The 215,680-nt window shown below is 69.8% G+C and carries 208 protein-coding genes and 2 rRNA genes (1 of these 210 running past the window's edge); 98 read left to right on the top strand and 112 right to left on the bottom strand.

The features are described 5' to 3' along the window. Positions 1 to 91 (top strand): 23S ribosomal RNA (locus tag AB0B64_RS05040); the annotation flags it as partial. An 87-nt stretch (positions 92 to 178) separates the two neighbouring features. Next, a 5S ribosomal RNA gene (gene rrf / locus AB0B64_RS05035) occupies positions 179 to 295 on the top strand. Between the two features lie 945 nt (positions 296 to 1,240). Here rrf and AB0B64_RS05030 read toward each other — a convergent pair. After that, positions 1,241 to 1,642 (bottom strand): RidA family protein, encoded by a 402-nt coding sequence (locus AB0B64_RS05030; protein WP_358174762.1) that lies wholly within the window; start codon positions 1,640 to 1,642, stop codon positions 1,241 to 1,243. A 72-nt stretch (positions 1,643 to 1,714) separates the two neighbouring features. Between AB0B64_RS05030 and AB0B64_RS05025 the strand changes: the two genes are divergently transcribed. From AB0B64_RS05025 to AB0B64_RS05015, 3 genes are read left to right on the top strand one after another with little or no spacing between them, the layout of a single operon-like run. Continuing rightward, complete coding sequence (locus AB0B64_RS05025; RefSeq protein WP_358174759.1) at positions 1,715 to 2,620, top strand: LysR family transcriptional regulator; 906 nt, start codon at positions 1,715 to 1,717, stop codon at positions 2,618 to 2,620. A gap of 48 nt (positions 2,621 to 2,668) precedes the next feature. Beyond that, positions 2,669 to 3,004 carry a metalloregulator ArsR/SmtB family transcription factor gene (locus AB0B64_RS05020; RefSeq protein WP_357946386.1) on the top strand — a complete coding sequence of 112 codons (336 nt, stop codon included), beginning with the start codon at positions 2,669 to 2,671 and terminating at the stop codon, positions 3,002 to 3,004. Then, a complete protein-coding gene (locus tag AB0B64_RS05015; protein ID WP_358174756.1) occupies positions 3,001 to 3,513 on the top strand; it encodes an SRPBCC family protein in 513 nt (170 codons plus the stop codon). The genes AB0B64_RS05020 and AB0B64_RS05015 overlap by 4 nt, the downstream gene beginning before the upstream one ends. 4 nt (positions 3,514 to 3,517) lie before the next feature. Here AB0B64_RS05015 and AB0B64_RS05010 read toward each other — a convergent pair whose 3' ends face one another. After that, positions 3,518 to 3,946 carry a MerR family transcriptional regulator gene (locus AB0B64_RS05010; protein ID WP_358174753.1) on the bottom strand — a complete coding sequence of 143 codons (429 nt, stop codon included), beginning with the start codon at positions 3,944 to 3,946 and terminating at the stop codon, positions 3,518 to 3,520. A 55-nt stretch (positions 3,947 to 4,001) separates the two neighbouring features. Between AB0B64_RS05010 and AB0B64_RS05005 the strand changes: the two genes are divergently transcribed. After that, positions 4,002 to 5,057, top strand: coding sequence for an aldo/keto reductase (locus AB0B64_RS05005; RefSeq protein ID WP_357946395.1), 1,056 nt, complete (start codon positions 4,002 to 4,004; stop codon positions 5,055 to 5,057). A 430-nt stretch (positions 5,058 to 5,487) separates the two neighbouring features. Here the strand turns inward: AB0B64_RS05005 and AB0B64_RS05000 are convergent, their stop codons facing one another. Beyond that, positions 5,488 to 6,966, bottom strand: a complete 1,479-nt coding sequence (locus tag AB0B64_RS05000) for a phosphodiester glycosidase family protein (protein ID WP_357946398.1) — start codon at positions 6,964 to 6,966, stop codon at positions 5,488 to 5,490. A gap of 198 nt (positions 6,967 to 7,164) precedes the next feature. Between AB0B64_RS05000 and AB0B64_RS04995 the strand changes: the two genes are divergently transcribed. Both AB0B64_RS04995 and trpS read left to right on the top strand, forming a co-directional pair. Further along, positions 7,165 to 7,308, top strand: a complete 144-nt coding sequence (locus tag AB0B64_RS04995; protein ID WP_357946400.1) for a hypothetical protein — start codon at positions 7,165 to 7,167, stop codon at positions 7,306 to 7,308. Between the two features lie 207 nt (positions 7,309 to 7,515). Further along, positions 7,516 to 8,478: a tryptophan--tRNA ligase gene (trpS, locus tag AB0B64_RS04990; RefSeq protein WP_357948103.1), complete on the top strand. Its 963-nt coding sequence runs from the start codon at positions 7,516 to 7,518 to the stop codon at positions 8,476 to 8,478. A gap of 21 nt (positions 8,479 to 8,499) precedes the next feature. Here trpS and AB0B64_RS04985 read toward each other — a convergent pair whose 3' ends face one another. From AB0B64_RS04985 to AB0B64_RS04970, 4 genes are all read right to left on the bottom strand, one after another. Then, positions 8,500 to 9,525, bottom strand: coding sequence for a methyltransferase (locus tag AB0B64_RS04985; protein WP_358174750.1), 1,026 nt, complete (start codon positions 9,523 to 9,525; stop codon positions 8,500 to 8,502). 22 nt (positions 9,526 to 9,547) lie between these two features. After that, positions 9,548 to 11,164: a PucR family transcriptional regulator ligand-binding domain-containing protein gene (locus tag AB0B64_RS04980; RefSeq protein WP_358174747.1), complete on the bottom strand. Its 1,617-nt coding sequence runs from the start codon at positions 11,162 to 11,164 to the stop codon at positions 9,548 to 9,550. Positions 11,165 to 11,225: 61 nt separating this feature from the next. After that, entirely contained in the window at positions 11,226 to 12,845 is a 1,620-nt protein-coding gene (locus tag AB0B64_RS04975; RefSeq protein WP_358174744.1) for an AMP-binding protein, read from the bottom strand. Positions 12,846 to 12,858: 13 nt separating this feature from the next. After that, complete coding sequence (locus AB0B64_RS04970) at positions 12,859 to 13,566, bottom strand: TetR/AcrR family transcriptional regulator (protein WP_357946409.1); 708 nt, start codon at positions 13,564 to 13,566, stop codon at positions 12,859 to 12,861. A gap of 55 nt (positions 13,567 to 13,621) precedes the next feature. On the opposite strand from AB0B64_RS04970, the gene AB0B64_RS04965 reads away from it, so the two are divergent. After that, on the top strand, positions 13,622 to 15,079 hold the full coding sequence (locus tag AB0B64_RS04965; RefSeq protein WP_357946411.1) for an MFS transporter: 1,458 nt from the start codon (positions 13,622 to 13,624) through the stop codon (positions 15,077 to 15,079). Here AB0B64_RS04965 and AB0B64_RS04960 read toward each other — a convergent pair. From AB0B64_RS04960 to AB0B64_RS04950, 3 genes are all read right to left on the bottom strand, one after another. Beyond that, positions 15,076 to 15,774 (bottom strand): alternative oxidase, encoded by a 699-nt coding sequence (locus tag AB0B64_RS04960; protein ID WP_357946414.1) that lies wholly within the window; start codon positions 15,772 to 15,774, stop codon positions 15,076 to 15,078. The two genes, AB0B64_RS04965 and AB0B64_RS04960, sit on opposite strands and share 4 nt — an antisense overlap. 148 nt (positions 15,775 to 15,922) lie before the next feature. Further along, on the bottom strand, positions 15,923 to 16,915 hold the full coding sequence (locus AB0B64_RS04955) for a CU044_5270 family protein (protein WP_357946416.1): 993 nt from the start codon (positions 16,913 to 16,915) through the stop codon (positions 15,923 to 15,925). Beyond that, a complete protein-coding gene (locus tag AB0B64_RS04950; protein ID WP_357946418.1) occupies positions 16,908 to 17,531 on the bottom strand; it encodes an RNA polymerase sigma factor in 624 nt (207 codons plus the stop codon). The genes AB0B64_RS04955 and AB0B64_RS04950 overlap by 8 nt, the downstream gene beginning before the upstream one ends. Positions 17,532 to 17,729: 198 nt before the next feature. Between AB0B64_RS04950 and AB0B64_RS04945 the strand changes: the two genes are divergently transcribed. The 4 genes from AB0B64_RS04945 (at position 17,730) to AB0B64_RS04930 (ending at position 23,095) form a co-directional block, all read left to right on the top strand. Further along, positions 17,730 to 19,010 carry an aspartate aminotransferase family protein gene (locus tag AB0B64_RS04945; RefSeq protein WP_358174742.1) on the top strand — a complete coding sequence of 427 codons (1,281 nt, stop codon included), beginning with the start codon at positions 17,730 to 17,732 and terminating at the stop codon, positions 19,008 to 19,010. Continuing rightward, positions 19,007 to 20,512, top strand: a complete 1,506-nt coding sequence (locus tag AB0B64_RS04940; protein WP_358174739.1) for a CoA-acylating methylmalonate-semialdehyde dehydrogenase — start codon at positions 19,007 to 19,009, stop codon at positions 20,510 to 20,512. Before AB0B64_RS04945 ends, AB0B64_RS04940 begins: the two co-directional genes overlap by 4 nt. 84 nt (positions 20,513 to 20,596) lie before the next feature. After that, complete coding sequence (locus AB0B64_RS04935; protein ID WP_358174736.1) at positions 20,597 to 21,715, top strand: extracellular solute-binding protein; 1,119 nt, start codon at positions 20,597 to 20,599, stop codon at positions 21,713 to 21,715. A gap of 171 nt (positions 21,716 to 21,886) precedes the next feature. Next, positions 21,887 to 23,095 carry a saccharopine dehydrogenase C-terminal domain-containing protein gene (locus AB0B64_RS04930; RefSeq protein WP_358174733.1) on the top strand — a complete coding sequence of 403 codons (1,209 nt, stop codon included), beginning with the start codon at positions 21,887 to 21,889 and terminating at the stop codon, positions 23,093 to 23,095. Between the two features lie 45 nt (positions 23,096 to 23,140). Here AB0B64_RS04930 and AB0B64_RS04925 read toward each other — a convergent pair whose 3' ends face one another. Then, positions 23,141 to 23,317, bottom strand: a complete 177-nt coding sequence (locus tag AB0B64_RS04925) for a hypothetical protein (RefSeq protein ID WP_358174730.1) — start codon at positions 23,315 to 23,317, stop codon at positions 23,141 to 23,143. A gap of 231 nt (positions 23,318 to 23,548) precedes the next feature. Further along, on the bottom strand, positions 23,549 to 24,877 hold the full coding sequence (gabT, locus tag AB0B64_RS04920) for a 4-aminobutyrate--2-oxoglutarate transaminase (RefSeq protein WP_357946432.1): 1,329 nt from the start codon (positions 24,875 to 24,877) through the stop codon (positions 23,549 to 23,551). 89 nt (positions 24,878 to 24,966) lie between these two features. On the opposite strand from gabT, the gene AB0B64_RS04915 reads away from it, so the two are divergent. Beyond that, the gene (locus AB0B64_RS04915; RefSeq protein WP_358174728.1) at positions 24,967 to 26,586 is read left to right on the top strand and encodes a PucR family transcriptional regulator; all 1,620 of its coding nucleotides are present in this window, start codon (positions 24,967 to 24,969) and stop codon (positions 26,584 to 26,586) included. On the opposite strand, the gene AB0B64_RS04910 is transcribed toward AB0B64_RS04915, so the two are convergent. Then, a complete protein-coding gene (locus tag AB0B64_RS04910) occupies positions 26,537 to 27,169 on the bottom strand; it encodes a TetR/AcrR family transcriptional regulator (protein ID WP_357946438.1) in 633 nt (210 codons plus the stop codon). The genes AB0B64_RS04915 and AB0B64_RS04910 overlap by 50 nt on opposite strands. A 232-nt stretch (positions 27,170 to 27,401) precedes the next feature. Here AB0B64_RS04910 and AB0B64_RS04905 point away from each other — a divergent pair, with 232 nt between their 5' ends. Then, positions 27,402 to 28,829 (top strand): aldehyde dehydrogenase family protein, encoded by a 1,428-nt coding sequence (locus tag AB0B64_RS04905; RefSeq protein WP_358174725.1) that lies wholly within the window; start codon positions 27,402 to 27,404, stop codon positions 28,827 to 28,829. Here AB0B64_RS04905 and AB0B64_RS04900 read toward each other — a convergent pair whose 3' ends face one another. After that, positions 28,830 to 29,918, bottom strand: a complete 1,089-nt coding sequence (locus tag AB0B64_RS04900; protein ID WP_357946444.1) for a hypothetical protein — start codon at positions 29,916 to 29,918, stop codon at positions 28,830 to 28,832. A 56-nt stretch (positions 29,919 to 29,974) separates the two neighbouring features. Continuing rightward, positions 29,975 to 30,955, bottom strand: a complete 981-nt coding sequence (locus tag AB0B64_RS04895) for a trypsin-like peptidase domain-containing protein (RefSeq protein WP_357946447.1) — start codon at positions 30,953 to 30,955, stop codon at positions 29,975 to 29,977. 196 nt (positions 30,956 to 31,151) lie between these two features. Between AB0B64_RS04895 and dxr the strand changes: the two genes are divergently transcribed. From dxr to AB0B64_RS04875, 4 genes are all read left to right on the top strand, one after another. Then, complete coding sequence (gene dxr / locus AB0B64_RS04890) at positions 31,152 to 32,345, top strand: 1-deoxy-D-xylulose-5-phosphate reductoisomerase (protein WP_358174722.1); 1,194 nt, start codon at positions 31,152 to 31,154, stop codon at positions 32,343 to 32,345. Positions 32,346 to 32,424: 79 nt separating this feature from the next. Continuing rightward, the gene (ispG, locus tag AB0B64_RS04885; protein WP_357946451.1) at positions 32,425 to 33,576 is read left to right on the top strand and encodes a flavodoxin-dependent (E)-4-hydroxy-3-methylbut-2-enyl-diphosphate synthase; all 1,152 of its coding nucleotides are present in this window, start codon (positions 32,425 to 32,427) and stop codon (positions 33,574 to 33,576) included. A 276-nt stretch (positions 33,577 to 33,852) separates the two neighbouring features. Continuing rightward, a complete protein-coding gene (locus AB0B64_RS04880; RefSeq protein ID WP_358174719.1) occupies positions 33,853 to 35,481 on the top strand; it encodes an alpha/beta hydrolase in 1,629 nt (542 codons plus the stop codon). Positions 35,482 to 35,517: 36 nt separating this feature from the next. After that, the gene (locus AB0B64_RS04875) at positions 35,518 to 36,360 is read left to right on the top strand and encodes a GNAT family N-acetyltransferase (protein WP_357948106.1); all 843 of its coding nucleotides are present in this window, start codon (positions 35,518 to 35,520) and stop codon (positions 36,358 to 36,360) included. A gap of 249 nt (positions 36,361 to 36,609) precedes the next feature. On the opposite strand, the gene AB0B64_RS04870 is transcribed toward AB0B64_RS04875, so the two are convergent. Both AB0B64_RS04870 and AB0B64_RS04865 read right to left on the bottom strand, forming a co-directional pair. Continuing rightward, the gene (locus AB0B64_RS04870) at positions 36,610 to 37,398 is read right to left on the bottom strand and encodes an SDR family oxidoreductase (protein ID WP_357946456.1); all 789 of its coding nucleotides are present in this window, start codon (positions 37,396 to 37,398) and stop codon (positions 36,610 to 36,612) included. A 19-nt stretch (positions 37,399 to 37,417) separates the two neighbouring features. Next, positions 37,418 to 38,089: an NAD(P)H-dependent oxidoreductase gene (locus AB0B64_RS04865; RefSeq protein ID WP_358174716.1), complete on the bottom strand. Its 672-nt coding sequence runs from the start codon at positions 38,087 to 38,089 to the stop codon at positions 37,418 to 37,420. A 96-nt stretch (positions 38,090 to 38,185) separates the two neighbouring features. Here AB0B64_RS04865 and AB0B64_RS04860 point away from each other — a divergent pair, with 96 nt between their 5' ends. Continuing rightward, positions 38,186 to 38,695 (top strand): MarR family winged helix-turn-helix transcriptional regulator, encoded by a 510-nt coding sequence (locus AB0B64_RS04860; RefSeq protein ID WP_358174713.1) that lies wholly within the window; start codon positions 38,186 to 38,188, stop codon positions 38,693 to 38,695. Between the two features lie 158 nt (positions 38,696 to 38,853). On the opposite strand, the gene AB0B64_RS04855 is transcribed toward AB0B64_RS04860, so the two are convergent. From AB0B64_RS04855 to AB0B64_RS04845, 3 genes are all read right to left on the bottom strand, one after another. Continuing rightward, on the bottom strand, positions 38,854 to 39,231 hold the full coding sequence (locus AB0B64_RS04855; protein WP_357946464.1) for a DUF3037 domain-containing protein: 378 nt from the start codon (positions 39,229 to 39,231) through the stop codon (positions 38,854 to 38,856). Then, complete coding sequence (locus AB0B64_RS04850; RefSeq protein WP_358174710.1) at positions 39,228 to 40,040, bottom strand: HipA family kinase; 813 nt, start codon at positions 40,038 to 40,040, stop codon at positions 39,228 to 39,230. Before AB0B64_RS04850 ends, AB0B64_RS04855 begins: the two co-directional genes overlap by 4 nt. Positions 40,041 to 40,110: 70 nt before the next feature. Beyond that, entirely contained in the window at positions 40,111 to 40,641 is a 531-nt protein-coding gene (locus tag AB0B64_RS04845) for a hypothetical protein (protein ID WP_358174708.1), read from the bottom strand. 164 nt (positions 40,642 to 40,805) lie between these two features. Between AB0B64_RS04845 and AB0B64_RS04840 the strand changes: the two genes are divergently transcribed. After that, positions 40,806 to 41,363 (top strand): TetR/AcrR family transcriptional regulator, encoded by a 558-nt coding sequence (locus tag AB0B64_RS04840; RefSeq protein WP_358174705.1) that lies wholly within the window; start codon positions 40,806 to 40,808, stop codon positions 41,361 to 41,363. A 195-nt stretch (positions 41,364 to 41,558) separates the two neighbouring features. On the opposite strand, the gene AB0B64_RS04835 is transcribed toward AB0B64_RS04840, so the two are convergent. Beyond that, complete coding sequence (locus tag AB0B64_RS04835; RefSeq protein WP_358174702.1) at positions 41,559 to 41,924, bottom strand: helix-turn-helix domain-containing protein; 366 nt, start codon at positions 41,922 to 41,924, stop codon at positions 41,559 to 41,561. A gap of 91 nt (positions 41,925 to 42,015) precedes the next feature. Here AB0B64_RS04835 and AB0B64_RS04830 point away from each other — a divergent pair, with 91 nt between their 5' ends. Continuing rightward, positions 42,016 to 42,681 (top strand): NAD(P)-binding domain-containing protein, encoded by a 666-nt coding sequence (locus AB0B64_RS04830; protein ID WP_358174699.1) that lies wholly within the window; start codon positions 42,016 to 42,018, stop codon positions 42,679 to 42,681. Between the two features lie 142 nt (positions 42,682 to 42,823). Here AB0B64_RS04830 and AB0B64_RS04825 read toward each other — a convergent pair whose 3' ends face one another. Further along, positions 42,824 to 43,693, bottom strand: coding sequence for a TIGR03619 family F420-dependent LLM class oxidoreductase (locus AB0B64_RS04825; protein ID WP_357946479.1), 870 nt, complete (start codon positions 43,691 to 43,693; stop codon positions 42,824 to 42,826). Further along, complete coding sequence (locus AB0B64_RS04820; RefSeq protein ID WP_357946481.1) at positions 43,690 to 44,937, bottom strand: LLM class flavin-dependent oxidoreductase; 1,248 nt, start codon at positions 44,935 to 44,937, stop codon at positions 43,690 to 43,692. Before AB0B64_RS04820 ends, AB0B64_RS04825 begins: the two co-directional genes overlap by 4 nt. A 95-nt stretch (positions 44,938 to 45,032) precedes the next feature. Between AB0B64_RS04820 and AB0B64_RS04815 the strand changes: the two genes are divergently transcribed. Continuing rightward, positions 45,033 to 45,842 (top strand): TIGR03619 family F420-dependent LLM class oxidoreductase, encoded by an 810-nt coding sequence (locus AB0B64_RS04815; RefSeq protein ID WP_357946483.1) that lies wholly within the window; start codon positions 45,033 to 45,035, stop codon positions 45,840 to 45,842. A gap of 63 nt (positions 45,843 to 45,905) precedes the next feature. On the opposite strand, the gene AB0B64_RS04810 is transcribed toward AB0B64_RS04815, so the two are convergent. After that, positions 45,906 to 47,864: a protein kinase gene (locus tag AB0B64_RS04810; protein ID WP_358174696.1), complete on the bottom strand. Its 1,959-nt coding sequence runs from the start codon at positions 47,862 to 47,864 to the stop codon at positions 45,906 to 45,908. A 93-nt stretch (positions 47,865 to 47,957) separates the two neighbouring features. After that, entirely contained in the window at positions 47,958 to 50,609 is a 2,652-nt protein-coding gene (locus AB0B64_RS04805) for a BTAD domain-containing putative transcriptional regulator (protein WP_357946489.1), read from the bottom strand. A 168-nt stretch (positions 50,610 to 50,777) separates the two neighbouring features. Here AB0B64_RS04805 and AB0B64_RS04800 point away from each other — a divergent pair, with 168 nt between their 5' ends. Then, positions 50,778 to 51,203, top strand: a complete 426-nt coding sequence (locus AB0B64_RS04800) for a hypothetical protein (RefSeq protein WP_357946491.1) — start codon at positions 50,778 to 50,780, stop codon at positions 51,201 to 51,203. A gap of 120 nt (positions 51,204 to 51,323) precedes the next feature. Next, positions 51,324 to 53,486, top strand: a complete 2,163-nt coding sequence (locus AB0B64_RS04795) for a PASTA domain-containing protein (protein ID WP_358174693.1) — start codon at positions 51,324 to 51,326, stop codon at positions 53,484 to 53,486. On the opposite strand, the gene AB0B64_RS04790 is transcribed toward AB0B64_RS04795, so the two are convergent. Next, on the bottom strand, positions 53,458 to 54,711 hold the full coding sequence (locus tag AB0B64_RS04790; RefSeq protein WP_358174691.1) for a Gfo/Idh/MocA family oxidoreductase: 1,254 nt from the start codon (positions 54,709 to 54,711) through the stop codon (positions 53,458 to 53,460). The two genes, AB0B64_RS04795 and AB0B64_RS04790, sit on opposite strands and share 29 nt — an antisense overlap. Before the next feature lie 100 nt (positions 54,712 to 54,811). Here AB0B64_RS04790 and AB0B64_RS04785 point away from each other — a divergent pair, with 100 nt between their 5' ends. Together AB0B64_RS04785 and AB0B64_RS04780 are read left to right on the top strand one after the other, a co-directional pair. After that, entirely contained in the window at positions 54,812 to 55,909 is a 1,098-nt protein-coding gene (locus AB0B64_RS04785; RefSeq protein ID WP_358174689.1) for an ROK family transcriptional regulator, read from the top strand. 74 nt (positions 55,910 to 55,983) lie between these two features. Continuing rightward, entirely contained in the window at positions 55,984 to 56,688 is a 705-nt protein-coding gene (locus AB0B64_RS04780; protein WP_358174687.1) for a hypothetical protein, read from the top strand. Between the two features lie 7 nt (positions 56,689 to 56,695). On the opposite strand, the gene AB0B64_RS04775 is transcribed toward AB0B64_RS04780, so the two are convergent. Continuing rightward, positions 56,696 to 57,223: a TetR family transcriptional regulator gene (locus tag AB0B64_RS04775; protein ID WP_357946503.1), complete on the bottom strand. Its 528-nt coding sequence runs from the start codon at positions 57,221 to 57,223 to the stop codon at positions 56,696 to 56,698. Positions 57,224 to 57,319: 96 nt separating this feature from the next. Between AB0B64_RS04775 and AB0B64_RS04770 the strand changes: the two genes are divergently transcribed. Continuing rightward, positions 57,320 to 59,533: an MMPL family transporter gene (locus tag AB0B64_RS04770; protein WP_358174684.1), complete on the top strand. Its 2,214-nt coding sequence runs from the start codon at positions 57,320 to 57,322 to the stop codon at positions 59,531 to 59,533. Here AB0B64_RS04770 and AB0B64_RS04765 read toward each other — a convergent pair. From AB0B64_RS04765 to AB0B64_RS04755, 3 genes are read right to left on the bottom strand one after another with little or no spacing between them, the layout of a single operon-like run. Then, entirely contained in the window at positions 59,530 to 59,904 is a 375-nt protein-coding gene (locus AB0B64_RS04765) for a VOC family protein (protein WP_357946508.1), read from the bottom strand. The genes AB0B64_RS04770 and AB0B64_RS04765 overlap by 4 nt on opposite strands. Then, a complete protein-coding gene (locus AB0B64_RS04760; RefSeq protein WP_357946511.1) occupies positions 59,901 to 60,413 on the bottom strand; it encodes a cupin domain-containing protein in 513 nt (170 codons plus the stop codon). Before AB0B64_RS04760 ends, AB0B64_RS04765 begins: the two co-directional genes overlap by 4 nt. A 36-nt stretch (positions 60,414 to 60,449) precedes the next feature. After that, complete coding sequence (locus AB0B64_RS04755) at positions 60,450 to 61,538, bottom strand: alcohol dehydrogenase catalytic domain-containing protein (protein ID WP_357946513.1); 1,089 nt, start codon at positions 61,536 to 61,538, stop codon at positions 60,450 to 60,452. 147 nt (positions 61,539 to 61,685) lie between these two features. On the opposite strand from AB0B64_RS04755, the gene AB0B64_RS04750 reads away from it, so the two are divergent. From AB0B64_RS04750 to AB0B64_RS04740, 3 genes are all read left to right on the top strand, one after another. Beyond that, positions 61,686 to 62,930 carry an ABC transporter substrate-binding protein gene (locus AB0B64_RS04750; protein WP_358174681.1) on the top strand — a complete coding sequence of 415 codons (1,245 nt, stop codon included), beginning with the start codon at positions 61,686 to 61,688 and terminating at the stop codon, positions 62,928 to 62,930. Further along, entirely contained in the window at positions 62,927 to 65,635 is a 2,709-nt protein-coding gene (locus AB0B64_RS04745) for an ATP-binding cassette domain-containing protein (RefSeq protein WP_358174678.1), read from the top strand. The genes AB0B64_RS04750 and AB0B64_RS04745 overlap by 4 nt, the downstream gene beginning before the upstream one ends. Positions 65,636 to 65,698: 63 nt before the next feature. After that, positions 65,699 to 66,475: an ATP-binding cassette domain-containing protein gene (locus tag AB0B64_RS04740; protein ID WP_358174675.1), complete on the top strand. Its 777-nt coding sequence runs from the start codon at positions 65,699 to 65,701 to the stop codon at positions 66,473 to 66,475. A 41-nt stretch (positions 66,476 to 66,516) separates the two neighbouring features. On the opposite strand, the gene AB0B64_RS04735 is transcribed toward AB0B64_RS04740, so the two are convergent. Next, positions 66,517 to 66,804: a GntR family transcriptional regulator gene (locus AB0B64_RS04735; RefSeq protein ID WP_358174672.1), complete on the bottom strand. Its 288-nt coding sequence runs from the start codon at positions 66,802 to 66,804 to the stop codon at positions 66,517 to 66,519. 176 nt (positions 66,805 to 66,980) lie between these two features. On the opposite strand from AB0B64_RS04735, the gene AB0B64_RS04730 reads away from it, so the two are divergent. Then, on the top strand, positions 66,981 to 67,574 hold the full coding sequence (locus AB0B64_RS04730; RefSeq protein WP_357946528.1) for a hypothetical protein: 594 nt from the start codon (positions 66,981 to 66,983) through the stop codon (positions 67,572 to 67,574). Between the two features lie 355 nt (positions 67,575 to 67,929). Here AB0B64_RS04730 and AB0B64_RS04725 read toward each other — a convergent pair whose 3' ends face one another. Both AB0B64_RS04725 and AB0B64_RS04720 read right to left on the bottom strand, forming a co-directional pair. Continuing rightward, positions 67,930 to 68,535 carry a VOC family protein gene (locus AB0B64_RS04725; RefSeq protein WP_357946531.1) on the bottom strand — a complete coding sequence of 202 codons (606 nt, stop codon included), beginning with the start codon at positions 68,533 to 68,535 and terminating at the stop codon, positions 67,930 to 67,932. Positions 68,536 to 68,582: 47 nt separating this feature from the next. Then, complete coding sequence (locus AB0B64_RS04720) at positions 68,583 to 69,449, bottom strand: LysR family transcriptional regulator (RefSeq protein WP_357946533.1); 867 nt, start codon at positions 69,447 to 69,449, stop codon at positions 68,583 to 68,585. Positions 69,450 to 69,708: 259 nt separating this feature from the next. On the opposite strand from AB0B64_RS04720, the gene AB0B64_RS04715 reads away from it, so the two are divergent. Next, positions 69,709 to 70,689 (top strand): alpha/beta hydrolase, encoded by a 981-nt coding sequence (locus AB0B64_RS04715; RefSeq protein ID WP_358174669.1) that lies wholly within the window; start codon positions 69,709 to 69,711, stop codon positions 70,687 to 70,689. Between the two features lie 54 nt (positions 70,690 to 70,743). Here AB0B64_RS04715 and AB0B64_RS04710 read toward each other — a convergent pair whose 3' ends face one another. Beyond that, positions 70,744 to 71,988: a MucR family transcriptional regulator gene (locus AB0B64_RS04710; protein ID WP_358174666.1), complete on the bottom strand. Its 1,245-nt coding sequence runs from the start codon at positions 71,986 to 71,988 to the stop codon at positions 70,744 to 70,746. Positions 71,989 to 72,007: 19 nt separating this feature from the next. Then, positions 72,008 to 73,054, bottom strand: a complete 1,047-nt coding sequence (locus AB0B64_RS04705; protein WP_358174663.1) for a helix-turn-helix domain-containing protein — start codon at positions 73,052 to 73,054, stop codon at positions 72,008 to 72,010. A 66-nt stretch (positions 73,055 to 73,120) separates the two neighbouring features. On the opposite strand from AB0B64_RS04705, the gene AB0B64_RS04700 reads away from it, so the two are divergent. From AB0B64_RS04700 to AB0B64_RS04680, 5 genes are all read left to right on the top strand, one after another. After that, positions 73,121 to 74,230, top strand: coding sequence for an acyl-CoA dehydrogenase family protein (locus tag AB0B64_RS04700; RefSeq protein ID WP_358174660.1), 1,110 nt, complete (start codon positions 73,121 to 73,123; stop codon positions 74,228 to 74,230). Between the two features lie 55 nt (positions 74,231 to 74,285). Next, positions 74,286 to 75,317: an acyl-CoA dehydrogenase family protein gene (locus tag AB0B64_RS04695; protein WP_358174657.1), complete on the top strand. Its 1,032-nt coding sequence runs from the start codon at positions 74,286 to 74,288 to the stop codon at positions 75,315 to 75,317. Next, positions 75,314 to 76,147: a TIGR03619 family F420-dependent LLM class oxidoreductase gene (locus AB0B64_RS04690; protein WP_357946546.1), complete on the top strand. Its 834-nt coding sequence runs from the start codon at positions 75,314 to 75,316 to the stop codon at positions 76,145 to 76,147. Before AB0B64_RS04695 ends, AB0B64_RS04690 begins: the two co-directional genes overlap by 4 nt. A gap of 65 nt (positions 76,148 to 76,212) precedes the next feature. Continuing rightward, positions 76,213 to 77,223: a hypothetical protein gene (locus AB0B64_RS04685; protein ID WP_357946549.1), complete on the top strand. Its 1,011-nt coding sequence runs from the start codon at positions 76,213 to 76,215 to the stop codon at positions 77,221 to 77,223. 224 nt (positions 77,224 to 77,447) lie between these two features. Further along, a complete protein-coding gene (locus tag AB0B64_RS04680) occupies positions 77,448 to 77,993 on the top strand; it encodes a hypothetical protein (RefSeq protein WP_357946551.1) in 546 nt (181 codons plus the stop codon). Between the two features lie 97 nt (positions 77,994 to 78,090). Here AB0B64_RS04680 and AB0B64_RS04675 read toward each other — a convergent pair whose 3' ends face one another. The 5 genes from AB0B64_RS04675 to AB0B64_RS04655 form a co-directional block, all read right to left on the bottom strand. Then, positions 78,091 to 78,534 carry a hypothetical protein gene (locus AB0B64_RS04675; protein WP_357946554.1) on the bottom strand — a complete coding sequence of 148 codons (444 nt, stop codon included), beginning with the start codon at positions 78,532 to 78,534 and terminating at the stop codon, positions 78,091 to 78,093. Positions 78,535 to 78,747: 213 nt separating this feature from the next. Next, positions 78,748 to 79,590 (bottom strand): helix-turn-helix transcriptional regulator, encoded by an 843-nt coding sequence (locus AB0B64_RS04670; protein ID WP_358174654.1) that lies wholly within the window; start codon positions 79,588 to 79,590, stop codon positions 78,748 to 78,750. Further along, the gene (locus AB0B64_RS04665) at positions 79,565 to 80,113 is read right to left on the bottom strand and encodes a DUF6879 family protein (protein WP_358174651.1); all 549 of its coding nucleotides are present in this window, start codon (positions 80,111 to 80,113) and stop codon (positions 79,565 to 79,567) included. Before AB0B64_RS04665 ends, AB0B64_RS04670 begins: the two co-directional genes overlap by 26 nt. Beyond that, the gene (locus tag AB0B64_RS04660; protein WP_358174648.1) at positions 80,110 to 80,349 is read right to left on the bottom strand and encodes a hypothetical protein; all 240 of its coding nucleotides are present in this window, start codon (positions 80,347 to 80,349) and stop codon (positions 80,110 to 80,112) included. Before AB0B64_RS04660 ends, AB0B64_RS04665 begins: the two co-directional genes overlap by 4 nt. A gap of 193 nt (positions 80,350 to 80,542) precedes the next feature. Then, positions 80,543 to 81,481 carry a hypothetical protein gene (locus AB0B64_RS04655; protein WP_358174645.1) on the bottom strand — a complete coding sequence of 313 codons (939 nt, stop codon included), beginning with the start codon at positions 81,479 to 81,481 and terminating at the stop codon, positions 80,543 to 80,545. A gap of 110 nt (positions 81,482 to 81,591) precedes the next feature. Here AB0B64_RS04655 and AB0B64_RS04650 point away from each other — a divergent pair, with 110 nt between their 5' ends. Next, a complete protein-coding gene (locus AB0B64_RS04650; RefSeq protein WP_357946568.1) occupies positions 81,592 to 82,665 on the top strand; it encodes a helix-turn-helix transcriptional regulator in 1,074 nt (357 codons plus the stop codon). 19 nt (positions 82,666 to 82,684) lie between these two features. Here AB0B64_RS04650 and AB0B64_RS04645 read toward each other — a convergent pair whose 3' ends face one another. Next, positions 82,685 to 84,622, bottom strand: coding sequence for a CHAP domain-containing protein (locus AB0B64_RS04645; RefSeq protein WP_358174642.1), 1,938 nt, complete (start codon positions 84,620 to 84,622; stop codon positions 82,685 to 82,687). Between the two features lie 287 nt (positions 84,623 to 84,909). Here AB0B64_RS04645 and AB0B64_RS04640 point away from each other — a divergent pair, with 287 nt between their 5' ends. Next, positions 84,910 to 85,560, top strand: a complete 651-nt coding sequence (locus AB0B64_RS04640; protein WP_357946574.1) for a PaaI family thioesterase — start codon at positions 84,910 to 84,912, stop codon at positions 85,558 to 85,560. Here AB0B64_RS04640 and AB0B64_RS04635 read toward each other — a convergent pair. From AB0B64_RS04635 to AB0B64_RS04610, 6 genes are read right to left on the bottom strand one after another with little or no spacing between them, the layout of a single operon-like run. Further along, positions 85,554 to 86,303, bottom strand: a complete 750-nt coding sequence (locus AB0B64_RS04635) for a glucose 1-dehydrogenase (RefSeq protein WP_358174639.1) — start codon at positions 86,301 to 86,303, stop codon at positions 85,554 to 85,556. The genes AB0B64_RS04640 and AB0B64_RS04635 overlap by 7 nt on opposite strands. Beyond that, positions 86,290 to 88,407 carry an acetate--CoA ligase family protein gene (locus AB0B64_RS04630; RefSeq protein ID WP_358174636.1) on the bottom strand — a complete coding sequence of 706 codons (2,118 nt, stop codon included), beginning with the start codon at positions 88,405 to 88,407 and terminating at the stop codon, positions 86,290 to 86,292. The genes AB0B64_RS04635 and AB0B64_RS04630 overlap by 14 nt, the downstream gene beginning before the upstream one ends. Positions 88,408 to 88,410: 3 nt before the next feature. Continuing rightward, positions 88,411 to 89,949 carry a class I adenylate-forming enzyme family protein gene (locus AB0B64_RS04625; protein ID WP_358174633.1) on the bottom strand — a complete coding sequence of 513 codons (1,539 nt, stop codon included), beginning with the start codon at positions 89,947 to 89,949 and terminating at the stop codon, positions 88,411 to 88,413. A 28-nt stretch (positions 89,950 to 89,977) separates the two neighbouring features. Beyond that, positions 89,978 to 90,301, bottom strand: coding sequence for a VOC family protein (locus tag AB0B64_RS04620; RefSeq protein ID WP_225299260.1), 324 nt, complete (start codon positions 90,299 to 90,301; stop codon positions 89,978 to 89,980). After that, positions 90,298 to 90,657 carry a Zn-ribbon domain-containing OB-fold protein gene (locus tag AB0B64_RS04615; RefSeq protein ID WP_225299262.1) on the bottom strand — a complete coding sequence of 120 codons (360 nt, stop codon included), beginning with the start codon at positions 90,655 to 90,657 and terminating at the stop codon, positions 90,298 to 90,300. The genes AB0B64_RS04620 and AB0B64_RS04615 overlap by 4 nt, the downstream gene beginning before the upstream one ends. Positions 90,658 to 90,696: 39 nt before the next feature. After that, a complete protein-coding gene (locus AB0B64_RS04610) occupies positions 90,697 to 92,586 on the bottom strand; it encodes a serine/threonine-protein kinase (RefSeq protein WP_358174630.1) in 1,890 nt (629 codons plus the stop codon). Positions 92,587 to 92,684: 98 nt separating this feature from the next. Between AB0B64_RS04610 and AB0B64_RS04605 the strand changes: the two genes are divergently transcribed. Both AB0B64_RS04605 and AB0B64_RS04600 read left to right on the top strand, forming a co-directional pair. Then, on the top strand, positions 92,685 to 93,290 hold the full coding sequence (locus tag AB0B64_RS04605; RefSeq protein WP_357946588.1) for an isochorismatase family cysteine hydrolase: 606 nt from the start codon (positions 92,685 to 92,687) through the stop codon (positions 93,288 to 93,290). After that, positions 93,290 to 94,027: an SDR family NAD(P)-dependent oxidoreductase gene (locus AB0B64_RS04600; protein ID WP_358174627.1), complete on the top strand. Its 738-nt coding sequence runs from the start codon at positions 93,290 to 93,292 to the stop codon at positions 94,025 to 94,027. The genes AB0B64_RS04605 and AB0B64_RS04600 overlap by 1 nt, the downstream gene beginning before the upstream one ends. Before the next feature lie 47 nt (positions 94,028 to 94,074). Here the strand turns inward: AB0B64_RS04600 and AB0B64_RS04595 are convergent, their stop codons facing one another. Beyond that, positions 94,075 to 95,340 carry a serine hydrolase domain-containing protein gene (locus tag AB0B64_RS04595; RefSeq protein WP_358174624.1) on the bottom strand — a complete coding sequence of 422 codons (1,266 nt, stop codon included), beginning with the start codon at positions 95,338 to 95,340 and terminating at the stop codon, positions 94,075 to 94,077. A 30-nt stretch (positions 95,341 to 95,370) separates the two neighbouring features. On the opposite strand from AB0B64_RS04595, the gene AB0B64_RS04590 reads away from it, so the two are divergent. Next, a complete protein-coding gene (locus AB0B64_RS04590; protein WP_357946596.1) occupies positions 95,371 to 96,279 on the top strand; it encodes a cyclase family protein in 909 nt (302 codons plus the stop codon). Positions 96,280 to 96,314: 35 nt separating this feature from the next. Here the strand turns inward: AB0B64_RS04590 and AB0B64_RS04585 are convergent, their stop codons facing one another. Beyond that, a complete protein-coding gene (locus AB0B64_RS04585) occupies positions 96,315 to 97,487 on the bottom strand; it encodes a cytochrome P450 (protein WP_357946599.1) in 1,173 nt (390 codons plus the stop codon). A 106-nt stretch (positions 97,488 to 97,593) separates the two neighbouring features. Between AB0B64_RS04585 and AB0B64_RS04580 the strand changes: the two genes are divergently transcribed. After that, on the top strand, positions 97,594 to 98,184 hold the full coding sequence (locus AB0B64_RS04580; RefSeq protein ID WP_357946601.1) for a TetR family transcriptional regulator: 591 nt from the start codon (positions 97,594 to 97,596) through the stop codon (positions 98,182 to 98,184). A gap of 101 nt (positions 98,185 to 98,285) precedes the next feature. On the opposite strand, the gene AB0B64_RS04575 is transcribed toward AB0B64_RS04580, so the two are convergent. The 5 genes from AB0B64_RS04575 to AB0B64_RS04555 all read right to left on the bottom strand — a co-directional run bounded on the left by AB0B64_RS04575 (position 98,286) and on the right by AB0B64_RS04555 (position 105,226). After that, positions 98,286 to 99,776, bottom strand: a complete 1,491-nt coding sequence (locus tag AB0B64_RS04575; RefSeq protein ID WP_358174621.1) for an AMP-binding protein — start codon at positions 99,774 to 99,776, stop codon at positions 98,286 to 98,288. Positions 99,777 to 99,793: 17 nt separating this feature from the next. Beyond that, positions 99,794 to 100,849: an LLM class flavin-dependent oxidoreductase gene (locus AB0B64_RS04570; protein WP_358174618.1), complete on the bottom strand. Its 1,056-nt coding sequence runs from the start codon at positions 100,847 to 100,849 to the stop codon at positions 99,794 to 99,796. A gap of 61 nt (positions 100,850 to 100,910) precedes the next feature. Then, entirely contained in the window at positions 100,911 to 102,044 is a 1,134-nt protein-coding gene (locus tag AB0B64_RS04565) for a M20 family metallopeptidase (RefSeq protein WP_358174615.1), read from the bottom strand. 99 nt (positions 102,045 to 102,143) lie between these two features. Continuing rightward, on the bottom strand, positions 102,144 to 103,580 hold the full coding sequence (locus AB0B64_RS04560; protein WP_358174612.1) for an ATP-binding protein: 1,437 nt from the start codon (positions 103,578 to 103,580) through the stop codon (positions 102,144 to 102,146). Beyond that, a complete protein-coding gene (locus AB0B64_RS04555) occupies positions 103,577 to 105,226 on the bottom strand; it encodes an FAD-dependent oxidoreductase (RefSeq protein WP_358174609.1) in 1,650 nt (549 codons plus the stop codon). The genes AB0B64_RS04560 and AB0B64_RS04555 overlap by 4 nt, the downstream gene beginning before the upstream one ends. An 84-nt stretch (positions 105,227 to 105,310) precedes the next feature. On the opposite strand from AB0B64_RS04555, the gene AB0B64_RS04550 reads away from it, so the two are divergent. Beyond that, positions 105,311 to 105,883: a TetR/AcrR family transcriptional regulator gene (locus AB0B64_RS04550; RefSeq protein WP_358174607.1), complete on the top strand. Its 573-nt coding sequence runs from the start codon at positions 105,311 to 105,313 to the stop codon at positions 105,881 to 105,883. Positions 105,884 to 105,916: 33 nt separating this feature from the next. On the opposite strand, the gene AB0B64_RS04545 is transcribed toward AB0B64_RS04550, so the two are convergent. After that, the gene (locus AB0B64_RS04545; protein WP_357946621.1) at positions 105,917 to 106,678 is read right to left on the bottom strand and encodes an SDR family oxidoreductase; all 762 of its coding nucleotides are present in this window, start codon (positions 106,676 to 106,678) and stop codon (positions 105,917 to 105,919) included. A 166-nt stretch (positions 106,679 to 106,844) separates the two neighbouring features. Between AB0B64_RS04545 and AB0B64_RS04540 the strand changes: the two genes are divergently transcribed. Next, positions 106,845 to 107,522 carry a ThuA domain-containing protein gene (locus AB0B64_RS04540; RefSeq protein ID WP_358174605.1) on the top strand — a complete coding sequence of 226 codons (678 nt, stop codon included), beginning with the start codon at positions 106,845 to 106,847 and terminating at the stop codon, positions 107,520 to 107,522. A gap of 7 nt (positions 107,523 to 107,529) precedes the next feature. On the opposite strand, the gene AB0B64_RS04535 is transcribed toward AB0B64_RS04540, so the two are convergent. Genes AB0B64_RS04535 through AB0B64_RS04525 form a run of 3 tightly spaced genes read right to left on the bottom strand, consistent with a single transcriptional unit; the run spans position 107,530 to position 109,984 of the window. Next, on the bottom strand, positions 107,530 to 108,393 hold the full coding sequence (locus AB0B64_RS04535) for an alpha/beta hydrolase (RefSeq protein WP_358174602.1): 864 nt from the start codon (positions 108,391 to 108,393) through the stop codon (positions 107,530 to 107,532). Positions 108,394 to 108,403: 10 nt separating this feature from the next. Beyond that, complete coding sequence (locus AB0B64_RS04530) at positions 108,404 to 109,120, bottom strand: MerR family transcriptional regulator (RefSeq protein WP_358174599.1); 717 nt, start codon at positions 109,118 to 109,120, stop codon at positions 108,404 to 108,406. Between the two features lie 15 nt (positions 109,121 to 109,135). Further along, positions 109,136 to 109,984, bottom strand: a complete 849-nt coding sequence (locus tag AB0B64_RS04525) for a LysR family transcriptional regulator (RefSeq protein ID WP_357946632.1) — start codon at positions 109,982 to 109,984, stop codon at positions 109,136 to 109,138. Positions 109,985 to 110,293: 309 nt separating this feature from the next. Here AB0B64_RS04525 and AB0B64_RS04520 point away from each other — a divergent pair, with 309 nt between their 5' ends. After that, on the top strand, positions 110,294 to 111,364 hold the full coding sequence (locus AB0B64_RS04520; protein ID WP_357946635.1) for an acetyl-CoA acetyltransferase: 1,071 nt from the start codon (positions 110,294 to 110,296) through the stop codon (positions 111,362 to 111,364). A 4-nt stretch (positions 111,365 to 111,368) separates the two neighbouring features. Here AB0B64_RS04520 and AB0B64_RS04515 read toward each other — a convergent pair whose 3' ends face one another. Next, entirely contained in the window at positions 111,369 to 112,313 is a 945-nt protein-coding gene (locus AB0B64_RS04515; protein ID WP_358174596.1) for a BadF/BadG/BcrA/BcrD ATPase family protein, read from the bottom strand. 79 nt (positions 112,314 to 112,392) lie between these two features. On the opposite strand from AB0B64_RS04515, the gene AB0B64_RS04510 reads away from it, so the two are divergent. The 6 genes from AB0B64_RS04510 to AB0B64_RS04485 are packed head-to-tail and all read left to right on the top strand — an operon-like array spanning position 112,393 to position 118,145. Beyond that, positions 112,393 to 113,262: a MurR/RpiR family transcriptional regulator gene (locus tag AB0B64_RS04510; protein WP_357946641.1), complete on the top strand. Its 870-nt coding sequence runs from the start codon at positions 112,393 to 112,395 to the stop codon at positions 113,260 to 113,262. Then, positions 113,263 to 113,997, top strand: coding sequence for an SIS domain-containing protein (locus tag AB0B64_RS04505; RefSeq protein ID WP_357946644.1), 735 nt, complete (start codon positions 113,263 to 113,265; stop codon positions 113,995 to 113,997). It abuts the gene before it with no gap. Between the two features lie 18 nt (positions 113,998 to 114,015). Beyond that, the gene (ngcE, locus tag AB0B64_RS04500; protein ID WP_357946646.1) at positions 114,016 to 115,428 is read left to right on the top strand and encodes an N-acetylglucosamine/diacetylchitobiose ABC transporter substrate-binding protein; all 1,413 of its coding nucleotides are present in this window, start codon (positions 114,016 to 114,018) and stop codon (positions 115,426 to 115,428) included. Further along, complete coding sequence (locus tag AB0B64_RS04495) at positions 115,428 to 116,342, top strand: sugar ABC transporter permease (protein WP_357946649.1); 915 nt, start codon at positions 115,428 to 115,430, stop codon at positions 116,340 to 116,342. The genes ngcE and AB0B64_RS04495 overlap by 1 nt, the downstream gene beginning before the upstream one ends. Continuing rightward, positions 116,342 to 117,256, top strand: a complete 915-nt coding sequence (locus tag AB0B64_RS04490; protein ID WP_358174593.1) for a carbohydrate ABC transporter permease — start codon at positions 116,342 to 116,344, stop codon at positions 117,254 to 117,256. Before AB0B64_RS04495 ends, AB0B64_RS04490 begins: the two co-directional genes overlap by 1 nt. A 43-nt stretch (positions 117,257 to 117,299) precedes the next feature. After that, complete coding sequence (locus AB0B64_RS04485) at positions 117,300 to 118,145, top strand: phosphotransferase (protein ID WP_358174590.1); 846 nt, start codon at positions 117,300 to 117,302, stop codon at positions 118,143 to 118,145. Here the strand turns inward: AB0B64_RS04485 and metE are convergent, their stop codons facing one another. After that, complete coding sequence (gene metE, locus AB0B64_RS04480; RefSeq protein WP_358174587.1) at positions 118,146 to 120,305, bottom strand: 5-methyltetrahydropteroyltriglutamate--homocysteine S-methyltransferase; 2,160 nt, start codon at positions 120,303 to 120,305, stop codon at positions 118,146 to 118,148. Between the two features lie 85 nt (positions 120,306 to 120,390). On the opposite strand from metE, the gene AB0B64_RS04475 reads away from it, so the two are divergent. Continuing rightward, positions 120,391 to 121,230 carry a LysR family transcriptional regulator gene (locus AB0B64_RS04475; protein ID WP_357948108.1) on the top strand — a complete coding sequence of 280 codons (840 nt, stop codon included), beginning with the start codon at positions 120,391 to 120,393 and terminating at the stop codon, positions 121,228 to 121,230. Here AB0B64_RS04475 and AB0B64_RS04470 read toward each other — a convergent pair. Next, a complete protein-coding gene (locus AB0B64_RS04470) occupies positions 121,223 to 121,903 on the bottom strand; it encodes a DNA alkylation repair protein (RefSeq protein ID WP_358174585.1) in 681 nt (226 codons plus the stop codon). The two genes, AB0B64_RS04475 and AB0B64_RS04470, sit on opposite strands and share 8 nt — an antisense overlap. Continuing rightward, positions 121,900 to 122,571, bottom strand: a complete 672-nt coding sequence (locus tag AB0B64_RS04465) for a TetR/AcrR family transcriptional regulator (protein WP_225299318.1) — start codon at positions 122,569 to 122,571, stop codon at positions 121,900 to 121,902. Before AB0B64_RS04465 ends, AB0B64_RS04470 begins: the two co-directional genes overlap by 4 nt. A 98-nt stretch (positions 122,572 to 122,669) precedes the next feature. Between AB0B64_RS04465 and AB0B64_RS04460 the strand changes: the two genes are divergently transcribed. The 3 genes from AB0B64_RS04460 to AB0B64_RS04450 are packed head-to-tail and all read left to right on the top strand — an operon-like array spanning position 122,670 to position 126,028. Then, entirely contained in the window at positions 122,670 to 123,821 is a 1,152-nt protein-coding gene (locus AB0B64_RS04460) for an acetyl-CoA C-acetyltransferase (protein ID WP_358174582.1), read from the top strand. 52 nt (positions 123,822 to 123,873) lie between these two features. After that, positions 123,874 to 125,352: a glycoside hydrolase family 3 N-terminal domain-containing protein gene (locus AB0B64_RS04455; protein WP_358174579.1), complete on the top strand. Its 1,479-nt coding sequence runs from the start codon at positions 123,874 to 123,876 to the stop codon at positions 125,350 to 125,352. A 4-nt stretch (positions 125,353 to 125,356) separates the two neighbouring features. Continuing rightward, positions 125,357 to 126,028 (top strand): pentapeptide repeat-containing protein, encoded by a 672-nt coding sequence (locus AB0B64_RS04450; RefSeq protein WP_358174576.1) that lies wholly within the window; start codon positions 125,357 to 125,359, stop codon positions 126,026 to 126,028. Here AB0B64_RS04450 and AB0B64_RS04445 read toward each other — a convergent pair. From AB0B64_RS04445 to AB0B64_RS04430, 4 genes are read right to left on the bottom strand one after another with little or no spacing between them, the layout of a single operon-like run. Next, positions 126,015 to 127,067: a nitronate monooxygenase gene (locus AB0B64_RS04445; RefSeq protein WP_358174573.1), complete on the bottom strand. Its 1,053-nt coding sequence runs from the start codon at positions 127,065 to 127,067 to the stop codon at positions 126,015 to 126,017. The genes AB0B64_RS04450 and AB0B64_RS04445 overlap by 14 nt on opposite strands. 7 nt (positions 127,068 to 127,074) lie before the next feature. Next, positions 127,075 to 127,797 (bottom strand): CoA-transferase, encoded by a 723-nt coding sequence (locus tag AB0B64_RS04440; protein WP_357946674.1) that lies wholly within the window; start codon positions 127,795 to 127,797, stop codon positions 127,075 to 127,077. Further along, the gene (locus tag AB0B64_RS04435) at positions 127,784 to 128,557 is read right to left on the bottom strand and encodes a CoA-transferase (RefSeq protein ID WP_358174795.1); all 774 of its coding nucleotides are present in this window, start codon (positions 128,555 to 128,557) and stop codon (positions 127,784 to 127,786) included. The genes AB0B64_RS04440 and AB0B64_RS04435 overlap by 14 nt, the downstream gene beginning before the upstream one ends. A gap of 8 nt (positions 128,558 to 128,565) precedes the next feature. Next, positions 128,566 to 129,303: an enoyl-CoA hydratase family protein gene (locus AB0B64_RS04430; RefSeq protein ID WP_358174570.1), complete on the bottom strand. Its 738-nt coding sequence runs from the start codon at positions 129,301 to 129,303 to the stop codon at positions 128,566 to 128,568. A 46-nt stretch (positions 129,304 to 129,349) separates the two neighbouring features. On the opposite strand from AB0B64_RS04430, the gene AB0B64_RS04425 reads away from it, so the two are divergent. Both AB0B64_RS04425 and AB0B64_RS04420 read left to right on the top strand, forming a co-directional pair. Continuing rightward, positions 129,350 to 130,129, top strand: coding sequence for an SDR family oxidoreductase (locus AB0B64_RS04425; protein WP_358174567.1), 780 nt, complete (start codon positions 129,350 to 129,352; stop codon positions 130,127 to 130,129). 31 nt (positions 130,130 to 130,160) lie between these two features. Beyond that, positions 130,161 to 131,078 carry an SDR family oxidoreductase gene (locus AB0B64_RS04420; RefSeq protein WP_358174564.1) on the top strand — a complete coding sequence of 306 codons (918 nt, stop codon included), beginning with the start codon at positions 130,161 to 130,163 and terminating at the stop codon, positions 131,076 to 131,078. 36 nt (positions 131,079 to 131,114) lie between these two features. Here the strand turns inward: AB0B64_RS04420 and AB0B64_RS04415 are convergent, their stop codons facing one another. Both AB0B64_RS04415 and AB0B64_RS04410 read right to left on the bottom strand, forming a co-directional pair. After that, positions 131,115 to 131,642, bottom strand: a complete 528-nt coding sequence (locus AB0B64_RS04415) for an AAA family ATPase (RefSeq protein WP_357946684.1) — start codon at positions 131,640 to 131,642, stop codon at positions 131,115 to 131,117. A gap of 58 nt (positions 131,643 to 131,700) precedes the next feature. Further along, positions 131,701 to 132,582: an NIPSNAP family protein gene (locus AB0B64_RS04410; RefSeq protein ID WP_358174561.1), complete on the bottom strand. Its 882-nt coding sequence runs from the start codon at positions 132,580 to 132,582 to the stop codon at positions 131,701 to 131,703. Between the two features lie 213 nt (positions 132,583 to 132,795). On the opposite strand from AB0B64_RS04410, the gene AB0B64_RS04405 reads away from it, so the two are divergent. From AB0B64_RS04405 to AB0B64_RS04395, 3 genes are all read left to right on the top strand, one after another. Next, positions 132,796 to 133,053, top strand: a complete 258-nt coding sequence (locus AB0B64_RS04405; RefSeq protein WP_357946688.1) for a hypothetical protein — start codon at positions 132,796 to 132,798, stop codon at positions 133,051 to 133,053. A gap of 82 nt (positions 133,054 to 133,135) precedes the next feature. Next, complete coding sequence (locus tag AB0B64_RS04400; RefSeq protein ID WP_358174558.1) at positions 133,136 to 133,399, top strand: hypothetical protein; 264 nt, start codon at positions 133,136 to 133,138, stop codon at positions 133,397 to 133,399. Between the two features lie 128 nt (positions 133,400 to 133,527). Then, positions 133,528 to 133,902 (top strand): hypothetical protein, encoded by a 375-nt coding sequence (locus tag AB0B64_RS04395; RefSeq protein ID WP_358174556.1) that lies wholly within the window; start codon positions 133,528 to 133,530, stop codon positions 133,900 to 133,902. 58 nt (positions 133,903 to 133,960) lie between these two features. Here AB0B64_RS04395 and AB0B64_RS04390 read toward each other — a convergent pair whose 3' ends face one another. The 3 genes from AB0B64_RS04390 to AB0B64_RS04380 all read right to left on the bottom strand — a co-directional run bounded on the left by AB0B64_RS04390 (position 133,961) and on the right by AB0B64_RS04380 (position 137,553). Next, positions 133,961 to 134,707, bottom strand: coding sequence for an SDR family oxidoreductase (locus AB0B64_RS04390; protein WP_357946696.1), 747 nt, complete (start codon positions 134,705 to 134,707; stop codon positions 133,961 to 133,963). Positions 134,708 to 134,820: 113 nt separating this feature from the next. Further along, positions 134,821 to 136,023 (bottom strand): hypothetical protein, encoded by a 1,203-nt coding sequence (locus AB0B64_RS04385; RefSeq protein ID WP_357946699.1) that lies wholly within the window; start codon positions 136,021 to 136,023, stop codon positions 134,821 to 134,823. Between the two features lie 234 nt (positions 136,024 to 136,257). Then, positions 136,258 to 137,553, bottom strand: a complete 1,296-nt coding sequence (locus tag AB0B64_RS04380; RefSeq protein ID WP_357946702.1) for a DUF2252 domain-containing protein — start codon at positions 137,551 to 137,553, stop codon at positions 136,258 to 136,260. Between the two features lie 68 nt (positions 137,554 to 137,621). Between AB0B64_RS04380 and AB0B64_RS04375 the strand changes: the two genes are divergently transcribed. Continuing rightward, positions 137,622 to 138,161: a hypothetical protein gene (locus AB0B64_RS04375; protein WP_358174553.1), complete on the top strand. Its 540-nt coding sequence runs from the start codon at positions 137,622 to 137,624 to the stop codon at positions 138,159 to 138,161. A 2-nt stretch (positions 138,162 to 138,163) separates the two neighbouring features. On the opposite strand, the gene AB0B64_RS04370 is transcribed toward AB0B64_RS04375, so the two are convergent. The 5 genes from AB0B64_RS04370 to AB0B64_RS04350 are packed head-to-tail and all read right to left on the bottom strand — an operon-like array spanning position 138,164 to position 141,972. After that, a complete protein-coding gene (locus tag AB0B64_RS04370; RefSeq protein WP_358174550.1) occupies positions 138,164 to 139,135 on the bottom strand; it encodes a hypothetical protein in 972 nt (323 codons plus the stop codon). Continuing rightward, positions 139,132 to 139,494 carry a PadR family transcriptional regulator gene (locus tag AB0B64_RS04365; RefSeq protein WP_357946711.1) on the bottom strand — a complete coding sequence of 121 codons (363 nt, stop codon included), beginning with the start codon at positions 139,492 to 139,494 and terminating at the stop codon, positions 139,132 to 139,134. Before AB0B64_RS04365 ends, AB0B64_RS04370 begins: the two co-directional genes overlap by 4 nt. 32 nt (positions 139,495 to 139,526) lie before the next feature. Further along, on the bottom strand, positions 139,527 to 140,300 hold the full coding sequence (locus AB0B64_RS04360; RefSeq protein ID WP_225299357.1) for an SDR family oxidoreductase: 774 nt from the start codon (positions 140,298 to 140,300) through the stop codon (positions 139,527 to 139,529). Positions 140,301 to 140,323: 23 nt separating this feature from the next. Then, positions 140,324 to 141,439, bottom strand: a complete 1,116-nt coding sequence (locus tag AB0B64_RS04355) for an acyl-CoA dehydrogenase family protein (protein WP_358174547.1) — start codon at positions 141,437 to 141,439, stop codon at positions 140,324 to 140,326. A gap of 11 nt (positions 141,440 to 141,450) precedes the next feature. Then, entirely contained in the window at positions 141,451 to 141,972 is a 522-nt protein-coding gene (locus tag AB0B64_RS04350) for a flavin reductase family protein (protein ID WP_358174792.1), read from the bottom strand. 233 nt (positions 141,973 to 142,205) lie between these two features. Here AB0B64_RS04350 and AB0B64_RS04345 point away from each other — a divergent pair, with 233 nt between their 5' ends. The 5 genes from AB0B64_RS04345 to AB0B64_RS04325 all read left to right on the top strand — a co-directional run bounded on the left by AB0B64_RS04345 (position 142,206) and on the right by AB0B64_RS04325 (position 146,984). Continuing rightward, entirely contained in the window at positions 142,206 to 143,375 is a 1,170-nt protein-coding gene (locus AB0B64_RS04345; RefSeq protein WP_358174544.1) for an acetyl-CoA acetyltransferase, read from the top strand. Between the two features lie 34 nt (positions 143,376 to 143,409). After that, a complete protein-coding gene (locus AB0B64_RS04340; RefSeq protein WP_358174541.1) occupies positions 143,410 to 143,844 on the top strand; it encodes an OB-fold domain-containing protein in 435 nt (144 codons plus the stop codon). A 776-nt stretch (positions 143,845 to 144,620) separates the two neighbouring features. After that, complete coding sequence (locus AB0B64_RS04335) at positions 144,621 to 145,370, top strand: GntR family transcriptional regulator (RefSeq protein WP_225299366.1); 750 nt, start codon at positions 144,621 to 144,623, stop codon at positions 145,368 to 145,370. A 198-nt stretch (positions 145,371 to 145,568) separates the two neighbouring features. Further along, positions 145,569 to 146,171, top strand: coding sequence for a GNAT family N-acetyltransferase (locus tag AB0B64_RS04330; RefSeq protein WP_357946722.1), 603 nt, complete (start codon positions 145,569 to 145,571; stop codon positions 146,169 to 146,171). Between the two features lie 132 nt (positions 146,172 to 146,303). Continuing rightward, positions 146,304 to 146,984: a copper homeostasis protein CutC gene (locus tag AB0B64_RS04325; RefSeq protein ID WP_357946725.1), complete on the top strand. Its 681-nt coding sequence runs from the start codon at positions 146,304 to 146,306 to the stop codon at positions 146,982 to 146,984. Positions 146,985 to 147,020: 36 nt separating this feature from the next. On the opposite strand, the gene AB0B64_RS04320 is transcribed toward AB0B64_RS04325, so the two are convergent. The 5 genes from AB0B64_RS04320 to AB0B64_RS04300 form a co-directional block, all read right to left on the bottom strand. Further along, positions 147,021 to 148,172, bottom strand: coding sequence for an aldolase (locus AB0B64_RS04320; RefSeq protein WP_358174538.1), 1,152 nt, complete (start codon positions 148,170 to 148,172; stop codon positions 147,021 to 147,023). Between the two features lie 16 nt (positions 148,173 to 148,188). Then, positions 148,189 to 149,490, bottom strand: coding sequence for an FAD-dependent oxidoreductase (locus tag AB0B64_RS04315; RefSeq protein WP_358174535.1), 1,302 nt, complete (start codon positions 149,488 to 149,490; stop codon positions 148,189 to 148,191). Positions 149,491 to 149,623: 133 nt separating this feature from the next. Beyond that, positions 149,624 to 151,120: an AMP-binding protein gene (locus AB0B64_RS04310; RefSeq protein ID WP_358174532.1), complete on the bottom strand. Its 1,497-nt coding sequence runs from the start codon at positions 151,118 to 151,120 to the stop codon at positions 149,624 to 149,626. 91 nt (positions 151,121 to 151,211) lie between these two features. Further along, positions 151,212 to 152,354, bottom strand: a complete 1,143-nt coding sequence (locus AB0B64_RS04305; RefSeq protein ID WP_358174529.1) for a hypothetical protein — start codon at positions 152,352 to 152,354, stop codon at positions 151,212 to 151,214. After that, positions 152,351 to 153,418 carry an LLM class flavin-dependent oxidoreductase gene (locus AB0B64_RS04300; protein ID WP_358174526.1) on the bottom strand — a complete coding sequence of 356 codons (1,068 nt, stop codon included), beginning with the start codon at positions 153,416 to 153,418 and terminating at the stop codon, positions 152,351 to 152,353. The genes AB0B64_RS04305 and AB0B64_RS04300 overlap by 4 nt, the downstream gene beginning before the upstream one ends. Before the next feature lie 151 nt (positions 153,419 to 153,569). Between AB0B64_RS04300 and AB0B64_RS04295 the strand changes: the two genes are divergently transcribed. Continuing rightward, positions 153,570 to 153,998, top strand: coding sequence for a hypothetical protein (locus AB0B64_RS04295; RefSeq protein WP_358174523.1), 429 nt, complete (start codon positions 153,570 to 153,572; stop codon positions 153,996 to 153,998). Here AB0B64_RS04295 and AB0B64_RS04290 read toward each other — a convergent pair. Further along, positions 153,984 to 154,949 (bottom strand): acyl-CoA dehydrogenase family protein, encoded by a 966-nt coding sequence (locus AB0B64_RS04290; protein ID WP_358174520.1) that lies wholly within the window; start codon positions 154,947 to 154,949, stop codon positions 153,984 to 153,986. The genes AB0B64_RS04295 and AB0B64_RS04290 overlap by 15 nt on opposite strands. Positions 154,950 to 155,072: 123 nt before the next feature. Between AB0B64_RS04290 and AB0B64_RS04285 the strand changes: the two genes are divergently transcribed. Then, a complete protein-coding gene (locus AB0B64_RS04285; protein WP_357946744.1) occupies positions 155,073 to 155,756 on the top strand; it encodes a hypothetical protein in 684 nt (227 codons plus the stop codon). 69 nt (positions 155,757 to 155,825) lie between these two features. Further along, complete coding sequence (locus AB0B64_RS04280; RefSeq protein ID WP_357946746.1) at positions 155,826 to 157,568, top strand: proline--tRNA ligase; 1,743 nt, start codon at positions 155,826 to 155,828, stop codon at positions 157,566 to 157,568. Positions 157,569 to 157,629: 61 nt separating this feature from the next. Here AB0B64_RS04280 and AB0B64_RS04275 read toward each other — a convergent pair whose 3' ends face one another. The 4 genes from AB0B64_RS04275 to AB0B64_RS04260 are packed head-to-tail and all read right to left on the bottom strand — an operon-like array spanning position 157,630 to position 161,429. Then, positions 157,630 to 159,135, bottom strand: a complete 1,506-nt coding sequence (locus AB0B64_RS04275; protein ID WP_357946748.1) for a tripartite tricarboxylate transporter permease — start codon at positions 159,133 to 159,135, stop codon at positions 157,630 to 157,632. A 1-nt stretch (position 159,136) separates the two neighbouring features. Beyond that, positions 159,137 to 159,592 carry a tripartite tricarboxylate transporter TctB family protein gene (locus tag AB0B64_RS04270; RefSeq protein WP_358174517.1) on the bottom strand — a complete coding sequence of 152 codons (456 nt, stop codon included), beginning with the start codon at positions 159,590 to 159,592 and terminating at the stop codon, positions 159,137 to 159,139. Further along, positions 159,589 to 160,572 (bottom strand): tripartite tricarboxylate transporter substrate binding protein, encoded by a 984-nt coding sequence (locus AB0B64_RS04265; RefSeq protein WP_358174514.1) that lies wholly within the window; start codon positions 160,570 to 160,572, stop codon positions 159,589 to 159,591. Before AB0B64_RS04265 ends, AB0B64_RS04270 begins: the two co-directional genes overlap by 4 nt. Further along, positions 160,569 to 161,429 (bottom strand): PHB depolymerase family esterase, encoded by an 861-nt coding sequence (locus AB0B64_RS04260; protein WP_357946755.1) that lies wholly within the window; start codon positions 161,427 to 161,429, stop codon positions 160,569 to 160,571. The genes AB0B64_RS04265 and AB0B64_RS04260 overlap by 4 nt, the downstream gene beginning before the upstream one ends. A 68-nt stretch (positions 161,430 to 161,497) precedes the next feature. On the opposite strand from AB0B64_RS04260, the gene AB0B64_RS04255 reads away from it, so the two are divergent. Beyond that, positions 161,498 to 162,544 (top strand): DUF5937 family protein, encoded by a 1,047-nt coding sequence (locus tag AB0B64_RS04255; RefSeq protein ID WP_358174511.1) that lies wholly within the window; start codon positions 161,498 to 161,500, stop codon positions 162,542 to 162,544. Between the two features lie 236 nt (positions 162,545 to 162,780). Here the strand turns inward: AB0B64_RS04255 and AB0B64_RS04250 are convergent, their stop codons facing one another. Continuing rightward, on the bottom strand, positions 162,781 to 163,209 hold the full coding sequence (locus tag AB0B64_RS04250) for a ferritin-like domain-containing protein (RefSeq protein ID WP_358174508.1): 429 nt from the start codon (positions 163,207 to 163,209) through the stop codon (positions 162,781 to 162,783). Next, positions 163,206 to 163,685 carry a hypothetical protein gene (locus tag AB0B64_RS04245; protein ID WP_358174505.1) on the bottom strand — a complete coding sequence of 160 codons (480 nt, stop codon included), beginning with the start codon at positions 163,683 to 163,685 and terminating at the stop codon, positions 163,206 to 163,208. Before AB0B64_RS04245 ends, AB0B64_RS04250 begins: the two co-directional genes overlap by 4 nt. A gap of 220 nt (positions 163,686 to 163,905) precedes the next feature. On the opposite strand from AB0B64_RS04245, the gene rimP reads away from it, so the two are divergent. The 8 genes from rimP (at position 163,906) to truB (ending at position 171,908) form a co-directional block, all read left to right on the top strand. Beyond that, on the top strand, positions 163,906 to 164,397 hold the full coding sequence (gene rimP / locus AB0B64_RS04240) for a ribosome maturation factor RimP (RefSeq protein WP_225299403.1): 492 nt from the start codon (positions 163,906 to 163,908) through the stop codon (positions 164,395 to 164,397). Positions 164,398 to 164,409: 12 nt separating this feature from the next. Continuing rightward, entirely contained in the window at positions 164,410 to 165,414 is a 1,005-nt protein-coding gene (nusA, locus tag AB0B64_RS04235) for a transcription termination factor NusA (RefSeq protein ID WP_357654416.1), read from the top strand. Next, positions 165,398 to 165,712 carry a YlxR family protein gene (locus tag AB0B64_RS04230; RefSeq protein WP_357946766.1) on the top strand — a complete coding sequence of 105 codons (315 nt, stop codon included), beginning with the start codon at positions 165,398 to 165,400 and terminating at the stop codon, positions 165,710 to 165,712. Before nusA ends, AB0B64_RS04230 begins: the two co-directional genes overlap by 17 nt. Before the next feature lie 112 nt (positions 165,713 to 165,824). After that, positions 165,825 to 168,983, top strand: coding sequence for a translation initiation factor IF-2 (gene infB / locus AB0B64_RS04225; protein ID WP_357946769.1), 3,159 nt, complete (start codon positions 165,825 to 165,827; stop codon positions 168,981 to 168,983). 119 nt (positions 168,984 to 169,102) lie between these two features. Continuing rightward, positions 169,103 to 169,399, top strand: a complete 297-nt coding sequence (locus tag AB0B64_RS04220; protein WP_225299410.1) for a DUF503 domain-containing protein — start codon at positions 169,103 to 169,105, stop codon at positions 169,397 to 169,399. 42 nt (positions 169,400 to 169,441) lie between these two features. Beyond that, positions 169,442 to 169,918: a 30S ribosome-binding factor RbfA gene (gene rbfA, locus AB0B64_RS04215; RefSeq protein ID WP_357946772.1), complete on the top strand. Its 477-nt coding sequence runs from the start codon at positions 169,442 to 169,444 to the stop codon at positions 169,916 to 169,918. An 8-nt stretch (positions 169,919 to 169,926) separates the two neighbouring features. Further along, complete coding sequence (locus AB0B64_RS04210; RefSeq protein WP_358174502.1) at positions 169,927 to 171,036, top strand: bifunctional oligoribonuclease/PAP phosphatase NrnA; 1,110 nt, start codon at positions 169,927 to 169,929, stop codon at positions 171,034 to 171,036. Beyond that, positions 171,036 to 171,908, top strand: coding sequence for a tRNA pseudouridine(55) synthase TruB (truB, locus tag AB0B64_RS04205; RefSeq protein WP_358174499.1), 873 nt, complete (start codon positions 171,036 to 171,038; stop codon positions 171,906 to 171,908). Before AB0B64_RS04210 ends, truB begins: the two co-directional genes overlap by 1 nt. Positions 171,909 to 171,918: 10 nt before the next feature. Here truB and AB0B64_RS04200 read toward each other — a convergent pair whose 3' ends face one another. From AB0B64_RS04200 to AB0B64_RS04190, 3 genes are all read right to left on the bottom strand, one after another. Further along, the gene (locus AB0B64_RS04200) at positions 171,919 to 172,596 is read right to left on the bottom strand and encodes a fibronectin type III domain-containing protein (RefSeq protein WP_358174496.1); all 678 of its coding nucleotides are present in this window, start codon (positions 172,594 to 172,596) and stop codon (positions 171,919 to 171,921) included. A gap of 5 nt (positions 172,597 to 172,601) precedes the next feature. Next, the gene (locus AB0B64_RS04195; protein ID WP_357946781.1) at positions 172,602 to 173,186 is read right to left on the bottom strand and encodes a hypothetical protein; all 585 of its coding nucleotides are present in this window, start codon (positions 173,184 to 173,186) and stop codon (positions 172,602 to 172,604) included. A gap of 111 nt (positions 173,187 to 173,297) precedes the next feature. Further along, positions 173,298 to 174,317 (bottom strand): SAM-dependent methyltransferase, encoded by a 1,020-nt coding sequence (locus tag AB0B64_RS04190; protein ID WP_358174493.1) that lies wholly within the window; start codon positions 174,315 to 174,317, stop codon positions 173,298 to 173,300. An 83-nt stretch (positions 174,318 to 174,400) separates the two neighbouring features. Between AB0B64_RS04190 and AB0B64_RS04185 the strand changes: the two genes are divergently transcribed. The 6 genes from AB0B64_RS04185 (at position 174,401) to AB0B64_RS04160 (ending at position 181,137) form a co-directional block, all read left to right on the top strand. Further along, a complete protein-coding gene (locus AB0B64_RS04185) occupies positions 174,401 to 175,330 on the top strand; it encodes a bifunctional riboflavin kinase/FAD synthetase (RefSeq protein WP_357948116.1) in 930 nt (309 codons plus the stop codon). A 164-nt stretch (positions 175,331 to 175,494) separates the two neighbouring features. Further along, positions 175,495 to 175,764 (top strand): 30S ribosomal protein S15, encoded by a 270-nt coding sequence (gene rpsO, locus AB0B64_RS04180; RefSeq protein WP_214642971.1) that lies wholly within the window; start codon positions 175,495 to 175,497, stop codon positions 175,762 to 175,764. Positions 175,765 to 176,037: 273 nt separating this feature from the next. Next, a complete protein-coding gene (locus AB0B64_RS04175; protein ID WP_357946786.1) occupies positions 176,038 to 178,374 on the top strand; it encodes a polyribonucleotide nucleotidyltransferase in 2,337 nt (778 codons plus the stop codon). Then, the gene (locus AB0B64_RS04170) at positions 178,371 to 179,681 is read left to right on the top strand and encodes a pitrilysin family protein (RefSeq protein ID WP_357946789.1); all 1,311 of its coding nucleotides are present in this window, start codon (positions 178,371 to 178,373) and stop codon (positions 179,679 to 179,681) included. Before AB0B64_RS04175 ends, AB0B64_RS04170 begins: the two co-directional genes overlap by 4 nt. An 80-nt stretch (positions 179,682 to 179,761) precedes the next feature. Then, positions 179,762 to 180,499, top strand: a complete 738-nt coding sequence (gene dapB / locus AB0B64_RS04165; RefSeq protein WP_357946791.1) for a 4-hydroxy-tetrahydrodipicolinate reductase — start codon at positions 179,762 to 179,764, stop codon at positions 180,497 to 180,499. Between the two features lie 137 nt (positions 180,500 to 180,636). Continuing rightward, positions 180,637 to 181,137 carry a GNAT family N-acetyltransferase gene (locus tag AB0B64_RS04160; protein ID WP_358174490.1) on the top strand — a complete coding sequence of 167 codons (501 nt, stop codon included), beginning with the start codon at positions 180,637 to 180,639 and terminating at the stop codon, positions 181,135 to 181,137. On the opposite strand, the gene AB0B64_RS04155 is transcribed toward AB0B64_RS04160, so the two are convergent. Then, positions 181,134 to 181,598, bottom strand: a complete 465-nt coding sequence (locus AB0B64_RS04155; RefSeq protein WP_358174487.1) for a MarR family winged helix-turn-helix transcriptional regulator — start codon at positions 181,596 to 181,598, stop codon at positions 181,134 to 181,136. The genes AB0B64_RS04160 and AB0B64_RS04155 overlap by 4 nt on opposite strands. An 85-nt stretch (positions 181,599 to 181,683) precedes the next feature. Here AB0B64_RS04155 and AB0B64_RS04150 point away from each other — a divergent pair, with 85 nt between their 5' ends. Together AB0B64_RS04150 and AB0B64_RS04145 are read left to right on the top strand one after the other, a co-directional pair. Beyond that, complete coding sequence (locus AB0B64_RS04150; protein WP_358174485.1) at positions 181,684 to 182,055, top strand: VOC family protein; 372 nt, start codon at positions 181,684 to 181,686, stop codon at positions 182,053 to 182,055. Positions 182,056 to 182,203: 148 nt separating this feature from the next. Then, positions 182,204 to 182,425, top strand: a complete 222-nt coding sequence (locus tag AB0B64_RS04145; RefSeq protein ID WP_357946801.1) for a S1 RNA-binding domain-containing protein — start codon at positions 182,204 to 182,206, stop codon at positions 182,423 to 182,425. Positions 182,426 to 182,517: 92 nt separating this feature from the next. Here AB0B64_RS04145 and AB0B64_RS04140 read toward each other — a convergent pair whose 3' ends face one another. Genes AB0B64_RS04140 through AB0B64_RS04130 form a run of 3 tightly spaced genes read right to left on the bottom strand, consistent with a single transcriptional unit; the run spans position 182,518 to position 184,578 of the window. Further along, the gene (locus AB0B64_RS04140; protein ID WP_357946804.1) at positions 182,518 to 183,393 is read right to left on the bottom strand and encodes a 1,4-dihydroxy-2-naphthoate polyprenyltransferase; all 876 of its coding nucleotides are present in this window, start codon (positions 183,391 to 183,393) and stop codon (positions 182,518 to 182,520) included. 13 nt (positions 183,394 to 183,406) lie between these two features. After that, complete coding sequence (locus AB0B64_RS04135) at positions 183,407 to 184,015, bottom strand: GNAT family N-acetyltransferase (protein ID WP_357946807.1); 609 nt, start codon at positions 184,013 to 184,015, stop codon at positions 183,407 to 183,409. A 44-nt stretch (positions 184,016 to 184,059) separates the two neighbouring features. Beyond that, positions 184,060 to 184,578: a CGNR zinc finger domain-containing protein gene (locus AB0B64_RS04130; RefSeq protein ID WP_357946810.1), complete on the bottom strand. Its 519-nt coding sequence runs from the start codon at positions 184,576 to 184,578 to the stop codon at positions 184,060 to 184,062. A 44-nt stretch (positions 184,579 to 184,622) separates the two neighbouring features. On the opposite strand from AB0B64_RS04130, the gene AB0B64_RS04125 reads away from it, so the two are divergent. After that, positions 184,623 to 184,928, top strand: a complete 306-nt coding sequence (locus AB0B64_RS04125; RefSeq protein ID WP_357946813.1) for a hypothetical protein — start codon at positions 184,623 to 184,625, stop codon at positions 184,926 to 184,928. Here the strand turns inward: AB0B64_RS04125 and AB0B64_RS04120 are convergent. Further along, on the bottom strand, positions 184,904 to 186,301 hold the full coding sequence (locus AB0B64_RS04120) for a PLP-dependent aminotransferase family protein (RefSeq protein WP_358174483.1): 1,398 nt from the start codon (positions 186,299 to 186,301) through the stop codon (positions 184,904 to 184,906). The two genes, AB0B64_RS04125 and AB0B64_RS04120, sit on opposite strands and share 25 nt — an antisense overlap. Before the next feature lie 40 nt (positions 186,302 to 186,341). Here AB0B64_RS04120 and AB0B64_RS04115 point away from each other — a divergent pair, with 40 nt between their 5' ends. The 3 genes from AB0B64_RS04115 (at position 186,342) to AB0B64_RS04105 (ending at position 188,969) form a co-directional block, all read left to right on the top strand. Further along, positions 186,342 to 187,226, top strand: a complete 885-nt coding sequence (locus AB0B64_RS04115) for a DMT family transporter (RefSeq protein ID WP_358174480.1) — start codon at positions 186,342 to 186,344, stop codon at positions 187,224 to 187,226. A 248-nt stretch (positions 187,227 to 187,474) separates the two neighbouring features. After that, positions 187,475 to 188,497, top strand: a complete 1,023-nt coding sequence (locus AB0B64_RS04110; RefSeq protein WP_357946820.1) for a hypothetical protein — start codon at positions 187,475 to 187,477, stop codon at positions 188,495 to 188,497. 73 nt (positions 188,498 to 188,570) lie between these two features. Beyond that, positions 188,571 to 188,969: an ASCH domain-containing protein gene (locus AB0B64_RS04105; RefSeq protein WP_357946821.1), complete on the top strand. Its 399-nt coding sequence runs from the start codon at positions 188,571 to 188,573 to the stop codon at positions 188,967 to 188,969. Between the two features lie 88 nt (positions 188,970 to 189,057). Here the strand turns inward: AB0B64_RS04105 and AB0B64_RS04100 are convergent, their stop codons facing one another. From AB0B64_RS04100 to AB0B64_RS04080, 5 genes are all read right to left on the bottom strand, one after another. After that, positions 189,058 to 189,534 (bottom strand): GntR family transcriptional regulator, encoded by a 477-nt coding sequence (locus AB0B64_RS04100; RefSeq protein ID WP_357946824.1) that lies wholly within the window; start codon positions 189,532 to 189,534, stop codon positions 189,058 to 189,060. A gap of 41 nt (positions 189,535 to 189,575) precedes the next feature. Next, positions 189,576 to 190,052 carry a GntR family transcriptional regulator gene (locus AB0B64_RS04095; RefSeq protein WP_357946838.1) on the bottom strand — a complete coding sequence of 159 codons (477 nt, stop codon included), beginning with the start codon at positions 190,050 to 190,052 and terminating at the stop codon, positions 189,576 to 189,578. Between the two features lie 2,076 nt (positions 190,053 to 192,128). Further along, positions 192,129 to 192,785 (bottom strand): DNA repair protein RadC, encoded by a 657-nt coding sequence (gene radC, locus AB0B64_RS04090; RefSeq protein ID WP_357946842.1) that lies wholly within the window; start codon positions 192,783 to 192,785, stop codon positions 192,129 to 192,131. A gap of 238 nt (positions 192,786 to 193,023) precedes the next feature. Further along, the gene (locus tag AB0B64_RS04085) at positions 193,024 to 193,860 is read right to left on the bottom strand and encodes an alpha/beta hydrolase (RefSeq protein ID WP_357946845.1); all 837 of its coding nucleotides are present in this window, start codon (positions 193,858 to 193,860) and stop codon (positions 193,024 to 193,026) included. 820 nt (positions 193,861 to 194,680) lie between these two features. Then, the gene (locus AB0B64_RS04080) at positions 194,681 to 195,397 is read right to left on the bottom strand and encodes a GntR family transcriptional regulator (protein ID WP_358174477.1); all 717 of its coding nucleotides are present in this window, start codon (positions 195,395 to 195,397) and stop codon (positions 194,681 to 194,683) included. A gap of 578 nt (positions 195,398 to 195,975) precedes the next feature. Between AB0B64_RS04080 and dapA the strand changes: the two genes are divergently transcribed. Both dapA and AB0B64_RS04070 read left to right on the top strand, forming a co-directional pair. Then, complete coding sequence (gene dapA, locus AB0B64_RS04075; protein WP_358174474.1) at positions 195,976 to 196,893, top strand: 4-hydroxy-tetrahydrodipicolinate synthase; 918 nt, start codon at positions 195,976 to 195,978, stop codon at positions 196,891 to 196,893. 54 nt (positions 196,894 to 196,947) lie between these two features. Continuing rightward, on the top strand, positions 196,948 to 198,633 hold the full coding sequence (locus AB0B64_RS04070; RefSeq protein ID WP_357946854.1) for a ribonuclease J: 1,686 nt from the start codon (positions 196,948 to 196,950) through the stop codon (positions 198,631 to 198,633). 513 nt (positions 198,634 to 199,146) lie between these two features. Here AB0B64_RS04070 and AB0B64_RS04065 read toward each other — a convergent pair. Genes AB0B64_RS04065 through AB0B64_RS04055 form a run of 3 tightly spaced genes read right to left on the bottom strand, consistent with a single transcriptional unit; the run spans position 199,147 to position 201,400 of the window. Further along, positions 199,147 to 199,923 carry an ABC transporter permease subunit gene (locus tag AB0B64_RS04065; RefSeq protein WP_357946857.1) on the bottom strand — a complete coding sequence of 259 codons (777 nt, stop codon included), beginning with the start codon at positions 199,921 to 199,923 and terminating at the stop codon, positions 199,147 to 199,149. Next, a complete protein-coding gene (locus tag AB0B64_RS04060) occupies positions 199,920 to 200,684 on the bottom strand; it encodes an ABC transporter permease subunit (RefSeq protein WP_357946859.1) in 765 nt (254 codons plus the stop codon). The genes AB0B64_RS04065 and AB0B64_RS04060 overlap by 4 nt, the downstream gene beginning before the upstream one ends. Next, positions 200,681 to 201,400: an ATP-binding cassette domain-containing protein gene (locus AB0B64_RS04055; RefSeq protein ID WP_358174471.1), complete on the bottom strand. Its 720-nt coding sequence runs from the start codon at positions 201,398 to 201,400 to the stop codon at positions 200,681 to 200,683. Before AB0B64_RS04055 ends, AB0B64_RS04060 begins: the two co-directional genes overlap by 4 nt. Before the next feature lie 112 nt (positions 201,401 to 201,512). Here AB0B64_RS04055 and AB0B64_RS04050 point away from each other — a divergent pair, with 112 nt between their 5' ends. From AB0B64_RS04050 to AB0B64_RS04040, 3 genes are all read left to right on the top strand, one after another. Then, a complete protein-coding gene (locus AB0B64_RS04050) occupies positions 201,513 to 203,312 on the top strand; it encodes a histidine kinase (RefSeq protein ID WP_358174469.1) in 1,800 nt (599 codons plus the stop codon). Further along, the gene (locus AB0B64_RS04045) at positions 203,309 to 203,950 is read left to right on the top strand and encodes a response regulator transcription factor (RefSeq protein ID WP_357946867.1); all 642 of its coding nucleotides are present in this window, start codon (positions 203,309 to 203,311) and stop codon (positions 203,948 to 203,950) included. The genes AB0B64_RS04050 and AB0B64_RS04045 overlap by 4 nt, the downstream gene beginning before the upstream one ends. A 728-nt stretch (positions 203,951 to 204,678) precedes the next feature. After that, positions 204,679 to 205,191, top strand: coding sequence for a DUF402 domain-containing protein (locus AB0B64_RS04040; protein WP_357946869.1), 513 nt, complete (start codon positions 204,679 to 204,681; stop codon positions 205,189 to 205,191). A gap of 119 nt (positions 205,192 to 205,310) precedes the next feature. Here the strand turns inward: AB0B64_RS04040 and AB0B64_RS04035 are convergent, their stop codons facing one another. Next, the gene (locus AB0B64_RS04035) at positions 205,311 to 205,700 is read right to left on the bottom strand and encodes a hypothetical protein (RefSeq protein WP_358174466.1); all 390 of its coding nucleotides are present in this window, start codon (positions 205,698 to 205,700) and stop codon (positions 205,311 to 205,313) included. A 935-nt stretch (positions 205,701 to 206,635) separates the two neighbouring features. Next, entirely contained in the window at positions 206,636 to 207,892 is a 1,257-nt protein-coding gene (locus AB0B64_RS04030) for a glucarate dehydratase family protein (protein ID WP_357946874.1), read from the bottom strand. Positions 207,893 to 207,996: 104 nt separating this feature from the next. Here AB0B64_RS04030 and AB0B64_RS04025 point away from each other — a divergent pair, with 104 nt between their 5' ends. Continuing rightward, the gene (locus tag AB0B64_RS04025; RefSeq protein ID WP_357946876.1) at positions 207,997 to 209,469 is read left to right on the top strand and encodes an aldehyde dehydrogenase (NADP(+)); all 1,473 of its coding nucleotides are present in this window, start codon (positions 207,997 to 207,999) and stop codon (positions 209,467 to 209,469) included. Between the two features lie 347 nt (positions 209,470 to 209,816). On the opposite strand, the gene AB0B64_RS04020 is transcribed toward AB0B64_RS04025, so the two are convergent. The 6 genes from AB0B64_RS04020 to AB0B64_RS03995 form a co-directional block, all read right to left on the bottom strand. Then, positions 209,817 to 210,752 (bottom strand): proline dehydrogenase family protein, encoded by a 936-nt coding sequence (locus AB0B64_RS04020; protein WP_357946879.1) that lies wholly within the window; start codon positions 210,750 to 210,752, stop codon positions 209,817 to 209,819. A gap of 754 nt (positions 210,753 to 211,506) precedes the next feature. Continuing rightward, positions 211,507 to 212,412, bottom strand: a complete 906-nt coding sequence (locus AB0B64_RS04015; protein ID WP_357946882.1) for a 5-dehydro-4-deoxyglucarate dehydratase — start codon at positions 212,410 to 212,412, stop codon at positions 211,507 to 211,509. A 361-nt stretch (positions 212,413 to 212,773) separates the two neighbouring features. Then, a complete protein-coding gene (locus tag AB0B64_RS04010) occupies positions 212,774 to 213,535 on the bottom strand; it encodes an IclR family transcriptional regulator (RefSeq protein ID WP_357946885.1) in 762 nt (253 codons plus the stop codon). A gap of 79 nt (positions 213,536 to 213,614) precedes the next feature. Then, entirely contained in the window at positions 213,615 to 214,478 is an 864-nt protein-coding gene (locus AB0B64_RS04005) for a carbohydrate ABC transporter permease (RefSeq protein WP_358174463.1), read from the bottom strand. Continuing rightward, positions 214,475 to 215,401 carry a sugar ABC transporter permease gene (locus AB0B64_RS04000; protein WP_358174460.1) on the bottom strand — a complete coding sequence of 309 codons (927 nt, stop codon included), beginning with the start codon at positions 215,399 to 215,401 and terminating at the stop codon, positions 214,475 to 214,477. Before AB0B64_RS04000 ends, AB0B64_RS04005 begins: the two co-directional genes overlap by 4 nt. After that, positions 215,398 to 215,680: the 3' portion of a sugar ABC transporter substrate-binding protein gene (locus tag AB0B64_RS03995; RefSeq protein WP_357946893.1), read on the bottom strand. Its footprint extends 1,025 nt past the window's final position; the window shows 283 of its 1,308 coding nt (coding positions 1,026-1,308); its start codon lies off the right edge, out of view; it ends in the stop codon at positions 215,398 to 215,400. Before AB0B64_RS03995 ends, AB0B64_RS04000 begins: the two co-directional genes overlap by 4 nt.

Raw genomic sequence — 215,680 nt, 5'->3', positions numbered from 1 at the left:
CTCCCGGTAGACGACCGGGTTGATAGGCCGGAGGTGGAAGCACGGTAACGTGTGGAGCTGACCGGTACTAATAGGCCGAGGACTTGACCACAAAGCATACTTGCTCGCGTCCACTATGTGATTCTGAAACAACAAACACAGGCTGGTTGGTTGGTTGTGTTTGACAGTTTCATAGGGTTACGGCGGTTATGGCGGGAAGGAAACACCCGGTTACATTCCGAACCCGGAAGTTAAGCTTCCCAGCGCCGATGGTACTGCACTCGGGAGGGTGTGGGAGAGTAGGTCACCGCCGGACAATCTTTGATGACGGGGAAGGGCTCCACGCACACGTGTGGGGCCCTTTTCCGCGTTTCAGGGGCCTCACGCGTTACGGGGTCTCGCGCGCTGCGGGGTCTCGCGCGCTGCGGGGTTTTGCGCGTTGTGCGTTGGGCTTCTTTTCGCGTTGACGCGGTGTACTGGAACGGCAGCGTCGACCGCCAACTCCAACAGCGATTCCGCGGGGGGCAGCTTCGGCTAGAAGACCGGTAGGTTCGACTGCTCCGGCCCCGGCCTACGCCAACGCCGACGCGTACGCCACAACGCCGACGCGTACGCGTACGACACGATGTCGGGGCGCTGGTCGGCTCGCGTCCCTGTCCGGATCAGGTGTGCCGTGCTGTGAACTGCGCCCGTGCTGTGAGCTGGTCGTGCTTTGAGATGCGCCGTGGTGTGAATGTGCGACTGAGAGGGCCGACCTGGTACATCCGGGTCGGCCCCTCTGCTTGTACGGCTGCCTGCACGCCTACATGTACGGCTTGTACGGCTTGTCCGCAAGCTTGCGGCAGTGGCGGCCACGCTATGGCCAGCTGCCGCCAATGTGTCCCGCCTTTTCCTTCTCCACACGTGTGGCCGCCCCTCGTGGCCTCCCCTTGTGCGGTCCCGGGGTGCCGTGCTCGGGCGACTCGGACGCGGTTTCGCGGGTGCAGGGAAATAAGGGAAATAGTGGAAGGGAGCGGCACTGGGGGTGGTGATCAAGGGCGGGGATTCGCGCATGCGCTCCTATAAGAACCAGCTTGGCGGAGCCGCGTCTGCGCTCTCACGGGATTCGGGCCCGACGGAGCCGCACGCTGAAACCGACCTGGTGGAGCCACGTGTTCGCTCACGCTGGTACCGGACTGGCGGAACCGTGTGGCCCGCACTGGTACCGCGCCGCGGAGTCGTGCCCGCTCATACCGCAACTGCTAGGCGGAGTTGTGCCCGCTCACACCGAAACCGCTCGGCGGAGTCGTGCGTACACCTCGATCTCGAAGCGCATGCGGGGATCGGACAGGCCGCACACGAGCATCGTCGCCGCCGGGCGGATCTCGCCGAAGTAGCGGCGGAGGGTCGGCCAGCACGGCTCGAAGTCCTCCCGGTCGGGCAGCAGGTAGCGGACCCGGACGACGTCGGCGAACGTACAGCCTGCGTCCGTCAGCGCGGTCCCGACGTTGCGCAGGCACTGTTCGGCCTGTTCGACCACGTCGTCGGAGATCGTCATGGTTGCATAGTCGAACCCGGTGGTCCCCGAGACGTGGACCCAGTCGCCGTCCACCACGGCTCGGGCATATCCGATCTGCTCCTCGAAGGTGGAGCCGCTGAAGATCGCGCGTCTTGCTTCTGTCATACGCCGAACCGTAGGGGAACTGCTGTGATACGTCTAAGACGTTTCAGCGAATGATGTGATATCTCTGCGCGTATGGAACGCCCTCAACTTGCGCTGCATCAGCTCTACGCGTTCGCCGTTCTGGCCGAGGAACTGCACTTCGGGCGGGCCGCCGTACGACTGGGTGTCGCGCAGCCGCCCTTGAGCCAGCAGATCAGGCGGCTGGAGGAGAGAGTGGGGCATCCGCTGTTCGAGCGAAGGGCTAGTGGGGTCGTTCTGACGTCGGCGGGGCACGAACTGCTGCCTGCCGCTCGGCGTGCGCTCGGCGAGATAGCGGACGGGCTGGAGGCGGCGCGGCGCGTCGGTGGGGGAGAGGCCGGGCGCATTCGGGTCGGGTTCGCGGCGTCGCTGGCGTTGACGATCCTGCCGGGGATGCTGCGGGCCTATCGGGATCGCTATCCCGGGGTCGAGATGGAGATCAGGGAGATGACGACGGCGCCGCAGGTGGCCGCGCTCCTTGAGCGTTCGATCGACGTCGGGCTCCTGCGGGAGCCGCCTGACGATCCGGGGCTGGCCGCCGAGGTTGTGCTCTCGGAGGAGTTCGTGGTGGTTCTGCCGGTTGGTCATGTTCTTGCCGATCGGCGGGTGGTTCCTGTCGCGGCGCTGGCGGAGGAGCCGTTCGTGCTGCTGAACCGGGACGCGGGGCCGACGGTTCACGATCGGATTGTGGGTCTGTGCCGGTCGGTGGGGTTCGAGCCGCGTATCGGTCAGTACGCGGTGGAGTGGGCGACGGTCTCCGCGCTGGTCGAGGCGGGGCTCGGGGTGTCCCTTGCCCCGGCGAGCGTGCGGCGGATCAGGCTCAAGGGGGTGGTCTATCGCCGGATCGAGCCGGACAGCGCGCGGACCACGGTGGCCATGTGCTGGCGGCGGGATGATGCGAATCCGCTGGTCGCTCGGTTTCTGGACGTGGGTAGGAAGAGCCTCCCCGACCCGCGTTAGTGCTACATGCCTTGATGCGTACATACGCCTTGAGGTATGTTGGGCGGTATGAGCGATGTGATCTGGGCGGCTCTCGTGGATCCCCATCGGCGAGCGGTGCTCGATCTGCTGCGTGAGCGTGATCGATCGGTCACGGAGCTGGTCGACGAGCTCGGTGTCACCCAGCCGACCGCGTCCAAGCATCTCCGGGTGCTCCGGGCGGCGGGGCTGGTCCGGGTGCGCAAGGACGCGCAGCGTCGCATCTACGCGATCGATCTGGAGCCGATCGCCGAGCTCGATCAGTGGCTGGCCCCGTACCGGCGGCTCTGGAACGACCGGCTCGACACCCTCGGGCGCCACCTCGATGAGATGGGCACAGGCGCAGACATAGGCAAGGAGTCATGATGGACCGCGGAACATACGTCGAGATCGACGGCCGGCCGGCCGTACGCTTCCAGCGCACGTACCCCCACCCGATCGAGCGGGTGTGGCGGGCGGTGACCGAGCCGGGCGAGCTGACTCACTGGTTCCCGCAGAACGTGACGATGGACGCGCGGGAAGGCGGGAAGATCGAGTTCTCCGGCGACCCGCATATGGACAGCATCACCGGCACCATCCTGGCCTGGGATCCGCCGCGGCGCTTCGCTTTCACGTGGGGCGGTGACGAGTTGCGGCTGGAGTTGGCGCCGGACGGTGCTGGTGGGTGTACGTTCACGCTGGTCAACGTGATCCAGGCGCAGGACGCGGCGGCGCGCAACGCGGCGGGATGGGCGGTCTGCCTGGCCGAGCTGGACAAGGTCGTGGCCGGGCAGCCGGCCGACGGGCCGCACGGCAAGAGCGCCGAGTCGTGGCGTGAGCACTACGACGCCTATGTCGCGGACGGCCTGCCGTCGGGTGCCGAGATTCCTCAATAGTGCCCTAGCCTGGCCCTTCGTCCGCCGGGAGAGCTTCCCTGTTGCACGAGTGGTCGGCCGCGCCCTCGTCGATGAGGTCCTCGTACACCCCGACCTTGTAGTTGATCAGGTCCATGCACTCGTTGAGGTTCGCCATCTGGGTGATCAGATACTCGCGGTGCCGTCTCAGCAGGGCGAGTCGTTCCGCCTCGTTCCCCGCGCCCTCCCTGACGAGCTCGGTGTAGCGGCGGATCGCCGCCAGCGGCATGTCGGAGGCGCGCAGGACCATGCACAAGGTCAGCCACTCGATGTCCTGCTCGCTGTAGACGCGGTTCCCGCCGGCCCCGCGGCGCACCGGACTGTGCAGGATGCCCTCGCGCTCGTAGAAGCGCAGCGTGTGGATGCTCAACCCGGTCCGCTCCGCGACCTGCCCAATGCTCAAAATATCCGGCATGTCGTACAGGTTAGGGCTTGATCTAGAGTCGACTCCAGATCCTAGGATGCCGGGCATGACCATGCGTTACCGCACTCTCGGCGGCACCGGCATAGAAGTAAGCGTCCACTGTCTCGGCGCGATGATGTTCGGGGCTGTCGGCAACAAGGACCACGATGAGTGTGTCCGCATCATTCATGCCGCGCTCGACCGGGGGATCAACTTCATCGACACCGCGGACATGTACTCCGCGGGTGAGTCCGAGGAGATCGTCGGCAAGGCGCTCGAGGGACGCCGCGACGAGGTCGTGCTCGCCACCAAGGTGCACTTTCCCATGGGGGAGGGCCGCAACCGGGGCGGCAATTCGCGGCGCTGGATCGTCAAGGAGGTCGAGGAGAGCCTGCGGCGTCTGCGGACCGACTGGATCGACCTCTACCAGGTGCATCGTCCCGACCACACGACCGACATCGAAGAGACGCTCTCCGCGCTGACCGACCTGGTACGCGCGGGGAAGATCCGCGCCTTCGGCTGCTCGACCTTTCCAGCCGACGAGATCGTCGAGGCGTATCACGTCGCCGAGCGCCGTGGCCTTCAGAGGTTCAGGACCGAGCAGCCGCCCTATTCGCTGCTCGCCCGGGGGATCGAGGCCTCGGTGCTGCCGGTCTGTCAGCGCCTCGGGATGGGGGTGCTGACCTGGAGCCCGCTCGCGTCCGGCTTCCTGAGTGGCAAGTACAGGAAGGGGCAGGCCGTCGATCTCACCACCGGTCGTGCCTCGCTCACGCCGGCCCGGTTCGACCCCTCGATCCCCGGGAACGTGGCCAAGTTCGACGCGGTGGAGGAGCTGGCCGAGGTCGCGGACGGTCTCGGGTGCTCGCTGCCTGAGCTTGCCGTGGCCTTCTGTGCGGCGCATCCTGGGGTCACGTCGGTGATCACTGGGCCGAGGACCATGGAGCAGCTGGAGTCGTTGCTGAAGGGGGCCTCGCTTACGCTCGACGACGCGGTTCTTGATCGGATCGACGAGATTGTGCCCCCGGGGACCAACGTCTACCACCCGGACGGCGCTTGGACCCCGGCGACGCTGTCGGACCCCGCTCGGCGTCGGCGGCCTCTGGTGGAGCGTGCGGCGGGCTGATGGGTCGCGGGACGCTGAAGGGCCGTTGCCTGGCTCGCTGGTGATCTGGGTGGGCGCAGCTTAGCTCGCGCTCACCTGGCCGGGTCGCGTTTGCCTGGCTGGTGCCGGTGACCACTGGTTCGCCGGGTGGTCCGTCACGCGACCGTCTCGAGCCCTGTGGCCGTTCGTCGTGGCTGGGGTCCCTCGGAGGAATACCCCCTTCGGGGAATGGAAGAGACGGTCCGTCGTGGTTGGGGCCCTCAGGTGGGATTCCCGCTTCCGGGGGGCGGAGGAGGACGGTCCGTCGTGGGTGGGGCCCTGGGGAGGGATTCCCCTTCCGGGGGAGCGGAAGGGGCGGTCCGTGGTGGTTGGGGTCCCTGGGTGGGATATCCCCTTCCGGGGGGTGGGCGGTCCGTCCCGGAAGGGGTCCCGTTCGGGGGCGAGCGGGTGGTTACTTCGGCAGGATCAGTAGGGCGTCGCCGACGCCGCGCTCCACCCCGTCGGACGGGCGGTTGACCAGCTTGTTGCCCACCACCATCGCGGTGGAGCCGCCACCATCCAGGTTGACCGCCTGGTTGGCGCCCAGCCAGCGCATGAACTGGGCCGCCTCGATGAAGTTGGCCCCCACCGACACGCCGGGCTGCCGGCCGTCGATGGTCGCCAGGATCAGGCTGCCGTTGCGGGTGGTGCCCAGCAGCGTGCGCGGGTGGCGGCGGAGGATCATGTTCACGGAGTCGTGGCCGTCACGCTTGGCGGTGATCTTGACGTGCCCGTTCCTGACCAGGCCGACGTTGCCGCCGATCACGCTGAGGTCGGGGGTCAGCTTGAGTGCCTTGCCCGCCCGTACGTCCACGACCTTGGTGTCGATCTTGACGGTTCCGCCTTCCGCCGCGTGCGCGTTCAGCCATTCGGCGGCGATTCCGGCGGAGCCGTGCAGGACCCGGGAGCCGGCCGGTACCTCGGCGCCCGGCGCGCGTAGTGCCACGACCTTGTCGTTGGCGTCGAGTACGGCGTCGGCGCCGTTGTCCGTGGGCGTCTTGGCGCCGTACTCCGCGGTGTAGAGGATCAGCTCGTCCGCTGCCGCGGCGCGGTTGACGCCGTTGACCACCAGTTTCTGGCCGTCCTGCGCGATCGCGGTCACGGTCGACTTGAGCTCGGTGATGCGGGCCGTACGGCCCTTGAGCACGACGGCCGAGCGGCCCGGTACGGCCTCGCTGAGCAGTCTGCCGCCGACCACCGAGATGCCGACCGGCTCGCCGCGCAGGTTCTTGGCGGTGTGGATGTTGAAGAAGCCGCCGTTCACGGCCGCGAGTGCCTTGTTGGCCTTGGCCATCGAGGAGACGGTCTCGCGGGCGGCGACGCTGGTGCCGAGCGTGGAGCTGTACGAGCCGCGGAACTTCCTGGCGTCGATCATGACCACCTTGACGTCCCAGGGCCCGGTGGTCTTCATGCCGTCGTCGCCGACGTAGTCGACCCTGACCTTCAGACCGGCGTCCTTGAGCTTCTTGGCCGTCTCGGCGGCCTTGTCCTTCTCCTCAAACTTCCAGAGGCCGACCCGCACCATGTAGACGGTCTGGGCGTCGGCGTCGGCGACCTTCGGCCGGACGACCTTCTGCAGGCTGGCCGTCTCGCCCGTGGCCTCGACCTCGGCGACCTTGGCCTCGGCCGTCTGCTGCATGCCGTAGTCGCGGCCGCTCGGCATCAGGACCGTGACGGTGAAGCCGTCGGTCGCCTTGCCCGCCTTCACGTTCCAGAGGTCGATGCCCGGCGCCACGCTGGTCATCGTCTTGGCCGGTACGGCCGGCACGCCCAGCGGGAACTTGGCCGAGGGGAACGAGACCGAAACCTGCTCGGCGGCTGCGCTGGGGACAGCCGTCGCCGTGAGGACCGTGGCTAGCGAGAAGCCGACGGCGAGGGTGCGTCGAGACATGAAAACTCCAGAGGGCGGGCAAAGGGACCGACCCATCCTGGCGAGATCATGGTGGCGGAGGCGGGGAAACACGCTAAACGGTCTGAGAGGTTACAAGATTGACATCCCTCGGGGGATTTTCCTGCGCGCACTGTGGGCGCGGCGTTACCGTGCGGTAGGCCGCGACCGAGCGGCGTACCAGTCCGAGAGGCAGCCGTGATGGGGCTGAACATCCTCCTTGTGATCATCGCGAGCGTGGTTCTGGGGTTCATCCTGGGCGCGTTCGTCACCCGTCCGCGCGGATGGGTGATGTATCCCGACGACCGGACCCGCCCCGTCGTGACGCGCGATCCTCACGAGTGACTACGAGCCGGCGCAAGCCGCACAGCTTCTGGGTTCTGTGCGGCTTGCGCCTACCCCTGCAACTACAATGGAGCGCATGACACGCATCAGCATGTGGTGGCGGCCGACAGACGGCCGCTGATCTCCGCATGCTCGGGCCGTCCTCAGGACGGGCCCGGCGCGTGGGTTCTTCTTCAGGACGGCATGACCTGAAGAAAGGAACCCATGATGGACCACGTCGTGCTCACCGGAGACCGCCCGACAGGGCCGCTCCACCTGGGCCACTACTTCGGCACGCTGGCCAACCGCGTCGCCCTGCAGGACGTCCACCCGATGTACGTGCTGGTCGCCGACTATCAGGTGATCACCGATCGGGATCTTCCCGGCGCGATCCAGCAGAACATCACCAGCTTGGTCCTCGACTATCTCGCCATCGGGCTCGACCCCGCGAAGGTGACGATCTTCCAGCACAGCGCGATCCCTGAGCTGAACCAGCTGCTGCTGCCCTTCCTCAGCCTGGTGTCCGTGGCCGAATTGAGCCGCAACCCCACCGTCAAGGACGAGATCGCGCACAGTACGCAGCAGGCGGTCAACGGCCTGATGTTCACCTACCCGGTGCATCAGGCGGCCGACATCCTGTTCTGCAAGGGCACGCTGGTGCCGGTCGGCAAGGACCAGCTGCCGCACGTCGAGGTGACACGGCTGGTGGCGCGGCGCTTCAACGAGCGCTACGGGCCCGTCTTCCCGGTGCCGGAGGCGATGATGGGCGCGCGGCCGCTGCTCAAGGGCCTCGACGGCGGCAAGATGAGCAAGAGCCGGGGCAACGCGATAGCCCTGTCCGCCACCGAGGACGAGACGGCGGCGCTGATCCGCGCGGCCCGTACCGACTCCGAGCGGCTCATCACCTTCGACGAGGCGAACCGGCCGGAGGTGGCGAACCTGCTCACCTTGGCCGGCCTCTGCCTCGGCCGCGCGCCCGAGTCCATCGCCGACGAGATCGGGAACGGCGGGGCTGCCGCGCTGAAACGGCTGGTCACGGAGGCGGTCAACGAGTTCCTGCGCCCGATGAGGAAGCGTCGCCTTGAGCACTCGGCGGCCGATGCCAGGCAGGTGCTGATGGACGGCAACGAGCGCGCCCGTGAGCGGGCGATCGTCACCCTCGGGGAGGTACGAGCGGCGATGGGCTTCTAGGCGAGGGGTTTAGCGTGGTTTTTAGCGCGGCCCTCTGGCGATGGCCAGTTCGGTGGCCGGGGATCTCAGGGGGCGGCGATGCCGCGGTCTGGTGAATCCGGCCGCCCTGAGCAGGCGGGCCACTTCCTTGTAGTCACGTATCCGGCCGCCGCCCGCCACCAGGTAGTTGAGGTGGAGCAGGTGGAGCAGGGTGCGGCTGGCCCGGCCCGGCATGAGGCTGTCACCGAACTGGTCGCCGATCGCGATCGTGCCGCCGGGGTTGAGCGCCTTGGCCAGCCGCCCCAGCAGGGTGCCCACCTCCTGGTCGTTCAGACAGTGCATGACGTTGAACAGCAGGATCACGTCGTACCCGCCGCCCAGGTCCTCGTCGAGGAACGAGCCGGCCCGCAGCGTCAGCCGGGGGTGGGCCGCCGCCGAGGCGAGGGCCTCGGGCAGGTCGATCACCGTGCCGCGCAGTCCCGGGTGCCGTCGCAGCAGCTCTACGCTGTAAAGGGCATGGCCGCCGCCCACGTCCAGCATCCGCGTGGCGCCCGCGGGGACCGGGATGGCGGCCGCGATGGCGGGAGCCTGGCGGCCGGCCACGGCGGCGGTCCACGCCTGGAACGAGCGCGACAGCTCGGGCTCGCTCTCCGTCAGCGCGTACAGCGAGGTGATGGGCGATCCGTCACGTACGGTCCGTTCGAGCTGGGGCCAGATCACGCAGGCGGTACGCTCCCAGAAGTACAGGCCCTCGACCAGGCAGGCGGGGGAGTCGGCGGTGAGCCAGACGCGCGCCGTGCGGGTCAGCCGGTAGCGGCCGCGTCTGGCGCGCAGGTAGCCGAGGCCGGCCAGCCCGCGCAGCAGCACGTCCGTCGCGTGCGGGTTCAGGCCGAGCGAGCCCGCGAGGTCGGCGGCGGTCGCGGGGCCGCCGCGCAGGGCGTCGAAGAGGCCGAGCCGCATCCCCGCGATCAGCGCGTGCAGGCCCATGACGCCGAAGTAGTCGAGCATCGGGGGCAGGATCGACAGGCGGTGCGCCGCCGCTTCCAGGGGATTACCGAATAAGGGCACATCGCGACGGTAAGCCGAAATGTTATCTGCTGTCCCGGCGGAACGACTCCAGCGCCAGCAGCGCCACGTGCAGGGACAGGCACGACTCGACGTCGTCCAGGTCGGTGTCGAGGATGCGTTCGAGGCGGCGCAGCCGGTCGTAGAAGGCGGGCCTGGACAGGTGGGCCTTCTGGGCGGCCACCGCCTTGTTGCGCCCCGCGTCCAGGTAGATGCGCAGGATGCGGGCCAGGTCGCCGCCCCGCTGCGCGTCGTGCGCCAGCAGCGGTCCGAGCTCCCGCTCGGCGAACGTCTGCAGCCTGGCGTCGTCGCGCAGCAGGTGGAGCAGCCCGCGCAGGCGCAGGTCGGGCAGCCGGTAGAAGGCCCGGCCGTCGGGCTGCCGGACGGCCACGTCGGCCACCTGCTCGGCTTCGAGGAAGCTGCGGCGTACGTCCCTGATCGACTCCACCACCGAGCCCGAGGCCAGGACGAACGCGGCGCCGGGCTTCCACAGGACGCGCAGCCGATCGGCGAGCGCCGTCAGCGCGGGCTCGGCGCCCGAGCGTGGGGGCAGGGGGAGCAGGACGCCGACGCGGTCCTGGTCGAGCGCGCCCACGAGGGCGGGCAGCCGGGCGTCGCGGCAGGCGGCGGCGGTGGCCTCGGCCAGCTCGCCGAGCTGCGCCTGCCCGTCGAGCGCCTGCTCGACGGGCTCGGTCGGCCGGATGACGACGCTGACCAGCTTGCGCCCGGTGAGCGGCACGCCCACGGCGCGGGCGCGGGCGGCGGCCTCGTCCGGATCGGCGTAGGCGTGGGTGAGGATGCCGGTGATGATCGTGCCGTGCGCCTGGCGTTCGAGGGACTCCTGGTGGCGTTCGAGCAGGCGGCCCAGGGCGAGCGTGGTGGCGGCGCGCTCGGCGAGCACCAGGTCGCGGGGCGACGGCGGGCGCTCGCAGATCAGGATCAGCCGCCCCCAGTCCTGTCCGCGCGCGCCGACCGTGGTGACCAGCCAGCCGGAGGCGGCGTCGTAGGCGGTCCGCTCGGCCGGTGCGACCGCGCGTGACCTGCTCTCCCAGCCGGCCAGCAGCGCGCCGGCGTCGCGGCCCGCGGACTCGCAGGCCAGCACCTGGTGGGCGAGGTTCTCCAGCAGGACCGGGCGGCTGGACAGCCGGGCCACCTGGACGAGCACCTCGGCGGGCGAGGCGCCCTCCACGGACAGCTCGGTGAAGACCTCGTGCAGCTGCTCGGAGGCGCGCAGCTCCTCCAGCTGGATGTCGATGATCCGCTCGTGTACGGACTCGGTGATCTGCACGAACGGCGTCTCGCGGGTCAGCACGATCAGCGGCAGCCCGTGCTCCTCCGCCGTCTTGACCACCGCGCGGGGCAGTTCGCGGACGAACCGGCGGCCCAGCTCGACGATCAGCCCGGAGGCGCCGACGGCGGACAGCTCGCCGATGTAGTCGGCGAGCTTCTCCGGGTCCTCGGGCAGCGCCACTCCCGTGGTGAGCACCAGCTCCCCGCCACGGAGCAGGTGGGCGATGTCGACGATCTCGCCGACGTGCACCCACCGCACCTTGGTGTCCAGCCGGTCGCCGCCCGCGACCACGCGCGGGTTACCGCGGCGGACGGTGTCCAGGGCGAGGACGTCGGCGATGGTGGGCAGCACGCGCCCGAGCCTAGCCGATCAGCCTGTAAGATCGGATAGGTACCCATTTACAGAGTGCCGGTCACGAGCCCAGTTCGTCCTCTCTGAACTCCTGGGCGGCCGCCCGCTCCCGCAACTCCACTCTCCGGATCTTGCCGGAGATGGTCTTGGGCAACTCACCGAACTCCAGCCTGCGCACGCGCTTGTACGGCGCCAGTTCGCGCCGCGAGTGCTCGAAGATGGAGCGGGCCGTCGCCTCGTCCGCCTCGAACCCGGGCGCCAGCGTCACGTAAGCCTTGGGTACGGCCAGCCGCACCGGATCGGGCGCGGGCACCACGGCCGCCTCCGCGACGGCCTCATGCTCCAGGAGGACGCTCTCCAGCTCGAAGGGTGAGATGCGGTAGTCGGAGGCCTTGAAGACGTCGTCGGTCCTGCCGACGTAGGTGATGTAGCCGTCTCCGTCACGGGTCGCGACGTCGCCCGTGTGGTAGTAGCCGCCCCGCATCGCCTCACTAGATCCACCGACATATCCGGACATGAGGCCGAGGGGGCGGTCGGTCAGCGGCAGGCAGATCTCGCCGTCGTCGCCCACCTCGCCGGTGATCGGGTCGAGCAGCACGACGTCGTAGCCGGGCAGCGGCCGGCCCATCGACCCCGGCTTGACCGGCTCATCGGGTACGTTGCCCACCTGGGCGGTGGTCTCGGTCTGGCCGTAGCCGTCCCTGATCGTCAGCCCCCATGCCTTGGCGACCTGGTCGATGATCTCCGGGTTGAGCGGCTCGCCCGCCGCGACGGCCGTACGCAGGGGCAGCCGCCAGGCCGCCAGGTCCTCCTGGATGAGCATCCGCCACACGGTGGGCGGCGCGCAGAATGTGGTGACCCGCTCGTCGCGCAGCACCTCCAGCAGGGCGACGGCGGAGAAGCGCTGGTAGTCGTGGATCAGCACGGTGGCGCCCGCGTTCCACGGCGCGAACACGTTGCTCCACGCGTGCTTGGCCCAGCCGGGCGAGGACACGTTGAGGTGCACGTCGCCGGGCCTGAGCCCGATCCAGAACATGGTCGACAGGTGGCCCGCCGGATAGGAGGCGTGCGTGTGCTCGACCAGCTTGGGCTGCGAGGTCGTGCCCGAGGTGAAGTAGAGCAGCAGCGTGTCGCCGGCCCGGGTCGGCCCGTCGGGGGAGAAGTCCGCGGCCGCCTCGCGGGTCTCGGCGTAGGGCAGCCAGCCGTAGGCGTCGCCGACCGCGATCCTGGTGTAGCCGCCGTCGTCGAACTTGCCCGCGTCTGAGGCGTTCGCGATCACATGGGAGACGCCGCCGCGTTCGACGCGCTCGACTATGTCCTTGGCGGTCAGCAGTGTCGTGGCCGGGATGATCACCGCGCCCAGCTTCATGGCCGCCAGCAGCGACTCCCATAGCTCGGCCTGGTTGCCCAGCATGAGCAGGATCCGGTCGCCCCGTCGTACGCCCTGCTCGCGCAGCCAGTTGGCCACCTGGTTGGAGCGGGCGGACAGCTCGGCGAAGGTGTAGGTGACCTTGCCGACGATCTTCAGCGCGACCGCGTCGGGGGTCTCGGCGGCCAGGACGCCGTCGAACCAGTCGAGCGCCCAGTTGAAGTCCGTCAGCTCCGGCCAGCGGAACTCGCGGCGAGCCGTCGGATAGTCGGCTTCGAGGAGGAGGTCACGTGCGGCACGGAAATCGCTCATGTTCGGGATCCTGCTACGTCACCAGCCGCCTCTCAAGGCCGTCGAGCACCGACACGAGGCCGAAGTCGAAGCACAGCTCGCGCATCGCGCGGGGATCCTCGTAGTTGGCGGTGTTGATCGCGTCCGAGAGGTCGGGGTAGTCGGCCGCGGCCTTGGCGACGGTCTGGCGGAGCTCGTCCCCGTCGTAGTCGTAGCCCGCCATCGCGGTGTCCCAGGCGACCTCGGGGATCGTCATGCCGAACACGAAGGCGGTGAGCGTCGCGTTGGCGTAGTCGATGTCCGCTCCGGTGAATCCGGCCAGCTTGAACGTCTTGCGCGTCTGGTCGGAGATCATGAGCGCGTTGGGCCCCAGCGCCGGCAGACGGCCGATGAGGTCGGCCGACCACCGATGCCGCAGGATCACCTGGCGCATGCTGTGGGCCATGACCGAGGCGGCGTCCCGCCAGCCCACCTCCTCGGGGTCAGGCGCCATCATCTCGCCCCAGATCTCGTCGTAGACCAGCTCCAGCAGCTCGTCCTTGTTGGCCACGTACCAGTAGAGGCTGGTCGCCCCCGCGCCGAGCTTCGCCCCCAGCTTGCGCATGCTCAGCCCGGCCAGGCCCTCGTCGTCGAGCAGCTCTATGGCGGCCGCGACGATCTCTGCGCGGCTGCGACCGGGGCCGGGGCTGGCCGGCTTGCGCGGCTCGCGGAACCACACGGAGTTGTACTGCTTGCTGGTCACGCCTCCAGGATAATTCCACTCGCACACTGTACGAGGCTTGTCGTACAGTGTGCGAGTGGAATCGAACACTGTGCGAGATCCCCGTCGTTGGTGGATTCTCGGCGTCCTCTGTCTGTCACTCCTGGTCCTGGTCGTCGACAACACTGTCCTCAACCTGGCCATCCCCAAACTGATCAAGGATCTGGGCGCGAGCCCCGGCGACATCCAATGGATCATTGACGCCTACGTGCTGGCCTACGCCGGTCTGCTGTTAACCGCGGGCAGTCTGTCCGACCGGTTCGGGCGCCGGCGGTTCCTGATCATCGGCCTGCTCTTCTTCGGCGGCGCGTCGCTGCTGGCGGTGCTGTCGTCCGAGCCGTGGCAGGTGATCGGGTCGCGGGCCCTCATGGGCATCGGCGGGTCGCTGCTGATGCCCTCGACACTGTCCATCCTGATGACCGTCTTCGACGAGGAGGAGCGGCGCAAGGCCATGGCCGCGTGGAGCGCCGTCGCCATGGTGGGGGTGATCGCGGGCCCCACGCTGGGCGGCTTCCTGCTCGACCACTACTGGTGGGGCTCGGTCTTCCTGCTGAACATCCCCATCGCGCTGATCGCGGTCGTCGCCGCCGTGACACTGATGCCGGAGACCCGCAGCGCGGGCCGGAAGATCGACCCGGTGGGCGTGGTGCTGTCGATCATCGGCCTGACCTCGGCCGTCTATGTCATCATCGAGCGCGAGTGGAACCCGGTCGGCATCGCCATCGCCGTGGTCGCGCTCGGCGCGTTCGTGATCTGGGAGCGGCGGTCGGACCACCCGATGCTGCCGCTCGAACTGTTCAGGAACCGCAACTTCAGCGGGGCGTCGTTCTCGATCCTGCTGATGTCGTTCGGGGCCGGCGCCGTGATGCTGATGCTGACGCAGTATCTGCAGTTCGTGCTCGGTTACGGGCCCATGCAGGCCGGTCTGGCGCTGCTGCCGTACGCCATCGCCGCGACCGTCTTCAACGTGGTCGGCGCCGGACTGGGCAAGAAGGCCAGCAACCGGGTGCTGATCTCCACAGGGCTGGTGGTCATGTGCGGCGGTTTCGTGGTGCTCGCCACGACCACCGGCTACGTCGCGGTGCTCACCGCGCTGCTGATCATGGGCGTCGGTGGCGGCCTCGCCGGGCCCGCGGCCTACGCGTCGCTGATGGGGGCCATCCCCATGGAGCACGCGGGGGTCGGCTCCGCGCTGAACGACACCGTGCAGCAGGTCGGCATGGCCATGAGCATCGCCATCCTGGGCAGCGTGCTGGCCGGGGTGTTCACCTCGGCGATGCCCGCCGACGCGCCCGAGGCGGCCAGGGAGTCGATCGGCGGCGCCTTCAACCTGGGCATCGTGGAGCCCGCCCGCGCGGCCTTCACCGACGCGATGCACTTCGGCTCCTGGGTCGGGGCCGGGTTCTGCGTGGCGGCCGCGCTGCTCGCCCTCGCGGTGCTGCGGCCGGCCGCTCCCGCAGTCACCGCCGACACCACCCAGTCCGCCCCGGTCTAGCGGATGCGGGGCTCGCGCATGGCCTCCAGGCTGTCCAGTTTGTGTGTCCGCTCGTCGTGGCCGACCTGTCGCAGCAGGTCGGCCACCGAGTGGTAGCGGCCGTACTCGGCGGCGTAGGTGCCCGGGTCGGGGACGAAGTCCAGGCCGGGGTTGTCCGCCACGAACGTCATGTACTCGTGCTCCGCGTGGTCCTCGAACTCCGCGTTCAACCGGTAACTCCAGTCGGGCCGGACCAGGAACAGCACCCACGACACGTGGTAGTAGAAGAACGAGATCAGCCACGGCGCCGCCTTGTGCAGCAGCCAGTTCTGCTTGAGGCCGTGTCGCTGGACGAGGTCCTGCATGATCAGCAGGTGCCACTGCTCGTTGTCCTGATCGGTGCGGGCCTCCACGATGCGCTCGAAGACCCGCCTGGCCAGGCCCGAGCGGCCCGCGTGGCGGTGCACCGCCCAGTAGCCCATGCGCTCCCACGCCTGGTACGGCACGCGGGCGATGATCTCCAGCATGGCGAACTTGGTGAAAGAGCCCTGCTTGCCGTACATGAGGTCGACGGGCTTGAACATCATCTTGGCCAGCAGGCTGTACTTCATGCGCGGGGTGTCGAGCGTGTCCCGCTCGGCGCGGAGCAACTGCTCGCGGTCGAGCTTCGGCGGGCCGGGGTGCACGTCGGGCCGGTGGTCCACGGTGATGGTCATGTCCGCTCTCCCTGAGTCTTCTTCGGTGATGACTCGATGGTGGGGGAGCGGGGGGTGGCCGGTCGTCGGCCGCCGGTGGGCAATCGTGGTGCCCTCGCGGGCGTAGCGATCAAGGCGGTCGTACGCCCGCGGGCGGACGGGAGATCCCCTAGGGGATCTGCCCGGGCTTGTCGACGATGCCGGACCTCAGCTCGGCGGACGCCCAGAAGCTGCCCGCCTCGAAGGCCGGCTCCGGTGCCTTGCCCGGCATGGTGATCCACTCGTCGCGGTTCCAGATCGTGCGACGGCCGAGCAGGTGGTAGGTCGCCGGATCGAGGACGAGGTACTCCGTGGTGACCTGCTGCCCCTTCGGCTCGTAGTAGACGCCGATGCCCAGCCGGTCCTCCGCGTCGGGGACGTCCACGGCGATCTTGACGCCGGGGATCCTCGCCATGGCCCGGAAGATCGCGGCCTCGAGCTTCGGCGGCATGACGGCCTGCTGCTCCAGGTAGACCGAGAGGACCCGATACGCCCGGTCGTCGGCCGGCTCGCCGGCGCCTGGGTCCTCTTTCGGCAGGTCGCTCCAATGCCTGTCGCGCGAGACCTTCGCGAGCAGCTTGTCGGGCTCGGTCGGCAGGGCCGTCAGCCTGTCGTGGTACTTCTGCGGCGAAAGGTCGTCGTCGTCCGGGTCCGGCGGGACATCGGAGACCTTCAGCTCGCCGTCCAAGAAGTCGGCGCGGCGCTTTCCGTCGTATCTGAACCAGCTCTCTTGGGTGGTCACGCGGCCGTCGCCGGGCTGCACGACCTTGGACTTGGTGTAAACCCACTGGTCGGGGCGCGGAGTCGAGGAGGTCTTGTTCTCGACCGCCGTGGCCGCCTGCTCCAGCAGCAGGAGGCTGCCCGGGCGCATGCTGGGCGCCGGACGCGTGGGACGGCTCTCGTGGGCGGGCCCGGCGAATGTCAGCGCGACCACCAGCCCGGCCGCCAGGGTCCCGGCGAGCAGCGCGCGCCTGGCGAGGGGCCGCCACAGCCGGCGCCGCTCAGGAGGCGAGACCGTCGCGGTCGTGGCCGAGGTGAGGCGGTCGCGCAGGGCCGCGAGCCGGGCCGCGTCGGGCTCCGGCGCGTCCGCGCGTAGCCCCTGGAGCAGGTTCAGGTCATCCACGGTCGGCCTCCTCGTCGGTGATCGCGGTGGGGTCGACGCCGCCCAGCGCGGCGCGGGTGCGTTTCCTGGCCCGGTGCAGCCGGGAGCGGACGGTTCCGAGGGGGATGTCGAGCGCCCTGGCGACCTCCTCGTAGCTGAGCTGCGCCCAGGCGACCAGCAGGAGCACCTCCCGGTCGTCGGCGGAGAGCGCGGCCAGCGCCTCGGCCAGCTCCCGGTGCACGGCCGAGGCCGACACGCGGGCCTCCACCCGGTCCGTGTAACCCTCCGCCACCTCGTCGATCCCGGTCCTGGCCAGCGCCAGGTAGGACCTGACCTCCCGGCGGCGATGGTGGCCGATGAGGTTGGCGGCCATGCCGTACAGCCAGGGGCGGGCATCGGCGCGCCCGGGGTCGTAGTGTTCGCGCCGCCTGAACGCGGCCAGGAACGTCTCCGCGACGATGTCGTCGGCCAGCGAGTCCCCCAGACGGCGGGTGACGTAGCGATGTAAGGCGGGCGCGTGCCGGTCGAACAGCGCGGCGAAAGCGCCCGGATCGCTGTGGGAGCGCCGGATCACCTCGGCGTCGTCCATGCCGCTCAACACCGCGCCGCCGTCGGCCGACTCTGTTTCCACAACCACCCGGTACTCCCGTCGCCGATACTGTCAGCCCCTTTCACCCGATACCGCGATATGAGTTCTCGGGAGTTGTAAGTCCTTATGTCCTGACATATGGTCGAAGTCGGCGCAGGAATCTGCATGACACCATGTAAGGGGATTTGGTGTCGTGTGGACATGTTGGAGGTGGGTGCGACGATGACGAGCCGGGATACTCGAAGCATGTCGGAGCTTCTCGCCCGCCACCGGGCAGTGATCCCCAACTGGGTGGCACTCAACTACAACGAGCCGATCGAGATCGTCAGTGGCAAGGGCAATCGCGTCGTCGACGCCGATGGCAAGAGCTACCTCGACTTCTTCGCCGGCATCCTCACCAACATGATCGGGTACGACGTGCCCGAGGTGCGCGAGGCCGTCGAGCGTCAGCTCGCCACGGGAGTCGTCCACACCAGTACGGTCTACCTGCTGCGCGGCCAGATCGAGCTGGCGGAGAAGATCGCCAGGCTCTCCGGCATCCCCGATGCCAAGGTCTTCTTCACCAACTCCGGCACCGAGGCGAACGAGACCGCGCTGCTGCTGGCCACCTACGCGCGCAAGAGCGACCAGGTGCTCGCCATGCGGCAGAGCTACCACGGCCGCAGCTTCGGCGCGATCAGCGTCACCTCCAACCGGACGTGGAAGAACAACTCGCTCTCCCCGCTGAACGTGCACTTCCTGCACGGGGCCGACCGGCACCTGACCCAGTTCAAGGGTCTGTCGGACGCCGACTACATCGCGGCCTGCGTCGACGACCTGCGCCACGTGCTGGCCACGGCCGTCTCCAACGACGTGGCGGCGCTGATCGCCGAGCCCATCCAGGGTGTGGGCGGGTTCACGATGGCCCCCGACGGGCTGTTCGCCGCCTACAAGGAGGTCCTGGACGAGCAGGGCATCCTGTTCATCTCCGACGAGGTGCAGACGGGCTGGGGACGCACCGGCAGCGCGTTCTTCGGCATCCAGAACCACGGCGTGACGCCCGACATGATGACCTTCGCCAAGGGCCTGGGCAACGGATTCGCGGTCGGTGGCGTCGTGGCCCGCGGCGACCTGATGGACAGCCTGCCCGCCGTGGGCCTGGCCACGTTCGGCGGCAACCCGATCTCCATGGCCGCCGCCAACGCCACGCTCGACTACGTGCTCGACCACGATCTCCAGGCCAACGCCGCCAGGACCGGCAAGATCATCGCCGATGGCCTGCGCGCGGCGGCCGAGCGGCTGCCGATCATCAAGGCCGTGCGCGGCAAGGGCCTGATGTTCGCCGTCGAGCTGGAGAGCCCCGCGCAGGCCGCGCGGTTCATGGAGGAGACCAAGAAGTCGGGCCTGCTCGCGGGCAAGGGCGGCCTGTACGGCACCGCCATCCGCATGGCCCCGCCGCTCACCCTCACGGTGGACGAGGCCACCGAGGGCCTCAGCATCATCGTGCACGCACTGGAAGTCATCAACGCAGAGGCAGCGACGCAGTGAAGTTTGTCAAGCACTGGATCAACGGAGCTCTGACGGACGGCGACAGCCGTACCCAGGAGATCTTCGACCCGTCGACCGGCGAGGTCAGCGGGCACGTCGCGCTGGCCTCGGCCGCCGACGTCGACGCGGCCGTGGCCGCCGCCGTGGCGGCCTTCCCCGCCTGGCGGGACGCCTCGCTGACCAAGCGGGCGCAGGTGCTGTTCCGCTTCCGCGAACTGATGTACGCCCACCGCGACGAACTGGCCGCGCTCATCTCGGCCGAGCACGGGAAGGTGCACTCCGACGCGCTCGGCGAGGTCGCTCGCGGCCTGGAGGTCGTGGAGTTCGCCTGCGGGATCCCGCACCTGCTCAAGGGCGGCTTCTCCGAGGGCGTCTCGACCCGGGTCGACTCCTATTCGCTGCGCCAGCCGCTCGGGGTGGTGGCCGGCATCACGCCGTTCAACTTCCCGGCCATGGTGCCGATGTGGATGTACCCGATCGCGATCGCCTGCGGCAACGCGTTCGTGCTCAAGCCGTCGGAGAAGGACCCGTCCGCGTCGCTGCTCATGGCGCGGCTCTGGCAGGAGGCCGGGCTGCCCGACGGCGTCTTCAACGTCGTCCAGGGCGACAAGGTCGCCGTCGACCAGCTGCTGGAGCACCCCGACGTGCGCGGCGTCTCCTTCGTCGGCTCGACCCCCATCGCCAAGTACGTCTACGAGACCGGCACCAGCCACGGCAAGCGGGTGCAGGCGCTCGGCGGGGCCAAGAACCACATGCTCGTCCTGCCCGACGCCGACCTCGACCTGGTCGCCGACTCGGCCGTGTCGGCGGGCTTCGGCTCGGCCGGCGAGCGGTGCATGGCGATCTCCGTCGTGCTGGCCGTCGACCCGGTGGGCGACGAGCTCGTCCAGAAGATCGTCGAGCGCGTCGACAAGCTGGTGATCGGCCCCGGCTCCGACCCCAGGTCCGAGATGGGGCCGCTGGTCACCGAGGCGCACCGCGACAAGGTCGCCTCCTACCTCGACCTCGGCGTCGAGGAGGGCGCCAAGCTGGTCGTGGACGGCCGGGACACGCGTGTCGAAGGCGGCGGCAAGGCGTCGGAGACGCCCGGCTTCTGGCTCGGCCCGACCGTGCTCGACCACGTGCCGGCCGGCTCGCGGGTGCACACCGAGGAGATCTTCGGCCCGGTCCTGACGATCGTCCGCGTCGGCTCGTACGAGGAGGGCCTGCAGCTCATCAACGGCGGCGCGTACGGCAACGGCACCGCGATCTTCACCAACGACGGCGGCGCGGCCCGGCGCTTCCAGAACGAGGTCGAGGTCGGCATGATCGGCATCAACGTGCCGATCCCGGTGCCGATGGCGTTCTACAGCTTCGGCGGCTGGAAGGCGTCGCTGTTCGGTGACACGCACGTGCACGGTACCGAGGGCGTCCACTTCTACACCCGCGGCAAGGTCGTCACCTCGCGCTGGCTCGACCCGTCGCACGGCGGCGTGAACCTGGGCTTCCCCACCAACGGGTGAGCGATCTCCACCGGGGAGGGACGCGCCAGGCGTCCCTCCCCGTCGTGTGCCCGATAAACTCCAGCACACGGACGAGGGAGGAACGTGGATCGCCGCATACCTGCCATGGCGCTGGCCATGACGGCTCTGATCGCCAGCATGGGGGCGGCGGTCCCATCGCCGAAGCAGACCCCGTCCCCGACCCCCACCCCGTCGGCGAGTCCGACGCAGGGCGACGGCACGCTGCAGATCCTCACCTACCGCGGCTACGCCGAATACGGCGGCACCAGCCCCAGGGTCAACTGGGTGGGCGACTTCGAGAAGACGACCGGCTGCCGCATCGCCCGCCTCGACACCGTGCAGACCGCCGACGACATGGCGACGTACGTCGACCAGCGCTCCTACGACGTGATCTCGGCCGGCCCGGTGCTGGCCGCCTCGATGATCGAGCGCAGGCAGGCGCAGCCCATCGATCCGGCCAAGGTCACCGGTTACGACGACCTGACCAAGCGTTTTCGCGACATGACCAAGGTGTCGGGCAAGGTCTACGGCGTGCCGTACCTGTGGGGGTTCCACGAGTTCCTTTACGACTCGACCAAGGTCAAGGACGGCGGCCTCAAGCAGGTCTTCCAGTCGGACCGGGTGTCGCTCAAGGAGGGCCCGCTGACCATCGCCGACGCGGCGCTCACCGACGGCAGCGTGGACGACCCCTTCGAGCTGACCAAGAGCCAGCTGGACCGGGCGATGGCGCTGCTGAGCGAGCGCAAGGGCCGCACTTACTGGAAGAACCCGCTCGAACTGGTCAAGGGCTTCGCCACGGGCTCGCTCGACTACGCCCAGGCCACGCCGTACTACCGCCTGCTCCTGCAGAAGGCCGGCAAGCCGATCAAGGCGGTCAGCGCGCGCAAGATGACCGGCTGGCTCGACTCCTGGATGCTCGGCGCGAACATCCCCAACACCGACTGCGCCTACCGCTGGCTGAGCTGGATGGCGGCGCCGTCGGCCCAGCGTGACGCGGCCGCCTGGGTCGGTCTGGCGCCGGCCAACCCCAAGGCGTGCAAAGGGCGGGCCAAGCAGATGTGCGACGCGTACGGAGCCGACAAGCCGAAGTGGCTCGACCGGGTCGCCTTCGCCGCTCGGCCGCCAGGGGGTTGCCGGGGATCTGAGGGGGAATGCACTGATTACGCCACATGGAGCAAACAGTGGGGCACACTGGTGAATTGAGCGGGGGCTGCTTTACCCACACATGACTTTCGCCGCAGGCTCGCCCCGTCCCCCCGCTGGGCCGTGCCTGCAGAGACGCCCCGGGCCTCCCCCCGCTCCGGGGCGTCTCGCTTTTCCGGAGGACTGGCCGAGAATTCGACTGAATGACCAGTCAGTGAGTATGTTCTGGTCATGAGAATCCTTCTGGTCGGCGCCGGCGGCGTCGGCTCCGCTGTCGTGCCCATCGCCGCGCGCCGAGATTTCTTCGAACACATCGTGGTCGCCGACTCCCAACAGAGCCGGGCGGCGCGAGCCGTCGCCGGCGTGGACGATCCCCGCTTCAGCGCGATCAGCCTCGACGCCGCCGATCGGGCGGCGGTGGCGGCGGCGCTCCGGGAGCACCGGTGCGACGTGCTGTTCAACGCCGTCGATCCGCGGTTCACGATGCCGCTGTTCGAGGCGGCGCTGGCGGCCGGGGCGGACTACCTGGACATGGCGATGTCGCTGTCCAGACCGCACTCCAGCCGGCCGTACGAGATGCCGGGGGTGAAGCTGGGCGACGAGCAGTTCGCGCGCGACGAGGAGTGGCGGGCGCGGGACCGGCTCGCGCTCGTCGGGATGGGCGTGGAGCCGGGGCTGGCCGACGTGTTCGCCCGCTACGCCGCCGACCACCTGTTCGACGGCATCGACGAGATCGGCGTCAGGGACGGCTCGAACCTGGTCGTGGACGGCTACGACTTCGCGCCGACGTTCTCCATCTGGACGACGATCGAGGAGTGCCTCAATCCGCCCGTCGTCTGGGAGGACGGGCGGTGGCACACGACCGAGCCGTTCAGCGAGCCCGAGGTGTTCGACTTCCCCGAGGGCATCGGCCCCGTGGAGTGCGTGAACGTCGAGCACGAGGAGGTGCTGCTCGTGCCCCGCTGGATCCCGGCGAAGCGGGTGACGTTCAAGTACGGGCTGGGCGAGGAGTTCATCGGCGTGCTCAAGACCCTGCACAAGCTCGGGCTGGACAGCGCCGACAAGATCAGGGTGGGCGGTGCCGACGTGGCGCCGCGTGACCTGGTGGCGGCGAGCCTGCCCGACCCGGCGACCCTCGGTGACCGGATGCACGGCAAGACGTGCGCGGGCACCTGGGTGAAGGGCGCCGGCAAGGACGGCGGGCCCCGCGAGGTGTACCTCTATCACGTGGTCGACAACGCCTGGTCGATGCGCGAGTACGGCTCGCAGGCCGTCGTCTGGCAGACCGCCGTCCACCCCGTGGTCGCGCTGGAGCTGCTGGCCCGCGGTGCCTGGAAGGGCACGGGCGTGCTGGGGCCGGAGGCATTCGACGCGGTGCCGTTCCTCGACCTGCTGACCGAGTACGGCTCGCCCTGGCGGATCCGCGAGGCGGCCGCCTGACGCCGTCTCCAGCGCGCGGAAAAGGCTCTGACGCGCGGAAAGGCTCTAGCGCGTTGGGAAGGCGACCACTGTGGCCATCGGCGCCGGGATGAGCGCTTCGGCGCAGTCGCCGCAGGCCAGCACGGGAGAGTCGTCGGGGAAGCGCCCGACGCGGACGCGCGGCCTGGGCCACCTCTTGTGGCAGACCACGCAGGCTTCGCCCTCGAGCTGTGCCCGGCTCAAACCATCAGGGTCGAACGTCAACATTCTCTGTGCCGTTCCTGTCGGACCCCAGTTCATCATGCTCCCAGCAGCGGTCGGCCACTCGTATACCGGATCCGTTATAAGCCCGGGGGCGCTCCTGATCGTCTAGGGCAGCGTCAAGCCCGGGTGAATTCTCTACCCGGCTCGCACGCCTTACACCTACAAAAACGGGCATCCAGCCACAAGCTGGATGCCCGTTTCGCGCGTTTCCTACAGTTCAGCGAAAGCTTTCTCCAGGATGCCGAGACCCTCCTCAAGCAGGTGCTCGGGCATGACCAGCGGCGGCAGGAAGCGCAGCACGTTGCCGTACGTGCCCGCGGTGAGCACCAGCAGGCCCTCCGCGTGGCAGCGCCGGACGACCTCGGCGAGCGCGGCCGGGTTCGGCTCCTTCGTGCCCGGCTGGACCAGCTCGACGGCGATCATCGCCCCTCGGCCGCGCACATCGCCGATCACGTCGAAGCGCTCGCGCAGCGCGTGGAGGCGGGGGAGCATGATCTCGCCGATGCGGCGGGCCTTGGCGACCAGGTCCTCCTCGGCGATGGTCTCCAGCACGCCCAGCGCGGCCGCGCAGGCGACCGGGTTGCCGCCGTACGTGCCGCCCAGGCCGCCGGAGTGCACCTTGTCCATGATCTCCGCGCGGCCGGTGACGGCGGCGAGTGGGAGGCCGCCCGCGATGCCCTTGGCGGTGGTGATGAGGTCGGGCACGATGCCCTCGTCCTCGCAGGCGAACATCTGCCCGGTACGGGCGAAGCCGGTCTGCACCTCGTCGGCGACGAACACGATGCCGTTGTCCCGGCAGAACTCGGCGATCCTCGGCAGGAAGCCCTTGGCCGGCTCGATGAACCCGCCTTCCCCGGCGATCGGCTCGATCACCACGGCGGCGACGTTCTCGGCGCCGATCTGCTTGACGATCATGTCGATGGCCTGCGCGGCGGCCTCCTCGGCGCAGTTCTCCGGGCCCGTCGGCCAGCGGAACGGGTAGGCCAGCGGCACCCGGTACACCTCCGGCGCGAACGGGCCGAAGCCCTGCTTGTAGGGCAGGTTCTTGGCCGTCAGCGTCATGGTCAGCAGCGTGCGGCCGTGGTAGCCGTGGTCGAACACGATGATCGCCGGGCGGCCCGTGGCGTGCCTGGCGATCTTGACGGCGTTCTCGACGGCCTCGGCGCCGGTGTTCAGCAGGACCGTGCGCTTCTCGTGGTCACCGGGGGTCAGCTCGTTGAGCTTCTCGCATACCTCCACGTACGACTCGTACGGGGTGACCATGAAACAGGTGTGGGTGAAGTCGGCGACCTGCTCCTGGACCCGCTCGACCACCTTGGGCGCGGCGTTGCCGACGCTGGTCACGGCGATGCCGGAGCCGAAGTCGATCAGCGAGTTGCCGTCGGCGTCCTGGACGACGCCGCCGCCGGCGCGCGTCACGAACACCGGCAGCGCGGTGCCGATGCCCGGGGGCACGGCGGCCTGCTTACGGGCCAGCAACTCCTGCGATTTCGGGCCTGGGATCGCGGTGACGAGACGACGCTCCTGCGGAATGCTCATGCGCCCGACGCTACGCCGGGCGCCCACCTGGTCCGATGCGTCGATATGTCACACTGGAGTGCCCGTCTTTGCCGGAATGGACAACTCGTATGGCGCCTTCGCTGCGGACCGTGGTGCGACGGACAGGGCTGCGGCCGCTGGCCGGCACCTTGGACTCGGTCGTGCGCTGGGTGGCCGTCAGCGAGCTGGAGGATCCGACACCCTACCTGGAGGGCGACGAGCTCCTCCTGACCACGGGTATGCGCCTGGAAGGCGACTTTTCGCAATATGTCGCCCGCCTCGTGGCACGTGGCGTGGCCGGGCTCGCCCTCGGCGTCGGGCTCTCGCACGAAGAGGTGCCGCCCGCGCTGCTGGCGGCGGCCACGGCGGCCGGGTTGCCGCTGCTGGAGGTGCCGCGCGAGACGCCGTTCATCGCGGTCGGCAAGGCGGTCAGCGACCTGCTGGCCGCCGAGCAGTACGACGAGATCACCCGCGCCTTCGCCGCCCAGGGCCGCCTCACGCGGGCCGCCCTGCGGACCGAGGGCCCGTACGCGGTCATCGACCGGCTGGCCAAGGAGGTCGGTGGCTGGGCCGCGCTGCTGGACGAGCACGGCGAGGTACGCCACGCCACCCGCGCCGCCAAGGCCGAGGCGGCGGCCCGCGAACTGGCCCGGCTGCGCGGCGAGCACGGTGTCTGGCGGGGCGGCGGGGCCAACGGGCGGCCGCCCGCGAGCCTGGCGCTGTCCGGGCCGGACGAGCACGTCGTCCTGCAGCCGCTGGGCGGGGGGCCGAGGCCGCGCGGGTTCTTCGTGGTCGGGGCGTCCCGGGCGTTCTCGCCCGTCACGCAGACGGTCATCAACGCGGCCGGATCGCTGCTCACGCTGGCCGTCGAGCAGGGCGGCGCCCAGCGGGAGGCCGAGCGCCGGGTGCGCTCGGCCGTACTGGGGCTCCTGCTGGACGGAGGTATGGGGGAGGGGCGCGCGGGGCCGGCCTGTGTGGAGCGGGCGCGCGCGGTGCTGGCGCCGCTCGGTGGGCGGCTGCCGGAGGAACCGGTGGTCGTGCTGGCGGTGGCGGGCGACGCGCTCGACGCGGTGGAGCCGCACGCCTTCACCGCCCACGTCCCTGAAACCGCCCACGTCCCTGAAACCGCCCGCACTAACGAAGCCGCCCGCATTCCCGAAGCCGCCCGCACTAACGAAGCCGCCCGCCTCCCTGATGCCGCTCCGCTCGGGTTGCCGGTCGTGGTGCTGGTGGCCGCGGCGGAGGCCGAGAAGGTGGCCGCGCTCGCCGAGGGGACCGTCGGGATGAGCGCGCCCAGCGCGTACGGTGAGCTGCCCGGCGCGCTCGACCAGGCCCGGCGGGCGTTCGAGAGCGGCCGTGACGGCCTCGTCAGGTTCGCCGACCTCGCCGGCCAGGGCCTGCTCACCCTGCTCGACCCCGCCGCCGCCCAGGCGTTCGCGGCGGCGCTGCTCGCGCCCCTCGCCAGGTACGGCTCGCGGGCCGACCTGGTCGAGTCGCTGCGCGCCTACATCGGCAGCAACGGCCACTGGGACGCGGCGGCCCAGCGGCTCGGCATCCACCGCCACACGCTCCGCTACCGCATGAAGCGGGTCACCGAACTGCTGGGCCGGGACCTGGACGATCCCGGAGTGCGAGCCGAGCTCTGGATCGCGCTGGCGGCTACTTCTTCTGCCTGTCCACCAGGTAGCAGCAGATCGTCGCCGTCGTGACCGCCTCGTAGGTGCGGCCGTCGCGCAGGTGACCGGCCCGCTCCAGGCTGATCGCGCCCTGGGCGGCGGCCCACAGCGCGTCGGCGATCTTGCGGGGCTGGGTCGGGACGAGGTACCCGGCGGAGATGCAGTCGGCGATCACCCGGTCGAGGATGTTGAGCGCCGCGCGGGCCAATGTCCTGGCCCGCTCGCTGGGTTCGAAACCGGGGATCGCCCGCTCGAACATCAAGCTGTAGTAGCCGGGCTCGGCCAGACACGCCTGACGGTAGGCGGGGCCGAGCGCGGTGAGGTTCTCGAGGGCGTCCCGCCGCTGCGGGACCGCGTCCAGAAAGCGCCGGAAACGCTCGAATCCCTCCAGGTAGAGGGCCTCCGCCAGCCCTTCCCTGTTGCCGAACATCGTGTAGATGACCGTCGTCGTGCAGCCGGCCTCCGTGGCGATCCTGCGCATGGTCAAGCTCTCGGGGCCGTCGCTGAGCAGCAGGTTGACCGCGACGTCGAGAAGCCGGGAACGCAGCTCGTCATGGGTGGCCCGCTCACCGAGCAAGTAGGCGCCTTGGAGCCCGAGAGGCGCCGAGGAGGTCATGGGGCCACGCCTTTCTGCGTCGGGGGCCCGCCGCGCTGAGGACCCGCACACGATGACTTAGCCAGCCGGGAGAAAGTTCAAACCGCCCTGCATGGTAAACATCCCGAATTAGGTCTACTTCTGTTACATCCTGGGTAGGCAAGGGAGGTTGTACTTAACGGTGAGGTCTGGTGGGGGTCTTGTGCACGGTGGTGTACGTCCCCGATCGTGGCCTTGGCATAACGTCGAGAACATGGACGTGCGTACCTTCTGGCTCGCGGGCCGGCCAGCCACCGGCGACTCCCAGCTCACCGTGACCAATCCCCACGACGGTCGCGACGTCGGCCGCTATTCCGTGCCGACCGACGCCCAGGTCGAGGAGGCCGTCGCGGCCGCCCACGCGGTCGCCGGACAGGCCGCCGCGCTCCCCGCGCACGTACGCGCCGAGGCGCTGGCCCATGTCTCGCGCCGCATCGCGGAGCGGGCCGATGAGATCGCCCACCTGATCACCGCCGAGAACGGCAAGCCGATCTTCTGGGCTCGTGGCGAGGTCACCCGCGCGATCGCCACCTTCCGCTTCGCCGCCGAGGAGACCCGCCGCTGGTCGGGCGGTGTGCAGCGGCTCGACACCGAGCCCGCCGCCGCCGGGCGCCTGGCGTACGTCTCCCGTCTGCCGTACGGGCCGGTGCTCGCGATCACGCCGTTCAACTTCCCGCTGAACCTGGTCGCTCACAAGGTCGCGCCCGCCATCGCCGTCGGCGCGCCCATCATCGTCAAGCCGGCGCCGGCCACGCCGCTCACCTCGCTCCTGCTCGGCGAGCTCCTGGCCGAGACCGACCTGCCCGCCGGGATGTTCTCCGTGCTGCCGGTCGAGAACGAGCGCGCCTCCGTTCTGGTGGCGGATCCCAGGCTGCCGGTGGTGTCGTTCACCGGCTCCGCGCCGGTCGGCTACGCGATCGCCGACCAGATCCCGCGCAAGCACGTGACGCTCGAACTCGGCGGCAACGCCGCGGCCGTCGTGCTGAGCGACGCCGACCTCGACTGGGCGGCCCAGCGCGTCGCCTTGTTCTCCAACTACCAGGCCGGTCAGAGCTGCATCGCCGTGCAGCGGGTGATCGTCGAGCAGCCCGTCTACGACGCCTTCGTCGAGCGCCTGCTCCCGGCCGTCGGCGGGCTCGTGACCGGCGATCCGGCCGACGAGAAGACGCAGGTCGGACCGCTGGTCTCGGTCCACGCCGCCGAACGCGTCGAGCAGTGGGTCCAGGAGGCGGTCGACGGGGGCGCCCGCGTGCTCGCGGGCGGCACCCGCGAGGGCGCCACGTACGCGCCCACCGTCCTGGCCGACGTGCCCTCCGACGCCAAGGTCCTGCGCGAGGAGGTCTTCGGGCCGGTCATGGTCCTGCAGCCGGCCGCGAACATCGACGAGGCGTACGCGATGGTCAACGACTCCAGGTACGGCCTCCAGGCCGGAGTGTTCACGCGGTCGCTGGACGCGGCCTTCCGGGCCAACCGGGAGCTGGAGGTGGGTGGCGTGATCATCGGCGACGTGCCGTCGTACCGGGCCGACCAGATGCCGTACGGCGGCGTGAAGGACTCCGGCGTCGGCCGCGAGGGTCTGCACTCGGCGATGCAGGACTACACCTACGAGAAGGTCATGGTGCTGACTGGCCTGTCGCTCTAGCTACGCCCGCTGGGCCGTGTCGAACAGGGCCTTGGCGGCGTCGCCGAAGTACGGGCCGTACATGGTGCGCTGGTCGTCGCTGTACTTGAAGCTGCTCAGCGACGTGATCTCGCCGGTGCCCGTGGCGGGGTCGAAGCCGGACAGCCACGGGCCGCCGCTGGAGCCCGCCGTCATGTCGCAGCCCAGGCCCTGGTCGCGGGTCTGCTTGTAGGGGTCGCCGTGCAGGCGGCCCGCGCAGTAGACCAGGTGCTCGCCGTCGTAGGGCGGGTCGGCCGGGAAGCCGAAGCCGAACGTCTGGCCGCCGCGCGCGCCGTTGAAGGCGATCTGCTGGCCGCCGACCACGTCGGTGACGTGCTGGCTCTCCGCGGTCGTCAGGGCCACCATGCCCACGTCGTAGCTGTCGTCGGCGGAATGCGCCCACGGGCCGGTGACGAACATGCGGCGGGCGGCGTACTGGCCGTAGGGGTGGCCGCCGCCGTCGCGGTAGCCGGGCACGAATTGCCAGTTGGCCGCCCACTCGCCGGTGCCGTCCTTGACGCAGTGGCCGGCGGTGACCACGAGGTCCCTGCTCGCGCTCTTGACCGTGCTCGCCGAGCACACGAAGTCGATGCCGCTGACGGTCAGGAAGACGCGGCCGGTGGTGCGGGTGACCGCGCCGCCGGTCAGCCAGCGGGAGCCGGACGTGGTGGTCAGGGGCCGGGCCGACTGGAGGCGGGGGACGGGGATCCTGGCCTTCTCGCTCTCGCGGGTCACTTTCTCGCCGGTCAGGCCGGGTGCGGCGGCGATCCCCGTCTTCTTGGCGAGGCCGCCCAGCAGGCCGTCACGCTTGGTCACGATGCCGAGCATGTCGATCGGCAGGGCGTCGGCCATCCGGGCCGGGGTCCAGTAGTCGAGCACGCGCCGCTGCTCGGCGGGGCTGCGGGCGGCCACGTGCTCGACCACCTCCGTCCGCTTGGCCGTGTGCACGACCTGCTTGGCGACGCGATGGGCGGGGTCATGGTGCTGGGCGGGCATGGCGCCGATGAGCGCGGGGCCCATCAGCCCCGTGACGAGCGGTACGGCTGTCAGCAAGGGGATGCTCAGGCTCATGACCCCCGAGTCTGCACCACAAGATGTGTTCTTGTGACTACTTTCGGTGAACGGCTTCAGAGGGCGTTGGTGCTCTGGGCGGCTTGGTAGACGGCTTGGGCCTCTGACCCGAAATAAGGGCCGAACATCCATTTAGCGGCGAAGTTGTATTTGAAGCTGTTGACGGAGTTTTGCGTGCCGAGGCCGGTCGTTTCATTGAAATTCTGGAACCATGGACCGCCGCTCGAACCACCAGTCATGTCGCAGGTCAAACCCTGATCCTTGGACATCAGGAAATCGTCGAACGCGCGGCCGCTGCAGTAGGTCAGCTTCGAGCCGTCGTACGGGGCCGCCGCCGGGTAGCCGAAGGCGTACATCTGCTGGCGCCGCGCCTGGTTGAACGCCACGCCCTGGCCGCCCACGACGTCGGTCAGCGCCTTGCCCTGCAGCGGCGCCACCACGGCGGCGGCGACATCGAAGTCGATGTCCTCGCCGGCGTTCCACTGCGGGGTGGTCAGCAGCTTGGTGGCCGCCCAGGTGCCGTTCGGGCGGCTGCCGTTGTCGTATCCGGGGACGAACACCCAGTTGGTGTGGAAGGCGCCGCCCATCTTGACGCAGTGGCCCGCGGTGAGCACCACGCTCTTGTTGGCGCTGGTCACGGCCGAGCCGGAGCAGGAGGCGTTGCGTCCCTGGTAGGTGAAGAAGACTCGGCCGGTCGTCTTCGTGATCGCGCCGCCGCGGGTCCAGGCGGAGCCGCCGCTGTTGGCGGCCTGTGCGGCATTGCCCGGCGCGCTGGTGGGCGGGATCGTGGTGGGCTCGCCGGGGGTGCTCATGGCCAGTTTGGCCTGCTTCTTGGGCGCGGGCGCGTCGAGCGGCTGGGCCGCCTCCATCTTCTGCGGGGTCCAGTACCGCAGGACGGTCTGCTGCTCGGAGGTGGAGTCGGCGGCCGCCTTCTGGGCGGGCTTGGGTCCCGACTGGGCCTGCGCGAGCCCGGCCGGGAGCAGGGCGCCCCCGGCGGTGAGGGCGAGGATGGAAAGCAGAGCGACTCTGCGGTGCATTACGTACCTCCCAAATCCCGGATCTGAGGTTGGAAGGTAGCGGCCCCAATATCCCGATTTCTCGGGATTTGCGCATACGGATATGGGGATATTTGGGCGTTAATGTACTGGAATATCTGGAGTCACAGGCGTTGCCATATTCAGGGACGGGGGAGCCGCGTGCCGGGTCGCTTCCGGCAGCGGGGACAATGGACGGGTGCACGCAGACACCCTCCGCTCCGTCGTCGTCCTCGGCTCCACCGGCTCGGTCGGCACCCAGGCACTAGATGTCATCGGCACCGATCCGGGCAGGTTCAGGGTCGCCGGGCTCGCGGCCGGTGGCGGGAAGGTCGAGCTGCTGGCCGAGCAGGCGGCCGAGCACGGCGCCGAGGTGGTGGCCGTGGCCGATGCCGACGCCGTACCGGCGCTGAAGGAGGCGCTCGCGGCGCGCGGCGCGAGCCCGGTGGTGCTCGCCGGCCCCGAAGGGGTCGCGGAGGCGGCGGCGTGGCCGTGCGACACGGTGCTCAACGGCATCACCGGCGCGCTCGGCCTGACCTCCACGTTGGTCGCGCTGAAGGCGGGCCGGACACTCGCCCTGGCCAACAAGGAGTCACTGATCATCGGCGGGCCGCTGGTCAAGCGGCTGGCCGCGCCGGGGCAGATCCTGCCCGTCGACTCCGAGCACTCGGCCGTCCAGCAGTGCCTGTGGGCCAGTGGTCCCGACGGTCACCGGCCCGAGGCGGTCAAGCGGCTGGTCATCACCGCGAGCGGCGGGCCGTTCAGGGGGCGCAAGCGCACCGACCTGTTCGACGTCACGCCTGAAATGGCCCTCGCGCACCCCACCTGGTCCATGGGTCCCATGATCACCATCAACTCGGCCACCCTGGTCAACAAGGGGCTGGAGGTCATTGAGGCGCACCTGCTGTTCGACATCGGCTTCGACCGGATCGAGGTCGTGGTGCACCCTCAGTCGATCATCCACTCCATGGTCGAGTACATCGACGGCTCCACCATCGCCCAGGCCAGCCCGCCCGACATGCGGCTGCCCATCGCGCTCGCGCTCGGCCACCCCGAGCGGATCGCGGGCGCCGCGGCCCCCATCGACTGGACCCGGGCCCAGGAGTGGACCTTCGAGCCGCTCGACGACGATGCCTTCCCCGCCGTCGCGCTGGCCAGGCACGTCGGCACCGAGGGCGGCACCGCGCCCGCCGTCTACAACGCGGCCAACGAGGCGTGCCTGGAGGCGTTCATCGGCGGCGGCCTGCGGTTCCCGGCTATCGTCGACACGGTCGCCAAGGTCGTCGAAGAGCACCGGGTGACCCCCGCGGACTCGGTCGAGGAGGTGCTCGCCGCCGACGCCTGGGCTCGCACCCGCGCGAGCGAGCTCGTACGGGGCGCGGCCGGCGGATGAGACCTGGGACGGAGCTCACAGCCCGGCAGTCCCACGGGCTACCTACACTGGATACCGTTACCGAAACTCAAGGGTTGAAATGTCTTCTGTAGCACTCGGCATCCCCACGGTCCGTCCCAAGCCGCTCGCCCAACGCCGGCACTCCCGCCAGATCATGGTCGGCGGCGTCCCGGTCGGTGGCGACGCGCCGGTCTCCGTGCAGTCGATGACCACCACGGTGACCGCCGACATCAACGCCACCTTGCAGCAGATCGCCGAGCTGACCGCCTCGGGGTGCCAGATCGTGCGGGTGGCCGTGCCGTCGCAGGACGACGCCGACGCGCTGCCCGTCATCGCCCGCAAGTCGCAGATCCCGGTCATCGCCGACATTCACTTCCAGCCGAAGTACGTGTTCGCGGCCATCGAGGCGGGCTGCGCGGCGGTACGCGTCAACCCCGGCAACATCAAGAAATTTGATGACAAGGTGGGCGAGATCGCGCGGGCGGCGGCCGATCACGGCGTGCCGATCCGCATCGGCGTCAACGCCGGCTCGCTCGACCCCCGGTTGCTGCAGAAGTACGGCAAGGCGACCCCGGAGGCGCTGACCGAGTCGGCGCTGTGGGAGTGCTCGCTGTTCGAGGAGCACGGGTTCCGCGACATCAAGATCTCGGTCAAGCACAACGACCCCGTCGTCATGATCAACGCGTACCGGCTGCTGGCCGCCCAGTGCGACTACCCGCTGCACCTGGGCGTGACCGAGGCCGGTCCGGCCTTCCAGGGCACCATCAAGTCGGCGGTCGCGTTCGGCGCGCTGCTGGCGGAGGGCATCGGCGACACCATCCGCGTCTCGCTGTCGGCGCCGCCGGTCGAGGAGGTCAAGGTCGGCACGCAGATCCTGGAGTCGCTCGGGCTGCGGGAGCGCGGGCTGGAGATCGTCTCGTGCCCGTCGTGCGGGCGGGCGCAGGTCGACGTCTACACGCTGGCGGAGCAGGTGCAGGCGGGGCTCGAGGGGCTGAAGGTGCCGCTGCGGGTGGCCGTGATGGGCTGTGTCGTCAACGGGCCGGGGGAGGCCCGCGAGGCCGACCTGGGCGTGGCCTCGGGCAACGGCAAGGGGCAGATCTTCGTCAAGGGCGAGGTCGTCAAGACGGTCCCGGAGTCGCAGATCGTCGAGACCCTGATCGACGAGGCCCTGCGCATCGCCGACTCGATGGGCATCGCGCTCGACGGCGAGCCTGAGGTTGTCGTCGGCTGATTTAAAACTCATATTTTTTTACGGCTCAGCCCGGTCGGCCCCAGACGCCGACCGGGCTGAGCTCTGTCCAGGGGCACGCTCCTCCGGTGAAGGTGGCGCGCCGCCGTGACGTGCGCACTCTTGGCCAGTGGCGGGGCAAACCGGGCACCCCGGCCGCCCGGGAGTGGATTACGGCGGGCAATTGGGCGATTACAGAATGGTAAGCGTTCTTCCATACCCAGCGTCATGACTCGGTTACTCAGAGACCATCGGTCTGCCAATCGAATGGGAGGCCGTGTGAAGCGGGTCGTAAGAGTGATCGTCGGGATGGCGATGCTGGTGCCGGTGGTCGGGGGAGCGAGCAGCGCCGTGGCCGCCGGGCGCGCCGTGAGTTCGGGACTGGACTGGGGGGCCTGTCCAGTGGCGTCGTCATCATCGAAGACGGAGACGGACGAGGCCGATTCTGGGACGGTCATCAGACGGTCCGCGCCTCGGGTGAGCGGGGTCGAGTGCGCCTCCGTGCGGGTGCCGCTCGACTACAACGAGCCGACAGGGCAGTCGATCACGCTGGCGCTCAACCGGATCAAGGCCAAAGTGTCGCGCGACGGCGGCGACTATCTGGGCCCGCTGCTGGTCAACCCCGGCGGGCCGGGCGCCTCGGGCCGGTCGCTGGCCGAGTACGTGTCGGCGACGCTCTCGCAGAAGGCCGCCGACCGTTACGACATCATCGGCTTCGACCCGCGCGGCGTGGGCAACAGCGAGCCCGCCATGCACTGCGTCGACCCCGCCGTCTACTACGCCCCGCCCAGGCCCGACGCGGTGCCGCGCGATGAGGCAGACGAGAAGGTGCTGCTCGGCAGGGCCAGCGAATACGCCAGCCGATGCGGCGACCTGTACGCCTGGCTGCTGCCCCACCTCACCACTGAGAACACCGCCCGCGACATGGACAGCATCCGCGCGGCCCTCGGCGAGTCGCAGATCAGCTTCCTCGGCTATTCCTACGGCACCTACATCGGCGCCGTCTACGCCACGCTCTTCCCCGACCGGGTCAAGCACCTCGTCCTGGACAGCACGGTCGACCCGGACGGCGTCTGGTACAAGGCCAACCTGGCCCAGGACCGCGCCTTCGAGCGCAGGCACCGCGCCTTCCTGGCCTGGACCGCCAAGAACAACGCCGTCTACAAGCTCGGCGGCTCGCTGACCCAGACCTCGTTCGCCTGGTACGCGATGCGCTCCAGGCTGCACGACCGCCCGGCCGCCGGGGTGGTCGGCCCGAGCGAGCTCGACGACACGTTCACCGTGGCCGGCTACAGCGACCGGATCTGGCCCGACCTGGCCGCCGCCTGGTCCAGGTACGTGCGGCAGGGCGACGGGAAGGCCCTGGTCGACGTCTACAACAAGTACGGCAAGCCGGACGCCGACGAGGAGAACGGCTACGCCATCTACCTGAGCGTGCAGTGCCGCGACGCCCAGTGGCCCAGGTCCTGGGACAAGTGGCGGACGGACATGACCCGGGTGTACCGGCAGGCGCCGTTCCTCACCTGGTCCAACGCCTGGTACAACGCCCCGTGCGCGTTCTGGTCCGTGCCGGGCGGCACTCCGGTCAAGATCAACGCGTCCAAGCGGCTGCCTCCGATCCTGATGATCCAGTCGAAGGACGACGCCGCGACTCCGTACCAAGGCGCCCTGAACATGCGCAAACTGTTCCCGAGCGCCCGCATGGTCGTCGACGCGGGCGGCAACCACGGGTCTTCGCTGTCGGGGAACCAGTGTGTGGACCGCCACCTGATCGCGTACCTGGTCGACGGCACGGTGCCGCGGCACACCGCCAACTGTGACAAACTGCCGGCGCCCAAGCCCACGGCCCATATGGCGGCCGTTAGTCCTCTTGGTCACGAAAGGCGCACCGAGCTCCTCACCAGATGAGCTATTCGGTGGTCGTTCGCGTAGTCTGACCATGTGATGCTGCGTACATCGGCGTCGCGTGTGCTCGATGACAGCGACCGGGACGAAGCCCTTGCCTTGCTCGACTTCGATCCGGTCGCCAACGTCTTCGTCTCCTCCCGGGTGCGGACCGTCGGACTCAATCCGGCGCGGCTGGGCGGGCAGATGTGGGGGTTCGGGCCGCGCGGCGGGCTTGTCTCGCTCTGCTACGCGGGGGCAAACATGGTGCCGGTCAACGCCGGTCCCGAAGCCGTGCACGCCTTCGCCGACCGCGCCCGCAAGCAGGGCCGCCGCTGCTCGTCCATCGTGGGTCCCGCCGACGCGGTCTCGCTGCTGTGGGAGCGCCTGGAGCCGTACTGGGGCCGGGCCCGCACGATCCGCTGGGCACAGCCGGTCATGGCCACCTCGCGCAGGTCGCCCGTGCCCGCCGACCCGCTGGTCCGGCGGGTCCGCCCGGACCAGTTCGAGACCCTGCTGCCGGCCTGCGTCTCGATGTTCACCGAGGAAGTGGGTGTCTCGCCCAACCTCGGCGACGGCGGCGCCCTCTACCGGACCAGGGTTGCCGAGCTGATCCGCATCGGCAGGTCCTACGCGCGCATCGACGACGGCCGCGTGGTGTTCAAGGCCGAGGTCGGCGCGGTCACTCCCCATGCCTGCCAGATCCAAGGGGTGTGGGTCGACCCCGCGTTGCGCGGCCAGGGACACGCGGTGGCCGGGATGGCCGCGGTCGTGGACGCCGCCCTGGACTGCTTCGCCCCTGTGGTCTCGCTGTACGTCAACGACTTCAACCACTCGGCCCGGGCGGTCTACCGGAAGGTGGGCTTCCACGAGGTCGACACGTTCATGTCTGTCCTGTTCTAGCCATGATCTTGGTGATGGGGATCTGGGAGTCGCTGGTCAAGGTGTGACCGCGGGTGACGGTGACTCGGTCAGTGCAATGGCGCGTTCGCCCTTGCCGCCGCGGGACTCGGCGGCGGGCTCGACCTGTGCCCGCACCTGGTCCGCCGTGACCTCGGCGCGCATGTGGCCAACCAGCTCGCCCCGCCGTCTGGTAGTCCCCGCCCGCCCGGCCGGGCGGGGAGCACGTTCGTGTGGTGCGGGTTGGGGCTGCTATCCGCCGATGTGCGGTGCGCGTGCGGCGGCGGAGCCGTCCCGGATCACCTCGCCGGTGAGGTTGCCGTTGGCTCCCGAGCCCAGGAAGACGATGAGGTTGGCCACGTCGTCGGAGTGGGAGAGCCTGCGGGTGGGGGTGGCGGCGGCGAGGGCGTCGGTGACGAAAGCCGGGATGTCGGGGCGGCTGTCGGTCAGGGTGAAGCCCGGTGCCACGACGTTGACCAGGATCCCGTCCGGGCCGCCGTTCCAGGCCAGGCTACGGGCGAGCCCGTACAGGCCCGATTTGGCGGTGCCGTAGGGGCCCGGGCCGGGCAGGCCCTCCTCGGCGACGCTCGAGGAGATCAGCACGATACGGCCCCAGCCCTTGGCGCGCATGCTGGACAGGACCGCGCGGACCGTGGCCGCGGTTCCGATCAGGTTGGCGCCGATCATCGCGTCCCACTCCTGCAGCGGGACGTCCTCGAAGCGGAGGCTGGGGTCGGGCGGGCCGTCGCCGCCCCAGCGCACGGCATTGGCGATGAGGACGTCGATACCTCCCCAGCGCTCTATGACGCTCGCGACAGCTTGGTCGATGGTGGGCAGGTCTTCGAGGTCGAGTCGGACGACGTGCGCCTGCCCGCCGGAGGACTCCACGTCAGCGGCCACCTTCTCGGCGCTGTCGGGGTTGTTGCGGTAGGTGATCGCCACCCGGGCGCCTTCGCGCCCGAAGGCGCGGGCGGTCGCGGCTCCGATGCCGGTCGACGCGCCGGTGATCAGGACCACGCGGCCGTTGAGATCTGTGTTCATGATGCGATTTCCTCTCGAGTCAGGTTGCGGACGGGATCTCGGCGCGGGCTCGGGTCGCCAGGGCGTGCACCGCGTCGAGCGCCGCGGCATGGGAGGCCTCGTGCTGGTCGCGGAACTGGGCGAGGAAGGGCATGACCGTGGCATGCGTGAGCTCGGCATGGACGAACTCCACGTCGTCCAGCCCGAGCACGGAGAAGTAGGCGCGCAGGTAGGGCTCCTGGAAGTCGAACTGCTCGCGGGGCATGCCCGGGCCGTAGCTCCCGCCGCGCGCGCTCAGCACCACGGCCGACTTGCCCTTGAGCGGCAGCCAGGGCAGGGTCACGCGGTCGATCCACGCCTTGAGCGCGGCGGGCACCGTGAAGTTGTACATCGGCACGCCCAGGAGCAGGACGTCGGCCGCGAGGAGCTGTTCCACCAGCGGACGGGTGGCCGCCCAGCTCCTGGCCAGTTCGGGGGCGGTCGCGGCCACCTTGTCCATGGCCTCGATGTCGCGTACCCCGTTCACGGATGACTGGGTGGCGAGGTGGACCCGGTTCTCGTCGATGGGTGGCACCGGGTCCGCCACGAGGTCGCGGTAGGTGTAGATGCCGTCGGGATGGGTGGCCCGCCAGCCGGTCACGAAGGTCCTGCCGAGCCTGCGCGAGAACGAGTCGCTGCGTCCGCTGGCGTCCAGATGCAGGAGATGCGTCACAAGATTGCCTCACATTCAAGATGGTCTGGAATCGCAATCAATATAGAGCAAGATAGTTGCAAGTCAAGAACATATGAGTTTGGTATCATGCTGGGCATGGCCAACGCTCCCGCCCCGGAAGGCTCGCCCGGCAGCTGGTTGCACCAGGACCTGCACTGGCTGTTCGCGCGGCTCAAGCAGGGTCTGGCCACAGCCGAGAGCGCGGCCGTACGTGAGCACGGCATGACCCTGTGGGGCTACACGGTCTTGATGGCCATCGTTGAAGCCCCTGCCAGCTCCCAGCTCGCTCTCGCCCAGGCCGTATCGGTCGACAAGAGCAAGCTGGTCCTCATCCTCGACGAACTGGAAAGCGCTGGCCTGGTGCGCCGCCGACCGGACCCCGCCGACCGCAGGGCCCGCATCATCGAGGTCACCACCGAAGGCAGCCACGCCCTCAAAGCCGCCCGCGCCGACATAGAGGCGATCGAGGACCGGCTCTTGGCCGACCTCGCCCCCTCGACGCGGAACTCTCTGCAGAGCGCGCTACAACATCTCGTCGGCGAGCCCATCGCGAGGGTCGAGGACGGACGGCCACACGAAACCGCCTGCGCCCCCGACCCAGCCTGACCGTGGCCGGAGCCCATTCTCGACGCCGCACTCCCGAAAGCCGGTGAGGCACGGATATCGGTCCGGTGTACCTTGCTGGTGCGGCCGTCTGGGGTCAGGGCTGTCTGGGGTCAGGGCCGTCTGGGGTCAGAGCCGTCTGGGGTCAGAGCCGTCTGGGGTCAGGGCCGAACCAGTTTGTCGAAGAGTCTGGCCAGCTCGGTGTCCGGGTCGGCGGTGAGACCGGCGTGGACCGGCCCGGTCTGCACGATCGTGCTGCGCGGTGCCGTCAGCCAGCGGAACCTGCCGCCGAGCGACTCCTTGGCCAGCGGTCCGGCCTCCTCCCCGCAGGCCAGCTCGTAGGCACTGAGCGCCTGTCGTACACCGTCGATGTCCACCGCCGGGTCGAGGGCGCGCAGCCGGGTCGCGTCGAGATCGACCCGCGCGCAGAGGTAGGAGCGCGGCTGGCAGTAGAGCAGCACGCCCGCGTTGATCAGCTCGCCGCGCTCGACGCGCGGCATCACGCGGATCACCGCGTACTCGTAGACGTCCCTGCTCATCGGTCGCCTCCCCGCCAGAACTCGCCGACGGAGGCCGGGCCCGTGGGTTCGCCGACCGGGGTGGCGGGCGGTCTCAGCCACTCGTACGGTGCCCGCGCGCGCTGGAGCAGGTGGTCGACATAGGCGTCGCGGACGGCCTGCGCCGAGTCGAAGCCGGGTTCGTCGTCGAGCCATTCGTCGGGCACCAGCGCGGTGACGGTTTCCAGGAGCTCGGGAGTGATCTTCGCGGACAGCTCGGCCGCTGCGGCCTCAAGGTGAGTCGCGAACGGCGCCAGCACATGGTCTCCCACGTCGAACGGCCGTCGCGGGTCGGCGGTCCGCCAGTTGTGGTGGAACCAGAGCGCAGCGCCATGGTCGATCAGCCAGATGTCGCGGTGCCAGACGAGCAGGTTGGGGTTGCGCCAGCTGCGGTCGACGTTGTGGATCAGGCCGTCGAACCAGACCACCCGCGAGGCGAACATCCGGTCGGGCGTCCACGTCAGCGGCTCGAACCCGAGGGAGCCGGGCAGGAAGTCGATCGCCAGGTTGAGGCCGGTGCTCGCCTTGAGCAGGTCCTGCACCTCCTCGTCGGGCTCCCGGATGGCGATCTGCGGGTCGAGGTCGATCAGCTTGATCTCGGGAGTACGGAGTCCGAGCCGCCTGGCCAGCTCGCCCGAGATGATCTCCGCCACGAGCACGCGGCGGCCCTGGCCCGCTCCCCGGAACTTCACCACGTAGGTGCCGAGATCATCCGCCTCGACCACGCCCGGCAACGATCCGCCCTCGCGCAACGGCGTCACGTAACGGGTCGCCGCGATCTTATCCAGCACGACACGAGGCTATCGCCCGATCAGAGCACTTCCGCCTCCCGCCGTCACACGCGCCGGATGGTGCGGCGGATCAGGAGCGGGCCCGGATGGCGAACAGGATGATGCGGCGGATCAGGCCGCTGCCGAGGCGGATGACGATCCAGTAGCGGAGGAATGCGCGGCGGGCGTCGGGGCTGGTGGCGAGCACCCTGGTCTCGGTGACCAGGCGGATGCGCCCCGGCCCCGCGTCGTCCAGCAGAAAGCTGAACGTCCCTTTGGCGTAACCGGGCCGGTCGAAGGCGCGAAAGTCGTCCTCGTCGCCGATCGCCGGGGCGTGCTCGGCGCGGCCCAGACGCCACCACTGCCCGATCGTTCCCAGGACGATCTCCCGCATCGGGTCCACGGCCAGCAGCGTGAAGGGGGGCGCTTCCTGCTTCGGCCGGTCACCGGAGGAGCGGGAGAACAGGCGCCGGATGGCGAACAACGGCTTGGCCAGGCGGATGTCCCGCGAGTCCAGGTGGATGAGTGCCTGCCAGACGCGGTCACGGGAGGCGTTGATCACGATCGAGTGCAGTTCCGCCGCGTCCGGGCGGGGGATGAAGTCGTCTACCAGCGTCGGCATGGGGGGCTCCTCGTGCACGGGGCCTGCTCGCGGCCTCCATACGGTTGCGTATGGAGGTGACTATACGCCGCCGTATGGCAGGCTGTCGGAGCGGGACGGTGTCCGTCGGCGGGGTGCGGTCGAGCGAGGGGAGGTGTGGGGTGGCTGAGCGAGGGAAACGTGCGGTGGCGGAGCGGTTGGGGCCCGACGACTGGGCGAGGGCCGCGCTGGCGGCGCTCGCGGAGGGTGGCCTGGGCGCTGTCGCGGTGGAGCCCGTCGCGGTACGGCTCGGCGTCTCGAAGGGCAGCTTCTACTGGCACTTCGCCAACCGCCGGGCACTGGTCGAGGCCGCCCTGGCGCACTGGGAGGCCGGGACCGAGCGGGTCATCGCCCGGCTGGAGTCGCTCGACGAGCCCGTGGCGCGCATGCGGACCCTGCTGGACCTGGCCTTCGGTGACGCGGAGAACGCGGCGATCTCGTTCCGGCTGATCAGCGAGGTGGACGATCCGCTGGTCGGCGAGGTGGTGCGGCGGGTGAGCCGACGCCGCCTGGACTTCATGCAGGACGTACTGCGGGAGCTCGGCCAGCCGGAGGAGGAGGCGCGCAGGCGGGTGCTGGCGGCTTACAGCGGTTACCTCGGGCTGGCCGCCCTCGTGCGCATCGGGGCGGTCGACGAGGTGCCGGGGTCCCTGGTCGACCTGGCCATGGCCGAGCTGGGCCTGCCCCCGGCCGCCCCCTCATGACGGCCCAGCGAAGTTAGTGGGGGTCGGGCCGGCACAGCGCTCCACTTGGCCATTCGGAGACACGGCCATCTCGGCCGACCCACGGCTGGGTCAGCCCGGCTTGACCGCCAGCGTCGCAAAATAGTGAGCGGACTGCTCCCGGCCGACCCTGTGGCTGTTCCCAGGGCGGATGCGACCAGGTGGAAGCCGCCATGGTCATGACGTTGGTGATCGGCCGACGAGATCGTCTTGGTTGTCGGCGGCCCACTGTGCGAGGTGCGCGAGGGGCCCATTGGTGAATGATTCCCCCAGCGTGGAGAGCCGGTAGACCGCGCCTGTGTGCATCGACGCTTGATCGGCGCTGCTGCCTCTCACGACGAGCCCGCGTGCCAGGAGACGATCTAGCGCCTGAGTCAGCACCTTGTCGCTGACTCCCGCGATCCTCGTGAGCAGGTCCTTGCGTCGCGTTGGCCCCAGGCGCAGCGCCGAGAGCACGACAGGATCCCAAGCGTGGCTGATAAGTTCGGCCGCCGCGCGCACCTGGCAGTCGGAGATGAATGTCTGGCAGGACCCCTTGAGCACGAAACCCAGTATCGCCTCGTTCTCCTACCAAATGGTAGGAGCTCCATTCGTAGCGTCCCAAGAGCACAGCTTCGAGACAGAGGAGATCGCTGTGAACATAGGAATCTTGGGGACCGGAAACCTGGCCGTGACGCTTGGCCGGGCCTGGGCTCCGGCCGGTCACTCGCTGCTGGTGACAGGGCGCAACTCCCTGCACGCCAAGGCGGCCGCCGACCAGATCGGTCCTCCGGCGAAGGCTGTCGATCCCACGGACCTCGCAACCCGGGTCGACGCGCTCGTGGTTGCGGTCCCATGGGAAGGGCTGGAGGCGGCGCTATCTCTCGTCGGCGCCCCCGAGGGGTCACTGGCCGGCAAGGCCGTAATCGACTGCACCAACCCCGTCGACTACACAACCTGTGAGCTGAAGCCGACATCCGGCTCGGCAGCGGCGCTCGTGGCGCACACCGCTCCCGGGACGCACGTGGTGAAAGCGCTCCACCTGTTCGCGGGAGCCTCGTGGCCGTACGTGGGTCCGCAGGAGTCAGCACCGGTCGTGGCGATCTGCGGCGACGACTCGGGTGCTCTCGATCGCGCTGCGGCGCTTATCCAAGATCTTGGTGCCCGGCCCGCGGTGGTCGGTGGACTCAACTGCGCCCGGCAGTTGGAGGAGGCCGCCGGATTCGTCATGAGGGTCGTCGCGGCGGGTCACAACCCGAGGCTCGCCGTTCCCGATGTGGATCCGGCACTCCTTCGAGCAGCACAGACGACGGTCGGCTAAGCCGGCAGACCACCGGAGAGGGTCGTGACCTCGACTTCGCGGCCCTCTCGTTCACCCCTGATGCCCCCACCGCGACTCACCCGTTTCGGAGATCTCCAGCAGGCCGGGCCTTGCGTTCACAGACAGCCGGCCGCGGCAGGGGTCACATCTTCGCGATGACCTCCTCCGCGAAGCGTTCCATGGTGGCGATCTTGAGCTCCAGGGTGCCCTCGCCGTACCGCTGCTTCTCCTCAGGGGTGGCCAGCCACCACGGGGCGGCCATCGTCCCGGTGACGCCCTTGGCGGCGAAGTGCCGGTACGTGTCGGCGTCCGGCAGCACCGCCAGCGGGGCGATGATCTCGAACGGCCCGGTCCTGCCGTTCTCGTCCAGCAACCGTCGTAAGGAGTCGAGCACGGTGTCGAGCTGCTCCTCCGTGTAGATGCGGTTGCCGATCCAGCCGTCGCCCAGCTTGGCCGCCCGGCGCAGCGCCGCCTCGCTGTCGCCGCCCACCATGACCGGGATCGGCTCGGCGGGGGTAGGTGAGATGGACAGCTCGGGCAGGCCGTCGATCGTGACGGTACCGCCGGTCCAGAGGTCCCGGAGCACCGGGATCATCTCGTTGAGCCGCCGTCCACGCGTGTGGAAGTCCTGGCCGGTGGCGGCGAACTCCTCCGCGCACCACCCGACGCCCACCCCGAACGTGACGCGGTCCCGTGACAGCACCGCCGCCGTGGACACCTGCTTGGCCACGGTGAACAGGTCGCGCGCCGGGGCGATGTAGACGTTGGGGGCGAAGCGCAGCGTGGTGGTCACCGCGGACATCGCGCCGATCGTCACCCACACGTCCGGCCAGTGTGTCTCGGCGGTCCAGCGCGGCCGGCCGGACTTGGAATAGGGGTACGGTGTCGCGAAGTCGGCGTAGAAGAGGTGGTCCGACAGGGTGAGCGTGTCGAATCCACACCTTTCAGCCGTCCTGGCCAGCTCCAGGAACTGGTCGGTGTCCGCGAACGAGGCTCCCAGCCAGAATCTCACTGGAACTCCGGAATGACCTTGGTGGCGAACATCTCCAGGTTCCGCTTGACCGTGTCGAGCGGCAGCACGCCCTGCTGTCCCTGCATGTAGAGGCCGAACCATTCCAGGTCGGGCATCCGGTCGAGCATCCGCTGGATGCCGCGCTTGACGTCGTCGGGGGTGCCGAACAGCGCCATCTCGACGTCGTTCATGCGCTTGGCGTCGCCCTTCTCGGGGGAGATGGGCTTGTGCTTCTCGTCCTCCTTCTTCCGCAGCACCTCCAGGTAGCCGAACGGGCCGAAGAAGGCGGCGAAGTCCTTGGGGATGCTCCGGCCGAAGGTGTTGATCGCCTCCTCGGTCGTGTCCGCGATACCGACGATCTTGAGGATGCCGGTGTGCTCGCCCAGCTTGTAGTCACGGCCCTGCCGGGCGGACTCCTCCTGGTAGAGCTTGGCCTTGGCGGCGTGGTCGTCGGGGTTCGGGGTGAACATCCACGGCAGGATGTTCTCCTGCGCGGCCCTGATGACCGAGCGGTCGGAGATCGTGAACGGCTGCCACAGCTCGGGATGCGGGTTCTGGTACGGCCGCGGGCAGACCGAGACGGCCTGCACCTTGTCGTCGTCCGAGATCTCACCCGGGGCGCCGAACGTCTTGGTCCACTCCAAGGCGGGCCAGCCCTCGATGCCGTCGAACGGATAGGGCACCTCGTAGTCAAGTACGTCGGACTTGTAGCGGATTGTCTCCTGGGTCCACGCCATCTTCATGATCTTCAGCACCTCGCCGAAGACGTCGAAGTTCCGCGTGTCGGAGGCCGAGCCGTCGGAGCGGGCGGCCGCCGCGTGCCAGCGCTGGCCCAGTACGTTCATCCACCGGTTCTGGTAGCCCCTGGCCACGCCCAGCCGGAGCCGTCCCTTGCAGAACTGGTCGAGCAGCGCCACGTCCTCCGCCGCCCGGATGGGGTCCCAGGCCGGCAGCACCATGCCGAGCGGGGCGAGCAGGATGCGTTCGGTCCTGGCCGCGAGGTCGGTGAGGAACATCAGGGGGTTGACCGAGAACTCCATGCCTTCCGAGTGGAAGTGGTGCTCGGTCATCATCAGCGCGTCGAAGCCGATCTGGTCAGCGTGGACGGCTATCTCCCGTACCTCGTGCAGCAGCTTCTGGTACGACTCCGTGTCACGTCCGATGGGCCGCTTGGCCTTGGCGTTCTCCTCGGCCGCGTATCCGGAGCCCGGAATCTGGGGATTCAGGAAGATGGAAAACTTCACCGGGAGACCTCTTTCCGCGGGGCGCTTCTCTGACCGGCAAGCTACTCTAGAAATCTTAGCCGAGCAATCGCTTGGTTGACGTCAAGGAGAGACGTATGCGGCTTGGTGTCACCATGTTCACCACGGATCTGGGCATGCCGGTCGTGGATCTGGCCAAGGCTGCCGAGGAACGCGGGTTCCACTCGCTCTACGTACCGGAGCACACCCATATCCCCATCTCGCGGCGCACACCGCACCCGATGGGGATGGACGAACTGCCCGACGAGTACAAGCGGGTGCTGGACCCGCTCGTCGCGCTGTCGTTCGCCGCCGCCGTCACCGAGCGGCTGGTCGTCGGCACCGGCATCCTGCTCGCCGCCCAGCGCGACCCCATCGTGACCGCCAAGGCGATCGCCACCCTCGACCAGCTCTCCGGCGGGCGCGTGGTGGTCGGCGTCGGCTTCGGCTGGAACGTGGAGGAGATCGAGAACCACGGCGTGCCGTACGACCAGCGGCGCGAGGTCGCGCGGGCCAACGTCCTGGCGATGCGGAAGCTGTGGCGGGACGAGGTGGCCGAGTTCGAGGGGTTCGAGCCGTCGTGGTCGTGGCCCAAGCCGATCTCCGAGCCGCCCGTCTACATCGGCGGCGCGGCGGGCCCGAAGCTGTTCGCGCACGTCGCCGAGTGGGCCGACGGCTGGATCCCGATCGGCGGCAAGGGGATCAAGGCCGCGCTGCCCGCCCTGCGCGAAGCCTGCGACAAGGCCGGGCGGCCGATGGCCAAGGTCATCCCCTTCGGGACGTTGCCGACCAGGGAGAAGCTCGACTACTACGCCGAACTGGGCATCGAGGAGTCGGTGGCCAGCCTGCCCAGCGGATCGGCCGACGAGATCCTGCCGCTGCTCGACCAGTACGCCCGGCTCATCTGAATCGCGGCGCGGAAACCCGATCCTTCAGGGGCGGGAGGAAGCGCCAGGAGGTCACCAGGCACGTCACCCCGGGGTTGCGGTCAGGGAGAGGTCGTCCACGGTCACCATGACGGGGGTGTCGGTGGCCGTACGGGACAAGTAGGTCAGGACGCCGGCCCCACCCGGGACCTGGAGCCCGGAGGTCGCGTCCGTGACGGAGAGCAGCCAGTCCGGCTCGGGCGCGCCGATGGCCCAGACCTTGCCGCGGATCGTGGTCGGCGACGTGCCGGTGACCTGGACGCGTACCCGCATCGCGATGCCCGCGCCCGCGGTCAGCCCGGGGACCCGCAGCGGCTGTGCGAGGTCGATCTCACTGCGGCCCGCCTCGGAGCGGATCAGCTGGAACAGGACCTTGCCGGTGGGCCGCAGGCTCACGTGCGCCCGGTACCCCCCGACTGTCGGGATCCTGCGTCCCACGGCGGACACGTAGATCCCGCCGCCGGTGGGGGGCTTGTCGCAGGCGAAGGTGAAGCCGAGGTCGGTTCTGGTCTCCTTCACTCCGTCCAGGTACGCGCTGGAGCCGGCTCCGGGGGGCATCGTGATCCGGCCCTTCTTGCCGTCCACCGAGTAGCCGCTCGCCGGAACGCCGACCGACCAGTGACGCTCCCCGTCGTCCGTCGTACCGAATCCGGTGCTGACCGTGCGCCCGAACGTGTCGGACACCCGCAGCCCCCCGCCCGGGACCGCCGACACACCCGGACTCGCCGACCCGCTGGGCGAGACCTCCCGTGAGCCCGACGGTGCGGCCGATGAGGGCTCGGCGGAGGTGGGGGCGGAAGCGTCGGGATGTGAGGCGGCCGAGGAGCGCGGCTCACCGGTACCTGAAGACGCCTGAGACCCCGTCCCGCCGACCGGCCGCAACCAGGCGAGCGCCCCCACCACGACCACGACAAGCGCCGCCGCCACGGCGAGCGCGGCACGGCGGCCCCGCCCAGTGGTCCACCCCATGAGCACCGGAGCCCGCGAGGAGGGCGGGGCCGCCGGCTCCCCGGTCGGTCCCGCGGTGCCCTCACGGCCAGCCGGTCCCGTGGTGCCCCCACGACCGGTGGGTTCCGCGGTGCCCCCACGACCGGCCGCCCCGGCAAGATCCCGACCGCCGGTCGCGGCCGACGTTCCCCGATCGTCGGCCGGTTCGGCGGCGAGGCGGCTGCCCAGGCTGGTGAGCTCCACGATCGACCGGCCGCGGCCACCGGAGACCGGGTCGATCAGGTGGGACAGCAGCTCGCCCGCCGCCGGCCGGTGCGAAGGGTCCTTCTCCAAGGCGGCGGCGATCGAGTCGCGCAACGGCGGCGGGACCGCTGACAGATCCGGTTCGTGGGTGACGATGCGGTTCAGCACGTCCGCGATGCTCGCGGCGGCGAACGGGGAGGTGCCGGTGGCGGCGAAGACCATGGTGCCTGCCCAGGCGAAGACGTCCGAGGCGGGTGCGGCGGGGGCGCCGCTCAGTTGTTCGGGCGCGAGGTAGGCAGGGGTACCGATGAGTCCGCTGGTCATGGTCGTGACACCGTCCGCTCGGGCGATGCCGAAGTCGACCACCCGGGGACCGTCCGGGCCGAGCAGCACGTTGCTCGGTTTGAAGTCGCGGTGCACGACGTCGGCCGCGTGGATGGCGGCCAGGGCCGTCGTGGTGCCGACGGCCAGCCGTTCCAGCTCGCCGCCGTGCAGGGGGCCGTGCTCGTGCACCCGTTCCGCCAGCGTCGGCCCGTCCACGAACTCGCTCACCACGTACGGCCGCGGCCCGTCCGGCACGGCCGTGAGCACGCGTGCGGTGCAGAAAGGCGCCACGCTCTCCACCGCGGCCAGCTCGCGGGCCAGACGGGCGCGGGCCTCGGCGTCGGCCCTGATCAGCACCTTCACCGCCACCCGCTGCCCAACTGGATCGCGGGCCAGGTAGACGATCCCCTGGCCGCCCTCACCGAGCCGGCCCAGCAGCTCGAAATCACCCAGACGTGGAGGATCCTCAGGGGCCAGAGGGGCAAGCATGCTCCATACGGTACTGATCCGCTCGACCAAGTGTGAGACGTCTGGTGCGGGTGATGTTGAGGCGGTGTTGAGCCGCCGGAGCAAGCCGTCACATCAGGGCGTCACACCAGTTCTTCGCACCAGGGCGGCGAGTAGGTCCAGCGCGGTCGCCCTGCCGGCTTCGTCGGCGATGCCGTCGAAGATCTTGAACGCGTCCTCGGCCAGCTTGCGCGCCGCGTCGCGGTCGCCCTCAGCCCGGTTGACCCGGGCCAGCGCCAGCAGCGCGTGCGCGTCCAGCAGCCGGTCGCCGAGCCGTACGGCGATGGACCTGGCCCGCTGCGCGCAGTCCCTGGCGTCGGGCACCCGCCGCTGCGCCAGCCGTGCCGCGGCCAGCTCCAGCAGGGTATCGGCGTGCCGGTGCCGGTCGCCCAGAGCATCGAAGAAGCCCGCGGCGGCGGCGAGCCGGTCGGCTGCCTCGTCGGGGCGATCGGCCCGCCGCAGCACCGCGCCAAGCGCCTGCTGCGCCTCGGCGCCGGCCCTCCCACCGCTGAAGGCGTGCAGAGAGGAGGTCAGCTGGCGTTCTGCCTCGTCCAGACGGCCCTGTTCCAGGTACACCTGGCCGATCCTGCGCCGGATCTGCGCGGCCTCCTTGCCGCTGGACGTACCGAGGCTCGTGAACGCCCCGAGCGCCTGGGTGAGCAGATCCAGCGCCTCTGGCCACCGGCCCTCGGCCCGGCACAGGTCGCCCTGGTCGCGCAAGAGCAGGGCCTCGGCGCGAGCGTCACCCGTGCGCCGCGCCGCCGCGAGGCCGGTCTCGGTGACCGGTCGCCAGTCGTCCAGGAAGCGCCGCCGTTCCAAGAACGGGCCCAGCAGATGCGCGAGCCGCCATGCGCCCTCGTCGAGCCCGGCCCCGTACAGGTCCTCGACCAGGGCGACGAGGAACGCGCGCTCGGCGACGAGCCACTCGACCGATTCCTTGATGTCCCTGGTCACGAAGCTGCGCATGGTCGGCTCACCGGAGACCAGCGGGAACCGGGACGCCTGCGCCCGGGCGATCACCACGGCCTGGAGCCGCGCGAGCGCGTCCCGTACCGCATGCACGCCCTCCTCCTCCACCAGCCGCTCGCGGGCGTAGAGCCGGGTAAGGTCGTGCATGCGGTAGCGGACCTGGCCCGCCACGTCCACGGTGTGCGCCTCCAGAAGGCCGGCGTCCACGAGCGTGTCGGCCTGGTCGCCGAAGACCTGGGCGGCCCAGTCGCCGACGTCGGGGGCCGACAGCGCGCCCAGCAGCCGCAGCATGCGGCGCGCCGGCGTGGGCAGACCCTCGTAGCCGACCGCGTACACGCTGCGGACCGTCTGGTCGCCCGAGTGAAGGCGGTCCAGTCGCTCGCACTCGTCCTCCAGCAGGCCCGCGAGGTAGCCAGGAGTCCAGCCTGGTCTGGTGGCCAGGCGGGAGCCGGCGATGCGCAGCGCGATGGGCAGCCCGCCGCAGAACCGCATCAGCTCCCGCACCCCGCCGTCGTCCGCCCGTTCCTCGCCGATGAGCTTGACGAGCAGCTCACGGGCCTCGTCGTCGTCCAGGATGCCCAGCGGTAGCCGTACGGCGCCGGTCAGCCCGCCGAGCGCCGACCGGCTGGTGATCACGGTGGGGCATGAGGTGAGCAGCGGCCGTACCTGGGACTCGTCGGCGGCGTCGTCCAGCACGACGAGCATGCGGCGGTTGGCGGTGTACGTGCGCAGCAGCCGCTGCCGCTGGCCCTCCGATGCCGGTACCGCCTGGGCCGGGCAGCCGAGCCAGCGCAGGAAGTCCTCCAGGATCGCGCCGGGCCGGGTGGACTCGCGCAGGTCCGCGTACAGGATCCCGTCGGGGAAGCGCTCTCTGTGCCGCCAGGCGGCGCGTACGGCGAGCGCCGACTTGCCCACCCCGGCCGGGCCGTGCACGACCACCAGGCCGGAGAACACCTGGTCGAGCAGGTTGGCGCGGCCGGTGAAGTGGGCGACGTCCCGCGGCAACAGCACCGGCGGGCCCGCGGAGACGTGCAGCATGACGTCGTCGTGCAGCATGCGGTGATAGAGCAGCTGCAGCTCGGCGTCGGGCTCGATGGCGTGCCCGCTGTCGAGCTCGTCGCGCAGCGCCGTGTACGCGGCCAGCGCCTCCACGCGCCGCCCGCTGCGATAGAGCGCCAGCATGAACTGGCCGCGGAAACCCTGCCAGAGCGGGTGCTGCGCGACCAGCCTCCGCACCTCGGACAGCAGCTCGCGGTGCCGGCCCGCGTCCAGGTCGAGCTCGATCCGGCGCTCCAGGGCGAGCAGGCGAAGCTCTTCGAGCTCCTCGCGCAGCCGCCCGGTCTCGGCCCAGCGCCTCGCGTCAGGATCCACGTCCGCCAGAACCGGCCCGCGCCACAGGCCCAGCGCCTCTCGCAGCTTCCGGTAGTCACGCCCGGCCAGCCCCTCCTGTATGAGCCGGCGGAAGCGACCGACGTCGAGCTGATCGTCGTTGATGGCCAGCGTGTATGTGCCGGACACGGTGGTGATGACGTCCTTGCCGATCAGCTGCCGGAGCTGGCCGATGTAGCCGCGGATCAGCGAGTCTGACCGGTCGCCCTCCTCCAGCGGCCACAGCAGCTTTCGCAGTCGCTCGACGGTGAGCGGGCGGCGGGCGTTGAGCACGAACATCGCCAGCAGGTCACGGTGCTTCGGAGCAGTAGGGGTGCGATCCTCGGCGCCGTCGCGTACCGACAATGCCCCCATAATCCGAAATTCCATGACAAATCCCCGGGTACGGCGGACAGGACGTGGCGTCAAAGCCTCCACGATCCCACAGCTCCACCGCACCTCGCGCCCGGGATTCGTCGGGCGAACCACCGGCTTCAGCCGGTGGCAGTTGATCGGAGACTGCCGTAATCTCAGGGGCTCCCAAACAAGGTCGAGGCGATGCGGCGGGCACGGGTGTGGCAGGTGGCCGTGGCCGGTGCCGGGCTGGTCATGGGGGTGGCCGGGTTCGTGCTCTGGCTGCGGGGGGCGCAGAGCCCAGGGCTGGTGGGAGAGTGGACCGGGTCGGCCGGCACGGCGTCAGTCCGCGCGGGGACGGCCGGGACGGGGCCGGTCTTCCCGGTGGCGATGGAGCTGGCGGACGATGGCTCGGCCCTGCGATGGGGTGTGGGGCTGCGTTGTTCGGGGCGGTTGAGTCCGATCAGGGGCCGGCTCGTGTTCACGCTCGATCGGGTCAAGGGCGAAGGGTGTGTTCCGGGGACGCTGCGGGTGTTCCCGACGCCGGAGCCCGACCAGGTGGTCATCAAGATGACACGTCAGGGTGACACGGACATTACCTATTCAGGCACGCTCTCACGACATTCTTGACCGGCTGTGTCACGGTCAGGCGGCATTGCGTCGATCACCGTTGACTGTCCGGCGTCCGTTGCCTTCAGTTGGATGCAGAGTGGATGCAGAAGGTGGGTGGCGGCGAGGGGAGGCAACCCCGTGCCAACGGCACAGCCACTCAGAACGGGGGATCCGCGGCGGCTCGGCGCCTACGAGCTGTCCGGGCGTCTGGGCGAGGGCGGCCAGGGCGTGGTGTACCTCGGGACGAGGGCCGAGGACGTCTACGCGGTCAAGCTGCTGCACGGGCCCGTGGGGGACGAGAAGGTGGCGTTCCTGCGGGAGGTGGAGCTGGCCAAGCACGTGGCGCGGTTCTGCACGGCCCAGGTGATGGACGCCGGGTTCGACGATGGCCGGCCGTACATCGTGAGCGAGTACGTGGACGGGCCGTCGCTGCAGCGTGAGGTCGCGCTCACCGGGCCACGCCGTGGCGCGGCGCTCGAACGGCTCGCCGTGGGCACGGTCACCGCGCTGGCGGCGATCCACCGGGCGGGCATCGTGCACCGCGACTTCAAGCCGCAGAACGTGCTGCTCGGCCCGGACGGGCCACGGGTGATCGACTTCGGGCTGGCCAGGGCGCTGGACGCGGCGGCCACGGTGAGCGGGCGGGGAGTGGGCACGCCCGCGTACATGGCGCCGGAGCAGATCACCGCGTCGGCGCTCACGGGAGCGGCGGACGTGTTCTCGTGGGCCGCCACGATGTGCTTCGCGGCCAACGCGTCGGCGCCGTTCGGGCAGGACTCGGTGGCGCCGGTGCTGCACCGCATCCTGACCGCGCCGCCGGAGCTCGGACGGCTGGACGGGTCGTTGCGGGAGCTGGTGGTGGCGTGCCTGGACAAGGACGCCAAGAACCGGCCGACCAGCCGGGAATTGCTGCTGGCGCTGCTGGGTGACGCCGGCTCCGCGCCGCCGGAGGTGCTGCGCTCGCCGCCGTCGCACATTCTGCGGGTGACGCCCGCCCCGTCGGTGGCGAACGGGGTGCCTGACCGGCTGCCGCCGCCCTACCCGATGGCCGAACCGGAGGCGACGGGGGCTGCCGGTGGTTACCGGTGGCCGGGCGCCTCTGCGGAAGGTGTCGCGCCGGAGGGCGTCGCGTCCTGGTCGCCGACGGTCCCGCGGCAGGGCGCCGGGGAACCGGACGCCCAGCCGAACGGTGCCGGGGAACCGGACGTCCGGCCGCACGGTGCCGGGGAGTCGGACGTCGGGCGGAATGGCGTCGGGGAGTCGGACGCCCGGCGGAATGGTGCCGGGGAAGCCGGTCCGCCCCACGACGGCGCCATCTCTCCCGATGACGGCGCCGTCTCTTCCGGTGGCGGTCCCGTGGGGCTGTCGGGTGAGCGGCGGAAGGGTACCCGTCAGGCGGTGGGCCGGGCGGCGCTCGCGGTCACCGCCGCGCTCCTGGTGAGTGGCGCCGTGCTGGTCAGCGTGCTGGTGCCGACGTTCAGGGACGAGAAGGAGGCCCGTCCGCAGGCAGCGGCCGTCCAGCCGTCGGTCGTGACGACCGAGCCGCCCGCGACCACGTCCCCGCCCACCCGGGCGGCGACCAAGCGGGGAGAGCAGGCGGGGGAGAGCCATGTGCCCTCCACCCAGGGACCGTCCGTCGGCGTCGCCGGGGTGCGGGTCCCGGTGGTGGCCGGGATGGGGCGGTCGGCGGCGGTCGCGGCGATCAAGCGGGCCGGGTTCGTGGTGGGGGAGGTCACGCAGGTCGACTCGCGGCGGAAGATCGGCCAGGTGCTGGGCAGCAGTCCCAGCGGTGGGGCCACGGTGGCGCGGGGGAGCACGGTCTCGCTTCAGGTCTCGGCGGGGCTGGCGGTGCCGGCGGTCGTCGGGGTGGAGCGCGAGCAGGCTGAGGCGGCGCTGGCCAATGCCGGGCTGGTGGTGGGCGGGACGAAGAGCACCTGCTCCGATCGGCCGGATGGGCAGGTGCTGTCCAGCGAGCCAGGAGCGGGGACGCGGGTCTCGGGCGGTACGAAGGTGACGCTGGTCGTCGCCCGCAACGGAGCGACGGTGCCGTCCGTCGTCGGGCAGTCCAAGGCGGCGGCTCGGGCGGCGTTGCGGGGGGCCGGGTTCGCCGTGAGCTTCAAGACGCAGGTGGTCACGGACGACGCTCAGGTGGACGTGGCACTCTCGCAGAGCGTCGCGGCCGGGAGCTGCGCCAAGGCGGGGGCCGCCGTGGTCGTGACCGTCGGCGTCGAAGGCCAGGGCGGTCCCGATCCGACCGAGCCCACGCCGACGGTCACCGTGGAGACCCCGCCGCCGGACTGACGGCCCCGGGTGTGACTACCGCGATCTCGCCCCGCAGGCGGGATCGCTCGGCCGCCCAGGCGATGAGATGGCTGTGCAGGCTCTCGCCTGGTGAGGAGAGGATCTGGGCGCGGTCGCGGGTGCGTACCGCCGCCAGGAACGCCTCCACCAGCGCCTCGTCACCGCCGCCGTGCCCACCGCCGGCGGTGCCGTCGCCCGTGGGGCGGGTGTCGACGGTGTCGGTGCCGCCGGTGAGGAAGTCGGTGACGGTGAGGCGGTCGCCGTCGCCCTCGATCGAGCCGCGGGTGCCGAAGATCCGGGTCTGCCGGTGCGCGGCCGGGGTGAAGGCGGTCATGGTGAACGCGACGGTGACGCCGCCCTCGAACTCCAGGTTCACCACCTGGTGGTCGACCACGTCGTTGTCGCAGGCGTACACGCACCTGCCGTAGGGGCCGGTCCTGAGCGCTTCGAGGACGCCGCGCTCGGAGACGTCGTCGGTGACCACGTTCAGCGGCCAGGCATCCTTGCCCGCCAGCGGCAGGTAGATGCGCTTGGCCGAGTAGGGGCAGGTGTCCTCGACGGCGCAGTCGAGGCAGCGGTCGGCCGCTCCCTCGGGCCGGTGCTCCGGCCGGAAGTGCTGGAGACCGCCGAACGACGACACCTTGGTGACCTGCCTGCCCGTGAGGTGTACGAGCCAGTCGAGGTCGTGGCAGGACTTGGCGAGCAGCATGAACGTCGACTCATCGGACCTGCGCCAGTTGCCGCGTACGTACGAGTGCGCCTGATGCCACCACCCGACCGGCTCCAGGTGCTGGATGCTGACGATCTCGCCGATCCGGCCGGCGTCGAGCAGCGCCTTCAGCGCGCGGGTGTACGGCGTGTAGCGCAGTACGTGGCAGACCGCGAAGATCGCGTCGGAACGCTCGGCGGCGGCCACGATCGCCCGGCAGTCCTCCTCGGAGACGGCCATCGGCTTCTCCAGCAGGATGTCGTAGCCCAGCTCGGCGAACCGCACCGCGGGCTCGACATGATCGGCGTCCTGCGTCGCGATGATCACGGCGTCCGCCTGCCGGGGGAGCGCCGCCAGCTCGCGCCAGTCCGCGTACGGCGTCGCGCCGGGGTGCCTGGCCCGGCGGCTCTCGACCGGATCGGCCACCGCGACCACCCGCGCCCCGCCGGACTCGACGGCATGGCGAGCGTAGGAGGTGCCCCGAGAACCCGCGCCGACGATGGCGAGAGTCACCATGTACGCCTCCACTTATGTAATCAGTTACCGTATGTCGGCCGATGCTAGGATCCGCGGAATTGGTCGTCAATAGGGAAGTTATGAGAGAGGGTCACGAAAGTTGACCGAGCTCCGGCCGGGAGACGCTTCGCTGTTGCGCAAGGTCAACACCCAGGCGACGCTCAGCGCCCTGCGGCGCGAGGGCGTGTCCACGCTGACCCGGCTCGGCCGGATCACCGGGCTGTCCAGGCAGACCGTCGAGACGGTGCTCGAGGAGCTGAAGGATCGGGGCTGGGTCAGGGAGGTGCCGCCCGACGAGGGGGTCATGGGACGGCCCGCCCGCCGGTTCGAGTTCCGGGCGGACGCCGGCTATGTGGTGGGCGTCGACGTGGGCGGCGAGCGGATCGTCGTCTCGGTGGCCGACCTCAACGGCGAGGTCGTCGCCTGTGAGCGGGCCGCCGTCTCCGAGGAGGCCGCCGCGCCCGAGCGGCTGGCGGCGGCCCGCCGCGCCGCGCTGGCCTGCGTCGACGGCGCGGGCGTCTCGCGGGCGCGGGTGCTGGCCGTGTCGGTGGGCACATCGGGCATCGTCGACCGCTCGGGGCGAGTGTCGCTGTCGATCACGCTGCCGGGGTGGACGGGCGTGGACCTGGCGGGAGTGGCCGGGCGGTGGTTCGGTTGCCCGGCGCTGGCCGCCAACGACGCGAACCTGGCGGCGCTCGCCGAGCACTGGCGGGGCAGCGCCCAGCACGCCTCCGACGTCGTCTACATCCTCGTCGGCCACCGGCCGGGCGCGGGCATCCTCATCGGCGGGCGCCTGCATCGGGGTCGGTCGGGCGCCGCGGGGGAGATCGGCACGCTGCGCCAGGTCGGCTGGGAGGACGCCGCGGCGGAGCTGGCCAAGGAGGGCGGCGCGGCGGAGGTGTTCGCGGCGGCGGGGGCGGGTGACGTGCTCGCGGCGCGCCGGGTGGACCGCTACGCCGAGAACCTGGCGATCGGCGCCGCGGCGCTCGTGCTGGCAGTGGATCCCGATCTGCTGGTGATCGGCGGCGGCTACTCGCGGGCGGGCGACGTGCTGCTCGGCCCGCTCCGCCGCCACCTGGCCGAGCTCTGCCTGAGCGCGCCGGAGGTGGTCGCCTCGACGTTCGGCGACGAGTCCGTCGCTCTTGGCGGGGTACGGCTGGCGCTCGATCACGTCGAACGCGAGGTGCTGGGCCTCTAGCCGGTGACCCGCCGCTGATCATCGAACGAGGCATCATGAAATAGCGGGATAACGGCCGACACAGGAGAGAGCCCTTGAGAAATGGATCGCTGGCCCTGCTGAACCAGTGCCTGGACCGCGTCAGTGCCGATCAGGACGTCTCCCGCACCCTTGATCCGGCGCTGCTCGAACACGCCCGCCGCCTATTCGCGGCCCACGATGACGGACAGCCCGACATCGCGGTTCTCTCAACGGTGGGCTGGTTCCACTGGTTCCGGCTTATCGCGCTCGACGGGAAGAGCCCGGATGAGAAGGAAATGGCGGTCAAGGCGTTCGCCCGCTGTCAGATCTATGACGACACCCCCTTGCCGCAGATGATCGTTCCTCATGTGCTCGACGAGGCCTTGGATCTGGCCACCGACCTTTTGCACCGGGCAGCGACCTCCGACGAGCCGCTCCTCGCCGACCAGGCCGTGGACGCGTGGCGACGCATCGAGGCCGTCATGCCCGCCGACAACCCCAACCGGGCTGCGGCACTGAACAACCTCAGGGTCGCGCTGTTGCTGCGGTTCGGGGACACGCTGGAACTGGCGGATCTGGAGGAGGCGGTCGCCGCCGGAAGGCAGGCGGTGCAGGCCGCCACCGCCGACGACCCCGACCGGGTCACGTACCTGATCTACCTCAGTGACACGCTGCAGATGTGGTCCCGGCAGGCCGGGGAACCCGCGCACGCGGAGGAAGCGATCGCCGTCAGGGAGCAGGCGGCGCAGGCCGCCGAGGATGCGGGAGAAAGCGAGTGACGGGCCGCTAAATGGCCAGGGCGGTGCGGACCAGCAGGTCGCGTACCGTCTCCTCGGGCAGGTCCATCGTCTGCACGACGCCCCACTGCAGGGCGCCGATCACGGCCCAGCCACGGATCCTGGCAGCGGCGTCGGGGTCAGGACCGGCGAGCCGGGCGAAGATCTCGTCCCTGAACGGCCTGATGGCCTCGCCCCGCGAGCCCGGCAACGCGTCGTCGGCGCCGACGATGTCCTCCATCAGCAGGCGGATCACCGTGCGGTGCCGTACCACGAAGGTCGCCAGTGCCTCGACGAATGCCTGCCTGTCGCCCGCGAAGTCGGTGTCCAGCAGGACCAGGACGTCGTCGCCGGCGGGCGCGGTGAGCTCGGCGGCCAGCCGGTCCTTGGGATGGAAGTGGTAGGCCACGGCCGTCTTGGTCAGGCCCACGGCGGCGGCGATGTCGGCCAGCGAGGTGGCCGCGTAGCCATGGGTCGCGAACAGCTCCCTGGCGGCGGCCAGAATCCGGGAACGCGTGTCGTCGGGTGTGTTCATCATCTCATTTCCCCGTGATCTACAGCCTTCCGGATATTTCGTGTTTAACGTAGCTCTGTACGACCGTACAGGACGGCCGTCGAGTTGGGGGATCTGGCGATGACGCGCTTTCTTGGACGACTGGGTGGCTGGTGCGCGCGGCACGGGCGGATCGTGCTGGCGTTATGGGTGATCGCGGCGGTCGGACTGATGGGCGGCAGCCTGGCGCTGGGCCGCCCGGTGAGCAGCGACGTGACGATCCCCGGCACCGACGCGCAGCGGGCACATGACCTGATGCTCACGGGCTTCGGCCCCGGCTTCGCGCCGGGCGGGACCGTGCAGCTCGTCCTCTACTCGGACAAGGGCACGCTCATCGACCAGCCCAGGAAGCGGGCCGTGGAGCAGGCCGCGGACCGCATCCGCACGATGCCGCACGTGGTGGCGGTCGACACGCCGGGCCGGAGCGGCGGCCTCGCCCCGAACCTGCGCATCGGCCTCATCACCGTACGCATGGAGGGGCACGACAACACCAAGCTCGCCGAGACCACACAGGCGCTGTCGAAGGCCGCGGACCCGGCTCGGGCCGCCGGGCTGGAGGTCGTACCCGCCGACGCCTCGACCCCGGCCGACAAGGAGATCAAGACCGGGCCCAGCGAGATCATCGGCGTGGTGTGCGCGCTGCTGGTGCTGGTGTTCGCGTTCGGGACGCTGACGGCGGCGCTGGTGCCGATCTTCACCGCGCTGGTCAGCGTCACCGCGGGACTGGGCGTGATCGGCCTGCTCGGGTACGTCGTGGACGTGCCGAAGCAGGCGGGCATCATGGCCACGATGATCGGGCTGGGCGTGGGCATCGACTACGCGCTGTTCCTGCTGTCGCGGCATCGCCGGCTGCTGGAGACCGGCGTGGGCGTGGCGGAGTCGGTCCGGCGTACCGTGGCGAGCTCGGGCGGCGCGGTCGTGTTCGCGGGCGGCACGGTGATCATCGCGCTGAGCGCGCTGATGTTCGGCGGCTTCCCGCTGCTCAGCACGCTCGGGTGGATCACCGGTGTCTCCGTGGTGAGCGCCGTGCTCACCTCCGTCACGCTGGTGCCCGCCCTGCTGGGACTGCTCGGGCATCGCGTCAACTCGCTGCGGATCCCGTTCCTCGGCAGGAAGCGGGCCGAAGGGTCCGGGTGGGCCGGTCTGGGGTCGTGGGTGGCGCGGCGGCCGTGGCGGGCGCTGCTGTCGAGCGTGCTCGTGCTGGGCGCCCTCGCCGCGCCCGCCCTGGCGCTCAAGCTCGGACCTCTCGACGCGGGGTACGGCGCGCAGGGGTCGGACTCGCGGCGCGCGTACGAGCTCATGGCCACCGGGTTCGGCCCCGGCGGCAACGGCCCGCTGATCGTCATCGCCACGCTGCCCGGCAAGGTCGCGCAGGCCACCGATCCCGTCGTGGACCGGATCTCACGGGAGATCGACGCGGTGGACGGCGTCGCGCACGTGGCCCCGGCCAAGGTGAACACATCCGGCCGCTCGGTGATGATCCAGGCCATCCCCGACTACTCGCCGAGCGACACCCGCTCCGCCCAGGTGGTGCGGGACGTCCGGGCCATCTCCGTGCCCGGCGTCGAGCTGCACGTGGGTGGGAAGGTGGCCGCCATGGTGGACGCGGGCGACCTCATGGCCGAGCGGACGCCGCTGGTCATCGGTGTGGTCGTGCTGTTCAGCGCGCTGTTGCTGCTGCTGGCCTTCCGCGCGCCGGTGGTCGCGATCAAGGCGGCTCTGATGAACCTGGTCTCCCTGGGGGCCGCCTTCGGCGCGCTGGCGCTGGTCTTCTCCTTCGGCCTGGGGAGCGGGCTGGTCGGCATGGACGCGCCGTCCAACGCTTCGTACCTCCAGACGATCTTCTTCAGTGTGCCGATCGAGAGCTATGTGCCGTTGATGCTGTTCGCGGTGCTGTTCGGGCTCTCGATGGACTATGAGGTCTTTCTGTTGACGTCTGTACGGCAGGCGTACCTCAAGCATGGTGACAACAGTCGCGCGGTCGCCGAAGGGCTGGGTGCGACGGGACGGGTGATCACGTCGGCGGCGCTCATCATGGTGGCGGTGTTCGTCGCGTTCATCGCCTATCCGGATCCGATGGTCAAGACGTTCGGCGTGGGGCTGGCGGTGGCCGTCGCGGTGGACGCCACGATCATCCGGGGTTTCCTCGTCCCGGCCACCATGGTGCTGCTCGGGCGGCTGAACTGGTGGTGTCCGCGGTGGCTGGACCGTCTTCTGCCGAACCTGTCGGTCGAGGGGCATGAGGAAGAGGCTGCCGCCGAGGCGCCGACCAAGGATCTCGTCACCGCTGGTTAACGGATCCACAGGCAGAAGGGGTGGCCGGCTGGGTCGAGGTAGACGCGGACGTCCTCCTGTGGCTGGTAGTCGGCCAAGGTCGCGCCTGCCGCCAACGCGTGGGCGCCGGCCTCGTCGAGGTCGTCCACCTCGAGGTCGAGGTGCATCATCATCTGCTGGTCGCCGGGGCCGGCCGGCCAGACGGGTGGCACGTGCGCCTCGTCGGTGCTGAACGACAGCCCGGCGCCGCCGCCATGCGGGGGGCGAAGGGTCACCCAGCCGGGTTCCTCCTCTCCGATGCGCCAGCCGAGGAGGCGCTGGTAGAAGAGCGCCAGGGCCTTGGCGTCCCTGGACTCCAGGACGGTGGCCGAGAGCGTGAAGTGCGGCGTCACGGGACCATGTACTGGTCGTGGCGCAGGTACAGGTCCGTCCACTCCTCGTCGGTGAGCTGCTTGCCGGTGCTGACGATGTCGGCCAGCTCCTCGAAGTACGCCTCGCGCGGCGCCCCCGGCGTGAACAGGATCAGCATCGAGACGGGCGCGCCGGACTCGTTGCGGAAGCCGTGCACGCCGCCCTCCGGCACATGCAGGAAGTCGCCGGTGTTGCCCTCCGCCCATTCCTTGCCGTTGTAGAGCTTGACGGTGCCGGACAGGACGTAGAACGACTCGGTGATCGTCCGGTGGAAGTGCGGACTGGCGCCACCGGGGCGCGGGCCCATCTCCCAGCGGTACAGGCCGAAGGCGCCGTTGGTCGTCGCGCCGGTGCCCAGGTAGTGGACGTCGGTGCCCCGGGGGTCGGCACCGGGGGCGTACATGCGGAGGTCCGGTGGCGTGTCGGCCGAGCGCAGGACTCCGCTCGCCTCACCGGTGTCGGCCAGGTATCGCGCGTCAGGGTATGACATGTCGTGACTCCTCGCTGTTCCTTATGGAATGCGAGGTTAGAAGACGACCACCGTTCTGGCCACCGCGCCCCGCCGTACCTGCTCGACGGCCTCGTTGATCTGCTCCAACGCCACCCGCTCGGTGATCAGCCCGTTGAGGTCGAGCCGGCCGCGCAGGAACTGACCGGCCAGCATCGGCAGGTCCCGGTGCGGGGCGGCGTCGCCGCCCTGGGTGCCCATCAGGCGGCGCGAGGAGAACAGCAGAGCCGGGTCGATCTCGACGGGCTGACCGGCGGGCGGGCTGCCGACCATGACCGTGGTGCCGCCCGGCGCGGTCGCCGCGAACGCGCTCGCCAGCACGCCGGGGACTCCGGTGACGTCGAAGGCGTAGTCGACGCCACCTCTGACCAGCTCGCCGACCTGGGCCGGGAGGTCGCCGGGCACCAGGGTGTGGGTGGCGCCGAACCGCTCGGCCAGCTTGAGCTTCTGGTCGGCCACGTCGGCGGCGACGATCGTGGTCGCGCCGGCCAGCACCGCGCCCTGGATGACGTTGAGCCCGACGCCGCCGCAGCCCACCACGAGGACGCTGGAGCCGGGCGCGACCTGGGCGACGTTCATGACGGCGCCGACGCCCGTGACCACGCCACAGGCCAGCAGGCACATGGCGTCGAAGGGCGCGTCCTTGGGGATCTTCACGCAGGTGGCCTCGCGGACCACGGCGTACTCGGCGAACGAGCCGATGCCGATGAACCGCCGGGTCTCCTGGCCGTCGAGGGTGATCCGCGGCTCGCCACCCATGATCGCGGTCATCCTGGCCGGGCCGGAGCACAGGGGGAAGCGGCCGGCGCCGCAGTTGCGGCACTTGCCGCAGGGCCCGCTCATGGAGATGATCACGTGGTCGCCCGGCTTGACGGCCGTTACGCCGGTGCCGACGCTCTCGACGACGCCGGCGCTCTCGTGACCGAGGACGAACGGCAGCTTGTGGACGACCGGGCTCTTGCCGTCGATGGCCTTGAGGTCGGAGCCGCAGACGCCGGACGCCTTGATCTGTACGCGTACCTCTCCGGGGCCGGGGTCGGCGATCTCCACCTCGTGGATCTCCATGGGCTGGTGGAAATCGGTCAGTACGGCCGCGCGCATCAGCATGTGCCTCACGCTAGCCGGGCGGTTGATTGTGAGCAAGCGATTGCTCGGCACCGTTGACACCCCTCGCGGGCAAATTTACGCTGACCAAAAACCAAGCGAGCGCTAGGCCAAAGCGGCTGCGCGCCTTGCCGTACAAAGGTGAGAACGATGGTGCGACGACATCAACGGCGGGCCGCGGCGGTGATGCTGGCGGTAGCGCTGCTGGCAGGGTGCGCGGCCCAGCAGAAGAGCGCCGGCGGTGGCACGGCGGGCGTGACCGACACGAGCGTGAAGGTCGGCGGGGTGCTCACCAAGACCAGCGCCAGCGGTTACTCCACCAAGGACGCCGAGATCGGGGCGAAGGCCAGGTTCGAACGGGCCAACGCCGAAGGCGGCGTCAACGGGCGGAAGATCGAGTTCGTCGGCGCGGAGGACGACGGGCAGGACGCGGCCAAGGGCGACGCCGCGGCCAAGAAGCTCGTGCAGAAGGACCAGGTGTTCGCGCTGGTGCCGGTGCACGCGCCCAACTTCGGCGGGGCCGCCTTCCTGGAGCAGCAGGGCGTGCCGTGGTTCGGCTGGGCGACCGGGCCGCAGTGGTGCGGCACGAAGACCGGGTTCGGCTACAGCGGCTGCCTGGCGCCCAAGAAGGGCGCGGGCTCGCAGACCTGGTGGGGCAGCCAGATGGCCGACCTGCTCGGCGGTGCGAGCGGCAAGACCGTGTACGTGCAGACCACCGACTCCAGCGGCAGCAAGTACGGCGGCACCACGATCTCGCAGTCGTTCCAGGCGGCGGGGTTCAAGCTGGTCGGGCTCAACTCCGGGCTGCCCGCCGCGGCGCCGCCGCCCGACTGGCTGCCGTACGTCAACAAGATCATGACGTCCAACGGCGGCAAGGCGCCCGACGTCCTGGTGTCGATCATCGCCGGCACCAAGTTCAACGTGGGCCTCTACTCGGCGCTGAAACGGGCCGGCTACAAGGGCGTGCTGACCGACGCCACCAGCTACGACCCGGCCATCCTGAAGGACCCGGCCAGCGCGCAGGCGCTGGAGGGCGTGGTGGCCGCGCCGATGTTCGAGCCGTTCGAGTCGACCGCGCCGGAGATCGCCGCGTTCAAGGCCGACGTCGAGAAGGTGTCGCCCGGCGCCACGCTGACCCAGCACATGGCCATCGGCTACTGGGCGGCCGACATCTTCCTCGACATGCTGAAAAAGACCGGCAAGGACCTGACCAGGGAGAAGTTCTTGGCCATCGGCAACGGCTCGTACACCTACGAGAACGCCGGCTTCGGCCGGGTCCAGTACCCCAAGGACCACAATGAGCCGAACGGCTGTGGCGCCCTGGTCAAGCTGGAGGGCGGCGCCTTCCAGGTGGCCAAGAGCATGAAGTGCTTCGACAACGTGCCGCTCAAATGATCCTTGGCTACCTGCTCAGCGGCCTGGTCACCGGGGCGATCTTCGCCGTCATGGGGTCCGGCCTGACGCTGTCGTACGCGGCGACCGGGGTGTTCAACTTCGCCCACGGCGCCGTCGGATTCCTGGCCGCGCTGGTGTTCTACCAGCTCAACCTGGCCGCGGGACTGCCCGCCTGGCTCGCCGGACTGCTGGCCGCCGGGGTGTTCGCGCCCGCGCTGGGCTACCTGCTGCACCTGGCCATGTTCAGGGGGCTGGCCCAGGCGGGGGAGACCGCGCAGATCGTCGGCACGATCGGCCTGACGATCGCGCTGCCCGCGCTCGGCCTGCTCGTCGTGGACCTGCTCGGGCTGCCGAGCGTCGACGGCACGACGCTGCCGCGCGGACTCGGGCCGCATCCGGCGCTCGGCTTCGAGGTGCTCGGCGCGCGGCTCGACACCGACCAGCTCATCACGTTCTGCTTCTCGGCGGTGGCCGCGCTCGGGCTGTGGGCGTTCATGCGGCACACGCCGTACGGGCTGCGCATGCGCGCCTCCGTCGACCGGCGGCGGCTGGCCACGCTGCGCGGCATCGACGTGGACGGCACCTCGGCCCTGGCCTGGATGCTCGGGTCGGGGCTGGCAGGGCTCGCCGGGGTGCTGGCCGTACCGGTTCTCGGGCTGGACGCCACCGCCTACACCGTGCTGCTGTTCGCCTCGGCGACGGCCGCGGTGTTCGGGCGGCTGCGGTCCATCCCGTGGACGTTCGCCGCCGGGCTGGCGCTCGGCGTGGTGCAGAACCTGGTCGCCGGATACACCGACTTCCTCCAGGAGATCACCGGGCTGCGGACGGCGGTGCCGGTCATCCTGCTGTTCGCCGGGCTGGTGCTGCTGAACCGGTCGCGCGAACGGGTGGCCGGGAGCGCGGCCGAGGACGCGCCGCCGCCCGACCACCTGGCGGGCGTGCCGCTGTGGCGACGGCGGCTGCCGTGGGTGGCCGGGCTGGCGGCGCTGCTCGGCTTCACCTTCGCCGGTTCCGAGTATTACGTGGGCCTGGCCGCCCAGGGCCTCGTGCTGGCGCTGATCTTCTGCTCGTTCGTGGTGGTGACCGGGATCGGCGGCATGGTGAACCTGGCCCAGGCCGCCTTCGCCTCCATGGCGGCACTGACCTGCGGGTGGGCGTTCTCGGCCGGGTGGCCGCTGTTCGCGGCGATCGTGGTCGGGGTACTGGCGGCCGGCGCGGTGGGCATGCTGGTGGCGCTGCCCGCGCTCCGGCTCGGCGGGCGGGTCCTCACGCTGGCCACGCTGGCGCTGGCCCTGCTGGCCGACCAGGTGCTGTTCCAGGTGGACGCGTTCAGCAACGGGACGATCGGCTGGGCGCTGCCGGCGCTCGGCTTCGGGTTCGCCGACACCTCGGATCCACGCGTGCGGGTGGTGCTGCTGCTCGCGCTGATCGGGCTGGTCGGGCTGCTGGTGCGCAACCTCGAACGATCGGCGTCCGGGCGGGCGATCCTGGCGGTCCGCTCGGCTCCGGCGGCGGCGACCACCTCGGGGCTGTCGGGGCCGCGGGCCAAGATCGTGCTGTTCGCGCTGGCCTCGGCCATCGCGGGGCTGGGCGGCGTGCTGTTCGCCGTGTCCAAGGGGTCCATCACCGCCACCGACCTGCCGGCCTTCTCCGGGTTCGTCTGGCTGGCCGTGGTGGTGCTGCAGGGGGTACGGCGGATCGGCGGGGCCGTGCTGGGCGGGCTGGTGGCCGTGGCGGTGCCCGAGCTGCTGGCCACGTGGGGGGTGTCGGCGCAGGTGGGGGCCATTCTGTTCGGGGCCGGGGGGATGATCCTGGCCAAGCATCCGGACGGGGTGCTGGCCCAGCTCGCCGAGTCCCGTCACCGGCGGCGTCAGGCGCGGGCCACATCCGCCACCGCACTACCCGTGTCCGTCTCTCCGCGCGTGTCTGCCGCGCCGGTCTCTCCGGCCGCGTCCGTCGCCCCGAGCGCGTCCGCCGTGTCCGCCGCGCCCGGCGCCCCGAACGCGTCCGCCGCGCCCGTCCCGGAGGCGCTGTTCCGGCTCGACGGGGTGGTGGCGGGGTACGCCGACTGCACGGTCCTGCGGGGCGTGGATCTCGACGTGCGGCCCGGTGAGGTGGTGGCGCTGCTGGGCGCCAACGGCGCGGGCAAGTCGACCACCTGCGCCGTGGCGGCCGGCGATCGGCCGGTGTCCGCCGGACGGGTGCTGCTCGACGGCGTCGACGTCACCGCCTGGCCGGCCCACCGCCGGGCCCGGGCGGGCGTGCTGCTGGCTCCCGAGGGACGAGGGGTGTTCCCCGGACTCACCGTGGAGGAGAACCTGCGTACCTGGCTGGCCGAGCCCGACGCCGTCTACGAGCGGATGCCCCAGCTCGCGGCCCGTCGTACGGTGCTCGCCGGCGCGCTGTCCGGCGGCGAGCAGCAGTTGCTCACTCTCGCCCCCGCGCTGGCTCGGCCGCCCAGGGTGCTGATCGCCGACGAGCCGTCACTGGGCCTGGCGCCGCTGGTCGTACGGCAGGTGTTCGAGGTGTTCGCCGAGCTGCGTGAGCGCGGGGTGGCGCTGCTGCTGGTCGAGGAGAAGGCCACCGAGGCGCTGGCGATCGCCGACCGGGTCGCTTTCATGCGGCTCGGCCACGTCTTGTGGGCCGGGCCGCGCGCCGAGGTGGACGGCGACCGCCTGACCTCCGCCTACCTGGGGGTGACGTGATGTCCGTTTACTTGGGGGTGACGTGATGTCGCCCGCGCGTACCGATTACCTGGGGGTGAGGTGATGTCCGTCGTGCGGGACGCCGAGCGTGCCGACGTGATGCTGGCCGTGCGGGACGTGTCGGTGGCGTTCGGCGGGGTCACGGCGCTGGACGCGGTGACGTTCGAGGTGCCCGCGGGGCAGGTCTGCGGGGTGATCGGGCCGAACGGGGCGGGCAAGACGACGCTGTTCGACGTGGTCTCGGGGCTGCGCCGGCCGAGCGGCGGCCGGGTGCGCGTGGCGGGCGCCGACGTGACCATGATGCCGTCGGTCAGGAGGGCTCGCGCGGGCGTTCGCCGTACCTTCCAGCGGACGCAGGTCTTCGGGCGGCTCACCGTGGCCGACAACATGCTGGCGGCGCTCGACTGGCACGGCGGCGGGGGCGGCCTGCTGGCCGACCTGACCGGCCTGCCCGCGCGGCGCCGGCTCGAACGCGAGCGGCGGGCGCGCGTGGCCGAGGTGCTGGAGCTGTGCGGGCTGGCCGCGCTGCGCGACGCCTACGCCGCCGCGCTGCCCGTCGGCCAGCGCAGGCTGGTTGAGCTGGCCCGCGCCATCGCCGACCGGCCGCGCCTGCTGCTGCTCGACGAGCCCACCTCGGGACTGGACGCGGACCAGACGGTACGGCTGCGCGCGGTCGTCGCCGCCCTGGACACCACGGTGCTGCTGGTCGAGCACGACATGGGCTTCGTCATGGACACCTGTGACCGGCTCGTCGTCCTGGACCTCGGCCGGGTCATCGCCACCGGCACCCCGGCGCGAGTACGCGACGACCCCGTGGTGCGGGCCGCCTACCTGGGCTGAAGGCATAACGCCGGTGCGGCGTCACCCGCACCGGCCGCCCTCTACTCGTCGTCCTGCTCGGCCTGCCGGTTGAGCTTCTCGGCGACGAACGTGCCCCGACCATGGACGACCACCAGCAGGCTGCGCTCCGCCAGTTCCTTCACAGCGCGACGGACCGTAACCCGCGCGACGCGGTACTGAGCCTCCGCCATCTCCCGCTCATTCGGCAGTTTGGCGCCTGGAGCGAGATGGCCCGACGTGATGTCGGCCTCGATGTCATCGGCGACCTGCTGCCAGACGAGTTTCGGCCCGTGGTGACGGATTCGGTCGCTTCGGTCTTCCAACGCCATGATCAGACGTTATTGGAGCTGTGACCTGCCCGAACGAATGACTACCTCCCAAGAGGTCTTAAGAGGTCCTATAGTGAGGGCAAGGTCATGCCGTCATCGGCTTGACATGAGTCGGGCCCGACCATCGGCGCGCGAACGCCGGGACGGGCCCTAGACGGACGCTGGAGGTCCGACTTATGGCACAGCCTACGGCCATACCCGCCCCACCGTACGTCGTCGCCTACGAGGTCGAAACCGTCGCGCTCAACCTTGCCGTCATCCACGACGTCTGGGCGCTGAGCGGGCGTCGGCTGTCATACGCCGACCCGGCGGCGAGTGACTGGGTTATGGGCGTGCTGTGGGCTCGGCAGAAGTGCGATCGGCGCGGGAAGGTCAACTACGAGGAGATGCACACGCTCCGGCAGCGGGAGTGCATGCTGTACCGGCTCTGCCAGGTGTGCGAGGGTCCTGCGATAAATCCGGGCACCGGGCGTCTGTCCTGGGTGTTCCACGAGGAGGTACCCGCCGCGTCCGGTCGGCTCAGCAAGCCGCCGACGTGCCTGCGGTGCATCCCGAAGGCGCGGATCACGTGCCCGTATCTCCAGTGCGAAGCCCACGTCTACACCTCGCCCGACTATGAACCGTGGGGCGTGAAGGGAACCGTCTTCTCCGCCTCCGGCTGGCCGACTCTCCAGGACGTTCCACTGACCGATCTCTGCACGCTGGAATTCACGCTTGCCAGGGCTCTGATCGTGCACGTATCGAACCTGCTGCCCGAGCGGGTCCCATAGACCGCCCGGCCCTTGCTCGACGGCAAGAGCCGGGTCTTCATGCCCCCTGCGAGCCCGCCCTACGTCACTGCGACGGTCTCGCCGGGGTTGCGGGGTCTCCGTCCGGATCTAGAGGGACGGTGGCGGAGACCCCTTTCTCACAACCCCTCTTTGGAGCTTCGAATGGACCTGCAGAGCTGTCCGCCTTCGGCCTATTCGTCGGCGTCGGCGCCGTGATCATCGTGTGCGGCCTGCTCGGCTGGGACTGGCTGAGCTGGGTGTGGGGGCGGGCCACCAGACGCTGATCACGCGCGTGCTTTTCGCCCAGGGCGAGACCCCCAAGGCAATCGCGGTCGGCCGGGTCTCTCCGCCAAGGTCAAGGCTCCAGCGTGATTCCCTCCCGGCGGAGGTCTTCGATGATCCCGTCCACCAGTCGGGTGCTGACCGTGTGGTCCAGCCGCCCGTTCTCGCGCAGCTCCCGTACGGCCGGCACCGGGTCAGGGTCGGCGAACAGGCGCTCGTCCGCGTAGTCGACCGGCCGGCCGGTGGGGTCGATCGTCCACCAGGAGGCTTCCAGCGCGATGCCGTTGGGGTCGCTGAAGTAGATCGACCGCAGGAAGCCGTGGTCGATCACGTCGGTGACCTCGCAGGCGTGCGCCTTGAGCCGGTCACGCAGCCTGACCAGGGCGTCCTCATCGGGCAGGTGCAGCGACAGGTGGTCGAACTGGGCGGCCTTGGCGTAGGGGACGCCGGCGGGCTTGGCGAAGCTGTCGAGCTCCTGCCCGGTGTATTCGAAGAAGGCGACGGTGTTACCCGGCGCCACCTCGAAGAAGTAGTGCTTGAAGGCGGGGATCGCCAGCGTGGTGACGAGGCGGGCGTCGAGCACGCCGTGCCAGAAGCGCACAGTGGCGTCCATGTCCGCAGTGACCAGGGCGAGGTGGTGCACACCACGCCAATGCACCGTTTCGGGGTTTTCAGCCATACGTTGACCGTACGCCTTTCAACTACCGCTGGCTATGAGGCCTCGTGTCAGTAAGCCGGGGCTGATTTGAGTGCCGCCAGCAGATGCGCGTGCACCCTGGCGACGGCGGCTCTGGCCAGCCCGCCCGAGCGGACCGCGAGGTAGCCGGTGTTGATCGGCGCCAACTCCGGCTCCGCGAGCGTGACCAGCCGGCCCGCCGCCAGGTCGGCCCGGCACAGGTACGCGGGCAGGACGGAGACGCCCATCCCGGCCCGCACCGCGTTCAGCACGCCCCGCAGGTCTGGGATCACCACCTGCGCGGCCATCGACGGCCGCTTGCCGAAGACCGTCCGCCAGTAGCGGCGCACGATGGGCAGGTCCTCGGCGTAGGCGATCAGCGGCCTGGTCCCGCAATCCTCCTGCGCGGCCAGTTCGGGACTGGCCACCAGCAGGAACTCCTCGTCGTACGCGGGCTCCGCCTGGACGCCCCGGACGCGCGGCCGGATCGTGGACACCACCAGGTCGAGCCGTCCGGCCGCCAGATCGGCGAGCAGGCCGTCGGACAGCCCGAACGTGGTGCGCAGCCGCAACCCGTCGCGCACCAGCGGCGCGAGTAGCGGGATCACCACCTCCGAGAGGAACTCGGCAGGGCCTCCCAGATGGACCGCCCCGCTGGACGGCAGCTCGCTGTCCACGACCGCGTCCAGCGCGTCCAGCGAGGCGGCCACCCGGCGGGCCAGCTCGTCGGCGGCGGCCGTGGGCGCGACGCCGCGCGGCAGCCGGTCGAACAGCGGCCGGTCCAGCGCCGTCTCCAGCGCCTTGATCTGCGCGGTCACCGCAGGCTGCGACAGCCCGAGGGTCTGCGCGGCGGCCGTGATGGAGCCGGTCCTGTGGACCGTGAGGAAGGTTCTGAGCAGGTCGAGCGAGAGGGACATATCAGCATTCTGATGGATGGGAGAGGGTAAGGCTATCTGCGGCTGATGGCGCTTCGAGGAGCGGGTGGTCGTGGACGGCCGCCTGGCCGCCGGGCAGAACCAGGCCAGCGCGGCTCCGCCGGCCGAACGGGTCGTGGAGCTGCTGAGCCGACCGGTTGGCGGGCAGAGGAGGGGGAAACGCCGCCGCTTGGCGGTTGTCCCCCTGTCGCCGCCCTTCCATCATCGAGACGTACGGTGAGATCTCGTGGAGGGAAGCTACATGGCACTTCATCCCAATCTCGACCCGGAGCTGAGGGCGGCGCTCGACCAGTTGGTCATGCCGTCGACGGATCTCAGCGACCCGGCGCTCGATCTCAGCGGGCACCGGGCGCAGATCAACGCCATGCTCGCGGCCGCCCCCAGACCGGACACCGAGGTCGTCATCGAGGACCGGTACGTGCCGGGGCCCGAAGGCGCGCCCGACATACGGCTGCGGATCTACCGGAAGCCGGGGACGGACACCGGCCGGCCCGGCCTGTACTGGATCCACGGCGGCGGCATGATCGTCGGCACGCCGGACATGGACGACCTCATGATGATCGGGTTCGCCGAGCAGCTCGGCGTCGTGATCGTCTCCGTGGACTACCGGCTCGCGCCCGACAACCCGCATCCGGCGCCGGTCGAGGACTGCTACGCCGGACTGGTGTGGACCGCCAAGAACACCGGCGACCTCGGCATCGACCCGGCCCGGCTGGCTGTGGGCGGGGCGAGCGCGGGTGGCGGGCTCGCCGGGGCCACCGTGTTGCTGGCCCGCGACCGGGGCGGCCCTGACATCTCGTTCCAGCTGCTGGTCTGCCCGATGCTCGACGACCGCAACATCACGCCGTCCAGCCACGAGTTCGCCGAGGCGGTGGTCTGGAACCGGGCCGCGAACCTGTTCGGATGGAAGGCCCTGCTCGGTGACAAGGCGGGGACCGAGGATGTCTCTCCCTATGCCGCGCCGGCACGGGCCACGGACCTGTCCGGGCTGCCGCCGACGTTCGTGGACGTGGGCGAGCTGGAGGTGTTCAGGGACGAGTGCATCGACTATGTGCAGCGGTTGGTCCAGGCCGGGGTTTCGACGGAGTTCCACCTCTACCCGGGTGCCTTCCATGGGTCTGACGGACTGATCCCGGACACGGAGTTGAGCAGGCGGGCGCGGGCGGCTCGGCTGGCGGCGCTCCAGCGGGCGTACCGGCAGGACGGCTCGCAGGGTGGCTGATCGCGGCGTGGCGTTCCGTTAGGACGGCTCGCGGCGCGGCTGAGCGCTGGGCGGTTACGGAGTCGAGGTCGGGCGTCGGTGGAGTTTCAGGTCGGGGGGCAGGCCGTGGCGGGCACGGTAGTCCGCCGCGCCGATCTGGTGCTTGGCCACGGCGTGCGCGGCCAGGCCGCGGGTCCACGTACCGCACTCCAGGCACACGAGCTGGCCGTCTCGTTCGGGTTGCCGGCCGTACGGCACCGCGGCCAGCTCGGCCGCCGACAGCGGTGGATGGGGGCGCGGCGTCCGGGGCACGAAGCCGACCGGCCGCGCCCCCCTCGGTGGGGTGAAGCCGTGCCGGTGGCGCAGCTCACGGGTCTTGCGCTGGGTGACGCCCAGCAGTTCGGCCAGGTCGGTGCCGTTCCAGTCGGCGGTGGCGGTGAGCAGGTCGGTGAGCGAGGCGTACCCGAGCTCACGGGCCCGTGTCTCATGCGGGTCGATTCCGTGCCGGGCCAGGTAGTCGGCCATCTTGACGCCGTGCATCACCGACACGTGCTGGACCAGGGTCTTGAACCAGCGCCCGCACTCCAGGCACAGCAGGTGACCGTTGCGGGTGGGCTGCGTGCCGTGCGGCACGGCCGCGAGCTCGTCGGCCGGGATCGCCGGGAGCAGCGCCGGATTTTTCACGACATAGTCCTTGGCCCAGCGGCCGGGCGCCTCGAATCCCAGCCGCCGTCGCAGCTTGTAGACCCGGCCCTTCGAGATGCCCAGCATGGAGGCGATCTCCTGGTTGGTCAGCTCCGGGTGGCGGGTGAAGAGCTGCTCGATGCTGACGTACCCCGCTGCCCGGCACCGCTCGGCGACCTCGGCCGCGAGCTTGGCCTTGCGCGCCGCGGTCCCCAGATGGCCGTACTTGACCACGGTTCCGCCGGTGCGCCGCGCGGCCCGTACGCCCGCGCGGCTCAAAGAGTCCCGCCCGGCCGCCTTCGACAGCTCGGCCAGCTCTTCCCGGGAGCGTTTGGGGCGCAGCTGGGCCCGGAACTCCGGGTCGGTGTCCCACTTGGCGCGCTGCGCCTGCCTGCGGACCGCCTTGACCGGGGTGGAGTGCAGGCCGAAGCCGCGCGGCAGCTCATGGACGCGCCGGTAGTCATCGGCTGACATGTCGTGTTTCGCCACGACATGCTGGCCGAGCTGCTTGAACCACAGGCCGCATTCCAGGCAGAGGAGCTTGCCTTCGGACTCCGGTTGCACGCCCGGTGGGACGTCGGTGGGCTTGCCGGGCGGGATCCAGTGTCCTGGCCGGCCGTTCTGGTTCTTGGTCACCCGGTCCCACTCCTGAAGATCATCCTGTTTCGTCGTTGGCGCGCAGCCGTACAAGAGCCAGGGCCAGGTGGGCGCGGAGGCGCCCGGCGGAGTCGGCGAGGGAGAAGCCCAGGGCCGACTCCGCCCGTGCGATCCGTACGGCCATCGAGCTGTGGTGCAGGTGCAGGACGGTGGCGGCCCGGCGTACCGAGCCCTCGGCGCAGAGCGCCCGCACGGCCGTGCGGCCCTCGTCGCCGAGCCGCTCCATCGACCGCACGTCGGCCAGCTCGGCGATCGCCGCGTCCGGCACGTCGGCGTAGAGGGCCAGCGCGCCCAGCTCGGTCCAGCGCACCACGCGGTCCTGCGGACCGGTGAAGCGCAGCGCTGTACGCGCGCCCGCCCATGACTCGGCCACCCGCGAACCGGGCAGCTCGGGACCGATGCCGACCCGGGCCGAGTCGGGCAGGCGTGGCAGCGCGGAGGCCACCAGCACCGCCTCCGTGTCGCCGATCCGGGCCGCGCGTACGTGGTGCCCCATCGTGCGCAGGCCGGGCACCAGGGCGAAGCCCTCGTCCGCGGGGACCGCGATGGCCAGCGCCTGCAGCGGCGTCGCGGGATCGAACCCCAGCAGCCGCAGCGCCCGCGCCCGCTCGGCCTCGCCGGTCTCCGCCGACAGCGCCAGCTCCACCAGCGCCGGGTCCCTGCCCTCCCGGGCCAGCGCGACGGCGCGTTCCAGCGTGACCTCCGCCGCGGCCGCGAACCGTTCGAGGACGATCTCGTCCAGCCCGTGCGGGGTGCCCTCGCGCTCCATCCAGACCGTGCCGAGACCGGCGGCCAGTTCCCTGACCGTGCCGGGCTGGTCAATGTGGTCGATGTGGTCGACCTGACCGCCGGGGTGCCTGCGGGTGGCCCTGCCGGTGGCGGCGTCGAGCAGGCCCACGGGGCACTGGGTCAGGTGGGCGGTCGCCGAGAGCAGCACCGGGACGCTCACGTGGTCGCGTACCAGCGAGTCGAAATAGGCGATGACGCGCACGGCGCTCTCCGCGTCGGTGTCCAGAGTCGACAGGCGGAGCAGCAGTCCTTGCACCGCTTCAGCGTATGTCCGAACACCGCTATCTGGCGACGCGACCAAGCGTGCGCTAGGTTGGTCTTCGTGGATCTCGACTTCTCCGCGGCCGAGCAGGAATTCCGTGCCGAGGTTCGCGACTGGCTGGCCCGGCACGTACCCGATGGGCTGCCGTCGATGGACACTCCCGAGGGTTTCGAGGCGCATCGCGCGTGGGAGGCGCTGCTCGCCTCCGCCCGGCTGTCCGCCGTCTCCTGGCCGGAGGAGTACGGCGGGCGGAACGCCTCTCTCATCGAGTGGCTGATCTTCGAGGAGGAGTACTGGGCCGCGGGCGCCCCCGGCCGGGTCACCCAGAACGGGATCTTCCTGCTGGCCCCGACCCTGATGGCGTACGGCACGGAGGAACAGCGACTGCGCTGGCTCCCCGGGATGGCTCGCGCCGACGAGGTCTGGGCACAGGCGTGGTCCGAGCCGGAGGCGGGCAGCGACCTGGCCGCGCTGAAATCCCGGGCGACTCGGGTGGAGGGTGGTTGGCGGCTGTACGGGCAGAAGACGTGGAGCTCCCGCGCCGCCTACGCCTCGCATGGGTTCGGCCTCTTTCGTACCTCGGAGGAGGGTCGGCATCGGGGGCTGACGTACTTCCTGTTCCCGCTCGATGCCGAAGAGGTGACGGTCCGGCCGATCGCGCAGCTCGACGGGCTGCCGGGGTTCGCCGAGCTGTTCTTCGACGGGGTCTTCGTGCCTGACTCGATGGTGCTCGGCGCGCCAGGCGAGGGCTGGCGGATCGCGATGGCCACCACGTCGTCCGAACGCGGTCTGGCCCTGCGCAGCCCCGGCCGCTTCCTGGCCACCGCCGACCGGCTCGTCCACCTGGCCCGCGACGCGGGTCCAGAACTCGCCGACCGGGCGGTCCGTTGCTGGACCGATGCCGAGGCGTACCGCCTGCACACCTTCACCACCGCCCGCAGGCTCATGTCGGGCGCCGAGATCGGGTCCGCCTCCAGCATGGGCAAGGTCTTCTGGTCCGAGCTGGACCTGCGGATGCACACCCTGGCCATGGAACTGCTCGGCGAGCGGGCGGGGGAGACGCCGTGGCTCGACGGGTTCCTGTTCGCGCTGGCGGGGCCCATCTACGCGGGCACGAACGAGATCCAGCGCAACATCATCGCCGAACGAGTCCTGGGGCTGCCCCGATGAACTCCAGCCCGACGCACTCTGGCTCCACGAACTCTGATCGACGAACGGCGGCTCCATGAACTTCGCCTTCACCGATGAGCAACGGGCCCTGGGAGCGACCGTACGGGATGTGCTGCGCGCCCACTGCCCACCCGCCGCGCTGCGCTCCGAACGCCGCCCGGCCTGGGAGCAGCTGGCCGAAATCGGGTTCTTCGGGCTGCTCCTGCCGCCGGACGCCGACGGGCTCGGGCTCAGGCTGGTGGACGCGCTGCCCGCGCTGGAGGAGACCGGTCGGGCCTGCCTGCCGGGACCGGTCGTGGAGACCGCCGTGGCGGCGCCGTACCTGCTGGAGGACATTCCCAAGCTCGCTTCCGGATCGGTCTGCGTGAGTGTGCTGCTGCCCGGCCAGGCGTACGCCCCTGACGCCGACCTGGCCGACCTGCTCGTGGTCGCGCGCGCCGACGGCCTGCACCTGGTCACCAAGGAGTCCGCACGGCTGACGCCCCGGCCCGGCGCCGACCCGTGCCGGAGGCTGTTCGACGTCGCCTTCGACGACTCCGTACTGCTGGACCGCTCGTACGTCCCCGCCCTGCGCCGGGCCACCGTGGCGACGGCGGCGCAGCTCATCGGGGTGGGCAGGCAACTGCTGACGGCCGCCGTGGCGCATGCCCAGGTCAGGACCCAGTTCGGGGCGGCCATCGGGTCGTTCCAGGCGGTCAAGCACCAGTTGTCCGACGTGGCCATCGCACTGGACTTCGCCGCCCCCCTCGTGCACCGCGCGGCGCTGTCGGTGGACGAGCCGGTGCTCTCGGCGGACCGGCAGGCGGACGCACCGTTGGCGGCGCGGCCGGGACGCGAGGCTGACCGTCCGGTGCCGAGCGTGGACCGGGACGTCAGTGCCGCCAAGGCCGCAGCCGGTGAGGCGGCCGCGCTGGCGGCCCGGGTGGCGCTGCAGGTGCACGGCGCGATCGGCTACACCGACGAGCTGGACCTGCGGTTCTGGCTGGCGCGGGCGTGGTCGCTGTCGGCCGCGTACGGGGGCTCCGCCGTACACCGGGCCCGTGTGCGGGAGTCGGTGATCGGCGGCGATCTGAGGCGGTACCCGTGAGGTACGGCGTCCCGCTCGGCCTCATCCACCCGGCCGCCTGGAAGGACGTGGCGGTGGCCGCCGACGAGCTGGGCTTCGAGTCCGTGTGGCTGCCCGAGCACCTCGTCTTCAGCACCGACCTGTCACTGGCCCTCTACCCGGGCACCTCGGAGCCGGGCATCAAGCCGGGCACGCCGCTGTTCGACGCGCCCGCGTACCTGTGCTGGCTGGCCGCGCTGACCTCCCGGATCAGGCTCGGCACGGCCGTACACCTCTTCGCGCTGCGCCACCCGTTCGTGGCGGCCCGCGCCTTCGCCACGCTCGACGTGGTGTCGTCGGGGCGGGCGATCTGCGGGGTGGGGGCAGGCTGGTACCAGGGGGAGTGGGATGCGGCCGGGATTCCGTTCGCCTCGCGCGGGGCCCGGCTGGACGAGGCGATCGAGGTGGCCAGGCGGCTGTGGAGTGAGCCAGTGGTCACGCATTCGGGGCGGTTCTACTCCTTTCCCGAGGTGGCGTTCGAGCCCAAGCCCGTACAGCACCGGCTGCCGATCCTGTGCGGCGGCGAGTCGCCGGCCGCCCTGCGCCGGGCGGCGACACTGTGTGACGGCTGGATCAGCATGCCGCACACGCTGGAGTCGATCAGGCCGCAGCTGTCCCGGCTGGCGGCGCTGCGGGGGGAGCGGCGTTGCTCGGTGACGGCGCATGCGTATTCGCTGGCGTCGCCGGAGGAGGTGGCGGACTGGGCGGAGCTGGGGGTGGACCGGCTGATCGTCCGTCCGTGGAAACGCAGCCGCGACGCCGTCTCCAGCCTGGCCACGTTCGCGAGCGAGTACGGCGTCACGTCGCGTTAGCCGTGCTCGTCTCAGGGCGTAAGGAACCGACCATGTCGCGTGGCGTCTAACCGAACATGATCGCCATGAATCCACGAGTGCGGGCGGCCACGGCGCTGATGTGGTCGATACTCCCGTTCGGAGCCATCGTCACGGCCCTGAACATCGCCGTCTGCGCCAGCGTGGAAGCGGTCGCCAGAAAGGCCCTGGCCCAGAGCCGGGACTACCTCGACTACGGCATGACCCACTTCGACACCGTCGCGTGGGGCAGAACGCAAGGGATCGCGGTCTTCTTTGTCCTGGCCGCGCTCGCCATCGGGGCTATCGCCTGGCTGATTCGGCGACAGCGGCGATTCAACCTCGTTGCTCTGCTCGTGGGGCCGTTGAGCCTGACCTATGTGTTCTGGGTGTGGAACATCCACATGAGCAACCCCGTTGCCGACGACGTCCTGTGGAAGATCCAGGAACTCGCCCCCGCCCTTCCCCTCACCAGCGACACGTTGCTCCCCGGCTGGTACCAGCCCACCCTGACCGTGACACTCCTGGCGGCGGCCGCCGCCCAGCTGTCGGCTCTGGCGCTGCTGATCTGGTCGCGGGCGCTGAGACGGATTCCGGCGGAGGGCGGTCTGTGGCGCGGCAAGGTTCTGGCGCTCATCGGGCCCGCGTGCGCGGCGGCGTATGCGGCGATCAACTTCGCCGGCATTTGGCTGGCCGACCTGTCAGTAGGGCCAGGTGATGGCACCGACTCGACGATCGCGGCCGCGTGGATATGGACCTCGGGGATAGCGCTCGTGTTCGGTGTCCTCGGCACGGTCCTGGCCGCCATCGACCTCTCGCTCCTGCGCGGCCGGGCCAAGGCATACAAAACGCTGCTTTCGCTATCCGTCGCGCTGACTTTGCTCTACTGCCTGATCCTCCTGCTGGCCTGGCAGTACGACCTGTCGGAACCGATGGACGAAACAACCGGCTTCACTGACTACCGGCCCTGGTGGCGTACCCCAGGGGTGATCACGGTCGCGGTGGTGGCCGCGATGGCCCAGCTCGACGTCCTACGGCTCATCGTCAGATCACGGATCACCGGAAAGAGCCTTCACTGACGCCAGGCAACGAGCGGATTTAGGATCACGCCGTATGGCACCGCAGCGTGAACGCGCCGTACCAGGCGACGCACTATGACAAGGTCGGTCGAAGGTTGCCGCGCCTGATCGTGGCGACGGAGCTGGGCAGCCGTTACTCACCCGCAGGTGCGTAACGGGCCTATCAGAAGCATTTCTGCTGTTGTAGCCAAGCACGCCAACGCACCCGATTGGATGAGACAACCATGACCGGCGAGATCCACAACGCAGGTGATGAAACCCAGGCATACGGCAACGCCACTCCTCAGGGCGAAGGAGGCCTGACAGTCTCAAATGAGGCGATGCTCGCCTACGGCTACGACCTAGGCGGCACTGGTGAATGGAAGGTTCGTGAGGCTTTCGAGGACGAAGACGGCTGGCTGATCCTCGATTGGTTCGGTCCCGAAGACGAGGAGAATGGCCACTTTGCCGAAGCCGCCATGGAGCAAATGCTGACCATGGTCGGGTTCACCGAGACGTGGGATACAGAAGCATATTGGGATCGCGCGCATGAGGCGCCAAAGCGTCTCAGTGTGGAAATCGTGCCCCACGGATCTAACGATGAACCGATGTACGTCCTCGCGACCCAGGTAATCCCAGCCCACCAAGACGGCCTCAAGGACGTTGCTGGTCTGCTGGCGGTTGAGCCATGGTGGGATGAAAGGTTGCGAACGGTGCTGTCTGGGCTCGGGCTGACGCCTACACAGCGGGAGGCGCGCTGGTTGCGTGTTCAACGTAGACACGTTTCGTAACTACTCCGCTTTCACTTCCTGGCCAACGCTGCCGTCAGTTGGCTCGCCACTTCCGGATGGGGGTCCTGGGGCTTCGGCTCGTGCTGCGTCCCCACAGTTAGCTCAGCCAGTCCCAGCCGAGCATGCCGCTCACGATGATCACGACATGCGGGCACGCGTCCAGCGCCTCGGGGATGCACCGCATGCATGTCGGTGGCTTGCTGAGGCGGCCGGTCGTGGCGTGCGTCTTCTCGTGGAAAACCCAGGACAGGCGCCCTGTGCCGGGGTCCAGCGCGGGACCTTCGCACACCTGGCATAGCCGGTGCAGCATGCATGCCCGCTGCCGGAGTGTGTGCATCTCCTGGTAGTTGACCTTTCCACGCCGATCGCACTTCTGCCGGGCCCACAGTACGGACAGGTTCCAATCGTCTGCCCTGGGGTCGCTGTAGGACAGCCGCCGCCCGCTCAGCGCCCACACGTCGTGGATGACGGCCAGGTCGAGCGCGACGGTCTCGACCTCGTAGGCGACGACGTACGGCACCCGGGCGGCAACCGTGGTCATACCGCCTCCCACGCGTCGGCCGGCGTTGCCCGTCGGCAGACCTGCTCGTGTTGTCAACGCCGGATCTGCCGGGCGGTCGCGTGGGGATGCGGACCCGTGACTGTCCATGCCCAGGACGCTACGACTTCGGAGTACGCACTCTGAAGCATTGTGCTCCAAGATGCTTCGCTATTCAGAAGGTGGGGCGCGGCGCGCAGCTTGGTGCATCAGCCTTCACTGGTGAGGCTCCAGCCCGTCGGCAACGTTCTCGATCAGGGCGCGGGCTTCCCGGCCGTAGATCGCCACGTCGGCCAGGCGGGCGAAGGTGCGCAGATACGTGCCGACTTCAGGGGCCTGGGTGATAGTGAGCGCCGCGGTGATGGTCTCGACCGACACCCACCGATCATCGAAGATCCAAAACCCGTGCACGGGGGCGACCGGGAAGGCCGCTGTGAAGGGAATAACGCCGAATCGCACAGTGCGCAGCGTGGACGCAACGGCCAGTTTGTCGAGTTGGCCGGCCAAGACCTCGGGTGGGCACAGCTGCAGCCGAAGCACGGATTCGGTGATGACGAAGTGGAAGCGGCGGCCTGGCGCGTAGAGGATCTGCTGGCGCGCCATCCTGGCGGCGACCGACTCATCAAGGTCATCGTGGGCACCGTCGGAGGTGATCGCCTCCTGGAGGCGGTAACGGGCGTACTCGGGTGTCTGGAGCAGGCCAGGTACGAAGCAGGACTCGAAATTGCGGACGATGGCGGCTTCTGCCTCGGCTTCGGCGAATGTCTGCTGTTGGGCTGCCATGCCACGCCGGAACATGCGGCGGAACTCGACGTACTGGCCTTCAAGGGAGCGCAGCGCGGCGATCAGCTCGGGAGTCTGCTCGGGGACGTGGCAGGTCGCCGCCCACGCCTCCAGGTCGGCGTCCGAGGGCGTCTGCTTTCCCCCCTCGATCTTGTAGATCTTCGTGCGGTGCCAGCCGTGAGCCTCGGCGAGCTGCCGGCCGGTCAGGCGAGCGTCTCGCCGCAGCTCACGTAGGCGGATGCCGAGCGCTTCACAGGCCCTCTCGTAGGTGGACATTCTGCTTGGTGTACTCCTGCCACGGGATGGCGTACTGCTGGGCCACGTCCCGGTAGTAGCAGTGCTTCACGACTACAGCGGGATCGGTGACAAGGTCGGCGCCCAGGAGAACGTCATCGTTCCCGAATCTCAGGATGAGCAGCGTAGTGGAGTCGATCAACCAGAAGTCGTGGTCCGGCAAGTCGAGCCGAGCCGCCCGCGGACGAGACAGATATCGGATGTCCTCGCCCGCTTGGATGTTGAAGCGGGCGAGGGCCAGGCCGAAGCGGGTGTAGTCCGAGTGCGGCTCCGATACGACGCGAACCCGCTCCATGCGCTCGCCGGCCGAGAGCCGGGGTGCCAGTTCGGCGATCCAGTCGTCCATGTAGGACTCATCGATCTCTCCGCTGTCGAGGAAGCGATGGATGATGGGTTCCTCTTCGGGCTCGCTGTAGTTCTCGCGGGTTTCGAGCCGGAACGCGGTGTGCTGGAAGGCGTGCAGGGTCTCGACCCACTCGGATCGCGTCAGGAACCTTCCGCTCACTCCCGCGGTCCTCGCGCGAGCTTCAGGACCTCCGGCGGGACCTCGACATAGAATTCGTCGTCGCGTACGTCGACGAGGTCCGCTATCGCTTCTGGATCATTCAGGAGCTTGCCCTGGACGACGTAGGTGCCACGGTCGGTCTCGTAGAGAGCCGGGCAGCCGGTCTTACCGCTGGACGTGCCGAGGAGTCTGAGCCTTACGATCGCGCCTCTCGGGAGAATCGAATCCGAATGCACTTGATGCTCAATGATGCGGAGAAGCGCGTCAAGGTGCGCGTGAGGTAGGTGGGTATAACCCCCTGGTTCCCATCCGGGCACACCGGGTTCATCGACATCAGGAGCGTCCGCGCGGTGGCGGCCTCTTTGGGAGTCTGGCTTGCGGGGCCAATTGCGGGCGGCGGCGGCAGGAGTTCCGCCGCCGCTCGCTCGGTCAGTCGCAGCGGACCGTCGACACGGAATATGTTCCGTTCGCACCGGTCACCGTGACGGTCGTGGTGTAGCAGGCAACCTCGCTGGCGAGGCTCTTGAGCTTCATCCAGAAGTCGGAATCACTGTTCCCGCCCCACGGAATGGCTTCGACGCCTCCGGGATATGAGGTCCAGCCGCCGCCACCCCCGTTGGGGACAGGGACATAGCGCGGCATGTCCCTTGGGTCGCACACCGCGCCCTGAGACATCAGCCTCATGCCCTTCTTGGCGCGGTTGCCGACCTGCTTCGCCCATTTCGAGTTCTGCATTTGTATCGAGGCGGCGAGGAAGTTGCCGGACTTCACGGCATTGATCACTCCCGTGAACTGCCCGAAGCGTGTGGGGCCGAGATTGTACATCATGTCGATCAGTACGACCTGCCTGGCCGACGACAGTGCGTTGAAGTTGTCGATCACCCGGCCGACGTTCGCGACGGCGGCCCGGTAGTCGCCCTTGAACAGGGTGATGATCTGCAGCGGGGTCAGGTCCTGGGTTCCGGCACGCACCGCGGCGTAGTTGGCGCCGACGGCCGTCAGCAGGGCTTGCGCGTCGGAGCGGTCGAGGTTGAAGCCCACACCCACCGTGGGGTGCGGGGGGACGGCGCTGTCCATGTAGACATGCGTGTCTCCGTACAGTCCGTTTCGGCTCTCGTTCTCCGCTACGTACGCCTCCATCTGCTCGGGCGTCAGCTGCGGCTCCTGGCTCGGATCCTGGTCGGGATCGTCCGGGATGCCGCCGGGGCCGCTGCCGCCGGGGCCGCCACCGGTGCTGGTGGAGCAGGGACCATCGGCGAAGGCGGGGGCCGCGGCGACCGTGATCGTGGTGAGGGTGGAGAGGAGGAGGGAGGTGGTGGCGAGTACGGTCGCGAGGAGTTTTCGGCGCGGAACTCTGCGAGGGGTCATGAGACCTCCTGGTCCGGGCGGGGGGTGACCAGCTCATGATCACAGCGCGGTGGAGTTCGTGAATATCCCAGAAGTCTGGGATATTCCGGGCGTCCGGTTAGGCTGCCGCCGTGATCTCGCGCAGGGCAGTGGAGCGCCAGGTGATCTCCGATCTACGGGACCTGGCCGGGGCGGAATTGACCGCGGCGCAGGTGTTCCGGCAGGCCGATCCGGTGCTGCGGGACGCGCTCGGATTCGACGCCGTGTGCTGGCATACGACCGATCCCGCGACGGGCCTGGTCAACTCGGTGCTCACCGAGGACCTGAGGCTGGACGATTTCCACCAGGCGGTACAGCTGGAGATCTGGGGCGATGACACCGCGCGGTTTCCCGAGATCCGGCTCAGCGGCCGTGGCGCCGACACCCTCAGCCGCGCCACCGGCGGGGTCCTGCGGCGCAGCCTGCGCTTCCGGGAGCAGATCGGGCCGGCGGGCTTCGGCGACGAGCTCCGCGCCGTGTTCGACGCCGGAGGCGGGATGTGGGGCTGCGCGGCGTTCATGCGCGCTCCTGACCGGGGTCCGTACCGGCCCGGTGAGCTGGCGCTGGCCCAGCGCGCGGCCCGGTACCTGGGTGTCGCCCTGCAGCGCGGCCAGCTGCTGCGGTCGCCTGCTCCGCCGGCGCCGATGCCGCCCGCCGTGGTGCTGCTCGGGCCGGACAATCACCTGGTCAGCGCCGATGAGCGGGCCGAGCGGTTGCTGGGCGAGTTCACCGATGACTCGGCCTCGATCTTCACCGTGCCGACGTCGTTCGTCATGGTGGCCGAGCAGGCCAGGGGAGCGGTGGCGGGCGGCCGTACTCCTCCTCCGCTTCGGGTACGTGGCCGCGACGGCACCTGGTTCGTGCTGCACGCCTCACTGATGGGCGGCAAGGCGGATGGTGCCTCGGCGGTGGTGATCGCGCCGGCCTCGGCCGCCGACATCATGCCGGTGGTGTTCGCCTCGTACGGACTCACCCCCCGCGAGCGTGAGGTCGCCGTGCGCGTCGTCCAGGGCCGAGCTACCGAGGACATCGCGCAGGCGCTGTGCACCACGGCCCTGACCGTGCAGGACCATCTCAAATCGATCTTCACCAAGGCGGGTGTCCGTAGCCGGCGCGAGTTCGTCGCTCAGCTTCTCACGGCCCATCCCCCGGAAGTGTGGACCTGACGGGCATTTCCGGGGGCCGTCAGGCGCGGTGGCGGCCCCTGCGGGAGCCCGGCTTGCGGGGTGCCGGCGCCTCGACGATGGTGCCGCCTTGCGTGTGTGCGGCCGTCTGCAGCCGGTCGTCCCCGGTACGCCTGGCCGCCCAAAGGAGGTCGTTCGCCGCGCGCTCGTCGTCGCCTCCCACAGCCAGGGAGGTGGGTGCCAAGCTCTCGTGGCTTCGGTGGCGGCGGCCATGGAGGGTGGGGTCGAAAGGCTCGGTGCCGAACAGCTCGAGATGAGATGGGGCGGCCAGCGGAGAGCGGTGGCGGCGGCCGTGGGGTGAGGAGTCCTGGGTGAACCCCTCGGTGGGATGAGGGGCGGGGGAGCGGTGGCGTCGGCCGCGCAGCGGGCCCTCGGACGTGAAGGGAGCCGGTTCCTCGATCGGGTGCCCGCTGCGGCGGCGACGGCCGTAGTAGCCGCCCGTCTGAGAGCCGTGCGTCTCGCCCGGGGCGGGCCAGGGCTCGGTCGCCCTCGTGTACGGCGTGCGCCCGCCGGGGTGCTGCGACGCGGCACTGACGCGTCGTGCGGTGGCGCTGGAACGAGCCCCGGAGCGGGTCCCGAGATGGTGTGGGGTGGCGGCACGGCGGGTGGAAGGGGTGAAAGCGTCGAACGCCGGCGTCGTCTCCCGAACAGGGGAGAAGGCGTCGAATGCCGTCGTCGCCTCTGGGATGGGGACCGAGGCGAGGGACAACAACGCGGCGATCGGCTCGGTCGGCTCCAGGTGGACCGCTGCCGGCACCGAAAGCTCGGCCGGGACGGTCGATCCCACCAGCTCCAGGCGGGTCGTCGCTGGGATGGTGACGTCGGTGGACGGCGTGGTGAGGCTGGCGCCCACCAGCGCGTCCGTGGACGTACCGGCGCCTACCAGCACAGGGGCCGCGTCGGTGCGGGGCTTGCGGCGGTGGCGGTGGCGGGTGGCCGGGCCCGTGGAGCGTGCGGCCGGGGCGGCGACAGCGGCCGCGCGGACCGGGCGTACGCGCAGCTGCCGGGTCTTGGCGACGGCGAGGACCGCGAGGGCGGCCACCAGCGCGGAGCCGATCAGCGCGGGAGACGAGAGAGTGGGCACCGGTGCGCTGGACGACGCGTCGACGATGGTGGGAAGGGGCGCGGGGTTGCTGGTGACCGCGTTGGTGTCGGCGGTGGCCGGCTTGGCGTGCTTGCCCTTCTTGGGCGCCTGCTCGGCGGCCTTCGTGGTGGCCGCGGGCGATGACTTGCGGGTGGCCGTGGGCGCCGGGGAGGCGGCCTGCTGGGGAGTGTCCGCGCCCGTGGCCTGCTTGGGGCGGGCGACCAGCGGGGCACCTCCCTGGCCGATGCGGGGGATCATGTCGACGAGCGGGGTGCCGTCGGGGAGCTGGAGCTTGCCCACGTCGGTCGCGGAGGTGGACGTCTGCTCGGTCGCCCGGTGCTGCGCGTCCCACTCGCCCTCGACCTGGTTCTTGGCGGCCTCGTTCTCCAGGCGGGTCTTGATCTTCTCCGGGTAGCCGTAGCCGACGACCTTGCTGGTGTCACGTTCCTTGCGCTTGGCGACGCCGCCGTCGATGTTGCCCTCGATCGTGAAGATCTTGTCGCCCTCGACCTTGGTCACCAGGCCGACGTGGTCGATGGCGTCGATGTCGTTCGAGCCGCTCCAGTCGTAGAAGACCAAGGCGCCGGGCTTGGGCTTGTGGCCCCAGGCACCCTGCTCCTTGAACCACTCAGCGTGCTGCACGGTCCACGCGAACTGGCCGATCCAGTCCTGGTAGCCGAGCTTGTGAGCGGCCCACGACAGGTACATGTCACACCAAGGGGCGGAGGTGTAGTCGGCGTCGAACTCGACGTTCTTGCCGTACCAGTGGCCGAACTTGGTGTACTCGTCGGCCTTCTCGGAGTAGCCGAGCTGGCTCTCGAGCAGGTCGATGTACTTCTTCATCTCAGGCGTCATTGACGTGCGAGGGAACCTTCCGGGCAAGACCGGGTTTACCCACACAGCCCTGGGTAGAGGGACAGATGTGGCAAAACCGGCGGCCTGTCGTCTTCCGTGCTGAAGGAGGCTACCGTGACGTAAGGGCAGGTCAGGTACGGGCCAACGGAGCTCCAAGAGGTCATGCGACCCTAAACCGCAGGTCAAAAGCTTGCCAGAAATGTCCCAAAGAAGACTGGTTGATAGTAAAAGATCTACCTTTGGGTGTCTAGAACGTGTTTTGGTAGAACCTGTTCTAAGATGCGGCCATGACGATCGACGTCGCCGCCGGCGAGTCCCGCACCGCCGCCCTGTGCGCCCTGGCGCAGCAGACCAGAGAACTGATGGACGCGGTGATAGGCACTGGCGTTGAGGAAGACGAGTTGGTGGCCGTGGCCGCCGAGCTCACCGCCCTGACCGAACGGCTCGAAGCGACCGTCCGCGAGTCTCCGCGGCCCTACGACATCGCGCCGGACGGCACCGTACGCCACCTGGGCAACGCCGCCATCGGCGCCGCGAACCCGTTCGCCGTGCCGCTGGTCGTGGAGCGGCTGGCGAGTGGCGGGGTACGGGCGGAGGTGTCGTTCCGGCCGCTGCACGAGGGGCCGCCCGGCGCCGTGCACGGCGGGATCACTGCGATGGCCCTCGACCACCTGCTGGGGCAGGCGGTGGCCGTCGCCGGGCTGGCGGGCATGACGGGCACGCTGACCATCCGCTACCGGGCGCCCGTGCCGTACGACCGGCCGGTGGTCGTGACGGCGGAGCACACGCGTACGGAAGGGCGCAAGGCGTGGGCGGACGCCCGCGTGGCGCTGCCGGACGGCACGCTGCTGGCCGAGGCGACAGGCATCTTCATCACCCCGACCGCCTGGCTGAACGGCCCCCCGATACCGACGGCCCCCGACAGCGCTGGTCAGTAGCCCGCACCGGTCAGCAGGCCGCCGTCCACCGTGAACTCGCTGCCCGTGCAGTAGCTGGACCGGTCCGAGGCCAGGAACGCCACCACGTGCGACACCTCCACCGGCTTGGCGAAGCGCTTGATGACCATGCTGCGGAGGAACGCGTCCGCGTCCACCTCGCTCATGATCTCGGGATCCATGGCCATCGAGGTGTTGATCGCCCCGGGGTGTACCGAGTTGACGCGGATCTTGTAGCGGGCCAGCTCGCGGGCGGCCGACTTGGTGACGCCCCTGATGGCGAACTTCGAGGCCGCGTACGCCGACAACCCCTCGGCGCCGACGAAGCCCTCGATCGAGGAGATGTTCACGATCGAGCCGCGCCCGGCGGCCCGCATCGGCGTGATGGCGGACTTGACGCCGAGCCAGGTGCCCCTGAGGTTCACGTTGATCACGCGGTCGAACTCTTCGATCGTCATATCGCTGATACGCCGAAATTTCAGGATCCCGGCGTTGTTGACCAGGATGTCTAACCTGTCGTGCAGATCCGTCACGGTCGCGATCGCGCGGTCCCAGTCCTCTGGGGCGGTGACGTCGTGATGGACGAAGGTCGCGCCCGTCTCCTCAGCCAGCGCCTTGCCCTCTTCATCCAGTACGTCACCGAACACCACGCGCGCCCCCTCCGCCAGGAACAGCCGCACATGCGCCTCGCCCATGCCGCGCGCCCCGCCGGTGATCAGTGCCACCTTGCCGTCAAGCAGTCCCATTGCGACCTCCCGCCGCGACGGCCACCGCGGCCGCCTCCATAGTTCGGTAGACGGGGATCCCGGCCGCCGCCACGATCGCCCTGACCTCGTCCTCGACACCGGCAGGCGCGCACTCGCCGTTCCTGGTGACCAGGGTGACCCTGGTCCCCGGGAGGGCGTCCTGCGCGGCCGCCAGCGCCCGCGCGTACTCGAACAGCGGCTCGGCCCGCGTCCCATAGGTGAAGAAGCTCTGTACGTTCACGTGCGCCACCACATCCGGGTACGACCGGTGCCGCACGATCGCCTCGACGGCCCGCTGGACCAGGTCCGGCCCGCTCCGAGGGCCGACGGGCACCTCCAGCGGGTTGGCCAGCGAGGACCCGGCCCCCAGCCCCAGCCCGCGCAACTCCCCGAGCGCCGAGTCCGGCAGCGGCCCGAGCGACACCCCGGCCCGGTCGAAGGCGTCGGCGGCCAGCACACTCGCCCCACCACTCGGCCCGATCACCAGCGCTCCACCACGCGACTCCCCGCTCCGAGAGTCCGGATCTGCCATCCGGGCGCCGTGTGCCTGGAAGAAGGCGAGGACGCCGATCAGGTCGTCCTGGGAGGTCACCAGCGTCGCCCCGGTCTGGTCAGCGAGCGCCTGCCAGATCCGCCCATCGCTCACCAGCCCGCCGGTGTGCGAGGCCGCGGCCCGCTGCCCCTGCGCGCTGCGCCCACCGACCAGCAGCACCACGGGCACCGGAGCGGCAGCCAGCGCCTCGTACAGCGCCCGTCCGTCACGCGGGTCCTCCAGATAGAGCCCGACGGCCCGCGTCTCGGCGTCGGCCGACAGCCAGCGGAGCAGTTCGGCCGGAGTGACGTCGGCCGCGTTCCCCACGGTGACCACCCGGCTGAAGGCCAGCCCACGACGCTCGCCGACCTTGATCACCTCCCCGGCCAGCCCGCCGCTCTGCGAGATCAGCGCGACCGTCCCCGCCGGGCCGATCCCCCCGCCGACGAACGTCTGCCGCCCGCGCGGGCAGTACACGCCCATGCAGTTGGGGCCGAGCAGCCGCGTCCCCGCCGCCCGCGCCGCCGCGACGAGCTCCCGCTCCAGTTCCGGCCGTCCCGCCTCGCCGAAGCCGCCGCTCATGACCTGCACGTACGGCACGCCGGACGCCTCACGTACGACCTGGGCACACCGCTCCGCGGGCACCGCCACCAGCGCGTAGTCCACGTCCGCCGCGGCCAGGGACGGCACGGCGGGCACGCCGCCCACCTCCCGCGCTTCGGGGTGCACCGCGACCAGGGGGATGCCGGCGGCCTTGTAGAACTCGAGGAACATGTTCCCGAAGTTCGGCCGCGTGGTGGAGGCCCCGACCACGGCCACCGCCCTGGGCTCGAAGAGCGGCCCGAAGTCCGCGGGCTCGGAGCGCGGTCCGACGTCCGTGGGTTCGGAGTGCGCCCCAAGGCCCGCGGGCTCGCCGAGCACGTCGTCCTGATCGCCGTTCGAGGCGTGACCCGCCGGGAGATACCGCGCGTCCACCGCCACAACGCCCGATTCGGTAGCGATCACCGGATTGATCTCGAACTCGCCCAGTTCCAGCCGCTCCCACAGCCCGCCAGACCCGCCGACCGTCATGAGCAGCTTCACCACCGCGTCCACGTCCACCCCTGGACGCCCGCGCAACCCGTACAGCACCGGAGACCCGCGCAGCGAGCCCAGCATCCGCCGCGCGTCCCCCTCCGAGATCGGGCAGAGGCCCAGCGCCGTGTCCCGCAGCGTCTCGGTCCACACCCCGCCCAGCCCGGCGAGCAGCACGGGCCCGAAGCCCGGATCGTGGACCAGCCCGACGATCAGCTCAACCCCGCCGGCCGCCTGCTCTTCGACCAGAAACCCCTCGGCCGCCACACCCGAGGCCAGCATCCTGGCGGCTTCGATCGGGACGTCGGCCCGGCTCAGCCCGAGCACCACGGCCCCGGCGTCGGACTTGTGCACGATCTCGGGCCCGTACGCCTTCAGCACCAGCGGCTCGCGCAACTCCGCGACCGGGGCGAAGTCCATGTCGCGCACCACCACGCCTCGCGGCACCGGTACCCCGGCCGCGCGCAGCAGTTCCTTGGCCTCGTGTTCCGCGACCACGGCTCAGGTCTCCAGCAGGTGGCCGTGCCGCTCTCTGATCTCTCTGCGTAAGAGCTTGCCGGGCCCGCCGGAGGCGTCCTCGAAGTGCGGCAGCGCGTCGGCCACCAGGATGTGGTCCGGCCGCTGGTGCGGCGCCAGGATGTCGTCCAGGGCCCGCGCGAGCTTGGCCGCGTCGAGCGAGTGCCCGGAACGCGCCACCACGGCCAGCAGGATCCGCTGCTCGGCCGCGTCCTGCCCGTCGACGTGCGCGGGCACCCCGACCGCCCCGGCCTCCGCCACGCCGTCGAGCGCGGCGGCGGCCTCCTCGACCGCGACCGGCTGGGTCCAGACGCCGCCTTTGAGAATCGCGTCCTCGCGCCGCCCGAGCACGCGCAGCACCCCGTCGGGGGAGACGGAGCCGAGGTCGCCGCCGACGTACCACTCGCCGCGCAGCACCTCCGCCGTCTTGTCCGGCAGACCGTCGTAGCCGGACATCCGGTGCGGCCCGGACAGGTTGATCTCGCCGACCTCGTCCACCACGCGGCGCCCCGACGGATCGGTCACCCGGACGGCGTTGCCGGTGCGCGCCCGGCCGGACGAGCCGAGCGGCGTGGAGCCGTCGTCCACCCGGCCCATGCAGGTGTAGGGGGCCTCGGTCTGGCCGTAGTAGGAGTAGACGCCCGCGTCGGGCAGCCGGTCCTTGATCCGGCCGAGCATGGTGGCCGTCAGCGGCTCGCCGCCCAGCATGATCACCCGGATGGACGACAGGTCCACCGCCTCGTGCTCCGACGAGCCCAGCAGCGCCGCGTAGAACGACGGGATCTGCGACACGTGCGTGACCCGCTCGCGCGGCACGACGCGCAGGAAGTTCGCCGGGCCCCAGTCCTGCTCCAGCACCAGCCGCATCCCGGCGTACAGGGCGGGCCCGACGATGGCCGGGAAGCCGATGCCCCAGATGATCGCGCCCGTGCCGAACACCGCGTCGGGCCCGCGCGGCACGTCGAGCCAGATCTGCGCGGTCGCCAGCGACGAGGCGTGCGTGTGGACGACGGGCTTGGGCAGCCCGGTCGTCCCCGAGGTGTAGTAGAGCGCGAGCGGATCGTCGTGGAAGCCGCCGAGCGGCGGCTCCTCCTCCGAGCCGTCCGAGAGATCGGACGCGTTGATCCAGGTGGTGATGGCGGGCAGCGACGACCTGATCTCCGCGACCACCCCCTCCACGGTCGAGTCGTACACGAACGCCGTGCACCCCGACTGCTCCACCACCGCGCGCAGCGTGTCGACCGGCCAGTACGGATTCAGCGCCGCCGTCACCGCGCCGATCTTGGCCTGCGCCAGGTACACCTCAGCCACGTGCAGCGTCTCGTTCAGCAGCGCGGCCACCCGCCGTCCCGGGCTGATGCCCGCCGCGAGCAGCGCGTGCGCGCGCCGGTTGACGGTCCTGTTCAGCTCGTCATAGGTGAAGCTCCGCTCGCCGCAGTAGGTGAGCGCCACCTGGTCGGGGGTGCTCATCGCCGCGGCGGTCAGGATCGCGTGGCCATAGTTGCCGTACGGTGATCGCGCCATCGGGGGTGCCTCCGTCGTCAGAGAGGTTTCAGAGGGGTGAGTAGAGGACGAAGACGTTTCCTGAGGGATCGCGCAGCACGGCCCGCGTCTCGTGCGGCCCGTCCTCGGGCTCACGCACCACTTCGGCGCCGCGCGCCACCAGATCGGGTACGGCCTGCCGTACGCTGTCCACCTTGAACGACGGCGCGGCCGAGGCGGTGACATGCTCGGCGGGTCCGGCCAGCGCCACGGTGACGCCACCGCCGTTCAGCGCGGCGAACCTGTCACCGTCACGGAACTTCACCGGCAGCCCGTAGAAGGCGATCGCCTCGTCCAGGTCGGCCACGGGTATGAGCACGTTGCCAACGATCACGCCGGCCTCCAATGCGGTAGGTCGTCCACGAACGTCACCCGCACCGGCATCCCGATGCGGACCTCCTCCGGTGCGCACTCCACGACCTGACCGAACACGCGCGCGCCTTCTGGCAGGTCGACCCAGGCCAGCACGTACGGCTCGCGGCCCCGGTAGCCGGGCGCGAACGAGCGGTGCACCACGGTGTACGTGTGCACCACGCCCGCGCCGGAGACCGGCTCGAAGACGAGGTCGCCACCGCACCGGGGACAGTCGGCCTCGGGGAGGTGGACCCGCCGATCGCAGGCCGTACAGCGCTGAACGACCAGCTCGCCGCGCCTGCAGGCGGCCCAGTAGGCGGAGGTGTCACAGGTCATCGCTTGCCAAGCTAGCGCACGCTTGGTTGCTCGACAACCCTAGTCGGCGGGTTCCTCGGCGAGCGAGGCAACGGGCTCCTCCGAGGTCAGCGAAGCCGAGTCGGGGGCCACCGAATCAGCGCTCGGCCCGGCGAAGGCCGGTGCGTCGGAGGAGCGAGACGAGGGGAGGGGCGGCGCGTCGGAGGAGTCCGGCGAGGCGAAGGCCGGTACGTCAGAGGTGCGTGGCGGGCCGGAGCTGTGCGGCGGGTCGGAGGGCAGCGCGAAGGGCGGCTGGGACGGCGTCGGAGTGGCGTGCTCCTGGGTCGGAGTGGCCGACGTCGAGGGCGAGGGGCTGGGCGCCGGGCAGGGCGGCCCGTCCACGGTCACCTCACTGACCTGCGGGCCGTTGGCCGCCGCCGGCTCGGTCGATATCAGGAGCCCGAAGTGCGCCTGCTTCCCGCACCCGACGACGCCCAGGTCACGGGCCACGGGGTCGGTGTAGGTGGTCCGGCCGGTGAGCATGCGGGTCTCCTGATGTACCGTGCGGGCCTGGCCGTCGCCGTCGCGCCGCGTGTACGTGATGCGCAGCCGCACCGGTCCCCGCCCGTCAGCGGCCACGCGCACCGCGCCCGCCGAGCCGGTCCACTGGACGATGTCGGCCGACCGCACGGCCGGACTGGGCAGCGCCCGGGAGGGCTGGCGGGACACGGTGGGAGGGGGCGGCGTGGGGGCGGTGGCCGACGGTACGGGAACGGCCGTCGACGTCCTGGCCGTGGGACGGCTGGTCTCCGAGGTCCGGCGGACCGGGGTCTTGTCGTCGACGGGGGTGGGATCCAGCTGCTCGGACGTCTTCGGCTGCGGCATGAGTACGGTCCCCGCCGGGCCGGGGGCCAGCCGCCCGTCCGAGAGCACCACCGCGATCAGCACGGCGACGGCCGTCGCGCCCGCGATCCACAGGTGCGGCGGCAGCTTGGGCACGGTGATCCGCCGCCCGCGGACCGCCCCCAGGGTGGCGGTCGGCGTGTCGGTCTTGGCCAGGGGGAAGCGGAGCGCGAGCAGCGTGGCCAGCTCGCCGAGGTGGCGGCGCCCGCGTTTCTCCCAGTCGGGGCCGTAGCCGGCGACCGCGTCCTCCTCCAGCTCCGCCGCGAACTGCCGGGCCGAGGCGTACCTGACCGCCGGGTCCTTGGCCAGCCCGCGCCGGAGCAGGTCGCGCAGCGAGTCGGGGGCGACCTCCAGCGGCACCGGCTCGACCAGGTGCTTGTCCCGCAGCGACGCGACGTCCTCAGCCTTGTACGGCGGGCGTCCCCTGACGGCCTCGAACAGCAGGCACGCCGCCGCGTAGAGGTCAGCGGGCGGCCCCGCGTCCCCCTGCGTCCACAGCTCGGGCGACATGTACGGGGGGCTGCCCGCCGGCACGCCTGGCTCCTCGGCGTGCACCACCACCCCGAAGTCGCTCAGCTTGCTCGTGCCGTCGGCCTGGACCAGTACGTTCTCCGGTTTGACGTCCCGGTGGGCCACGCCCTTGTCGTGGGCGGCGGCCAGGGCCAGGAGCGTGCTCTTCAGCACCGCCAGCGCCGCCTCCGGGCTGGTCCTGCCGTGCTCGGCCAGGATCGTCCGCAGCGACACCCCGTCGACCAGCTCCATGACCACCGCGGCCCTGGTCGGGGTCTCCACGAACTCGTAGAGCTGGACCACGTTCGGGTCGTCGAGCTCGACGAGTGAGGGGGTGTCCACCCGGAAGCGGTCCATGAACTCGGTGTCCCGGCGCAGGGTCGCGTTCAGGTATTTGATCGCGACGTAGGCTCCGGTGGCCTGGTAGGTGGCGAGGAACACGCGGCCCGTGTGCCCCGCGCCGAGCTGGCGTACTTCTCGGTAACCAGGGACCAAGGCGAACCCCCATAGCGCAGCCGTCTCTCGTTCGACGGTCTCATCCGGGGTTCCGGTTGTCACGACTCCAGATATTTCGCCAGATGTCAGGGGATTATGGCCCCGAGGCCCGGGTGATATGTTCGAAGCCAAGCAAGCGCTCGGCTAAGTGGAGGCTTCGCATGGATCGTACGGCCGTGCTGGTCATGGAGATGCAGCGGGGCGTCGTCGGCGATCTAACGAAATTTCCGGACCTGGTGGTCGCGTGTCAGCAGCGTGGCGTCGTGCGCAACGCCGTCTCCGTGCTCCAGGCGGCCAGGGCGGCCGGCCTCCCGGTGATCCACTGCACCGCGGCCTTCCGCGCCGACCGGGCCGGCTCCCACACCCACAACAGCCCGTTCATCACCGCCCTGCTGAAGGACCCCGGCCACATGCTGGAGGGCACGCCCGCCGTGGAGGTGCTGCCCGAACTGCTGGCCGACACGGACCTGGAGAGTCGGCGCCACCACGGGTTCTCCCCGTTCACCGGGACCTCGCTCGACATGACGCTGCGCTCGCTGGACGTCGCGCACGTGGTGGCCGTCGGGCTCTCGCTCAACCTGGGCATCCCCGGCCTGGCCCTGGAGGCGGTGAACCTCGGCTACCGGGTCACCGTGGTGACCGACGCCGTCGCGGGCGTACCGGACGGGTATGCGCTGGCCGTACTGAAACACACGATCCCCCTCCTGGCCGCCCGCACCACCGCGGCCGAGCTGGTCGACGAGTGGAAGGCGGGCGGCGAGCGGTGATGGAGGGAATGCGGCTCGACGGGCGCGCGGCCGTCGTGACCGGGGGAGCGGGCGCGATCGGCGCGGCAATCGCCGCGGATCTCGCCGCACTGGGCGCCCGGGTGGTGGTCGCGGACGTGGACCTGCCGGGCGCCGAGAAAGCGGCCGCGAGGCTGCCGGGGGCCACTGCCCTGGCAGTTGATCTCGCCTCACCCCCCTCCATCGAGCGGTTCTGTGGCGCGGCCGGGTCGGTCGACATCCTCGTGCACAACGCCGGGGTGTCGATCGTCGAGCCGTTCACCGCCAGTGACCCGGCGAACTGGGATCTCATGTGGCAGGTCAACCTGCGCGGCCCGATGCTGCTGACCAAGCTGATGCTGCCGGGCATGATCGAGCGCGGGTGGGGGCGGCTGGTGTTCATCTCGTCGGACGGCGCCAGGGCGGGCTCCGGCGGCGAGGGCGCCTACGCGGCCACCAAGGCGGGGCTGTTCGGCCTGGCCAAGACGCTCGCCCGCGAGGCGGCCAGGGCGCACGTCACCGCCAACGTGGTCTGCCCGGGACCCACCGACACCCCGATGCTCCGGCGCGTCTCGGCGGCAGAGCCCGGACTGGTCGACAAGATCGTCAGGACCGTCCCGCTGCGCCGCCTCGGCACGCCCGCCGACGTGGCGGGTTTGGTCGCCTACCTGTGTACGGAACGCGCCGCCTACATCACCGGCCAGACGCTGTCGGTCAGCGGCGGCGTGACGATGCAGTGACGACGCGACGCATGACGCGAAGCACGACCCCGATGAGGCCGACGCGATCACAGGGATCGGTAGACGGCCTCCATGAGGCGGATCGCCCGCTGGTTGCCGGCGAAGACGTCGGCCATCTTGTTCATGACATATCCGGCGGCCACTCCGTACTTGGGGTCGGCCAGGCCGATGGACCCGCCCACGCCGGTGTGCCCGAACGCGGTCACCGACGGCACGAAGAACGACATGGCGGGCCGCATGAAGCCGAGCCCGAACGCGCTCTCCAGCAGCAGGACCTGGTCGGGCCCCGACGCCCGGGGGCGGATGGCGTCCGTCAGTGTCTCCGGCCGCAGCAGGTCGCCGCCGAGCAGCGAGCGGTAGAACGCCGCCAGGGACCTGGCCGTCGTGACGAGGCCCACGGCGGGCCACCCGGCGCGCAGCATCACGGGGTTGTTGGCCCCGCCCTGAAGGTCCTGGATGCGCGGGTTGCCCATGGTGCGGTTCATCAGGCTGTTCGGGTCTGTGGCGGCCAGGGCGATCGCGGCGATCGGATCCTTCGGCGGCCCGATGGGCGCGCGGGGCAGGACACCGGGGGCGCGGCGGGCCGGCCCGCTTCCGGCCCCGGCCGAGGGCATGCTCCCGCTCCCGGTTCCGCTCCCGCTCTCACCCCCGGCCGTGGGCAGGCTCCGGCCGCTCTCGCTGCCGGGCGGCGGCTCCGCGGTCAGCCGGGCGGCCCTGGCGATCACGTCGTCGGGCGCCCCCACCCACAGGTCGAGACCGAGCGGTCCGGAGATCTCCGCCGACACCAGCTCGCCCACCGACTTGCCCGTCACCCGGCGTACGACCTCGCCCACGAGGAACCCGTACGTCAGAGCGTGATACCCGTGCGCCGACCCGGGCCGCCAGATCGGCCGCTGCCCGGCCAGGCGCGCCGCGATGGCGGGCTGGTCCTCGAACTCCGCCACCGGCACTCGCTCGTCCAGCGCGGGCAGCCCCGCCTGGTGACTGAGCAGGTGCTCGACGGTGACGCGCTGCTTGGCCCGCACCCCGAACTCCGGCCAGACCTCCGCCACCGGCGCGGTCACGTCCACCAGCCCCCGCTCGGCCAGCTGGAGCAGCACGGTCGCGGCGATCGCCTTGGTGCACGAGTAGGCGAAGACGGGGGTGTCCGCCTCCCACGGCCGTTCCGTGCGGCGGTCGGCCACGCCGTCCCACAGGTCCACGACCAGTTCGCCGTCGAGGTAGACGGCGAACGCGGCCCCCAGTTCGAGGCCGTCGGCGAAATGGCGTTCGAAGACCTCGCGCACGCTGGAGAACCGGGGATCGCAGTGCATCAAGACCTCCGACAGGAAGGGAGCACGTACTTGGCTGCCGAGCCTAACAATTGGGGACGTTTCGGCCCAGAGGATCAGCGGGGCACGCTCAATCTGCTCACTGGCAACTTGGTACTGGCCGGATTGGCCACCGCGCGGACCGGCCAAGTTCTCAGCCTGTCCATGCCGATCAGGGGCGCCACCTCCTCGCCCGCGCCCGGCACCGTGCCCCATCTGAAGGGGCGCCCGCTGCCGCAGCACTTCATGTCGGTCGACGGCGGTGACTACGCGGCCGGCGCCCGGCCGGTGGGCGCGGGGCTGCGGATGGCCGATGACGCGCTGATCGTCACCCACCACGGCACGACCACGCACATGGACGCGCTCTGCCACATGTGGTCGGGCGACGAGCTCTACAACGGCCACCCCGCCGCGCGCGTACGCTCCTACGGCGCCACCCGATGCGGCATCGAGCAGGTGGGCGGGGTCGTCGCGAGGGGCGTCCTGTTCGACGTACCCCGCCACCTCGGGCTCGACCACCTGCCCGCCGACTTCCGTATCCCGCCGGAACTGCTGGCGGAGATCGCCGTGCCGCGCGCGGGTGACGTCGCGGTGATCCGTACCGGCTGGCCCGCCGTGTGGGAGCGCTCGCGCGAGGAGTACTGGTCGGGACAGCCGGGACTGTCGGCCGAGGCGGGGCGCTGGCTGGCCGAGCGGGACGTCTCGGTGGTGGCCGCCGACAACGCCGCGATCGGCGGCCTGAACGCCCACCAGCTCGCCGACGAGCCGCTCGACGACGATCTCCACCTCATCCTGCTCCACCGCCACGGCATCCACCTGATCGAGCTGCTCTGGCTGGAGGAGCTGAGCGCGGCCGGCCGTACGGAGTTCGTGTTCGTCGCGGCCCCGCTCAGAATCGAGGGCGGGACCGGGAGCCCGCTCAACCCACTGGCGATCCTCTGAGCCCGCTCAGTCCGCAAGCCATCCTCTGAGCCCGGTCACCACGTGACAGGCAGGGACTCGACGCCGTAGACCGCCGCGCGCTCCTTCAGCGGCACCTCGGAGGCGGGCACGGCCAGCCGCAGGCCGGGGAAGCGTTCGAAGAGCCTGCGGTAGCCGATCCGCATCTCGATCCTGGCCAGCTGCTGCCCCAGGCACTGGTGCACGCCGTGCCCGAAGGCCAGGTGCCGCCGCGCCTCGGCCCGGTCGAGCCGCAGCTCGGCCGGATCGGTGAACAGGCTCGGGTCCCGGTTTATCGCCGGCAGCGACAGCGCGACCGTCTCGCCCTTCCTGACCAGCTCGCCCGCCACCTCCACGTCCTCCAGCGCGACCCGGCTCGGCGCGCCCACGTGCAGGATCGACAGCCAGCGCATCAGCTCCTCGACCGCACCCTCGACCGCGCCCCCGCCTCCGACCGTGTCCGTGCTCTCGCCGCTGAACAGGGCCCGCTGCTCCGGGTGCTCCAGCAGCGCGAAGACGCCCAAGGCCAGCATGTTCGCGGTGGTCTCGTGGCCGGCGACGAGCAGGAGGAGCGCGAGGTTCGCCAGCTCCTCGTCGCCGAGGTCGCCGATCAGGCCGCTGATCAGGTCGTCGCCGGGCTCGGCGCGCTTGCGTCGTACCAGCTCGCCCAGATAGCCGGCGAGCTCCGCCAGATCCACCGCGCCCTCCTCGTCAAGGGCGACGAACCGCGCGGTGTGCTCCTGGAAGAAGTCGTGATCCTCGTACGGCACGCCGAGCAGCTCGCAGATGACCAGCGACGGGATCGGCAGCGCGTACGCCCGCACCAGGTCCACGGGCGGCCCCGCGGCGGCCATCGCGTCGAGGTGCTCGGCGGCGACCTGCTCGATCCGCGGTTCGAGCAGCCGCATCCTGCGGACCGTGAACTGGCCGGTGAGCAGGCGGCGGTAGTGGGTGTGCTCAGGCGGGTCGGTCGCCGCGAACATGCCGGGCGCGGCGGGGCGGCCCTGGCCGAACTGTGGCGTCGCGCGTACGGGGCTGTGCTTGAGCTCCTGGCGGGCGCTGAATCGAGGGTCGCTCAGCACGGTCCGCCCGGCCTCGTAGCCCGTCGCGAGCCAGCCCGCGTGCCCATCCGGATAGTCCAGACGCGACATCGGCGGCAGCTTTTCCAGCGCGGGAGGTGGGTCGAAGGGGCAGCCGGGCGTTCTCTCCATGGGGATTCGCATATTTTGAGAGTAGACTCCGATTTGAGAGTTGTATAGCAGATTTTGGGATCTTGTGAGTGGACGGGCCTGTGCCGCAACCCCGACAATCGGAGACATGAGCGATCGACCGGCCCAGGGACTGCGCGAGCGGAAGAAGGCCAAGACGCGGGCGCTGATCCAGAAGGAGGCGCTGCGGCTGTTCCGCGAGCAGGGTTACACCGAGACCACGGTCGAGCAGATCGCCGAGGCGGCGGAGGTCGCGCCCAGCACGGTGTTCCGCTATTTCGCCTCGAAGGAGGAGCTGGTATTCGTCGACCACTTCCCGGCCTTCGCCGAGGCCCTGAACGCCGCTCCGGCCGATCTGCACCCGATACGCGCGGTCCGCGTCGCCCTGCGGGAGGTGACGGCGGCCCAGACGCCCGAGGAGCTCGCCGAAGGGGTGGAGCGGGAGAAGCTCATGTTCTCGGTGCCCGAGCTGTGGGCGGCGAGTCTGACCAACGTCTCCGGGACGCTCAGGTCCATGCAGGAGATCCTGGCCAGGCGGGCGGGGCGGGACGTGTCCGATCCGGAGATCCGCAACATCACGGGGGCCATCACGGGTGTGATGTTCGCGGTCTGGTTCGACTGGGTGAAGGACCCCGAGGTGGACGGGCCCGCCGAGATCGACAAGGCCCTCGCCCATCTGGAGGAGGGCCTGCGCCTGTGAACCGTCTGGTGCGAGCCTTCCTAGACCGGTGAACCGTCAGGCGCGGGCTCGCCTGTGCCGGTGAGCCATCCAGGCGCGAGCCCTCCTGCGCCGGTGAACCGTCAGGCGCCCGGATAGTTGCCGCCGCCGTGAGCGGCGTCCAGGGCGTCGTAGTCCGGGGTGAAGCCGCGCTTGGGGATCGCGTCGACGAACGCCACCTCGCGCGGCTTCTTGTAGGAGGCGAGAGCGCTCTTGACGTGCTCGATGAGGTCGTCGGCCGTGGCCGCGGCACCCTCCTTGAGCGCCACCACCGCCTTGACCGCCTGGTGCCAGGTGGCGTCGGGCACGCCGATCACGGCGGCGTCGGCGACGGCCGGGTGGGCTTTGAGCGCGCGTTCGACCTCGGCCGGGTAGACGTTCTCGGCGCCGGACTTGATCATGCGCAGCCGGGGGCCGATGAAGGTGATCGTGCCGTCGGGCTCGCGACGGCCGAGGTCGCCGGTGTGATGCCAGCCGTACGCCGACTTTGCTGCATTTAAGTCTGGACGGGCGAAATATCCGGAAAAGAGGGTCTTGCCGCGGGCGCAGATCTCGCCCACCTCACCCGCCGGCAACTCGGTCCCGTCGGGGGCCAGGATGCGGACCTGGACCAGTGGCGACGGCCGACCGGCGAACCCGGCGGCGCCCGGCGCCAGGCCCAGGAAGGTGAGCATGCCGCCGACCTCCGTCTGCCCGTACCCGCCCATCTTGGACCGGCACCAGGGGGAGTCGTCCACGGTGATCATCGCGTCCCACTCCGCGGAGTGCGAGACGAACCTCAGGGACGACAGGTCGTACTTGCCGCCGGTGTTCGCCTTCGTCACGGCGTCGATCATCGGGCCGAACAGGAACGCCTGCGTGACCCGCTCGGCGTCGATCAGGCGGCACACCTCCTCGGCGTCGAAGGCGGGGGTGAAGACGTTCGTGCCGCCGATCTGGAGGGTGGCCAGGCAGAACATCATCGTGCCGACGTGGAAGAGCGGCCCGTTGTTGAGGAAGGTGAAGCCGGGCTCCATCTGGCGCACCACGAGCAGGGACGCGCCGTGGGCCAGCAGGGCCGCGCTGCTGAGGAGCGCCGCGTTGGGACGGCCGTCGAAGGCGGCGGTATAGAGCGCCAGCACCGGCTCGCTGTCCTCGACGGGCGGCAAGTCCCTGGCGGTGCCGCTCTCGACCAGCCGCTCGTAGCCGGCCCCGGCCTCCACCCAGAGCGCCGTGCCCTCGCTCAGGGCCATGGTGGCGTCGGACGGCTCCCGTACGACCACCCGCGGCGTCAGGTCCTCGACCACGAAGCGCAGCTCGTCCGCCGACTGCCGCCAGTTGGCCGGGCAGAAGATCGCCCCCAGCCGTGAGCACGCCAACAGCAGCTCCAGCACCGCGTGCGAGTTCTGGCCGAGCCAGAGCACGCGTTCGCCGGCCGTCACGCCCGCCCCGGCGAGGGCGTCGGCGAGGCGGCCGACCCGATCGTCCAGCTCGGGGTAGGTGAGCCGCACCTCCCCGTCCACCACCGCCGTCACCTGGGGGCGGCTGCGCGCGTGCTCGGCGAGTACGTCGGACAGCGACAGGCTGTGGATCATCGCAGCTCCTGGGAACGTCAGTGGAACGCGGGCATGACCTCGGCGGCGAAGAACCGCATGACCTTCTTCATCTCCTCCAGCGGCATCGGCCGGGTGCTGCCGAAGTCGCACAGGAGGTTGGCGAACCCGGCGTCGCGCAGCAGCGAGATCTGGTCGATGACCCGCGCCGGATCGCCGATCACCTCCAGCTGCTCCCAGCGGAAGTCGGCCGACACGGAGCCGCCCTTGAGGTAGCGGTCCTGGTAGTACTCGAAGCCCTGCGCGGCCTTGCCCGTCTTCGGGTCGATCGGCGCGCTGCGCTCGTTGAAGATCCGCGACCGGTCGAACGACGCCTCGAACCTGGCCTGGTCCTCGCGGGCCTGTTCGACCGTCGGCGCCACGTAGACGCTGCGCGCCACCACCAGCTCGCTCCCGTTCGCGTGCCCCGCCTGGGCGGCCGTCTCCTGCCAGGTCTCGGCCGCCTTGACGACCTTGCGGAACGTCGCCGCCGGGTCGGCCAGGATGGGCAGCCCGCGCTCGCCGTACATGGTGACGGTCTCGGGGGAGACGGCGGCCACGTGGATCGGCGGGTGCGGCGCCTGGAAGGGACGCGGCGTCAGGGACACCTCGGCGCCGGTCTTGTAGAACTTGCCCTCGTGCTGGAACGTCTCCTGGGTCCACAGTCCCAGGATCACCTCCAGCGCCTCGTTGAACCGGTCACGGGCCTCGGCCAGGTCGATCCCGAAGCCCTCGAACTCGAAGCTCTGGTAGCCGCGCCCGATCCCGAGATCCAGCCGGCCGCCCGACAGCACGTCCACCAGCGCGGCCTCCTCGGCCACGTGGATCGGGTTGTGCAGGGGCAGCACCACGATGCCCGTGCCGAGGCGGATGCGCGAGGTGCGGGCGGCCGCGTGGGCGAGCATGGTGAACAGGTTCGGCGCGACCCCGTAGTCGCGGAAGTGGTGCTCGGCCAGCCGTACCCCGTCGAACCCCAGTTCCTCGGCCAGCTCGATGAGCTCCAGGTGGTAGTCGTAGACGTCCTTGAAGCTCTGCCCGTCGAACCGGTGGAAGAGGTGGAAGGTCGAGAACTTCATGCGGCGGCCCCTCAGTGATAAACCAAGCGCTCGCTTGGGAGAGTACCACGGGCCCCGTTTCCTAGGCGAGGGCGGTGAGCAGCCCCATCGTCAGGGCGGTGCGCTCGGGAATGTGCTCGATCAGCACGTGCTCGTGCCGCGCGTGCGCGCCGGCGCCGACCGCGCCCATGCCGTCGAGCACCGGGCGGCCCAGCGCGGAGACGAAGTTGCCGTCACTGGCCCCGCCGACCGCCGCCTCCTCCAGCTCCCAGCCGAACCCGGCCGCGACCGCCCGCGCCTCCTTGAACAGCCGTCGCGACGGCGGGTTGGGCGTCATGGGCGGCCGGTTCCAGTCACCGGTGACCGTGACCGTCACGCGCGGGTCGGAGGCGCGCAGGCCGGCGAACACCTCGTTCATGCGCTCCATCTCCGACGCCCGCGCGACCCGGACGTCGATGCCGCAGGTGGCGCGGCCCGCCGCGACGTTGCACCCGGTGCCGCCGCTGATCAGCCCGACGTTCAGGGTGGTCCCGAGCTCCCGCGCGTCGGATCCGGCGAGGCGGGTGACGAGCTCGGCCAGCGCGTGGATGGCGCTCGCGCCCGAGTCGGGGTCGAGCCCGGCATGCGCCTCGACGCCCTTGACCGCCACCTCGAACTTCCCGACGCCCTTGCGGGCCGTCTTGAGCAGGCCGTCCAGCGACGCCTCGAAGACCAGGCTGGCCAGCGCGTCCGCACTGGCGGCCTCGATGTGCCGCCGGGAGAACAGGCTGCCGATCTCCTCGTCGCCGTTGAACAGGTAGGTCAGGCTCGGGTGCGGAAGACCGAGCTCGCGCAGGCCCCTGAGCGCCCAGACCGACTGCACGAGCCCGGTCTTCATGTCGAACACGCCCGGCCCGGTGATCCTTCCGTCCGCCATGGTGAACGGCCAGTCCGCGAGCGTCCCCGTCGGCCAGACGGTGTCGTAGTGGGCGAGCATGAGCACGGTGCCGGGGGCGGTGCCCCGATAGGTCAGCTCCAGGACGTCGCCGTACTGGCCGCCGTCGTGGACGACCGCCTGGTCCGGCACGCCGAGCCGCTCCTCCACCAGGGCGCGGACGGCGCTCAGCCCTCGGGTGAGCATGGCCTTGTCGTAGCTGTGGGTCTCCAGCTCGACGACCGTCCTGAGGTCGTCGAGCATCGCGGGCAGGACTTGGCTGGTCCAGCGTGTGATGGGCACATGAATCCCTTTTCCAGGAGACATGACCCTGACACGAGACGCGAATGTGACAGTTCCCACGCCTTTGGTGCCAAGCCTGTGGCACCTTGTGCGGTTTCCTTACGCGGCCGGAGACGTGGCGGCCGAGGCCTCGCGCAGCGGCAGCCGTACCTCGAACCACGTGTCGCCGGGCGTCGACCGCGCCTTGAGCTCGCCGCCGTGCCGGCCGGCCACGATCCGGTACGAGATGTCCAGCCCGAGACCGGTGCCCTGGCCGACGGTCTTCGTGGTGAAGAACGGCTCGAAGATCCGGTCCTTGATCGCGTCCGGTACACCGGGGCCGGTGTCGCCGATCTCGATGATCGCCTCGTCCTCGTCGTGCGCGGTACGGATGGTCAGCGTGCCCTCCCCGTCCATCGCGTCGAGCGCGTTGTGAATGAGGTTCGTCCACACCTGGTTGAGCTCGCCGGCGTAGGCGGGTATGGGCGGCAGCGTCCGATCGTAATCGGTGACCACGGTGATGCCGGGCGGGATCTTGCCGCGGAAGATGGCGATCGTACTGTCGAGCAGGTCGTGCACGTCGCAGACCTGGAACGGCGCGCGGTCCATCTGGGAGTACTGCTTGGCCGAGGCGATCAGCGAGGTGATCCGCTCGGTCGCCTCGGTCACCTCACCGAGCATCTGCGAGATCTCGACCGCCTCGGCCAGCCAGTGCACCGCGGCGCCCGCGTGCTCCTGGCCCACCTTCTTGTGCACCTTCTCCAGGTGCGCGCGGCTGAATCCGGCGTTGACCAGCGCCGGGGCCAGCTCCCACGCGTCCTCCACGCCGAGCTCCTCCAGCGCCTCGCCCAGGTCGTCCTCCGCGTCGGAGATCTCCATCGGCGAGCGCGGCGGCAGGTTGCCGACGGCGGCGGTGCACTGCTCCTGCATGTCGATCAGGGCCCGCAGCCGCTCCGGCGGGATGCCGTCCTCGGCGAGCTGGGCCAGCTGCACGCGGGAGGTCCTGATGAGCGTGCGCAGCTCGCTCACCGCCCGTACGGCCGCCGCCGCCGGGTTGTTCAGCTCGTGGGTGAGCCCGGCGGTGATCGTGCCGAGCGCGGTCAGCCGCTGGCGCCGGTCGATGACCTCCCGCTGCATGCGACCGCCCGACATCATGCCGTCGAGCAGGTGCATCGCCATCGGGAACCACTCGGCCACGATGTGCGCGAACTTCCTGGCCGGCAGCAGGAACATCCGGGAGGGCGCCGTGGCCCGCAGGCTGTGCTGGTAGCGCTCCGGGGCCCGGGCGCCGAGGTAGGCGCTGGTGGCCCCGCCGTAGACACCCGGCTGGGAGCTGCGCGGCATGGCGACCGTCCCGGCCGTGACGGTCTCCTGGATCATCTGGATCTCGCCCTCGACCAGCACGGCGAAGCACTCCGCCGGGTCGCCCTGCTGGATGATGATCTCGTCCTGGGCGTAGTTGCGCATCTGGCCGCTGAGAGCCAGCTTGGTGAGCTGGTGGTCCGTCAGGCGCTCGAACAGGAAGAGCTTGCGGAGTTCGTCGATGTCGATCGTCATTGCTTCTCCAGGTAACGATGCACGAGCGCGACTGCCATCGCGCCTTCACCGACGGCGGAGGCCACCCGCTTGATCGACTCGGCCCGAACGTCACCCGCCGCGAGCACTCCCGGCACGTTCGTCTCCAGGAAGTACGGCTCGCGTCTGAGCGTCCAGTTGCGTGGCCGCTTGCCGCCCTGCACCAGGTCCGGCCCGGTCAGCACGAACCCCTTGTCGTCGCGTTCGATCGTCTCGCCGAGCCAGGAGGTGAAGGGCTCGGCGCCGATGAACGCGAACAGCCACTGCGTCTCGGCCACCCACTCCTCGCCCTTGGTCGAGAGCGTGAGGCTCTCCAGGTGCCCGTCACCGGCGGCGCTGGTGATCTGCGTCTGGAAGTGCACCTCGATGTTCGGGAGCGCGTTGATCTGCTCGATGAGGTAGTGCGACATGGACTTCTCCAAACCGTCACCTCTCACCAACAAATGAACCTTGCTCGCAAATCCCGCCAGGTAGACCGCCGCCTGACCGGCCGAGTTGGCCGCGCCGACGATGTAGACCTCGCTGTCCTTGCAGGAGGGCGCCTCGGTCAGTGCCGCGCCGTAGAAGACGCCCCGGCCGACGAAGTCGTCCAGGCCGGGCGCCTCCAGACGGCGATAGGTGACGCCGGTCGCCAGGATCACCGCGTGCGCGGCGATCTCACCGCCCCCCTTGAACCCGACCACCCTGGCCTGGCCGCGCGGCTCCAGATGGCTGACCTTCTGCGCGCTCAGCAGCTCGGCCCCGAACTTCAGCGCCTGCCTGCGCGCCCGGTCGGTCAGCTGCTGGCCGGAGACACCGTCGGGGAAGCCCAGGTAGTTCTCGATCCTGGAGCTCTGACCCGCCTGCCCGCCGGAGGCGTGCGCCTCGATGAGCACGGTGTTGAGCCCCTCGGAGGCGCCGTAGACCGCCGCGCCCAGCCCGGCCGGGCCGCCGCCGATCACGATCAGGTCGTAGAAGTCGGTCGCCGGCGTGGTCGACAGGCCCACGGCCGAGGCGAGCGACGCCTGGTCGGGCGACTGCATCGACACGCCGTCGGCGGTGACCACCAGCGGCAGCCGGCAGTCCGCGCCGACCGCCGCGACGAGCTCCGCGCCCTCCGGGTCCTCGGCCAGCAGCCACTGGTACGGCACGTGGCTGCGGGCCAGGAACTCCCGCACCTTGTACGACGGCGCCGACCACCGGTCGCCCACCACGCGCAGCTCGGCCACCTCAATGCGCTCGGTACGGTGCCAGGCGTCCAGCTGGCCGTCGATCACCGGATAGAACTTCTCCTCCGGCGGATCCCACGGCTTGAGCAGATAGTGGTCGAGGTCGACCACGTTGATCGCCTGGATCGCGGCGTCGGTGTCCGCGTAGGCGGTCAGCAGCACCCGGCGCGCGTACGGATACATGTCCATCGCCGCCTCAAGGAACTGCACCCCGTTCATCTGCGGCATCCGGTAGTCCGCCAAGATCGCGGCCACGTCGTCGCCGCGCAGCCGCATCTCCTTCACCGCCTCCATGCCCTGGTCGGCGGCCTCCGCCCGGACGATTCTGTACTGCTGGCCGTAGCGGCGCCTCAGGTCGCGCGCGACCGCCCGTGATACGCCCGGGTCGTCGTCCACCGTCACGATGACCGGCTTGTCCATGGCCCTACCTTCCCCACGTATGTCCCTTAAGGAAGGATGTCATGTTCTGCCAAGTCAGTGAGCGCTCACTACTAAGATGCGCCCATGAACACGCGCGATCGCATCATCGATGCCGCCGAGCAGGCCATTCACGAATTCGGCATGGCCGGGGCGACCACGAAACGCATCGCGTCGCAGGCGGGCTGCTCCGAGGCGCTGCTCTACAAGCACTTTCCGGGCAAGGAGGCGCTGATCCTGGCGGTGCTGCTCGAACGGCTGCCCGCGCTCGCCCCCGCGCTGGCCACGCTGCGCGAGCGCGTCGGGCAGGGCGACCTGGCGGCCCACCTCACCGAGTTCGCGCTGGCGGCCCTCGACTTCTACGGCCGGGCGGCCGCCATCGGCTCAGGAATGATGTCCGATCCGTCGCTGCTGGCCGGGTTCAGGCGCATGCTCGCCACGACGGGCACCGGCCCGCACCTGCCGATCGAGGTGCTCGCCGAGATCCTGCGGGCCGAGCAGGAGGGCGGCAGGCTGGACAGCGCGATGGACGCCGGCGCCGCCGCCTCGCTGCTGATGGGTGCCTGCTTCCACCGCGCCCACCTGGCCTTCTTCGCCGACCCGCGGCAGCCGGCCGACGCGTGGGCCGCAGCGATCGTCGCGACCCTGATCAGGCGATGACGCGCCTCTCGTCCCCGTGGACCAGCGTCGCGGTCAGGCGATGACGCGGCTCTCCCCGCCGTCGACCAGCATCGAGATCCCGTTCACGAACGAGGCCCGCTCGCTGGCCAGGAACGCCACCACGTCCCCCACCTCCTCGGGACGTCCGACGCGCCCCACCGGCACCCCGCCGCCCCGCGCGGCCAGGCCCTCGTCGCCGCCCGCCAGCTCCCGCAGCCGCTCGGTGTCGATCGGGCCGGGCAGCACGTTGTTGACCAGGACCCCGTCGCCGCCGACCTCGCGGGCCAGCGTGCGCACGATCCCGGCCACGGCGGAGCGGGTCGCGTTCGACAGGGCCAGGCCGTCGATCGCCTGGCGCACCGACCCACTGGTGATCGTGATGATGCGGCCCCAGCCGCGGGCGCGCATCTCCGGCAGCACGGCGTACATCAGGCGTACCGTGCCGAGCAGGTTGCGCTGCACCGCGACGTCCCAGTCGCCCAGGCCGGCGTCGACGAACCGGCCCGGGGGCGGTCCGCCCGCGTTGGCCACCAGGATGTCCACGGGGCCGAGCACGTCACGCGTCTCGGCGACCACCCGCACCGCGGCGTCGTGGTCCTCCACGTCCGCGAGCACGGCGTGCACCACGCCGCCGAACTCCTGCAGCTCGACCACCGCGTCGGCCAGCCGTTCCGGATTGCGCGCGCTGACGCAGACGGCACAGCCCTCTCGCGCCAGGCTCTTGGCCGCGGCGAGACCGATGCCCGCGCTGCCTCCGGTGACCAGTGCGACCTTGCCCTTGATGCCCAGATCCATGAAGGTGACTATAGGTCGTCAAGCACTCCGTATCCGTGAGAGCTTGTCCGGGTTGAGCAGACCGCACAGGCAGGATCGCGCGGGGCTTCCTGATCTCGGCGTGCTCCGTGGCCTGCCAGCCGGGCCGCGGGTAGAAATGCCGCGACAAGCATGATGAGGTTGGGACGTGGCGAGAAATCTGATTCTTTCGGGAGGCCTGTTCCATGACTTCGAGGCCACGTCGGCGGCGCTCGCCGAAGTACTCGCCGGGGTGGGAATCGAATCCGACATCACCGAGGACATCGCGGGCGCGCTGAGCGAGCCGTCGGAGGTCCAGCTCATCACCGTCAACGCGCTGCGCTGGCAGATGGGCCTCGACCGCTTCGCCGACCTGCGTGACGAGTGGCGCTTCGAACTGCCCGCCGAGGCCCGCACCACCCTGCTCGACCACCTCGACCGGGGTGGCGGCCTGCTGTGCATGCACTCGGCGTCCATCTGCTTCGACGACTGGCAGGGGTGGCCGCGCGTGCTGGGCGGCTGCTGGACCTGGCCCAAGTCCCACCACCCGCCGCTGGGCTGGACCGGGGTACGCGTGCACGGCGGCCACCCGATCGTCGAGGGGCTGCGCGACTTCGACCTGGTGGACGAGGTCTACAGCGACCTCGACGTGCTGCCGGACGTGGAGCCGCTCGCGTCGTCGGCCGGCGGGCAGCCCCTGGTGTGGGCGCGGCCGGTGCGGCGGGGACGGGTCGTGTACGACGCGCTGGGGCACGACGTCAGGTCCTACGAGAACGAGATCCACCGCACGCTGCTGCAACGGGCCGCCCTGTGGCTGCTGAAACGCCCGGTGGCCGTGACCGACTGAGGAGCGCTTACGCGCCGGCCACGAAGCAGCGGATGGCCTTGGCCAGTTCGTCCGGGACGTCCTCGGCCAGGTGGTGGCCGCTGTCCAGGGCGTGCCCGCGCACGTCGGACGCCCACTCGCGCCAGACCGCCAGCGGGTCGCCGTACAGATCCTCCATGTCATCCCTTGTCGCCCAGAGGAAGAGCATCGGGCACGCGACGCGCCGCCCAGCGGCCCGGTCCGCGTCGTCGGCCGCCCGGTCGACGCCCAGGCCCGCCCGGTAGTCCTCGCACATCGCGTGTACGGTCTCGGGGTCGTGGATCGCCCGGCGGAAGTCCTCGTACGCCTCGGCGCCCATCTGCTCGGGCCCCGTGCCGTACCAGGCATCCGGGTCGGCGTTGATCACGCGTTCCGCCGGTTTGGCGGTCTGGCCGAGGAAGAACCAGTGCCACCACCTGGCGGCGAAGCCGGCGTCGCAACGGGCGAGGGCCGCACCGATGGGCACGCTGTCGAGCACGACGAGATGCGTGACCGCGTCGGCATGGTCGAACGCCAGCCGCTGGGCCACGTACGCCCCGCGGTCGTGACCGACGACGGCGAACCGCTCGTGGCCGAGCGAGCGCATCAGCGCGACCATGTCCCCGGCCATCGCGCGCTTGGAGTACGGCTCGTGATCGGCGGTCGTCGGCGGCTTGGACGAGCGCCCGTACCCCCTGAGATCGGGGCAGACCACGGTGTGGTCGGGGGCGAGCAGCGGGGCCACCCGGTGCCAGGTGGCGTGGGTACGTGGATGGCCGTGCAGCAGCAGGACGGGCGGGCCGGAGCCGCCGTGCCGGACGAACAGCTCGGCCTGGCCCACGTCGATCCGGTCGGTCACGAAGTCGTCGAACATTCGCCCGCGTCTACCCCGGCTGACCGCTTCCATCCACGCGCCCGCTCAGGTCTTCCGGAACGCTCAGGTCTTCCGGAAGATCGTCGCGCCCGCTCGGGCTTTCCTGAACGCCGCCGACCCGGCGCGCCGACTCCGACTCGTGGGCCAGGCGGCGCAGGGCGTCGAAGGCCCTCCCGTACAGGACCGTGCCCAGCACCAGCGCCTCGACGGCGGCCTCGCGCGGCCCGTCGAACGGCACCGTGTCCATCTCCACCTCGGCCACGAGTCGCTGAGCCGTCTGGGCATAAACCGTCAGGTCGGTCGACAGGCCCAGCTGGCCCAGCCTGACGACGGTCTGGGTGAGTTCGTCCCGCGTCGGGGCGGTGGGGGCGACGTCCCAGCCCAGCTCCCTGATGAGCAGGTCGACCTGGCCGCGCGCCGCGTCCCACTCCTCGCCGGGCTCCGGTTCGATGGTGGGGCCCAGGGCGTACTGGGCGGTGCCGAGCATGTGGTGCACCGAGAGCGACTCGTCGTCCACCGCCTCGATGACCTGTTTGATGGCGGCGACGGGCAGCCGGCCCACTTCGAGCAGCGCCCTGATCAGGCGGAGTCTGCGCAGGTGGGAGTCGTCGTAGTCGGCTCTGGTGGCCGCGAGTTGCCGGCCCTGGTGCAGCAGGCCCTCACGGAGGTAGTACTTGATCGTCGCGATCGCCACACCGGACTCGACACTCAGCTCCGAAACGCGCATCGCTAGATAATAGCGCTATCCAGAGCGCGCGAGATGCCGGGCCGCGTGCACGAGATCGTCCACGTCGGCCTGCCGGTTCCAGAGGAACACCACCTCGAGCGGCGGAATCTCCTCGGCGACGGGGATGAAGGTGAGGCGTTCCGGCACCGGCAGGCCGCCGCGTACGCAGAGCGTGTAGCCGGCGCCGGACTCGACCATGGCGACGGCGGCGTCATGAGTGGGCGCCCCGGGGCCGAGCCGGGGATGCAGGCCGAGCCGGACGAACCCTTCGAGGAACCGGCGCGCACCCGCCACCGCGTCGGACTCCGGCATGACGAGCGGCTCCGTCGCCAGATCGGCCAGCCGCAGCCGCTCGACCGAGGCCAGCCGGTGATCGCGGGGGAGCAGGGCGAGCACCTGAGCCCGCTGGACGAGCATCCGGGCCACGCCACGGGGCAGCGAGCCGGGGGCGTAGCCGAGCCCGGCCTGAAGGGTTCCGTCCATGAGGGAGATGATCTGCTCGGCCGTGCACATGGGCGCGACCCGCAGCCGCGACTCCTGAACCTGCGACAGGAGCCGGGCCACCACGTCCCCCAGCCCGTCGGCGACCCCCAGGCGGACCGTCTGCCCCTTGCCCCGAGCGGCCGCCACGGCCCGTTCGAAGGCGTCGACCGCCACCGTGGCCTGGGCCAGGAACACCTCACCCGCCTCGGTGAGTCGCACCCCGCTGGACGAGCGCGTGAACAGCTCGACGCCGATCTCCTTCTCCAGCGCCCTGAGCTGCTCGGAAAGGGTGGGCTGGGCGATGTGGAGCACGGTGGAGGCACGGCGCAGGCTGCCCGCACGGGCGATGGTGATCGCATAGCGTACGTGGCGTAGATCCATCGCTCACCTCGGGGTGATGGGGATGGGCTATCGTCGCACCTCCGTATTACAGAACGGACTACCCGCTGTGAAGGTTGCCGTGGGGTGACTGTTTCCGCCGCCGGCCGGTCAGTGCCTCTCGCGGTCGACTCGGAGGAGAGACATGCCGAGCAAGCGCTTGTGCGGAAACCGCCGCCGCGTTAGCGTGACGGGCGAGCACCACATGCGTCACCCGCCGGGGTGGATCGCGCCCCGCCCCGGCGAGTGACCCGACGCCCGTCAGCCGGGCAGCCTTCAGCGAGGCAGCCTTCAGCGGGGCAGGAGGTGGGCATGCAGCCCTTCGCCGGCCGGGCGGCCGTGGCCGGTGTCGGCATGACCGCGCTGACGCGCGAGTCCGGCCGCACCGAGCTGGACCTGGCGGTCGAGGCCTGCCGTACGGCGTGCGCCGACGCGGGCATCGCGCCCACGGAGGTGGACGCGGTCCTGAGCTACCACATGAACGACTCGGCCCCCGTCACCCAGGTCGCCCGCGCGCTGCGCATCGACCGGCTGGGCTGGCACAACGACATAGCCGGAGGCGGCACCCAGGCCGCCTCGATCCTGGGCGACGCGGCCATGCTCATACACGCCGGTTTAGCGCGAAATATCCTGATCTATCGGGCGCTTAACGGGCGCTCCGGCAAGCGCATGAACACCGTCTCCACCGGTCCCCAGGAGCGGTTCACCTACGGCATGGCCGGCCCGATCCCGCTCTTCGCCCTGGCCGCGACCCGCTACCTGCACGACACCGGCCTCGGCCCCGAGCACCTGCACGCCGTCGTCGCCCAGTCCAGGGACAACGCCAAGACCAACCCCCGTGCCCTGCGCCGGGAGCCGCTGTCGTTCGAGGAGTACCTGGCCAGACCGTACGTCTGCACGCCACTCCGTACCGTCGACTGCTGCCAGGAGACCGACGGCGCGTGCGCGCTGCTGGTCAGCGGCGTGCTCGGCGGCCCGCGCATCCAGGCCGTCGTGCGCGGCGGCGGCCCCGGCTGCTCATCGATGGACCGCGCGCCGGACGTGAGCGCCGTCTTCTCCGAGTACGTGGCCCCCATGCTGTGGGAGGCGTCGGGCATGCGGCCGTCGGACGTGGACGCGGCACTCCCGTACGACGCGTACTCCTGGCTGGTCCCGCGGCAACTGGCGGACTTCGGCCTGGTCCGTCGCGAAGACCTGGGCCCGTACCTGCTGGAGCGACGCCACGCCTGGATCAACCCGCACGGCGGCCTGCTGTCGGAGGGCTATGTGCACGGCCTGAACAACGTGGCCCAGGCGGTCCGGGAAGTGCGTGGCGGTCGTGAGGTGGCGCTGGCGACGGGCTTCGGCGGCAGTTACGGAAGCGCGGCGCTGCTGGTGGGGTAGCAGGTCAAGAACCGGCCGTGAACGCCGCGTGCGAGGCCCGCCGGTCGGCCTCCGGCAGCAGGTCGCGCGCCGCCAGCCAGGCCGCCGCCCCCGCCGCGTCCCGCGCCGTGGTCACGGTCTCACCGGCCAGCAGCTCGCGTACGGCCTGCCGTACCGGACCGTCGCTCGTCAGCACGCTCCCGGCCAGGACCACCGGCCCCGACCGGTGCACCCGCCGCACCGTGGCGGCCAGGTGCGCGGCGGCCTGGCGGGCGATGCCGAGCGCGAGCGGGTCGCCCGCTTCGGCGGCCTGGCTGACCAGCGCCGACAGGGCGGCCAGGCGCATGTGGTCGGCCTGCGCCAGCCGGACGATCCGATCGGCCACCTTGCGCGGCGTGGGGCCGTGCTCGGCCCCGAGGAAGTGCTCGACGACCAGCTCGACCAGCGGGCCCGCCGAGGAGCCGCGATCCAGCTCGGCGACGACGGCCTTGGCGCCCGCGCGCCCGATCCAGAAGCCCGACCCCGCGTCGCCCAGCAGCCAGCCCAGCCCGTCGGCGATCACGTCCAGCTCGTAGCCGGTGATCCGGGCCGCCACCGCCCCCGTCCCCGAGAGCAGCAGCGAGCCGTCCGGCTCGGGCGACCCCGCGACGTACGCGATCACCGTGTCGCCCATGAGCCGCGGCCCCGAGGCGATGCCGTGCCCCGCCCACACCTTGGCCAGCGCCGGCTCCATCTCGTCGACGAACCCCGAGATCCCGGCCAGCGAGGCGACGACCGACGAGGCGTCCAGCCCGGCCAGAGCCCCGCTGAGCGCGGTCTCGATCGCCGCCACCGCGTTCGCCAGGCCGTGGGCGCTCGGATTGCCCGCGCCCGCCCTGGCGTATCCGACACGGGTGCCGTCGAGCGAGTGCACGGCGACACGGGTGGAGGTGGCGCCAGCATCCACCCCAATGGTGAGCGAAATGGTCACGGTCCGATTGTGGGACTTGACTCCGCGGAGAAGCAAGAATAATTTTCGGCGGAAGACCGGGTATCCGGAAGGAATATTCGTGACTTCAGGGGCCCTCGGGCGTGTGGAAACAGAACTCCCCGGTTTGCCGGAGGCGTTGCGCAGAGTCGGCGAGGTGATCCTCGGTGATCCGGCCGAGGCGGCCCGGTCGACCATCATCGCGCTGGCCGAGCGCGCGGGCAGCTCGCCCGCGACCGTGACCAGGTTCTGCCGGGCCTTCGGCTTCTCCGGTTACGCCGAGCTGCGCGTGGCGCTGGCCACCGAGACCGGCCGGGCCGCGCAGGCGGGCTGGGGCGCGGGCGTGGGGCACGAGATCGGGCCTGACGACCCGCTCGACTCGGCGATCGAGGTGATGGCCGCGGCTGACGCCCGGCTCATCCAGGACACCGCCGCCCAGCTCGACTCGGAGATCGTCGCCCAGGTGGCCGACGCCATCGTCGCCGCGCGGCGGGTCCTGCTCGTCGGCGTCTCCACCAGCGGGAACGTCGCCACCATGTTCGAGGGCCGGCTGCGCCGCATCGGCATCCCGGGCTGGAGCGCGGGCGACGCGCACGTCGCGCTGTCGGACGCCGCGCTGCTCGGCGCGGGCGACGTCGCGATCGGCATCAGCCATCGGGGCCGGACCCGCGAGGTCATGGAGGCCCTGGCCGAGGCCGGCAGTCACGAGGCCACCACGGTCGCGGTCACCTCGTTCGCCCGCTCGCCGCTCGCCGAGCTGGCCGACCTGGTGCTCACCACCGCCAGCAGGGAGACCACCTTCCGGCTCGGCGGGCTGGCGGCCGTCCACTCGCAGCTGTTCGTGCTCGACGCCGTCTACGTGGCGGTGGCCCAGCGCACTTACGAGCGCACCAACCAGGCGTTCGGGCTCACGATCAGCGCCGTGGAGAGCCATCGGGTGGAGAGAGGCTGAATGACGTTCGCAACGAAGGCCCTGGAGCTGGCACACCAGGTCGTGGAGACACAGGCGGAGCCGGTACGCCGCGCCGCCGCGCTGCTCGTCGCGTCGCTGCGGGCGGGGGGCGTGGTCAACGCGTTCGGATCCGGACATTCCGAGTCGATCGCGATGGAGATCGCCGGACGGGCCGGGGGACTGGTCCCCAGCAACCGGCTCACCCCGCGTGACCTCGTCCTGTACGGCGGCCAGCCGCCGAGCGTGCTCACTCCCGAGCTCGAACGCGATCCGGAGATCGCCCACCGGATCTACGAACTGGCGCCCGTCGCGCCGCAGGACGTGTTCGTGCTGATCTCCAGCTCGGGCATCAACGGAGCCGTGGTCGAGCTGGCCACGATCGTCAAGGACCGCGGCCATCCCCTGATCGCGCTGACCTCGGTCCAGCACAGCAGCCAGATGACCTCGCGCCACCCGTCGGGCCGCAAGCTGCTCGACCTGGCCGACGTCGTGCTGGACAACGGCGCGCCGTACGGGGACGCGATCCTCGAACTGCCGGGCGGCGGCGGTTACGGCGCGATCTCGACCGTCACCTCGGCGTTGCTCGCGCAGATGGTGGTCACCGAGGCGGTGGCCGAGCTCGTGGCGCTCGGCGAGACGCCGCCCATCTACCTGTCGGTCAACGTGGCCGGTGGCGACGAGCACAACAAGGCCCTGGAGAGCCGCTACGCAGGGCGGATCCGACGTGGAGCATGACTAGTCAGGAGTAGAAATATGCCGGACACCCCCCGTTTCACCAGGCGCGAGCTTCTCCGGAGCGCCGCGCTGGTCCCCGTGGCGGGCGCGCTCGCCGCGTGCGCGACCCCGGCCGCGAAGCCGTCGGCCTCGTCGTCGGCCGCCCCGGTCGCGACCAGCGCGGCCAACCCCTTCGGGGTCTCGGACAGCAAGCCGCTTGAGGTGTGGATCTTCGACGGCGGTTTCGGCCAGGACTACGCCAAGAACATCCACCAGCCGCTGTTCAAGTCGAAGTATCCGAAGGTGGAGATCAAGCACAACGCCACCAAGGAGATCACCAAGGTCCTCCAGCCGAGGTTCGCCGGCGGCAACCCGCCCGACGTGATCGACAACTCGGGTGCCAACGCCATGGACTTCGGCGCGCTCGCCCAGGACGGCCAGCTCCAGGACCTCACCCCGCTGCTCGACGCGCCTTCGTGGGACGACCCGAGCATCAAGGTCAGGGACACCATCGACCCGGCCGTCATCGACATCGGCACCATGGACGGCACGTTCAGCGTGCTCGGCTACGTCAACTACATCTTCGGCATCTGGTATTCGCAGAAGGCGTTCAAGGACAACGGCTGGGCGCCCCCCAAGACGTGGGACGAGTTCCTCAAGCTCAACGAAACGATCAAAAAGTCCGGCAAGATGGCCCCCTTCACCTACGCCGGAAAATTCCCGCAATATCTGTACGAAGTGCTGCTCACCATGGCCGCGAAGATCGGCGGCCCCGAGGTCCTCGTCAACATCGACAACCTCGAGGACGGCGCCTGGACCACGGAGGCCATGAAGACCTCCGCCACGGCCTGGGCCGAGATCGGCGCCAAGTACCTCCTGGAGGGCACCGCCGGCCTCGACCACGTGCAGACCCAGACCGCCCAGAACAAGTACAAGGTGGCCATGCTGCCCTCCGGCTCCTGGCTGGAGAACGAGCAGAAGACCACCACTCCGGCCGACTTCGAGTACGGCATGTTCCCCGTCCCCGACTTCACCAGCTCCGACAAGATGCCCTACGGCACGCTGCACAGCCAGCCGAGCGAGAACTTCATCGTCCCCGCCAAGGGCGCCAACCCGCAGGGCGGCATGGAGTACCTGCGGGCCATGCTGTCGAAGAAGGCGGCCGGCGAGTTCAGCGAGATGGTCAAGACCGTCTCGACGGTCAAGGGCGCGGGTGAGGGCCGCCAGTTGTCCCCGGGCGCCGCGAGCGCGACCAAGGCCTACACCGAGGCCGGCGCGAACATCGTCTACTACCGCTGGCAGACGTGGTACCTCCAGCTCAAGGACGAGGCCGTCGCCGCCACCGGTGAGCTCATGACCGGCGGCCTCACGCCGGACAAGTATCTGGAGCGCATCCAGAAGAAGTCCGACGAGATCAAGAAGGACTCCTCGATCAAGAAGTACAAGCGCTGATGTTGTTCAACAGGTATCGCCGAGGGCTGTTCATCACCGCGTTCCTGGCAGCCCCGGTGACCCTTTACCTGATCTATGTGATCTCTCCATACATCCAGGCGTTCTACATCTCGATGACGGACTGGCGCGGCGTCTCGGCCACGCCGGCCTTCATCGGGCTGGAGAACTTCCGCCGGCTCCTCGAAGACGGGACGTTCTGGAAAGCGGTCACGCACAACGCCGGGCTGCTCGTCCTGCTGCCCCTGATCACGATCATCATCGCCCTGTTCTTCTCCTTCCTCCTCAACGTGGGCGGCGGCGGGCGGGCCGTGGGCGGGATCAGGGGCTCCAAGTTCTACCGCGTGGTGTTCTTCTTCCCGCAGGTGCTGGCCGTCGCGGTGGTGGCGGTGCTGTTCCAGCAGGTGTTCCGGCCGGACGGCAGCGGGATGCTGAACGCGCCGCTGATGGCGCTGGGCGGCAAGCCGATCGGCTTCCTGTCGGACCCGGGTGTCGCGTTCTGGTCGGTGCTCGGTGTCATGGTCTGGCAGGCGGTCGGGTTCTACGTGGTGCTCTTCTCCGCCGGACTCGCCTCCATCCCGAAGGACATGTTCGAGGCGGCGCAGATCGACGGCGCCGGGCGGCTGAGCCTGTTCTTCCGCATCACCCTGCCGCTGCTCTGGGACACCATCCAGGTGGCCTGGGTCTACCTCGGCATCATCGCCCTCGACGTGTTCGCGATCGTGTGGGTGATGACCGACCAGCACGGCGGGCCCGACTGGTCGACCACGGTCATGGCGGCCGAGGTCTACCGCAACGCCTTCCAATACTTCCGCTTCGGATACGCCTCGGCCCTGGGCGTCGTGATGTTCTTCTTCACCGTCGGGTTCGCGATCCTTTCGCTGCGTCTGACGCGGCGCGAACGAATCGAGTACTGATGACGACGACCTCGTGGACGGTGGCGAACTCCCGCAAGCTGGCCCGCCAGGAGAGCCGGAAACGGCTCGGGCCGATGGCGATCCTGTCGCACGTCGCGCTGCTGCTGTGGACCGTGCTCACGGTGGTGCCGATCCTGTGGACGTTCCTGGCGTCGGTCAAGAGCGAGGACGAGATCTTCGGCGACGCCTGGTCCCTGCCGGCCAGCCTGCGCTGGGACAACTTCGCCAGGGCCTGGGAGCAGGCGCACATCGGCCAGTACATGCTCAACAGCGTCATCGTGGTCGCCTTCAGCGTGTTCGGCACGATGCTGGTCGGCTCGATGGCCGCGTACGTGCTGTCGCGCTACCCCTTCCGCGGTAACCGGGCCGTCTACCTGCTGTTCGTGTCGGGCCTGGCCTTCCCGGTCTACCTGGCGCTGTCGCCGCTGTTCTTCGTCGTGCAGAACATGGGCAACGTCCCGCTGATCGGCCCGTTCATCGGCCTGAACACCCACGCCGGCCTCGTGCTGGTCTACATCGCCTACTCGATGCCGTTCACGGTGTTCTTCCTGTCGGCCTTCTTCCGTACGCTGCCCACGGCCGTGGCGGAGGCGGCCATGGTCGACGGCGCCTCGCACACCCGGGTGTTCTTCCAGATCATGCTGCCCATGGCCAGACCGGGCCTGGTCAGCATCACGATCTTCAACATCCTCGGTCAGTGGAACCAGTACCAGCTGCCGCTGGTGCTGCTGCAGGAGCGCGACAAGTGGGTGCTCACCCAGGGCATCGCCGACATCTCGACGGCCGCGGGCTATGACCAGGACTGGTCGGCCCTGTTCGCCGCCCTGACGCTGGCCATCCTGCCCATGCTGGTCGTCTACACGGTCTTCCAGCGCCAGATCCAGTCGGGGCTGACCGCGGGGGCGCTCAAGTAATTATCCTCTCGCGCACCCGACCCGCCGGGCCTAGGCTGCTGGTGTGATCGGCGACATCCGCGCGTTGCTGGCCCGCCACCTCCCCGACGTCGAGGTGCGCTCTCTGACCGAGTCCGGGCAGGGCCTGGACCACGAGGTCTACGAGGTCAACGGTGAGTTGATCGTCCGGGGCGGCAAGGCCACCGATCCGGTGGCCACCCGCCGTGAGGTCGAGCTGCTGGCCGCGGTCCGCGAGCTGGCCACCGTGGCGGTGCCCGAGGTGGTCTTCGCCGACTACGAGCAGGGCGTGATCGCCTACCGCAAGCTGCCGGGCGAGCCGCTCAACCAGCACCCGGTGCCGGACCCCGCGGCGCTGGCCGCCCCGCTCGGCCGCCTGCTGAGCGCCCTGCACAGTGCCCCTGCCGATGACCTGCGCGCGCTGGCGCCGCCCGACCTCTACCCGGCGCCCACCCTGCTGGTGGACGCCGGGCTCGACTACCGCGACGTCGAGGGGCACGTGCCGGCGGAGCGGCGCCCGCTGGTGGAGCGGTTCTTACGCGACACACCGCCCGACGAGCCGCGTGACCTGCGCTTCTGCCACAACGACCTGGGCAGCGAGCACCTCCTGGCCGACGCCGCGACCAGCACGCTGACGGGCGTCATCGACTGGACCGACGCCGCCCTCACCGACCCGGCGCACGACTTCGCGCTCATCTACCGCGACCTGGGCCCCGAGGTCTTCGAGCGGACCCTGGCGCACTACGACCGCGACTTCGACGAGCGCGACCGGGCCAGGGTCGTCTTCTACGCCAGGTGCGCGCTCATCGAGGACCTCGCCTACGGCCTGAGCACCGGCCCACGCCACTACGCCGACGCCGCCCTGGCCCACCTTGAGTGGACCTTCAGCTGATCACCTAGCGCTGAGCTCGTCGCGCAGCCGCTCGGTCGCGCCGACCACGTTCGCCAGCGCCGCCTCCACCTGCTCATAGGTACGGGTCTTCAGCCCGCAGTCCGGATTCACCCAGACCCGCTCGGCGGGCAGCACCTTCAGCGTCTCCCGCAACAACTCCTCAACCTCGGCCTGGCTCGGCACTCTAGGCGAGTGGATGTCGTAGACGCCCGGCCCGAGCCCCCGCCCGAAGGAGCCCACGGCCCCCAGGATCCGGGCCCCGGAGCGGGCCGACTCGATCGTGGTGACGTCGGCGTCCAGGCCGTCGATCGCCGCGAGGATCTGGTCGGCGTCCGAATAACACAGGTGCGTGTGGATCTGAATGCGGTCGCTGGCCCCCGAGGTGGCCCGCCGGTACGCGGCCACGGCCCACTCCAGGTAGTCGGCCTGCGAGGCCCGCCTGAGGGGCAGCAGCTCGCGCAGCGCCGGCTCGTCCACCTGGATGATCGATACACCCGCCGCCTCCAGGTCGCGTACCTCGTCCCGGACCGCGTCGGCCACCTGGAACACCACGTCGCGCAGCGGCAGGTCGTCGCGGACGAACGACCAGGCGACGATCGTGACGGGCCCGGTGAGCATGCCCTTGACCGGCTTGTCCGTCAGCGACTGCGCGTGGCGCGCCCACCGTACGGTGATCGGCGCGGCCCGCCCGACGTCGCCGTGCAGGATCGGCGGCCTGGTGCACCGGGAGCCGTAGGACTGGACCCAGCCGTTGGCGGTCACCGCGAAGCCGTCGAGGTGCTCGGCGAAGTACTGGACCATGTCGTTGCGCTCCGGCTCGCCGTGCACGAGGACGTCGAGGCCGAGCCGTTCCTGCAGCCGGATGACCCGCTCGATCTCCGCCTCGACCCGCCGCTCGTAGTCGGCCTCCGGCAGCGTGCCCGCCACCACGGCCGCGCGGGCCGCGCGCAGCTCGCCGGTCTGCGGGAACGACCCGATCGTGGTGCTCGGCAGCACCGGCAGCCGCAGGTGCGCGGCCTGGGCCGCGGCGCGCTCCGCGTACGGTCCGCGCCCCTCGAACACGATCGGGTCCGCCAGCGCCACCGACGCGGCCGGCGCCTCGGCGCCCCGGAAGTCGGTGCGCGCCAGTTCGACCACCTCCGCCACCTTCTGCTCGGCGAAGGCCAGCCGCGCCCGCAGCGCCGGGTCGAGCCCTTCTTCCCCCGCCACGTCGTAGGGCACGTGCAGGAGCGAGCACGAGGTGCTGACCACCACGTCCGCCGCGTGCTCCCGCACCGCCCGCAGCAGGCTCAGGGCCCGCCCAGGAGCGGTACGCCACACGTCCCGCCCGGACACCACACCCGCCACCACGGTCTTGCCCGCCAGCGCCGACAGCCGGTCCAGGCCGCCGCGCACCAGGTCCACCCCGATCGCCTCCACCGGCGTCGCGGCCAGGACGGGCAGCGCCTCGCCCAGATCACCGAAGTAGGAGGCGACGAACAGCCCGGGACGCGAAGGCGCGGCCCCCAGCCGCTCGTAGGCGGCCGTGACGGCGGCCAGTTCCTCGGGCGTCCGGTCGGCCACCAGCGCGGGCTCGTCGAGCTGCACCCACTCCACGCCCTCGGCCGCCAGGATCGCCAGCAGCTCCTCGTAGCAGCCCAGCACCTCGTCCAGCCGCTCCAGCGCCCCGGCCAGCAGCAGGAACGTCACCGGCCCCACCACCACGGGCCGGGTCTCGAAGCCCAGCTCCCGTGCCTGCCGCAGCTCGGCGAGCGGCTTGGCCGGGTCGAGCTTGAACACGGTCTCGGCGTCGATCTCCGGGACGATGTAGTGGTAGTTCGTGTCGAACCACTTCGTCATCCGCAGCGGCGCCAGCCCGGCGGTGCCTCTGGCCATCGCGAAGTAGGGATCCTCCGCTTCGAGGTAGCGCCGTGGCACCGCGCCGAGCAGCACGGCCGTGTCGAGCACCTGGTCATAGAGGGAGAAGGTGTTGGACGGCAGTCCGGCCAGGCCCAGCTCGTCGAGCCGCCGCCAGGTCCGTTCCCGGATCTCGGCGCCTGTCTCCTCCAGCTCCGCCCGGGTCGAGCGGCCGTCCCAGTAGGACTCCAGGGCCCGCTTCAGCTCCCTTCGCGGGCCGATCCTCGGATATCCGAGCACGGTGGACCGGGGAAATGACGACATTGACTTGCTCCCTGCGTTGACTTGATCGAACGCGGAGAATTCACCACAGCGGCCCCGTCTGATGCATCCTGTATTCGTGCTGCTTATGCTCAAGGAGGTCCAGTGCTTCGCCCGCGTAGCGGCCCGGCTCAGCTTCTCGATCGCCGCCGCCGACCTGGGAATGTCCCAGCCCGCCATGAGCCAGGCCATCACCAGGCTGGAGCGCGCGGCCGGGACCAGGTTGTTCGACCGGTCCGCCCGCGCGGTGCGGCTGACCGCCGAGGGCAGGGCGCTGCTTCCGCACGCCGACGAGCTGCTGACCGCCGCTGCCGCGTTCGCGGCCGAAGCCGCCCGGCTGGCCCGGCCGACCATTCATCTTGCTTATCCACCGCTTGTCGGCGCGCTGGCCGCCCGGGTAGCCCGCCGGTTGGCGGCCCGCACCCCGGCCATCGGCGTGGAGCTCACGGTCGCCGGTCGTGGGGCGGCCGCCGACGCGCTGGAGCGGGGTGAGGTGTCGGCGGCGATCCTGGCCACCCCCGCGCCCGCGCGGTTCGTCACCGCCGCCAGGTTCCACGTCTCGGTGGACCAGCTCGCGGTGCCGCTGGGGCACGCGCTGGCGCCGAGGGCCAAGGTCGGCGCCGGGGACCTGGCCGGGCAGGTGCTGCTGACCCCCGGCAGCCGGGCGTGGGCCGGGCTGCCGGGGCGCTCGCGCATGGTGGCCGACGACGACTTCGCCGCCGCGCTCGACCTGGTCGCGGCGGGTGCCGGGGTGCTGCCGATCCCGCAGCTGCTGGCCAGGACCATCCGCCGCGACGACCTGAGGTTCGTCCCGCTCGACGCGGGCGAGCTGCGCATCACGTACGCGCTGGCCTGGGCCAGGGAGCGGGTCACGCCCGAGCTGATGGCCCTGGTGCAGGCCGTACAGGATGCCTTGTGGACTAGGTAGCCGGTAAGTTGCGCAGGGCCTCGCGGCGGCTCAGACCGGAGATGCCCTTGGCGCGTACATAGCGGATGACCTCGGCCGGGTTGGTCTTGGCGTACTCGCGCAGCGCCCAGCCGATCGCCTTGCGGGCGAAGAAGTCGTTGTCCGACAGGCTCGGCTCGATGCAGGCGTAGAGCAGGGCCGTGTCGGTGCGGGCCTTGAACCGGTTCTGGCTCAGGATCGCGGTGCGGCGCTTCCACAGATCGCCGTCGCGCGCCCAGTCCAGCATGAGCGGGCGCATCGAGTCGGGGAAGGCGGTCAGCAGGCCGCCGATCCGGTGCGTGGCCAGCTCGTCGACCAGGTCCCACCAGGCCCCGCTGACGATCATCTCCTCGTACATCGGCACCGTGTAGAGGGTCTGGAACTCCCGGTAGTGGTGATAGCCGGTCAGGTCGATCGCCGCGTAGCGCTCCTCGCGGTATTCGGCCTCGCGCCACAGGCCGAGCACCGCCCGGCGCCACTCCGGCGCCGTGCCGATGCGGTGGGCCGAGAAGACCCGCCGCAGCACGGCCCGCCTCCGCACCGCCTGGACACCGAGGAAGGGCATGTCGGACTTCATGTACGCGCGCATCGTGGCGGCCTTCTCGGGCTCCGCCGCCTCCCGCAGTGCCTGACGCACCGCCTTACCAAGCGTCATGCCTGCTGGCTGGTCCGCTCACCCGTGGCCAGGCCGTCGAAGAGCACGGTGATGTAGTGCTCGGCCAGACCCGTCGTGTTGAGCCGCCCGCCGGGACGGAACCAGCGCACCGCCACCCAGATCGTGTCGCGGATCATCCGGTAGGTGAGCTTCGGGTCCACGTCGGCGCGGAACTGCCCGGCCGCCTGGCCCGCCTTGATCTGCGCGACCCAGATCTGCTCGACCTCGTCCTCGGCCTTGACCAGGTAGTTGAACCGCTCGAACTGCCGCAGATAGTTCCAGTCGTTCTGCATTACGGTGATCGCGGCCCGGTGCGGCTCCAGCGTGCCGAAGCCGATGCGGACCATTTCCGACAGGATCGTGCGCGGGTCGGAGCCCGAGGCGATCGCCGTGCGGTAGCGGGCGACCAGGTCGTCGAGGAAGGTGGAGAGCACCTCGTCGACGATGGTCTCCTTGGAATCGAAATGGTGATAGAGACTTCCCGAGAGGATGCCCGCCTCGTCGGCGATCTCGCGTACGGTCGTGGCCTGGAAGCCCTTGCGGGCGAAGAGCTCCGCGGCGAGCTTGACGAGGTGGTCACGGCGCTCCGACGCCGGCCCGGACGAGGTCGCGCGCTGGCGCTTCGCCGGGGCGGCCGCGCTCTGCCCGGAGTTCTTTCGCGTTGTCACGCCTCCCATTATGAGCCCTCAGACAATCGCTTGTTCACCGAACCCGCCCAGCTCACCCGGCATTCCGCGCGCGACCAAGCGCTTGCTACGATGCGGGAGTGAACGAGGCATACATCGTCGGCGCGGTCAGGACCCCGGTCGGGCGCAGGAACGGCGGCCTCGCCGGCGCCCACCCCGCCGACCTCGGCGCGCACGTACTCCAAGAGCTGATGACCCGCACGGGCGCCGATCCGGCGGCCGTGGAGGACGTGGTGTTCGGCTGCGTGGACACCATCGGACCGCAGGCCGGCGACATCGCCCGCACCTGCTGGCTGGCCGCGGGGCTGCCGGAGGAGGTGCCCGGCGTCACGGTCGACCGCCAGTGCGGCTCCTCGCAGCAGGCACTGCACTTCGCCGCCCAGGCCGTGCTCTCGGGCACCAGCGACCTCGTGGTGGCCGGCGGCGTACAGAACATGAGCATGATCCCCATCTCCTCGGCGATGCTCGCCGGCCGCCCCCTCGGCCACGACACCCCCTTCGGCGGCTCCAAGGGCTGGCTCTCCCGGTACGGCACGCAGGAGGTCTCCCAGTTCACCGGAGCCGAACAGATCGCCGCCAAGTGGGACATCTCCCGAGAGGACATGGAGGCGTTCGCCTACGAGTCGCACCGCCGGGCCATCGCCGCCATCGACACCGGCCGCTTCGCGGACCAGATCACCCCCTACGAGGGCGTCACCGCCGACGAGGGTCCGCGCCGCGACACCACTCCCGCCAAGATGGCCGGGCTCCAGCCCCTGGTCGAGGACGGGCGCCTCACCGCCGCCCTGGCCTCGCAGATCTCCGACGGCGCCGCCGCCCTGCTCATCGCGTCGCCGCGGGCCGTACAGGAGCACGGACTGCGCACGCGCGCCCGCGTGCACCACCTGTCGGTGCGCGGCGGCGACCCCATCATGATGCTCGCGGCGCCGATCCAGGCCACGGAGCACGCGCTGCGCAAGGCCGGGATGACGATCGGCGACATCGACGCCGTGGAGATCAACGAGGCGTTCGCCTCGGTCGTGCTCGCCTGGCTGAAGGAGAGCGGCGCCGACCCCGCCAGGGTCAACCCGAACGGCGGCGCGATCGCGCTCGGCCACCCGCTCGGCGCGACCGGCGCGGTCCTGGCCGTGAAGCTGCTGCACGAGCTGGAGCGGACCGGCGGCCGGTACGGCCTGCAGACGATGTGCGAAGGAGGCGGCCAGGCGAACGTCACCATCATCGAACGCCTATGACGTCCGGCGATGCCACTAGCAAATAGGAAACTTTCCTATTAGATTGCGGGTCATGCTCAAGAGCGGTGACCTGCTGTGCCTTGCCGATGCCGTAATCCTGCCCGGGTTCGGGGGAACGACCCCGCCCGACTGGCTCCGCCGCCGTCTGGGGGAGGGGCTGGCCGGGGTGGTGCTGTTCACCCGCAACATCACGGGAGCGGCCCAGGTGGCCGAACTGACCGCCGCCCTGCGCGCGGAGAACCCCGCCGTCATGATCGGCATCGACGAGGAGTCGGGCGAGGTGACCCGGCTGGAGGTCGCCACCGGCAGCAGCCGTCCCGGCGGCTTCGCGCTCGGCGTCGTGGACGACGTGACGCTGACCGAGGCCGTGGCCAGGAACCTCGGGGCGGACCTGGCGGCCGCGGGCATCACGATCGACTTCGCCCCCTCGGCCGACGTGAACTCCAACCCCGACAACCCGGTCATCGGCCTGCGCTCCTTCGGCGCCGACGCCGCGCTGGTCTCCCGGCACACCAGGGCGTTCGTCCGCGGCCTGCAGTCCGCCGGGGTGGCCGCCTGCGCCAAGCACTTCCCCGGCCACGGTGACACCTCGATCGACTCCCACCACGGCGTGCCCGTGGTCGCCACCGACGGGATCGAGGACGCGCTCGGCCCCTTCCGCGCCGCGATCCAGGAAGGCGTCAAGGCCGTCATGACCGGTCACCTGCTGGTGCCCGCGTACGACGCCGTCCTGCCCGCCACGCTCAGCCCCAAGGTGCTCACCGGGTTGCTCCGCGAGGAGCTGGGCTTCGACGGCCTGATCATCACCGACGGCATCGAGATGGCCGCCGTCTCCGGGCCGTACGGGATCGGCGGCGCCGCCGCCCGCGCCATCGCCGCCGGGGCCGACGCCATCTGCGTCGGCGGCGAGCACTCAGGCGAGGCGACCGCCGTCGAGGTGCGCGACGCGATAGCCGAAGCCGTGCGCGACGGCCTGCTGCCGGAGGAGCGCCTGGCCGACGCCGCGCGCCGGGTCGGCGAGCTGGCCGCCTGGACCGCCGCCTCGGGCATCCCGGATCCCGAGGACGGCTACCTCGGCCTGGTCGCGGCCCGCCGCGCGCTCCGGATCACCCGCCGCACGAGCGACCCCGTCCTGCCGCTCACCTCCGCGGCGCACGTGGTGGAGTTGGCCCCCGAGATGAACCTGGCCATCGACAAGAACACGCCGTGGGGCGTCGGCGAGCCCCTGGGCAGGCTGCTGCCCGGCACCACCGTGACCCGGCTCGCGGCCGGTGAGGCGACCGGGGCCGTGCTGGAACGGCTCATCGCCGCCGCGGCCGGGCACCCCCTCGTCGTCGTGGTCCGCGACGCGCACCGCCACCCCTGGCAGAGCGAGGCACTGCGGCACCTGCTCAGCGCCCGCCCCGACGCCGTGGTGGTCGAGATGGGCCTGCCCGCCAGGTCCGACCTGGGTGCCGTGCACATCGCCACGTACGGCTCGGCCAGGGTCTGCGGCCAGGCCGCCGCCGAACTGATCACCGGTACCCTTTGACACCGTGAACTTCGACGGCGAGGACCTCTCCCAGACCACGCTCACCGACCGGCTCGCGCCGGACGAGACCCACGTCTTCCGCGACTGCGACCTGACCGAGGCCGACCTCCGGCGGGCCCCGCTGGCCGGCGCCCGCTTCGAGTCGTGTGTGCTCGAACAGACCGACTTCCGGCGGGCCGACCTCGACGGCGCGGTGTTCACGGGCGGCGGCGGGATGCGGATCAGGTTCAACGACGCCGAGCTCATCGACGTGACGTTCACCGACGTCGACCTGTCCTCCGCCCAGTTCGGCGGGGCGCTGGTGACGGACGTGACCTTCACCGGGTGCCGCATGATCGGCGCGTCGCTCACCGCGGCGCGCGGCACCGGCTTCAAGGTCTCCCGGTCCAACCTGACCATGGCCAACCTCGGCGGCTGCTCGCTGCGCGGGGAGCTCATCGAGGGCGTCCGCTTCGACGACGCCGACCTGTCGGGCTGCGACTTCACCGAGGCGACGTTCAGCGACTGCCGGTTGCGCGGCACCAAGCTGCTCAAGACCGTTTTCACCAAGGCCGACCTGCGCGGCGCCGACCTGGGCGAGCCCGACGACACCAAGCTGCGGGCCTTCCAGGGGGCGACGATCAACCCCGCCCAGGCGGCGGCCATCCTGGCCGCCCGCGGCATCACGGTGCTCTGAACCGCTCCATCACTGTCTCCGCCTCGGACATGACTCGCTCGATCAGCTCCCGGCAGGACGGCAGGTCGTCGAGCACCCCGACCACCTGCCCGGAGGCCATCACCCCCAGGTCGGCCCGCCCCTCGACCATCGCGGCCCGCAGCAGCACCGGCGTGTTGGCCGCCTGCAGCACCTGCGCCCAGGTCAGCTCGCGGCCGTGCCGCATCCGGCGCCCCTCGCGGATCATCTGGGCCCACGTCAGCCCCGACAGCCGCTTGAACCTGGCGCCGTTGACCACGGCCCTGAGCAGCCGGGAGCGCTCCAGCGACTCCACGAACGGCGTCCTGAGCACCCGATGCGGCACGCCGTCGACCCGGGTGGTGACCAGCGTGTCGGCCGCCGCCAGGTAGACCTTCTTCACCTCGTCCGGCACCGACGAGTCGCTCGTCAGCAGGAACCGGGTGCCCATCGCGATGCCGCACGCCCCGTACGCCAGCGCCGCCACCAGCCCGCGCCCGTCGAAGAAGCCGCCCGCCGCGATCACCGGGATGTCCACCGCGTCCACCACCTGGGGGAGCAGCAGCGTCGTCGCGACCGGCCCGGTGTGGCCGCCGCCCTCGCCGCCCTGCACGATCACCGCGTCCACGCCCCAGGCGGCCACCTTCTCGGCGTGCCGCCGCGCGCCCACGGACGGGATCGTCACCACGCCCGCGCCCTTCAGCCGCTCGATCAGCTCCCGCCGCGGGGCCAGCGCGAACGACGCCACGCGCACGCCCTCCCGGATCATCACCTCCACCCGTTCGGCCGCGTCGTCGGCGTCGGAGCGGATGTTCACCCCGAACGGGGCGTCCGTCCGCTCCCGCACACCGTTGATCGCCTCGGTCATCTCGCCGACGGACATCGTGGCGGCCGCGATGATCCCGAGCCCGCCCGCCTCCGAGGTGGCCGCGGCGAGCCGCGCGCCCGCGACGTAACCCATCCCGGTCTGCACGATCGGATACCGGCACCCCACGAGGTCGGTCAGCGCGGTCTTCACGCCGCCCCCTTCAGGCGGTCGCACGCTTTCCTCATGCGGCCACCTCGCGCTCGCGGGACCCGCGCGGGTCGAGCACCTCCTTCAGCAGCCTGCTCTCCTCGGCGGTCGGCTCCCGGGTCTCGGGTACGTCCTCAGGGACCGTCAACTCGAACCCCGTCGCCGCGACCACCTCCGCGACACTCACCCCCGGATGCACCGAGGCCAGCCGCATCGACCCGTCCGGCGTGCGGAAGTCGAGCACGGCCAGGTTCGTCACCACCCGCCGCAGGTCGAAGGCACCCTTGTCGGTCCCGAGACCGCTGACCACGTCCACTCGCGGCACGAACACCTTGGGGGAGTGCCGGGGGATCCAGTAGCTCGTCGGGCCGCAGCGCGTGTTGCCCGGCGCGCCGCGTACGCCGAGGAGCTGCGCCTTGGGCCGCGCCCAGTCGCCGATGCAGGAGATGTTCGTGTTGCCGAAGCGGTCGATCTGGCTCGCGCCGAGCATCACGTGCCGCCGGCCGTTCAGCACCAGCCACAGGTGATCGCGGAACGGCAGCCAGCCCTCCACCACCTCGGGCCGCTCACCCAGCGCCGGCACGTCGCCCGTCAGCAGGCAGACACCGTCATGCGTGAGCAGGTCGGGCTCGAACGTCAGCCTGGCCAGCCGGGCCGCCAGCACGGTGATCGCCCCGCCGATCCCGGCCGCGAGGATCTCCCCATCGCCTCTGAACGCCTCCGCGCAGGCGACCACGCACACATCAGCCCTGCTCACGGAACTCCTCCCATGGCGTGTCCACGTAGCGCCGCTGCTCCTGCTCGTCGCGGCCGTAGTCGGGCTCGCACGCGGTGAACCCCGCGCCACCCGGCGTCTCGACCACGCCGCTCACCATCGACCGGCTGATCAGCAGCGACTGCACCGGCCCCTCCTTCAGCAGGTCGGCGGTGTCCACCAGTCGCTCGCACGACACGAAGCACCGGGCCGCCGCCTTGGCGTAGAGGTCGTCGAAGTACGGATCGGGGCCCAGGTACTGCGCGTTGCCGCGCCGGTCCGCCCGGTTGAGGTGCACCAGCGCGACGTCCATGGTCAGCGCGGGCACGGCGACCAGCTCCTCCCCGTCCTCGTACGGCGAGCGGACGGTGCGCAGATCGGGGTTGACCCGCATGACGTCGGAGCCGAGACCGGCCCGCGTGGGCAGGAACGGCAGCCGGTGCGCCGCCGCCAGCAACCCGAACATGAACATGCCCTCGTCATACTCGGTGAACTCGACCGTGCCGCCCTGCCTGGCCCGCCTGAAGTGCGGTTCGAGCGGGATGGAGTCCAGCGTCACGAACGGGGCCACCACCCTGCGCACCTTCCCGGCGGCGCAGAGCATGCCGACGTCCGGGCCGCCGTAGGAGATGAGGGTGAGATCCCGGACGTTCGACCGCAGCAGGCCGGCGACCAGCGCCATCGGCTTGCGGCGCGATCCCCAGCCGCCGATGCCGACCGTCATGCCGCTCTCGACCTGGGCCGCGACCTCCTCGACAGACATGACCTTGCTCACGAGCCCTCCACGAAGCGGTCCCGGTGCCTGTCGCCCGCGCCCATCAGGTTCAGCTCGAACGTGAAGCCCTGCTCGAAGCGGTAGGAGCGCTTCACGTCCACCGGGTCGATGCCGTTGAGCGACTCCTTGGCGCGGCGGATGACGTACGGGTCCTTGTCCGCGATCTGGCCCGCCACCTCCAGCGCCGCGTCCCGCAGCTTGTCCCGCGGCACCACCTCCAGCACCGAGCCGAACGCGTGCAGCTCGGCCGCCGTCACGTTCCGGCACGTGTAGACCATGGCGCGCATGAGGTGCTGCGGCACCAGCCGGGACAGGTGGGTGGCGGCGCCGAGCGCGCCCCTGTCCACCTCGGGCAGGCCGAAGTAGGCGTCCTCGCTGGCCAGCACGATGTCCGCGTTGCCCACCAGGCCCACGCCGCCGCCGACGCAGAAGCCGTGCACGGCGACGATCACGGGCACCGGGCAGTCGTACACGGCCGCGAACGCCGCGAAGCACCCCCTGTTCGCGTTTATCAGGGCGGTGTGGCCCTCGGTGGCCTGCATCTCCTTGATGTCCACGCCGGCGTTGAAGCCCCGGCCCTCGGCTCGTAGTACGACGACCCTGGTCTGTTCGTCCTGCCCGGCGGCCGTCACGGCGCCGGCCAGCTCGTGCCAGGCTCGCGCCGGCAGCGCGTTCACCGGTGGGACGTCGACGACGACCTCGGCGATCGGGCCGTCCCGCAGCGTGATTCCCATCCCGCTCCCTGGTTGCACCTAACGCTTGCTTGGTACGGTAGCACCCGTGACGGTGACTTACGACTACACGGGCAAGGTCGTCCTGGTGACCGGCGGGACTCGGGGGATCGGCGCGGGCGTCGCCACCGCCTTCGCGACGGCCGGCGCCGAAGTGATCGTCTGCGCCCGCCACGACCCGCCACCTGTGCCCGTGGGCACGCCCTCGCTGGGGCCTTCGGCCGTGGATGCGGCGCCGGTCGAAGGGGTGCGGTTCGTGCGGGCCGATGTGCGGGACGCCGACGACCTCGAGCGGCTGTTCTCCGGGCTCGACCGCCTGGACGTGGTGGTCAACAACGCGGGCGGCTCGCCGTACGCACCGCTGGAGGGCACCTCTCCACGCCTGCACGCGCGTGTCGTCGAGCTCAATCTGATCGCCCCGATGCTCGTCGCGCAGCGCGCCTACCCGCTGCTCGCCGCCTCGGGCGGCTCCGTCGTGATGATCGGCAGCTCCAGTGGCGTGCGGCCCTCGCCGGGCACCTCGGCGTACGGCGCGGCCAAGGCGGGGCTGCATCACCTGGCGAACTGCCTGGCCGCCGAATGGGCTCCTGACGTACGCGTCAACACGGTCGTCGTCGGACTGGCCGCCACGGAGGACTCCGCCGACCACTACGGCGGTAAGGACGTGGGGACCGCCATCCCGGCCGGGCGGATGGCGACGCCCGCCGACGTGGCCTCGGTCTGCCTGTGGCTGGCCGCGCCCGGTTATGTGACAGGGGCGCAGGTACACGTGCACGGAGGCGGCGAGATTCCCGCCTGGCAAAACCTGGCTTCAAGCGACATTTCCTGATATCTCTGCCTGATCTTCCTGGGAGGTCCGTGTGGGAATCTGTGACGGCCGCGTCGTGATCGTGACCGGAGCCGGGCGGGGCATCGGGAGGGAGCACGCGCTGGAGTTCGCCAGGCAGGGCGCCCGCGTCGTGGTCAACGACCTGGGCACCGGCCTCGGCGGCGACGGCAGCTCCGGCGGGCCCGCGCTGGCCGTGGCCGAGGAGATCCGCGCGCTCGGCGGTCAGGCGGTGGCCAGCAGCGACGACGTGGCCGACTGGAACGGCGCGGCCCGGCTGGTGAAGACCGCCGTCACCGCGTACGACGGGCTCGACGTGCTGGTGAACAACGCCGGATTCGTCCGCGACCGCATGCTGGTCTCCATGGGCGAAGACGACTGGGACGAGGTCATCCGAGTCCACCTCAAGGGCCACTTCCTGACGATGCGGCACGCCGCCGCGTACTGGCGCGAACGAGCCAAGTCCGGCGCACCCGCGGCCGCCCGCGTGATCAACACCTCGTCGGGCGCGGGCCTGCTCGGCAGCGTCGGCCAGTCCAACTACTCCGCCGCCAAGGCCGGGATCGTCGCACTGACCCAGGTGGCCGCCGCCGAACTGGGCCGGTACGGCGTGACGGTGAACGCCATCGCCCCCGCCGCCCGCACCCGCATGACCGAGGAGGTCTTCGCCGAGACCATGGCCGCGCCCGATTCCGGCTTCGACACCATGCACCCGGCGAACGTGTCACCGCTCGTCGTCTGGCTCGGCTCGGCGGCATCGGAGGCGGTGACGGGCCGGGTGTTCGAGGTGGAGGGCGGCGTGATCTCCCTGGCCACGGGCTGGACCCACGGCCCATGCGCGGACCGCGGCGCCCGCTGGTCCCCCGGGGAGGTGGGCGACGCAGTCGCGAAACTCCTCAAAGACGCCCCCGACCCACTGCCCGCCTACGGCGCAGGCCCGCCTCCGTCGTGAGGCCCGTCCATGGTCCGAGGCGGGCTCTGGAAGCGGCTACGGCGTCTTGAGCAGGTAGGCGCCCTCGGACAGTCGGGTGCGGATCTCGGCGGCCGTCTGCTCGGCGGTCAGGCCGCTGGAGTCGAAGGCGTGCGGCTCCAGCTCACCCAGGTCGACGAACTGCTGGTACATCTGCAGCACCGGCTCCGGATCCGTGAGCGCGTCAAGCCCTCGCCCCGTCGCCCTGACCAGGGTCGTCTCCCGGTCGGGCCGGAGCACCACATAGTGCAGCGGAGCGCGCCGTACCTTGGCGAAGGCGCCGACGAACCACGGCCCGACGACGCCATCCACCATCACGTGATAGCCGCCGTCGGCGTACCCGAACGCCGCGTTCGCCAGCACGCTCATGACGGTCTCGTTCTGATGGCGAGATTCCGCCAGGTACGGCGCGATGGCCCCTCGCCGGATGAACGCCCAGAAGTCATCCGTATGCAGATGCACGCTAGGCGTGACGGCATCGGCCAGCAGTCGGGCCACGGTCGACTTCCCCGCCCCCGGCGGCCCGGACACTATCACTACCTCCATGCCCACCATTGTCCGCGCGTTGACCCAACACCCGGACCAACCCGTGGGGCCCGGAGCCTCAGCGAAGCGCTGATCGAGCCGTGGGAACCAGGCGGAGACGCTGCGGGGGAGAGGTCAACCGGGACTCCAGTCCGGGCAGCGCCACCTCACGCTCGTCCGAAGGCCGATCGAACCGGGCGAACCACACGAACACCTGCTCGCCTGTACGTACGGGCAGGGCGGGAAAGGTGTTCTCGGCGGCCTCGGTCTCGAAGCACGCCACCGGCGGCACCCCGGCTTCCCTGAGCACGGGTACGGCCTCCCGAGCGAAGAACTCGGCGAACCCGTCGTCGACGTGGTAGATCATCGCGACGTACAGCGACTCGGGCAGAACGGTGGCGCCGACAGGCGGCCGGGCCGTACCGGAAAAGGGATCGAAAGAGGAACTGGAAGAGGACTGGAGAGTGGGGCCAGGACCGGACTCGGAGGAGAGGTCGGGAGCGGATCCGCTCGGGAGGTCGGGAGCGGACCCGGTCGGGAGGTCGGGAGTGGATCCGCGCGGGAGGCCGGGAGTGGACCCGCTCAGGAGACCGGAAGTAGTAGTCCCGCGCGAGAGGTCGGAGTGGCGGGGAGCGGACCCGTGCGGCACGTCGGCGGAGGGAACGGGCACTGGGCGCAGCAGCAGTACGTTGTCGGAGTCGATCATCGTCGCGTTGGCCGCGTCCCGGTTGGCCTTCCAGATCGGGCCGCCGTAGAAGGCCGTGAGAGCCGCCCGCCGAGCCTCCATATCCGGAAATTTCCGCATCCACGGGTACATATTTGGCTCGTCCAGGTCCCGGAAGTGGCCGACCACCCCGATCCCGGCCGCCTCCTGCCCTTCGATGAACTCACGCTCGAATAACTCGATCAGTGTGTCCCGCTGGCCGGGATGCAGCGTGTAGTTTCGCAACTCGTAAATCATGCGCGGATGCTATGAGCCGACCACTGACACCGCCTGTCAGCGATGCGGTCCTAGAAGAATGTTCTGATCGCTAAGAGTAACACGATCACTACGCTTGGTTATATGATCGCTTTGGCTTTGATCCTCAAAGGTCAAAGAAGGTCAACGGGGATGGCGGTGTGCTCTTGGGCCGGTGCTGTCTCATGCGAGACGCCCACCGGCGAAGGAGCTGAAGTGATCGAGAAGCTGTGTGTCACCGGTGCCGTCGTGGCAGCGTCCGCCGGCGCCATCCTGCTGGCCACACCCGCTCACGCTGACACCTGGACCGACGCCTGGAGCGGCAACACCTACTCCTCCCAGTCCGGAAACAGTCTCGCCGACATCGCAGCGGTCAACGAGGGTGCCGGTCGGTCGACCAACGTCAACAACATCAACGGCATAGCCGCCACCGCTACCAACGGCAGCACCACGGTGACCTACATCTTCTACTGACCCCGATCCCCCTTCCTCGCACCCCGGGCCGCCGTCCGGCGGGGTCCGAAGGCCATGAGAAATCCCCTGGAAGGACATCGACATGATCAAGAAGCTTGGCATCACGGCCATCGTCGCCATCGCCGCGGGCACGGCCCTGCTGGCCGCTCCGGCCCATGCCGACACCGACACCAGCAACAGCAGCTCCAGCACCAACTCCGCGTCCGCGCAGTCGGGCAACACCTTCGGCAACGTCCAGGCCAGCAACAGAGGCGCCGGCTCCAGCACCAACGTCAACAACATCAATGGCAACGCCGCCACGGCCACGCACCGTAGTGGCGTGGGTGTGAGCACCACTTCCAACTAGTGCGGTGACCACCATGGTTCCTCGGATGGTCCGTCTCGCGACCGTCTCGATCCATGTGACGGTCTGTCGTGGCTGGGGCCCTGGCGGAGGAATCCCGCTTCGGGGGAAGGCGAAGAAGATGGTCCATCGTGGCAGCGGTCGCACTCCCCATGGTCCAGCCCTACCTCGACGTGGTCGAGTCGGAGGGCGAGACCTGGTTGCTGCACTTCAATCGCCGGTTCAGCCATGCCGTCCGGCGCACCCCCATGCTGTCTCCGGGAAAGACGGGCGCGGACCAGGCTCGGGCCGAACCGCGCACACCGGCCCCGGACCAGGTCGAACTCGCTGAGAAGGTGCTTGCCGCCATCCCCCAGGCCCTTCTGTACGCCAGGATCGACCTGGTCCGGCTCCCCGACGGCACCCCGGTGGTGATCGAGATCGAGCTCACCGAGCCGTACCTGTGCCTGCGCTACGAGCCCCGCGCGGCGGCGAATCTCGCCACTGCGCTCCGCGAGCGCCTCTGAGATCCGCCCGCCCGGCAGGATTCGCGCCCGGCAGGATTCGCGCCCGGCAGGATCGGGATTAGCAGGAGATGCCGCCGTCGACCGGAATGACCGTGCCCGTGAGGTAGGCCCCGGCACGTGAGGACAGGTAGATCGCCGCCCCGGCCATGTCGTCGGGGTGGCCGATCCGGCCCATCGGCACACTCGCCGCGATGCTCTCCCGAATGGCCGGATCATCCAGGGCGAACGCCATCATCTTCGAGTCGAACGGCCCCGGCGCGATGGCGTTCACGGTGATGTGCTCAGGCGCCAGCTGCCTGGCCAGGTGCCGGGTCAGCATGTGCACACCGGACTTCGACGCGGAGTAGGCGAAGTTCTCCACGGACGGCACCCGGATCCCGTCGATGGACCCGATGTTGATCACCCGTGCCGGATCCTCCGCGCTGGCCGCCGCCCGCAGCTGCGGCAGGAAGCGCTGGGTCAGGAAGAAGACCCCTTTGACGTTGATGTTCCAGAGTTTGTCGAAGGCGTGCTCCGGATAGTCCTCCAGCGGCGCGCCCCACGCCGCGCCCGCGTTGTTCACCAGCACGTCCAGCGGCCCGTCCACCGCTTCCACCAGCGCGCCCACCCCCTCGGGTGTGGACAGATCGGCCGGCACGGCCACGCAGCCCAGCTCCTTGGCGGTCTGCTCCACTTCGGCGACCTTGCGCGCGGAGATGTACACGGTCGCCCCGGCCTCGACGAACCCGGTCGCGATCATGCGTCCGATGCCACGGGATCCGCCAGTGACGACGACGGTCTTGCCTTCCACCGAGAACAGCGTCATGTTCCGGAAGCATGCCATACCGACTGGTCGGTAGCCAGCCGGCTGGCCTTGCTGGTCCGCCCTGAAGGCGCGGGCCAGCTGGCATCGCAAGCCAGCCTCCGAAGGCGCGGCGCTCAGCCGGAGTCCTTCACCCACATCCCCAGCAGGCCGCGGAAGTGCTCCACGAAGCGGTCCCGCTCATGCGCGGGATACGTGGCCGTCACCGTGTCGACCAGCAGCCGGTCGAAGTCCGGCCCGGCCACCCAGTCCAGGACGATCTCGTCGAGGTGGCGCAGCCGACTGTCGCAGAAGTCCTGGTAACGGTCGGTCTCGAAGTAGGCGTCGGCCAGCTGCCGATAGGCCGCCAGCCGCTCCTCGTACGACCCGGTCACCGCGAAGTACTCCCGCGTGTCCAGATCGAGCCGCGGCCGCCGCCCGGTGCCCACGCAGAACACGCTCCACCGGACCAGCGCCTTGATCGCCCAGGGGAAGTAGTAGTGCAGGCTCGTCAGCGCCACGTCCGGGCAGGCGTTGGCGTAGTCGATCGGGTGCACATCCGCACCCTTGACCAGGGTTTCGCAGGAGTTGAACTCCCACCGGAAAAACGCGTTCACCAGCCGACCGATCGTGACCACCTCGTCGCCCACGCTCGGGGCAAGGAACTCGTGGTCCACGACGTACCGGGCGTGCATCGGCTCCTCGGGCCGGAACCGCATCACCATCGTCTCCGCCCCGATCGACAGCGAACGGGCGAACGCGTCGTAGCCCTCGACCGCCTTCTGCAGATGCATGAGCATCTCGCCGCTCTGGTCGTAGGCCCGATGGAGCTCGTCGGGGTCCCGTACCAGCGACACCCCGCGCCACGCGCCGCCGTCGTACGGCTTCATGAACAGCGGATACCCGATCCCCTCCGCGACCGCGTCAAGGTCGAACGGCTGGTTGTAGCGGGAGGCCGTGTAGGCGTATTTGGTGTTGTCGGGCGGGTTCTTGTATGGCACGAGCACGGTCTTCGGGACCTTCAGCCCGAGGCGCATCATGGCGCAGTAGGCGGCGTGTTTCTCCATCGACTGGAAGGTGAACGGGCTGTTCAGCAGATAGACGTCGTCCATCATGGCGACCTTCTTGAGCCACTCGCGTGGGTGGTAGTACCAGTACGCCAGCCGGTCGATCACCAGATCGTGCCGGGGCCGGTCGCGCAGGTCGAACGGCTCGATCGTGATGCGCTCCACGTCGAACTCGCCGACCCCCTTGACCGGCCCCAACCGCCTCAGCACCGTCTCGAACGCCGACGGCCAGTCCTCTTCCGTCCCCAGCAGCAACCCCACCAGACGCCTCACGATGCTCCCTCCATGTCCCTGCCCACGTCTCAGCCCACGTCTCAGCCCACGTCTGCTCGAACCACGTCCGAACGACCGGGCCATGCGCTCAGGACCGTGCCGGGAGAGTCGGCGGCCACACCCACGGGGCGAGGCGGATACACCCGCCCGGGCGAGGCGCCCACACCCGCACCAGGGCGAGGTGGCCACACCCGCACCAGAACGAGGTGGCCACACCCGAACGGGCCGGGGCGGTCACACCCCCGGAAGGCGGCCGTTGCGGAAGAGGTCGACGAACCGTTGGTGGTCTTCCCGGGCCTGTGCCCCATAACGGTGCGCAAAATCCACCAACATCCCGATAAATCCGGGCCTGTCGCCGTTGACCACGGCCATGATGGACTCCTCCGTCGAGAAGTTCACCAGGTCGTGGCTGGACTCGTCGTCCGCCACCGAGTGCATGCGCGCCACCGCCCGCCCCAGATCCCGCATGATCGACCGCAGCTCCGCCGGCTCATTGACGTCGTCCCAGTCCAGGTCGGCGGAGTAGGGCGAGACCTCCGCCACCAACTGCCCCACGCCGTTCAGCGTCGTGTAGCCCAGCCACGGATCGGCGTACGCCTGCAGCGCCCGCTGCGACTCCGCGGTCCGATGGCCCTGGTGGCGGAAGTAACGGGCGACCTTCTCGTCAGGGACGTGCCGGGCCACCGCCGGCACCTGCGCCTGCTTCATGTAGAGGATGACGTCGTTCTCCAGCGCCTGCGACCGCCCCTCCAGCAGCAGGTTGTACGACGGCAGCCCCGCCGACCCGATCCCCACGCCCTTGCGCAGCGCCACGTCCTTGATCACGTGCTCGACCGGGTTCGACTGCGTGGGCAGCGTCGTCAGGTAGTCCGCGAAGGCGGCCGTCACGGAGTCACGGGTCGCCGCGTCGACGGGCTCGCGCCCGTCCATGATCGCGAACCGCCGGTCGTAGTCGTCGATCAAGGTCTCGACGTCCAGCATCGCCACGCGCGTGCTCAGCCTGGCCGTCTGGAGCACCCGGTGCAGCACGCCGGTGGTGGTGTCGAGGGTGAGTGACCCGATGGCGTCGTCCCCGCCGCGCGCGATGCCGCCCAGCTCGGCCAGGTACGCGCCGGCGAAGTCGCTCACGAGCCCGCTGATCGCCTCGTCCGACAGGGCCTTGGCGTACCCGATCAGCGCCACGCTGGCGGCGAACCGCTTGAGGTCCCAGACGTACGGTCCCACGTACGCCTCGTCGAAGTCGTTGACGTTGAAGACCAGCACGCCCGAGGCGTTCATGTAGGTGCCGAAGTTCTCGGCGTGCAGGTCGCCGTGGATCCACACCCGGCTGGTCGGTTCGTCAAGGTATGAGGAGTCCGCGAACCCTTCGGTGAGGTCCGCGTAGAACAGGCAGGCGCTGCCCCGGTAGAACGCAAAAGGGGAGGCCGCCATTTTCCGAAATTTCCGCCTGAATGCCGCAGGGTCTCGCTTGATCGACTCGCCGAACTCCGTCATGAGGACATCTAGCAGGTGGGAAGCGCGTGTGCCCATGTCTCGGACCTTAAGTCGTCCCAGCTCGCGCGCCTACCCTGGTCTTTCCCTGTCAGGGTGGCCGGCCGATGATCGATAGGCTGCGGCCGGTGGGAGACATCTACGAGCTCGTGCTGACCATGGACCTTCGCGCCGACCTCGGCGACGACGAGCTCGCCGAGCTGCGGTGGCATGTGGGGCAAGGGCCGCGACCTGAGCGGCTGCCGATCGGCACCGGCGACTACCAGGAGACCTATCCACTCGGTGACCCCGACGACCCCGACTGCGAGTGGGAGACCGTCGATCCGGAGCCCGTGTTCGCGCGGCGCGGCCCCGCCCTGCGCGTGGGCGGCGCGCTCGTCGCGGACCTGGTCGAGCGGGAGGAGGCGGAGGGCTGGGCGCTGACGGTACGCCAAGAACTCCACCCCGACGAGTTCTACCAGGTCCGGGCACTGCTGGAGTGGCTCGGCCCGCGCTCGGTCAACGCGCGGGCCGCCGGGATCGAGTTCTTCGTCGGCTACATCCGCTTCAGCACCAGCGTTCAGATCACCCCGCTCATTCTGCTGAACGGACGCATCGGCCTGCCGGAGGACATCGAATCGCACACCCCCCACTGGGAGGAGACCTGACCCTAGACCACAGCCCGCCCCTGTCGTACGGACGGCAAACCGCGGAAGCCCGCCACCGCGAGGACCGTCACCATGACGACCAGCGCCACGCACTGGCTCACGCTGGACACCCACAGCGCTCCCGGTCCTAAGCTCAGGTAGCTGTTGTCCATCACCGACAGTCGCGACGGCAGCAGCAATGCCCCGAGGATCGCCAGGGCGAGCGGCACGTACGCGGGCAGGTCGCGCGCGAGGCAGACGATCCCGGCCACCAAGAGCACCGCCGTGGCCAGACCCATCAGGTCCACCCACGGCCACAACAGCGGCACCTTCCCCAACGGCGTCAGCAGAGCAAGGACGACGGCCCGCAACAGCAGCCCGGCGGCCAGCGGTAGGACCGTCAGCCGCCACGCTCGCCGCACCGGCGCGACGCCGTCGTGGAAGCCGATGAGCAGGGCCGCCAGCGGGACCACGACGTTCAGTGCCGGTGGCACCGCGTCCAGAGGCACGAACTGGCTGGCCAAGTTCTGCCAGACGGCGAGCTCGGCCAGGGCTGCCGCGCCGGCCGCGAGCGCCACCGGCTTGGCCGTCCGGACGTGACCGCGCATCAGCAGGACGAACGCCGGCACCCAGAGGGCCGCCGCGAGTACACCGAGTGGCCGCGTCATCGAGTCGGGCGTCATGAAAGCGAGGGAGGCGAGGGTGAAGATGCCGGCCGCCGCGTGGAAGGCGAGCCCCAGTGTCGCCACCAGCCTGACAGCCGCGCCCCAGGCGACGAACCGGGGTGTCGCGCCCGCTCCGCCGACCCGTACGCGCATCGAGAGGGCGAGCACGCTGGCGATCTCGCCCCAGCGCGGGTAGGGGTTCTCCTCATCCGGCGCGTCGCCGGAGAACTCCATGAACGCGGTCACCATCTCCTCCTCCCGCTCGGCCCGGTAGGAGCGGGGGAGCAGTCGCAGGACGGTGCGGTAGCGCCGTTCGAGTAACTCGTTCACCAGGCACCTCCGGCGAGCGCGGTGGCCGTTCCGGGGAGCAGGCGGGCGTTCCGGTCCCGGAGGCGGGTGGTCGCCGCGCGGGCGTTGTCCGCCAGCCGGGCCGCTTCCTCCTCCAGGGCCCCCGCCCCCGAGTCGGTCAGCCGGTAGTAGCGGCGTAGCCGCCCCTGTGCCACTTCCTCCCGGTCGAGCGCCACCAGCCCCTCCCCGGCCAGCCGGTCCAGCACGCCGTAGAGGGAGCCGATCTTGAGCTGCACCCGCCCCCCGGACAGCCGATCGACCTCCTGGACGATGCCGTAGCCGTGCCGCGGCTCGTCCACCAGCGCGGTGAGCGCCAGGAACATGGGCTCCGTTATATTCACTCACCCACCATATCCTGTTGCTCAGGATATAGTCACGGGTGTTGAGAGGAGACGGAGACGACCTCGCCCGTCATGTACGAGGAGTAGTCGCTGGCCAGGAAGACGATCACGTTCGCCACCTCCCAGGGCTCCGCCGAACGCCCGAACGCCTCGGCGGCCGCCAGCTCCGCCAGCAGCTCCTCGCTGGTCACCTTCGCCAGGAACGGGTGGACGGCCAGCGAAGGCGCCACCGCGTTCACCCGGACGCCGTGCTCGGCGGCCTCCAGGGCGACGCACCTGGTCAGCGCCATCACCCCGGCCTTGGCCGCCGCATAGTGCGACTGCCCCCGCTGCGCCCGCCAGCCGATCACCGAGGCGTTGTTCACGATCACCCCGGAGCCCTGGGCGATCATCTGCTTCAGCGCGGCCCTGGTGCAGCGCATGGTGCCGTTCAGGGTGACGTCGATGACGGTGTGCCACTGCTCGTCGGTCATCTCGGCCAGTGACGCCGTACCACCGAGCCCGGCGTTGTTGACCACCACGTCCAGCCGCCCGTGCGCCTCCACCACCGCGTCGAACAGTGCCAGCACCTGGGCCTCCGACGTCACGTCGCACGGCACCGCCAGCGGTTTGACGCCGGTGAGCTCGGTCAGCGAGTCGGCGGCGGCGGACAGGCGGCGCTCGTGCCGGTCGGAGACGACGATCGTGGCCCCCTCCTCGGCGCAGCGCTTGGCCGTCGCGTAGCCGATCCCGGCCCCCGCCGCGGCCGTGACCAGCGTGACCTTGCCGTCGAGCAGCCCGTGCGCTCTGGGGTACGGCGGTGCCATAGTGCTCCGATCAGAGAGGTCCGTCAGCGGGGGAGTCCCAGGGTGCGCTCGGCGATGATGTTCCGCTGGATTTCGCTGGAACCGGCATAGATCGTGTCCGCCCGGCTGAAGAGATACAGCCGCTGGAGGTCGTTGAGCTCGCCGTCGCGGGCGACAAGTCCGGACTTGAGCTGTACGGCCTGGGCCAGCTCGCCCAGCCGGCGATGCCACTCCGACCAGTACAGTTTGGCGATCGACGCCACCGGCCCCGGATCGGCCCGCAGCGCGTTGAGCCGCATGATCTCCAGCTCCAGCCACGACCGCACCAGCCGGTCACGCAGCACCGGGTCGTAAGCCGCGCCCGTTCGCTCGGCGACCTCGATCACCCGGGCCAGCTCCCGCCGGAACCCGATCTGCTGCCCCAGCGTGGAGACGCCGCGCTCGTAGCCGAGCGTGGCCATCGCGACGCGCCACCCGTCGCCGGGCGCGCCGAGCACGTTTTCGGCCGCGGTCCTGGCCCCGTCGAAGAACACCTCGTTGAACTCGGACGTCCCGGTCAGCTGCACGATCGGCCGTACCGCGACGCCGGGCTGGTCCATGGGCACGAGCAGGTACGACAGCCCACGGTGGCGCTGGGAGCCCGCTTCCGTACGGCAGAGCACGAAGCACCAGTCGGACACGTGGGCCAGTGACGTCCACACCTTCTGCCCGGTGATGACCCATTCGTCGCCCGCCAGGTGCGCCTTTGTCTGGACGTTGGCCAGATCGGAGCCCGCCTCCGGCTCGGAGTAGCCCTGACACCACAGCTCGTCGCCCCGCTGGATCGGGGGCAGGAAACGGGCCTTCTGCGCCTCGGTGCCGAACTCCAGGATCGTCGGCCCGATCAGTCCCTCGCCGATGTGGCCCACGCGGGCGGGGGCGTCCGCGAGGGCGTACTCCTCGTGGAAGGCGACCTGGTCGGCGAGCGAGGCGTCGCGTCCGCCGTATTCGACGGGCCAGCCCAGGCAGGTCCAGCCCGCCTTGCCGAGATGGCGCTCCCAGGCCAGCCGGACCTCGTGACCTTCGTGCTCGCGCCCGGGGCCGCCCAGGCCGCGGGCGTGCGCGAAGTCTCCGGTGAGGTTCGCGGCCAGCCAGGCGCGCGCCTCCTCACGCAGGCTCAACGCGAGCTCCGTCACTGGGGCTCAACGAAGCCGCCGTAACCGCCGCGGAAGAACAGCAGCGGGCCACCGTCCGCGTGCGTGTCGAGCTGGAGCACGCGGGCCACCACGATCACGTGGTCGCCCGCCATGTGCTCGGCCTCGACCGCGCAGTCGATCCAGGCCAGGGTCCCTTCGAGCACCGGGTTGCCGCCGGGCGAGCCGGTCCACCGCAGCCCGGCGAACTTGTCGCCGCCCCGGCTCGCGAGCTGGACGCAGACGTGCTGCTGGTGCTCGGCGAGCACGTTCACGGTGATGACCTTGGCGCCGCGCACCTTGGGCCAGCTCGTGCTCGTGTGCGCCACGCAGAACGCCACCAGCGGCGGGTCCAGCGACACCGAGGTGAAGGAGTTGGCCGCCAGGCCGCATGGCTCGCTGCTGGCCGGGTCGAGGGCGGTGATCGCCACCACGCCGGTGGCGAACCTGCCCAGCACCGACCTGAACCTCCGGCTGTCGAGCTGGCCGTTGCCGCTCGCGTGGGACTGGCCGTTCGGCATCGAGGCTCCGTTGAGAGTCCTGCGCTGGTACGGCACCGGGGGGCCGCCACAGCCGTCCGGCGTGATCAGCCGGGCAGCGTGTGTGCTCATGGTCTCCTCCTCCTCGCCGTCTGCATCGTATCTTACCAAGCGCTTGCTTGGACGGTAGGCGTGCGACGGAAAAGGTGTCAAGCGAAATGCCGGGGCGTACCCCCCGGTTGACATATGTGGACGGTCCGATCTAGCGTTTCAGGATGGCCAAGCGCTTGCTTGAGTTCCGGGACCGTACGGCTGTGGTGGGCGTCGGGTACACGCCCTTCACCAAGGACTCGGGGGTCAGCACACTCACCTTGGCCTGTCGCGCCATCCTGGCCGCCCTCGACGACGCCGGCCTCGGCCCCGGCGACGTCGAGGGCATAGCGACTCATCGCGTGGGCGACTCGGCGGCCCCGTCCCTGGTGGGCCCCGCGCTCGGTCTGGCAGACCCGACCTGGTACCTCGACCAGTTCGGCGGCGGCAGTGTCTCGCACGCGGTCGTGGCCCAGGCGGCGCTGGCCGTGGCGGCCGGCGTGGCGGAGACCGTCGTCTGCTACCGCGCGATCAACGCCCGGTCGGAGTTCCGCATGGGCGGCACCGGCCGTGGCCTTCCGGTGAGTCCCGAGGTGCAGTATCAAGCGCCCTATGGCTATTTCGCGCCGCCCCAGCAGTACGCGATGTACGCCCGCGCCCACATGCAGAAATATGGTACGAAGGCGGAGCATTTCGGGCAGCTGGCCGTCACCCAGCGGGCGAACGCCGTCAAGAACCCCCGCGCCCTCATGCGTACGCCCATCACTCTCGACGACTACCTGGACAGCAGGTGGATCGCCGAGCCGTTCCGCCTGCTCGACTGCTGCCTGGAGACCGACGGCGCCTGCGCCCTGGTCATCACCACCGCCGAGCGTGCCCGCTCCCTGCGCCACCCGCCGGTGCTGATCTCCGGCGCGGCCTGGGGCGGTGGCGACTCGCACCTGTCCGGCGGCCGGGCCGACCCCACCACCACGGCCGCCGCCGCGCTGTCCCCGCGCCTGTACGCCCAGGCCGGAATCGGCCCGGCCGACATCGACGTGGCGCAGCTGTACGACTGCTTCACCTACTCGGTGATCGTCCAGCTGGAGGACTACGGCTTCTGCGCCAAGGGTGAGGGCGGCCCGTACGTCGCCTCGGGCGCCACGGCCCTCGACGGAGCCCTCCCGGTCAACACGCACGGCGGCTTCCTGTCGGAGGGCTACGTCCACGGCGTCAACCACATAGCGGAGGCCGTCTCCCAGCTACGCGGGGACGCCGGTGACCGGCAGGTCGCGGGCGCCGAAGTGGCCCTGTCCACCGCCCAGCCCGGCTACATCCTCCCCGCCACTTCGGCTCTCCTGCTCAGAAGGGGCTGACCACCCATGCGTGACCTCAGAAAGGGGCTGATCCATGCCCGACCGGTACGGCAGGCCGCCCCAGGGCGTGCGGCCGACGCCTGATCGCGACTCCAGGGACTGGTGGGCCCGGCTGGGCGGCCACGAGTTCGCGGTCCAGCGCTGCGACACCTGCCACACGGCCCGCTTCCCGCCCAGGGCCTTCTGCCCGGCCTGCCGTACCGAGGACTGGCACTGGGAGGCCGTCGAGCCGGCCGGCACGGTGGAGAGCTGGATCGTCAACCGCCGGCCGTTCATGCCCGGAGCGAGCGAGCCGTACGTCGTGGTGCTGGTTCGGCTCGCCGCCGTGCCCGGCTGCCTGATCCACGGCGGGTGGGACGGCGAGCGCGAGCCCGAGTACGGTCAGGCGGTCGAAGGCGTGTACGAGGACATGGGCGATGACCTGGCACTGCTCAATTGGCGGCCGACTGAGTGGCACGCATCCCCGTGAAATCCTTCGCGGCGGCACCAAGTCGGGAACGATAGGTACCAATGGGCCTGAAGGCCAATCCCGGTCCGGCCGCCTCATCCCTGCGGCCGGCCACGCCCGCCGGACGCCTGTCCCTTGGGCGGGGTTCGACCGGGGACGGTCTACGGCGCGGGTATGACTTGGCACGAAAAATGGTGGTAAAAGGCGCGAAGTGCCGTAAATCATGAGAAAAAGGAGGAACGCGCGCCCTGGCGGGCGTGGGGGACCCGCCAGGACGCGCTTCCTGCCCCGTGTGCGGCGACGCCAGGACTCCGGCGAGGGATGGAGTCCTAGGTCGAGTGTTCGCACACGGAGTTCATGGGGGAGCGACCCTCTTGCGAGGACTCCGGATGTCGGTAGTGGTCTGCGATGCGTTGGGCCGCACCGAGGGGGTCATCGATGGGATGTGAGACGGTGGCACCCTCCTCATTCCAGATGAAGGAACCGTCTTTGCTCCACACAGTTACCTCGGTCAACACGGATAAAACGGACATGCCACTGCCGTTGCTCTGGTAGGTGTTGCTGAGTCCCTGGCGAGGCAACGCGTAACGCAGTAAACGTGTTGCTTCACAAGGGTCTTGCCAGGGCAGGTATGGCGTACCCGCGTGGACCGGTAACACCGGGCCCTCACCCCCTCACCGGCCTTTCGATGGATTTGTACCAACGATTGGATGATGCGGCTGTCAATGGCCATCGGTCAAGGGGTTGTGGCCTGTTAGAACCAGATCGTCTAAATTGTTGGAACAAAAGGGGTGAAAGTGGCAAGGTCGGTCCTGTACCAGCTGGTGGCCTCAGAGCTGAGGAGAGCCATCTACTCCGGTGTACTCGGCCCCGGGGCGCAGCTGCCGACCGAGGCGCAGCTCATGGAAGACCATGGGGTGAGCCGCAACACCGTCCGACTCGCCCTAGGGGAGCTGGTCAACGAAGGGTTGGTCACGCGAACCCCACGGCGTGGCACGGTCGTCCGGGACCGCCGGCCGCTGCTGATCTACCCGCAGCGAGAGCTGGAGCCACAACCATCCGGCGAGCTGCGAGAGGCGTTCGCCTTCGCCGTGACGCAGGAAGGTCGTGCCCCCAGCCAGTACATAGAGGTCTTGACCGTCTCACCGGTCGAGGAGATCGCCAGCCGACTCGAGCTGGCCGAAGGCGAACTGGCCGTCGTACGACGGCGTCTGCGGTTCGTCGACGGGCAGCCGTACAACACCAACGATTCCTATTTTCCACGTGACCTGGTGGCCAGCACGGAGATCGCCCGGCCGGGCGACATTCCGCGGGGGGCGAACCGGGTCCTGGAAGAGCTCGGTCACGAGCAGGTGCGGGTGGTGGATGACATCTGGGCGCGGATGCCCAACCAGGAAGAGGTCGAGCGTCTCCAGTTGGAGCTCGGCACCCCGGTCGTGGTCTACGTCCGCGTTGGTTACGACAACGGCGACATGCCAGTGCGTGTCGCGGTGTCGGTGCTCCCCGCCGACAAGCACTTGATCAGATACGAGCTCGATCGCCGCTGAGCGAGCTCGGTTGGGGGTGATCCCACCGGCCGCCTAAGACGAGCCTCCCGCCTCGCTGGGCAGAGGGAGTCCTGCGCACTCCCTTCATGCGCGATTTATCGATAGATGTCGCCTCAAACCCCCCATGCGACCCAGCGCGCGCTCCAACCATTACGTTCTGTGGCTGCATGGACACCCGATGTAATGAAGGGCTGAACCGTGCTTTCCAACACCCTGCTCCACCCGCTCGCTCTCCGCCGGGCCGACGCCTCCGATCTCCCGGGCGTTCTGACCCTGCTCGCCGACACGGCCGAATGGCTGTACTCCCAGGGCGTGCGGCAGTGGCCGCGCGGCGGCTTCGGGCCCGAGCGGATCGAGCCTCTCATCGCCGAGCGGGTGCTCTACCTCGTGGACGACGAGCTCCGGTACCTCGAACTGGATGACGAGGCCCCGCCCGTCGCCACGATCGCTCTCGACGATCACGCCGACCCGGAGTTCTGGCGCCGGTCCGACGACCCGGGCGCCGCCATGTACGTGCACAAGCTCGCCGTCGCCCGGCCCTGGGCGGGCTTCGGCCTCGGAGACGCCCTGCTGGACTGGGCGGGCTCCGCGGCGCACGCCTCCGGGCTGAGCAAGCTCCGGCTCGACTGCGCCAAGAACAACCCGCGGCTGCAGGAGTACTACCGGCGCCGCGGCTTCCGGCACGTGCGGACGGTCGATCTGCCGCACCGCTCCTCGGGCGCCCTGTTCGAGCGGCCCGCGGAGGAGGCCGCCACGACGGCCTTCCGCGACCTCACCGTCGCCGAGCTGATCGGCGTCTGACGCCCTGACCGGCCCCGGCCGGTACGGCCGTGCCCTGCTCCCCGGCGGGGCACGGCCCGCAGTCGCGTTCCCGCCCAGGTGACCTGGCGCTTTCCGGCACAAAGGGACACAGCACCATATAACCTCTCCAGCATGACCGGATCCCTCCTTGAGGTGATCGCGCTGAACGTGCGCGACGCCGTCGCCGCGGAGCAGGGCGGAGCCGACCGTCTGGAGGTCGTCGCCGACATGGGTGCCGACGGGCTCACCCCCGCTCCGGAGACGGTCGCCGCGATCGCCGCGGAGTGCCCGCTGCCCCAGATGGTGATGCTGCGCTGCGCCGCGAACTTCACCGCCGACCCCGAGGTGCTCGACCGGCTCCGTCTCGACGTCAAGGCGCTGGCCCAGGCGGGCGCCGCGGGGTTCGTGTTCGGCTTCCTCGACGAGGCGGGCGTCGTGGACCTGGCGGCCACCGAGGCGCTGATCCACGCCGTGTCACCGCTGCCGTGGACCTTCCACCGGGCCGTCGACCACGCGGCGGACGTACAGGCGTCGTGGCGGGCGGTGCGGCTGCTGCCCAACCTGGCCACGGTGCTCACGGCGGGCTCGCCCGCCGGCGTGCGGTACGGGCTGCCGATGCTCAAGAGCCGGGCCGACGCGGGCGACGGCTCGATCATCCTGGCGGGCGGCGGGCTCAAACCGGCCTATGTGCCGTCGCTGCTGGACTATGGCATCCGGGCGTTCCACGTGGGCTCGGCCGTACGGGAGAGCTGGTCGCTGCCGGTTGACCAGCGGCGCGTCCGTCAGTGGCGCAGCCTGGTCGACCGCGACTGACCCAAGGGCCACCAAGCGGCCTGAGTCCGAGCGGCTTCAGTCCGGGAGGGCGAGCGCCGCGTCGGCGCGGCGGAGTGCGGCTACCAGGGTCTTGATCGTCGCGGGCTCGTCCATGACGCCGCCCCCGGCCGCGCGCCGCTCCTCCCAGGACCGCACCCGATCCCGGTAGGAGTCGTAGCGCGCCAGATGGAAGGCATAGACCGTGGCGAACCGGCTCACCAGGTGTGAGGGGTGCATGTCCCAGCCCTGGTAGAAGCCGTGTCCCAGCGAGTGCCGGACGAGCTCGGCGTGCCGCCGCCACAGCGCGTGCACGTCCGCGGCCGACCCGGAGGCGGGAGAGGCGGCCAGCGAGCCGTCGGAGAGCTCGACCCCCGTGCCCGCGAACGCCGTCTGCATCACGTGCCGGGCGTGGTCACAGGCCGGATGGTCGAGCCGCTGCTCGTGCGGCGGCAGCCCGAGAGCGGCCGTGTAGTCGAATACCCCGAAGTGCGCGGCCGCCAGCCGCCCCCCGAACGACTCGGCCAGTTCGCCGCGCAGGAACAGCACGGTCTGCGGCGCCTCGACCTGGATCTCGAACCTCAGCCGGACGTCCAGCTCCCGTTCGAGCCGCTCCAGAAAGGCGCAGAACTGGCCCAAATACGACTCCATCAGCACCTTCGGAAAGGTGACCACGAACCCCGGCGGCAACTCGCCCACCCGTTCGACGACCCCGGTGACGAACCCGTCGAGCGTCCGCACCGACCGCCCGGGATCCCCGTCGGCGAACGACTTGACCCGCAGCCCCCACCGGCGCGGCAGCGCTCCGGCCGCGTGCATCACGGCCACGGCCACGACGGCCTGCTCGACGTGGCCGTCCTCGTCGCCGGGCCGCCCGCCGTAGCCGTCCTCGAAGTCGATCCGCAGGTCCTCGACCGGCTCGCGGGCGAGCTTGCGCAGCACCCTTTCGTGTACGTCCCGCGCCGGCGCGTCAGGCAGCCCGAACACGTCGGCCAGTTCGGCCGGGCCGCTCAGATGCTCCTTGACCAGGTCGAGCGCCTGCGCGCCCCACCCCGCGACCGTGCTCGGCGACACCCGGTCGGCCGGGACATAGACGGTGTGCACGGGCTGCCAACCGGGCTCGGCGGCCGGATAGCGGGCCCGCTGGATCCGGTGGGCCTCCGCGAAGCCTGGCAGAGACTGGTCCGTCACGGTGACACGCATGCCGTCAGGGCCGGCAGGCCCGCAGCATGGCCTCCAGGCCGGCGAGCTTGACCCGTTCGCCGCGGCCCAGCGACTTGGCCAGAGCGCCTTCGGCCGCCTCGATGGCCAGCCACTCGTCGTACGTCACCGGCCTTACGCCTCTTTCGTGCAGCAGCGCGTCGATGGGCGCCGACCGTAGCCGATCGTGGCCGGCCAGGTCGGACAGCAGGGTGCGGACGGTCTCCGCCGCGTCCGACTTGTTGGTGCCGATCACGCCGGTGGGACCGCGCTTGAGCCAGCCCGCCACGTACTCGCGCTCGCGGATCCGGCCGGCCTCGTTGGGCACGGTCATCGACCGCTCGTCGAACGGCACCCCGGGAAGGGGGACGCTCTGGTATCCGACCGAGCGCAGCACCATGCCGACCGGGATCGTCTCGAACTCGCCCGTCCCGACCACGCGGCCCTCCTCGGACAGCCGGGTGCGCTCGAGCCTGAGCCCCTCCACCCGGTCGGTGCCGAGGATCTCCACCGGGCGCAGCCAGAAGCGCACATCGAGGCGGCGCGGGCGGCCGACGGGATCGCGGCCCGCCCACGACTGAAGGACATCGATGTTGCCGCGGATCTGCCGGGGGAAGTCGCCGCCCAGCACCACGGCCTCGTCCTCGCGTACGCAGACGTCGGCGTTCGCCAGCTCGCCGAGCTCCCGCAGCTCCTTCAGCGTGAACTTGGCGTGCTCGGGACCCCGGCGGCCGATCATGTGGATCGCCTTGACCTGGCTTTCCCCGAGTCGTTCGAGCACGTCGTGCGGTACGTCCGTGGAGCTGAGCTCCTCGGCGGTCTTGGCCAGGACGCGGACCACGTCGACGGCCACGTTCCCGACACCGATGACCGCGACCTCGGGGCTGTCGAGGGTGAACATGGAGGCGGAGACGTCGGGGTGGCCGCAGTACCAGTTGACGAAGTCGGTGGCGGCCACGCTGCCCGGCAGGTCCTCGCCCGGGATGCCGAGCTTCCTGTCGACCATCGCGCCCGTGGCGTAGACGACCGCGTCATAGCTGGCCAGCAGGTCCTCGACCGACAGATGCTCGCCGAGCGTGACGCCGCCGAGGAAGCGGACCTCGGGGAGTTCGAGCACCCGGCGCAGGTAGTTGGCGATCGACTTGATCGACGTGTGGTCGGGCGCGACGCCGTATCGGACGAGCCCGTAGGGAGTGGGCAACCGCTCGATGACGTCGACCTGGACGTCCTCCTGCGCCTGTTTGACCAGGGCCTCGGCCGTGTAGATACCGGCAGGGCCCGACCCGATGACCGCCACGCGCAACGTCACGCTGCCTCCTCTATGTGGGCGATTCTGTTACACGGGGCATGCGTCCCACCAGTGCAACCCGGCACTGTGATCGATGTATCCCCGATCGCCGGTACGAATGAACCCATCTTTCGCGAATGGGGCGGCAGCGCCTTCAGGAGGCGGACGCGCGGGCGCGGAGGGCCATCTTGTCGATCTTGCCGTTGGCGTTGGCCGGCAGAGCTTCGACCACGATGACCCGCTTCGGCACCTTGTAGTTGGACATATTGTCCTTCGCCCAGGTGAGCAGCGTGCCCGGATCGACCGTCATCCCCGCTCTGGGCACCACGTACGCCCAGCCGGCCTCGCCGGAGACCGGATCGGGCACGCCGATCACGGCCGCCTGCGCCAGCGAGCCCTCACGTAACAGCAGCGACTCCACCTCGGCGGGCGAGACGTTGAAGCCGTTGACGATGTAGAGCTCCTTCTTGCGATCGACGATGGCCAGATTGCCCGCCGGGTCGAGCACGCCGATGTCGCCCGTGTGCAGCCAGCCGTCCCGATCGACCACCTCGGCGGTCTTGCCGGGTTCGTCCCAGTAGCCGCGCATGACCCCGTACCCGCGCTGCAGAATCTCCCCGCGTTCCCCGGCGGCCACCTCCTTGCCGTCGTCGTCGACGATCCGCACCTCGATGCCCGGCACCGCCCGGCCGGTCGTCGCGGCGATGACCTCGATCGGGTCGCCGGCCCTGGTCATGGAGACGACCGTGCCCTCCATCAGGCCGTACGCGTTGATCATCCGCTCCAGCCCCACCCGTTCGACCAGGCGGGTGATCAGCGCGGCGGGCACGGCGGCGGCCCCGCAGATGGCCACGCGCAGCGACGAGACGTCCCAGTCGGCGCGGTCCAGCTCGTCCAGCAGCCGGTGGAACAGCGTGGGCGGGCCCGCCAGGATGCTCACCCGGCCGGCCGAGATCAGGGACATCAGGGCGTCGGGGGTGAAGACCCTGATCGGCATCATGGTCGCCCGGCGGAGCACACAGGCGATCATCCCGGCGTTGAGGCCGAAGCCGTGGCTGAACGGGGCGATCACCGGGTAGCGGTCGTGTTCGTCCAGGGTGACGATCTCGGACCAGTCCCAGTAGCCGCGCAGGACCTGGGCGTGGTCCAGCATCACGCCCTTGGGGGTGCCGGTGGTGCCGGAGGTGGACATGATCTCGCACAGATCGTCAGGCCGTACGGCCAGCGCCCGCTCCTCAACGCCCTCCATCTCGACGCCCGACGGCTCCACGAGGAGACGGGGGCTGAGGATGTGGCGCGGGGCGGCGCCGGGCGGCAGGAGATCGGCGAGCACCACACCGGGCGGGCCCTCGCCCGTGACCAGCACCTCGGCGCCGGTCTTCTCGATCATCGCCGCCGCCTCCAGGCCCTTGGCGCGCGAGGAGAGCGGCACGATCACCGCACCGGCGTCCCAGACGCCGAAGGCGTGCGTGACCCAGTACGGGTCGTTCACGCCCCACAGGGCCACCCGGTCGCCCGGCCGGACGCCGAGCTCGATCAGCTCGTGCGCCACGCGAGCGGCTCCGGCGCGGAGCTCCGCCATGGTGACGCGCGTGTCGCCGTCGACGATCACCACCGCGTCCGGATGGCGGTCCGCCTGGTCACGGAGCATGCGGGGGAGCGTTCCCCAGTCCGGCATCGGTCCCATCGGTTCGCGCCTCCTGCTCCACAGGCCGAGCGCCCGGCTGTTGTACAGACCTCGGCTACACGATGAGCGCCCGGTCGCGGCCCAGGTGGTGGCCGCGCAGGTCGGTCAGCACGCCGGGGCTCGGCGTCTCGGCGATCTCCGGCGCGATCTCCACGCCGAGCGAGATCGGGGTGAGCCCCTGGATCGCCTGCTGGATCCGGTTGCGCCACATCGGGTTGCGCACAAGGCTCTCCCTCCCGAACGTGACGGTGAGCACCGCCGCGTCGAGCGTGCCCTGCCTGCTGATCGCCAGCTCCCACCTGGACACGCCGTCGATCTTGGCCAGGGCCTTGTCGATCCGCGGCAGCGACAGCCACACGCCCCGCACCAGCACGTGCTCGCCGACCGTGTGGACGGGAGCGGGCAGTCCGGGATCGGCCGCGGCCGAGTCGGTACGCACCACCTGGCCCGTACGCAGGACGGCGTCGCCGAGCGACGAGTGGCCGTGGGGCGTGATCACCAGCTCGGCCACCCCTGACGGCTCCGACGGCCGCAGCACGTCCTTGGTCAGCGAGGCCAGATGCAGCAGGCCGTCCGTCAGCGGGGTGAGCGGGGCGCCCTCCGCCGCCCGCCAGGCCAGGGCGCCACCGCCGAACGGGTCGGCGTACACCTCGGTCACGTGGGCGTCGAACTCGCCCGCCAGGTGGCTGAGTGTCCGCTTCGAGGCGATCTCCCCGGTCAGGACGATGTGCCGCAGCCCCAGGTCAAGGGGGTCCAGCAGGAACTCCAGGTGCAGCCTGGCCAGCAGATCCATCGCGCCCGTGGGGGTGGCGACCAGCGTGGTGGCGCCCAGGGTGGACAGCGTGTGGATCAACCGCATGCGGCCTCGCGGGCCCACCGAGGCGGCCGCCGACGCCACGTCCGCCGCGGCGGCGGCCCAGAGCGCGCCCGCCGGTTCGGCCAGCGCGACCACGACCCGGTCGCGGTCGCCCACTCCGGCCGCCCGCAGCGCCGCCCCGGTCAGCTCCTGCGCCGCCGCGCGGTCGCCGGGCGCCAGCGGGAAGGCGCTGGAGGCGTCGGGGGCGACCTGCAGCAGCCCTGTGGCGGACCGCGCGCCCGTACGGAGGTCGTCCCGCGTCAGCCACCGCGCGCCGGCGGCCTCCGCCGACGCGTCCCGGTCGCCGGAGCCGCTCAAGGGGCCAGGGGCCGGGCTGGTCACTTGGTCACCTCGGTCATGAACAGCTTCATCGCCTCGCAGACCCGTTCGTGCGCCAGCCCGCCCACCTGCGCCTGGATGATCAGATCCGTCGCCCCGGCCTCCGCGATCCTGGCCAGCGCCTTGCGCGAACCCGCCACGTCGTCCACCACGACCATCAGGTGCTCCCGCAGCGTCGCCATCGCCTCATCCGGCGGCATCCCGGCCGCGAGCTGGCCGAGGACGCGATGGGTGGCGTGCCGGGCGTCGTAGTAGTCCGGCGGGGTGACGAGGTTGACCTGCCGGCGGATGTACCAGAGGACGGCGTCGGCGGCCGTCTCGTTGGCCTGGTCGCGGGTGGGCGCGACGAACCAGGGGATCATCAGCGCGACCCGGCGGGAGTCGGGGTCGAACCCGGCGGCGGCCAGACGCTCGCGGTATTGGGCGATGTCGTCCGCCACGTCGTCGATGCCCTTGACCATGGTCATGCCGAGCAGGTTGTAGCCGTGGTCGGCCGCCGCCAGATAGCCCTCCAGCGACGTCGAGGCCACCCAGACCGGCGGATGCGGCTGTTGCACGGGACGCGGGTAGACCGCCACGTCCGGGATCTCGAAGAACTCGTTCGATCGGCTGACCGGCTCCCCGTCGGCCCGCCAGATGGCCAGTGTCGCGTCCAGCGAGTCCTCCCAGATCTGCCGGGACTTCTCGAAGGGCCGCTGGAAGGCCTGGTACTCCAGGGGCGAGGCCCCCCGCCCGGTGCCGAACTCCACCCGGCCGCCGCTCAGCACGTCGAGGGTGGCCACGCGCTCCGCGGTGCGGATCGGCGACTGGAACGGCAGCAGCACCACGCCCAGCCCGAGATGGATCCGCTCGGTCCGCTGGGAGATCGCGGCCAGCACGAGATCGGGCGCGGAGGAGTGGGAGAACCCCCGCGTGAAGTGGTGCTCGACGAACCAGGCAGTGTCGAAACCGAGCCGATCACCGAGCACGACCTGGTCGATCACGTTCTGGAACGCCTGTTGCTCGACCTCGCGGGAGCGCCCGCGCACCTCCAGCTCGTAGCCCAGGCTGATCCGTAGGGACGTCATCGCGCCTCCGGCGAAAGTAGTAAACCAAGCGCTCGCTTGGTAGAGACTATCAGCACCAAAGACTTGCGGGAAGGGCGCGTTCGCGATCAGAGTGATGCACGTGAGGCGAAAGCACGCGCTAAGGCGGCCGAAAGATGGCACGCTCCCCGATATGGGGGCCGATGATCTCTCCCTCACGAGCGGGCGCGGTTACGAGGCGTTCGGCCGGGTGATGGCCGCTCTCGCCACGGAGGCCGAGTTCATCGAGTCCTGCCGGGATCTGACCTGGTGGCGGGGCGCCGACCACAGCTGGCACATCGAGTGGCGCGACGGCCCGTACGCCTCAGAGGTGGCGGCGCTGCTGGCCGAGCAGGTGCGCGCTCCCGCGTACGAGGACGAGCTCGGCGCGCCCGCCGGGCCGGCCGACAGCCGGTCGGCGGTGCTCGACGTGATGGGCGTCCGCTTCGAGTTGCGGGCCATCGATCCGCTGGGCCGCGAGCGCGTACGCGACAAGCCGGGCTTCTGGCGGCTGGCCGAGGCGCTCGACACCACCCGCGCCACGAACGCCCCGCGCCCCTGGGAAACGCTACTGGGCGGCTAGCCCGGCCTGAAAGACGTGCGCGCCCAGGCGCTCGCGGTGCGCCTGCGGCGGGCCGAAGAGTTGGGCGTCGGAGGTGGCCCGCTTGAGGTAGCGATGGGCCGGATGCTCCCAGGTCACGCCGATCCCGCCGTGGACCTGGATGTTCTCGCCCGCCGCCGTGAGATACGCCTCAGTGCAGTAGGACCCGGCGATCGCCGCGAGGGACTCCGACCCGGCCGCCGCCAGCGCCGCCGATCTGGCCGACTCCACGAGCAGCAGCAGGTCGGCCAGCTTGTGCTTGATCGCCTGGAAGGAGCCGATCGGCCTGCCGAACTGATGGCGCAGTTTGGCGTGCTCCGTGGCCATCTCCAGGCAGCGCTCGGCCCCGCCCACCTGCTCGGCCGCCAGCGCCGCGATGCCGAGGTTGCGCACCCGGCTCCACGTCGCGCCGTCGCCGGCCGGCCGCGCCGGGGCGTGGTCGAAGGACAACTCGGCCAGGGGCCGGCTCTCGTCCATGGTCGGGTACGCCACGCGCCGCGTCGGCACCGCCTCGACCAGGAGCCCGTCGGCGTAGGCGAGCACCACGTCGCCCTCCAGCGCGTACGGGACGACGCCCGTGAGCAGGCCGTCCCGGAGGGTCAGGTCGCCGTCGCCGGGAAGGACGACGGTCGCCGTCACCGAGCCGTCGGCCAGCGCGGGCAGCAGCCGGCCCATCGCCGCCTCGTCGCCGCCCGCCTTGAGCGCCTCGACGGCCAGGACGGCGCTCTGCAGGAAGGGGTATGGGGACAGGGTCCTGCCCAGCTCTCCCGCCACCACCGCGATCTCGGCCGGGCCGCAGCCCGCTCCGCCGTACTCCTCTGGGACGGCGAGTCCTGCGGTGCCCAGCTCGCGGGCGAACGCCGCCCAGGGCGCGGCGGGGCGGTCGGCGAGATAGGCGCGGACGACGGAGCGCAGCTCGTCTGTGACGGTCACCGAGCCAGTTTAACCAAGCGATTGCTTCGTTGCATTCGGTTGGCCGAAATTTGCCTTTTCTGGACGGCCACATAATCTGGTTGTGGTATTGCGACAAGTTGCGAAGGGAGGGTTGACCAGGCAATGGACGTAAAAGAGAGCACGATCGACTACGCGGAGTTCGCCGCGTACGACCGTGACCAGCGCTGCATCGAACGCCATGTGCTGGGGGCCTTCCTCGGCGGGCTGGTCGTCGGGCTCGTGGGCATACTCGCCGACGGTCGCGGTCCCCAATGGCTCGGCCAGGTCTATGACCCGTACATGTATCTGGGTCTGGCTCTGCTCGTCGGGGCGAGCGCGGCGGGCTTCGGGTGGGCGTTGCTCACCACGTTTCTGGCCTCCCTGTCCATGATCGTCGTGACCCTGGGCGGCAGCATGGTGCGCGGCGGGCCCGACATCGGCGGCGTGGGTGTCGGCGGCTCCGCGGCCGGGCTGAACTGGACGCTCTGCCTGCTGGTCGGGCTGGGCCTGCTCGCCTACGTGACGAGGCGGCCGGATGTCTGGGGCGACCTGGCCGCGGGCCTCATCGGCGCCCTGCTGCTCGCCGACGTGATCGACCGCGCGACGCCCGGCTTCATCCACAGCGACCCCGCGTTCTGGCCCGGCCCCGCGCCCGTGCTCGGCGCCCTGTCCGTCGTGCTGGTGATGGCGCTGCGCCGCGGCAAGGCGGGCCGGGTGCGCGCGCTGGCGCTGACGGCGGTCCTTGTCGGCCTGTTCGCGGTCGCGGTGGCCGGTTCGCTGGGCGGCTGGGTTCCCATCGCGGGATAAGGCCGCGCGGCGAGTCGCTCCTAGTCGATAGCCTGTAGTCCTCATATCCAGGCCGAACAAGGAGTAGCCGTGTCGCTGCGCATGTCGTCGTTGTTTCTTCGCACCCTGCGGGACGACCCGGCAGACGCGGAAGTGCCGAGCCACAAGCTCCTGGTCCGCGCCGGTTATGTCCGGCGGGTGGCGCCCGGCATCTACTCGTGGCTGCCCCTCGGCAAGATGGTGCTGGAAAACGTCGCCAAGGTCGTCCGCGAGGAGATGAACCGGATGGGCGGCCAGGAGGTGCTCTTCCCCGCCCTGCTGCCGCGCGAATACTACGAGGCCACCGGTCGCTGGACCGAATACGGTGACACGCTTTTCCGGCTCAAGGACCGCAAGGGCGTCGACTACCTGCTCGGCCCCACGCACGAGGAGCTCTTCGCCGACATGGTCAAGGGCGAATACTCCTCGTACAAGGACTATCCGGTCACGCTCTACCAGATCCAGACGAAGTACCGCGACGAGGCCAGGCCCCGCGCGGGCATCCTGCGCGGTCGCGAGTTCCTGATGAAGGACGCCTACTCCTTCGACCTCGACGACGAAGGACTCAAGCACTCCTACGAGCAGCACCGCGAGACCTACATCCGGACGTTCGACCGGCTCGGCATCGATTACAAGATCGTGTTCGCCACGTCGGGCGCGATGGGCGGCTCGGCCTCCGAGGAGTTCCTGGCGCCCACGCCCACCGGCGAGGACACCTTCGTGGCCTGCCGCTCCTGCGGCTACGCGGCCAACGCCGAAGCCGTCACCACGACCGCGCCCCCGGCCCGCGCCCTCGACGGGCTGGAGCCGCAGCGCGTCCTCGACACCCCCGACACCCCGACCATCGAGTCGTTGGTGTCCTACGTCAACGAGCACCACGGCCTGTCGATCACCGCCGCCGAGACCCTGAAGAACGTCGTCGTCAAGGTCACCACGCCCGGCTCCGACAAGGTCGAGACGCTGATCGTCGGCGTGCCCGGCGACCGCGAGGTCGACTTCAAGCGCCTGGAGGCCGCGCTGGCCCCCGGCGAGCCCGCCATCTTCGAGGCCGAGGACTTCGCCAAGCACCCCGGCCTGATCCGCGGCTACATCGGCCCGCAGGTCCTGCGCGACCTCGGCATCCGCTACCTCGTCGACCCCCGCGTGGTCACCGGCACCTCCTGGGTGACCGGCGCCAACGAACGCGGCAAGCACGCCGCCCACGTGGTCGCGGGCCGTGACTTCGTCCCCGACGGCACGATCGAGGCCGCCGAGGTGCGCGCCGGAGACCCGTGCCCCCGCTGCGGCTCGCCGCTGTCCATCGACCGCGGCATCGAGATCGGGCACATCTTCCAGCTCGGCCGCAAATACGCCGACGCGGCCGGGCTCGACGCCCTGGGCCCCGACGGCAAGCCGATCCGCATCACGATGGGCTCCTACGGCATCGGCGTCTCGCGCGCCGTGGCGGTCATCGCCGAGCAGGCCCACGACGAGCTCGGGCTGGTGTGGCCGCGCGAGATCGCGCCCGCCGACGTGCACATCGTGGGCACGGGCAAGGACAACCAGATCGAGGTGGCCCTCCAGCTGGCCGCCGAGCTGGAGTCCCGCGGGCTGCGGGTGCTCGTCGACGACCGGTCCGGGGTCTCGCCCGGCGTCAAGTTCAAGGACGCCGAGCTGCTCGGCCTGCCCACGATCGTGGTCGTGGGCCGCGGTCTGGCTCAGGGTGTGGTCGAGCTCCGCGACCGGGTCACCGGCGCCAAGGAGGAGATCCCGCTCGACACGGCCGCCGACCGCGTGCTGGCCGCCTGCTCGTAACGCGAAGCACGGCTCCCCCTTCGGTCAAGGGGGAGCCGTGCTGCTCTGCCAGGGGGAGCCGTCAGTCCATGGCCGCGGGCATGGAGATCTTGCCGCGGCGGCGGAGCACCACGGGCCCGATCAGGCAGGCGGCGGCGATCACCAGGATGGCCAGCGACACGGGCCGGGTGAAGAACACCGCCGGGTCCCCCTCACTGAACGCCAGGGCCCGCCTGAACTGCACCTCCATCAGCGGCCCGAGCACCGCCCCGAGGATCAGCGGCGCCACCGGATAGCCGGCCCGCCGCAGGACGAACCCCACCAGCCCGAACCCGTACGCCACCAGGATCTCGAACACGCTCTGCGAGGTGGCGTAGACACCCAGCGTCGCGAACGTCAGGATCGCCGCCGTCAGCAGCGCGGCCGGCACGCTCAGCAGCTTCACCCACAGCCGGATCAGCGGCAGGTTCAGCACCAGCAGCATCACGTTGCCGATGTAGAGGCTGGCGATCAGCGTCCACACGAGCACCGGTTGCTGATCGAACAGCTGCGGTCCCGGCTGCACGTTGTAGATCTGGAAGGCGATCAGCAGCATGCTGGCCGTGGCCGAGGTGGGGATGCCGAGCGTGAGCAGCGGCACCAGCACGCCGGAGAACGCCGCGTTGTTGGCCGCCTCGGGCCCCGCCACGCCCTCGATGGCGCCATGGCCGAACTCCTCGGGGTCCTTGGCCAGCCGCTTCTCGACGTTGTAGCTGAGGAAGGTGGGCAACTCGGCGCCGCCCGCGGGCAGCGAGCCGATCGGCAGGCCGAACGCGGTGCCCCGCAGCCACGGCCGCCAGGATCTGCGCCAGTCGTCGCGGGTCATGCCGATGCGCCCGGTCACCTTCACCGGCGGCTGCTCCTGCCGGTTCCGCTGGGCCGCGGTGGCGACCGCCTCGGCCACGGCGAACAGGCCGACGGCCAGCGCCACGACCGGCAGCCCCTCGTACAGGTCGGGTACGCCGAAGGCCAGGCGCGGCTGACCGGTCATCTGGTCGATGCCCACCATGCCGATCGCCAGCCCGAGGAAGAGGCTGGACAGGCCGCGCACGATCGAGTCGCCCATGAGCGAGGTGACGGTGACGAAGGCGAGCACCATGATCGAGAAGTACTCGGCGGGCTGGATCGACTTGGCGATGGCCGACATTCCGGGCGCCAGGAACGTGATCACGACGGTGGAGATCGTGCCCGCCACGAACGAGCCGATGGCCGCCGTGGCCAGCGCGGCCCCGGCCCGGCCCTTCCGCGCCATCGGGTAGCCCTCGAGCGTGGTGGGGATCGACGCCGTCTCGCCGGGGATGTTGAGCAGGATCGCGGTGGTGCTGCCGCCGTACATGCCGCCGTAGTAGATCCCGGCGAACATCACGAACGCGCCCACCGGGTCGAACACCATCGTCAGGGGCAGCAGCAGCGCGATCGTCGTGGCCGGGCCGAGGCCCGGCAGCACGCCGACGAGCGTGCCGACGGTGACGCCGAGCAGGCCGAGCAGCAGGTTCTGCAGGGTGAGCGCGTGCGCGAAGCCGTCGAGCAGGTGGCCCAGTACGCTCATCTCAGATCGCCAATCTGATCAGGCCCGGAGGCAGCGTGATGCCCAGCACCCGGTCGAACAGCACATACGTGGCCAGCGCCAGCAGCAGGCCCACGACCAGGTCGCGCACCAGCTTGCGGCTGCCGAGCACGCGGGCCACCGCGACGAAGAACAGCGTGGTCGCCTGCCAGTAGCCCACGGGCGCGAGCAGGACCGCGTACAGAGCGAGCGCGCCGATGAGGAGCAGCACGGGACGCCAGTGCACGCCCTCGTCCTCGCCGCCCTCGCGGGTCACCGGAGCGCGAAACGCCTGCACCACCCCGATCACGGCCACCACCGCCATGCCGATGCCGACCAGGAGCGGGAAGGCCCGTGGCCCGACGGCCTGGTAACCGCCGCCGTCAGGGATCATGAACGCCTGCGCCAGTACGACCAGCGCGACCGCCAGGAACCCCGCCGAGACGAGCCGGGTGCTCACTTGCCCAGTCCCAACTCGCCGAGGATTGTGGTGATCTGCCCGCGCTGCTCGGTGAGCACCTGCTTGAACGAGTCGCCCGGGGTCCAGGCGTCGACCCAGTTGTTCTGCTTGAGGACCTGCTGCCAGCATGACGTCTGCCGCATCTTGTCGATCATCTTGACGACGTCCTGCTGCTGCTCGGCCGACAGCCCCGCCGGGGCGAGCACGCCGGCCATCGTGGAGATGGCCTGGTCCGACAGGCCCAGTTCCTTCAGCGTCGGGGCGTCGATGCCCTCGATCCGCTTGTCGCCGTCCACCGCGAGCGCCTTGAGCTCTCCGGCCTGGAGTTGCGCGCGAAGCTCGGCGACGGTGTCGATGCCCGCGGTGGCGGCGCCGCTGAGCAGCAGGTTCATCGACTCGCCGCCGCCCGCCGTGGGCACGTAGTTGACCTGCTTGGCGTCGATGCCCTGGCCCTTGGCCAGTCCCGCGACCGTCATCTGCCCGGGGCCGCCGAGCGAGCCGCCGGTCCACTTGATGCCGTGCGGGTTCTTCTTCATCGCGGCCAGCAGCGACTTCAGGTCCGCGTACGGCGCGTTCTTCGGCACCACGATCGCGCTCGGACCCCTGCTCAGGCCGGCGATCGGGGTGAGCGTGGTCAGGTCGACGGGCGAGTGGTTGTTCACGATGCCACCGAGCATGGTCGCGCTGTCCATGACCATGAGCTGGTAGGGGTCGCCCTTGCTCTTGGCGAACTGGGCCAGCCCGATCGTGCCGCCCGCGCCGGGGACGTTGATGACCGTGGCCTTCGCGGTGGTGATCTTGCACTGGCTGAGCGCGCCGGCGATGCCGCGGGCACGAGTGTCCCAGCCGCCGCCGGGGCTGCCCGGCGCCATGATCGTCAGAGGCTTGCTCGGGTATTCGGCGCCTGCCTCGGCGCTCTCGCCGACCGCGCAACCGGTGGCCAGGATCGTCAGGACGGCGGCGGCAACAATGATCTTCATGAGGTCTCCCGGGGGGTGAGAATCGAGGTGAAGAAGTCCTTGACCGGCTCCAGCACGCTCATCGGCTGGTGCGCCACGCCGGGCACGACGTCGAACCTGACGTTGATGCCGTGCGCGGCGAAGTTGTCACGCAGCGCCGCCAGCCGTTCGACACGGGTGGTTCCGTAGGCGTCGGCGCCGTCCATCCAGTTGGCGTCGCCCTGGTTGTTGATCTCCCAGGTCTCGACGTCCTCGGCACCCACGACCATCTGTACCGGCACCGCCCCGAGCTCCTCGATCCTGGGCGGCTGGCCGAACTCCTCCTCGAACCCCTTGAGCCCGATCCACCACGGGCTGTCCCAGTCGATGTACGATATCCGCCCTGGTGCACCAATTGACACTCCGGCCAACCGGTCCGGATGCAGGTAGGCGAACCGATGGGCGAACTGGCCGCCGCCGGAGAAGCCGTGCAGGAGGAACCGCTCGGTGTCGACGTTGAAGCGCTCGCCGACCTCCTCGACCATCGCCAGCAGCACGTGGTCGAAGCGGATGCCGCGGTAGTTGATGAACTTGAAGCCGTGCAGGTCGTCCGCGTCCTCGATGCCCGCGGGGAACAGCGGCGCCAGGACCAGGCAGCCCTGCTGCTCACCCCATTCGGCGAGGTTGTCGCGGTACTGCGGCCCGCGCCGTCCCGTCCCGTGCTGCATGACGGCGATCGGGACCGGCGGGCCGTCGGGCGAGTGGGCCGTCGGCACGTAGAGGCAGTAGGAGAAGCGCTGGTCGTATCGGGAGGCGAAGATGGTGGTGGACCCGCTGAAGTAATACTCCCGGGGGTGCTTAACCGCGCCGCCGTTTTCGTGTAGTGGTGCCTTGGCCATGGCGCCACAGCCTGGACATATATCCAGTTTCGGACAAGGAGATTGCCGCCAACGCGGTAATGTGCAACGTGCCCGTCACGCTCCTCCTGTCCTCCACCGACCCGGCCTCGATCACCATGGGCGTCTCCCCGCTGGCCGAGCTCTGCGCCTGCCTGCACGCGCTCGACGAGCCCGGACACCACCCCGCGGCGGCCCGCTGGGTGGCCAGGGTCCACACGGAGGCCGACGAGGACCTGCTGGCCAGGGCGACGGCGTGGGCGCCCCTGTGGAGCGCCTTCCGGGCCCGCTACCTGCTGCCGCTGTCCGCCGGCCGGTCCAGGACGCTCGAAGACGAGCTGGCCGAGATCGAGGCGCTGCCGATCGGCGACTTCACCGCCATGACCCTCCAGGCGCTCATCGGCAAGAACAGCGCCGGCGTCGGCGGCGACGTGCTCCAGCGCCTCAGACTGATCTCCTCCAGCCGGGTGGAGCTGGGCACCCGAGTGCAGAACGACCCCTGGGGCTTCAGGCGCGAACTGACCGGCTTCCTGGCCGACTTCGCCGCCGCGGCCTTCGAGGCGGACTGGCCGGGCCTGCGTACGGCGCTGGCCGCCGAGGCCGCGGTGCGCGAGCGGACGATCGCGGTGCACGGCCCCATGGCGCTGGCCGACTTCCCCACCGCCACGGCCGTCGAGGGCGGGCGTCGAATCGTCCTGGACAAGCTCTACAACGCCACCGCCCGCATCGGCGCCGACCGGCCCTGCCTGCTCGTCCCCAGCCTGTACGGCCGCCCGCACTTCGTGGTCAAGCACTATCCGGGCTACCCCGTGGTCATCCAGTACGGCGTGGGCACCTCCGCCGGGGTCTCCCTGGAGACCGCCCGGCAACGGCTGGCCGTCCTCCAGCACCCGACCCGTCTCAAGCTCTGCTACGCCATCCTGCGCAACCCGGTGGCCACCTCGGAGCTCGCCAACCAACTGGGCATGACCGCCCCCCAGGTCTCAAGACACCTACGCCACCTGAGGGAGGCAGCGCTGGTGCACGTGCACCGGCGCGGCTCGGTGGTCTACTACCAACTCGACGCCGAGGCAATCGAACGCCTGGGCAGCGACCTACTGACGGTGCTCTACCGCTGAACCGCCCGCATCCGATCACTCCCGCTCCCCGGAGGGGCCCCTCTCTGAGGACCTCAGCCACGACGGACGGTCTTCTTCCTCGCCCCGGAGGGGGTGCCCTTCCCAGGGACCCCAGCCACGACGGACGGCCTTCTTTCGCTCCCCCGAAGGGGGTATCTCCACAAGGACCCCAGCCACAACAGACCGTCACAGAGACTGAGACGGTCGTGTGGACGGACCCCGGGGGTGGGCCGCTCTCAGCCGGTAGGCCCCGACATGCCGGGAAAGGCCGTGGTGATCGCGGGACGGAAGGAGTAGGAGCGGGCCACCGACTCCTGCATGGCCAGCGCCGCGTACCGGCGCAGCGACGCGTCGTCCGACGCCACCAGCTCCAGGTAGGCGGCCGTGATGCCGCCCTCCACGTGGACCGCGAGCTGAACCGCCTGCGCCGCCGTGGACGGCACGATCGGCAGGGCGTAGCCCCCCTCGGGCTCGGTCGGCGTGCCGCCCCGGGTGGTGATGGCGGTGCGCAACTGGTCGCGTCTGGCTCGATGGGCGTCGAACGCGGTCGTGACCCGCGACCGCAGCGAGCCCGTGGTGCGCGCGCCGATCAGCCCGTACGCGAAGACGGCGGCATGCTCGGCCGACAGCGCCTTGCGCAGCTTCTCCACATCGGCCGGTGTCACGTCGACCTCGGCAGGGCCAGGGCGTGGGCGGCCTCGCAGGCGCCGATGGCGGCGATGAGCTGGGCCAGCTGCGGCGAGACGCCGGCGAGCTGGCGGACGCGGAGCGCCGCCGCCCGGCGCTCGGCCTCACGCAGCCGCGACACCGACGTCTTCGGCACGGGAGCGGGCGTCTGAGGCGCGGGGGAGGAAGGGGATGGCGCAGGCCCGCCGGGCAGGCGTTTGCGCAACTCGTCGAGGTGAGCCTGATGGCGGTCGCGGAACGGGGTCAGCTTGGTCGCGCCGCCCGCGATCAGCGCGGAGTAGAGGGCGATCGTGTGTTCCTTGTCGGCGATCAGCTGCCGCAGCAGCACCCGCTCAGGATCTTCCGACGGAGTGGGCGACGGCTGGGGGGTGTCGGACGCGTCGCATCCCGACAGGGCCGCGGCGGCCGCTCCGCCCGCCAGCACGGCTCGCCGTGACAGAGAACGCGGGCGCACGGGCAGGGACCTCCTGTAAACGGAACGCAGATAGCATCGTACGGTCTTGCGCTCGCTCCCCGTGTCAGGCGACGCTCGCCATTCGCACGTGCCGAGTGGCGCTCTCTTCGTGCCCTCGTACAGATAGGGTGTCAACTGTCGTAGCTGGCTGAGCGGCCAGGCGACTTGAGAGCCAGAGGCGAGGTCCGCCCGGCTGAGACATGACAATAGGGAGGTCGATATGGGCAGCGCATCACCCCGCGACCACCTGATGAAGCTCCTTGAGCCCGTCGTCGGCGCGGAGGGCCTCGATCTGGAGGACGTCACGGTCACCCAGGCCGGCAAGCGCCGGCTGCTGCGTGTGATCGTCGACCGCGACGGCGGCGTGAGCCTCGACGACGTGGCCGACGTCAGCCAGGCCGTCTCCGCGGCGCTCGACGACGCCGACGCGATGGGCCAGTCGGCCTACACGCTGGAGGTCTCCTCGCCGGGCGTCGACCGCCCGCTGACCGAGCCGCGTCACTGGCGGCGCGCGGCCAAGCGGCTGGTGAAGGCCGAGATGAGAGATGGTTCCGTGGTGGAGGGCCGCGTGCGCTCCGCGGACGAGAGCGGCGTCGAGCTCGACGTCGACGGCGCCGGGCGCCGATTCGACTATCAGGACCTGGCCCGCGGACGGGTGCAGGTGGAGTTCCGCCGGTTCGACGACGAAGACGTCGACGGCGACGAAGGCTAAGGGGAAAGCCTCGTGGACATCGACATGAGCGTCCTGCGCAGCCTGGAGCGGGAGAAGGACATCTCCTTCGACCTGGTCGTCAAGGCGATCGAAGACGCGCTGCTGATCGCCTACTTCCGCACCGAGGGTGCCGCGCCCAAGGCGCGCGCGGAGCTCGACAGGACGAGCGGGCACGTGACCATCTTCGCCGCCGAGATCGACGACGAGGGCGAGATCGTCAGGGAGTTCGACGATACGCCGGGCAACTTCAGCAGAATCGCGGCGACCACCGCCAAGCAGGTCATCCTGCAGCAGCTGCGCGACGCCGAGGATGAGATCAACTTCGGCGAGTTCGCCAGCCGCGAGGGTGAGCTGGTCTCCGGTGTGATCCAGCAGGGCAAGGACCCGCGCGTGGTGCTGGTCGACCTCGGCAAGATCGAGGCCGTCCTGCCGCACAACGAGCAGGTGCCCGGCGAGGACTACGTGCACGGCGAGCGCATCCGCGCCTATGTGGTGCAGGTGAAGAAGGGCCACAAGGGCCCTTCGGTCACGCTGTCGCGTACCCATCCGGGCCTGGTCAAGAAGCTGTTCGCGCTGGAGGTGCCGGAGATCGCCGACGGCACGGTGGAGATCGCCGCCGTGGCCCGCGAGGCCGGTCACCGCACGAAGATCGCGGTCAGGTCGCGCAGGCAGGGCGTCAACGCCAAGGGCGCGTGCATCGGCCCGATGGGCTCGCGCGTGCGCAACGTGATGACCGAGCTGCACGGCGAGAAGATCGACATCATCGACTGGTCCGAGGACCCCGGCGAGTTCGTGGGGAATGCCCTGTCGCCGGCCCGCGTTTCCCACGTTGAGGTCCTCGATCTCGAAGGCCGGGTCGCGCGGGTGACCGTGCCCGACTACCAGCTCTCCCTGGCCATCGGCAAAGAGGGACAGAACGCCCGGCTTGCCGCGAGGCTCACTGGATGGCGGATTGACATCAGGCCTGACACCCAGGCCGAGGATGCTGCCGGTTCCGTAGATGCGTCAACACGGTAAGCTGGAATATGGTGGCCACGCGGCTCCACAGCGCACCTGTGTGGGCTGCAGGGTCCGTACGGCTAAGTCCGACCTGCTCCGCTTGGTGCGGGTCGAGGATCACGTGATCCCTGACCTGCGAGGACGGCTTCCTGGTCGAGGTGCGTCACTGCATCCGTCCGAGAAGTGTCTGGAGCTTGCCGAGCGTCGCCGAGCGTTTCCGCGCGCGTTCCGCGTGCCGGGGCCGCTTGACGTCTCGCGCGTGCGGGTGCACCTGGAGAAGGGGAACCAAGAAATGTCATGTAGGACGCCGAGTTGATGGGCGGAGTCAGATTGCTATGAGCGCCTGATGAGCACGCGGCGATGAAGATGTCAAGGTAGCGACGGTCCGGACGGCACAGCCAGCCTCCCGGGCCGAGTAAGGGAGTGCAGTGGCGAAGGTCCGGGTATACGAGCTCGCTAAGGAGTTCGGCGTAGAGAGCAAGGTCGTCATGGCCAAGCTCCAGGAGATGGGGGAGTTCGTCCGTTCGGCGTCCTCCACCATCGAGGCGCCGGTGGTCCGCAGGCTCACCGAAGCATTGGGCGCATCCAAGGGTGGGTCCTCGAGGGGCGGCGGTTCGTCGTCCAAGCCGCAGCCGCCAAGGGCTGCTCCCCGGCCGGCGGACAGCCTGGCCGGTAACGGCGTCGCGGAGGCGCCGACCCCAACATCAGCTCCGCGTCCTGGTCCGGGCCCCAGGCCCGGTCCGCGTCCGGGTCCGGCAGGTCCCGCGGGCGGCGGTCAGCCGCGCCCGCCGGTGCCGATGCCGCACCAGCCGCAGCCTGAGCCCGAGCGTGCCGACACCTCCGGCGCTCCGCAGGCGCGTTTCGACAGCGGCACCCGTCCCGCGCCCGCTGCGGGCGCCCCCACTCCGGGCCCGCGTCCCGGTCCCGCTGCCCGTCCGGGTCCCAAGCCCGGCCCCGCGGCGCGTCCCGGCGCGCCCTCCGGTGGCGGCGGCCCGGCGGCTCCGCGTCCCGACCGTGGTCCGTCCGATCGTGGCCCGTCCGACCGTTCCCCCTCCGGTGGCGGTCCTCGTCCGGGTCCCGGTCCCAAGCCGGGTCCGCGCGGCCCGCGTCCGGGCAACAACCCGTTCTCGTCCAACGCCAGCGGCATGGGCCAGTCCCGGCCGCCGCGTCCCGGTGCCAACCGCGATGGTGGCGGCACCGGTCCCGGCCAGCGCGAGCGTCGTGACGGTCCGCCGCGCGACGGCGCGGCCCCGCGTCCCCCGCAGGGTCGTGGCGGCGACGGCAGGCCCGGTGCGGCCGGTCCGCGTCCTGGTCCGCCCGGTGCGGCCGGCCCGCGTCCCGGTCCCGGTGCGGGCGGTCCCCGTCCCGGCGGTCCGCGTCCCAACCCGATGATGATGCCCCAGGGTCGTCCCGCCGGTCCCGGCGGTGGCGGCGGCGGTGGCCGTCCCGGTGGTGGCGGCGGTCGTCCCGGCGGCGGTGGCGGCGGTGGCCGTCCCGGTGGCGGTGGCGGCGGCGGTCGTCCCGGTGGTGGCGGCGGTTTCGCCGGTCGCCCCGGTGGCGGCGGTGGCGCCGGTCGTCCGGGCACGAGCACCGGTGGTCCCGGTGGCGGCGGCGGTTTCGCCGGTCGTCCCGGTGGCGGCGGCCGTGGCCGCGGTGGCGGCACGGCGGGCGCGTTCGGGCGTCCCGGTGGCCGTCCCACGCGTGGCCGCAAGTCCAAGCGCCAGAGGCGCCAGGAGTTCGACAACATGTCGGCCCCGGCGATCGGCGGCGTGCAGGTCGCGCGCGGCAACGGTGCGACGATCCGCCTTCCGCGCGGCGCTTCGCTGTCCGACTTCGCCGACCGGATCGGTGCCAATCCCGCCTCGCTGGTGCAGATCATGCTGCACCTCGGCGAGATGGTGACCGCCACCCAGTCGGTCAACGAGGAGACGCTGCAGCTGCTCGGCTCCGAGCTCGACTACAACATCCAGGTCGTCAGCCCGGAGGAGGAGGACCGCGAGCTTCTCGAGGCCTTCGACATCGAGTTCGGCGAGGACGAGGGCGACGAGGCCGACCTGGCCGCGCGTCCGCCGGTCGTGACCGTCATGGGTCACGTCGACCACGGTAAGACCAAGCTGCTCGACGCCATCCGCAAGACCAACGTGGTGGCGCGCGAGGCGGGTGGCATCACCCAGCACATCGGCGCTTACCAGGTCGCCACCGAGCACGAGGGCGAAGAGCGCAAGGTCACCTTCATCGACACCCCGGGTCACGAGGCGTTCACCGCCATGCGTGCCCGTGGTGCCAAGGCGACCGACATCGCGGTGCTGGTGGTCGCGGCCGACGACGGCGTGAAGCCGCAGACGATCGAGGCGCTCAACCACGCCCAGGCGGCCGACGTGCCGATCGTGGTCGCGGTCAACAAGGTCGACAAGGAGGGCGCCGACCCCAACAAGGTCCGTGCCCAGCTCACCGAGTACGGCCTGGTGGCGGAGGAGTTCGGTGGCTCGACGCTGTTCGTCGACATCTCCGCCAAGAACGGGACCGGCATCGAGCAGCTGCTCGAGGCCATCCTGCTCACCGCGGACGCCGAGCTCGACCTGCGCGCCAACCCGGCGATGGACGCTCAGGGCATCGCGATCGAGGCGCACCTCGACAAGGGCCGTGGCCCGACCGCGACCGTCCTGGTCCAGCGCGGCACGCTGCGCGTCGGCGACTCCATCGTCTGTGGCGAGGCCTACGGCCGCGTCCGGGCGATGCTCGACGACAACGGCGACCTGGTCGAAGAGGCCACGCCGTCCCGTCCGGTCCTGGTCATGGGTCTGACGGCGGTGCCGGGCGCGGGTGACAACTTCATCGTCGTCACCGACGACCGGATGGCCCGTCAGATCGCCCAGCAGCGCGCGGCGCGCAAGCGCAGCGCCGACATGGCGAGGTCGAGCCGTCGCCTGACCCTCGAGGAGCTGTTCAGCAACCTCGAGAAGGGTCGCGTCGACGAGCTCAAGCTCATCATCAAGGGTGACGTGTCCGGTTCGGTGGAGGCCCTGGAAGACGCCCTGCTCAAGATCGATGTCGGCGACGAGGTCAGGCTCCGTGTCCTGCACCGCGCCGTCGGTGCGATCACCGAGTACGACGTCAACCTGGCCGTCGCCGACGACAACGCGGTCATCATCGGCTTCAACGTCCGGCCTGAGCCCCGGGCGCGCGACCTGGCCGAGCGCGAGGGCGTCGACATCCGCTACTACTCGGTCATCTACCAGGCGATCGAGGAGATCGAAGCGGCGCTCAAGGGCATGCTCAAGCCCGAGTTCGAAGAGGTCCAGATGGGCACCGCCGAAGTCCGCGAGGTCTTCAAGGTGCCGAGGATCGGCAACGTCGCCGGTTCGCTGGTCCGCTCCGGCACGATCGTGCGCAACAGCAAGGCCCGGATCATCCGCGATGGCGTCGTCATCGCCGACAACCTGACCGTCTCGTCGCTGCGTCGCTTCAAGGACGACGCGACCGAGGTCCGCGAGGGCTTCGAGTGCGGTATCGGGGTCGGCTACAACGACATCCGGATCGACGACGTCATCGAGACGTTCGAGATGCGGGAGAAGCCGCGCGCGTAACACGCGGCCGGGCGCCCGGCGGACCATCCGCCGGGCGCCTCTCGCACGCCTGGGCCCGCTTTCCACCGCAGCGGGGCCGGGGTGCCTTCACACACCAGGACAAGCGGTGGTTGCCAACGATGTATGTGGGTGCTCTGACCCTGGACATCCTGCTCGGCGACGTACATTCGCTGAAGCAGAAGCGTTCCGTCGTGCGACCGCTGGTCGCCGAGCTGCACAGGCGTTTTCCCGGTGTCGCGGTGGCCGAGACCGGTCACCTCGACCTGCACCGCCGGGCGGAGGTCGGCATCGCCGTAGTCTCGGGCTCGGCGGGCAACTGCCAAGAGGTATTGGACGCCTGCGAGCGCATGGTGGCCTTCCGCCCTGAGATCGAGCTGCTGTCGGCGAGACATCGGCTCTACAACGACGAAGACTGAACGACTGCACGGCCTCCGGGCCGTGCGTGAGGGGGAGCGAACATGGTGGATGCAGCACGAGCGCGCAAGCTCGCCGACCGCATCCAGCAGATCGTCGCCGAGATGCTGGAGCGCCGGATCAAGGACCCGCGCCTGGGCTTCGTCACCGTGACCGACACGCGCATCACCGCCGACCTGCGTGAGGCCACGGTCTTCTACACGGTGTTCGGCTCCGATGCCGAGCGGGCCGACACTGCGGCCGCCCTCGATAGCGCGAGAGGCATCATCCGCTCCGAGGTGGGCCGCCAGACCGGTGTCCGCTTCACTCCGACGCTGGAGTTCAAGCACGACCCGCTGCCCGACAGCGCGCGCCAGCTCGACGATCTGATCAACGCCGCCAAGGCGAGGGACGCCGAGGTGGCGCGCAAGGCCGAGGGCGCGACCTATGCCGGCGACCCCGATCCCTACCGCAAGCCGGAGGAGGACGACGAGCCGGACCTCCTCGGCAAGCCTGACGAGGACGGGCAGCCGGCGACGTGACGCCCGACGTGCGCGACAGAACCGATCGCCCGCCCCACCCGGGTCCGGGCACATCGGCTGAGGGCACGTCGGGGCAGGGTCGTGTTCAGGCTCTGCCGCTCACCGGCGCGGACGGCGCGCTGCCGCCGTCCGGCTCGGTGATCCCCGAGCCCGCCTGGCGGCGCGCGCTCGATCTGATCGGCAAGGCCGACGAGATCGCGCTGGCCTGCCACGTGTCACCCGACGGCGACGCGCTCGGCTCGATGCTGGCCACCGGCTCCGTCCTGCGGGCCCAGGGCAAGCGGGTCGTCGCCTCCTTCGGTGACCGGCAGTTCGACGTGCCGCGCCTGCTGCGCTTCCTGCCCGGCCAGGACCTGCTCGTGCCGCCGGCGGACTTTCCGGCGGAGCCGGAGCTGATGATCACCTTCGACTCCTCGACGCCCGACCGGCTGGGCCTGCTGGGCCCCAACACGGCCAAGGCCCACGAGGTCATCGTGGTCGACCATCACCTGTCCAACACCGGGTTCGGCACGCTCAGCCTCATCGACCCGCACGTGGCCGCGACGGCCGTGCTGGCCGAGCAGCTGATCTACCGGCTCGGCGGCAGTCTGGACCGTGACATCGCCACCTGCCTGTACGCCGGGCTGGTGACCGACACCGGTTCGTTCCGCCACGCCTCGACCACGCCAGAGGTGCACCAGATGGCCGCCCGGCTGGTCGCCACCGGGCTGCGTACCGACGAGATCGCCCGCGAGCTGTGGGACCGGTCTCCGTTCGGCTACCTCAAGGTGCTGGCCGCCGCGCTCGAGCGGGTGTCGCTGGAGGACGGCCTGGTCTGGACATACGTGCCCCGGGTCGACCGGGCCGCGTACGGCCTGCCGTACACCGAGCTGGAGGGCCTCATCGACATCGTGCGGCGCACGGACGAGGCCGAGGTGGCGGTGGTGCTCAAGGAGGACGACCAGGGAGCCTGGCAGGTGTCGAGCCGGTCCAAGGGCACGGTCGACGTCGGCGCGATCTGCGCCGTGCTGGGCGGCGGCGGTCATCACAACGCGGCCGGATTCACCTCGCACCTCAGCGTCGAGGACACCATCGCGGCGTTCCGGGCGCTGCTGCCGAGTCGAGACGGAGAGACTTGATGGCCGAGAGCGGCTTGATCATCGTGGACAAGCCGGCCGAGTGGACGTCCCACGACGTGGTGGCCAAGATGCGGCGGCTGGCCGGCACCCGGCGGGTGGGCCACGCGGGCACCCTCGACCCCATGGCGACGGGCGTGCTCGTGGTCGGCGTGGAGAAGGCGACCCGGCTGCTCGGGCACCTGGCGCTGACGGAGAAGGTCTACGAGGCCACGATCCGGCTCGGAGTGACCACCAACACCGACGACGCCGAGGGCGAGGTCATCTCGACGGCCCCGGCGGCCGAGGTGCGCCCCGCCGAGGTCGAGAAGGGCATCGCGGCGCTCACCGGCGAGATCATGCAGATCCCGCCGCAGGTCAGCGCGATCAAGGTCGGGGGGCAGCGGGCGTACAAGCTGGCCAGGGCGGGCGAGGACGTCGAGCTGGCCGCGCGGCCGGTCACCGTGAGCGAGTTCTCCGTGCTGGACATCAGGGCGCACGACGACGTGATGGACATCGACGCGGTGGTGACCTGCTCCAGCGGCACCTACATCCGGGCCCTGGCCCGTGACCTGGGAGCCGGGCTCGGCGTCGGCGGGCACCTGACGGCGCTGCGCCGCACCCGGGTCGGCCCGTACGACCTGTCGCGGGCCAAAACCATCGACCGGCTGGCCGAGGAGTGCGTGGTCCTGCCCATCGGGGAGGCGGTGTCGGCCGCGTTCCCGCGCTGGGACCTCACCGCCGAGGAGGCCAGGGTCGTCAGCCACGGCGGACGGCTGCCCGCCGCGGGGCACGGCAAGGGTCCGATCGGCGTGTTCGGGCCGGAGGGCGAGCTGCTCGCGCTGGTGGAGGAGCAGGGCCGCATCGCCAAGCCCCTGGCCGTGTTCATTTCCTAGACGTCATTTCCTAAGAACCGCCGGTCGTCTGGTGGGCGACGTTCGACGGCGGCCCGTAGCGGAAGGCGCGTACCCGGTAGGACGCGCGGCTCTCCTCGGGCAGCGTGACCAGGCCGAAGGCGTTGACGTCCGGATCGAGGGCGGCGACGACCCGGAAGTCCGGCCGGCCCGACGGGCGGTCCTCCAGCAGGAAGCCCTCCTCGTCGGAGGTCCGGTCGGTCCACCGGAACGCCACGCCGTCGGCCTGCGTCACGATGGCCCGCAGATCCGACGGCGCCGCCCCCTCGCTCCTGACCGGCCGCGCCCCTTTCGGGCCGCCGGGGATCGTCCGCGGCTCCGACCAGCCGGGCTGCGGCTTGGCGTACGGGCCGCCGCCCAGCGCCACGTCCACCGGCGCGGAGGCCTGGCCGTAGTAGGGCCGCAACCGGTAGTAGAACGGCGTGCGCGGGATCAGATCGGGATGCGTGTACGTGCTCTGCTCCGGCGGCAGGAACCCCAGGATCGTGTACGGCCCCTGTGGCTCGGTGGCGAACTCCAGGACGTGCCCGGAGGCGTCCGGCTCGCGGCCCTCCCAGCGCAGCGTGATGTCGGTCGGTGACACGAGGGTGGCCGTCAGGTGGATCGGCGTCTGCGGCGGCGTCGAGCAGGCGGCCGTCAGCAGGAGCAACGCCACCAGAGCTGCTCTCATCGCCGCTACTTGCGCCAGAACTGTATGCCGCTCCACTCGACCGTGGCGGGACCCTTGCCGCTGCCCGTCCGGTAGGCGCCGAACTTGTCGTAGAAGCTGCCGCTCTCACTCGACACGGTGTGCTTCAGCGACCCGTTGATGTAGGTCCGATGGGTGCTGCCGACCACGTGAACGGTGTTGACGCGGACCGTTGTGCCGATCGTGGCGCCGGTGGCGATCGTGTCGCCGCCGTGCACGGAGTAGAGTCGGCCGCCGCGTTCGACGGCGAGCATGAAGAACGGGCCGGTCGTCTTGAAGGTCTGCTTCAGGCTGATGCGGGTGCCTTCCAGACTGGTGATCTTGAAGTAGCCCTCGAACTGGCGGGTGCCGCTGGAGTAGGTGGCGTAGCGCCGCTCGGCCCGCTGGTCGCCGCTGCCGGTGGAGCAGCTCAGCTTGAAGGTCAGGTCGTTGACGTCACCGCAACCCCGCTCCTGGACGGTGAACGTCGGCTCGTACGAGGTCCAAGGTCCCGACTCCACAGGGTCGGCCGCGGCGGGCAGGGCTGGGACGAGTAATCCGATCGCTAACGCGCCCGTGGTGACTAATCGCATCGTTCCTCCCGATTAGGAAACTTTCCTATCAGGATTCATAGGATCACTCACCACTCTTCTCGTCAAGAGTTGTGATGCGAGCTGTCGGAAGCGGGGGAGAGATCCGACCTCTTATGGCTTGCGGGCCACCATGATGTCGCGGACGATCGCCTGATCGACCCAGTGCTCGAAGTCCGGCAGATCGACTACGTCGAGCCCCGCCTTGGCGAGAATCTCGGCCAGGTCGTCGCGGGTGCCGCCATAGGTGTTCCACGAGATGCCGAGGGCGCCGCCGGGCCGCAGCAGCTCCGCCCAGACGGGCGCGGCCTTCCTGATGAGCTCCAGGGGGCTGCGCGACAGCCCACCGCCGCCGCCCCTGCTGCCGTGCTGCACGCCATAGGGGGCGTCGGTCACCACGACGTCGAAGGAGCGCGGCTTGAAGAACTCGCGGCTGCGCAGGGTGTCCGCGTTGACCACGGAGACGCGCTGCGTGTCGCCGGACTTGAACTCCTCCTTCGACCGGCTGAAGGAGATGTTCAGTCGCCGGCCGACCAGCGCCCGCTCACGGCGTACGGGCACGGTCTCGGCAGTGTGCTTGAACCGCTTGTTCTTCAGCCAGGTCTTGAGGAAACCGGTATACGCCTCGAAGTCCTTGCTGTCGACATCAGCCCCATAGGCGTCATATCCGTACATGAGGGCCTGGTTGAGCGTGGTGCCACGCCCGCACAGCGGATCGAACACCGACAACCGCTCGTCCAGCCGCCGGTCGCTGGCCAGCACCGTGACGTTCAGCAGCAGCTTGGTGAAGTGCTCGTTCGTCTTGCCGGCGTATTTCTGGATCGTGATCAGATCGCTGCTGAGCCGGTCGAGCGGCGACACGGTGAGCGGCCGCAGCAGCTCGCCCTCGATCCCGTAGAGCGCGTAGACCGAGGAGAGGTTGGACAGCAGCGCGACGTCACCGGCGCCGAGCGGCGCGGCCGTCTCGAAGGTCACGTACGGCAGGCCGCCGATCACGCTCTCCCCGAGGTCCGACACCTCGGTCTCCAGGGCCCGCCGGCCGAAGAAGGCCAGCTCGGCGAGGGTCAGGCGGACCGCGCTCTCACCGTAGACACGGTTGAAGGCAGGCAGGATCAGAAGTGCGTATCGAGGCATGGTGCGGCCGATCGTACCCCCTCGATTGGAGCTGACGCGGCGCCGCATGGCAGGCTGGTGGAGGATTGATCCGCGACAAGCGAATGGGGCCGGGCGTGCAGGGTTCGGAAAGGTCCGCCGTCACGATCGGCGTGTTCGACGGCGTGCACCGCGGGCACCAACAGGTGGTCGAGCGGGCCGTGGCCGCCGCCCGGGAGCGTGGTCTGCGCGGCGTCGCGGTCGTCTTCGAGCCGCACCCCGCCGAGGTCGTCCGGCCCGGGTCCCACCCGGCCCGCCTGACCACGCCGAGGCGCAGGTCGGAGCTGCTGACCGGGCTCGGCGTGGGCGAGGTGTGCGTCGAGGAGTTCACGCTGGAGCTGTCCAGGATGAGCCCCGGCGAGTTCGCCCAGTCGATCCTCGCCGACCGGCTGCGGGCCGCCGTGGTCGTGGTGGGGGCGAACTTCACCTTCGGCCACCGCGCGGCCGGCACCACCGAGACCCTGGTCGCGCTCGGCGAGAAGTACGACTTCGCCGTCGAGGTGGTCCCGCTGCTCGACGGGGTCTCCTCAACCGAGATCCGCGGTCGGCTGACGGCCGGTGACGTCGAGGGCGCCACGGCCGGCCTGGGCCGCCCGCACCGGGTGGAGGGCGTCGTCGTGCGCGGCTACCAGCGCGGCCGCCAGCTCGGCTTCCCCACCGCCAACGTCGAGACGCCGCCCCACACGGCCATCCCCGCCGACGGGGTCTACGCGGGCTGGCTGGAGTGCGTGCCCGTCGCCAACCTGCCCGCCCTCTACGCGGGTGAGCGCTGGCCCGCCGCCATCTCCGTCGGTACCAACCCCACCTTCGAGGGGGTCCCGCGCACGGTCGAGGCGTACGCGCTGGACCGCGACGACCTGGAGCTGTACGGCGTGCACGTGGCGGTAGACTTCGCGGCGAGACTGCGGGGAAACACCCGGTTCGACTCGATCGAAGAGCTCATCGCCCAGATCCACACCGACGTCGACCAGGCCAGGCGGCTGACCTCGGGCTGAGGATAGATGACGCGGCGCTTGACCGCGATGGTAACCTTGCATGTCGGTCCAGTGACGGCGGCGCTGCGCGCTGCTCTGACGGCCTTCGCCGCGGCGACTGTAGGCACGCACGGTCGCTCGCATCATTTATCTATTCGCGCGTGCCTGTAGCTCAAAGGAGAGCCGTGTCCCTCGACACCGCTGCCAAGAAGACCATCATCGCTGAATACGCGACGGCCGACGGCGACACCGGGTCGCCCGAGGTGCAGATCGCGCTGCTCAGCAAGCGCATCAGCGAGCTGACCGAGCACCTGAAGACGCACAAGCACGACCACCACAGCCGTCGTGGCCTGCTCCTGCTCGTCGGGCGTCGGCGCCGCCTGCTGAAGTACCTGCAGAAGGTCGACATCGCGCGTTACCGTGCGCTCATCGAGCGCCTCGGCCTGCGCCGATAGAGTGAGAGGGAGCGGCGTCCGCGTCGCTCCCTTCTCATTGCACCACCGGCGCGTCGAGCGCCGTACAACTGAATATCCGAGACACACTTAAGAGCCCCCGCGTCCGCACAAGCACCAAGCGACCCGCGACGCATGCGGGCCGGTCCTCGGTAGTGGCTTCCGGTAACAGTGACAGTTCTGACCGGGCGCTTCGATCGAAGACCGGCGCTGCACCTAACGAGGGTGCCGGTGAGAAAGAGGGCGCGGGAGACTGACTGACCAAGGAGGTCCCCCGTGGAGGGTGTCCACACCGCTGAAGCCGTCATAGACAACGGCTCATTCGGCACACGCACGATCCGGTTCGAGACCGGTCGTCTGGCGCGCCAGGCGGCGGGTTCCGCCGTCGCCTATCTCGACAACGACACGATGGTCCTGTCCGCGACCACCGCCTCGAAGTCGCCCAAGGAAAACCTCGACTTCTTCCCGCTGACGGTGGACGTCGAGGAGCGCATGTACGCCGCGGGACGCATCCCCGGCTCGTTCTTCCGCCGTGAGGGCCGTCCCTCCGAGGACGCCATCCTCACCTGCCGCCTGATCGACCGGCCGCTGCGCCCGTCGTTCGTCAAGGGCCTGCGCAACGAGGTCCAGGTCGTCGCCACGGTCATGTCCCTCAACCCCGACCACCTCTACGACGTGGTCGCCATCAACGCCGCCTCGCTGTCCACCCAGCTCGCCGGGCTGCCCTTCTCCGGCCCGATCGGCGGCGTCCGCGTCGCGCTGATCGACGGCCAGTGGGTCGCCTTCCCGACGCACCACGAGCTCGAGCGCGCCACGTTCGACATGGTCGTGGCCGGGCGGGTGCTCGCCGACGGCGACGTCGCGATCATGATGGTCGAGGCCGAGTCCACCAAGGACACGCTGAAGCTGATCGCCGAGGGCGCCGTCGCGCCCAACGAGGAGACGATCGCGCAGGGCCTTGAGGCCGCCAAGCCGTTCATCAAGGTGCTGTGCGAGGCGCAGTCGCGGGTCGCGCAGGTCGCGGCGAAGGAGACCGCCGAATACGCCGTCTTCCTTGACTACCAGGAGGACGTCTACGCCGCCCTGGAGAGCGCGGTCAAGACGGAGCTCGCCGCCGCGCTGACCATCGCCGGCAAGAAGGAGCGCGAGACCGAGCTCGACAAGGTCAAGGCGCTGGCCGTCGAGAAGCTGCTCCCCGAGTTCGAGGGCCGCGAGAAGGAGATCTCCGCCGCCTTCCGCTCGGTGATGAAGAAGCTCATGCGCGAGCGGGTCATCAAGGAGGGCCTGCGCATCGACGGCCGCGGCACCAAGGACATCCGCGCGCTGTCCGCCGAGGTCCACGTGGTGCCGCGGGTGCACGGCTCGGCACTGTTCGAGCGTGGTGAGACCCAGATCCTGGGCATCACGACCCTCAACATGCTGCGCATGGAGCAGGTCATCGACACGCTCAACCCCGAGCGGACCAAGCGCTACATGCACAACTACAACTTCCCGCCCTACTCCACCGGTGAGACCGGCCGCGTGGGCTCGCCCAAGCGCCGGGAGATCGGTCACGGCGCGTTGGCCGAGCGGGCGCTGATCCCCGTCCTGCCGTCGCGTGAGGAGTTCCCCTACGCCATCCGCCAGGTCTCCGAGGCGCTGAGCTCCAACGGCTCCACCTCGATGGGTTCGGTCTGCGCCTCCACGATGGCGCTGCTCGACGCCGGTGTGCCGCTGCGCGAGATGGTCGCGGGCATCGCGATGGGCCTGATCGGCGAGGGTGACCAGTACGTCACGCTGACCGACATCCTCGGCGCCGAGGACGCCATGGGCGACATGGACTTCAAGGTCGCCGGCACCAAGGACGTCATCACCGCGCTCCAGCTCGACACCAAGCTCGACGGCATCCCCGCCTCCGTGCTGGCCGCCGCGCTGAAGCAGGCCAAGGGCGCCCGCCTGGCCATCCTCGACGTGATGCAGGAGGCGATCGACTCTCCGGCGGAGATGAACCCGACCGCGCCGCGCATCATCACCATCAAGGTCCCCGTGGACAAGATCGGCGAAGTCATCGGCCCGAAGGGCAAGATGATCAACCAGATCCAGGACGACACGGGCGCCGAGATCACCATCGAGGACGACGGCACCATCTACATCGGTGCCACCGACGGCCCGTCGGCCGAGGCCGCGCGTACGGTGATCAACGGCATCGCCAACCCGCACATGCCGGAGGTCGGCGAGCGCTACCTGGGCACGGTCGTGAAGATCGCCGCCTTCGGCGCGTTCGTCTCGCTGATGCCCGGCAAGGACGGCCTGCTCCACGTCTCCCAGATCCGCAAGCTGCACGGCGGCAAGCGCATCGAGAACGTGGAAGACGTCATGAGCGTCGGCGAGAAGGTCCAGGTCGAGATCGCCGAGATCGACGGCCGGGGCAAGCTGTCCCTGGTCCCGGTCGAGGTGATCGAGAAGGAGGCCGCCGAGAAGGAGGCCAAGGGCGAGGCCGAGTCCGCCGATGGTGCTGAGGCGCCGGCCGCCGCGTCGGACGACAAGCCGCGCGACGACCGTCCCCGCCGTACCCGCACCCGGGTGCGCGCGCCTCGCGCCGACGGTTCCGATGGAGACGACCGCAACTCGTGAGAACCACCACGCTGCACCCCGGCCGTGACGGGGCCGGGGTGGTAAGGCGCACCGTCCTTCCCGGTGGGCTGCGCGTGGTGACCGAGACCATGCCGACCGTGCGTAGTGTCGCGGTCGGCATGTGGGTCGGCATCGGCTCGCGTGATGAGGACTCCCAGCACATGGGGGCCACCCACTTCCTCGAACACCTGCTCTTCAAGGGCACGCCCACGCGCGACACCATGGAGATCTCGGCGTCCATCGAGGGCATCGGCGGGGAGATCAACGCCTTCACCGCCAAGGAATACACCTGCTACTACGCCCGGGTGCTCGACGAGGACCTGCCGGTCGCGGTTGACGTGCTCGCCGACGTGGTGACCAGCTCGCTGATCACCCCCGACGACGTCGAGTCCGAACGCGGGGTGATCCTCGAAGAGATCGCCATGCACGACGACGACCCGTCCGATGTCGTGCACGAGCAGTTCGCGGCGGCGCTCTACGGAGACTCGCCGATCGGGCGGCCCATCCTCGGCACGGTCGAGTCGATCAACGAGCTCCCCCGCGACCGGATCGCCGACTACTACCAGCACCACTACGAGCCGCGCCGCACGGTCGTCTCCGTCGCCGGCAACATCCGGCACGAGGACGTCGTCGAACTGGTCGTGCGCGCCTACGAGCGGGCGGGCGCGCTCGGTGGACCGCTGGAGGCCGACCCGCCCCGCACGAGCGGGCCGGGCGCCCGGACGCGGTCGGGAGTCAAGGTGCTCGACCGTCCTACCGAACAGGCCAACCTGGTGCTCGGTACGACCGGCATGTCCCGTACGGACGACCGGCGCTTCGCCCTCGGCGTGCTCAACGCGGCGCTCGGTGGCGGCATGTCGTCCAGGCTCTTCCAGGAGATCAGGGAGAAGCGCGGGCTGGCCTACTCCGCCTACAGCTACACCTCGGCCTACGCTGACACCGGCCAGTTCGGTATCTACGTGGGCTGCCTGCCGTCGAAGATCGACGACGTGCTCAAGATCTGCCGAGACGAGGTCGTCAGGGTGGTCGACGACGGCCTCGACGCCGACGAGATCATGCGCGGCAAGGGGCAGATGCGGGGCGGGCTGGTCCTCGGCCTGGAGGACACCGGCTCACGCATGTCGCGGATCGGGAAGAACGAGCTGGTCTACGACGAGTTGCTGTCCGTGGACGAGGTGCTGGCCAGGATCGAGGCCGTCACTCCGGACGAGATCGCCGAGGTCGCGGCCGACGTCCTCAACCGGCCGCTCACCCTCGCCGTGATCGGTCCGTATGGCGACAAGGACTTCTCCAGCGCCATCGCCTGATATTGCCCCACTGTCTTGTCGAGGCGCGTGGACCTTCCTCCTGGAGGGTCCGCGCGCTTCGGCAGGTATAGGGTTGACCTGTGATTAAGGTAGGTGTGCTGGGCGCGCGCGGTCGCGTGGGCGTCGAGGTGTGCAAGGCGGTAGAGGCGGCCCCCGACCTGGAGCTGGTGGCGGCGCTCGACAAGGACGACGCCATCGAAGGGCTCCAAGGCGCCGAAGTGGTCGTCGACTTCACCCATCCCGACGTCGTCATGGGCAACCTCGAATGGGCGATTGCCCACGGGATCCACCCGGTGGTCGGCACCACCGGCTTCGGCGCCGAGCGGCTCGACACCGTGCGCGGGTGGCTGGCCAAGTTCCCCGGCACCAACTGCCTGATCGCCCCCAACTTCGGCATCGCCGCCGTGCTCATGATGCACTTCGCCCAGATGGCGGCCAAGCACTTCGACTCCGTCGAGATCGTCGAGCTGCACCACCCCAACAAGGCCGACGCGCCGTCCGGCACCGCCCGCCGCACGGCCGAGCTGGTCGCGGAAGCGCGCGCCAAGGCCGGGATGAGCCCGATGCCCGACGCCACCTCCGCCGAGCTCGACGGAGCGCGCGGGGCCGACGTCGGCGGCGTCCACGTCCACGCCGTACGCCTGAGCGGGCTGATCGCCCACCAGGAGGTGCTGCTGGGCGGCGACGGGGAGATCCTCACGATCAGGCACGACACCATGAGCCGCTCGTCGTTCACCCCGGGCGTGCTGCTCGGTGTGCGCCGGGTGCGCGAGCTGCCCGGTCTGACCGTCGGCCTGGAGCCACTGCTCGACCTCTGAACACACGTCATGCCCACGACCTGACCCGGGTCATGGGCACGACGTGAGGAGGGGATCCCGGCTCCGCACAGCCGAGCCTGTGCCCACCACATTAATATCCAGGGGCGCGAGCAGGCCGAACATGAGACCGTGTCGGCATGGCGCGATGGGTCGAGCCGGGGGAACTGCCCGGACTGGTCGAGGTGGAGCTGGCCGCCGACGGGCTGTTCGAGCAGGTGGGGATCGTCTTCCCGCCGGGGACGACCATGATCGAAGAGGTCACGGATCCGTCCGCCGTGCTGGTCGAAGGGGAGCCGCCCGCCGGGTTCGCGCTGATCGGCTGGGTCGACGGCAACCTGCACCTGGACCAGCTGGCCGTACACCCGTCGCGGATGCGGCAGGGGATCGGCGGGCGGCTCGTCGCGGCGGTGCGCGACCACGCGACCGCGAGCGGCGCGCCCGCGGTGACGCTGACGACCTATCGGGACGTGCCGTGGAACGCGCCCTGGTACGCGCGGCACGGCTTCTCCGTGCTGCCGGAGGCGGAGTGGGGGCCGGAGCTGCGGGCGCTGGTCGAGCACGAACGCGAGCTGGGCATCGAGGTGGCGCCGCGCGTGGTCATGCGGATGGTCGTGGCAGGTCGAATGATGGCGGATTAGACGCCGAGCTCGTCGGCCAGTCGCTTCAGGTATGAGGCGAACTGCCGGCGGTCGTAGTCGTCCCACCCCACGGTGAGCTCGTCGAAAGCGCGGCGTTGCCACTGGCGCGAGCCCGCCAGGAGATTCTCGCCATGCGCGGTGAGCTGCAGCGACGCGCGCCGGCGGTCGTATTCGGACGAGGCGCGGGCCAGGTAGCCCGCCTTGGTGGCGTCCTTGACGATGCGGCTGGCTCCGGAGTGGTCGAGACCGAGCTGATGGGCCACGGTGCCGACGGTGGCCTCCTCGGTGGCGTCATTGCCGGTGTCGACGGCCTCCACGGCCAGGATGTGCTGCACGTGGCGAGTCTCCCCGGTGTGCTCCTCCGAGGCGCTGTTGATCCACCGGCGCGACCAGAAGCGCACCAGCCGGAAGAGCGCGGGACCGCCGTCGCCGTCAGCGGGGGTAACGCCGTGCGCGTTCATGTTCACACTGTACCCCCAGATGGATGCGATATGCACATATAGTGTGTGCGAATCGCATATATTGTCTCTCGTGAGGGAAGGCGACATGTCCATCGTCCTGAACCACCTGATCGTCCCGGCGGCCGACAAGGCGGCCGCCGCCATGTTCCTCGCCGACCTGCTCGGGCTGCCGGTCTCCGAGCCGTCCGGTCCGTTTGTGCCCGTCAGGGTCAACGACGACCTGGCGTTCGACTTCGACGACCGGCACCAGGTCCAGCCTGGCCACTACGCGTTCCTGATCGACGACGACACCTTCGACGCGGTGCTGCGCCGCCTCCAGGAGTCCCCGTCGATCTCGTACGGCTCCGGCCCGGGCCACGGCTGGGACAGCAGGATCAACCACCTCGGCGGCGGCCGTGGCGTCTACGTGCGCGATCCCAACGGTCACAGCTACGAGCTGTTCACGGCCGTCCCCTAGCGGAGTAGGGTGGCGACCGTGACTGCCGGGTCGGCCAAGTGCCATGACGAGACGGGGCGCCCGGTCACGCCTTGATCACCGAGCGGGCCCGTGGCCCGCCGCCTCTCGCGTTCCCCAAGCGGAGATCGCAGAGGAAGGAGGTGATCGCATGTCCAGTGCTTGGGAAGGCTTCACTACGCGGCACACCGTCGGTGATGTGCTCGACGGGCGCGTGGCCAGTGTCTTTCCGTTCGGCGCCTTCATAGAGGTCGCCGACGGCATCCACGGGCTGCTCGTCGGGCCGGAGCAGCGACAGGTCGGGTCGAGCGTCTCGGTACGGATCGCCGAGGTCGACCATGACAACCGGCGGCTGAGACTCACCGCGAGCTGAGGCTGATGGCGCGTGCGGGGGCCCTCACTGGCCCCCGCACGTCGGGTAACCGCCTACAGGGTGACCGTTTACCGCGGTGACCGACTACAGGGCTACAGGGTGATCGCGAGGCCGAGGGTGAACAGCAGCCCGTACGCCAGCTGCAGCTTGCCGGTCTGCTGCAGGACGCCGATCAGCGCCGGGCCCACGGCGCCGTTCAGGACCGTCTTGACCGGCGCGATCGCCAGCGGCGCGGCGAGTACGGCCGCCGCGGCCAGCGGGGCGACCACGATCATGGCCAGGGCGATCACGAACGGCACGATCAAACACGTCGCGTACAGCGTACGAGTGCGCGCCGCGCCCAGGACGACCGCCAGCGTCCGCTTGCCGGACTCGCCGTCGGTCGCCACGTCGCGCAGGTTGTTCACGACGAGCATGGAGCACGACAGGAGCCCGACGGGGATCGAGGCCACCAGAGCGGCCCAGGACAAGTGCTCGGTCTGCACGTACGCGGTGCCGACCACGGGCACGATGCCGAAGAAGACGAACACCGCCACCTCGCCGAGCGCGCGGTAGCCGTACGGAGACTTGCCGCCGGTGTAGAACCAGGCGGCGGCGATGGCGGCGGCGCCCACGAGCAGGACCCACCACGCCCGGGTGGCCAGGACCAGGATCAGCCCGAGCACCGCGGCGACGCCGAAGCAGCCGAGCGCGGCCGCGAGCACCTGCGGCGGCGTGGCCACCCGCGAGCCGACCAGGCGCATCGGGCCGACCCGCTGGTCATCGGTGCCGCGGATGCCGTCGCTGTAGTCGTTGGCGTAGTTGACGCCGATCTGCAGCGACAGGGCCACGAGCAGCGCGACGATCGCGCGCCACCAGACGAAGCCGTCCTCGCCGATCGCCACGCCCGTGCCGACCATGACGGGCACGATGGCGTTGGGCAGCGTGCGGGGACGTGCGCCGGCGATCCACTGGCCGGGGGTTGCCATATCGACGAATCCTCTAGCTGATGTCGGTGGTGAGCCTGACCATGCGGATGGGACGCCCCATGTCGAGCACGCGCTCGGCCATGTCCTCGCCCCAGCCGGCCGACTCCAGGAAGCCCAGCACCGCGTAGTTGTCGGCGAACACCCAGGTGACGATCTGCCGGAAACCGTCCTCCCGCAGGTGGTCGACGGTGGCGTTGAGCAGTCGGCTGCCATGCCCGCGCCGGACGAAGTCGGGATCGACCAGCAGGGTCAGCATCTCGGCGACGATGGTCGGGTCGAGGTCGGGGTCTTCGGCGGGGGCGTGTGAGGCCAGGCCGACCACCCGCTCACCGCCGCGCGGCGTGGCCAGGGCGGCGCTGCCGCCCACGCCTAGAGCCGGGAAGCCCTCAGTGTCGAGGATGGTCTCCACCGCCACCAGCACCCGGTGCATGGGTGTGGGCGGGGCGACGATCGCCTCGTCCCACTGCCGCAGCCACATCTTCTCCGCCGCGGCCCCCGTCATCTGCTCGAGCGGCCCCTCGGGGAGGAACTCCCGATAGCCGTAGCGCCAGGCGCGGATCTGAGTATTCGCAACCTGGAGCACATCCTCGCGCCGGGCCGCCCGGACGCCTACGTCTGCCATCTCGGCCCGCTCCTTCGCCTGCCGTCCATGCCACAAGGCACGAGTTACACCGTATCGGTGTTTGAGCCTTGGAGATGACGCGAACCCTGCTTCCTCGCCCGGTAGGCGCGCGTTTTGGTGCGGTTGCCGCATACCCGCATGGAACACCACGAGCGTGATCGGTTCTTCGAGGAGTCGATGAACGCCCACTGGCACATGCTCTCGGCGCAGACCTTCAGCCGGTGCCACGACTGATCTGTCACGGCGGCGGCGATCCTGGCCAGACCGCCCCGGACGCCGTCCTCGACGGGGATCAGATCCGGGGTGGCGCCGACGCGTACCAGCAGCGGAAAGGCCAGCAGTCCGGGCATCTCCGGAGTTTCGCGTCTTAACCCCATCCGCAGGACTTCCCGCAGGGTGAGCGCGGCGGTGAGGTCCTCGTCGGTCGCGCGGTCACGCGGGCCGATCAGACCCCGCTCCCGGAGCCAGATGGCCAGCTCGGCGGGTGAGGCCAGCTCGTCGGCATCGGAATCGAGAGCGTAGGTGTTCACGAAGTCGCGCACGAGCTCCGCGGGCGCCAGCATGTCACCACTGTACGGCAATAGCAGGTTGCGCCATCATGGGTCGCATGATCGTTCGCACCTGGCGAGGCTGGACCCGGGAGTCTGATGCCGCGGCCTACGAGGACTACCTCCTGCGTACCGGATTTCCCGGCTACACCGAGACGCCGGGCAACCGCGGCGCTTACTTCACCAGGCGCGCCAGCGGGGACATGACCGAGTTCTTCCTGATCTCGCTGTGGGAGTCGTGGGAGGCGATCAGGGCGTTCGCCGGCGAGGATCTGGGCGCGGCGGTCTTCTACCCGGAGGACGACGCGTTCCTGGTCGACAGGGAGCGGACCGTGGAGCACTACGAGGTGTTCGCCAGCGCCTGAGCCAGCCGGCGCACCCCCTCGGCCAGCTCCGCCAGATGGGCGGCCGCGATGTGCGTGACGCGCAGGCGGGGTCCTGGCGGCTCCGACGGGTAATGGATCCTGCCGGGGCTCACCAGCACACCGTTGCGTTTCGCGGCCTCGACCAGGGCGTTCTCGTCGGTTTCCGGTGGCAGCCGTACCCACAGGTGCATGCCGCCCTTCGGCAGCAGATGCAGCTCGGCGGTGGGCAGCCGCGCGGCCAGCTCGGTGGCGAGCGCGTCGCGGCGGACCAGGATCTCGCTCCGTACGTTCGCCAGATGGCGGCGCCAGCCGGGCGACTCGACGAACTCCAGCACGGTCTCCTGCAGCGGACGCGCCACGAAGAACGACTCCACCAGCTGGCTGGCCCGCAGCCTGTGGGAGGCCGGGCCGCGCGCGATGACGGCCGCGACCCGCGCGCTCGGTGACAGGATCTTGGTGAGCGAGCAGATGTAGACGACCGTGCCGTGCGCGTCCATCGACACCATCGGCGGCGGAGTCCGGTCACTGAGGTAACGCGCGTAGTCGTCCTCGATCACGAACGCGCCCGCCGCCCTGGCCACCTGGAGCACCTGTTCCCGGCGTTCGTGGGTGAGGGTCGCGCCGGTCGGGTTCTGCAGGGTGGGCTGGCAGAGGAACACCCGCGCGCCGGTGACGGCGAACGCCTCGGCCAGCAGATCGGGCCGTACGCCGTCTCGGTCCATCGGCACGGCCGTCGCCCGCAGGCCCGCCGCCCTGGCCGCGGCCAGGGCGCCCGGATAGGTCGGCGTCTCGACCAGGACCGGCGTCCCCGGGGCGGCCAGTGCCCTGAAGGCGTGCGTGAGCGCGGCCTGGCCGCCGCTGACGATCAGCGCGTCGGCCGCGGTCACGTCGCCCCCGGCCTGCGTCGCGAACCACCTGCGCAGCTCCGCCAGCCCGCTCAGCGGCGGCATCGCCCACGCCCCCGGCCTGCGCACCGCCCGCCCCGCCGCGGCGGCCAGCTGCTTGTCGGGCCTGAGGCCGGGGTTGAGGTAGCCGCCGGTGAGCGGGATGACGCCCTCGGGCGGCGGGGTCAGCAGCCCGGTCACCGGGCTCTCGTCGACCACCCGATCGCCCAGGGCGACGGTCTGCCAGGAGAAGTCCGGCGGCTCGTTGGGTTTTGCGGGCAACTGGGCGATGAACGCCCCGATGCCCGGCTTGGTGACCACCCGGCCTTCGGCCGCCAGTTGCCCGATGGCCCGCGAGACCGTCACGGGGCTGACGTTGTGGCGGCGCATGAGCTCTCTGGAGGAGGGGAGGCGGTCTCCCGGCCGCAGCCGACTGAGCTCTTGGCGCAGGATCGCGGTGATTTGGGCGATACTGCTATCCTGTTCCATGACGGATAAGAATAGCGCTATCGTTGGCGACAGAGTAGCGGTGGTCGCTTCCCCGGGGTCTCCACGAGGTCAGGGCACTCTCCTCGCCTTTCTCGGCGCACTCGCCTTTTCCGGCTCCTTTCCCGCCACCGCCTACGCGATGCGCGGCTTCGACCCGTGGCTGGTCGCCATCGGCCGCGCCGTGATCGCCGGCGTCATAGCGCTCATCTGCCTCAAGGCCGCCCGTCTTCCCCTGCTCCCGCCCCGCCATCAGTGGCGCTCCTACGGGGCGATCTCGCTCGGTGTGGTCTTCGGGTTCCCCGTCTTCAGCGGTCTGGCGCTGGACCTCGGTGCCACCACCGCCCACTCCGCCGTGGTCATCGGCCTGCTCCCGGCCGCCACCGCCGTCTGCGCGGTCGTGCGCGCCGGCGAGCGCCCGCGCCCCCTCTTCTGGCTGGCCTGTGCGGCAGGCGCCATCGCCATCACCGCCTTCACCCTCACCCGTGGGCAGGGCACGGCCGCCTGGCCCGACGTCCTCCTGCTCGGCGCCCTGGTCTCGGCGGCCGTCGGCTACACCGAAGGCGCCCGGCTCTCCCGCGAGACTCCCGGCTGGCAGGTCATCTCCTACGCCCTCGTCCTCTCTCTGCCGCTCACGGTCCCGGTGACGGCCGTGCTCTCCCTCACCACCCCCGTCCACCCGTCGGCCCAGGCGCTCGCCGGGTTCGCGTATGTGGGGGTGATCTCGATGTTCCTCGGGTTCGTCCCTTGGTACGCGGGTTTGGCCAGGGGAGGCATCGCCAGGGCGGGGCAGACGCAGCTCACGCAGCCGCTGTTGACGCTCACCTGGGCTTGGGTGCTGCTGGGGGAGAGGTACGGTCCGGCGACTGTGGCGGCCGCGGTGGCCGTACTCGTGTGTGTGGCTGTCACGCAACGCACGCGTACTTGAGGGCGGTGCGGTGTGTCTGGCCGTCGCCATGACGCGCCAATAGGTGACGGCGGGTGACGTGCGTATGGCCGGGCGCGCGCCTCTGCACCGTCGGCGCGATGCGCCCGTACTTGAGAGGCATGGCGCCACCCGCGGGGCAGGAGGCGGGAGGCTTGAAAGACATGACGTTGCCCCGCAGGACAGGAGGCGGGAGGCGTACTTGAAAGCCGTGACGCCGCCCCGCAGGATAGGAGGCGGAGGTGTCACACATGGCAGACCTCACCATTCCCGAAGGCGGCTTCTGGCCGGCCCCGGAGATCCCGCAGCCGAATATCTACCCGATGGAGTGGCGGGTCGAGACGGCCAAGCTCGCGGCGATCTACGAGAAATCCAAACGCACGGTCTGGAACCCGGCCGACCTGCCCTGGGACGGGCTGAACCCGGACGACTTCACCCGTGAGCAGCGTCTCGGGATCATGTACTGGTTCGCCGTGCTGGCCAACTTCGACGCCTCGGGGCCGGCGGTGTTCGCCCGCGCCACCATCCAGGCGTTCGAGAAGCACGAAGAGGATCCGGTCCGGAAGTGCTTCTTCTCGATCACCCGCGACGAGATGAACCACGAGGAATGCTGCCAGCGGACCATCGCCAAGCTCTGGCCCGGCGGCCCTCTCGACTGGACCCCGTCCGACGACCTGGAGAAGGCCGCCCACAACAACATCGGCTGGCTCTATCACAACGGCGGCCGCTACTGGACCGGCTACAACGTGGCCGTGGGCAAGTACACGCTGCCCGTGCTCTTCACCAGCTTCATGATGGGCGAGATGGCCGCCTCGACCCTGTTCAGGGGCATGGCCTCGGGCACCGAGCATCCCGTCTTCGGTGAGATGTTCCAGCGCATCGGCCGCGACGAGTCCCGACATCTCCAGATTTGCATGGTCATTCTGGAGAACGAGTGGCCCGGCCTGACCGACGAGACCCGCGCCCTCATCACCCGCCAGCTCCGAGCCGGCTTCGTCTTCCTGTCCATGATCCTCTGGGAGCCGCCGGAGGGCTTCTGGGAGCTGCCGCCGTACTTCCTGGCCAATCACCGCGTCCTGATGGACCACGCCAGGCAGGCCGGGCTGGGCGTCCTCTCCTTCGAGGAGCAGGCGGAGAACTGGCGGCTCGCCATGGCCCGCATCCGCGCCATCGTCGAACGCTGGGGCATCGCCTTCCCCGCCATCCCCGAACTCGACCTGGAGGGCGTACAGGTCGACTTCATCGATCCCGAGGAGATCATCCCGGTCTTCTGAGGAGACGGCGCCACCGCAGCGGACGTCGACCGGATCATCGGCGCGGGTTGCGGCGACCGTTACGATCCGTTGCATGTGGGGACGCATCGATGGGCTCCGCGTGCTCGAACTCGGCATGGCCGGCGAGCAACGCACCAGGCTGACCGACCTTGTCCTGTCCGGTGCCAAGACGGCCACGGCGGGCCTGCTGGAGCTCGACTACGAGGCCGAGGACGAGCCACTGGAACACGTGGGGGAGCGCCTCGTGCTCGTGGACGACGAGGGCTCACAGGCGGCTCTGCTTGAGGTGGTGGGGGTGGAGCAGGTGCCGTTCGGGGCGGTGAGCTGGGAGTTCGCGCAGGCGGAGGGGGAGGGGTTCCGCTCTGTCGAGCACTGGCGTGAGGTTCACGCACGGTACTGGGCCGGGCTTGGGCGTGAGGTGACCGACTCCTCGACGATCGTCTGCCTGACTTTCCGCCTTGTTACTCCCTAGGCGAGCGCTCTTCGGGGTGCTCGTGGGCCGGCCACCAAATTGCTAGGAAGCGCTTGCGGGTCGGAGCGATCGCCTGGGAGCTCTTCGGCTATTCCGGCCAGTCTTCCTGAGCGACCACGTATGTGCCTCGATAGGGGACGGTGAATACCCAGCCTCGCTCCCGAAGGGACTCGACCGCCCTTCGGGCCGTGACCTTGGCGACCCCATGGCGCCGCATCAGCGTCTTTTCGCTGAATATCGCCCGGTTGGGCCGGAACTCACCGCGGCGAATTCGCTCAACGATGTCGTCCGCGATGTCTTCGAAGACCAGTGTCTTTCGTCTTTGTCGCGGCACTCCAACCGCGCCCACGTATGTGCCCTCGCCGGACACCGTGTGGGCCACCTGACGCTCGCGCAGTTCTCTGGCGACTCTGCGTGCCGTCGTCCTGGCAATGTCGAACTCCGCCTCCAGCGCCGCTTCGCTCGGCAGAGCCTGTCCGACCAGTAGCTCGCCCTTGAGAATTCGATCGTGGAGGATGTCGGCGACCTGCTTGTAGATCGGAATGGGTCCTTCACGATCGATCATGTCTGTATTCTAGATGTCTCTATACAAGCAGTCGAGTAGTTTCAGTCCTGGGGCCAGGACTCCTTGGGCGACACATAACTGCCACGCTGGGCAACCGTGTAAATCCAGCCGCGCTCGCGAAGAAGCGCCATGGCGCGCCGCACGGTTTCGCGAGCGCAGTCATACTGCTGAAGAAGCGCTGTTTCGCCGGGGATTGGACGTCGCGGCAGATACTTGCCTGCCTTTATCTGTTCCGTCACGTCTGCTGCTATCTGCTGATAAAGCGGGACTTTACGCTGCTGCCGTGGCGCCTCGTTCGGTGCGCCGACGAAGGTTCCCTCGCCCTGGACGGTGTAAATGAGACCCTTTTCGCGGAGCACATGAATCGCTCGTCTGGCGGTGGTCCTGGCGACTCCGAACTCGGCCTGGATGTCGGCCTCGCTCGGCATGGGTTGCCCCGAGGTGAGACCGGAGAGCCGCTGGCGGAGGATCTCGGCGATCTGAAGGTAGGGATGGGTGTCTCCATCATAGTCGAGCACATACGCAAGATAGGCGAAGAGGTACGACCTATCCCATATCCATCGGCCTAAATAGAAGTCTCGACTGCTCTAGCTAGCCAGATCGATACAACTAGACGTAAGATGCAGGCATGGCTCGCGCGGAGCGAAGGCTTTACAACGGCTGCATCGGGCGTCACGTTGAGGCGGCGCACGACGACTGCATACGCATCGACTGGGATCCAGTGGGGCCTTGTGCTGAGCGGATACGTGTGCGGGACCACACCTGTGACTGCCTGCCGGTCTTTTACGAGCTGTGTCAGGCAGGCGGTCAGCGATACATCCGCAGAACGACGAGGAAGGGTGGGCGAGTGGTGGTGGAGGAGAGCGTCCGAACGAACGCCTCTCAAACGGACATCCTGTGGTCCCTGTTGCTGTGGGGAGACGCTCGATGATCGCGAGACGCCGTCGGAGCATCCTCGGGTGTCTTCTCGCCCGGCTGCGTGACATCCGTGACCGGACGCGCTCAGCCTGTCCGTTCTCCCGGCAGACGTCATCCCAAGAACTCCGCGTCCTGCCGGGGACCCACCCGTTCGCGCAGGTCCCCCTTCCGCGCCTGGGACCTGCGACGACCTTCTGGTGGGCCATTTCGCTGGAGTTGCGGAAGACGGCTTGTTCGAAGGGCCGCTCGCGGAACGTCGCGGTTTCGGAGTTCAGGTCGGCGCAGGTCCGCGAGACCTTGCATGCGGGGACCTTGCATGTGCGGATACCGCTGTCCGCACTCAGATCGCCGACGGCGCTGGTCGGTAGTCGCCTGCGATGCCCGTAGCGCTGCGGGCCGCACTTCGCTGTGCGCTGATAGGGCGCGGCCGACCGCCGTAGTCGCCCCCGCCTCGATCGGCTCCCGCGGCATTCGCGTCAGCCCCCTGCGGACCGTCTTCACCCTGCCGGCCGTCCGTAGCGACTCGAGCAGGTCGTTAGGTCCGATTGGGAAAGAGCCATCATGAACGTGTCCTTCCGGGAGGCTTCCGGCATTTCCCTTTGGCCGTCACACGATGGCTCACCCCAGTGACTGATCGTTGCTGCCACTCGGCGGGGCTTCATCGACTAGGTCGCGCTGGCCCCGCATCCCGCGTCTGATACGGGGCCAGCGACGAGGCAGCCGCCCTCTACAGTCGAGCGGCTGCGATTTCAGAGAGTCTTCGTGCACTACGGGTTCCCTGATCGCCGGTGATCGCAGTTCGCCGACGCTCCGAGAACCCGCGTGGGGGATGCTGAGCCTTTCCCACACGCCCGCTACTGGGTAGACCGCGCAGGGAGTCCGACCGTCCACGGTGTTACTGCGCTGGCGCGCGTAGTGGACGGACCCAGTAGCGGGTAGACGTGGTCCCATGCCCTCCGGGAGGCACGGGACCACGCTGGTGCGAGCGGTTGGCCGACTCACGTCAAGTCGACCTGCTCGCAGAGGTAGCGTCTCACGCTCTGCTGAGGGAAGCCTTGCCTTCAGAGCTATCAACGCAAACATGCCTTTCGCTGGGCTTGCGGTGGATCAGCACCCTTAGGGGTGCTCAGAACGCCGCATAAAGGCTCGGCAAGACGCGAGAGCGCGTCGAGCGAATGCGCAGACGAGGGCGGCCGCCAGAGATGCCGTCCCGCAGAGCGGTGTAGTTTCTCGGCCACTCGGCCCCCGTTCATCCCTCGTAGGAGCCATACAGCGAGATCGTGGATCCACCACTCAGTGGGACGCCATCCGGCCGTACGGTCCTGATAACAGCGAGAGAGGCCTTCAGCGGTGACGGGGCTCGCCTCGGGTCGGCCTCGACGATCTGGTGCTTGGGGAAGGGCCGAGGACGGTCGGGGTTCGGCGGGCTGGAGCGCGCCTGGGGCTCGGTGGTCGATGACGTCCCGCGGAGCGATGTGGTTTCTCACCTGTTCAGCGCTGTCGCCCACGTAGGAAAGGCACAACGAGATCGTTGATCCACCACGACCCAGGTTGTTTGGCTGGGGGTTCGGTGGTCGGGTCGCGTTTGAGATCCGGTAGTACGGGGGTCGGCCCAGGGACGGTGCCCCTCAGGGTGCGCGGAGAGTGGCCCGGTCCCGAACCACCCTCCGCAGCGGTCAGAAGGGCACCCGACGCCATGCCGTTTCCGTGATGATCAAATGATCGAGGAATTGCAGCCCGACCGTCTTAGCAGCCTCGGCGAGACGCGCCGTGGCCAGCAGGTCCGCTTCGCTTGGATCGAGAGAGCCGCTCGGATGGTTGTGCGCGACCCCGAATGCCGCCCCGCCAGCCGTCAGCACCGCAGTGATGATGTCCCGAATCGGCACCGTCGTGTGGTCGGAGCCACCCTCGGTCAACACCATACGCCGCAACACGGCCCCCCGAACGTCGCACGCCATCACGACCAGCCGCTCCCGGGAATGGCCGCGGAGCAGCGGAGCGACGACTGTCGCCAGGTCGGAAGTGCTGCTGATCTTGGTCCGCTCAGGATCTGTCTGCGCTCGCCGTACAAGATGGAAAGCCGCCGCCACCCGCGCCGCCTTGGCGGGCCCGACGCCAGGCACGGCGAGCAGGCGGTGCGGCTCGGATCGGGCCAGCCCGTCGAGATCGCCGCAGTGCGCGATCACCTGGGCCGCCAGATCCATCGCGCTCGCCCCTCGAAAACCGGAACCGAGGAGTACGGCCAGCAGCTCCCGGTCGGCCAGGGCCGTGGCCCCGCTCGCCATCAGCCGCTCGCGTGGCCGCTCACGTATGGGCAGGTCTTTGACTCGCATCCGCAACCTCCAGAACGGTTGTATCAACGAGCACTGACAACCTTGGCCTGGCCAGGAGGGATCGCCTGGAATGTCGCGGGGAACGTCTTTCGAGCTTCGATCGGGCTGACTTAGCGATCTCGCCTGGAGTCTCTCGGGAGTCGACTTTCGGATGCGATGCGATCAGTCCGTGAGGGTGATCGCGACCGCGTACGCCAGCCCCGTCACAAGCCAGGTCGTGACCTGTACGCCGGCCCTTTCACAAGCCAGATCGCGCCCGCGTGCGGAGGGTGAGCCAGGCGCGGATTTCGTCCATGAATGGGACGGGCGCGTCATGGTGGACCAGGTGACCGGCGGCGTCGATCAGCGAAAGCTCGGCCGTGGGGATCAGGCCGTGCAGTCGTCGGGCGATATCGGTGGGGATCCACGCGTCGCTGGTGCCCCACAGGATTCGTACGGGGATACTGATGCGGCCCAGCTGTTCCTCGTTCTCTTCGAGGAAGCGTTCGTCATAGTGGGCGATCTGCCGGTAGAAGGCGGGCTGGCCTTCCTCTCCCGTCCACGGCTGCACCAGGGCGTCGAGGTCGTCGTCGCGCAGGCCGCGGTGGCTCGCGCCCTGAACGTAGGCGCGGACGATGGCGGTATGGATGTAGGCCGGTAGCCGCGGCAGGACGTCAGGATGATCTTGTACGAACTTGAAGAAAGGCGAGCCGCTGGGCGGGATGGCCACGACGTCGACGAGCATGAGGGAGGCGTAATCGACGCCCAGGATCAGGTGCGTGCGCAGGGATACGGCGCCGCCGAAGTCGTGGGCGATCACATGTGGCCGGTCCAGCCCCCAGTGCGCGAGCAGCGCCGCGAACGCATCGGCCTGCGCGCCGAAATCCACGGGATGATCGGCGTGCTTGGACGACTGGCCATATCCGGGCATGTCCCACAAGTAGACGGTGAAGTTGCGGCTCAAGGCCTCCGCGAACGGCTGCCACAACACTGACGAGAACGGCGTGCCATGACAGAACACCACAGCCGGACCGGCACCCGCGCGTCCCCAGGCGATCTTCCTCCCATGCCACTCGAATCGCTCCGTAAGCTCCATGCCCACTCATGGTAGTAAGCCGTCCTCAGTGGGTCGGTGCATCACATCCGAAAGTCAACCCCCGAGAGACTTCCAGGCGAGGCCACTTAGCTTGATGTTGTTTCGAGCCGAAGCCCATGTGGCGGCGCTGGACAAAGGCGCTCGCCGGTTCGGGTGGTGGTCCGTGAGTGGTTGAGCCTCGATCTAGTAGCACGCCGCCGACCAGGCCGTATAGAGCCGAGCAGGGGAGGAGGAACGCCGCTGACCAGGCCGTATAGGGCCGAGCAGGGGAGGAGGAACGCCGCTGACCAGGCCGTATGCGGCCGATCGGGCGAGGAGGAACGCCGTCCGGGATGACGTCCCAGCGCGTGGACGTCCCAGCGGGTGGACGTCCCAGCGGGTGGACGTCCCAGCGGGTGGACGTCCCAGCGCGTCGTGGAATTGCGTCCCTGGGTGGAAGATCTATGGCGTCGTCCAGATCACGTTCCGTTGGTCTCGATGATCGCCTTATGGGGTTCATCGCCTACTCCGGGGATGGCCAACGTCTCACAGACGCACGACCGGTGGGGCGTCATCGGGTTGCCGGTGCTGGAGCTGATCATCGAGCTGCAGCAGGTGATCATCGCTCGAAGCCCTCGCTGTTCGCGAGGTCATCGGAATTCCACCGCTTTGGGGGCGCGATCAGCCGCGCCGCGCGCCAGGAGCGCGGGCCCTCGGTGGTGAGCCGTCGATGCTGTGTGGACGGGTCGGCCGCTGCCGCCACGAAGGGTGAGCCCCGGTGGTCATCCGGCTGAGCTCCAGGCCGAAGAGGCGGGTATCGGCCCGGAGCTCTCAGATTCGGTCAAACAGGCATGCTGTACATGATCCGGAAGCGGTCTCCCGGAATAACGATGTCGCTGGTCTCCACTGGGCGGTCGCCTGCCCAATGGGTGCGTTCCACGTGCAGGACGTGGATGCCAGCCGGCAGATCGAGGGCGTCGCTCTCCGTGGGGCGGGGTACGCGGGTGTGCACGCTTTCGACGATCTCCGTGATCTTTATCCCGTGCGCGTACACCCTGGCGACCAAGCTGCGCCGTTCCTCCTCCGTGTGGGCGGCGAACTCCAGAGGCTCGTACGAGGTGGCGAGCTGGAGCGGCCGGCCATCGCCGCGGAAGACGTAGTGCGTCCTCGTCAGGGTGGTCGATTCGTCGAGCCGCAGCCGTCTGGCGATGTCGGGTCCGGCTTCGGCGGGTTCGCTGTGCCAGTCCCAGGTCACACGCCGACCCTGGGACTGCAGGTCGGCGGCGAACGGCGCAGGATGATCGAGGAAGCGCCATCGGTGCAATGGGGAAAGGTCTGGGCGTTCTCTGACGTAATGACCCGATCCCACGCGGCCGATGATGAGACCTTCGCTCGCCAGCACGCGCAGGGCGTGGCGGGCTGCGGTTTCGCCGACCTGGTACTTGCGGGTCAGTTGCGCCCGTGAGGGAATGGGTGCACCGGGGGGAAGGGTGCCGTCGGTGATCTGTCGCCGAATGTCTTCGACGACACGCAGGTAGACCGGATCTGAGGTGGCCACTAGTCCATCCCTGGGGGTTCGTGTGAGGCGTTGCCCTATGTTGCCGTATTCGACAGGTAACCGACCGTCATCGAGGTCACTTGGAGCCCCAACTTTGCGGCGGCAGAAAATTATCAAAGAAACCCTGTAACGCCGATGTAAGAGTGACCGATTCTTCGGTAGAGGTCGTCGATGTGTGTACCCCCGAGCACATATCGGCGGCCTCTTCCCATGCGCGGCGCGAAGTCGCTCGCGCGGGCGGTGCTCCTCGTCGGTGGTGGTTGCCGGATATGTAAAGACATGTCGGCAGAGGTCATGGTGTCTGTGTGCGGCATGTCGAGCTGCGGTCGTACGGCAGGCACGTGGCTCCGCACGGAATCCAGTGATCACTGTGAGCGGCGGGTCGGTGATCCGGTGCCGGACCCGCGAACCGGCTCAGAGAGCCATTCGGTGGCCGGGAGGGGCACGCTAGGGACGTGTCGAGTGCGGCCGGACATGCCCTGAGATGCCGGGGAACGGCATGACAATACGCGGCCCCAGGCAGGCAAAGCGGGGTGGCGGCGTCCACCGCTTTTGCGAATCCAGGTAGCGTTCGCACTATGGCTTCGCCAACTGGAACCACCGACGCGCCCTTCGGCCGTATGTTGACCGCCATGGTCACGCCGTTCACACCTGACGGTGCGGTCGATTACGACGCCGTGCGGCGCCTGGCCACCTATCTGGTGGACGAGCAGCGCAACGACGGCCTGATCGTCAGCGGGACGACCGGCGAGTCGCCCACCACCTCTGATGAGGAGAAGGAGCGCATTCTGCGCACCGTTCTCGAGACGGTGGGTGATCGGGCAACGGTGGTGGCCGGGGCGGGCACCAACGACACTCACCACAGCATCTTGCTCGCGAAGGCCGCGGCCCGCGCGGGTGCTCACGGGCTGCTCGTAGTGACGCCGTACTACAGCAAGCCCCCACAAGAGGGCCTGTATCAGCACTTTGCCGCTGTGGCCGACGCAACCGACCTTCCGGTGATGCTCTATGACATCCCCGGGCGCAGCGGCGTGCCGATCAAGATCGAAACCCTGATCCGGCTCGCACAGCACGAACGCATCGTGGCCGTGAAAGACGCCAAGGGCGATCTGTTCCTCGGCAGCCAGATCATGGCGATGACCGATCTCGCCTTCTATTCGGGCGATGATCTGCTCAATCTGCCCTGGCTCTCGGTTGGCGCGGCCGGGTTCGTCAGCGTTGTCGGCCATGTGGTCGGCGCCGACCTGGCGCGCATGATCGACTTGTACAGGAACGGCGACGTCGTTCAAGCACTTGCGGTGCACCGCCAACTGGCGCCCGTGGTCGAAGGGATCATGATGAGCGCTGGCGGCGCGATCATGGCCAAGGCGGCACTGGGCATGGTAGGAGTGCCGGTCGGACCAGTGCGGCTGCCGTTGGTGGCCGCGACAGAGAAGCAGATCGCCGAGCTGCGTGCTTGCCTGGTAGCCGGCGGGGTGAAGTTGACAGACGCATAGGAACGGGGAGGAACCGGGAGTTTTGAGAACACGATTTGACCATGGGGGCCGGCTATGAGCCATCCACATCCGGAGCTTGGCCCCCCGCCGGCGCTGCCGGAGGGCGGCCTGCGCATTGTCGCGCTGGGCGGGCTGGGTGAAATCGGCAGGAACATGGCCGTCTTCGAATACGACGGCCGATTGCTGATCGTCGACTGCGGGGTGCTTTTCCCCGAGCCGGACCAGCCGGGCATCGACCTGATCCTGCCTGACTTCGAATACATCAGGGACCGGCTCGACGATGTCGAGGCCGTGGTCCTGACCCACGCGCACGAAGACCACATCGGGGCCGTGCCATATCTGCTTCGTGAGCGGCGCAACATCCCGCTCATCGGATCCAAGCTGACGCTGGCCTTCATCGAGGCCAAGCTCACCGAGCATCGGATCCAGCCCACCAAGATCGAGGTGGTCGAGGGCGAACGGCACAGGTTCGGGCCGTTCGACTGCGAGTTCTTGGCGGTCAACCACTCGATCCCGGACGCGCTGGCGGTGGCCATCAGGACACCCGCCGGCATCGTGCTGCATACCGGCGACTTCCGCATGGACCAGTTGCCGAGCGACGGCCGCCTCACCGACCTCGGTGGGTTCGCCCGTCTTGGTACCGAGGGCGTCGACCTGCTGATGTCCGACTCGACCAACGCTGAAGTGCCCGGGTTCGTCACCAGCGAACGGGAGATCGGCCCGGTCATCGACGAGGTGATCCGTACCTCGGAGCAGCGGGTCATCGTGGCCAGCTTCGCGTCGCACGTACACCGCATCCAGCAGGTCATGGATGCGGCGGCCAGACACAATCGCAAGGTCGCCATGGTCGGACGCTCGATGCTGCGCAACATGGGCGTGGCCCGCGATCTCGGCTATCTCAAGGTGCCGCCGGGGCTGATCGTCGACTCGCGCGACATCGAGGAATGGCCGCCGGAAGACGTGGTGCTCGTCTGCACGGGTTCGCAGGGCGAGCCGATGGCGGCGCTGTCGAGGATGGCCAACCGGGATCACCCGATTCGCATCGCCGAGGGTGACACCGTCTTGCTGGCGTCGTCGCTGGTGCCGGGCAACGAGACCGCCGTCAACAAGGTGATCAACGGCCTCACCCGCTGGGGTGCCCGGGTCGTGCACAAGGGCAACGCCAAGGTGCACGTCTCCGGACATGCGGCCGCCGGCGAACTGCTCTACGTGCTGAACCTGACCCGCCCGTCGAACTTCATGCCCGTCCACGGCGAATGGCGGCACCTGCGCGCGCACGCCAAGCTCGCCGCGCTCACCGGCGTGCCTGACGATCACATCGTGATCGCGGAGGACGGCGTCGTGGTCGACCTGGTCGACGGCAGAGCCAAGATCGTCGGTGCGGTCCATGCCGGGTACGTCTACGTCGATGGCTCATCCGTCGGCGAGATCACCGACACCTCCTTGAAGGACCGCAGGATTCTCGGCGACGAGGGCTTCATCTCCGTCGTCGTGGTGGTCGACTCCAGCACCGGCAAGCTCACCGGTGGGCCGGAGATCCACGCGCGTGGCTCCGGCATCGACCCGGCGCAGTTCGAGGAGTTCATTCCGCAGATCGAGAAGGCACTCGAGGAGAAGGCCGCAGACGGGGTCGTCGACATGCAGGAGATCCGCCGGGTGGTCCGCCGCACGGTCGGGCGCTGGGTGAGCGACACCTACCGCCGGCGTCCGATGATCATCCCCGTGGTGCTCGAGGTCTGACCTCCGTATGGGTACGGCAGGCATGAGCGCCTGCCGTACCTCCGGGAGTCGCATCGGAGCCTCTCGTGTCGCTGATTCTGCGGCCTCTGCTGACATCCGGCGTCCCGAATCCCGGTTGCACCGACACTCGGCGGTCCCACGGACTTCCGCCGATTCTCGGTGCATCGGACATCCGGCGGTCCCGTGGCCTCTGCCGATTCGCAGTGCCCCGGACACTCGGCGGTCCAGTTGACTTGCGCCGACTGCTGGGGTTCCCGGCGACACCTGTGCCCTCGCCGACATCTCTCGGCACCATCAAGACGGTTCGTCCTGCCGACACTTCGCGCTCTTTGCACACTAGGTGGTGTCTCGCCCAGTGGTGAATCACGATCTCCTTTGCACACTGAGGTGGTGTCCCGCTCAGCGGTGGATCAACGATCTCCTTGTGCGTTTCCTACGTGGGCGAACAGGGCTGAGTGGATGAGAAACTACGCCGCTCTGAGGGACGTCATCCACGCTGAGTGTGTCGGCGGCTTAGGCATCTTTCCGGCGCATTAGCCATGTACCGACGAGCAACGGCAGCACGGCGTAGGCGATCAGCACCATGGCCGCGGCGACAGGAGAAAGCAGCGAGCCGTACACCGAGTGCGTGAGATCGTCGCCGGCGATCTCGCGCGGGAGCGCACCGATCATCACCGAGCCGAGGCGTTCGCTCCAGGGCTCGGGCAGATTGCCCACGATTATTGGGATCACGTACACGAGACCCACGAGGATCGTGATCGCTCCCGCCGTGGAGCGTAAGGTGGCGCCCAGTCCTAGCCCGAGCAGCGCGAATACCGCCACCGTAAGGCTCGACGTAATAAGCGTTGGCAGTCTGTCGAGGAAGGGAATCGTGTAGGAACCGCCGAAGCGGTCGCCAATCATCCAACGGGCGGCGACGTATGTCCCGAACACCACCATCGGACCGGTGACCAGACCGAGTAGACCGACAATCACTGACTTTCCCGCTAGGACCGGCCAGCGTCTCGGCACTATGGCGAGGCTTGTTCTGATCAGTCCTGTTGTGTATTCGGACGTGATCGTGAGGACGCCGAGGACGCCCATGCAGAGTTGTGGCACCATCAGCACCACTTCCTCCAGATCCGCGATGGCGGCATGAGCCTGCTGCGCAGGGGTGGCGTTGTCGTACGTCCCGACCGCCGCCCAGGCGACCGCAGCGCCCAGCAGAATGCCGCCCAAGCTCAGCCCCAGCATCAGATAGCTGGAGCGAACGGTGCGGACCTTCAGCCACTCCGATGCCAGCACACTCACGCGTCTCTCCTTTTGAACAGGTAGAACCCCGCCGCGAGTGCGATGATCGCGTAGGTGGCGAGCACCACGAGCGCGGCCCAGGGAGGTAGGAAACCGTCGCCCAGTCGCCTGGAAAGCCGCTGGTCGGCGATCTGCGGCACGAGGTTGGGCAACATGAGGGCGGCCACGCGGGTGTTCCACGGGGCTGGCAGGTAATTGGCGATGCCGGGCAGGACGAACAGTAGCGACACGACCGAAACGATCGCCGCCGCCGTGGATCGAGTGGCTACGCCCAAGCCGAGGCCCACCAATGCGAGCACGGTCACCGACAGCCCGGAGGCGAGCAGCATCGGCAGGTCGTTGGCCAGAGAAGACTCGTTGAACTGCAAGTGGCGCTCGCCCGCTATGAGGCGGCTCGTCACGTACGTGAGGATAATGATCGAGTTGGCGGCGACGAAGGTAACGGCGGCGACCACCCCGGCCTTGGCCAGCAGTAAGGTCCCTCTCTTGGGAACGACTGTGAGACTTGTGCGGATCATGCCGCTGGCCTGCTCCGCAGTGATGGCCAGCACGCCGAGGACAGCCAGGCTGATTTGGATCAGTGGCAGGAAGCCCTGTTCAGGGGCCGCCGCTCGCAGTGATCCGCGTTCATCCGCCAAGCCGCTGACGTAGAAAGTCCAGATCATGCCGAGGAGCACCGTGAGCGCAGCCACTCCGAGCGCATGATAGGTCGAGGTGACCGAGCGCAGCTTCAACCATTCGGAAGACAGGATTGTCCTCATCGTGCGGCTCCGTATTCCACGCTGCTCGCCGTCAGGGCAAGGTAGGCGTCTTCGAGCGACGGGTAGCGCTCAGTGAGCTCCGCCACGGTGGCTTCCATGATCAGCTTGCCTCGGCCGAGGATGATGATGCGCTCGGCCGTCAGCGCCATCTCGCTCATCAGGTGGCTGGAGAGCAGGATGGTCCTGCCCTCCTTGGCCAAGGAGCGCATTAAGTCGCGAATCCAGCGCACCCCGTCGGGATCGAGTCCATTGACCGGTTCGTCGAACATCAGCGTGCCCGGGTCGCCGAGCAGGGCGGCCGCGATGCCGAGGCGCTGCTTCATGCCGAGTGAGAAGCCGCCCACCCTCTTGCGTGCCACCCCGGCCAGGCCCACCTGTTCGAGAACCTCGGCCACTCGCGTCGGGCCGATGTCATTGGTGCGCGCCAGGCACAACAGATGGTCGTAGGCCCTGCGCCCGCCGTGTACGGCGCTTGCGTCCAGCAGCGCGCCCACCTCACGCATGGGCCTGCTCAGCGAGGTGTATCGTCGCCCGTTGATGAGTGCCTGGCCCGAGGTGGCGGAGTCGAGGCCGAGGATCAGGCGCATCGTGGTGGATTTGCCGGCACCGTTGGGGCCCAGGAATCCGGTCACGTGGCCGGGCTCTATCTTGAAGGACAGATTGTCGACGGCGAGCGTGTCGCCGTAGCGTTTGGTCAGGCGGTTGAGTTCGATCACGCGGTAAAGAATGAAGTACGGCGGGCGTTCGCCACATCGGACCACGGTCCGAACCTCAAGGTCAGACCCCAGTCTGACGTGCAGGCCCACCCTCAACCACTACGGTCAACGCGTGAACGAATCCCCCTCCCTCTTCACCGCTCGCTTGAGCCGTCGCCAGCTGATCGGGCTGGACCTGCTGGCAGGGTTGGGCTTCTGTCTCATGTTCCTCACGGCCGCGACGAGTGGGTGGGCGCTGCCGCCGTGGGCGAGGCTGACTCTTATCCTGGGGCTGGGTTTGCCGCTGGCGATGCGCAGAGTGTGGCCGTTGCCCGTCTTCTGCTTCGTGCTGACAGTCTCCATCGTGGTCGCCGCGGTGTTAGGGGTCTCATCCGCTTATATCTCGCCTGCCTACGCGCTCTATGTCGTCGCCCTGGCCGATGCCCGGGGTGCGTGGGTTCCGACCTCGGCGATCGGTGTGCTCACACTGGTCACGCTGGTCGGAATGGTGGTCGCCGGCGGTGCGCCGCAGCCGGCGGGCCCCGCGTGGCTGACGAATCTCGACCAGCCGCTCATCGGCATCGCCGCACTGGGCGGCGCGTGGACGGTCGGGCGAGCCGTACGAGAACGAAGACACTATGCGGCGCGCGATGCCGAGCGCCTGGCTGGACAGGCTGTGGCGGAGGAGCGGTTGCGCATCGCCCGTGAGCTGCACGATGTCGTTGCGCACAGCGTGGGATTGATCGCGGTCAAGGCGGGCGTGGCCAATCATGTGATGGCCACCAGACCGGAGGAGGCACACGATGCGTTGCGGGTGATCGAGACCGCCAGCCGGAGCGCGCTCGTTGAGATGCGCCACTTGCTCGGCGTCCTCCGCTCAGACGAGACGCCTGACCGTGGCCCCGCACCGGACCTCAGCGGCCTCCCACGGCTGGCCGAGCAGGCCAGATTGGCGGGCGTGGAGGTAGAGCTGGACCTCCGGTTGGCGGCCGGGGGAGGCCGGAACCGTGGAGATGATGTCGCACCGCATTCGCGGGCTGATCACAAGGACGACAAGGGCAATCGCGCGGCTGGGTCTAGTACCAATCGTGCAAACCGGGACAGTGCGCCTATGGAGGGTGCCGACGTTGCGACCAGGGACGGTGGGGGAGGCCAGGAGTGGGTTGGTGGCCGGACTGATGCCCGGGCCGGTACCGGCCAGAGGGTCCGGGGTGGGGCCGGTCTGGGCTTCCAGGATGTGACCGGTCAAACGGCCCGGGCCGGTACCGGCCAGAGGGTCCGGGGTGGGGCCGGTCTGGGCTTCCAGGATGTGACCGGTCAAACGGCCCGGGCCGGTACCGGCCAGAGGGTCCGGGGTGGGGCCGGTCAGGGCTTCCAGGATGTGACCGGTCAAACGGCCCAGGACGGCACCGACCAGTGGGTCCATGGTGGTACCGACCAGAGGGACCTGGGTGAGGCTGGCCAGTGGAGTCAGGACGGGGCCGCTCAACGGGCCCAAGAGGGGACAAGTCAACAGGCCCAGGACAGGGCACGCCAACGGGTCCATGACAGAGCCAGCCAGAGAGCCCGGGACGGAGGCGAGGACGGCCTAGGCATGCGCGAGGGAGGAGATGGCTCACGGCTCGGGGTTGGGCTGCCTGAGGGTGTGGAGTTGTCGGTCTATCGGATCGTCCAGGAGGCGCTCACCAACGTGGTGAAGCATGCGGCACCGGCCCGGTGCCGGATATCGGTGGTGGCCGACGTGATGGAGGTGCGGATCGAGGTGATTGACGACGGTCCGGGCCGTCGCACACTGCCGGTGGAGGGAACGGGACACGGACTGATCGGAATGCGGGAGCGGGTCATGATGTACGACGGAGTGTTCGAGGCCGGGCGTCTACCTGGGCGAGGGTTTCGGGTGTCAGCCCGGTTGCCTTATGGGGGCACTTCGTGATCCGTGTTCTTGTCGCCGATGACCAGGCGCTGCTCAGGGGGAGCTTCAAGGTATTGGTCGACTCGGAGCCCGATCTGACCGTTGTAGGTGAGGCCGCGACGGGAGCCGAGGCGGTGGCCGTTGCTCTGGAGGAGCGGCCTGATGTGGTTCTCATGGACGTGCGCATGCCGGAAATGGATGGCATCGAGGCCACTAGGCGGATAGGAGATGTGGCTCGGGTCCTGATCGTGACCATGTTCGACCTCGACGCCTACGTTTACGACGCACTCCGTGCTGGAGCCAGTGGGTTCCTGCTCAAGGACACCCCGCCGGCCGATCTGGTCGCCGCCATTCGCGTGGTCGCGGCTGGTGAGGCGTTGCTGGCTCCGAGGGTGACGCGCAGGCTGATCGAGGAGTTCACCCGCACGCCTGCGTCGTTACAGGTCAAGGGGCTGCATGGCGTTACGGAGCGGGAGCGGGAGGTTCTCATCCTGATCGCTCGGGGTCTCTCCAACACCGAGATCGCCGCCCATCTTCATCTCAGTCTCGCCACGGTCAAGACCCACATCGGGCGGCTCCTGGCCAAGCTCGATGCTCGGGACCGGGCACAGCTTGTCATCGTGGCGTACGAGAGTGGGCTCGTATCTGCGGTTCGTTGATCAGAGAGTTGGTTCGTTGGTCGGCGGGTTAGGGGCGCCGACGGGGCCGGGGGTGTTGGTTGGCGGGCTAGGGAGTACAGGTGGCATCGGGCTGTTGGGGCCTCGATGAGTGGACGGCGCAGAAGGGTTCGCCGGGTGCTGGATGTTGTCGGTGAGCTAGGGAGTGCGTGGGGTGGGGCTATCGCTGGGTGAGCTGTGGCGGAAGGCTCGGGAGTATTGCTCGGCGGGCTATGGAGTCCGGGTGAGGTCGCGGAGGGGCGCTGGGGTGTGGTCCGGTGAAGGCTGTTGCTTAGGGGTTCGGGAGTGTGGGTGAGGTTGGGGATGGAGGGCTGTGCTGTGGTGCGGTGAAGGCTGTGGTTGGGGGGTTTGGGAGTGCGGGTGAAGTGGTGAGCTGTGATCGGAGCCTTTAAGGAAGGGCAGGAGCGTTGGTGGGTGGGAGCACGCGGGCGAGATCGGCATGTCGCCGACGCGTGAAGAATTCGGCCGTCGTTGAGGGGATGGAGCGCTGGGATGCGGAGCGGTCGGGGGTCTGTTGGCCGGTGGGGTCGGTGCGGTGAAGGCTGTTGGTTGGTGGGCTAGGGAATGGGGTGCGGGTGGGGGCTGTAGTCGGGGTGCGAGGAAAGAGCGGGATGTTGGTCGGTGAGTTAGGGAACGTGATGCGTCGGGGGATGTTGGTCGGAGGTTTGGGGAGCGCAGGATCTGAGTGATGGTCCGGTAGCGTCCCTGGAGTGACCGATGTGAGGGTTGTCTTCCGGAAGTACGGCGGGGCGTTGCACTGGAACCATTCCGCGAAGGTGCTCGGCGAGGATGAGCACGGCGTGTGGGTCGCGGTGCCGGGCGGGACGGTTGCTCGTAAAGGGGAAGGGCAGCCGATTGTGTGGGAGACCGCGGCCATCATGTTGTTCCCGCGGGACGGGTGGTGGACGGCGTCCTTCAACTCGCCGCCGCATCGGGCTGAGGTGTATGTGGATGTCACTACCGTTCCCGAGTGGCGTGATGGTGAGGTGACCATGCTCGACCTCGACCTCGACGTGATCAGGATGCGTGACGGGCGGTTGATTCTGGACGATGAGGACGAGTTCGCCGATCACCAGGTGCTGCTGGGATATCCGCAACAGATGATCGACCAGGCCGAGGAGACGGCCAGGTGGTTGATGGGCGCAGTGGGCGGACGGCAGGGGCCGTTCGGGGGTGCGCATTCGAGGTGGCTTGATCAAGTGGGTGGCAGTGACACGGCTTGATCAAGGGTGGCAGCCACGCGACTTGACCAAGGGGCGGCGGCCACGCGACTTGACCAAGTGAGTGGCGGCCACTCACTTGATCAAGAGGGTTGCGGCAGGACGAGCTGAGCGGTGGGCGGTCAGCGGATGAGGCGTAGGGCTTCGGCCATGGCGGCCAGACGGCGGGGGGAGGCGAGACCGGCGTGGTAGAGGTGGAAGTCCGTGGCGCCTGCCTTGGCGTACGTTCTGAGTTGCTCGGCGAGTGCCTGGCCGTCGGCGGGGCGTGGAGGAAGAGCCAGGACATATGCGCCCACTCGCTGGCCGGGGCCGCAGAGTTCGCCCAGTCTGGCCAGGCGGGCGGCGTCCGAGGCCGGGTCGCCCCAGCAGTTACCCACCAGCACCTCCGCTCCGGGCTCGCCGGTGGGGAGGGCGGCGAACGAGCTGGCGGCCCAAGGGTCGGGGTTGGCGTGCAGGGTGATGGGTACGTTCGGCGCTGTCTCGCGGGCCACGGTGATGAGACGAGTGCGCAATGATGCCGACAGTTCTACGCGTACGTTTCGGACATCGTCGGCGAATGGACCGAGGGCGGCTTCCACGGTCTCGGGAGATGATGGCGAGCCAGAAGCCGGCGACGCAGTCGCTGGTGAGGCAGCAGTTGGCGATGCGGCTGCTGATGAGGCAGAAGTCCGTGACGCAGCTGCTTGCGCGGCGGCAGACGGCGATGCAGATGCTGATGAGGAAGCAGACGGTGCGGAAGAGGTCGGCGCCGGAGATGCCTGGTCGTTCCTGCTCGTCGCGGGAGAGGTTACGGCCCTAGCGGGAGGGCCGTCGATGGCCGCGCGTACGTGTTCTCTGGTGCCCTCTGGGTAACGGGGAGCGCAGGCCGTACAGAAGCAGAGCGTCAGCAGGTCACTGTGTACGGACGTCCAGTCGGCGCCGGCCGTCTTCTCGTGCACGCTCTGGTGCCCGAAGCCCATGGGGCCGCACGCCTCGAGGATGAGGCCATCCGGTTCGCCGACGGTCAGGATCTCGCTGACCAGACGCTCGCAGTACTCGATCACGTCCTCGAAAGCCGGACACAGCGCATATGGATAGGGATCACCGAATGCGTTACGTACTACCAGTTCAGGGTGCAGACCGCCCAGGAAGGAGTTGTGTGTCAACACCGTCCATGCGTGTACCTGAAGTCCGACGGCCTTCAGGGCGTCCCGGGCTTGCAGGTAGGCGTCCGTGGGTGTCCAGGTTGGGGAGGCCGGTGTCAGGCGCCCCCAGGAGGAGGGCCGAACTGGCAGGTAGAAAGCCGATTGTGGGACATCCAGCACTCGGTGGGCGGGGTGATACGGCGTTGCCGCACGGGTGGAGTGATAGCTGGCCGCCAACGCGACGGCCTCGACGCCCAGCTCCGCGAGGCGCGAAGGGGCCGACGGGTCACCGACGATGTCCCAGGGGTAGGCGTAGGCCACGTTCACCAGCGCGGTCTCCTCGCAGAGAAAGCAGGCTCGAAGCGCTGCATATAGGTGGTGTCGTCGCGCTCGGTGATTCCGCACGCGAGATATTGCTCATGCATCATGGCCAGGGCGTCACGGTCCAGTTCGATGCCGAGACCGGGCCCGTCCGGCACGGGTACGGCGCCGTCCACGAACCGCAATGCGCCCGGTGCGACTACGTCCTGCCCGTTCTGCCATGGCGTGTGGGTGTCGCAGGCGTGGGTGAGGTTCGGCGTGGCGGCGGCCAGGTGGGTCATCGCGGCCAGGCTGATCCCAAGGTGCGAGTTGGAGTGCATGGACAGCTCCAGCCCGAACGTGTCACACAGTGCGGCGATATGCGAGGAACGTACGAGTCCGCCCCAGTAATGGTGGTCGAGCAGCAGCACTCCGATTGCCTGGGTGGCGATGGCGGGCGGAAGGTGCTCGGGCGTCACCACGCACATGTTCGTGGCCAGCGGCATCGGGACTTCGCCGGCGACCTTCGACATTCCGGGGATTCCGGGCGTGGGGTCCTCCAGATACTGCAGGCTGCCTTCGAGCGCCTGGCCTACCTGGATCGAGGTCTCGACGGTCCAAGCAGCGTTCGGGTCCAGACGGAGAGGCACGCCCGGGAAGGCCTCCCGCAGGGCTATGATCGCCTCGACTTCTTCCTGAGGTGCGAACACGCCGCCTTTGAGCTTGATCGACGCGAAACCGTACTCCTTGATCAGCATCGATGCCTGCTCGACCAGCCCCGCCGGGTCGAGCGCCGCGCCGAACCTGTCGGGCTCGCCGCCCGGATGCCCCGCCCACTTGTAGAAGAGATAGGCGCTGTACGGCACAGCGTCGCGTACCCGGCCGCCCAGCAGATCGACGACCGGCACGCCGGCTGCCTTGCCGCGAATGTCCAGACAAGCCACCTCGAAGGCCGCGAACACCCGATCGATGCTCTTCTCCTGGGTCGCGACCCCGGTCAAGCCGTGCATATCGGTCACTACATCGCCGACGAGCGCGCTGATCCTGACATACATCTCGTTCGTGGCATGCACATCCACGCCGACCAGTGCCTCGGCGCATTCGCGTACCTTGGTGAGGTGCCCCAGGTCACCGTACGTCTCGCCGAGGCCGCTCAGCCCCTCGTCGGTGACCACCTCGACGATCGTCCGCAGCGCCCAGGGTTCGTGTACGCCGGCGGCGTTCAACAGTGGCGGATCCTTGAAAGCTACGGGGGTGACGTGGATCTGCCTGATGATCATATGACCGCCGTCCATATATGTGAACAAGTGCCAGGTTTGTGGACAGGTTGTCGCAACTGTAAGAATCAATATGAAGAAGTGTCAAGACTCCGAAGGGCCATTCGATGATCTACGGACACAACCCCAGGACCGGCGAGACCGTGGGCAGCGCCCTGCCTGAAACCGACCGCGCCGGGGTCGACATGGTTGTTTCCGCCGCGGCCGCCGCAGGTGCGGCCTGGCGGGCGACTCCCGCCGCCGAGCGGGCCGAAGCACTGGAGGCCGTCGCCGACGCTCTCACCGCGAAGGTGGACGAGCTGTGGCAGATCGCCGACAGTGAGACCGCGCTGGGAGAGGTACGACTGCGCGGCGAGGTCGCTCGTACGGCCGGCCAGTTCCGGCTGTTCGCCCAGGTGATCAGAGATGGTGGCTACCTCGACGCCATCGTCGACCACGCCGACCCCTCGGCAACTCCGCCCAGGCCCGACGTACGCCGGATGAAGCAGCCGCTGGCCGGCGTGGTCGCGGTGTTCGCGGCGAGCAACTTCCCGTTCGCGTTCTCCGTGGCGGGTGGCGACACCGCATCGGCGCTGGCCGCCGGTTGCGCGGTCGTGGTGAAGGCGCATCCGGGCCACCCCAACACCTCCGAGCAGGTCGCTCGCATCGTCCGCAAGGCCCTGCCGTACCCCGACCTGCTGGGACTGGTGCAGGGCATGCAGGCGGGCGCCGACCTGGTACAGCACCCGGGCGTGGTCGCGGCCGGGTTCACCGGGTCGGTCCCGGGCGGCAAGGCGATCCAGGGGCTGATCGACCAGCGAGAGGTGCCGATCCCGTTCTTCGGGGAGCTGGGCAGCGTCAACCCGGTCGTCGTACTGCCGTCCGCGCCCATGGCGGAGGTGGCCACCGGGTTCGCTACATCGTTGACTATGGGGGTCGGGCAGTTCTGTACGAATCCCGGGCTGATGTTCGTGCCCGAGGACGATGAGCTGCGCAAGGCGCTGGCCGCGGCCGTGGAGGGGACCACCGGCGGGCCGATGCTGGGTGAGCGGATCAGGGACGGCTACCTGGGCGGGCTGCAGCGGCTTGGTGAGCTGCCGGTGCTGGCCGAGGGCAAGGCGGGAGAGGGTAGCTTGGCCGTCACGCCCACGGTGTTCACCACGGATCTCGACTCGTTCGCGGCGAAGTTGCCGGGCATCAACGAAGAGTGCTTCGGTCCGGCGTCGATCGTCGTGACTTATCGCGAAATTTCGGACCTGCGGGCCGTGCTGGAGCGGCTGGAAGGGTCGCTGACGGCCACCGTGCATGCCACCGACCCCAGCGAGGCCGGTGAGGTCGCCGAGGTGCTCGGGCGTAAGGCCGGGCGGCTGATCTGGAACGGGTGGCCCACCGGGGTGGCGGTGTGCTGGGCGATGCATCACGGCGGTCCGTGGCCGGCTTCGACGTCGGCAGCGCACACGTCGGTCGGCGCGACGGCCATCGACCGGTGGCTGGTGCCGACGGCGTACCAGGACTGGCCCGGTGAGCTGCTTCCGGAGGAGCTCAGGGACGACAACCCGCTGGGTGTCCCGCGACGGGTGGATGGCGCGCTGGGGCGTTAGTTAGGGATGGGATGCGGCAGAGACGCGCCCTGGTGTTGGGGTGGGAGGGCGCGTCTTGCTGTCTCGTGATGTGGGGAAGATGGGCTTTGGCGTTGGGGTAGAGGGGCGCGGCTTGTTGCTGCTTGGTGGCGTGGCGGGGGTGTGGGTTGGTGGCGGGGTAAGCGGCGTGTGTTGCTGTCTGGTGATGTGAGGGGTTGAGCAGCAAGTGAACGGCCAGTGGCGATAGGGAGCCCGGGCGGGCGAAATTGTCGTCGTCAGTGGTCCGAGGTGGGCGAGGGCGCGGTCGTAGCCGAGGTGGGCCCGGCCGGTGTGCGGGCCAGGCTGGCATTCCCTGCTCCGGTAAGGGTCTATGTGCGCTGGGTGGCGTCTACCAGAGCCTGGAACAGGCGGGCCGGGTTCTCGGCGATGCGGTTGCAGACGTACAGCCACCACTGGGTGCCGAACACAACGTACTCCCTGACCGGATGCCCGCGATCCCGCATCGTCCGCAGCTGATCGATGCCGAGTCCCAGCAGCATCTCGACCTCGTAGGCGCCGGAGTCCTGCCGCATGTGCGGCTGCAGTTCGTCGAGGAGGTCGAGGTCGTGGGTGGCGATCGAGCAGAGGTGGCCGCTGTCCAGCAGGCGGGTCGCGTACGCGAGGTAGACCGCCGGCAGCTCGCGGCTGTCGCGGTGGTGGGCGATGGACTCGGGTTCGAGGTAGGCGCCCTTCACCAGGCGGATGCGGCCGGGTCGCGTCAGCAGGCGGGGCAGGTCCTCGTCAGTGCGGTGCAGGCGGGCCTGGATGGTGACGCCGACATGGTCGAAACGCCCGCAGAGGCGTTCGTGAGTCCACAGGATGAGGTCCGTACGATCGGTTCCCTCCATCGAGATCATCATCTCCTGGCCCGCGGCGGCGGTGGCCTCGGCCAGCCGGGTGGCGTTGGCCAACCCCAGCTCGCGGTCCACCACGGAGCCGATGTGGGACAGGTCGAGGGATACCGAGCAGTTCACCCCGCGCGCTGCGGCCTGCCGTGACAGGTCCAGGAACACCTCGGTCTCGGCCGTGGCCAGGTCGGCGTCGCGGCAGCTCTCGCCCATGTAGTCAAGGGTGACGGCGCTGCCCTCCGCGTTGAGCAGGGCGGCCCGGGCGAGCGCCTCGCCGACTGTCTGGCCGCCGACGTACCGTTCGGCCACCCGCCAGGCCAGCTCGCGCAGTGCGGGATCTGCGGCGACTCGGTCCTTGAGGTCCTCATCAAGGGCCAGTGCCCGCATTGTCTGGGCCGCCTGCTCCATCACGATCATCGTCTTCCTTTCATCCGGAAGCCAGGACACTATCACCAATCTATATTTTTTTAGAAGGTGTCTGCCTTACCGGTTGAGCGACCTCTCGATGCATCCGGCAGGAGGTGCGCGAACGCGCTTTGCGGGGTAGCGGCCGCGCCGGAGACACGCGGTGCAGGTGGACGAGCACGTCGAACGCCTCAGGCAGGGAGGGAATGGCGAGGTGCTCGCCGGCGTCGCGAGAGGGTCGTAGCCGCCGCTGATGACGTGTGCTTTCGCGGGTCCGTCGCTGTCCCGCTGTCCGTCGTCCCATCATTCCGCCGGCCAGTCAACGCGTCCGTCCCATCGGTGGTGCAGGTCGCCGGCGCGCACGTTCGCTCGGTGGGTGCAGGTCGCTGGCGCGCACGTCCGTCAGTGGGCGGGACGGTCGGGGGCGGCTGGCCCGCGTCGAGCCAGTCGGGGGACGGCTTCGAGACGGCGGCGACGCCGAGGTCACCGTGGGGGAAGCCGATCGCCGATGGAGGCGTAGCCCGCCCCCTGGTGGTGGCGTAGCACGCTGCCGACGGTCTGGTTGGTCGCGGGGCGGGTGAAGGCAGGGGGTGGGAGGGGCGGATCGGTTGGAGGGTGAGGCGAAGGCTTGGATCGGTTGTGGGGTGAGGCGAAGGCCTGGATCGGTTGTGGGGTGGGTGAAGGCAGCCGGTGGAGGTGGAGGTCAGGACCGGTCGCGGGGCTGGGGGAAGCGCCGCGACTCTTGAAAAGCCTTCATAAAGACCGGTCAGGCCCCGGCGATCTCCAAGCCGATGGCCAGGATGCGCTCCAGCTCCCGCAAATCCTCCGCAGAGGGGTCGACCAGGGGAGCCCGTACGCCACCGACCGCCAACCCACGCAACCGGACCCCTGCCTTGACCAGCGAGACCGCGTATCCCGGTACCCGGTCCCGTAGCTCCACCAGCGGCAGGTAGAAGTCGGTGAGCAGTCGTTGCACCAGTACCTCGTCGTCCCCGCTCACCGCCTTGTGGAAGGCCAGTGCGATCTCCGGTGCGAAGGCGAAGACGGCGCTGGAGTACAGCGTCACGCCCAGCCCTCGGTAGGCGGGGACGGTCAGTTCGGCGGTGGGCAGGCCGTTGAAGAAAGTGAACTCCCGGTCCGTAGACCGCCGTACGGTCAGGATGATGCGCTGGAGCAGGTCGAAGTCGCCGAGTCCGTCCTTGAAGCCGATGATCTCGGGCAGTTGGGCCAGCTCGGCCACCGCTGAGGGGGAGAAGCGGGCGGTGGCGCGGTGATAGATGATGACGGGCAGCCCGCCGGCTGAAGCCACCTCACGCACGTAGCGGACCAGGCCGTCCGGGGGAGCGGTCACCAGGTAGGGGGGCATCAGCAGCAGGCCGTCGGCTCCGTTGTCCGCCGCCGCGCGGGCGAACGCCTTGGCAGTGGGCAGCGGGCCGCCCGCGCCCGAGAAGACCGGGACCCGGCCGCCTGTGGCCCGCACCGACGTGGCCACGACCTTGGTGTAGTCGGCGACGTCGAGCGCGTTGAACTCGCCTGTGCCGCACGCGGTGAACACTCCTCCGGCTCCGGCGGCGACCCCATTGGCGACGTGCTCGGCCATCGTCTGCTCGGCTATGTCGCCGTCAGCGCCATAAGGGGTCACGGGAAAGAAGAGAACACCATCTAGCCGCATCAACAATCCTTCCTAGCGGATGAGCGGATAAGCGGAAGCCGATGAGCCCGAAGCGGATGTGCGGGCGAGCCCGAAGCGGATGCGCGTGTGAGCCCGAAGCGGATGTGCGGGCGAGCAGATGTGCGGGTGGGTGGATGCGGATCAGTGAATCCGGCTGGGGGCCAAGCAGATGCGGATGCGCAGGGGCGTGGACGTGGGTCAGCGGATCCAGGTGGGCCCGAAACTGAAGCGGACACGCGGGGAAGGGGATGCGGATCAGCGCATGCGGGTGAGCGCGAAGCTGAAGTGGCTGAGCTCGGAGCGGCAGTGGACGAGCGGGGGAGCGGATACGGATCAGCGGAAGCGGATGACCCGAAGCCGATCAGCGGATGCCCTCCCGGCGAAGCGTGGCAGCCAGCTTCCGCGTGTGTCTGGTCACCGCGTCCGTGACCTTCTCGATCTCGGCCGGTTCCAGGCCCGCCGGCATCGAGCAGCTGATCGCGTCCGTGGCCGGGATCCGATAGTCGACCGCCACCGCCACGCAGGCCACGCCCGGGGTGCCCTGTTCGCGTTCGTAGGCCCAGCCCCGGGTGCGTACCTGGTCGAGCTCCCCGATCAGCTTGGCCGGATCGGTGAAGGTGTGCTCGGTGATCGCCGTCAGCGGGTCCGGCAGCAGGGCCGCCACCTCGTCGTCGGTGAGCTGGGCGAGCAGCACCTGGCCGAGCGCCGTGACGTGGGCGGGCAGCCGCCGGCCCACCCTGGGGATCACGTGGTGTGCCTCCCGCGACTCCCTGGTCGCCAGGTAGAGGACGTGTGCCTCGTCGCGGCGGGCGAAATGTGCGGTCTGGCCGGTCTCCGCGCGCAGGTCCTCCAGCGTCTCCTGGGCCAGGGGCAGGGCGGGGTCCTTGTCGAGGTACGCGGTGCCGGTCAGCAGGGCGTGCGGCCCGATGCCGAAGGCCGATCTTGCGGAGTCGGTCTCGACCCAGTTCAGCTCGACCAGGGTGCGCATCAGGGCGTGCAGGGAGCTGCGTGGAAAGCCCGTGTGCTGCTGGAGCTCCGACAGTGTCAGGGTCTCGTGGGAGGCGGCCAGAGTCTCGAGGATGCGGACCGTCCGCTCGGCGGACTTGACTAGCTGGGGCTCCATACTCATCCCATCTTGACAGAGGCTTCAGAGTGTCAGCATATGGGATTCCATCCAGATACATGGACAGGTACATGGACGCCTAACCCTTGATGGCGCCGCTGGTCAGGCCGCGCATGAACTGCCGTTGGAAAGCCAAGAAAGCGATGATCGACGGCAGCAGCGCGAGCAGTGATGCCGCGAGCAGTACGCCGATGCCGACCTCCTCGTCGGAGCGCAGGGAGCGCAGCGCGATGGGCAGGGTCCACATGCTGGACTCGGGCGCCACGATCAGCGGGAGCAGATACTGATCCCAGATCATGGTGAAGCCGAAGACGCCGATGACGCCGAGCGCGGGCCGACACAGCGGCAGGATGATGCCGAAGAAGATGCGCAGTTCGCCCGCGCCGTCGATGCGCGCGGCCTCCTCCAGTTCGACCGGCACTTCCTTCATGAACTCGGTCATGACCAGGATGGAGAAGCCCCAGGCGCCCACCGGAAGGATCATGCCCGCGTACGTGCCGATGAGATCGGCGTGGATGATGGGCATGTCGGCGAGCACCAGCGAGAGCGGGATCGCGATGATCTCCTCGGGCAGCATCATCGTCGCCAGCATGATCAGCATCACGAACGCCATGCCCCTGAACCTCTTGCGGGCGAGCGCGTAGGCGGCGAAGACGCTGACGAGCATCTGGAGCAGCAGCCCGAACCCGACCACCACGAACGAGTTGAACAGGTAGTGGTAGACGTTCTTGTTGCCGGCCTGGACGAAGTTCTCCAGGGTGAAGTCGTCGGGCCAGAGCGAGAATCTGGTCGGGTCGAGCGTCTTGCTGAAGGCGCTGACCAGCAGCCCGACCAGCGGCCCGGTGAAGATGATCACCATGAAGGCGTAGACCAGCACCTTGAGGGTCGTGGCGAGAGGGCCCCGCCTGGACTCCAGGCCGAGAGCGCTGTCGAATCTCATCATGCGTTCTGCCTCCTGCGCATGACCTGGGTCAGCACCGTGAGCAGCAGGGTCACCGCGAACAGCACGATCCCGCCGGCCGACGCGGTGCCCAGGTCACCCTTCTGGAACCCGAGCTTGTAGATCAACGTCATCAGCACTTCGGTCGATCCGTTCGGCCCGCCGTTCGTCAGCACGTACACCTCGACGAAGACGCGTATGCCGCGGATGGCGGCGAGGGTGAACAGGATCCAGAACACCGGGCGCAGCGCGGGCAGCGTGATGTGCCGCAGCCGGTGCCAGGTGGTGGCGCCGTCGACGGCGGCGGCCTCGTACAGCGTGCGGTCCACGCCGACCAGCCCGGCCAGGAAGATCATCATGTCGTACGGCGTGCCGCGCCAGATGCTCATGCCCATGATCGACAGCAGCGAGGAGTGCTCGCTGGCCAGGAAGGGCTGCGGATCCAGCGAGATCCAGCCGAGAATGGTGTTGATCATGCCACTGTCGGCGGGGTGGTACATGATCCGCCAGACTTCGGCCACCGCCGCCATCGTGGTCACCACCGGCAGGAACGCCGCGGTCCTGATGAACCACAGGTAGCGTGCCGGACCCTCGATGAGCAGTGCGAACAGCAGGCCGAGGACGAGCGAGCCCGCGGTCGTGCCCAGGGCCAGCACGATGCTGTGCCAGATGGCCGAGACGAAGGCGTCGTCGGTCATGATCGTGGCGTAGTTGGCGAAACCCACCCATCGATCACCGACGTAGCGGACCTCGAAGAAGCTCATCCGCAGGCCCTCGAACATGGGGATGAACTTGAAGAACAGGAACAGCAGCAAGGCCGGCGACAGGAACGCCCACGCGAGGAGGGTCCCCCGCCGCCGCATCCGCTTGGGACGGCGGCGGGGGGTCTCCGTGCGGCTCCGCGCCTGGGTGAGCGTGGGGGTCATGATGCTTTCTGGGTCTGCAGTTCCTGGGTGAGCTTGGTGCTCAGGGTGTCCATCGCCGTCTTGACGTTGGCTGAGCAGTCGGCCCACACCGTGTTGATGGAGTCGGCGGAGTCCTGGCGGATCGGCGCCCAGTTCGGCACCGGCGGTGCGTAGACCGCGTTGGCGTAGGCCTCCTGGAACACCTTCCAGCGCGGATCCTGGCGTTCGGCGGCCATGTCGACCTGGGAGTTGACCGGCAGGCGGACGATGGCGCCGTTGGCGTCCTTGTTCATGCCGATG

The organism is Nonomuraea sp. NPDC049129, from assembly GCF_040648495.1.
Classification (GTDB): Bacteria; Actinomycetota; Actinomycetes; order Streptosporangiales; family Streptosporangiaceae; genus Nonomuraea.
This window is presented reverse-complemented; position numbering and strand designations above follow the sequence as displayed.

What these genes read in the sequence shown, in the direction of transcription:
- AB0B64_RS05030 (WP_358174762.1), bottom strand. Translation starts at nt 1,642, where the DNA reads ATGACAGAAGCAAGACGCGCGATCTTCAGCGGCTCCACCTTCGAGGAG.
- AB0B64_RS05025 (WP_358174759.1), top strand. Translation starts at nt 1,715, where the DNA reads ATGGAACGCCCTCAACTTGCGCTGCATCAGCTCTACGCGTTCGCCGTT.
- AB0B64_RS05020 (WP_357946386.1), top strand. Translation starts at nt 2,669, where the DNA reads ATGAGCGATGTGATCTGGGCGGCTCTCGTGGATCCCCATCGGCGAGCG.
- AB0B64_RS05015 (WP_358174756.1), top strand. Translation starts at nt 3,001, where the DNA reads ATGATGGACCGCGGAACATACGTCGAGATCGACGGCCGGCCGGCCGTA.
- AB0B64_RS05010 (WP_358174753.1), bottom strand. Translation starts at nt 3,946, where the DNA reads ATGCCGGATATTTTGAGCATTGGGCAGGTCGCGGAGCGGACCGGGTTG.
- AB0B64_RS05005 (WP_357946395.1), top strand. Translation starts at nt 4,002, where the DNA reads ATGACCATGCGTTACCGCACTCTCGGCGGCACCGGCATAGAAGTAAGC.
- AB0B64_RS05000 (WP_357946398.1), bottom strand. Translation starts at nt 6,966, where the DNA reads ATGTCTCGACGCACCCTCGCCGTCGGCTTCTCGCTAGCCACGGTCCTC.
- AB0B64_RS04995 (WP_357946400.1), top strand. Translation starts at nt 7,165, where the DNA reads ATGGGGCTGAACATCCTCCTTGTGATCATCGCGAGCGTGGTTCTGGGG.
- trpS (WP_357948103.1), top strand. Translation starts at nt 7,516, where the DNA reads ATGGACCACGTCGTGCTCACCGGAGACCGCCCGACAGGGCCGCTCCAC.
- AB0B64_RS04975 (WP_358174744.1), bottom strand. Translation starts at nt 12,845, where the DNA reads ATGAGCGATTTCCGTGCCGCACGTGACCTCCTCCTCGAAGCCGACTAT.
- AB0B64_RS04960 (WP_357946414.1), bottom strand. Translation starts at nt 15,774, where the DNA reads ATGACCATCACCGTGGACCACCGGCCCGACGTGCACCCCGGCCCGCCG.
- AB0B64_RS04945 (WP_358174742.1), top strand. Translation starts at nt 17,730, where the DNA reads ATGTCGGAGCTTCTCGCCCGCCACCGGGCAGTGATCCCCAACTGGGTG.
- AB0B64_RS04930 (WP_358174733.1), top strand. Translation starts at nt 21,887, where the DNA reads ATGAGAATCCTTCTGGTCGGCGCCGGCGGCGTCGGCTCCGCTGTCGTG.
- gabT (WP_357946432.1), bottom strand. Translation starts at nt 24,877, where the DNA reads ATGAGCATTCCGCAGGAGCGTCGTCTCGTCACCGCGATCCCAGGCCCG.
- AB0B64_RS04915 (WP_358174728.1), top strand. Translation starts at nt 24,967, where the DNA reads ATGGCGCCTTCGCTGCGGACCGTGGTGCGACGGACAGGGCTGCGGCCG.
- AB0B64_RS04910 (WP_357946438.1), bottom strand. Translation starts at nt 27,169, where the DNA reads ATGACCTCCTCGGCGCCTCTCGGGCTCCAAGGCGCCTACTTGCTCGGT.
- AB0B64_RS04905 (WP_358174725.1), top strand. Translation starts at nt 27,402, where the DNA reads ATGGACGTGCGTACCTTCTGGCTCGCGGGCCGGCCAGCCACCGGCGAC.
- AB0B64_RS04900 (WP_357946444.1), bottom strand. Translation starts at nt 29,918, where the DNA reads ATGAGCCTGAGCATCCCCTTGCTGACAGCCGTACCGCTCGTCACGGGG.
- AB0B64_RS04895 (WP_357946447.1), bottom strand. Translation starts at nt 30,955, where the DNA reads ATGCACCGCAGAGTCGCTCTGCTTTCCATCCTCGCCCTCACCGCCGGG.
- ispG (WP_357946451.1), top strand. Translation starts at nt 32,425, where the DNA reads ATGTCTTCTGTAGCACTCGGCATCCCCACGGTCCGTCCCAAGCCGCTC.
- AB0B64_RS04875 (WP_357948106.1), top strand. Translation starts at nt 35,518, where the DNA reads ATGCTGCGTACATCGGCGTCGCGTGTGCTCGATGACAGCGACCGGGAC.
- AB0B64_RS04870 (WP_357946456.1), bottom strand. Translation starts at nt 37,398, where the DNA reads ATGAACACAGATCTCAACGGCCGCGTGGTCCTGATCACCGGCGCGTCG.
- AB0B64_RS04860 (WP_358174713.1), top strand. Translation starts at nt 38,186, where the DNA reads ATGGCCAACGCTCCCGCCCCGGAAGGCTCGCCCGGCAGCTGGTTGCAC.
- AB0B64_RS04855 (WP_357946464.1), bottom strand. Translation starts at nt 39,231, where the DNA reads ATGAGCAGGGACGTCTACGAGTACGCGGTGATCCGCGTGATGCCGCGC.
- AB0B64_RS04845 (WP_358174708.1), bottom strand. Translation starts at nt 40,641, where the DNA reads ATGCCGACGCTGGTAGACGACTTCATCCCCCGCCCGGACGCGGCGGAA.
- AB0B64_RS04815 (WP_357946483.1), top strand. Translation starts at nt 45,033, where the DNA reads ATGCGGCTTGGTGTCACCATGTTCACCACGGATCTGGGCATGCCGGTC.
- AB0B64_RS04810 (WP_358174696.1), bottom strand. Translation starts at nt 47,864, where the DNA reads ATGCTTGCCCCTCTGGCCCCTGAGGATCCTCCACGTCTGGGTGATTTC.
- AB0B64_RS04805 (WP_357946489.1), bottom strand. Translation starts at nt 50,609, where the DNA reads ATGGAATTTCGGATTATGGGGGCATTGTCGGTACGCGACGGCGCCGAG.
- AB0B64_RS04800 (WP_357946491.1), top strand. Translation starts at nt 50,778, where the DNA reads ATGCGGCGGGCACGGGTGTGGCAGGTGGCCGTGGCCGGTGCCGGGCTG.
- AB0B64_RS04790 (WP_358174691.1), bottom strand. Translation starts at nt 54,711, where the DNA reads ATGGTGACTCTCGCCATCGTCGGCGCGGGTTCTCGGGGCACCTCCTAC.
- AB0B64_RS04775 (WP_357946503.1), bottom strand. Translation starts at nt 57,223, where the DNA reads ATGATGAACACACCCGACGACACGCGTTCCCGGATTCTGGCCGCCGCC.
- AB0B64_RS04770 (WP_358174684.1), top strand. Translation starts at nt 57,320, where the DNA reads ATGACGCGCTTTCTTGGACGACTGGGTGGCTGGTGCGCGCGGCACGGG.
- AB0B64_RS04760 (WP_357946511.1), bottom strand. Translation starts at nt 60,413, where the DNA reads ATGTCATACCCTGACGCGCGATACCTGGCCGACACCGGTGAGGCGAGC.
- AB0B64_RS04755 (WP_357946513.1), bottom strand. Translation starts at nt 61,538, where the DNA reads ATGCTGATGCGCGCGGCCGTACTGACCGATTTCCACCAGCCCATGGAG.
- AB0B64_RS04750 (WP_358174681.1), top strand. Translation starts at nt 61,686, where the DNA reads ATGGTGCGACGACATCAACGGCGGGCCGCGGCGGTGATGCTGGCGGTA.
- AB0B64_RS04745 (WP_358174678.1), top strand. Translation starts at nt 62,927, where the DNA reads ATGATCCTTGGCTACCTGCTCAGCGGCCTGGTCACCGGGGCGATCTTC.
- AB0B64_RS04740 (WP_358174675.1), top strand. Translation starts at nt 65,699, where the DNA reads ATGTCCGTCGTGCGGGACGCCGAGCGTGCCGACGTGATGCTGGCCGTG.
- AB0B64_RS04735 (WP_358174672.1), bottom strand. Translation starts at nt 66,804, where the DNA reads ATGGCGTTGGAAGACCGAAGCGACCGAATCCGTCACCACGGGCCGAAA.
- AB0B64_RS04730 (WP_357946528.1), top strand. Translation starts at nt 66,981, where the DNA reads ATGGCACAGCCTACGGCCATACCCGCCCCACCGTACGTCGTCGCCTAC.
- AB0B64_RS04725 (WP_357946531.1), bottom strand. Translation starts at nt 68,535, where the DNA reads ATGGCTGAAAACCCCGAAACGGTGCATTGGCGTGGTGTGCACCACCTC.
- AB0B64_RS04720 (WP_357946533.1), bottom strand. Translation starts at nt 69,449, where the DNA reads ATGTCCCTCTCGCTCGACCTGCTCAGAACCTTCCTCACGGTCCACAGG.
- AB0B64_RS04715 (WP_358174669.1), top strand. Translation starts at nt 69,709, where the DNA reads ATGGCACTTCATCCCAATCTCGACCCGGAGCTGAGGGCGGCGCTCGAC.
- AB0B64_RS04695 (WP_358174657.1), top strand. Translation starts at nt 74,286, where the DNA reads ATGAACTTCGCCTTCACCGATGAGCAACGGGCCCTGGGAGCGACCGTA.
- AB0B64_RS04685 (WP_357946549.1), top strand. Translation starts at nt 76,213, where the DNA reads ATGAATCCACGAGTGCGGGCGGCCACGGCGCTGATGTGGTCGATACTC.
- AB0B64_RS04680 (WP_357946551.1), top strand. Translation starts at nt 77,448, where the DNA reads ATGACCGGCGAGATCCACAACGCAGGTGATGAAACCCAGGCATACGGC.
- AB0B64_RS04675 (WP_357946554.1), bottom strand. Translation starts at nt 78,534, where the DNA reads ATGACCACGGTTGCCGCCCGGGTGCCGTACGTCGTCGCCTACGAGGTC.
- AB0B64_RS04670 (WP_358174654.1), bottom strand. Translation starts at nt 79,590, where the DNA reads ATGTCCACCTACGAGAGGGCCTGTGAAGCGCTCGGCATCCGCCTACGT.
- AB0B64_RS04655 (WP_358174645.1), bottom strand. Translation starts at nt 81,481, where the DNA reads ATGACCCCTCGCAGAGTTCCGCGCCGAAAACTCCTCGCGACCGTACTC.
- AB0B64_RS04645 (WP_358174642.1), bottom strand. Translation starts at nt 84,622, where the DNA reads ATGACGCCTGAGATGAAGAAGTACATCGACCTGCTCGAGAGCCAGCTC.
- AB0B64_RS04640 (WP_357946574.1), top strand. Translation starts at nt 84,910, where the DNA reads ATGACGATCGACGTCGCCGCCGGCGAGTCCCGCACCGCCGCCCTGTGC.
- AB0B64_RS04635 (WP_358174639.1), bottom strand. Translation starts at nt 86,303, where the DNA reads ATGGGACTGCTTGACGGCAAGGTGGCACTGATCACCGGCGGGGCGCGC.
- AB0B64_RS04625 (WP_358174633.1), bottom strand. Translation starts at nt 89,949, where the DNA reads ATGGCGCGATCACCGTACGGCAACTATGGCCACGCGATCCTGACCGCC.
- AB0B64_RS04615 (WP_225299262.1), bottom strand. Translation starts at nt 90,657, where the DNA reads ATGACCTGTGACACCTCCGCCTACTGGGCCGCCTGCAGGCGCGGCGAG.
- AB0B64_RS04605 (WP_357946588.1), top strand. Translation starts at nt 92,685, where the DNA reads ATGGATCGTACGGCCGTGCTGGTCATGGAGATGCAGCGGGGCGTCGTC.
- AB0B64_RS04600 (WP_358174627.1), top strand. Translation starts at nt 93,290, where the DNA reads ATGGAGGGAATGCGGCTCGACGGGCGCGCGGCCGTCGTGACCGGGGGA.
- AB0B64_RS04595 (WP_358174624.1), bottom strand. Translation starts at nt 95,340, where the DNA reads ATGCACTGCGATCCCCGGTTCTCCAGCGTGCGCGAGGTCTTCGAACGC.
- AB0B64_RS04585 (WP_357946599.1), bottom strand. Translation starts at nt 97,487, where the DNA reads ATGGAGAGAACGCCCGGCTGCCCCTTCGACCCACCTCCCGCGCTGGAA.
- AB0B64_RS04580 (WP_357946601.1), top strand. Translation starts at nt 97,594, where the DNA reads ATGAGCGATCGACCGGCCCAGGGACTGCGCGAGCGGAAGAAGGCCAAG.
- AB0B64_RS04575 (WP_358174621.1), bottom strand. Translation starts at nt 99,776, where the DNA reads ATGATCCACAGCCTGTCGCTGTCCGACGTACTCGCCGAGCACGCGCGC.
- AB0B64_RS04570 (WP_358174618.1), bottom strand. Translation starts at nt 100,849, where the DNA reads ATGAAGTTCTCGACCTTCCACCTCTTCCACCGGTTCGACGGGCAGAGC.
- AB0B64_RS04560 (WP_358174612.1), bottom strand. Translation starts at nt 103,580, where the DNA reads ATGACGATCGACATCGACGAACTCCGCAAGCTCTTCCTGTTCGAGCGC.
- AB0B64_RS04555 (WP_358174609.1), bottom strand. Translation starts at nt 105,226, where the DNA reads ATGGACAAGCCGGTCATCGTGACGGTGGACGACGACCCGGGCGTATCA.
- AB0B64_RS04550 (WP_358174607.1), top strand. Translation starts at nt 105,311, where the DNA reads ATGAACACGCGCGATCGCATCATCGATGCCGCCGAGCAGGCCATTCAC.
- AB0B64_RS04545 (WP_357946621.1), bottom strand. Translation starts at nt 106,678, where the DNA reads ATGGATCTGGGCATCAAGGGCAAGGTCGCACTGGTCACCGGAGGCAGC.
- AB0B64_RS04535 (WP_358174602.1), bottom strand. Translation starts at nt 108,393, where the DNA reads ATGTTCGACGACTTCGTGACCGACCGGATCGACGTGGGCCAGGCCGAG.
- AB0B64_RS04530 (WP_358174599.1), bottom strand. Translation starts at nt 109,120, where the DNA reads ATGCGCGTTTCGGAGCTGAGTGTCGAGTCCGGTGTGGCGATCGCGACG.
- AB0B64_RS04525 (WP_357946632.1), bottom strand. Translation starts at nt 109,984, where the DNA reads ATGGATCTACGCCACGTACGCTATGCGATCACCATCGCCCGTGCGGGC.
- AB0B64_RS04520 (WP_357946635.1), top strand. Translation starts at nt 110,294, where the DNA reads ATGCAGCCCTTCGCCGGCCGGGCGGCCGTGGCCGGTGTCGGCATGACC.
- AB0B64_RS04505 (WP_357946644.1), top strand. Translation starts at nt 113,263, where the DNA reads ATGACGTTCGCAACGAAGGCCCTGGAGCTGGCACACCAGGTCGTGGAG.
- ngcE (WP_357946646.1), top strand. Translation starts at nt 114,016, where the DNA reads ATGCCGGACACCCCCCGTTTCACCAGGCGCGAGCTTCTCCGGAGCGCC.
- AB0B64_RS04495 (WP_357946649.1), top strand. Translation starts at nt 115,428, where the DNA reads ATGTTGTTCAACAGGTATCGCCGAGGGCTGTTCATCACCGCGTTCCTG.
- AB0B64_RS04490 (WP_358174593.1), top strand. Translation starts at nt 116,342, where the DNA reads ATGACGACGACCTCGTGGACGGTGGCGAACTCCCGCAAGCTGGCCCGC.
- metE (WP_358174587.1), bottom strand. Translation starts at nt 120,305, where the DNA reads ATGTCGTCATTTCCCCGGTCCACCGTGCTCGGATATCCGAGGATCGGC.
- AB0B64_RS04475 (WP_357948108.1), top strand. Translation starts at nt 120,391, where the DNA reads ATGCTCAAGGAGGTCCAGTGCTTCGCCCGCGTAGCGGCCCGGCTCAGC.
- AB0B64_RS04470 (WP_358174585.1), bottom strand. Translation starts at nt 121,903, where the DNA reads ATGACGCTTGGTAAGGCGGTGCGTCAGGCACTGCGGGAGGCGGCGGAG.
- AB0B64_RS04455 (WP_358174579.1), top strand. Translation starts at nt 123,874, where the DNA reads ATGCTCAAGAGCGGTGACCTGCTGTGCCTTGCCGATGCCGTAATCCTG.
- AB0B64_RS04435 (WP_358174795.1), bottom strand. Translation starts at nt 128,557, where the DNA reads ATGTCTGTCGAGGAGGTCGCGGCCCAGGTCGAGAGCGGCATGACGGTC.
- AB0B64_RS04430 (WP_358174570.1), bottom strand. Translation starts at nt 129,303, where the DNA reads ATGGGAATCACGCTGCGGGACGGCCCGATCGCCGAGGTCGTCGTCGAC.
- AB0B64_RS04415 (WP_357946684.1), bottom strand. Translation starts at nt 131,642, where the DNA reads ATGGAGGTAGTGATAGTGTCCGGGCCGCCGGGGGCGGGGAAGTCGACC.
- AB0B64_RS04410 (WP_358174561.1), bottom strand. Translation starts at nt 132,582, where the DNA reads ATGATTTACGAGTTGCGAAACTACACGCTGCATCCCGGCCAGCGGGAC.
- AB0B64_RS04400 (WP_358174558.1), top strand. Translation starts at nt 133,136, where the DNA reads ATGATCAAGAAGCTTGGCATCACGGCCATCGTCGCCATCGCCGCGGGC.
- AB0B64_RS04390 (WP_357946696.1), bottom strand. Translation starts at nt 134,707, where the DNA reads ATGACGCTGTTCTCGGTGGAAGGCAAGACCGTCGTCGTCACTGGCGGA.
- AB0B64_RS04380 (WP_357946702.1), bottom strand. Translation starts at nt 137,553, where the DNA reads ATGGGCACACGCGCTTCCCACCTGCTAGATGTCCTCATGACGGAGTTC.
- AB0B64_RS04375 (WP_358174553.1), top strand. Translation starts at nt 137,622, where the DNA reads ATGATCGATAGGCTGCGGCCGGTGGGAGACATCTACGAGCTCGTGCTG.
- AB0B64_RS04360 (WP_225299357.1), bottom strand. Translation starts at nt 140,300, where the DNA reads ATGGCACCGCCGTACCCCAGAGCGCACGGGCTGCTCGACGGCAAGGTC.
- AB0B64_RS04350 (WP_358174792.1), bottom strand. Translation starts at nt 141,972, where the DNA reads ATGCCGAACGGCCAGTCCCACGCGAGCGGCAACGGCCAGCTCGACAGC.
- AB0B64_RS04345 (WP_358174544.1), top strand. Translation starts at nt 142,206, where the DNA reads ATGGCCAAGCGCTTGCTTGAGTTCCGGGACCGTACGGCTGTGGTGGGC.
- AB0B64_RS04340 (WP_358174541.1), top strand. Translation starts at nt 143,410, where the DNA reads ATGCCCGACCGGTACGGCAGGCCGCCCCAGGGCGTGCGGCCGACGCCT.
- AB0B64_RS04325 (WP_357946725.1), top strand. Translation starts at nt 146,304, where the DNA reads ATGACCGGATCCCTCCTTGAGGTGATCGCGCTGAACGTGCGCGACGCC.
- AB0B64_RS04310 (WP_358174532.1), bottom strand. Translation starts at nt 151,120, where the DNA reads ATGCTCCGTGACCAGGCGGACCGCCATCCGGACGCGGTGGTGATCGTC.
- AB0B64_RS04300 (WP_358174526.1), bottom strand. Translation starts at nt 153,418, where the DNA reads ATGACGTCCCTACGGATCAGCCTGGGCTACGAGCTGGAGGTGCGCGGG.
- AB0B64_RS04295 (WP_358174523.1), top strand. Translation starts at nt 153,570, where the DNA reads ATGGGGGCCGATGATCTCTCCCTCACGAGCGGGCGCGGTTACGAGGCG.
- AB0B64_RS04285 (WP_357946744.1), top strand. Translation starts at nt 155,073, where the DNA reads ATGGACGTAAAAGAGAGCACGATCGACTACGCGGAGTTCGCCGCGTAC.
- AB0B64_RS04275 (WP_357946748.1), bottom strand. Translation starts at nt 159,135, where the DNA reads ATGAGCGTACTGGGCCACCTGCTCGACGGCTTCGCGCACGCGCTCACC.
- AB0B64_RS04265 (WP_358174514.1), bottom strand. Translation starts at nt 160,572, where the DNA reads ATGAAGATCATTGTTGCCGCCGCCGTCCTGACGATCCTGGCCACCGGT.
- AB0B64_RS04260 (WP_357946755.1), bottom strand. Translation starts at nt 161,429, where the DNA reads ATGGCCAAGGCACCACTACACGAAAACGGCGGCGCGGTTAAGCACCCC.
- rimP (WP_225299403.1), top strand. Translation starts at nt 163,906, where the DNA reads ATGGGCAGCGCATCACCCCGCGACCACCTGATGAAGCTCCTTGAGCCC.
- AB0B64_RS04230 (WP_357946766.1), top strand. Translation starts at nt 165,398, where the DNA reads ATGCGTCAACACGGTAAGCTGGAATATGGTGGCCACGCGGCTCCACAG.
- AB0B64_RS04220 (WP_225299410.1), top strand. Translation starts at nt 169,103, where the DNA reads ATGTATGTGGGTGCTCTGACCCTGGACATCCTGCTCGGCGACGTACAT.
- rbfA (WP_357946772.1), top strand. Translation starts at nt 169,442, where the DNA reads ATGGTGGATGCAGCACGAGCGCGCAAGCTCGCCGACCGCATCCAGCAG.
- truB (WP_358174499.1), top strand. Translation starts at nt 171,036, where the DNA reads ATGGCCGAGAGCGGCTTGATCATCGTGGACAAGCCGGCCGAGTGGACG.
- AB0B64_RS04200 (WP_358174496.1), bottom strand. Translation starts at nt 172,596, where the DNA reads ATGAGAGCAGCTCTGGTGGCGTTGCTCCTGCTGACGGCCGCCTGCTCG.
- AB0B64_RS04195 (WP_357946781.1), bottom strand. Translation starts at nt 173,186, where the DNA reads ATGCGATTAGTCACCACGGGCGCGTTAGCGATCGGATTACTCGTCCCA.
- AB0B64_RS04190 (WP_358174493.1), bottom strand. Translation starts at nt 174,317, where the DNA reads ATGCCTCGATACGCACTTCTGATCCTGCCTGCCTTCAACCGTGTCTAC.
- AB0B64_RS04185 (WP_357948116.1), top strand. Translation starts at nt 174,401, where the DNA reads ATGGGGCCGGGCGTGCAGGGTTCGGAAAGGTCCGCCGTCACGATCGGC.
- AB0B64_RS04160 (WP_358174490.1), top strand. Translation starts at nt 180,637, where the DNA reads ATGGCGCGATGGGTCGAGCCGGGGGAACTGCCCGGACTGGTCGAGGTG.
- AB0B64_RS04155 (WP_358174487.1), bottom strand. Translation starts at nt 181,598, where the DNA reads ATGAACGCGCACGGCGTTACCCCCGCTGACGGCGACGGCGGTCCCGCG.
- AB0B64_RS04150 (WP_358174485.1), top strand. Translation starts at nt 181,684, where the DNA reads ATGTCCATCGTCCTGAACCACCTGATCGTCCCGGCGGCCGACAAGGCG.
- AB0B64_RS04145 (WP_357946801.1), top strand. Translation starts at nt 182,204, where the DNA reads ATGTCCAGTGCTTGGGAAGGCTTCACTACGCGGCACACCGTCGGTGAT.
- AB0B64_RS04140 (WP_357946804.1), bottom strand. Translation starts at nt 183,393, where the DNA reads ATGGCAACCCCCGGCCAGTGGATCGCCGGCGCACGTCCCCGCACGCTG.
- AB0B64_RS04135 (WP_357946807.1), bottom strand. Translation starts at nt 184,015, where the DNA reads ATGGCAGACGTAGGCGTCCGGGCGGCCCGGCGCGAGGATGTGCTCCAG.
- AB0B64_RS04130 (WP_357946810.1), bottom strand. Translation starts at nt 184,578, where the DNA reads ATGCTGGCGCCCGCGGAGCTCGTGCGCGACTTCGTGAACACCTACGCT.
- AB0B64_RS04125 (WP_357946813.1), top strand. Translation starts at nt 184,623, where the DNA reads ATGATCGTTCGCACCTGGCGAGGCTGGACCCGGGAGTCTGATGCCGCG.
- AB0B64_RS04120 (WP_358174483.1), bottom strand. Translation starts at nt 186,301, where the DNA reads ATGGAACAGGATAGCAGTATCGCCCAAATCACCGCGATCCTGCGCCAA.
- AB0B64_RS04110 (WP_357946820.1), top strand. Translation starts at nt 187,475, where the DNA reads ATGGCAGACCTCACCATTCCCGAAGGCGGCTTCTGGCCGGCCCCGGAG.
- AB0B64_RS04105 (WP_357946821.1), top strand. Translation starts at nt 188,571, where the DNA reads ATGTGGGGACGCATCGATGGGCTCCGCGTGCTCGAACTCGGCATGGCC.
- AB0B64_RS04100 (WP_357946824.1), bottom strand. Translation starts at nt 189,534, where the DNA reads ATGATCGATCGTGAAGGACCCATTCCGATCTACAAGCAGGTCGCCGAC.
- radC (WP_357946842.1), bottom strand. Translation starts at nt 192,785, where the DNA reads ATGCGAGTCAAAGACCTGCCCATACGTGAGCGGCCACGCGAGCGGCTG.
- AB0B64_RS04085 (WP_357946845.1), bottom strand. Translation starts at nt 193,860, where the DNA reads ATGGAGCTTACGGAGCGATTCGAGTGGCATGGGAGGAAGATCGCCTGG.
- dapA (WP_358174474.1), top strand. Translation starts at nt 195,976, where the DNA reads ATGGCTTCGCCAACTGGAACCACCGACGCGCCCTTCGGCCGTATGTTG.
- AB0B64_RS04070 (WP_357946854.1), top strand. Translation starts at nt 196,948, where the DNA reads ATGAGCCATCCACATCCGGAGCTTGGCCCCCCGCCGGCGCTGCCGGAG.
- AB0B64_RS04060 (WP_357946859.1), bottom strand. Translation starts at nt 200,684, where the DNA reads ATGAGGACAATCCTGTCTTCCGAATGGTTGAAGCTGCGCTCGGTCACC.
- AB0B64_RS04030 (WP_357946874.1), bottom strand. Translation starts at nt 207,892, where the DNA reads ATGATCATCAGGCAGATCCACGTCACCCCCGTAGCTTTCAAGGATCCG.
- AB0B64_RS04025 (WP_357946876.1), top strand. Translation starts at nt 207,997, where the DNA reads ATGATCTACGGACACAACCCCAGGACCGGCGAGACCGTGGGCAGCGCC.
- AB0B64_RS04020 (WP_357946879.1), bottom strand. Translation starts at nt 210,752, where the DNA reads ATGATCGTGATGGAGCAGGCGGCCCAGACAATGCGGGCACTGGCCCTT.
- AB0B64_RS04015 (WP_357946882.1), bottom strand. Translation starts at nt 212,412, where the DNA reads ATGCGGCTAGATGGTGTTCTCTTCTTTCCCGTGACCCCTTATGGCGCT.
- AB0B64_RS04010 (WP_357946885.1), bottom strand. Translation starts at nt 213,535, where the DNA reads ATGGAGCCCCAGCTAGTCAAGTCCGCCGAGCGGACGGTCCGCATCCTC.
- AB0B64_RS04005 (WP_358174463.1), bottom strand. Translation starts at nt 214,478, where the DNA reads ATGATGAGATTCGACAGCGCTCTCGGCCTGGAGTCCAGGCGGGGCCCT.
- AB0B64_RS04000 (WP_358174460.1), bottom strand. Translation starts at nt 215,401, where the DNA reads ATGACCCCCACGCTCACCCAGGCGCGGAGCCGCACGGAGACCCCCCGC.